The organism is Paracoccus sulfuroxidans (assembly GCF_007830335.1).
GTDB lineage: Bacteria > Pseudomonadota > Alphaproteobacteria > Rhodobacterales > Rhodobacteraceae > Paracoccus > Paracoccus sulfuroxidans.
Map to the genome: position 1 here is coordinate 110,230 of NZ_VLKU01000001.1, position 225,337 is coordinate 335,566.

General features: G+C 64.1%; 218 protein-coding genes and 2 tRNA genes (2 of these 220 running past the window's edge). 100 read left to right on the forward strand and 120 right to left on the reverse strand.

The features are described from left to right. From IQ24_RS00560 to IQ24_RS00575, 4 genes are all read left to right on the forward strand, one after another. Positions 1-435, forward strand: the 3' portion of a protein-coding gene (locus tag IQ24_RS00560; protein WP_145395765.1) for a hypothetical protein. Its footprint begins 564 nt before the window's first position; only the last 435 of its 999 coding nucleotides appear in the window; the start codon falls outside the window, past its left edge; the stop codon is at positions 433-435. A gap of 250 nt (positions 436-685) precedes the next feature. Beyond that, positions 686-1,126: a 50S ribosomal protein L21 gene (rplU, locus tag IQ24_RS00565; protein ID WP_145395766.1), complete on the forward strand. Its 441-nt coding sequence runs from the start codon at positions 686-688 to the stop codon at positions 1,124-1,126. 6 nt (positions 1,127-1,132) lie between these two features. Then, on the forward strand, positions 1,133-1,405 hold the full coding sequence (rpmA, locus tag IQ24_RS00570; RefSeq protein WP_145395767.1) for a 50S ribosomal protein L27: 273 nt from the start codon (positions 1,133-1,135) through the stop codon (positions 1,403-1,405). Positions 1,406-1,509: 104 nt separating this feature from the next. Further along, complete coding sequence (locus tag IQ24_RS00575) at positions 1,510-2,061, forward strand: GNAT family N-acetyltransferase (RefSeq protein ID WP_145395768.1); 552 nt, start codon at positions 1,510-1,512, stop codon at positions 2,059-2,061. A 42-nt stretch (positions 2,062-2,103) separates the two neighbouring features. Here IQ24_RS00575 and IQ24_RS00580 read toward each other — a convergent pair whose 3' ends face one another. Next, entirely contained in the window at positions 2,104-2,610 is a 507-nt protein-coding gene (locus IQ24_RS00580) for a hypothetical protein (protein ID WP_145395769.1), read from the reverse strand. A 131-nt stretch (positions 2,611-2,741) separates the two neighbouring features. Here IQ24_RS00580 and IQ24_RS00585 point away from each other — a divergent pair, with 131 nt between their 5' ends. Next, positions 2,742-3,149 (forward strand): SufE family protein, encoded by a 408-nt coding sequence (locus IQ24_RS00585; protein ID WP_145395770.1) that lies wholly within the window; start codon positions 2,742-2,744, stop codon positions 3,147-3,149. A gap of 6 nt (positions 3,150-3,155) precedes the next feature. On the opposite strand, the gene mnmA is transcribed toward IQ24_RS00585, so the two are convergent. Beyond that, a complete protein-coding gene (mnmA, locus tag IQ24_RS00590; protein ID WP_145395771.1) occupies positions 3,156-4,325 on the reverse strand; it encodes a tRNA 2-thiouridine(34) synthase MnmA in 1,170 nt (389 codons plus the stop codon). A 166-nt stretch (positions 4,326-4,491) separates the two neighbouring features. Between mnmA and sciP the strand changes: the two genes are divergently transcribed. The 4 genes from sciP (at position 4,492) to recG (ending at position 9,943) form a co-directional block, all read left to right on the forward strand. Further along, positions 4,492-4,773 carry a CtrA inhibitor SciP gene (gene sciP, locus IQ24_RS00595; protein WP_145396119.1) on the forward strand — a complete coding sequence of 94 codons (282 nt, stop codon included), beginning with the start codon at positions 4,492-4,494 and terminating at the stop codon, positions 4,771-4,773. Between the two features lie 84 nt (positions 4,774-4,857). Continuing rightward, complete coding sequence (gene ctrA, locus IQ24_RS00600) at positions 4,858-5,568, forward strand: response regulator transcription factor CtrA (RefSeq protein ID WP_145395772.1); 711 nt, start codon at positions 4,858-4,860, stop codon at positions 5,566-5,568. Positions 5,569-5,702: 134 nt separating this feature from the next. Further along, positions 5,703-7,853 carry an NAD-dependent DNA ligase LigA gene (gene ligA / locus IQ24_RS00605; RefSeq protein ID WP_145395773.1) on the forward strand — a complete coding sequence of 717 codons (2,151 nt, stop codon included), beginning with the start codon at positions 5,703-5,705 and terminating at the stop codon, positions 7,851-7,853. Then, entirely contained in the window at positions 7,829-9,943 is a 2,115-nt protein-coding gene (gene recG, locus IQ24_RS00610; protein WP_145395774.1) for an ATP-dependent DNA helicase RecG, read from the forward strand. The genes ligA and recG overlap by 25 nt, the downstream gene beginning before the upstream one ends. A gap of 308 nt (positions 9,944-10,251) precedes the next feature. Here the strand turns inward: recG and IQ24_RS00615 are convergent, their stop codons facing one another. Beyond that, positions 10,252-10,728, reverse strand: coding sequence for an iron-sulfur cluster assembly scaffold protein (locus IQ24_RS00615; protein WP_145395775.1), 477 nt, complete (start codon positions 10,726-10,728; stop codon positions 10,252-10,254). 59 nt (positions 10,729-10,787) lie between these two features. Between IQ24_RS00615 and hisI the strand changes: the two genes are divergently transcribed. After that, positions 10,788-11,153 (forward strand): phosphoribosyl-AMP cyclohydrolase, encoded by a 366-nt coding sequence (hisI, locus tag IQ24_RS00620; protein WP_145395776.1) that lies wholly within the window; start codon positions 10,788-10,790, stop codon positions 11,151-11,153. Here hisI and gluQRS read toward each other — a convergent pair. The 3 genes from gluQRS to IQ24_RS00635 form a co-directional block, all read right to left on the reverse strand. After that, a complete protein-coding gene (gluQRS, locus tag IQ24_RS00625) occupies positions 11,135-11,980 on the reverse strand; it encodes a tRNA glutamyl-Q(34) synthetase GluQRS (RefSeq protein WP_145395777.1) in 846 nt (281 codons plus the stop codon). The genes hisI and gluQRS overlap by 19 nt on opposite strands. Continuing rightward, on the reverse strand, positions 11,977-13,320 hold the full coding sequence (trmFO, locus tag IQ24_RS00630) for a methylenetetrahydrofolate--tRNA-(uracil(54)-C(5))-methyltransferase (FADH(2)-oxidizing) TrmFO (protein ID WP_145395778.1): 1,344 nt from the start codon (positions 13,318-13,320) through the stop codon (positions 11,977-11,979). Before trmFO ends, gluQRS begins: the two co-directional genes overlap by 4 nt. 131 nt (positions 13,321-13,451) lie before the next feature. Further along, entirely contained in the window at positions 13,452-14,081 is a 630-nt protein-coding gene (locus tag IQ24_RS00635) for a 50S ribosomal protein L25/general stress protein Ctc (RefSeq protein ID WP_145395779.1), read from the reverse strand. 177 nt (positions 14,082-14,258) lie between these two features. Here IQ24_RS00635 and IQ24_RS00640 point away from each other — a divergent pair, with 177 nt between their 5' ends. Then, positions 14,259-15,239 (forward strand): acyltransferase family protein, encoded by a 981-nt coding sequence (locus tag IQ24_RS00640; protein WP_145395780.1) that lies wholly within the window; start codon positions 14,259-14,261, stop codon positions 15,237-15,239. Positions 15,240-15,255: 16 nt separating this feature from the next. On the opposite strand, the gene IQ24_RS00645 is transcribed toward IQ24_RS00640, so the two are convergent. Together IQ24_RS00645 and IQ24_RS00650 are read right to left on the reverse strand one after the other, a co-directional pair. Beyond that, complete coding sequence (locus IQ24_RS00645; protein WP_145395781.1) at positions 15,256-16,419, reverse strand: alpha-hydroxy acid oxidase; 1,164 nt, start codon at positions 16,417-16,419, stop codon at positions 15,256-15,258. Between the two features lie 58 nt (positions 16,420-16,477). Continuing rightward, positions 16,478-16,840 carry a hypothetical protein gene (locus tag IQ24_RS00650; protein ID WP_145395782.1) on the reverse strand — a complete coding sequence of 121 codons (363 nt, stop codon included), beginning with the start codon at positions 16,838-16,840 and terminating at the stop codon, positions 16,478-16,480. A gap of 103 nt (positions 16,841-16,943) precedes the next feature. Here IQ24_RS00650 and IQ24_RS00655 point away from each other — a divergent pair, with 103 nt between their 5' ends. From IQ24_RS00655 to rpoD, 3 genes are all read left to right on the forward strand, one after another. Then, entirely contained in the window at positions 16,944-17,528 is a 585-nt protein-coding gene (locus IQ24_RS00655) for a TetR/AcrR family transcriptional regulator (RefSeq protein WP_145395783.1), read from the forward strand. Between the two features lie 42 nt (positions 17,529-17,570). Then, the gene (dnaG, locus tag IQ24_RS00660; RefSeq protein ID WP_145395784.1) at positions 17,571-19,508 is read left to right on the forward strand and encodes a DNA primase; all 1,938 of its coding nucleotides are present in this window, start codon (positions 17,571-17,573) and stop codon (positions 19,506-19,508) included. Between the two features lie 136 nt (positions 19,509-19,644). Further along, positions 19,645-21,630 carry an RNA polymerase sigma factor RpoD gene (gene rpoD, locus IQ24_RS00665; protein ID WP_145395785.1) on the forward strand — a complete coding sequence of 662 codons (1,986 nt, stop codon included), beginning with the start codon at positions 19,645-19,647 and terminating at the stop codon, positions 21,628-21,630. A gap of 57 nt (positions 21,631-21,687) precedes the next feature. Here rpoD and IQ24_RS00670 read toward each other — a convergent pair whose 3' ends face one another. Next, positions 21,688-22,236, reverse strand: coding sequence for an NADPH-dependent FMN reductase (locus tag IQ24_RS00670; protein ID WP_145395786.1), 549 nt, complete (start codon positions 22,234-22,236; stop codon positions 21,688-21,690). A 128-nt stretch (positions 22,237-22,364) separates the two neighbouring features. On the opposite strand from IQ24_RS00670, the gene IQ24_RS00675 reads away from it, so the two are divergent. From IQ24_RS00675 to IQ24_RS00700, 6 genes are all read left to right on the forward strand, one after another. Beyond that, the gene (locus tag IQ24_RS00675; protein ID WP_145395787.1) at positions 22,365-23,780 is read left to right on the forward strand and encodes a DNA recombination protein RmuC; all 1,416 of its coding nucleotides are present in this window, start codon (positions 22,365-22,367) and stop codon (positions 23,778-23,780) included. A gap of 36 nt (positions 23,781-23,816) precedes the next feature. Continuing rightward, a complete protein-coding gene (locus IQ24_RS00680; protein ID WP_145395788.1) occupies positions 23,817-24,242 on the forward strand; it encodes a secondary thiamine-phosphate synthase enzyme YjbQ in 426 nt (141 codons plus the stop codon). A 108-nt stretch (positions 24,243-24,350) separates the two neighbouring features. Further along, the gene (locus tag IQ24_RS00685; RefSeq protein WP_145395789.1) at positions 24,351-25,220 is read left to right on the forward strand and encodes an ABC transporter permease; all 870 of its coding nucleotides are present in this window, start codon (positions 24,351-24,353) and stop codon (positions 25,218-25,220) included. After that, complete coding sequence (locus IQ24_RS00690; protein ID WP_145395790.1) at positions 25,217-26,023, forward strand: ABC transporter permease; 807 nt, start codon at positions 25,217-25,219, stop codon at positions 26,021-26,023. Before IQ24_RS00685 ends, IQ24_RS00690 begins: the two co-directional genes overlap by 4 nt. Further along, complete coding sequence (locus IQ24_RS00695; RefSeq protein WP_145395791.1) at positions 26,020-27,177, forward strand: ABC transporter ATP-binding protein; 1,158 nt, start codon at positions 26,020-26,022, stop codon at positions 27,175-27,177. Before IQ24_RS00690 ends, IQ24_RS00695 begins: the two co-directional genes overlap by 4 nt. Positions 27,178-27,272: 95 nt before the next feature. Continuing rightward, a complete protein-coding gene (locus tag IQ24_RS00700; RefSeq protein ID WP_145395792.1) occupies positions 27,273-27,665 on the forward strand; it encodes a pore-forming ESAT-6 family protein in 393 nt (130 codons plus the stop codon). A gap of 64 nt (positions 27,666-27,729) precedes the next feature. On the opposite strand, the gene IQ24_RS00705 is transcribed toward IQ24_RS00700, so the two are convergent. Continuing rightward, positions 27,730-28,071 carry an MmcQ/YjbR family DNA-binding protein gene (locus IQ24_RS00705; RefSeq protein WP_145395793.1) on the reverse strand — a complete coding sequence of 114 codons (342 nt, stop codon included), beginning with the start codon at positions 28,069-28,071 and terminating at the stop codon, positions 27,730-27,732. Between the two features lie 156 nt (positions 28,072-28,227). On the opposite strand from IQ24_RS00705, the gene cysS reads away from it, so the two are divergent. The 4 genes from cysS (at position 28,228) to IQ24_RS00725 (ending at position 33,145) form a co-directional block, all read left to right on the forward strand. Continuing rightward, positions 28,228-29,625, forward strand: a complete 1,398-nt coding sequence (gene cysS, locus IQ24_RS00710) for a cysteine--tRNA ligase (protein ID WP_145395794.1) — start codon at positions 28,228-28,230, stop codon at positions 29,623-29,625. After that, the gene (cimA, locus tag IQ24_RS00715) at positions 29,622-31,241 is read left to right on the forward strand and encodes a citramalate synthase (RefSeq protein WP_145395795.1); all 1,620 of its coding nucleotides are present in this window, start codon (positions 29,622-29,624) and stop codon (positions 31,239-31,241) included. The genes cysS and cimA overlap by 4 nt, the downstream gene beginning before the upstream one ends. Further along, a complete protein-coding gene (locus IQ24_RS00720; protein ID WP_145395796.1) occupies positions 31,238-32,017 on the forward strand; it encodes a squalene/phytoene synthase family protein in 780 nt (259 codons plus the stop codon). Before cimA ends, IQ24_RS00720 begins: the two co-directional genes overlap by 4 nt. A 90-nt stretch (positions 32,018-32,107) precedes the next feature. After that, positions 32,108-33,145, forward strand: coding sequence for a protein-glutamate methylesterase/protein-glutamine glutaminase (locus IQ24_RS00725; protein ID WP_242007846.1), 1,038 nt, complete (start codon positions 32,108-32,110; stop codon positions 33,143-33,145). A gap of 58 nt (positions 33,146-33,203) precedes the next feature. Here IQ24_RS00725 and eno read toward each other — a convergent pair whose 3' ends face one another. The 3 genes from eno to IQ24_RS00740 all read right to left on the reverse strand — a co-directional run bounded on the left by eno (position 33,204) and on the right by IQ24_RS00740 (position 36,749). Continuing rightward, entirely contained in the window at positions 33,204-34,481 is a 1,278-nt protein-coding gene (gene eno, locus IQ24_RS00730) for a phosphopyruvate hydratase (RefSeq protein WP_145395797.1), read from the reverse strand. 102 nt (positions 34,482-34,583) lie between these two features. Then, on the reverse strand, positions 34,584-35,321 hold the full coding sequence (locus IQ24_RS00735; RefSeq protein ID WP_277872841.1) for an endonuclease/exonuclease/phosphatase family protein: 738 nt from the start codon (positions 35,319-35,321) through the stop codon (positions 34,584-34,586). A gap of 9 nt (positions 35,322-35,330) precedes the next feature. Beyond that, the gene (locus tag IQ24_RS00740) at positions 35,331-36,749 is read right to left on the reverse strand and encodes a protein adenylyltransferase SelO (protein WP_145395799.1); all 1,419 of its coding nucleotides are present in this window, start codon (positions 36,747-36,749) and stop codon (positions 35,331-35,333) included. A gap of 167 nt (positions 36,750-36,916) precedes the next feature. Here IQ24_RS00740 and obgE point away from each other — a divergent pair, with 167 nt between their 5' ends. Both obgE and proB read left to right on the forward strand, forming a co-directional pair. Beyond that, positions 36,917-37,951: a GTPase ObgE gene (gene obgE, locus IQ24_RS00745; protein WP_145395800.1), complete on the forward strand. Its 1,035-nt coding sequence runs from the start codon at positions 36,917-36,919 to the stop codon at positions 37,949-37,951. Next, the gene (gene proB, locus IQ24_RS00750) at positions 37,939-39,051 is read left to right on the forward strand and encodes a glutamate 5-kinase (RefSeq protein ID WP_145395801.1); all 1,113 of its coding nucleotides are present in this window, start codon (positions 37,939-37,941) and stop codon (positions 39,049-39,051) included. The genes obgE and proB overlap by 13 nt, the downstream gene beginning before the upstream one ends. Positions 39,052-39,065: 14 nt before the next feature. On the opposite strand, the gene IQ24_RS00755 is transcribed toward proB, so the two are convergent. Continuing rightward, entirely contained in the window at positions 39,066-39,956 is an 891-nt protein-coding gene (locus tag IQ24_RS00755) for a 1-acyl-sn-glycerol-3-phosphate acyltransferase (RefSeq protein WP_242007847.1), read from the reverse strand. Between the two features lie 70 nt (positions 39,957-40,026). Next, positions 40,027-42,579, reverse strand: coding sequence for an aminopeptidase N (gene pepN, locus IQ24_RS00760; protein WP_242007848.1), 2,553 nt, complete (start codon positions 42,577-42,579; stop codon positions 40,027-40,029). Between the two features lie 164 nt (positions 42,580-42,743). Between pepN and IQ24_RS00765 the strand changes: the two genes are divergently transcribed. The 5 genes from IQ24_RS00765 to IQ24_RS00785 all read left to right on the forward strand — a co-directional run bounded on the left by IQ24_RS00765 (position 42,744) and on the right by IQ24_RS00785 (position 49,831). After that, positions 42,744-43,427, forward strand: a complete 684-nt coding sequence (locus IQ24_RS00765; protein WP_145395804.1) for a hypothetical protein — start codon at positions 42,744-42,746, stop codon at positions 43,425-43,427. 188 nt (positions 43,428-43,615) lie between these two features. Continuing rightward, entirely contained in the window at positions 43,616-45,763 is a 2,148-nt protein-coding gene (locus IQ24_RS00770) for a malate synthase G (RefSeq protein ID WP_145395805.1), read from the forward strand. A gap of 205 nt (positions 45,764-45,968) precedes the next feature. Beyond that, entirely contained in the window at positions 45,969-46,649 is a 681-nt protein-coding gene (locus tag IQ24_RS00775; RefSeq protein WP_145395806.1) for a D-lyxose/D-mannose family sugar isomerase, read from the forward strand. A 95-nt stretch (positions 46,650-46,744) separates the two neighbouring features. After that, positions 46,745-48,319, forward strand: coding sequence for a Re/Si-specific NAD(P)(+) transhydrogenase subunit alpha (locus IQ24_RS00780; RefSeq protein WP_145395807.1), 1,575 nt, complete (start codon positions 46,745-46,747; stop codon positions 48,317-48,319). 12 nt (positions 48,320-48,331) lie between these two features. Continuing rightward, positions 48,332-49,831 (forward strand): NAD(P)(+) transhydrogenase (Re/Si-specific) subunit beta, encoded by a 1,500-nt coding sequence (locus tag IQ24_RS00785; RefSeq protein WP_145395808.1) that lies wholly within the window; start codon positions 48,332-48,334, stop codon positions 49,829-49,831. 72 nt (positions 49,832-49,903) lie between these two features. Here the strand turns inward: IQ24_RS00785 and IQ24_RS00790 are convergent, their stop codons facing one another. Both IQ24_RS00790 and IQ24_RS00795 read right to left on the reverse strand, forming a co-directional pair. Further along, positions 49,904-50,089 (reverse strand): hypothetical protein, encoded by a 186-nt coding sequence (locus IQ24_RS00790; protein WP_242007849.1) that lies wholly within the window; start codon positions 50,087-50,089, stop codon positions 49,904-49,906. Positions 50,090-50,309: 220 nt separating this feature from the next. Then, positions 50,310-50,825 (reverse strand): L,D-transpeptidase family protein, encoded by a 516-nt coding sequence (locus tag IQ24_RS00795; protein WP_145396121.1) that lies wholly within the window; start codon positions 50,823-50,825, stop codon positions 50,310-50,312. Between the two features lie 165 nt (positions 50,826-50,990). On the opposite strand from IQ24_RS00795, the gene IQ24_RS00800 reads away from it, so the two are divergent. Together IQ24_RS00800 and IQ24_RS00805 are read left to right on the forward strand one after the other, a co-directional pair. Further along, positions 50,991-52,298, forward strand: coding sequence for a DUF3422 family protein (locus tag IQ24_RS00800; RefSeq protein WP_145395810.1), 1,308 nt, complete (start codon positions 50,991-50,993; stop codon positions 52,296-52,298). 105 nt (positions 52,299-52,403) lie between these two features. Further along, a complete protein-coding gene (locus tag IQ24_RS00805) occupies positions 52,404-52,748 on the forward strand; it encodes an arsenate reductase family protein (protein ID WP_242007850.1) in 345 nt (114 codons plus the stop codon). Positions 52,749-52,790: 42 nt separating this feature from the next. On the opposite strand, the gene IQ24_RS00810 is transcribed toward IQ24_RS00805, so the two are convergent. The 7 genes from IQ24_RS00810 to IQ24_RS00840 form a co-directional block, all read right to left on the reverse strand. Beyond that, a complete protein-coding gene (locus IQ24_RS00810) occupies positions 52,791-53,777 on the reverse strand; it encodes an ABC transporter substrate-binding protein (protein ID WP_145395811.1) in 987 nt (328 codons plus the stop codon). 41 nt (positions 53,778-53,818) lie between these two features. Continuing rightward, the gene (locus tag IQ24_RS00815; protein WP_145395812.1) at positions 53,819-54,655 is read right to left on the reverse strand and encodes an ABC transporter permease; all 837 of its coding nucleotides are present in this window, start codon (positions 54,653-54,655) and stop codon (positions 53,819-53,821) included. Continuing rightward, complete coding sequence (locus tag IQ24_RS00820) at positions 54,652-55,515, reverse strand: ABC transporter permease (protein WP_145396123.1); 864 nt, start codon at positions 55,513-55,515, stop codon at positions 54,652-54,654. Before IQ24_RS00820 ends, IQ24_RS00815 begins: the two co-directional genes overlap by 4 nt. Positions 55,516-55,570: 55 nt before the next feature. After that, a complete protein-coding gene (locus IQ24_RS00825; RefSeq protein ID WP_145395813.1) occupies positions 55,571-56,344 on the reverse strand; it encodes an ABC transporter ATP-binding protein in 774 nt (257 codons plus the stop codon). Positions 56,345-56,377: 33 nt separating this feature from the next. Further along, complete coding sequence (gene hydA, locus IQ24_RS00830) at positions 56,378-57,829, reverse strand: dihydropyrimidinase (protein ID WP_145395814.1); 1,452 nt, start codon at positions 57,827-57,829, stop codon at positions 56,378-56,380. Positions 57,830-57,896: 67 nt separating this feature from the next. After that, a complete protein-coding gene (locus tag IQ24_RS00835) occupies positions 57,897-59,165 on the reverse strand; it encodes a Zn-dependent hydrolase (RefSeq protein WP_145395815.1) in 1,269 nt (422 codons plus the stop codon). Between the two features lie 69 nt (positions 59,166-59,234). After that, complete coding sequence (locus tag IQ24_RS00840) at positions 59,235-59,516, reverse strand: cupin domain-containing protein (protein ID WP_145395816.1); 282 nt, start codon at positions 59,514-59,516, stop codon at positions 59,235-59,237. Between the two features lie 229 nt (positions 59,517-59,745). Here IQ24_RS00840 and IQ24_RS00845 point away from each other — a divergent pair, with 229 nt between their 5' ends. Both IQ24_RS00845 and IQ24_RS00850 read left to right on the forward strand, forming a co-directional pair. Further along, a complete protein-coding gene (locus IQ24_RS00845) occupies positions 59,746-60,360 on the forward strand; it encodes a TetR family transcriptional regulator C-terminal domain-containing protein (RefSeq protein ID WP_145395817.1) in 615 nt (204 codons plus the stop codon). Between the two features lie 108 nt (positions 60,361-60,468). Next, entirely contained in the window at positions 60,469-62,430 is a 1,962-nt protein-coding gene (locus IQ24_RS00850; RefSeq protein ID WP_145395818.1) for a potassium transporter Kup, read from the forward strand. An 83-nt stretch (positions 62,431-62,513) separates the two neighbouring features. Here the strand turns inward: IQ24_RS00850 and IQ24_RS00855 are convergent, their stop codons facing one another. The 8 genes from IQ24_RS00855 to IQ24_RS00890 form a co-directional block, all read right to left on the reverse strand. Further along, positions 62,514-63,698, reverse strand: coding sequence for a multidrug effflux MFS transporter (locus tag IQ24_RS00855; RefSeq protein WP_145395819.1), 1,185 nt, complete (start codon positions 63,696-63,698; stop codon positions 62,514-62,516). Positions 63,699-63,827: 129 nt separating this feature from the next. After that, positions 63,828-65,249 carry a mannose-1-phosphate guanylyltransferase/mannose-6-phosphate isomerase gene (locus IQ24_RS00860; protein WP_145395820.1) on the reverse strand — a complete coding sequence of 474 codons (1,422 nt, stop codon included), beginning with the start codon at positions 65,247-65,249 and terminating at the stop codon, positions 63,828-63,830. 90 nt (positions 65,250-65,339) lie between these two features. Then, positions 65,340-66,260 (reverse strand): 2-hydroxyacid dehydrogenase, encoded by a 921-nt coding sequence (locus tag IQ24_RS00865; protein WP_145395821.1) that lies wholly within the window; start codon positions 66,258-66,260, stop codon positions 65,340-65,342. Position 66,261: 1 nt separating this feature from the next. Continuing rightward, positions 66,262-67,401: a rod shape-determining protein RodA gene (gene rodA, locus IQ24_RS00870; protein ID WP_145395822.1), complete on the reverse strand. Its 1,140-nt coding sequence runs from the start codon at positions 67,399-67,401 to the stop codon at positions 66,262-66,264. 4 nt (positions 67,402-67,405) lie between these two features. Continuing rightward, entirely contained in the window at positions 67,406-69,352 is a 1,947-nt protein-coding gene (mrdA, locus tag IQ24_RS00875) for a penicillin-binding protein 2 (RefSeq protein WP_145395823.1), read from the reverse strand. A gap of 12 nt (positions 69,353-69,364) precedes the next feature. Next, positions 69,365-69,889: a rod shape-determining protein MreD gene (locus tag IQ24_RS00880; protein WP_145395824.1), complete on the reverse strand. Its 525-nt coding sequence runs from the start codon at positions 69,887-69,889 to the stop codon at positions 69,365-69,367. Continuing rightward, positions 69,882-70,826, reverse strand: a complete 945-nt coding sequence (gene mreC / locus IQ24_RS00885; RefSeq protein ID WP_145395825.1) for a rod shape-determining protein MreC — start codon at positions 70,824-70,826, stop codon at positions 69,882-69,884. The genes IQ24_RS00880 and mreC overlap by 8 nt, the downstream gene beginning before the upstream one ends. A gap of 9 nt (positions 70,827-70,835) precedes the next feature. Then, entirely contained in the window at positions 70,836-71,870 is a 1,035-nt protein-coding gene (locus IQ24_RS00890; protein ID WP_145395826.1) for a rod shape-determining protein, read from the reverse strand. A gap of 293 nt (positions 71,871-72,163) precedes the next feature. Between IQ24_RS00890 and IQ24_RS00895 the strand changes: the two genes are divergently transcribed. Then, the gene (locus IQ24_RS00895) at positions 72,164-72,991 is read left to right on the forward strand and encodes a glycosyltransferase (protein ID WP_145395827.1); all 828 of its coding nucleotides are present in this window, start codon (positions 72,164-72,166) and stop codon (positions 72,989-72,991) included. A gap of 88 nt (positions 72,992-73,079) precedes the next feature. Further along, a complete protein-coding gene (locus tag IQ24_RS00900) occupies positions 73,080-73,973 on the forward strand; it encodes a glycosyltransferase (protein WP_145395828.1) in 894 nt (297 codons plus the stop codon). Positions 73,974-74,021: 48 nt separating this feature from the next. On the opposite strand, the gene IQ24_RS00905 is transcribed toward IQ24_RS00900, so the two are convergent. Both IQ24_RS00905 and purD read right to left on the reverse strand, forming a co-directional pair. Continuing rightward, positions 74,022-75,584, reverse strand: a complete 1,563-nt coding sequence (locus IQ24_RS00905) for a 2-isopropylmalate synthase (protein ID WP_145395829.1) — start codon at positions 75,582-75,584, stop codon at positions 74,022-74,024. Between the two features lie 320 nt (positions 75,585-75,904). Continuing rightward, positions 75,905-77,167, reverse strand: a complete 1,263-nt coding sequence (gene purD, locus IQ24_RS00910) for a phosphoribosylamine--glycine ligase (protein WP_145395830.1) — start codon at positions 77,165-77,167, stop codon at positions 75,905-75,907. A gap of 126 nt (positions 77,168-77,293) precedes the next feature. Between purD and xseA the strand changes: the two genes are divergently transcribed. After that, the gene (xseA, locus tag IQ24_RS00915) at positions 77,294-78,874 is read left to right on the forward strand and encodes an exodeoxyribonuclease VII large subunit (protein WP_145395831.1); all 1,581 of its coding nucleotides are present in this window, start codon (positions 77,294-77,296) and stop codon (positions 78,872-78,874) included. 60 nt (positions 78,875-78,934) lie between these two features. Here the strand turns inward: xseA and IQ24_RS00920 are convergent, their stop codons facing one another. The 5 genes from IQ24_RS00920 to putA form a co-directional block, all read right to left on the reverse strand. Then, complete coding sequence (locus tag IQ24_RS00920) at positions 78,935-80,158, reverse strand: MFS transporter (RefSeq protein ID WP_145395832.1); 1,224 nt, start codon at positions 80,156-80,158, stop codon at positions 78,935-78,937. A gap of 10 nt (positions 80,159-80,168) precedes the next feature. After that, entirely contained in the window at positions 80,169-80,813 is a 645-nt protein-coding gene (gene eda / locus IQ24_RS00925; protein ID WP_145395833.1) for a bifunctional 4-hydroxy-2-oxoglutarate aldolase/2-dehydro-3-deoxy-phosphogluconate aldolase, read from the reverse strand. Between the two features lie 60 nt (positions 80,814-80,873). Beyond that, a complete protein-coding gene (locus IQ24_RS00930; protein ID WP_199756449.1) occupies positions 80,874-81,473 on the reverse strand; it encodes a DUF1190 domain-containing protein in 600 nt (199 codons plus the stop codon). Positions 81,474-81,475: 2 nt separating this feature from the next. Next, positions 81,476-82,699 carry a glutathionylspermidine synthase family protein gene (locus IQ24_RS00935; RefSeq protein ID WP_145395834.1) on the reverse strand — a complete coding sequence of 408 codons (1,224 nt, stop codon included), beginning with the start codon at positions 82,697-82,699 and terminating at the stop codon, positions 81,476-81,478. Positions 82,700-82,764: 65 nt separating this feature from the next. Next, a complete protein-coding gene (putA, locus tag IQ24_RS00940) occupies positions 82,765-86,223 on the reverse strand; it encodes a bifunctional proline dehydrogenase/L-glutamate gamma-semialdehyde dehydrogenase PutA (RefSeq protein WP_422386241.1) in 3,459 nt (1,152 codons plus the stop codon). A gap of 72 nt (positions 86,224-86,295) precedes the next feature. Between putA and IQ24_RS00945 the strand changes: the two genes are divergently transcribed. From IQ24_RS00945 to IQ24_RS00970, 6 genes are all read left to right on the forward strand, one after another. Beyond that, positions 86,296-86,796: an Lrp/AsnC family transcriptional regulator gene (locus IQ24_RS00945; protein WP_145395836.1), complete on the forward strand. Its 501-nt coding sequence runs from the start codon at positions 86,296-86,298 to the stop codon at positions 86,794-86,796. 136 nt (positions 86,797-86,932) lie between these two features. After that, positions 86,933-88,525 carry an ABC transporter substrate-binding protein gene (locus tag IQ24_RS00950; protein WP_145395837.1) on the forward strand — a complete coding sequence of 531 codons (1,593 nt, stop codon included), beginning with the start codon at positions 86,933-86,935 and terminating at the stop codon, positions 88,523-88,525. Between the two features lie 81 nt (positions 88,526-88,606). Further along, on the forward strand, positions 88,607-89,599 hold the full coding sequence (locus IQ24_RS00955) for an ABC transporter permease (RefSeq protein ID WP_145396125.1): 993 nt from the start codon (positions 88,607-88,609) through the stop codon (positions 89,597-89,599). 9 nt (positions 89,600-89,608) lie between these two features. Then, a complete protein-coding gene (gene nikC, locus IQ24_RS00960; protein ID WP_145395838.1) occupies positions 89,609-90,514 on the forward strand; it encodes a nickel transporter permease in 906 nt (301 codons plus the stop codon). Next, entirely contained in the window at positions 90,511-91,380 is an 870-nt protein-coding gene (locus IQ24_RS00965; RefSeq protein WP_145395839.1) for an ABC transporter ATP-binding protein, read from the forward strand. Before nikC ends, IQ24_RS00965 begins: the two co-directional genes overlap by 4 nt. 50 nt (positions 91,381-91,430) lie before the next feature. After that, a complete protein-coding gene (locus tag IQ24_RS00970; RefSeq protein ID WP_145395840.1) occupies positions 91,431-92,183 on the forward strand; it encodes an ABC transporter ATP-binding protein in 753 nt (250 codons plus the stop codon). Here the strand turns inward: IQ24_RS00970 and IQ24_RS00975 are convergent. Next, entirely contained in the window at positions 92,180-92,893 is a 714-nt protein-coding gene (locus IQ24_RS00975) for a VIT1/CCC1 transporter family protein (protein ID WP_145395841.1), read from the reverse strand. The genes IQ24_RS00970 and IQ24_RS00975 overlap by 4 nt on opposite strands. 136 nt (positions 92,894-93,029) lie before the next feature. Between IQ24_RS00975 and IQ24_RS00980 the strand changes: the two genes are divergently transcribed. Both IQ24_RS00980 and IQ24_RS00985 read left to right on the forward strand, forming a co-directional pair. Continuing rightward, complete coding sequence (locus IQ24_RS00980) at positions 93,030-94,487, forward strand: aldehyde dehydrogenase family protein (protein WP_145395842.1); 1,458 nt, start codon at positions 93,030-93,032, stop codon at positions 94,485-94,487. Between the two features lie 14 nt (positions 94,488-94,501). Beyond that, a complete protein-coding gene (locus IQ24_RS00985) occupies positions 94,502-95,251 on the forward strand; it encodes an SDR family oxidoreductase (protein ID WP_145395843.1) in 750 nt (249 codons plus the stop codon). A gap of 9 nt (positions 95,252-95,260) precedes the next feature. Here IQ24_RS00985 and IQ24_RS00990 read toward each other — a convergent pair whose 3' ends face one another. From IQ24_RS00990 to IQ24_RS01005, 4 genes are read right to left on the reverse strand one after another with little or no spacing between them, the layout of a single operon-like run. Next, positions 95,261-96,088 carry a metal ABC transporter permease gene (locus IQ24_RS00990; RefSeq protein WP_145395844.1) on the reverse strand — a complete coding sequence of 276 codons (828 nt, stop codon included), beginning with the start codon at positions 96,086-96,088 and terminating at the stop codon, positions 95,261-95,263. Continuing rightward, complete coding sequence (locus tag IQ24_RS00995; protein ID WP_145395845.1) at positions 96,088-96,948, reverse strand: metal ABC transporter permease; 861 nt, start codon at positions 96,946-96,948, stop codon at positions 96,088-96,090. Before IQ24_RS00995 ends, IQ24_RS00990 begins: the two co-directional genes overlap by 1 nt. After that, entirely contained in the window at positions 96,945-97,811 is an 867-nt protein-coding gene (locus IQ24_RS01000) for a manganese/iron ABC transporter ATP-binding protein (protein WP_145395846.1), read from the reverse strand. The genes IQ24_RS00995 and IQ24_RS01000 overlap by 4 nt, the downstream gene beginning before the upstream one ends. Next, positions 97,804-98,697, reverse strand: coding sequence for a metal ABC transporter substrate-binding protein (locus tag IQ24_RS01005; protein ID WP_145395847.1), 894 nt, complete (start codon positions 98,695-98,697; stop codon positions 97,804-97,806). Before IQ24_RS01005 ends, IQ24_RS01000 begins: the two co-directional genes overlap by 8 nt. Before the next feature lie 122 nt (positions 98,698-98,819). Between IQ24_RS01005 and IQ24_RS01010 the strand changes: the two genes are divergently transcribed. Both IQ24_RS01010 and IQ24_RS01015 read left to right on the forward strand, forming a co-directional pair. Then, positions 98,820-99,242 (forward strand): Fur family transcriptional regulator, encoded by a 423-nt coding sequence (locus IQ24_RS01010; protein WP_145395848.1) that lies wholly within the window; start codon positions 98,820-98,822, stop codon positions 99,240-99,242. After that, on the forward strand, positions 99,242-99,595 hold the full coding sequence (locus IQ24_RS01015; protein WP_145395849.1) for a YigZ family protein: 354 nt from the start codon (positions 99,242-99,244) through the stop codon (positions 99,593-99,595). The genes IQ24_RS01010 and IQ24_RS01015 overlap by 1 nt, the downstream gene beginning before the upstream one ends. Here the strand turns inward: IQ24_RS01015 and IQ24_RS01020 are convergent. Genes IQ24_RS01020 through pth form a run of 4 tightly spaced genes read right to left on the reverse strand, consistent with a single transcriptional unit; the run spans position 99,592 to position 102,354 of the window. Then, positions 99,592-100,218 (reverse strand): DUF4893 domain-containing protein, encoded by a 627-nt coding sequence (locus tag IQ24_RS01020; protein ID WP_145395850.1) that lies wholly within the window; start codon positions 100,216-100,218, stop codon positions 99,592-99,594. The genes IQ24_RS01015 and IQ24_RS01020 overlap by 4 nt on opposite strands. Then, positions 100,215-100,604 (reverse strand): DUF2237 family protein, encoded by a 390-nt coding sequence (locus tag IQ24_RS01025; protein ID WP_145395851.1) that lies wholly within the window; start codon positions 100,602-100,604, stop codon positions 100,215-100,217. The genes IQ24_RS01020 and IQ24_RS01025 overlap by 4 nt, the downstream gene beginning before the upstream one ends. A 2-nt stretch (positions 100,605-100,606) precedes the next feature. Beyond that, positions 100,607-101,644, reverse strand: coding sequence for a DUF2332 domain-containing protein (locus IQ24_RS01030; protein ID WP_145395852.1), 1,038 nt, complete (start codon positions 101,642-101,644; stop codon positions 100,607-100,609). Beyond that, positions 101,641-102,354, reverse strand: a complete 714-nt coding sequence (gene pth / locus IQ24_RS01035; RefSeq protein ID WP_145395853.1) for an aminoacyl-tRNA hydrolase — start codon at positions 102,352-102,354, stop codon at positions 101,641-101,643. Before pth ends, IQ24_RS01030 begins: the two co-directional genes overlap by 4 nt. Positions 102,355-102,548: 194 nt before the next feature. Between pth and IQ24_RS01040 the strand changes: the two genes are divergently transcribed. The 5 genes from IQ24_RS01040 (at position 102,549) to IQ24_RS01060 (ending at position 106,124) form a co-directional block, all read left to right on the forward strand. Next, entirely contained in the window at positions 102,549-103,178 is a 630-nt protein-coding gene (locus IQ24_RS01040; RefSeq protein WP_145395854.1) for an ATP-dependent Clp protease proteolytic subunit, read from the forward strand. A 165-nt stretch (positions 103,179-103,343) separates the two neighbouring features. Next, the gene (gene clpX / locus IQ24_RS01045; protein ID WP_145395855.1) at positions 103,344-104,609 is read left to right on the forward strand and encodes an ATP-dependent Clp protease ATP-binding subunit ClpX; all 1,266 of its coding nucleotides are present in this window, start codon (positions 103,344-103,346) and stop codon (positions 104,607-104,609) included. 157 nt (positions 104,610-104,766) lie between these two features. Continuing rightward, positions 104,767-105,141, forward strand: a complete 375-nt coding sequence (locus tag IQ24_RS01050) for an NADH:ubiquinone oxidoreductase subunit NDUFA12 (protein ID WP_145395856.1) — start codon at positions 104,767-104,769, stop codon at positions 105,139-105,141. A 4-nt stretch (positions 105,142-105,145) separates the two neighbouring features. After that, positions 105,146-105,622 carry an outer membrane lipid asymmetry maintenance protein MlaD gene (mlaD, locus tag IQ24_RS01055; protein ID WP_145395857.1) on the forward strand — a complete coding sequence of 159 codons (477 nt, stop codon included), beginning with the start codon at positions 105,146-105,148 and terminating at the stop codon, positions 105,620-105,622. Further along, a complete protein-coding gene (locus IQ24_RS01060; protein WP_242007851.1) occupies positions 105,612-106,124 on the forward strand; it encodes a DUF2155 domain-containing protein in 513 nt (170 codons plus the stop codon). The genes mlaD and IQ24_RS01060 overlap by 11 nt, the downstream gene beginning before the upstream one ends. On the opposite strand, the gene aat is transcribed toward IQ24_RS01060, so the two are convergent. The 6 genes from aat to tkt all read right to left on the reverse strand — a co-directional run bounded on the left by aat (position 106,088) and on the right by tkt (position 112,741). Beyond that, the gene (gene aat / locus IQ24_RS01065) at positions 106,088-106,726 is read right to left on the reverse strand and encodes a leucyl/phenylalanyl-tRNA--protein transferase (protein ID WP_145395858.1); all 639 of its coding nucleotides are present in this window, start codon (positions 106,724-106,726) and stop codon (positions 106,088-106,090) included. The two genes, IQ24_RS01060 and aat, sit on opposite strands and share 37 nt — an antisense overlap. Positions 106,727-106,783: 57 nt before the next feature. Beyond that, a complete protein-coding gene (accC, locus tag IQ24_RS01070; protein ID WP_145395859.1) occupies positions 106,784-108,133 on the reverse strand; it encodes an acetyl-CoA carboxylase biotin carboxylase subunit in 1,350 nt (449 codons plus the stop codon). Between the two features lie 7 nt (positions 108,134-108,140). Then, positions 108,141-108,665, reverse strand: a complete 525-nt coding sequence (gene accB / locus IQ24_RS01075; protein WP_145395860.1) for an acetyl-CoA carboxylase biotin carboxyl carrier protein — start codon at positions 108,663-108,665, stop codon at positions 108,141-108,143. 112 nt (positions 108,666-108,777) lie between these two features. Then, on the reverse strand, positions 108,778-109,668 hold the full coding sequence (locus tag IQ24_RS01080) for a lysophospholipid acyltransferase family protein (protein WP_145395861.1): 891 nt from the start codon (positions 109,666-109,668) through the stop codon (positions 108,778-108,780). After that, a complete protein-coding gene (locus IQ24_RS01085) occupies positions 109,665-110,588 on the reverse strand; it encodes a DMT family transporter (protein WP_242007852.1) in 924 nt (307 codons plus the stop codon). The genes IQ24_RS01080 and IQ24_RS01085 overlap by 4 nt, the downstream gene beginning before the upstream one ends. A 125-nt stretch (positions 110,589-110,713) precedes the next feature. Beyond that, positions 110,714-112,741, reverse strand: coding sequence for a transketolase (gene tkt / locus IQ24_RS01090; protein WP_145395862.1), 2,028 nt, complete (start codon positions 112,739-112,741; stop codon positions 110,714-110,716). Between the two features lie 107 nt (positions 112,742-112,848). On the opposite strand from tkt, the gene IQ24_RS01095 reads away from it, so the two are divergent. Beyond that, entirely contained in the window at positions 112,849-114,867 is a 2,019-nt protein-coding gene (locus tag IQ24_RS01095; protein WP_199756451.1) for a hypothetical protein, read from the forward strand. Between the two features lie 12 nt (positions 114,868-114,879). Here IQ24_RS01095 and IQ24_RS01100 read toward each other — a convergent pair whose 3' ends face one another. The 3 genes from IQ24_RS01100 to IQ24_RS01110 are packed head-to-tail and all read right to left on the reverse strand — an operon-like array spanning position 114,880 to position 117,693. After that, positions 114,880-115,854 carry a site-specific tyrosine recombinase XerD gene (locus tag IQ24_RS01100; protein ID WP_145395863.1) on the reverse strand — a complete coding sequence of 325 codons (975 nt, stop codon included), beginning with the start codon at positions 115,852-115,854 and terminating at the stop codon, positions 114,880-114,882. Continuing rightward, the gene (locus tag IQ24_RS01105; protein WP_145395864.1) at positions 115,851-117,473 is read right to left on the reverse strand and encodes a hypothetical protein; all 1,623 of its coding nucleotides are present in this window, start codon (positions 117,471-117,473) and stop codon (positions 115,851-115,853) included. The genes IQ24_RS01100 and IQ24_RS01105 overlap by 4 nt, the downstream gene beginning before the upstream one ends. Further along, entirely contained in the window at positions 117,460-117,693 is a 234-nt protein-coding gene (locus IQ24_RS01110) for a hypothetical protein (protein ID WP_145395865.1), read from the reverse strand. The genes IQ24_RS01105 and IQ24_RS01110 overlap by 14 nt, the downstream gene beginning before the upstream one ends. 133 nt (positions 117,694-117,826) lie before the next feature. Here IQ24_RS01110 and IQ24_RS01115 point away from each other — a divergent pair, with 133 nt between their 5' ends. Further along, on the forward strand, positions 117,827-118,366 hold the full coding sequence (locus IQ24_RS01115; protein ID WP_145395866.1) for a shikimate kinase: 540 nt from the start codon (positions 117,827-117,829) through the stop codon (positions 118,364-118,366). Beyond that, positions 118,363-119,469, forward strand: a complete 1,107-nt coding sequence (gene aroB, locus IQ24_RS01120) for a 3-dehydroquinate synthase (protein ID WP_145395867.1) — start codon at positions 118,363-118,365, stop codon at positions 119,467-119,469. The genes IQ24_RS01115 and aroB overlap by 4 nt, the downstream gene beginning before the upstream one ends. Here aroB and mnhG read toward each other — a convergent pair. The 12 genes from mnhG to IQ24_RS01180 all read right to left on the reverse strand — a co-directional run bounded on the left by mnhG (position 119,408) and on the right by IQ24_RS01180 (position 131,656). Further along, on the reverse strand, positions 119,408-119,848 hold the full coding sequence (gene mnhG, locus IQ24_RS01125; RefSeq protein WP_145395868.1) for a monovalent cation/H(+) antiporter subunit G: 441 nt from the start codon (positions 119,846-119,848) through the stop codon (positions 119,408-119,410). The two genes, aroB and mnhG, sit on opposite strands and share 62 nt — an antisense overlap. Beyond that, positions 119,845-120,126, reverse strand: a complete 282-nt coding sequence (locus IQ24_RS01130; RefSeq protein ID WP_145395869.1) for a K+/H+ antiporter subunit F — start codon at positions 120,124-120,126, stop codon at positions 119,845-119,847. Before IQ24_RS01130 ends, mnhG begins: the two co-directional genes overlap by 4 nt. Continuing rightward, a complete protein-coding gene (locus IQ24_RS01135; protein WP_145395870.1) occupies positions 120,123-120,611 on the reverse strand; it encodes a Na+/H+ antiporter subunit E in 489 nt (162 codons plus the stop codon). The genes IQ24_RS01130 and IQ24_RS01135 overlap by 4 nt, the downstream gene beginning before the upstream one ends. Continuing rightward, on the reverse strand, positions 120,608-122,278 hold the full coding sequence (locus IQ24_RS01140) for a monovalent cation/H+ antiporter subunit D (RefSeq protein ID WP_145395871.1): 1,671 nt from the start codon (positions 122,276-122,278) through the stop codon (positions 120,608-120,610). Before IQ24_RS01140 ends, IQ24_RS01135 begins: the two co-directional genes overlap by 4 nt. Further along, positions 122,278-122,622: a Na+/H+ antiporter subunit C gene (locus IQ24_RS01145; protein WP_145395872.1), complete on the reverse strand. Its 345-nt coding sequence runs from the start codon at positions 122,620-122,622 to the stop codon at positions 122,278-122,280. The genes IQ24_RS01140 and IQ24_RS01145 overlap by 1 nt, the downstream gene beginning before the upstream one ends. Then, positions 122,622-125,495, reverse strand: coding sequence for a monovalent cation/H+ antiporter subunit A (locus tag IQ24_RS01150; protein WP_145395873.1), 2,874 nt, complete (start codon positions 125,493-125,495; stop codon positions 122,622-122,624). The genes IQ24_RS01145 and IQ24_RS01150 overlap by 1 nt, the downstream gene beginning before the upstream one ends. Positions 125,496-125,657: 162 nt before the next feature. After that, on the reverse strand, positions 125,658-126,905 hold the full coding sequence (locus IQ24_RS01155) for a type III PLP-dependent enzyme (protein WP_242007853.1): 1,248 nt from the start codon (positions 126,903-126,905) through the stop codon (positions 125,658-125,660). After that, the gene (locus tag IQ24_RS01160) at positions 126,898-127,134 is read right to left on the reverse strand and encodes an acyl carrier protein (protein WP_145395875.1); all 237 of its coding nucleotides are present in this window, start codon (positions 127,132-127,134) and stop codon (positions 126,898-126,900) included. Before IQ24_RS01160 ends, IQ24_RS01155 begins: the two co-directional genes overlap by 8 nt. 21 nt (positions 127,135-127,155) lie before the next feature. Beyond that, positions 127,156-128,733, reverse strand: a complete 1,578-nt coding sequence (locus IQ24_RS01165; protein ID WP_145395876.1) for an AMP-binding protein — start codon at positions 128,731-128,733, stop codon at positions 127,156-127,158. Continuing rightward, positions 128,726-129,268, reverse strand: coding sequence for a serine acetyltransferase (locus IQ24_RS01170; RefSeq protein WP_145395877.1), 543 nt, complete (start codon positions 129,266-129,268; stop codon positions 128,726-128,728). Before IQ24_RS01170 ends, IQ24_RS01165 begins: the two co-directional genes overlap by 8 nt. Positions 129,269-129,346: 78 nt before the next feature. Beyond that, positions 129,347-130,411, reverse strand: a complete 1,065-nt coding sequence (locus IQ24_RS01175) for a glycosyltransferase family 61 protein (RefSeq protein WP_145395878.1) — start codon at positions 130,409-130,411, stop codon at positions 129,347-129,349. A gap of 54 nt (positions 130,412-130,465) precedes the next feature. After that, positions 130,466-131,656: an SGNH/GDSL hydrolase family protein gene (locus tag IQ24_RS01180; protein ID WP_158637459.1), complete on the reverse strand. Its 1,191-nt coding sequence runs from the start codon at positions 131,654-131,656 to the stop codon at positions 130,466-130,468. A gap of 156 nt (positions 131,657-131,812) precedes the next feature. Between IQ24_RS01180 and IQ24_RS01185 the strand changes: the two genes are divergently transcribed. After that, positions 131,813-132,679: a universal stress protein gene (locus IQ24_RS01185; RefSeq protein WP_158637460.1), complete on the forward strand. Its 867-nt coding sequence runs from the start codon at positions 131,813-131,815 to the stop codon at positions 132,677-132,679. On the opposite strand, the gene IQ24_RS01190 is transcribed toward IQ24_RS01185, so the two are convergent. From IQ24_RS01190 to IQ24_RS01215, 6 genes are all read right to left on the reverse strand, one after another. Beyond that, on the reverse strand, positions 132,676-133,848 hold the full coding sequence (locus IQ24_RS01190) for a DegT/DnrJ/EryC1/StrS family aminotransferase (protein ID WP_145395881.1): 1,173 nt from the start codon (positions 133,846-133,848) through the stop codon (positions 132,676-132,678). The two genes, IQ24_RS01185 and IQ24_RS01190, sit on opposite strands and share 4 nt — an antisense overlap. Further along, positions 133,845-134,786: a GDP-L-fucose synthase family protein gene (locus IQ24_RS01195; RefSeq protein WP_145395882.1), complete on the reverse strand. Its 942-nt coding sequence runs from the start codon at positions 134,784-134,786 to the stop codon at positions 133,845-133,847. Before IQ24_RS01195 ends, IQ24_RS01190 begins: the two co-directional genes overlap by 4 nt. A gap of 7 nt (positions 134,787-134,793) precedes the next feature. Beyond that, positions 134,794-135,918 (reverse strand): GDP-mannose 4,6-dehydratase, encoded by a 1,125-nt coding sequence (gmd, locus tag IQ24_RS01200; protein WP_145395883.1) that lies wholly within the window; start codon positions 135,916-135,918, stop codon positions 134,794-134,796. Between the two features lie 156 nt (positions 135,919-136,074). Next, on the reverse strand, positions 136,075-137,166 hold the full coding sequence (locus IQ24_RS01205; protein WP_242007854.1) for a Hint domain-containing protein: 1,092 nt from the start codon (positions 137,164-137,166) through the stop codon (positions 136,075-136,077). A gap of 499 nt (positions 137,167-137,665) precedes the next feature. Beyond that, complete coding sequence (locus tag IQ24_RS01210; RefSeq protein ID WP_145395885.1) at positions 137,666-138,409, reverse strand: Bax inhibitor-1/YccA family protein; 744 nt, start codon at positions 138,407-138,409, stop codon at positions 137,666-137,668. A 124-nt stretch (positions 138,410-138,533) separates the two neighbouring features. Beyond that, positions 138,534-139,520, reverse strand: a complete 987-nt coding sequence (locus IQ24_RS01215) for an NADPH:quinone oxidoreductase family protein (protein ID WP_338419444.1) — start codon at positions 139,518-139,520, stop codon at positions 138,534-138,536. A gap of 150 nt (positions 139,521-139,670) precedes the next feature. Between IQ24_RS01215 and IQ24_RS01220 the strand changes: the two genes are divergently transcribed. The 5 genes from IQ24_RS01220 (at position 139,671) to IQ24_RS01240 (ending at position 146,963) form a co-directional block, all read left to right on the forward strand. After that, positions 139,671-140,030 carry a helix-turn-helix domain-containing protein gene (locus tag IQ24_RS01220; protein ID WP_145395887.1) on the forward strand — a complete coding sequence of 120 codons (360 nt, stop codon included), beginning with the start codon at positions 139,671-139,673 and terminating at the stop codon, positions 140,028-140,030. Positions 140,031-140,126: 96 nt separating this feature from the next. Then, positions 140,127-140,942: an inositol monophosphatase family protein gene (locus tag IQ24_RS01225; RefSeq protein WP_145395888.1), complete on the forward strand. Its 816-nt coding sequence runs from the start codon at positions 140,127-140,129 to the stop codon at positions 140,940-140,942. A gap of 77 nt (positions 140,943-141,019) precedes the next feature. Beyond that, positions 141,020-142,405, forward strand: a complete 1,386-nt coding sequence (gene mgtE, locus IQ24_RS01230; protein WP_145395889.1) for a magnesium transporter — start codon at positions 141,020-141,022, stop codon at positions 142,403-142,405. Continuing rightward, a complete protein-coding gene (locus IQ24_RS01235; RefSeq protein WP_145395890.1) occupies positions 142,390-142,932 on the forward strand; it encodes a 5-formyltetrahydrofolate cyclo-ligase in 543 nt (180 codons plus the stop codon). The genes mgtE and IQ24_RS01235 overlap by 16 nt, the downstream gene beginning before the upstream one ends. A 404-nt stretch (positions 142,933-143,336) precedes the next feature. Continuing rightward, positions 143,337-146,963, forward strand: coding sequence for a vitamin B12-dependent ribonucleotide reductase (locus IQ24_RS01240; RefSeq protein ID WP_145395891.1), 3,627 nt, complete (start codon positions 143,337-143,339; stop codon positions 146,961-146,963). A 172-nt stretch (positions 146,964-147,135) separates the two neighbouring features. On the opposite strand, the gene purL is transcribed toward IQ24_RS01240, so the two are convergent. After that, positions 147,136-149,307: a phosphoribosylformylglycinamidine synthase subunit PurL gene (purL, locus tag IQ24_RS01245; RefSeq protein WP_145395892.1), complete on the reverse strand. Its 2,172-nt coding sequence runs from the start codon at positions 149,305-149,307 to the stop codon at positions 147,136-147,138. A gap of 303 nt (positions 149,308-149,610) precedes the next feature. Beyond that, complete coding sequence (locus IQ24_RS01250) at positions 149,611-150,516, reverse strand: LysR family transcriptional regulator (protein WP_145395893.1); 906 nt, start codon at positions 150,514-150,516, stop codon at positions 149,611-149,613. 342 nt (positions 150,517-150,858) lie between these two features. Between IQ24_RS01250 and IQ24_RS01255 the strand changes: the two genes are divergently transcribed. From IQ24_RS01255 to IQ24_RS01285, 7 genes are all read left to right on the forward strand, one after another. Then, complete coding sequence (locus IQ24_RS01255) at positions 150,859-151,671, forward strand: glutamate racemase (RefSeq protein WP_145395894.1); 813 nt, start codon at positions 150,859-150,861, stop codon at positions 151,669-151,671. A gap of 18 nt (positions 151,672-151,689) precedes the next feature. After that, positions 151,690-152,133: a cytochrome c maturation protein CcmE gene (gene ccmE / locus IQ24_RS01260; protein ID WP_145395895.1), complete on the forward strand. Its 444-nt coding sequence runs from the start codon at positions 151,690-151,692 to the stop codon at positions 152,131-152,133. A gap of 77 nt (positions 152,134-152,210) precedes the next feature. Continuing rightward, positions 152,211-152,822 carry a holin-associated N-acetylmuramidase gene (locus IQ24_RS01265; RefSeq protein WP_145395896.1) on the forward strand — a complete coding sequence of 204 codons (612 nt, stop codon included), beginning with the start codon at positions 152,211-152,213 and terminating at the stop codon, positions 152,820-152,822. After that, positions 152,813-153,337, forward strand: a complete 525-nt coding sequence (locus tag IQ24_RS01270; RefSeq protein ID WP_242007856.1) for a holin family protein — start codon at positions 152,813-152,815, stop codon at positions 153,335-153,337. Before IQ24_RS01265 ends, IQ24_RS01270 begins: the two co-directional genes overlap by 10 nt. 102 nt (positions 153,338-153,439) lie before the next feature. Continuing rightward, positions 153,440-155,401: a heme lyase CcmF/NrfE family subunit gene (locus tag IQ24_RS01275; protein ID WP_145395897.1), complete on the forward strand. Its 1,962-nt coding sequence runs from the start codon at positions 153,440-153,442 to the stop codon at positions 155,399-155,401. Between the two features lie 2 nt (positions 155,402-155,403). Then, positions 155,404-155,856 carry a cytochrome c-type biogenesis protein gene (locus tag IQ24_RS01280; protein WP_145395898.1) on the forward strand — a complete coding sequence of 151 codons (453 nt, stop codon included), beginning with the start codon at positions 155,404-155,406 and terminating at the stop codon, positions 155,854-155,856. Positions 155,857-155,930: 74 nt separating this feature from the next. Then, positions 155,931-156,701 (forward strand): enoyl-CoA hydratase-related protein, encoded by a 771-nt coding sequence (locus IQ24_RS01285; RefSeq protein WP_145395899.1) that lies wholly within the window; start codon positions 155,931-155,933, stop codon positions 156,699-156,701. On the opposite strand, the gene IQ24_RS01290 is transcribed toward IQ24_RS01285, so the two are convergent. The 3 genes from IQ24_RS01290 to IQ24_RS01300 all read right to left on the reverse strand — a co-directional run bounded on the left by IQ24_RS01290 (position 156,702) and on the right by IQ24_RS01300 (position 159,396). Then, positions 156,702-157,433 (reverse strand): NUDIX domain-containing protein, encoded by a 732-nt coding sequence (locus IQ24_RS01290; protein WP_145395900.1) that lies wholly within the window; start codon positions 157,431-157,433, stop codon positions 156,702-156,704. After that, entirely contained in the window at positions 157,430-157,849 is a 420-nt protein-coding gene (locus IQ24_RS01295; RefSeq protein ID WP_145395901.1) for a DUF983 domain-containing protein, read from the reverse strand. Before IQ24_RS01295 ends, IQ24_RS01290 begins: the two co-directional genes overlap by 4 nt. Positions 157,850-158,013: 164 nt before the next feature. Beyond that, positions 158,014-159,396, reverse strand: coding sequence for a diguanylate cyclase (locus IQ24_RS01300; protein WP_145395902.1), 1,383 nt, complete (start codon positions 159,394-159,396; stop codon positions 158,014-158,016). Between the two features lie 116 nt (positions 159,397-159,512). Between IQ24_RS01300 and IQ24_RS01305 the strand changes: the two genes are divergently transcribed. Then, positions 159,513-159,782, forward strand: coding sequence for a DUF3572 domain-containing protein (locus tag IQ24_RS01305; protein WP_145395903.1), 270 nt, complete (start codon positions 159,513-159,515; stop codon positions 159,780-159,782). Between the two features lie 15 nt (positions 159,783-159,797). Here IQ24_RS01305 and IQ24_RS01310 read toward each other — a convergent pair whose 3' ends face one another. After that, a complete protein-coding gene (locus IQ24_RS01310; protein ID WP_145395904.1) occupies positions 159,798-161,159 on the reverse strand; it encodes an aminotransferase in 1,362 nt (453 codons plus the stop codon). Between the two features lie 82 nt (positions 161,160-161,241). On the opposite strand from IQ24_RS01310, the gene IQ24_RS01315 reads away from it, so the two are divergent. Next, positions 161,242-161,790 carry an SRPBCC family protein gene (locus IQ24_RS01315; protein WP_145395905.1) on the forward strand — a complete coding sequence of 183 codons (549 nt, stop codon included), beginning with the start codon at positions 161,242-161,244 and terminating at the stop codon, positions 161,788-161,790. 352 nt (positions 161,791-162,142) lie between these two features. On the opposite strand, the gene IQ24_RS01320 is transcribed toward IQ24_RS01315, so the two are convergent. The 7 genes from IQ24_RS01320 to IQ24_RS01350 are packed head-to-tail and all read right to left on the reverse strand — an operon-like array spanning position 162,143 to position 167,021. Beyond that, complete coding sequence (locus tag IQ24_RS01320) at positions 162,143-162,544, reverse strand: hypothetical protein (RefSeq protein WP_145395906.1); 402 nt, start codon at positions 162,542-162,544, stop codon at positions 162,143-162,145. Then, positions 162,541-162,927 (reverse strand): response regulator, encoded by a 387-nt coding sequence (locus IQ24_RS01325; protein ID WP_145395907.1) that lies wholly within the window; start codon positions 162,925-162,927, stop codon positions 162,541-162,543. Before IQ24_RS01325 ends, IQ24_RS01320 begins: the two co-directional genes overlap by 4 nt. Before the next feature lie 16 nt (positions 162,928-162,943). After that, complete coding sequence (locus IQ24_RS01330; RefSeq protein WP_145395908.1) at positions 162,944-163,774, reverse strand: CheR family methyltransferase; 831 nt, start codon at positions 163,772-163,774, stop codon at positions 162,944-162,946. Next, entirely contained in the window at positions 163,771-164,238 is a 468-nt protein-coding gene (locus IQ24_RS01335; protein ID WP_145395909.1) for a chemotaxis protein CheW, read from the reverse strand. The genes IQ24_RS01330 and IQ24_RS01335 overlap by 4 nt, the downstream gene beginning before the upstream one ends. Before the next feature lie 4 nt (positions 164,239-164,242). After that, the gene (locus IQ24_RS01340) at positions 164,243-166,354 is read right to left on the reverse strand and encodes a chemotaxis protein CheA (RefSeq protein WP_242007857.1); all 2,112 of its coding nucleotides are present in this window, start codon (positions 166,352-166,354) and stop codon (positions 164,243-164,245) included. A gap of 29 nt (positions 166,355-166,383) precedes the next feature. Beyond that, positions 166,384-166,749: a response regulator gene (locus tag IQ24_RS01345; RefSeq protein WP_145395911.1), complete on the reverse strand. Its 366-nt coding sequence runs from the start codon at positions 166,747-166,749 to the stop codon at positions 166,384-166,386. Continuing rightward, positions 166,746-167,021 (reverse strand): STAS domain-containing protein, encoded by a 276-nt coding sequence (locus tag IQ24_RS01350; RefSeq protein WP_145395912.1) that lies wholly within the window; start codon positions 167,019-167,021, stop codon positions 166,746-166,748. The genes IQ24_RS01345 and IQ24_RS01350 overlap by 4 nt, the downstream gene beginning before the upstream one ends. 350 nt (positions 167,022-167,371) lie before the next feature. Here IQ24_RS01350 and rpsB point away from each other — a divergent pair, with 350 nt between their 5' ends. Both rpsB and tsf read left to right on the forward strand, forming a co-directional pair. Continuing rightward, positions 167,372-168,160, forward strand: a complete 789-nt coding sequence (rpsB, locus tag IQ24_RS01355; RefSeq protein WP_145395913.1) for a 30S ribosomal protein S2 — start codon at positions 167,372-167,374, stop codon at positions 168,158-168,160. 85 nt (positions 168,161-168,245) lie between these two features. Beyond that, positions 168,246-169,136 carry a translation elongation factor Ts gene (gene tsf / locus IQ24_RS01360; protein ID WP_145395914.1) on the forward strand — a complete coding sequence of 297 codons (891 nt, stop codon included), beginning with the start codon at positions 168,246-168,248 and terminating at the stop codon, positions 169,134-169,136. A gap of 69 nt (positions 169,137-169,205) precedes the next feature. On the opposite strand, the gene IQ24_RS01365 is transcribed toward tsf, so the two are convergent. Beyond that, entirely contained in the window at positions 169,206-170,033 is an 828-nt protein-coding gene (locus IQ24_RS01365) for a helix-turn-helix transcriptional regulator (RefSeq protein WP_145395915.1), read from the reverse strand. 280 nt (positions 170,034-170,313) lie between these two features. Between IQ24_RS01365 and IQ24_RS01370 the strand changes: the two genes are divergently transcribed. The 9 genes from IQ24_RS01370 to IQ24_RS01410 all read left to right on the forward strand — a co-directional run bounded on the left by IQ24_RS01370 (position 170,314) and on the right by IQ24_RS01410 (position 177,527). Beyond that, a complete protein-coding gene (locus IQ24_RS01370) occupies positions 170,314-170,898 on the forward strand; it encodes a (d)CMP kinase (protein WP_145395916.1) in 585 nt (194 codons plus the stop codon). Continuing rightward, positions 170,895-171,938 (forward strand): NAD(P)H-dependent flavin oxidoreductase, encoded by a 1,044-nt coding sequence (locus IQ24_RS01375; protein WP_145395917.1) that lies wholly within the window; start codon positions 170,895-170,897, stop codon positions 171,936-171,938. Before IQ24_RS01370 ends, IQ24_RS01375 begins: the two co-directional genes overlap by 4 nt. Before the next feature lie 199 nt (positions 171,939-172,137). After that, positions 172,138-173,817 (forward strand): 30S ribosomal protein S1, encoded by a 1,680-nt coding sequence (gene rpsA / locus IQ24_RS01380; RefSeq protein ID WP_145395918.1) that lies wholly within the window; start codon positions 172,138-172,140, stop codon positions 173,815-173,817. Positions 173,818-174,008: 191 nt separating this feature from the next. Further along, entirely contained in the window at positions 174,009-174,311 is a 303-nt protein-coding gene (gene ihfB, locus IQ24_RS01385) for an integration host factor subunit beta (protein WP_277872847.1), read from the forward strand. A gap of 37 nt (positions 174,312-174,348) precedes the next feature. Then, positions 174,349-174,744 (forward strand): LapA family protein, encoded by a 396-nt coding sequence (locus IQ24_RS01390; protein WP_145395920.1) that lies wholly within the window; start codon positions 174,349-174,351, stop codon positions 174,742-174,744. Further along, positions 174,744-175,382, forward strand: a complete 639-nt coding sequence (locus IQ24_RS01395) for a phosphoribosylanthranilate isomerase (RefSeq protein ID WP_145395921.1) — start codon at positions 174,744-174,746, stop codon at positions 175,380-175,382. The genes IQ24_RS01390 and IQ24_RS01395 overlap by 1 nt, the downstream gene beginning before the upstream one ends. Beyond that, complete coding sequence (locus tag IQ24_RS01400; RefSeq protein ID WP_145395922.1) at positions 175,379-175,825, forward strand: GNAT family N-acetyltransferase; 447 nt, start codon at positions 175,379-175,381, stop codon at positions 175,823-175,825. The genes IQ24_RS01395 and IQ24_RS01400 overlap by 4 nt, the downstream gene beginning before the upstream one ends. Positions 175,826-175,878: 53 nt before the next feature. Further along, entirely contained in the window at positions 175,879-177,105 is a 1,227-nt protein-coding gene (trpB, locus tag IQ24_RS01405) for a tryptophan synthase subunit beta (RefSeq protein ID WP_145395923.1), read from the forward strand. Positions 177,106-177,191: 86 nt separating this feature from the next. Then, positions 177,192-177,527: a hypothetical protein gene (locus IQ24_RS01410; protein ID WP_145395924.1), complete on the forward strand. Its 336-nt coding sequence runs from the start codon at positions 177,192-177,194 to the stop codon at positions 177,525-177,527. Between the two features lie 83 nt (positions 177,528-177,610). Here IQ24_RS01410 and IQ24_RS01415 read toward each other — a convergent pair whose 3' ends face one another. The 3 genes from IQ24_RS01415 to puuE form a co-directional block, all read right to left on the reverse strand. Next, positions 177,611-178,240 (reverse strand): DsbA family protein, encoded by a 630-nt coding sequence (locus IQ24_RS01415; RefSeq protein WP_145395925.1) that lies wholly within the window; start codon positions 178,238-178,240, stop codon positions 177,611-177,613. Between the two features lie 99 nt (positions 178,241-178,339). Then, positions 178,340-179,167, reverse strand: coding sequence for a bifunctional allantoicase/(S)-ureidoglycine aminohydrolase (locus tag IQ24_RS01420; RefSeq protein ID WP_145395926.1), 828 nt, complete (start codon positions 179,165-179,167; stop codon positions 178,340-178,342). A 59-nt stretch (positions 179,168-179,226) separates the two neighbouring features. Further along, positions 179,227-180,639, reverse strand: coding sequence for an allantoinase PuuE (puuE, locus tag IQ24_RS01425; RefSeq protein WP_145395927.1), 1,413 nt, complete (start codon positions 180,637-180,639; stop codon positions 179,227-179,229). Between the two features lie 219 nt (positions 180,640-180,858). Here puuE and IQ24_RS01430 point away from each other — a divergent pair, with 219 nt between their 5' ends. After that, complete coding sequence (locus IQ24_RS01430) at positions 180,859-182,160, forward strand: NCS2 family permease (RefSeq protein ID WP_145395928.1); 1,302 nt, start codon at positions 180,859-180,861, stop codon at positions 182,158-182,160. A 165-nt stretch (positions 182,161-182,325) separates the two neighbouring features. On the opposite strand, the gene IQ24_RS01435 is transcribed toward IQ24_RS01430, so the two are convergent. Then, a tRNA-Gln gene (locus tag IQ24_RS01435) sits at positions 182,326-182,400 on the reverse strand. 94 nt (positions 182,401-182,494) lie between these two features. Between IQ24_RS01435 and IQ24_RS01440 the strand changes: the two genes are divergently transcribed. Further along, a complete protein-coding gene (locus tag IQ24_RS01440) occupies positions 182,495-183,688 on the forward strand; it encodes a BaiN/RdsA family NAD(P)/FAD-dependent oxidoreductase (protein ID WP_145395929.1) in 1,194 nt (397 codons plus the stop codon). Here IQ24_RS01440 and kdsA read toward each other — a convergent pair. The 3 genes from kdsA to IQ24_RS01455 are packed head-to-tail and all read right to left on the reverse strand — an operon-like array spanning position 183,685 to position 186,900. Beyond that, a complete protein-coding gene (gene kdsA, locus IQ24_RS01445; protein WP_145395930.1) occupies positions 183,685-184,518 on the reverse strand; it encodes a 3-deoxy-8-phosphooctulonate synthase in 834 nt (277 codons plus the stop codon). The genes IQ24_RS01440 and kdsA overlap by 4 nt on opposite strands. Next, on the reverse strand, positions 184,515-186,203 hold the full coding sequence (locus tag IQ24_RS01450) for a KpsE/RkpR family capsule polysaccharide export protein (protein WP_338419445.1): 1,689 nt from the start codon (positions 186,201-186,203) through the stop codon (positions 184,515-184,517). The genes kdsA and IQ24_RS01450 overlap by 4 nt, the downstream gene beginning before the upstream one ends. Positions 186,204-186,246: 43 nt before the next feature. After that, entirely contained in the window at positions 186,247-186,900 is a 654-nt protein-coding gene (locus IQ24_RS01455; protein WP_145395932.1) for an ABC transporter ATP-binding protein, read from the reverse strand. 211 nt (positions 186,901-187,111) lie between these two features. Here IQ24_RS01455 and IQ24_RS01460 point away from each other — a divergent pair, with 211 nt between their 5' ends. Further along, a complete protein-coding gene (locus IQ24_RS01460; protein ID WP_145395933.1) occupies positions 187,112-187,699 on the forward strand; it encodes a uracil-DNA glycosylase family protein in 588 nt (195 codons plus the stop codon). After that, positions 187,696-188,448 carry an SseB family protein gene (locus IQ24_RS01465; RefSeq protein WP_145395934.1) on the forward strand — a complete coding sequence of 251 codons (753 nt, stop codon included), beginning with the start codon at positions 187,696-187,698 and terminating at the stop codon, positions 188,446-188,448. Before IQ24_RS01460 ends, IQ24_RS01465 begins: the two co-directional genes overlap by 4 nt. Before the next feature lie 70 nt (positions 188,449-188,518). On the opposite strand, the gene mepK is transcribed toward IQ24_RS01465, so the two are convergent. Beyond that, entirely contained in the window at positions 188,519-189,079 is a 561-nt protein-coding gene (mepK, locus tag IQ24_RS01470) for a peptidoglycan L,D-endopeptidase MepK (protein WP_145395935.1), read from the reverse strand. A gap of 437 nt (positions 189,080-189,516) precedes the next feature. On the opposite strand from mepK, the gene IQ24_RS01475 reads away from it, so the two are divergent. The 6 genes from IQ24_RS01475 (at position 189,517) to IQ24_RS01500 (ending at position 195,050) form a co-directional block, all read left to right on the forward strand. Continuing rightward, positions 189,517-191,010, forward strand: a complete 1,494-nt coding sequence (locus IQ24_RS01475; RefSeq protein ID WP_242007858.1) for a L,D-transpeptidase family protein — start codon at positions 189,517-189,519, stop codon at positions 191,008-191,010. A gap of 28 nt (positions 191,011-191,038) precedes the next feature. Beyond that, on the forward strand, positions 191,039-192,139 hold the full coding sequence (gene lpxD, locus IQ24_RS01480; RefSeq protein ID WP_145395936.1) for a UDP-3-O-(3-hydroxymyristoyl)glucosamine N-acyltransferase: 1,101 nt from the start codon (positions 191,039-191,041) through the stop codon (positions 192,137-192,139). A gap of 12 nt (positions 192,140-192,151) precedes the next feature. Then, positions 192,152-192,415 carry an acyl carrier protein gene (locus IQ24_RS01485; RefSeq protein ID WP_145395937.1) on the forward strand — a complete coding sequence of 88 codons (264 nt, stop codon included), beginning with the start codon at positions 192,152-192,154 and terminating at the stop codon, positions 192,413-192,415. 116 nt (positions 192,416-192,531) lie between these two features. Further along, positions 192,532-193,740, forward strand: coding sequence for a beta-ketoacyl-[acyl-carrier-protein] synthase family protein (locus IQ24_RS01490; protein WP_145396130.1), 1,209 nt, complete (start codon positions 192,532-192,534; stop codon positions 193,738-193,740). 48 nt (positions 193,741-193,788) lie between these two features. Continuing rightward, positions 193,789-194,658, forward strand: a complete 870-nt coding sequence (locus IQ24_RS01495) for a DMT family transporter (RefSeq protein WP_145395938.1) — start codon at positions 193,789-193,791, stop codon at positions 194,656-194,658. Between the two features lie 68 nt (positions 194,659-194,726). Then, the gene (locus IQ24_RS01500; RefSeq protein ID WP_145395939.1) at positions 194,727-195,050 is read left to right on the forward strand and encodes a 2Fe-2S iron-sulfur cluster-binding protein; all 324 of its coding nucleotides are present in this window, start codon (positions 194,727-194,729) and stop codon (positions 195,048-195,050) included. 39 nt (positions 195,051-195,089) lie between these two features. On the opposite strand, the gene IQ24_RS01505 is transcribed toward IQ24_RS01500, so the two are convergent. From IQ24_RS01505 to IQ24_RS01530, 6 genes are all read right to left on the reverse strand, one after another. After that, a complete protein-coding gene (locus tag IQ24_RS01505; protein WP_145395940.1) occupies positions 195,090-195,716 on the reverse strand; it encodes a TetR/AcrR family transcriptional regulator in 627 nt (208 codons plus the stop codon). Between the two features lie 75 nt (positions 195,717-195,791). Further along, positions 195,792-197,612: a translational GTPase TypA gene (typA, locus tag IQ24_RS01510; protein ID WP_145395941.1), complete on the reverse strand. Its 1,821-nt coding sequence runs from the start codon at positions 197,610-197,612 to the stop codon at positions 195,792-195,794. A 232-nt stretch (positions 197,613-197,844) separates the two neighbouring features. Then, the gene (locus IQ24_RS01515) at positions 197,845-199,659 is read right to left on the reverse strand and encodes a SulP family inorganic anion transporter (RefSeq protein WP_145395942.1); all 1,815 of its coding nucleotides are present in this window, start codon (positions 199,657-199,659) and stop codon (positions 197,845-197,847) included. Between the two features lie 6 nt (positions 199,660-199,665). Continuing rightward, a complete protein-coding gene (locus tag IQ24_RS01520; RefSeq protein WP_145395943.1) occupies positions 199,666-200,085 on the reverse strand; it encodes a protein tyrosine phosphatase family protein in 420 nt (139 codons plus the stop codon). 77 nt (positions 200,086-200,162) lie between these two features. Next, on the reverse strand, positions 200,163-200,843 hold the full coding sequence (gene gph, locus IQ24_RS01525; protein WP_145395944.1) for a phosphoglycolate phosphatase: 681 nt from the start codon (positions 200,841-200,843) through the stop codon (positions 200,163-200,165). A 213-nt stretch (positions 200,844-201,056) separates the two neighbouring features. Next, positions 201,057-202,466 carry an ammonium transporter family protein gene (locus tag IQ24_RS01530; protein ID WP_145395945.1) on the reverse strand — a complete coding sequence of 470 codons (1,410 nt, stop codon included), beginning with the start codon at positions 202,464-202,466 and terminating at the stop codon, positions 201,057-201,059. A gap of 785 nt (positions 202,467-203,251) precedes the next feature. Here IQ24_RS01530 and IQ24_RS01535 point away from each other — a divergent pair. After that, positions 203,252-203,494 (forward strand): BolA/IbaG family iron-sulfur metabolism protein, encoded by a 243-nt coding sequence (locus IQ24_RS01535; protein ID WP_145395946.1) that lies wholly within the window; start codon positions 203,252-203,254, stop codon positions 203,492-203,494. A 23-nt stretch (positions 203,495-203,517) separates the two neighbouring features. Further along, positions 203,518-203,880, forward strand: a complete 363-nt coding sequence (gene grxD / locus IQ24_RS01540; protein ID WP_145395947.1) for a Grx4 family monothiol glutaredoxin — start codon at positions 203,518-203,520, stop codon at positions 203,878-203,880. A 63-nt stretch (positions 203,881-203,943) separates the two neighbouring features. Here grxD and IQ24_RS01545 read toward each other — a convergent pair whose 3' ends face one another. The 3 genes from IQ24_RS01545 to IQ24_RS01555 form a co-directional block, all read right to left on the reverse strand. After that, entirely contained in the window at positions 203,944-204,765 is an 822-nt protein-coding gene (locus IQ24_RS01545; protein WP_242007859.1) for a phage holin family protein, read from the reverse strand. Between the two features lie 7 nt (positions 204,766-204,772). Then, positions 204,773-205,216, reverse strand: a complete 444-nt coding sequence (locus IQ24_RS01550; RefSeq protein ID WP_145395948.1) for an ElaB/YgaM/YqjD family protein — start codon at positions 205,214-205,216, stop codon at positions 204,773-204,775. Positions 205,217-205,597: 381 nt separating this feature from the next. Beyond that, a tRNA-His gene (locus tag IQ24_RS01555) sits at positions 205,598-205,674 on the reverse strand. Between the two features lie 99 nt (positions 205,675-205,773). Between IQ24_RS01555 and IQ24_RS01560 the strand changes: the two genes are divergently transcribed. Continuing rightward, positions 205,774-205,995, forward strand: a complete 222-nt coding sequence (locus IQ24_RS01560) for a DUF6324 family protein (RefSeq protein ID WP_145395949.1) — start codon at positions 205,774-205,776, stop codon at positions 205,993-205,995. Here IQ24_RS01560 and IQ24_RS01565 read toward each other — a convergent pair. The 7 genes from IQ24_RS01565 to IQ24_RS01595 all read right to left on the reverse strand — a co-directional run bounded on the left by IQ24_RS01565 (position 205,976) and on the right by IQ24_RS01595 (position 211,530). Beyond that, positions 205,976-206,431, reverse strand: coding sequence for an MmcB family DNA repair protein (locus IQ24_RS01565; RefSeq protein WP_145395950.1), 456 nt, complete (start codon positions 206,429-206,431; stop codon positions 205,976-205,978). The two genes, IQ24_RS01560 and IQ24_RS01565, sit on opposite strands and share 20 nt — an antisense overlap. A 332-nt stretch (positions 206,432-206,763) precedes the next feature. Continuing rightward, positions 206,764-207,696 (reverse strand): DUF481 domain-containing protein, encoded by a 933-nt coding sequence (locus tag IQ24_RS01570; RefSeq protein WP_145395951.1) that lies wholly within the window; start codon positions 207,694-207,696, stop codon positions 206,764-206,766. A 501-nt stretch (positions 207,697-208,197) separates the two neighbouring features. Beyond that, complete coding sequence (gene nusB, locus IQ24_RS01575) at positions 208,198-208,707, reverse strand: transcription antitermination factor NusB (protein ID WP_145395952.1); 510 nt, start codon at positions 208,705-208,707, stop codon at positions 208,198-208,200. Next, positions 208,704-209,252 carry a 6,7-dimethyl-8-ribityllumazine synthase gene (locus tag IQ24_RS01580; RefSeq protein ID WP_145395953.1) on the reverse strand — a complete coding sequence of 183 codons (549 nt, stop codon included), beginning with the start codon at positions 209,250-209,252 and terminating at the stop codon, positions 208,704-208,706. The genes nusB and IQ24_RS01580 overlap by 4 nt, the downstream gene beginning before the upstream one ends. Positions 209,253-209,255: 3 nt before the next feature. Continuing rightward, a complete protein-coding gene (gene ribB / locus IQ24_RS01585) occupies positions 209,256-210,374 on the reverse strand; it encodes a 3,4-dihydroxy-2-butanone-4-phosphate synthase (RefSeq protein ID WP_145395954.1) in 1,119 nt (372 codons plus the stop codon). Further along, on the reverse strand, positions 210,364-210,933 hold the full coding sequence (locus IQ24_RS01590) for a hypothetical protein (RefSeq protein WP_145395955.1): 570 nt from the start codon (positions 210,931-210,933) through the stop codon (positions 210,364-210,366). Before IQ24_RS01590 ends, ribB begins: the two co-directional genes overlap by 11 nt. Before the next feature lie 3 nt (positions 210,934-210,936). Then, the gene (locus IQ24_RS01595) at positions 210,937-211,530 is read right to left on the reverse strand and encodes a riboflavin synthase (RefSeq protein WP_145395956.1); all 594 of its coding nucleotides are present in this window, start codon (positions 211,528-211,530) and stop codon (positions 210,937-210,939) included. Positions 211,531-211,717: 187 nt separating this feature from the next. On the opposite strand from IQ24_RS01595, the gene IQ24_RS01600 reads away from it, so the two are divergent. The 3 genes from IQ24_RS01600 (at position 211,718) to IQ24_RS01610 (ending at position 216,365) form a co-directional block, all read left to right on the forward strand. Next, positions 211,718-213,085 (forward strand): capsule biosynthesis protein, encoded by a 1,368-nt coding sequence (locus tag IQ24_RS01600; protein ID WP_242007860.1) that lies wholly within the window; start codon positions 211,718-211,720, stop codon positions 213,083-213,085. Between the two features lie 160 nt (positions 213,086-213,245). After that, positions 213,246-214,364 (forward strand): polysaccharide biosynthesis/export family protein, encoded by a 1,119-nt coding sequence (locus IQ24_RS01605; RefSeq protein ID WP_145395957.1) that lies wholly within the window; start codon positions 213,246-213,248, stop codon positions 214,362-214,364. A gap of 3 nt (positions 214,365-214,367) precedes the next feature. Then, the gene (locus tag IQ24_RS01610) at positions 214,368-216,365 is read left to right on the forward strand and encodes a capsular polysaccharide biosynthesis protein (protein WP_145395958.1); all 1,998 of its coding nucleotides are present in this window, start codon (positions 214,368-214,370) and stop codon (positions 216,363-216,365) included. Here the strand turns inward: IQ24_RS01610 and ribD are convergent. Next, entirely contained in the window at positions 216,362-217,345 is a 984-nt protein-coding gene (gene ribD, locus IQ24_RS01615) for a bifunctional diaminohydroxyphosphoribosylaminopyrimidine deaminase/5-amino-6-(5-phosphoribosylamino)uracil reductase RibD (RefSeq protein WP_145396133.1), read from the reverse strand. The two genes, IQ24_RS01610 and ribD, sit on opposite strands and share 4 nt — an antisense overlap. 26 nt (positions 217,346-217,371) lie before the next feature. Continuing rightward, positions 217,372-217,836, reverse strand: coding sequence for a transcriptional regulator NrdR (gene nrdR / locus IQ24_RS01620; RefSeq protein WP_145395959.1), 465 nt, complete (start codon positions 217,834-217,836; stop codon positions 217,372-217,374). Between the two features lie 260 nt (positions 217,837-218,096). Here nrdR and IQ24_RS01625 point away from each other — a divergent pair, with 260 nt between their 5' ends. Next, entirely contained in the window at positions 218,097-219,218 is a 1,122-nt protein-coding gene (locus IQ24_RS01625; RefSeq protein WP_145395960.1) for a TRAP transporter substrate-binding protein, read from the forward strand. A 57-nt stretch (positions 219,219-219,275) separates the two neighbouring features. Here the strand turns inward: IQ24_RS01625 and IQ24_RS01630 are convergent, their stop codons facing one another. The 5 genes from IQ24_RS01630 to cobU all read right to left on the reverse strand — a co-directional run bounded on the left by IQ24_RS01630 (position 219,276) and on the right by cobU (position 224,300). Then, a complete protein-coding gene (locus IQ24_RS01630; RefSeq protein WP_145395961.1) occupies positions 219,276-221,276 on the reverse strand; it encodes a TRAP transporter large permease in 2,001 nt (666 codons plus the stop codon). After that, entirely contained in the window at positions 221,273-221,902 is a 630-nt protein-coding gene (locus IQ24_RS01635) for a TRAP transporter small permease subunit (protein WP_145395962.1), read from the reverse strand. Before IQ24_RS01635 ends, IQ24_RS01630 begins: the two co-directional genes overlap by 4 nt. A gap of 136 nt (positions 221,903-222,038) precedes the next feature. Continuing rightward, positions 222,039-222,824: an adenosylcobinamide-GDP ribazoletransferase gene (gene cobS, locus IQ24_RS01640; protein WP_145395963.1), complete on the reverse strand. Its 786-nt coding sequence runs from the start codon at positions 222,822-222,824 to the stop codon at positions 222,039-222,041. After that, complete coding sequence (cobT, locus tag IQ24_RS01645) at positions 222,811-223,815, reverse strand: nicotinate-nucleotide--dimethylbenzimidazole phosphoribosyltransferase (protein WP_145395964.1); 1,005 nt, start codon at positions 223,813-223,815, stop codon at positions 222,811-222,813. Before cobT ends, cobS begins: the two co-directional genes overlap by 14 nt. Beyond that, positions 223,770-224,300, reverse strand: coding sequence for a bifunctional adenosylcobinamide kinase/adenosylcobinamide-phosphate guanylyltransferase (gene cobU, locus IQ24_RS01650; RefSeq protein ID WP_145395965.1), 531 nt, complete (start codon positions 224,298-224,300; stop codon positions 223,770-223,772). Before cobU ends, cobT begins: the two co-directional genes overlap by 46 nt. A 120-nt stretch (positions 224,301-224,420) precedes the next feature. Here cobU and IQ24_RS01655 point away from each other — a divergent pair, with 120 nt between their 5' ends. Further along, positions 224,421-225,337, forward strand: partial view of a peptide ABC transporter substrate-binding protein gene (locus IQ24_RS01655; RefSeq protein WP_145395966.1) — the 5' portion only. Its footprint extends 688 nt past the window's final position; 917 of the gene's 1,605 nt are visible here — the first part of the coding sequence; it begins with the start codon at positions 224,421-224,423; the stop codon falls past the right edge of the window.

Here is a 225,337-nt window from a genome sequence, read left to right on the forward strand (position 1 = left end):
CCCGAGTACTTGGGTAAGTCCTTGCGGCTTTGTACGCCCTCGGGTCCGGCTTCTGAGGTTTTCGAGAACAGTTTGTTTTCGGCGGATGTGCATCATCTGGCTGACCCCCTGCATGTCGAGGGGAAAGGGCATCTTTTGGCATCCTACGTCATTGCGGCCAACGACGCCGGGGCCTTGACGGTCAGTATCGGGCACAGCCTCTTTGAAGTGTATTCCTTGCAAGGCGCTCCCGGTTATCGCGATCCGGGAAGGTTACTCAAACATGTCGTTCATTGGCAAACGACTGACGACATCGGGTTTGTAGCCGACAATATGGTGCTCTCTGGTGACGATCCCGAAGGGAAGCCGAAGGTCCAGAACATGTTTTCATGGCGCGGGCCATTGAAGGATAAGATGCGGCAGGATGGCTATATCTGCAGCCTGCTGGAGGTATAGGACTGCCTGCGGCGCGGCTGGCCTGCCGAGATCCCTACCGCGATAGCTTACGGTTCAGGCGCGCAATCCGGTTGACTTTAACCCACGAATCCCGGATATACGCGCGACCGGCCGGGCTTCGCTCGATGCCGGTAAGCTATTTTTCAATCATCACCCATACAAAGGGTGCGCTGTTCGACGGCGGGGCTTGGCCCCCTGAACGCCTGCATCGCAGGGGCCACAGAGCGCGGTAGAAGCAAGGAAAGACGGAATGTTCGCAGTTCTCAAGACGGGCGGCAAGCAGTACCGGGTTCAGGCCGGTGACGTGCTGCGCGTCGAAAAACTGGCAGCTGAAGCCGGCGAAAAGATCCAGTTCAATGACGTTCTGGTGATCGGTTCGACCATCGGCGCGCCGCTGGTGGCTGGTGCCGCCGTGCAGGCCGAAGTGATCGACACGATCAAAGCTGACAAGGTCATCACCTATGTCAAGCGTCGCCGCAAGCACAGCTCGCAGCGGACCCGTGGCCACCGTCAGCAACTGACCCTGGTCCGGATCACCGACCTGCTGGAAAAAGGCGCCGAGAAGTCCGACGTCAAAGCCGCCGTTGGCGTGCGCAGCGCCGTCGCGACCCAGGCTCCTGCCAAGGCTGAAAAAGCCGCCGCGAAACCCGCAAAGGCTGCAAAGCCGGCGAAAGAAGCCAAGAAGGACTGATAAACCATGGCACATAAAAAAGCAGGCGGTTCGTCCCGCAACGGTCGCGACTCGGCTGGTCGCCGTCTTGGCGTCAAGCTGTATGGTGGTCAGGAAGCCATCGCAGGCAACATCATCGTGCGTCAGCGCGGCACCACCTGGTGGCCGGGCCAGAACGTCGGCATGGGCCGCGATCACACGCTGTTCGCACTGACCGACGGTCAGGTAACCTTCCGCAAGGGCCTCAAGGGCCGCACGTACATTTCTGTGCAGCCGGCAAACCTCGAGGCTGCTGAGTAAGCCGATCTTAATACCCGAATGCTAGAGGGGATCGGCGAAAGCCGGTCCCCTTCGCTTTTGGGGATCGGTGACTATATCGGTACTGAGGGAATGGGGAGAGAGGGATGAACCAACTGGCCACTGCAGAGGGCTTGAGGTCGCAAGACGAATACGAGACCGAGCGTTTCCTGCTGCGCGCTTTGCGCCGCTCGGACGCGGGACTGATCGCACACTACACCGCAGATCGCCGCGTGGCCGAGGGCACGCGCTCGATCCCCCATCCTTTGCCGCCGGGCGCGTCCGACGCCTATGTCCAGCGGGTCATGGCCCGCGAAAAGGGCGAAGACGTCTGGGCCATCGACGGATCGGCGAACAATCTGGCAGAGCTTCTGGGCGTCGTCTCGCTGACCCAGCTTGAGGACAAGCAGTCCGAGCTGCGTTTCTGGATCGGTGCGGGCTTTTGGAACACCGGCTTTGCGACCGAAGCCGTGGCCGCTCTGGTTGCCGCGAACCCGCACAAGGACCGGACGCTATTCGCCGAGGTGTTTCAGGACAATCCCGGCTCGGCCCGTGTGCTGACGAATTGCGGCTTCGACTATCTGGGCGATGCCGAAAGCTGGTCGGTGGCGCGCAATGCGCGTGTCGCGACCTGGACCTATCTGCGCAAGATGGGCTGAGACACAGCACGGGGGCGAAATTCGCCCCCGAATGCTTTGCGCTTAGCGGCGCAGGGTGACGCTGTTTGCGCCGCCCGAAATGACCACCTCGCGCAGATTGGCCAGCGCGCTATGCGACAGGGTCATGCTGACGGTGATCGTATCGGTCGCGGGCGAGGCGGGAACGGCGGCCTCGAACGTGTTCTGGGGCGGCGGGTTGCCGACCAGACGCAGGCGCAGGACGCCATTCTGATCCGGACGGATGCGACCACTCGGCATCGGCACTTCGGTGATCAGCGCAACATCCCACCAGCCTTTGGTGGCCGCGACGCCGGTCACGACCAGCATGCCGCCTTCGTAAAGCGGCTCCCACCGCGCGGCGGTGACATTCGCGATCGGTTGCCGGCCATCCTGGTTCTGCGTCGGATAGCCGCCTTCAGGGTCCAGCGTGGTCGGCTGATTCGAGCCGCCAAACCAGCGCATGGGGTTCATCCCGCTGTCGCCCATCCGTCCGCAGCCTGCCACGGCCAGGGCCACGCAGGCCAGAAGCCCCAAAGTTCCGGTTTTCATCGCCACAGGTCCCGCCCAGTCGTCGTTTATTGCTGCCAGTGATATGCCAAGACAGCCGGTGGCGAAAGCCTCTTTGACCTTTGCGCTGTCCGGCGCTATGCCAGAGCGCTTTCAGCTGAAAGGATCGCGCCATGGCCACCCCCGCTTTCGAGGAAATCGCCGAGACCTTCGAATTCCTGGACGATTGGGAGGACCGCTATCGCCATGTGATCGAGCTGGGGAAGGCGATGCCCGCGATGGACCCCGCGCTGCATGTCCCCGCGACCAAGGTCGAGGGCTGCGCAAGCCAGGTCTGGATCATGCCGCAGATCGAAAACGGCGTGTTCGACTTTCAGGGCGACAGCGATGCGCTGATCGTGCGGGGGCTGATCGCGATTCTTCACGCGCTTTATTCGGGCGTGCCGGTGGCGCAGATCGCGCCCATTGACGCGCAGGCGGAACTGGCGCGGCTGGGCCTGCATGAGCATCTTTCGGCGCAACGCTCGAACGGGCTGCGTGCCATGGTCGAACGGGTCCGCCTGCTGGCCGAGGCCGCCTGAGCCGCGTCACGCGCCGCGGCGGTGGGTGATCCAGCCGCCGCCCAGAACCCGCGAGCTGTCAGGGCCATAGAACACGCAGGCCTGTCCGGGGCTCACGCCTTCCTCGGGGTCCAGAAGCTCGATCTCGGCCCGGTTCTTGCCCGTCGCCCGCAGGATTGCCGGACGCGGCGGCCGCGTTGAGCGGATGCGCGCCGCGATCTGGAACTCACCTTCGAAATCACTCTCGCCCAGCCAGTTCACGTCGGTGACCGGCACGATCCGCGTCGAGAGGGCCGATTTCGGCCCGACGATGACATGGCGCTTCTCGGGGTCCAGCTTGACGACATAAAGCGGGTCACCCAGACCGCCGATGCCGAGGCCCCGCCTTTGGCCGATGGTGTAATGGATCACGCCCTTATGCGTGCCCAGCACATGGCCATCCATATCGACGATATCGCCGGGATCAGCGGCGCCCGGCCGCAATTTCTCGATAACGCTGGCGTAATTGCCATTCGGCACGAAGCAGATGTCCTGACTGTCCGGCTTGTCCGCAATCGCCAGGCCGTATTTGGCCGCCAGCACGCGCGTTTCAGCCTTGCTGGCAAGGCCGCCCAGCGGAAAGCGCAAGAATTCCAACTGCTCCGGCGTGGTCGAGAACAGGAAGTAGCTTTGGTCGCGGGCGGCATCGACCGCCATATGCAGTTCCGCCCCCGAGGGCCCGTCCATCCTGCGGATATAATGGCCCGTCGCCATGCAATCGGCATCCAGATCGCGAGCGGTCTCCAGCAGGTCGCGGAATTTCACCCGCTCATTGCAGCGGATGCAGGGAACCGGGGTCGCGCCCGCCAGATAGGCGTCGGCGAATTCCTCAATCACCGATTCGCGAAATTTGTTTTCGTAGTCAAGGACATAGTGCGGGAAGCCGATCCGCTCAGCCACGCGGCGGGCGTCGTGAATATCTTGCCCGGCGCAGCACGCGCCCTTCTTGGCCAGGGCCGCGCCATGGTCGTAAAGCTGCAGGGTGACGCCGATCACATCATAGCCCTCATCGGCCAGCATAGCCGCCACGACCGAGCTGTCGACGCCGCCCGACATCGCGACAACCACCCGGGTCTGGGCCGGGGGCTTCGCAAAACCAAGCGAGTTCAATGGGATGTCTTGCGCGTGTTCGCGCAGTTCGGTGGCCGGTGCTGACATGGATCGTCCTTTCGCGGCAAATTTGGGTTCAAATACCGCGGTTACAAGGCGAGTTATATAAAAATACGCCGAATTCTCAAGGTGCGAATCCTTGCCGGGGATGTTCTGCTTTACGTCTCATTAGGGGGGCTGGCCTAAGGTAGCGGAACTAGGACGGGAATTTATGATGTTTCTGAAACGAACCCATGGCCCCAGAACGGTCAGCCTGCCGGATGGCAGCATCCTGAGCCTTGCCGACCTGCCGGGGCGGCAGACGCGGTGGGTGGCCAGCCGCAAGGCAGTGGTGGTCCATGCGGTCGAGCATGGGCTGTTGACGCGTGAGGATGCGCTGCGGCGCTACGACCTCACGGATGAGGAATTTGACGCCTGGTCAAAAGCGGTTCACCAATTCGGCAAGAATGCTTTGAAGGTCACCAAATTGCAGGAATTCAGACAACCTGAAGTTTAGTAAAGGGAATTGATTTCAGCGGTAACGTGATATTAACCTTTTCGTGAACAGTATCGGATCGAATGGCTATCTGGGGGCAACGATATGCGAATTCTTTTGGTCGAGGACGATCCGACAACGGCGCGAAGCATCGAATTGATGCTGACGAATGCCAGCTATAACGTCTATCGCACCGATATGGGGGAGGAGGGGATCGACCTCGCCAAGCTCTATGACTACGATCTGATCCTGCTGGATCTGGACCTTCCCGACATGAACGGGATGGAGGTTCTGCGCCAGATCCGCATGTCGCGTGTTGACACGCCTATTCTGATCCTGACCGGCTCGGATGATACAGAGAACAAGCTGCGCGGCTTCGGCTTCGGCGCGGATGATTATATGACGAAGCCCTTCAACCGCGATGAACTGGTGGCCCGCATTCAGGCCATCATCCGGCGTTCGAAAGGCCATAGCCAGTCGGTCATCCGCACCGGCAATCTGACCGTGAACCTCGATGCCCGCTCGGCCGAGGTCTCGGGGCGTCCGGTCAATTTGACGGGAAAGGAATATCAGATCCTCGAATTGCTTAGCTTGCGTAAGGGGACCACGCTGACGAAGGAAATGTTCCTCAATCACCTTTACGGCGGCATGGATGAGCCCGAGCTGAAAATCATCGACGTCTTCGTCTGCAAGCTGCGCAAGAAGCTCTCCGCCGCGATGGATGGGGAAAGCCATATCGAGACCGTCTGGGGGCGCGGCTATGTGCTGCGCGATCCGGTGGCAATTGCCGATCAACGGGTTCCGATGCGGGCCTGACGCGGCAGGTTCATCCCCGCAAGGCACGGGACGGAAGGAACAGGGTCTGCGGCGCTGGACAAGATTGGCGCCGCCCCGCTATCACCTTGCTCTGGGTCCTATCAACGGCTCCGGGTAAGTCGAGCGGGGATGACATGACCAGAAACGGCAATGAGCAAACAGATCAGTCCAAGCCCGATGTGCCAAGCGAAGAGCTGCCGGTCGACGCGCTGAGCAAGACGACAGCGGTGCAAGAGGTGGCGCGGCTGTCCGCAATCCTTGAGCAATCGAACCAAGCGTATCACGGTGACGATGCACCATTCATCAGCGATGCGGAATACGACCATCTGAAACGTCGGCTGACCGAGATCGAGGCGCGCTTCCCTGAACTCGAGGCCGAGGACAGTGTGACCGGCCAGGTCGGCGCGACCCCGGACGGTCGATTTGCCAAGGTGCGCCACAGCCAGCGGATGCTCTCGCTTGAAAACGCCTTCACTCGCGAAGAGGTCGAGGCGTTCATCCTGCGCATCAGGTCGTTCCTGAGCCTGCCCCCGACCACCGAGATCGCCTTCACCGCTGAACCCAAGATCGACGGACTGTCGCTGTCGCTGCGATACGAGAGCGGGAAGCTGGTCCAAGCTTCGACCCGCGGCGATGGCGCGGTTGGTGAGAACGTCACCGCGAACGCGCGCACGATCTCCGACATCCCGCAGGTGCTAAGCGGCATGGATATCCCCGAAATCCTCGAGATTCGGGGTGAGATCTACATGTCGCATGACGATTTTCGCGTCCTCAACGCGACCGGTGATGGCCGGGTCTTCGCAAATCCGCGCAACGCGGCGGCGGGATCGCTGCGCCAGCTTGATCCGGCAGTGACCGCCTCGCGACCGCTCCGCTTCTTTGCCTATGCCTGGGGTGAGATCAGCCAGCCGCTTGCGCCCACGCAGATGCAGGCGGTCGAGCGTATGAATGAGCTGGGGTTTCCGGTCAATCCGCTGACCCGGATCTGCCGGAACGCGGATGAGATGATCGCCGCCTGGACCCAGATCGAACAGCAGCGCGCGACCTTGGGCTATGACATCGACGGCGTTGTCTACAAGGTGAACGACCTCGCGCTTCAGGCCCGTCTTGGCCTTCGCTCAACCACGCCTCGCTGGGCGCTGGCGCATAAGTTTCCTGCCGAACAAGCCTGGACGCGGTTGGAAAAGATCGAAATTCAGGTCGGCCGTACCGGAGCTTTGTCACCCGTCGCGCGCCTGACGCCCGTGACCGTGGGGGGCGTCGTTGTCTCGAACGCGACGCTGCACAATGAGGACTACATCGCAGGCAGGGATTCGGCGGGTCGACCCATTCGCGAAGGCCGCGACATTCGCGAAGGCGATTGGGTCCGGATCTATCGCGCGGGCGACGTCATTCCGAAGATTGCCGACGTCGATCTGGCGCAGCGGCTGTCCGACACCCCTTACATCTTTCCCCAACATTGCCCCGAATGCCATTCCGACGCAGTTCGCGAGGATGGCGACGCCGTCCGTCGCTGTACGGGCGGATTGGCCTGTCCCGCGCAGGGGATCGAGAAGCTGAGGCATTTCGTCTCGCGCCCTGCGTTCGATATCGATGGCCTGGGCGAAAAGCAGATCGAGGCATTCTGGCAGGCTGGCTGGATCCGCGAGCCCGCCGACATCTTCACCCTTGAAGCGCGCCACGGCGACGATCTTCGCAAGACCGAAGGCTGGGGCGAGAAATCGGCGACCAAGCTCTTTCATGGCATCGAGACGCGACGGACCATCCCCCTGCCAAAGCTGATCAACGCGCTTGGCATCCGGCACATTGGTGAGCAAAGCGCCCGGCTTTTGTCGCGCCATTACGGCACCTGGCAGGCCTTCGAGACGGCAATGACCACCGCGCAGATCGGCGAGGGACAGGCTTGGGAGGAGCTGAACTCCATCGACGGAATCGGCGCGATTCTGGCGGGCTCGGTCGTGACGGCCTTTCACCAACCGGCCGAGCGTGAGGTCATCGACCGGCTGGTCCGTCAACTGACGATCGAGCCGGATCTTGCGCCGGTCGCGACGGACAGTCCGATTGCGGGCAAGACCGTCGTTTTTACCGGCACGCTGGAACATATGGCGCGCGCCGAGGCGAAGGCGCGGGCCGAGGCCATGGGGGCCAAGGTCGCGGGCTCGGTTTCGGCCAAGACCGATCTGGTCGTCGCGGGGCCGGGTGCGGGCTCGAAGGCGGCGAAGGCCGCCGAACTTGGGATCAAGGTCATTGATGAAGACGAATGGCTGAAGATCGCCCGGATGTGACGCCCGGGCGCCCGCCCGCGCTATTTCCGCTGTTCGCGGATGTCGAGACGCTGCCCGGCGTCGGACCGCGCGCGGCTGAAGCCTTTGCGCAGATGGACGTCACCCGCCCGCGCGATCTGGTGCTGACCCTTCCGCATTCGGGGATCCGGCGCAGGCCGATTGCCCGGCTGTCGGACGCGCAGCCGCCGGAAATCGTGACCATGGCGCTGACGGTCCTGCGCCATGTCGAGCCGAAGGCGCGCAACCGTCCATGGCGCGTCTATTGCTCGGATGGCGCGACCGAGGTGCAGCTCGTGTTCTTTCATCCGCGCAAGCAATGGATCGAGACGCAGCTTCCGATTGGCGTGCGGCGCATGATCTCGGGCAAGATCGAGCAGTTCGACGGTGCCCTGCAGTTGGTCCACCCCGACCATATCGGTGCCGAGGATGCCCCGCTGCCGCCCGAGTTTGAGCCGGTCTATCCGCTTTCCGGAAAGCTGACGCAGGGTGTGGTTCAGAAGGCAGTGCGCGCCGCGATGTCGCGCGTACCCGAAGCGACCGAATGGATCGACCCGGCACTGCTTGCGCGTGAGGGTTGGCCCGATTGGGGTGAGGCGCTGACCCTGGCACATCAACCGCAGGGACCTCAGGACCTGTCGATGACCGCCCCCGCGCGTCTGCGGCTGGCCTATGATGAGCTGCTGGCGCATCAGCTAACTCTTGCGCTGGTGCGGCGCGAGCGTCGTCGGGGGGCCGGGCTTCAGACCTCGGGCGACGGGCAGCTGCGCGACAAGGTATTGGCGGGGCTGCCCTGGCCTCCGACCGGTGCGCAGACCCGCGCCGTGGCTGAGATTGCGGCGGACATGGCCGCGCCGCAGCGGATGAACCGCCTGTTGCAGGGCGATGTCGGCGCGGGCAAGACGCTGGTCGCTTTCCTGTCGCTGCTGGTCGCGGTCGAGGCGGGCGGGCAGGGCGTGATGATGGCCCCGACCGAGATCCTGGCCCGGCAGCATTTCCGCGCACTGGAGCCTCTGGCGACGCTCGCGGGCATCCGGCTGGAGGTGCTGACCGGGCGCGACAAGGGCAATGCGCGCGCCAATATCCTGACGGATCTGGCCGAGGGGCGGATCGACATTCTGGTCGGAACGCATGCGGTGATCCAGAAAACCGTTGAATTTCATGATCTTCGCCTGGCTATCATCGACGAACAGCACCGCTTCGGCGTGACGCAGCGGATGGAGTTGGGAACCAAGGGCGGGCATCTGCCGCCCGACATGCTGGTGATGACGGCGACGCCGATCCCGCGCTCGCTGGCGCTGTCGCAATATGGCGACATGGATCTGTCGGTGCTGGATGAAAAGCCCGCAGGGCGGCAGCCCATCCGGACCACGGTGATCTCGGACCGGCGGCTGGAGGATGTGCTGACCCATCTGGCGCAGGCGCTGCAATCGGGCGCGCGCGCCTATTGGGTCTGTCCGCTGGTCGAGGAAAGCGAGGTCATCGACCTGACGGCGGCCGAGGCCCGCTTTCAGGCGTTGCGGGCGCGCTTCGGGGATGAGGTGCGGCTGATCCATGGCCAGATGCCGCCTGAACAGCGCGACCTGGCTATGGCGGATTTCGCCTCGGGGCGCGCGCGCATTCTGGTGGCGACGACGGTGATCGAGGTGGGCGTCGACGTGCCCGAGGCCACGATCATGGTGATCGAGCGCGCCGAAAGCTTCGGGCTGGCGCAGCTTCACCAGTTGCGTGGCCGGGTCGGGCGCGGGCAGGGCGCATCAAGCTGCCTGCTGATGTATCACGAGCCGCTCAGCGAAACCGGGCGGCGGCGGCTGCAGATTCTGCGAGAGACCGAGGACGGCTTCCGCATCGCCGAAGAGGATCTGCTGATGCGGGGCGCGGGCGATGTGATCGGTACGGCGCAATCGGGGCTGCCGCGTTTCCGGATCGCCGATCTGGAACATCAGGCCGGACTGATGGCCATGGCGCGCAAGGATGCGCAGGCTTTTCTGGAACGCGACCCCGCGATGACCAGCCCGCGCGGCCTCGCTGTCAGGTTTTTGCTGTGGCTGATGGAGCAGGACAAGGCGATCCGGTTGATCTCTGTCGGTTAGTTTTCATTAAATGTTCCTAAAAAGTTCTTTACACGCGCATCTCGATATGAGAACAAATTGGAAACACAGCATGGAGAGCCAGAGATGTCCCTCGAGAAACTGTCTGATCTGATTGGTGTCGTCGCGATTTCCGTCATGGGCATCGTCATCTTTTCACTGCCCGGCTTGATGGCCGCCTGACGCCACATTACCCCCGAATTTCTCTGCCCCGCGCTTGATCCTTGCGATGCCATCGCCTGTGCATCGCAGCCGTTATCCCCCGGTCGTTTGACATGCGCGCAACTGCCGGCCCTGCGGGGCCGGCTTTTTCATGCGCCCTTTTCGCTGAGCGTCTCGGACGACTGAGCGGCGCTTTCGGCGGCCTCGATGGCGGCCAGCGTCGCGTCCCATGCCAGCAGGATCGAGGCGTGGCGGTTCGCGAATTCACGCGCAGGCAGCAGCGTTTCCAGCGCGTCGAAGGGGGCGGTCGGCAGCGGGCCATCCTCTTTCAGCATCGCGACGAGCTGCTGGCGCGAAGCGGCAATCTCGGCCCCGGTACGGCCCAGAACCGCCCCGCCAAGAATGGCGGCCGAGGCCTGCCCAAGCGCGCAGGCCCGGACCTCTTGCGCGAAATCACTGATCCGCCCGTCGGTCAGGCGCAGGTCCACGGTCACCGATGAGCCGCATTGGGGCGAGCGTTTATACGCGCTGCCATCGGGTGCGGGCAGGCGTCCCAAATGCGGAATCTCCGACGCCAAAGCCAGAATACGGCGCGAGTAAAGCTGCATCAGATCGCTGTCGGCCATGGCTTTCCCCTTGCGGCTGCCCGGATTAGATAGGTGCGGCAACGCCGAAAGGAAAGCCGATGTTCGACCCTGCCAGCCTGAAATACGATGCCAATGGCCTGATTCCCGCCATCGCGCAGGATCATCTCAGCGGTGAGGTGCTGATGATGGCCTGGATGAATGCCGAGTCGGTGGCCCGCACTCTGGCGGACGGGCGGGTGACCTATTGGTCGCGCTCGCGTCAGGCGTTCTGGGCGAAGGGAGACACCTCGGGCCATGTTCAGAGGCTGATCGAGATGCGCATCGATTGCGACCGCGACTGCCTGCTGCTTCTGGTCGACCAGATTGGCCCGGCCTGCCACACGAACCGGCGCAGCTGTTTTTACACAGCGCTGCGGGACGGGCAGGAGGTCATTCTGACCGAGCCTCAGAACCCCAGCGAGTGACGCAGCGCCTCGGCGCTCATGCCATCGGCGCGATAGAGGCTTAGCGCGCGCGCGTCGTCGCGCTTGGCCAACCGCTTGCCGCTGTCGTCGCGGATCAGGCGGTGATGGTGATAGCGCGGGGTTTCGAGTTGAAGTAGTTTCTGAACAATGACGTGGATATATGTGGAATCCAATAAATCTTTTCCACGTGTCACCAGCGTGATCTTCTGGGCGGCATCGTCCACGACGACCGAAAGGTGATAGGAGGTTCCCATCCCGCGCCGCGACAGGACTACATCGCCAACCCCGGTGATGAAGTCCTGCGGCGACAGGCTGTGGGGCACATCCGGAGCAATGTTTTCGTCGAGGAATGTGATCTCGGTCAGGCCCAGATAGTCCAGCGCCCGGGCCGAGTTCAGGCGCAGGGCGTCACCCGGTGCGGCATCGCGCATCTGCAGATGGCGGCAGGTGCCGGGATAGACGGGGCCGTCGGGGCCGATCTGCGGCTCTGCGCCCTCTTGCGGGGCTGAAAGGGCCGCGCGGATATCGGCGCGACGGCATTTGCAGGGATAGATCAGGTCCAGCGCGGCCAGATGGTCCAGTGCTGCCTGATAGGCCTCCCGACGCTCGGACTGGCGCATGACGGGCGTGAGCCAGTCGAGGCCCAACCAGTGTAGATCCTCGGCAATCAGCGTCTCATATTCGGGGCGGCAGCGGCTTTGGTCGATGTCCTCGATCCGCAGCAGGAACTGGCCCGGATCGGCCAGCCGGGCGGCGGTGAGGGCCGCGAAGGCGTGCCCCAGATGCAGCGGGCCAGTTGGCGAAGGGGCGAACCGCGTGCGGTTCAATTCTGCCCCGCAAGCCATTGGTTGAAGTCGGATTTTGCGCGGTCGGTATAGGCCGGATAGCGGTCCTTGCGGCCTTTGCGACCGCCCCGCATCTCATCCAGCGGAGGGTAGAGGCCGAAATTCACGTTCATCGGCTGGAAGGTCTTGGCCTCAGCCCCGCCGGTGATGTGATTGACCAGCGCGCCCATCGAGGTGGTCGGGGCCGGAGGCGGCAGGTCGCGCCCAAGCGCCTCGGCGGCCGCCATCCGGCCCGCCAGCAGGCCCATGGCCGCGCTTTCGACATAGCCTTCGACCCCGGTGACCTGACCTGCGAAGCGCAGGTTCGGGCGCAGCCGCAGCCGCAGACGGTCGTCGATCAGCGTCGGAGAGTTCAGGAAGCTGTTGCGATGGATGCCGCCCAGACGCGCGAAACTGGCGTTCTGCAAGCCGGGGATCAGTTTAAAAACATCGGTTTGTGCGCCATATTTCATCTTGGTCTGGAAGCCCACGATATTGTAGAGCGTGCCAAGCGCGTTGTCGCGGCGCAGCTGGACAACCGCATAGGCCTTCTCGGTCGGGTTATGTGTATTGGTCAGGCCGACGGGCTTCATGGGGCCGTGGCGCAGCGTCTCGCGCCCGCGCTCGGCCATGACCTCAATGGGCAGGCAGCCGTCGAAGTAGCCAGCGGTTTCGCCCTCGCGGAACTCGGTCTTGTCGGCGGCCAGAAGCGCGTCGATGAAGCGTTCATAATCGTCGCGGGTCATCGGGCAGTTGATATAGGCGGTCCGCTCTTCCTCGGTCTCGCCCTTGTCATAACGGCTCTGGCGCCAGCAGATCGACATGTCGATGCTGTCGGCGTGAACAATCGGCGCGATGGCGTCGAAGAACGCGAGCGATTCCGTGCCGGTCAGCCCGCGGATCGAGCCCGCCAGCGCATCCGAGGTCAGCGGCCCGGTGGCGACGATCCAGCGGCCCTCGGAGGGCAATTCGCGGATCTCGCCCGGCTGGAACGAGATCAGCGGGTGATCCTTCAGCGCCTGGGTGACCGCGCCCGAAAACGCGTCGCGATCGACGGCCAGCGCGCCGCCCGCAGGCAGGCGGTGACGGTCGGCCATCTGCATGATCAGCCCGCCCGCCGCACGCATTTCCCAATGCAGCTGTCCCACAGCGTTCATCGCATCATCATCCGAGCGGAAGCTGTTCGAGCAGACCATCTCGGCGCAATCGCCGGTGCGATGGGCGAATGTCGCGACGTTGGGGCGCATCTCGTGCAGGACCACGGGGACGCCAGCCTGCGCGATCTGCCAGGCGGCTTCCGAGCCCGCAAGGCCCGCGCCAATGATATGCACCGTCTCTGTCATCGCGTCATTCCCACTCATCGTCTTGCGCTGATCTAGGTAGCAACCGGCCCGCAGCGCAGCAAGGATGGCCGGAACGGAAAAAGGCGGCACCATCCGGGGCCGCCTTTCCTGTCTTGCAAGCCTGCCCGGCCTTAGGCTTCGGCGGCTTCTTCGCTGGCCTCACCTGCGTCTTCGTTATCCGACGAACGCAGACCCGAGGGTGCTGCGATGTTGGCGATGACGAAGTTGCGGTCGATGGTCGGCTTCACGCCTTTCGGCAGCTTGATGTCTTCGATGTGGATCGAATCGCCGATCTGCTTGCCTGTCAGGTCGACCGTGATGTGATCGGGGATATCCGAGGCGGTCACGACCAGCTCGACTTCCGGGCGAACGACAACCAGCGTACCGCCGCGCTTCAGGCCCGGCGACTCTTCGTGGTTTTCGAATTCCACGTGGATGAACAGGTTCACACGGGTGTTGCGGTGCAGGCGCATGAAGTCGATATGCGTCGGCAGGTCCTTCACCACGTCGCGCTGAACGCTGCGGCAGATGACGCGAACGTCGTCCTGACCGTCCACTTTCAGGTTCCACAGCGTGGACAGGAAGCGGCCGGCGCGCAGGCGGGTCAGCAGATAGTTGAATTCAAGGGCGATCGGCTGCGGATCTTTTCCGTCGCCGTAAACGATACCGGGCACCTTGCCTTCGCGGCGAGCTTGGCGGGCGGCCCCCTTGCCTGTCCCCGCGCGTGCCTCGGCCACCAGATCAGGGATCTCTTTGGCCATAGTCATATTCCTTTATGTTCGAAGTGACGGCCATCCTCCAAGGGTGCATGGCCGAAGCTGGCCCTATAGCCGCTTGGCGGCCAAATGTGAAGGGAATTTTTCGCGCGCGCGTCAGATGATTATCTTGCGGGATGGCACGAAAAGACGCAATCAGACTCTCGTATATGGGGTATTCTGGTGGCGCATCGTATCCATTCGCTCGACTATATGAAACTGCTTCTGGCGCTTGGTGTGGCCTTCGGACACGCCATCCTGATGCAGAACCAGCTCAAGCCCTGGAGCTATCTGATCGGCATGGGGCTTTTGCGCGGCTTGGTGCCGACATTCTCGGCGATCTCGGGCTACAGCATCTATGTCACGCAGAAGCGCGGCAAGCTGGATGCCTGGCTGAAGGGGCTGATCGCCGTCTATCTGTTCTGGATGGCCTTCTATCTGCCGGTCTGGTTTCGCGACATGTCGGGGTTCGAGCAGGTCGTGCAGACGCTGGTCTTCGGTACCATGCACCTGTGGTATATCGCGGGGCTGGTGCTGGCGCTGCCCCTGATGCTGGCGACGCTGTGGCTGGGCCGGAAGACCGGGACCGGGATTTGGCCGATGCTGGGCGCGGCGCTGATCCTTGCGCTGACAGGAAGCGGGCTGGCCTATTGGTCCTACCTCGTCTCACCCTTGCCGCTGGATTTGCACCGCAACGGGATTACGGTGATCTTTCCCTTTGCGGCGGCGGGCTATGCGGTGGCGATGCTGGTTGACCAGCGTGGACGCGAGGCGCTGCCCTCGGCCCGCGCGCTTTGGTTGGCGATGATCCTGCTGGGCGTGCTCAAGCTTGGGGAATCGGCCATCGTGATGCAGGTCTATGGCGTCTCGATCCGCACGCTGCCGGATCTGCCGATCCTGGCCATTCCCTTCGCGCTTTTGATGTTTCTGGCCTTTCTGCGGCTGGATCTGCCGCGCGCTCCGGTTAATCTGGGCCTGTGGTCGGCCAGCATCTATTTCCTGCATATCCTGATGATCCTTATCGCGCGCCACTTCGGGATCATGAGCATCTGGGCGACGACCCTGCTGGGGATCATCATGCCGATTCTGCTGGCCATCGCCTTCGAGAAGGTCATGGCGATGCGCCGTCGGCCTCAGGCGGAGAGGGGCGTCGTCCGCCCCTGATCCGCCCGAGACAGCCTCAGGCGAAGGGCTTCAGGAAGTCCTGCGCGATCAGCAGGTTGTGGCGGCCAAGGTTGTGCACGTCACGTTCGCCGCACAGCGCCATGGTCACGTCCAGTTCCTTGTGGATGATCTCCAGTGCCTTGGTCACGCCCTCTTCGCCCATGGCACCAAGGCCATAGATGAAGGCGCGCCCGATGAAGGTGCCGCGCGCGCCAAGCGCCAGCGCCTTCAGCACGTCCTGACCCGAGCGGATGCCGCTGTCCATATGCACCTCGACCTGATTGCCGACAGCGCGGATGATGTCGGGCAGCATGCGGATGGCGCTGGCGGTGCCGTCCAGCTGGCGGCCACCGTGGTTGCTGACGATGATCGCATCGGCCCCGAAATCGGCGGCCAGACGCGCGTCATCGGGATCGTTGATGCCCTTCAGGATCAGCTTTCCGCCCCATTGGTCGCGAATGCGGGCGATCTTGCCCCAGTCCAGCTTCTCGTCGAACTGCTCGGCGGTCCAGCTGCTGAGCGATGAGACATCGCCCACATTCTTCGCGTGGCCGACGATATTGCCGAAGCTGCGCCGCTTGGTCTTCAGCATCTCGAGGCCCCAGCCCCATTTGGTCGCCAGATTGATGATCGTGGGCAGAGTCATCTTGGGCGGCGCGGAAAGCCCGTTCTTCAGGTCCTTGTGGCGCTGGCCCAGGATCTGCAGGTCCAGCGTCAGCACCAGCGCCGAGCAATTGGCCTTGCGCGCCCGCTCGATGATCGCGTCGACGAAATCCTCGTCCTTCATCACGTAAAGCTGGAACCAGAACGGGTGCTGCGTCGCCTCGGCCACATCCTCGATCGAGCAGATGGACATGGTCGAAAGCGTGAAGGGCACGCCGAATCTCTTTGCCGCCAGCGCCGCCTTGATCTCGCCATCGGCGCATTGCATCCCGGTCATGCCGACCGGGGCCAGCGCCACGGGCATCGCCACTTTCTCGCCGATCATGGAGCTTTGGGTCGAGCGGTTTGACATGTCGACCGCCACCTTCTGGCGCAGCCGGATCTGCGAAAAGTCCGAGCAATTCTCGCGGAATGTCTGTTCGGTATAGCTGCCGCTTTCGGCATAGTCGTAGAACATCTTCGGGACGCGGCGGCGATAGATGCGCTTGAGATCCTCGATGTTCGTGATCGTTGCCATTGTCTGTCTGTCCTTTGCTGGCAGCTAAGTAAGGCGCAGCATGCGCCAAATTCCGGGGTCAGTTGGCCGGGGTCTCCGGGCAATCGGGCGAGCCTGCCGTGCAGGTCGCCGCGCCGTCATCAACTGATTGGGTCGAGAGCGCGCGGGCCCGTTCACGCAAGGCGCGCGCGCGGGCCTGAAGTTCGGCATCGGTCGCGCCTGCGGGCCGGGCAGGGCCATGGTGAAGACCCGCCGCGCGCCCTTCCAGATTGGCGGTCACCGCGTCGGGGCTGTCGATGGCATCCGCGGCATGGCCCGGGATGGCGGGCGGGCGCATCAGCTGGTCCATGGGCAGAAGCTTGGGATAGTCGGCGTCGTTGCCGCCGCACGCGGCCGCGCCCGCAACCAAAGCCGTCACGATTAGCCACCGGCGCATCTTCATCATCATGTCCTGCCTAAAGATCCGTCGCAGGATAGGCTCAGGCGCGGGGCAGGGACAAGATGCGCTCTTTCCCGTTCGGGGATCAATGCCTAGAAGGGCGGTCATGGCACGTACGCATGGCTCGAAGGCCGAAACCACCCGCCCCCTGATCCGCGAGGCTGCGCGCAGCCTGTTCGCGCGCTATGGCTATGCGGCGGTCTCGATGCGCCAGATCGCGGCCGAGGTCGGCGTCAGGGTCGGTACGATCTATGGCTATACCGACGACAAGCAGGCGCTGCTGGCCGATCTTCTGCGCACCCATATGGAGGAGCTGCTGGCCGACTGGCAGGACGCGCCCGCGCTGCCCGCACTTCAGCGGCTGGAACGCTTCGTGCGCTTCCACATCGATTGCAGCCTCGACCGAACCGAGTCGGTGTTTCTGGCCTATATGGAGTTGCGCAACCTCACGCCCGAAAACCGGCGCGAGATCGCGACGCTTCGCCGTCAGTATGAGGACGCGCTGGAGGCGATCCTGAAGGATGGCGTGGCGCAGGGCGTGATGCAAATGGCCGACACCCGGCTGGCGACAATGGCGCTGATTGCCATGCTGACCGGGGTCACGAACTGGTATCGGCCCGGCGGACGTCTTGACCGCGATCACGTGACGCGCATCTACTGGGATCTGGCGCGTGGCGCGGTCGGCGCGTGACGCCCCTTTTCAAATGCCCCGACCGGACCGATATAGGCTGACATGAGCTTGCCCCCGTCATTCCTGGACGAAATCCGCGCCCGTGTGCCCCTGTCGCGGGTGATCGGGCGCAAGGTCGTGTGGGATCTTCGCCGCTCGAATCAGGCGAAGGGTGACTGGTGGGCGCCTTGCCCCTTCCATGGCGAAAAAACCGCGTCTTTTCATGTCGATGACCAGAAGGGCTTCTATTACTGCTTCGGCTGCCACGCCAAGGGCGACGCCCTGACCTTCCTGCGCGAGGCCGAGGGCATGGCCTTCATGGAAGCGGTCGAGATGCTGGCCAGCGAAGCCGGTATGGTCATGCCCGAGCGCGACCCGCGCGAGGCGCAGCGCACCGACCGCCGCACCCAGCTGGTCGAGGTGATGGAGCAGGCCGTGCGCTGGTTCCGCCTGCAGATGCAATCTGGCGCGGCCTCGGAAGCGCGGGCCTATCTGGCACGGCGCGGCCTTGATGATGCGGCCTGCGAATCGCTGGGGCTGGGATATGCGCCCGATCAGCGGCAGGGGCTGTTCAATGCGCTGCGCTCGAAGAACATCCCCGACGCGCTGATCGTCGAGGCCGGGCTTGCCGCCAAACCCGACGATGGCGGCGCGCCTTTTGACCGGTTCAGGGGCCGGATCATCTTTCCCATTCGCGACGCGCGCGGGCGCTGCATCGCCTTCGGAGGCCGCTCGCTCGACCCGAATGCGCGGGCGAAATACCTGAACTCTCCCGAGACGCCGCTCTTCGACAAAGGGCGCAACCTTTACAATATTGCGCCCGCGCGGGCGGCTGTGGCCAAGGGCCAGCCGCTGGTCGTCTCGGAAGGCTATATGGATGTGATCGCGCTGTCGCGGGCCGGGTTTCAGGGCGCTGTCGCGCCTTTGGGCACGGCGATCACCGAGGATCAGCTGCGCCTGATGTGGCGCATCTCGCCCGAGCCGGTGATTGCGCTCGATGGCGATACGGCTGGCCTGCGCGCGGCGCTGCGGCTGATCGATCTGGCGCTACCGATGACCGGGCCGGGGCAGGCGCTGCGTTTTGCCTTCCTGCCCGAGGGACAGGACCCGGACGATCTGATCCGCGCGCGGGGGGCGGCCGCCATGCAGGCCGTGCTGGATGAGGCGCGGCCGCTGGTCGATCTGCTCTGGCGGCGCGAGACCGAGGGCAAGGTTTTCGACAGCCCCGAACGCAAGGCCGCGCTGGATAAATCGCTGGGCGAGGCGGTCGCGAAGATCCCCGACAAGGACACGCGCGACCATTACCTCAGCACGCTCAAGCAGATGAAATGGGATCTGTTCGGCGGTGGCGCGCGCCGCCGCGAGCGGCCCGCTGATGGTGGCGGGCGCTCGGCCCCCTATCCGGGGCGGCGCGACAAGGGCACGCGCGAATATGTGCCGATTGCCCCTGCCGAGCCCACGCGGAATTCGCGCCTGACCGCCTCGGATGCGGGCGACATGGCCGATCTGATCGAGGCGATGGTGCTGGCGATCTGTGCCACGCATCCGGACCTGATCGCGCCCGTCGAATGGCGGCTCGAGCGGCTGGACCCGCTGGATGCGGGTCGGCAGGCGCTGGTCCATGATCTTCTGTCCGGCACACGCTCGGCCGCGGGCGCCATCGCCCTTGAAAGCATCATGGCCGAGGCCCATGTCAGGGCGGCCTCGGTGGTCATGCGCCCGCAAGAGGGTGATGCCGCAGCCGAAATTCTGGCCAATGCGCTGGACAAGATCGACGCCCGCCGCGCTGCGCGCGAGGAAATCGCCCGCGCCGAGGCCGAGATCGAAGGGCTGGTCGATGAGGGCCTGACCTGGCGCGTGGCCCAATCGGCGAAAGCCCGGCAGATGGCCGACCACCCGACGCTCAGCGATCTGAGCGATCTGGGCGAAAACAGTGATGCACAGCGCGCGCTTCTGCGCGCCGCGATCGAGAATGAAATCTGGCGCAAGCCGCGCCGCTGACAGCCCTCGCGAATCACTTCGCGAATCACCAGATACCGATTCGGGTGCGGGTCTTTGAATCCGCCCACGCATTGGGTAAAACCAGACAGCCGACCCGATTCGCCGCTTCGCGAATCACCGCCTGCAAGGAGCCCGCATGGCAGCCAAGGACGACGACGACCAAAAGCCCGAAACCAAGGACGACGACCATTCGCTGGACATGAGCCAGGCGGCGGTCAAGAAAATGATCGCCGAAGGGCGCGAACGTGGTTTCATCACCTACGACCAGTTGAACTCGGTTCTTCCGCCCGATCAGGTCAGCTCCGACCAGATCGAGGACGTTATGTCGATGCTGTCCGAAATGGACATCCGCGTCGTCGAGAATGACGAGGATGCCGACGAACAGGAAACGGGCGGAGAGCTGGCGACGACCGGCTCGGGCTCGCGTGAGGTGGCGCTGGCCACCACCGAGACCGAAAAGCTGGACCGCACCGACGACCCCGTGCGGATGTACCTGCGCGAGATGGGCTCGGTCGAACTGCTGTCGCGCGAGGGCGAGATCGCCATCGCCAAGCGGATCGAGGCGGGGCGCAACACCATGATCGCGGGCCTGTGCGAAAGCCCGCTGACCTTCAAGGCCATCACCATGTGGCGCGAGGAACTTCTGGAAGAAGACATCCTGCTGCGCGACGTGATCGACCTTGAGACGACCTTCGGCCGTGCGATGGACGAAGAGGGCGATGACGTGCTGCTGGAAGAGCGGCCCGCCAATTCGACTTCGGCCCCCACCTCGGGCGCGAAGGAAGAGGAACTGGACGCCGACGGCAACGTCATCCGCAACGATGATGATGACGACGAGGAGGACGGCCAGAACCTGTCGCTGGCCGCGATGGAAGCCAGTCTCAAGCCCAAGGTTCTTGAGACGCTGGAGTTCATCGCCAATGGTTATGAAGATCTGGCGCATATGCAGGACAGCCGCATGTCGGCGACGCTGAACGAGGACGGCAGTTTCTCGGTCGCGGATGAGGCGGCCTATCAGAAGCTGCGCTCGACCATCGTCGGGCTGGTGAATGAGCTGCACCTGCACAACAATCGCATTGAGGCGCTGGTCGACCAGATCTATGGCATCAACCGCCGGATCGTGACCATCGACTCGGGCATGGTGAAGCTGGCCGATGCCGCGCGCATCAACCGGCGCGAATTCATCGACGCCTATCGCGGCAGCGAGCTGGATCCGACCTGGATCGACCGCATGTCGGAAAACAAGGGTCGCGGCTGGCAGGCGCTCTTCGACAAATCGCAGGCTCAGGTCGAAAACCTGCGCAGCGAGATTGCCCTTGTCGGCCAGCACGTCGGCGTGGACATCGAAGAATTCCGCCGCATCGTGAACCAGGTCCAGCGCGGCGAGAAAGAGGCGCGTCAGGCCAAGAAGGAAATGGTCGAGGCGAACCTGCGTCTGGTGATCTCGATTGCCAAGAAATACACGAACCGTGGTCTGCAATTCCTTGATCTTATTCAGGAAGGCAACATCGGCCTGATGAAGGCCGTGGACAAGTTCGAGTATCGTCGCGGCTACAAGTTCTCGACCTATGCGACCTGGTGGATCCGCCAGGCGATCACGCGCTCGATTGCCGACCAGGCCCGCACGATCCGTATTCCGGTCCATATGATCGAGACGATCAACAAGCTGGTCCGCACCGGTCGCCAGATGCTGCACGAGATCGGCCGCGAGCCGACCCCGGAAGAATTGGCCGAAAAGCTGCAGATGCCGCTCGAAAAGGTTCGCAAGGTGATGAAGATCGCCAAGGAACCGATTTCGCTCGAAACCCCGATCGGGGACGAGGAAGACAGCCAGCTTGGCGATTTCATCGAGGACAAGAACGCCGTCTTGCCGCTGGATTCTGCCATTCAGGAAAACCTGAAGGAAACCACGACCCGCGTTCTGGCCAGCCTCACGCCGCGTGAGGAACGGGTTCTGCGGATGCGTTTCGGCATCGGGATGAACACCGACCACACGCTCGAAGAAGTCGGCCAGCAGTTCTCGGTCACCCGCGAACGCATCCGTCAGATCGAGGCGAAGGCGCTGCGCAAGCTGAAGCACCCCAGCCGGTCGCGCAAGCTGCGGTCCTTCCTGGATCAGTAAAATGCGAAACAAAAAATGCCGGGCCAATCGCCCGGCATTTTTTATTGTCTAGTGATCTCAGCTGACCTTGGTGATGAAGCTGTTGAAGGACTTCAGGAATTTCTGCAGGAATTCCTTGGTGCTTTCGTTCGTCACCTCGCCATCGGCGGCAAAAACCTCATCGCTCCAGGTCAGATAGACCTCGGGCTGGTGCATGACGATCATGTTGCAGTTCATCGCGGCCAGCCGCAGATGGGCCTGACCGACGGCGGTCCCGATGGCACCGCCAGCGGTCCCGGTCACGGCGCAGGGCTTTTCGGACCAGACGTTCTTGCCATAGGGGCGGGTGCCCCAGTCGAGCGCGTTCTTGATGAGGCCGGGGAAGCTGCGGTTGTACTCGGGCGTGACGATCAGCACGGCATCGGCGGCTGCGACCTGCTCTTTCATCTCGGTGACGGATTTGGGCGGGTTCGCCCACAAATCGTCATTGTAATGCGGCAGATCGCTGATGTTCAGCTCGACGAATTTGAACTGATCGGCCCCCAGCTTTTCCAGCACCTTGGCGAATTTGCGGTTGATCGAATCCTTGCGCAGCGACCCGATCAGCACGGCAATGGTCTTGGTCATGCAGTAAACTCCGTTTGCGGTCTGGGCCGAAAGCTAGTGTCTTGTGGCCTTCAAGAAAAGGGTCGCACCTTGCAATGATTGGGCAAAAAAGTGAACATCCGGCCCGAGTCGCGCAGGAACAGGAACCGATGCTGAATACACGACTGGCCACGCTTTGGGCCGATGTCTCTGCGTTGCAGATCGCCTTGGTGGGGGCGCTGGTCCTGCTGGCGATCCTGCTTTTGATGCTGTGGCGCGAAGGGCGGCGACGCCGGGCTCAGGCCGATCTGCTGGCGGAGCGCGCCGAGGCGATGCGCCGGACCGAGGCGCAGGTGCTGCGGCTGGAGGTGCAGGCCGAGGAGACCACCCGCCGCCTTCAGTCCCTGAGCGACGAGCGGGACGGGCTGACCGATGCGCTGCATCGCGAACGGCAGGCGCTGTCGCGGCTTGACCGGGATCTGGCCGAGACGCGGCTGGCTGCCAGCAAGGACCGTGAGGCGGCCGAACGCGACATCGCCACCCTGCGCGAATTGCGCGAAGAGATGACCGGCCAGTTCCGCCTGATGGCCAATGAAACCCTGCGCCTGCAGGGGCAGGACATGCAGAAATCGCATGGCGAGCAGTTGAACGCGCTGCTCAATCCCTTCCGCGATCAGGTGCACCGCTTCCAGACCGAATTGCAGGCCCGCAACAAGGCCACCGATGAGGAACGCGCGCGGCTGAAGGAACAGATCGAATATCTGCACCGCCGCTCGGAGCAGATCTCGCAAGAGGCGGTGCAGCTGACCCGCGCGCTGAAGGGCGACCGGCAGAAGCAGGGCGCCTGGGGCGAGATGATCCTGGAACGCATCCTTGAGGACTCCGGGCTGGAGCGCGGGCTGCACTATGAGACGCAGACCAGCCATCGCGACAGTGACGGCAAGCTCTGGCGGCCCGATGTCATCGTGAAAATGCCGCAGAAGAAGGTGCTGGTCATCGACAGCAAGGTCTCGCTTCTTGCCTATGAAGAGGCGGTGAATGCCGATGATCCGGCGGTGCGGGACGCCGCGCTGAAGCGCCATGTTGCGGCGATGCGGGCACATGTGACCGGGCTTGCGGGCAAGGCCTATCAGCAGATCGACGATACGGCGGTCGATTACGTGCTGATGTTCATTCCCATTGAGGGCGCGTTTTCCGAGGCGCTGCGGGTCGATCCGGACCTCGCGCGTTTCGCAATGGAAAGCCGCGTCGGGCTGTCGACGCCCACGACACTGATGCTGACCCTGCGCACGGTCGATCACATCTGGACCGTCGAGCGGCGCGAGACGAATGCCATGCAGATCGCCGCGCGCGCGGGCCAGCTTTACGACAAGCTGCATGGTTTCGTGCAATCTGTCGAAGAGGTCGGCGTGGCGCTGGACCGGGCGCAGCGCAGCCATGCGACCGCCATGGACCGGCTGACGCGCGGCTCGGGCAACGTGATCCGTCAGGCCGAGATGCTGCGTGAACTGGGCGCGCGCACCCAGAAGCGGCTGGAGCTTGACCATGATGGCGAGGTCACCCGTCTGCCCGAAGCCGGTGAGTGATCGCAGGGTGCGGAACCCTCGGACCCGCTGCCCCGGATGAGCGCGATCATCCTCAAGATCCCGACGCGCGGCCCGGCCTGCCACGATTTCACCCATGAGGTGCAGGGCTGGCTTCATCAGATCGGCGCGCGCGAGGGCGTGGTGACGCTGATGGTGCGCCACACCTCCTGCTCGCTGCTGATCCAGGAAAATGCCGATCCGGCGGTTCAGCGCGACTTGCTGGAATGGCTGGACCGGATCGCGCCCCCGGCGGATCATCCTTCGATGGGCTACCTGACCCATCTGGCCGAAGGCCCCGACGACATGCCCGCGCATCAGAAGGCGGCGATCCTGCCCGTCAGCCTGCAGATCCCGGTTCTGCAGGGTCGGATGGCGCTTGGGACATGGCAGGGGATCTATCTGGTCGAGCATCGCCGCGCGCCGCACGCGCGCCAGATCGTGGCCAGCTTTCAGCCGAATTGAGGGCGGAAGTCTCTGGAATCACTTCCCCTGACGGGTGGGATGTGAAAACTTGGGCGCTAAAGACGGCCGGGCAGCATATCGCGCGGTCGGCAGGAATGAGGGGACAGGATGGCGGCAGGAAATCGATCCGAGGCAGCACAGGGGCTGACCCTTGTCGCGCCGCCCTTTGCCTATGCCCTGCTGGTCCTTGGCGCGCCGCTTTTGACGCTGCTGGCCTATTCCTTCTTCAAAGACGGCTATCTGACCATCATCTATGAGTTCACGCTGGAGAATTATCTGGCGGTCTGGTCCGATCCGATCTTTCATAAGATCATGCTGCGATCCCTGGGCGTGGCCGCGCTGGTGACGGTGGTGACTGTGGCGCTGGCCTTTCCGGTCGCCTATTTCCTGTCCTTCGTCGTCTCAAGCGAGCGCAAGCCGCTGTGGCTCTTCCTGATCACCATTCCGTTCTGGACCAGCTATCTGATCCGTGTGTTCCTGTGGAAGGTGATCCTGGGCTATAACGGCGTCGTCAACTCGGGCCTGAAATCGCTGGGCATCATCGAGCAGCCGCTGACCTTCATCCTTTACAACGTCAATTCGATGGTGATGACGCTGGCCCATGCCTATGCGCCTTTCGCGATCCTGCCGATCTTCATCGCGCTGGAAAAGATCGACCGCTCGCTGCTGGAGGCGGGGCGCGATCTGGGAGAGAACCGCATGATGACCTTCTGGCGCGTGACGCTGCCGCTGGCCATGCCCGGCGTGATCGCGGCCTCGCTGATCGTCTTCATCCCGACCATCGGCGATTACGTCACCCCGGCGCTGATCGGCGGCGGCAAGATCCCGATGATTGCCAATATGATTCAGGCGCAGATGCTGGATATCGACAACCGCCCGCTGGGCTCGGCCATTGCGGTGACCGCGATGATCATCGTGGCGGCGCTGAGCCTGCTGTTTCTGTTCGTGAACCGGCGCTTCCTGAAGGTGCGGCAATGAAGGGCGGGGGCCTGCGCGCCTATGCGCTGATCTATCTGCTGTTTCTTTATGCGCCGATCCTGCTACTGCCGATCTTTGCCTTCAACAGCGGCACGGTCATCGCCTTCCCGCTGAAGGGCTTCACCACCGACTGGTTCGTGCAAATGGCGGGCAACGCCGCCATGCGCCGCGCGCTGACGAATTCGCTGATCATCGCGACCAGCTCGGCCATTCTGGCGACCTGCCTTGGCATCTTCGCCGCGCGGGCGACGACGCGCTTCAGCTTCCCCGGCAAGGGACCGATCACCGGCCTGATCATGCTGCCGCTGGTCATGCCCGAGATCATCATCTCGATGTCGCTGCTGGTCGTGCTGCTGGGCCTTGGCGTCAAGCTGAACCTGCTGACCGTTATCATGGGGCACACGCTGCTTTGCATGCCCTATGCGGTGGTGATCCTGACGACGGCGTTCAACTCGCTCGACCGCTCTCTGGAAGAGGCGGCCTATGATCTGGGCGAAAGCAAGTGGAACGCCTTCCGGCTGGTGATCCTGCCGCTGGTCATGCCCGGCATCATCTCATCCCTGCTGATGAGCTTCACGATCAGCCTTGATGAATTCATCATCGCCTTCTTCCTGGCCGGCAATGAGCCCACCTTGCCGACCTTCATCTACAGCCAGCTGCGCTTCCCGAAGCAGATCCCGCCGATCATGGCGCTTGGTACGGTCCTTGTGCTGATGTCCGTCCTGCTTCTGACCGTAGCCGAATATTTCCGCCGTCGCGGCGTCGCGAAGACGGGCGGAACCGATAGCGGAGGTTTCCTGTGACCAGTCCCACCAGCTCAGCGTCTGCCCGGCGCCCTGACCGTTCGGCCGCGCGCGCACTGATCGAATGTCGGGACGTGCAGAAATACTATGCCGATTACCACGCCCTGCGCGGGATCGACCTGACCATCCGCGAAGGCGAGTTCTTCTCGCTGCTCGGCCCCTCGGGCTGCGGCAAGACCACTCTTCTGCGCACGATCGCGGGGTTTGAGGATATTTCCTCGGGCGTGGTGCTGATCGACGGGCAGGACATGGCGGGCGTTCCGGCGAACAGACGGCCCACCAATATGGTGTTCCAGTCCTATGCGATCTTCCCGCATCTGACCGTGGCCGAGAATGTGGGCTTCGGCCTGCGCCGCGATCCGCGCCCGGCGGCCGAGAAGGCCGCAGCGGTGGAAGAGGCGCTTGGGATGGTCGGCCTCAAGGGATATGGCAACCGCGCCTCGCACGCGCTCTCGGGCGGCCAGCGTCAGCGGGTGGCCTTGGCGCGGGCGCTGATCCTGAAACCCAAGGTGCTTTTGCTGGATGAGCCGATGTCGGCGCTGGACCGCAAGATGCGCGAGCAGATGCAGGTCGAGCTGATCAAGCTGCAGCGGCAGGTCGGCATCACCTTCGTTCTGGTCACCCATGATCAGGAAGAGGCGCTGGTCATGTCCGACCGCATCGCCGTCATGTTCGAGGGCCAGATCGCCCAGCTGGACGGCCCCGAGGCGCTTTATGCGCGCCCGGCCAGCCGCCGCGTGGCGAATTTCATCGGCGTGATGAACTTCCTTCCTGCCCGCATCCTGGATGAAACCGAAAATGGCGTCATGGTCGATGCCCCCGGTCTGGGCGTGGTCGAGATCCCCAGCCGCAACATCAGCAGCGCCGATCCCGGCGATGAGGGACCCTCGATCGGGTTCCGGCCCGAGGCGGTCTCACTGCTGGGGCCGAATGTGGCGGCGCAGAACCGGGTGACAGGCGGCGTGATCGACGAGGTCGTCTATTATGGCGACATGACCTATTACGATGTGCGTCTGGATGGCTCGGCCAGTTTCGACGGCAAATCGCGCCCGGTGCGCATCGCCATGCGCAATGTTTTCGGCCGTGAAGTGCAGGATGTCGGCACCCGCACACGTGTCAGTTGGTCGCCGGGCAGTCTGATCCTGTTTCGCTAAAGCCTTAGGTTGCAAGGCGGATTTCCGCCACCCGCATTTGCGGTCTCGATAAAGGCGTGCAAACCTGCCGGCACCCAAACCTACGGAGATCTAGAATGATCGCTCGCTTTACCTTTGTAACCGCCTTCGCACTCAGCGCAGGCGTCGCCATGGCTCAGGAAGCTGCAACGCCCCCGGCCATGCCTGACATGGGTGCTGCCTATGAAAGCGCACGCAACCAGCTGGGCGTGCTGACCTATTGCCAGGAGCAGGGTCACATCGATGGCAAGGCCGTCGAAACCCAGACCAAGCTGCTGACCATGATTCCCGCCGGTGACACCGCCAAAGGTGACGCGGCCGAGGAGCTTGGCAAGAAAGGCACCGTTTCGGCGATGGGCGTCGAGCGTTCGCTGGACGACGCGGCAAAAGAACAAAACACCGATGTTGCGGCGCTCTGCAAGCAGATGGACGCACTTCTGGCCCAGATGGCCGCACAGCTTCCGGGCTGATCGGGCCTTCGGCCACATGAATGCAAAGCCGGTCCTTCGGGACCGGCTTTTTTCGTATTAAGGGTCAGATCGGGGGCAGATGGGCCCGCATGCCGTCGGGCAGCTCGGCCCGGACCGTGCGATAGGATCGCCGCAGCCGGAAGGCCAGCTCATCAGGGGCCGCATCCAGCGGCAGCGCGATCCAGCCCGGATGCAGTTCACGATTTCGCAACGCGACGCCGGTCTCGAACAGCAGTTCAGCCGTTTCGGATGAGTCGGTCTTCACCGAAACATAACCTTCCGCATTGCTGGTGACCGCGAAGGTCCGGTCGCCGACTTTCCAGCAATCATAGCCCGGACCCCAGGGCTCGGACCACTGGGCCCCCGGTTGTGCGGCGCAGATTTCGTTCACCAATTCACGGCTCATGCGCGCATTTTTGCAGTCTCCCTTGGCAGACGCAAGGTGATGCGTTAAGGCGTTTTCATGATGGTCAAGACCGCAAGCATCCGCTGCATCATTACCGGCTGAAATTTCAGGCGGGCGGATCTTTGTGACCAGATGACGCCCGCCCAGGGGGAAGTCATGGTCGATATCAGGCTGACGAATACGAAGACCCGGACCAAGCATTCGCTGGTGCCGATCGACCCGCAGAACGTGCGGCTGTATCTGTGCGGCCCGACCGTCTATGACCGGGCGCATCTGGGCAATGCCCGTCCCGTCGTGGTGATCGACGTGCTGGTGCAGCTTCTGCGCCACGTCTATGGCGCGGATCACGTGACCTATGTGCGCAACTTCACCGACGTTGACGACAAGATCAACGCTCGGGCCGCCGAGACGGGCCGCCCGATCCGCGACATCACCGATGAGACGATCGGCTGGTATCACGCCGATATGGACGCGCTTGGCGCGGCCCGCCCTGATCATGAGCCGCGGGCGACCGACTATATTCCCCAGATGATCACCATGATCGAAAACCTGATCGACAGCGGCCATGCCTATGCCGTCGAGGGCCATGTGCTGTTCGAGGTCCGCTCTTTCGCGGATTACGGCAAGCTATCGGGACGCTCGGTCGATGACATGATCGCGGGGGCGCGGGTCGAGGTGGCGCCGTTCAAGCGCGATCCGATGGATTTCGTGCTGTGGAAGCCCTCCAGCGGCGACCAGCCCGGCTGGGACAGCCCATGGGGCTATGGCCGTCCGGGCTGGCACATCGAATGCTCGGCCATGTCCGAGGAGCTCTTGGGCACGAGCTTTGACATCCATGCTGGCGGCATCGACCTGCAATTCCCCCATCATGAGAATGAGATCGCGCAAAGTTGCTGCGCCCATCCTCAGGGCGAGTTTGCGCGCGTCTGGCTGCACAATGAGATGCTGCAGGTCGAGGGCAAGAAGATGTCCAAATCCTTGGGCAATTTCTTCACCGTCCGCGACCTGCTGGACAAACGCGTCCCGGGCGAGGTGATCCGCTTCGTCCTTCTGTCGACGCATTACCGCAAGCCGATGGACTGGACGGCAGAGAAGGCCCAGACGGCCGAGGATACGCTGTGGGAATGGCGCGTCCTGACCAAGGATGTCGAGCCCGCCGCCGAGCCTGATCCGCGCGTGATCGAGGCCTTGGCGGACGATCTGAATACGGCGGGCGCGATCTCGGTGCTTTATACGCTGAAGGACGATCCGGCGAAGCTTCTGGCTTCGGCCCGCTTCCTTGGGCTGCTGCGCCCCGAACTGGGCGATTGGGTGGCCCGCGATCTGGCAGTGATCGACAGCATGGCCATTTCGGTCAAGGACGGCATCGCCACGCTGACACAGAAGATGACAGATCTGCGCGAGAAGGCCATGGAAAGCAAGGATTTCTCGACCGTCGACAGCCTCAAGGCCGCGCTGACCGAGGCGGGCGTCGAGGTGCGCATGTCCAAAACCGGGGTCGAGTTGATCGCCGGGCCGCGCCTTGATGCCGCCAAGCTGGGGGCGCTTTTGTGACTGACCGCCTGTACCTCTACGACACCACCCTGCGCGACGGGCAGCAGACGCAGGGCGTGCAGTTCTCGGCCTCAGAAAAGGTCGAGATCGCCCGCATGCTGGACGATCTGGGCGTCGATTACATCGAGGGCGGCTGGCCGGGCGCGAACCCGACCGACAGCGAGTTCTTCAACGACGCCCCCGCCAGCCGCGCCACCATCTCGGCCTTCGGGATGACCAAGCGCGCCGGTCGCTCGGCCGAGAATGACGATGTGCTGGCCGCCGTCCTGAACGCCAATACCCGCGCCGTTTGTCTGGTCGGCAAGACCCATCCCTTCCACGTCCGCGAGGCGCTTGGCATCACGCTGGAGGAGAACCTCGAAAACATCCGCGCCTCGGTGGCCCATGTCACCCGGCAGGGCCGTGAGGCGCTGTTCGACGCCGAGCATTTCTTCGACGGCTATGCCGACGATCCCGATTATGCCGTGGGCTGCCTGAAGGCCGCGCTGAAGGCGGGCGCGCGATGGGTGGTGCTTTGTGACACGAACGGCGGCACCTTGCCACATCAGGTGGGCGAGGTGACCCGCGCGGTCATCGCCGCCGGCGTGCCAGGCGATCGTCTGGGCATCCATTGCCATGACGACACCGGCAATGCGGTGGCCTGTACGCTGGCCGCCGTCGATGCCGGGGTGCGTCAGATCCAGGGCACGCTGAACGGGCTGGGAGAGCGCTGCGGCAACGCGAGCCTCACCAGCCTCATCCCGACGCTGCTGCTGAAGGCGCCCTATGCCGGGCAGCTTCAGACACAGGTGACGCCGGAAGGGCTGACCGGCCTGACGCAGATCTCGCGGCGGCTTGAGGACATCCTGAACCGTGCGCCCCTGCGCGAGGCGCCCTATGTCGGCACCTCGGCCTTCGCGCATAAGGCCGGGCTTCATGCCAGCGCCATCATCAAGAACCCGGCGACCTATGAGCATGTCGACCCGTCCTTCGTCGGGAATGAGCGTGTTATTCCCATGTCCAATCAGGCCGGGCAGTCGAACCTGCGCACGCGCCTTGCCGATGCCGGGATCACGGTCGAACGCGACGATCCGGCGCTTGCGCGCATTCTGGATCTGGTCAAGCAGCGCGAGGATCAGGGCTATGCCTATGACAGCGCGCAGGCCAGTTTCGAGCTGCTGGCCCGCAGCCAGCTGGGCCTGATGATCCCCTTCTTCGAGGTCGAACGCTACCGCGTCACGGTCGAGCGTCGCCGCAACGCGCTTGGCCAGCGGATCTCGGTTTCCGAGGCGGTGGTGGTCGTCGGCATCGGGTCCGAGCGGATGCTGTCGGTCAGCGAAAGCATGGACGACGAAGGCCATGACCGCGGGCCGGTCAACGCGCTCTGGCGGGCGCTGGCGAAGGATCTGGGCCCCTATCAGGCGGCGATTGACGACATGTGGCTGTCGGATTTCCGGGTGCGGATCACCGGCGGCGGGGTCGACGCCTCGACCCGCGTCATCATCGACAGCGCGGACGGGCAGGGGCGGCGCTGGTCGACGGTGGGGGTCTCGCCCAATATCGTCGACGCCAGTTTCGAGGCGCTGGTCGAGGCGGTGCGCTGGAAGCTTCTGCGTGACGGTGTGGCCTCGGCATGACGCTTGAACATTGCGCCGAGGCGCTGCGCGATCACGACCCTGACCGTTTCGGGATCTGCCTGCTGGCTGCCCCCGAGGCGCGCGCGAAGCTGCTGACGCTTTACGCGCTGAACCTGGAACTCGCCCGCGCGCCACTGGCCGCGAATGAGCCGATGCTGGCGGAAATGCGGCTGCAATGGTGGATTGATGAGCTGCGGGCGCTTGGGACCGGGCGGGCGACGACGCATGAACTGCTGGCGCCGCTGGCCGAGGCGTGGGGGGAACGCGCCCCCGCTCTTGCCGCTGTGGCCGAGGGGCGTCGTCGCGACGCCGATCACGAGCCCCATGCCGATGCGGATGCGGTCATCGCCTATGTCGGCGCGACCGCCGTGCCGCTGACTTTGTTTGCGGCCGAGGCTCTGGACATGCCCTTCGACGCGGCGGGGCCGGTATCGGCACAGGCCGAAGGGGTGGGGCTGGCGAATTGGCTGGCCGCGCTTCCGGCGCTGCAATCGGTCGGGCTGGGGCTCGCCTTGCCCGATCCTGCGGTGCTGGCGACCATCGCCAAGGCAGCGCAGGATGCTCTGGCCAGCGCAGCCGCCCGTCGCCATAGCGTTCCGCGCCGAATCGCCCCGGTGCTGAAGCCCCGGACCGGGATCGTGGATTTTCTGTCGCGCGTCGCAAAAGGTGGCGGGATCGACGCGATAAATACCTCAAATTATTCCGAATTCCGCAGAAGGCTGGGCTTTGGCCTCTTTGCGCTCAATGGACGCTGGTGGGTGAAGCCCCGCCGTTAAGGCAATGTTCATGCCTTCGCCTCATGTTGTGCTGGGTTGCAGCAGGGATGGCGCGGTGAGATCGGGAATTCAAACGGAATGGGGACCGGCATGATGCGGGCGGTCCGGGTCTTGATTGTCGACGACTCGCTGACGATGCGGCGGTTGATCCGGCTTGCGCTCTCCGCCGATCCCCGCATCGAGGTGGTGGGCGAGGCGCGTGATGCCGTTCAGGCGCGACGGCAACTGGATGAGTTGCGCCCCGATGTGATGACGCTGGACGTCGAAATGCCCGGCAAATCCGGGCTGGATTTCCTTGAAGAGGTCATGGCGACGACGCCGCTGCCGGTTATCATGGTCTCGACCGAGACCCAGAAGGGCAGTATTTCGGCCGTCGAAGCCCTGTCGCTGGGCGCCGTCGATTGCGTCGGAAAACCGCAGGGTGCCAGCCGCCCGCAGGCCTTCGCGATGCTAAACGACATGGTCATCATCGCCTCGCAGGCGAAGGTGCAGGTGCGCCGTAATCTGCCGCTGGCGCGCCCGGTGGCCCGTCCGCGCAATTTTCAATGGAACGGCCGGTTCGTGGTGATCGGATCTTCGACCGGCGGCGTCGACGCGCTGGAGCGCATTCTGGCCGAGTTTCCCGCGAACTGCCCGCCGACTGTCATCACCCAGCATATGCCGCAGGGGTTCCTGGCCAGTTTCGCCCATCGTCTGGACACGCGCATTCTGCCGACGGTCACGCTGGCCACCACCGGCGCGCCCTTGCTGCCGGGCGTGGTCTATCTTGCGCCAGGCGGGGCTGAGCATCTGACGCTGACCGGCGCCGCCAGCCCCGTCTGCCAGTTGGTCGAGGGAGAGAAACGCAGCGGGCATCGTCCCTCGGTCGATATGCTGTTCGATTCCGCGGTGATGCTGGGGGTGCGTGGCGTCTCGGTTCTGCTGACCGGTATGGGGCGCGACGGGGCCGAGGGGATGCTGCGGATGCGCCAGGCTGGCGCGACCTGCCTTGCACAGGACAAGGACAGCTCGGTTGTCTGGGGCATGCCGCGCGTCGCCCATGAGATCGGTGCGGCCGAGCGGCTGGTTCCTCTGTCCCAGATGTGCGAGGCGATCCTGACCTCGACCGGGCGTGGGTATGGCCGGTGAGCCGCAAATGAAAAAGAGCGGCGATGCCGCTCTTTCACCAAGGTCAGGGCGTCAGCGATCAGCCGCGCAGGATCGAACGACCCGCGTAAGCGGCGGTTGCGCCCAGCATTTCCTCGATACGGATCAGCTGGTTATATTTCGCCAGCCGGTCCGAGCGCGAAAGCGAGCCGGTCTTGATCTGACCGCAGTTCGTCGCCACGGCCAGATCGGCGATGGTGGCGTCCTCGGTCTCGCCCGAACGGTGGGACATGACGCTGGTGAAGCCCGCGCGATCAGCCATGCGCACGGCGTCCAGCGTTTCCGACAGCGTGCCGATCTGGTTCACCTTCACCAGAAGCGAGTTGCCGCAACCCTGGGCGATGCCCTCGGCCAGACGGGCGGGGTTGGTGACGAACAGGTCGTCGCCGACCAGTTGCACGCGGTCGCCCAGGCGGTCGGTCAGCAGCTTCCAGCCTTCCCAATCGTCTTCGGCGCAACCATCCTCGATCGAGAGGATCGGGTAGTCGTTGCAGAGCGCCTCAAGGTAGGCCACGTTTTCCGCTGCCGAAAGCGATTTGCCTTCGCCCGCAAACTCGTATTTGCCGTTCTTGAAATACTCGGTCGAGGCGCAGTCCAGCGCCAGCATGATGTCGTCGCCGGGCGCGTAGCCCGCCTTCTCGATGGCCTTCAGGACGAAATCCAGCGCTTCGCGGGTGCTGTTGATGTTCGGTGCAAAGCCGCCCTCATCGCCGATACCGGTCGAGAAACCGGCTGCCGAAAGCTCTTTCTTCAGCGTGTGGAAGACTTCCGAGCCCATGCGCACGGCCTCGCGGATGTTCTCCGCGCTGACCGGCATGATCATGAATTCCTGGATGTCGATGGGGTTGTCGGCATGCTCGCCGCCGTTGATGATGTTCATCATCGGAACGGGCAGGACATGCGCACCGGTGCCGCCGACATAGCGGTAAAGCGGCTGCGCGCAGGCTTCCGCGGCGGCCTTGGCGACGGCCAGCGACACGCCCAGAATGGCGTTCGCACCCAGACGGCCCTTGTTGGGCGTACCGTCCAGTTCGATCATCAGCTGGTCGATGGCCAGTTGTTCGGTCGCGTCTTCGCCGATCAGGTTCTCGGCGATCTCGCCATTGACCGAGGCGACCGCCTCCAGAACGCCCTTGCCCAGATAGCGCGTCTTGTCGCCATCGCGCTTTTCGACCGCCTCATGCGCCCCGGTCGACGCCCCCGACGGGACCGCCGCGCGACCCATGGTGCCGTCTTCCAGCGTGACATCGACCTCGACGGTCGGGTTGCCGCGGCTGTCCAGGATCTCACGTGCGAAGATGTCGATGATTGCGGTCATTTCTGCGTCCCTTTTGCTTGCAAGGCTTGCCGAATGTGTAGCGGGCTTCGCAAGTGCAGAAAAGCTTTATTCCGAGACGCCGGGGAAGCTGCGCGGTTCGGATTAGACCTTAAGGTGGGGATGCAGATGGGCCTCGGGCGTGATCGCCAGATCGGCCCAGATCGGCAGGTGATCCGAGGCGAGCCGTGCAATGCGGCTGTCATGCACGCCCGAGCCGATGATCTGAAAACTGGGCGAGACCGCGATTCGGTCGTAGCGCAGGCGCGGGAACGGCGCGGGCCAGCTGGGGCCCGGCGCGATGATGTTCATTGGCGCCAGCGCCTCAAGCCCGCGACTGTCGTGCCATTCGTTGAAATCGCCGGTCAGAACCAACGGCGCGCTGCCCATGCGCCCCGCCTGCGCGATGATTCGCGCAAGCTGCGCCCGGCGCGAGGAGCGCAGCAGACCCAGATGCATGGCGACGAAGGTGAAGCCCGGCAGGCGCAGCGCGATGGCGCCGCGTGGCTCAATCCCCGGCAGGGGCAGGCGGCGGATTTGCGCGTTTTGCGCGATCTCGGGGCGCATGAGGATGGTCTGGCCGTGCCAGCCCAGCGAGTTTTCCCCGGTGCCCAGAAAGGGGGCCGGGACCATGCCGGTCGCCTCTTCGATCAGCGCGCGGGGCAGGGCTTCGGGGCGATTGCCCAGTCGGAAATCCACCTCTTGCAGGGCCACAACATCGGCATCGAGATCCGCGATGACCTGCAAGTTGCGCTCGGGCGCGTGGGGGCCGGTCATGCCCCGGCATTTATGCAGGTTGTAGGTCGCGAACCTGAATTTGGGCGGTTGGATCAGCAGCGACACGGCGAGTTCTCAGGTCCCGCAGAAGGTGCGCTGGACGATCTCGTCGCGGGCGGGGGGCTGGGCCAGATCGTCCCATTCCGGGCGCTCGGTAAACGGCGCGTGCAGCGCGTCATCGAGCCGGTGGAACAGGCTGAAATCGCCCTCATCGCGTGCCGCGGCAATCGCCTGCTCGATCCGGTGGTTTCGGGGAATGCGGACGGGGTTCGCGCGGGCCATGACCTCATCGGCGTCGCCCAGCCCGGCGATCCGCTGGCGCCAATCGGCATGCCAGAGATCGAATTCCGAGGGGTCGGTGAATTCCTCGCGTGCGCGGCCATTCGCAAGGCCCGCGAAGGTCCGGGTGAAATCGGCGCCCGATTTGGCCATGATCGTCAGCAGCCGGTCGCTGAGGGCCTGATCGCCCGCCTCGGGCTGCGAGATGCCGATTTTCGCGGCGAAACGCGCCAGCGCCTCGCGCCGGTAGATGACCGGAAACTCATGGACGATCCGCGTGGCCGTGGCGACCGCCGCATCGTCATTGCCCATCAGCGGCACAAGGCAGCTCGCAAGCTGCGCAAGGTTCCAGACAGCGATGTTGGGCTGCTCGTTCCAGGCATAGCGGCCATTGGCGTCGATCGAGGAGAAGACCTTGTCCGGACGGTAGGCATCCATGAACGCGCAGGGGCCATAGTCGATCGTCTCGCCCGAGACCGACATATTGTCGGTGTTCATCACCCCGTGGATGAAGCCAAGCGCCATCCAGCTGGCAATGGTGCTGGCCTGCGCCTCGACCACCTTCTCCAGCAGTTCGGCCGGGGATTTGGCGTCCGGATAGTGGCGCGCGATCACATGCTCGGCCAGCAGCTTGAGACGGGTGATGTCGCCGCGAGCGGCGAAGAATTCGAAGGTGCCCACGCGGATATGGCTGGCGGCCACGCGGGTCAGGACGGCACCCGGCAGCATGGTTTCGCGGATCACCTGCTCTCCGGTCGTGACGGCCGCGAGGGCACGCGTCGTGGGGATGCCGAAGGCGGCCATGAACTCGCTGACCAGATATTCGCGCAGCACCGGCCCAAGCCAGGCGCGACCGTCCCCGCGACGCGAGAAGGGCGTCAGCCCCGCGCCTTTCAACTGGATGTCGAAGCGCTGGCCGTCGGGTGCCACGATCTCTCCCAGCAGCAGCGCGCGCCCGTCGCCCAGCTGCGGGACGAAGCCGCCGAACTGATGGCCGGCATAGGCCTGGGCAATCGGCTCGGCGCCCTCGGGCATGCGGTTGCCCGACAGCATGGCCAGCCCGTCGGGACTTGCCAGCCAATCGGCATCCAGCCCCAGCCGCTGGGCCAGCGGGCGGTTCAGCGCGACAAGTGCGGGTTCGCGCACCGGGGTCGGGTTCGTGCGGGTGAAAAAGCCCGCAGGCAGACGTGCATAGCTGTTGTCGAAGGTGATCATTTGAACTCCTTTCAACAATATCTAACGGCGAAGAAGGAAATGTTAAGGGCCTTGCGCATGCACAATGTCCTGAACCCCGTGGCGCAAGGTCGGATGACCTTCCCCTTGAACGCTGGAGGCCAAGGGCGTATCCCACGGGATAACCCCGGTTTTTCGCAGGACATTCGATGAAGTTTCTTGATCTCGCCAAGGTCTATGTCCGCTCGGGCGGCGGAGGCGCGGGTTGCGTGTCGTTCCGGCGCGAAAAATTCATTGAATATGGTGGCCCTGACGGTGGTGACGGCGGTCGGGGTGGCGATGTCTGGGCCGAGGCGGTCGACGGGCTGAACACGCTGATCGATTTCCGTTATCAGCAGCATTTCTTCGCCAAATCCGGCCAGCATGGCATGGGCGCGCAGCGCACCGGCGCAAGCGGCGACGACATCGTGCTGAAGGTGCCCGTCGGGACCGAGATCCTGGATGAGGATCAGGAAACCGTGATTGCCGACCTGACCCAGCCCGGCCAGCGTGTCCAGCTGGCGCGCGGCGGCAATGGCGGCTTCGGCAACCTGCATTTCAAAAGCTCGACCAACCGCGCGCCGCGCCACGCAAATCCGGGCCAGCCGGGGGTTGAACGGACGCTGTGGCTGCGTCTCAAGCTGATCGCCGATGCCGGGCTGGTGGGGCTGCCGAATGCGGGCAAGTCGACCTTCCTGGCGGCGGTCTCGAACGCGCGGCCGAAGATCGCGGATTATCCCTTCACCACGCTGCACCCGAACCTTGGGGTCGTGGGGATCGACGGGCATGAATTCGTCATGGCCGATATCCCGGGCCTTATCGAAGGTGCCAGCGAGGGCAGGGGGCTGGGCGACCAGTTTCTGGGCCATGTCGAGCGCAGCAACGTGCTGCTGCATCTGGTCGACGGCACCTCCGAGGATGTGGCGGGCGACGCGCGCACCATCCTGACCGAGCTGGAGGCCTATTCGCCGCTTCTGTCGCAAAAGCCGCGCATCACCGTTCTGAACAAGATCGACGCCTTGGACGAAGAGGAGCTGGCCGAGGCCAAGGCCGCCCTTGAGGCCGAGATCGGCGGCCCGGTCCTTGCCATGTCCGGTGTCGCCGGAACCGGCGTGACCGAGGTGCTGCGCGCGCTTTGGAAGCACATCGTCCCCACCCGTCGCAAGGTCGATATCGAGCAGGAAACGAAACCTTGGCAACCGTGACACCGGCGCTTGAAAATGCGCGCCGGCTGGTCGTCAAGATCGGCTCGGCGCTGCTTGTGGGCCCGGATGGGCTGAACGTCACCTGGCTGAATGCGCTTTGCGATGATGTCGCCGATGCGCGCAGGCGCGGGACGGATGTGGTGCTGGTCTCCTCGGGCGCGATTGCGCTTGGGCGTCAGGTGCTGCAGCTTCCTGCGGGCCCTCTGCGGGTCGAGCAGTCGCAGGCCGCCGCCGCTGTTGGCCAGATCCGCCTTGCCCGCGCCTATGAGCAGGCGCTGGCCCCGCATGGGGTCAAGACCGCGCAGCTTCTGGTGACGCTGGATGATACGACGGATCGCCGCCGTTACCTCAACAGCCGCGCCACGATGCAGACGCTGCTGGGGCTGGGCGTCGTGCCCATCGTCAATGAAAACGACACCGTTGCGACCGATGAAATCCGGTTTGGCGACAATGACCGGCTGGCTGCCCAGATCGCGGTGACCTGCGGGGCGGATCAGCTTTTGCTGCTGTCGGACGTCGACGGGCTTTACACCGCAAACCCCAAGACCGACCCTTCGGCGGTGCATCTGCCGGTGGTCGAGCAACTGACGCCCGAGATCGAGGCGATGGGCGGCGATCCCGTCTCTGGCCTGTCGAAAGGCGGGATGAAGACCAAGCTGATGGCGGCCCGGACTGCTGTCGCGGGCGGCTGCGCCATGGTGATCGCGGAAGGCTCGGTGATGAACCCGCTGTCTGCCGTCGCCGGGGGCGAGCGCGTGACCTGGTTCCTGCCCGACACCGACCCGCAGGCGGCGCGCAAGCGCTGGATCGCGGCGATGAAGCCCAAGGGCGAGATTGTGGTCGATGCGGGTGCGGCCACCGCGCTCAATCAGGGAAAATCGCTGCTGCCTGCCGGGGTGACGGGGGTTACGGGCCGGTTCGGGCGTGGCGATCCGGTGCTGGTCATGGACCGCAACGGGGCAAGGCTGGCCGTGGGGCTGGTGCGCTATTCCGCGAGCGAGGCGCGCTCGATTGCCGGGCATCGCTCGGATGCCATCGAAGAAATTCTGGGCTATCCGGGCCGCGCGGCACTGATCCACCGCGACGATATGGTGGTCTGAAACGGCCCGCCCGCCTAGGGCTTGCCCTTCGCCGGGGCACGCCGCAGGGCCGGTCGCGTCGCCATGTTGCGCAGCTTGTCGAAGCGCAGCGCGTCATTGCCGGGCGGCGGCAGCGACAGCGTGGCCTCGCGCAGGATCGCAATGCCCTCTTCGCTGTTCTTCGGCAGGGACGAGGGCTGGATCGCCTGACCAATCGTGATCCGATAGGGCTGGCTGGCCTTGTTCAGCACCTCGTTAAACAGCGTCACGTCACGCACCGTCGGGTGGATCGCGTCCAGCAGATAGAAAAGCGCCGAGTTCCGCGCGCGGATATTCAGCGGGATCACCGGCACGTCGAATTTGCGCGCGATCATCACGGCACTGGCCATCCAGGGACGCTCGTGCAGCGTCAGCCCGTGGCGTTTCGCCAGACGACCCGAGGGGAAGATCAGCCCGATGCGCCCGCGCCCAAGGGCGTTGCGGGTATAGTCCATCGTCAGCCGGGTCTTGGCATGGCTGCGCTTTTCGATGCGCCATTCGACCGGCGCGATCAGATCCTCGAACTGCGGCAGGACGCGCATGATGTCATGGTTGGCATAGATGAACAGATCGTTGCGCACCGCCGAGATCAGCGCGTTCAGCACCACGCCATCGGCAATGCCGGTCGGGTGGTTCGCCACGATCAGGGCGGGGCCTGTCGCGGGAATGTGCTCGAACCCTTCGATCCAGACGTCGCGGACGATCAGATTGGCGAGACGGCGCATGATCTCATCGACGGGCAGGTCGCGGTATTCGGCGGCAAGCTCGACCGTCGGGCCATAGCGCAGCAGCCACATCAGCGATGAGCGGGCAAGCTCGTGATGCCATTTGCCCGAAAAAAGCCAGGGCGCCCGCTCATGGATCAGCGGATCAAGTCTACGTTGCATTTCTTCGCGGGCGTTCATGTCAGCAGTAATGCCGCGCGCGGATGGCCTTCGCAAGGTCATCCGTCGCGCGCTACGCCTTGCCGCCCAGGATCCGCGAGACCATTTCCGAAGTGTTGCGCGACAGCCCCGGAACCGAGGCGATCCGTTCCAGCGCGGCCCGCGCATGGGCCTGCCGGTCGGCATCATACTGCCGCCAGGTCTCGAAGGCCGAGCACATGCGCGCCGTCGTCTGCGGGTTGACCGGATCCAGCCGGATCAGCCATTTCGCCAGGAAATCATAGCCAGAACCGTCTTTTCCGTGGAAGGCGGCGTGGTTCGCGCCAAGCCCCGCGATCAGCGCGCGGAAGCGGTTCGGGTTCTTCCAGTCAAAGTCCGACCGCTGCGCCAGCGCATTGGCCCGCTGCACCGCGCCGGTCGGTGCGGTGCGCATCGGCTGCACCATGAACCACTTGTCCATGACCAGCCGATTCTTGCCGAACTCATCCGCGAATTCGCGCAGCGCCCGTTCATCCTTGCCCAGAGCGACCAGTTGCTCCAGCGCGCCAAGGCGTTCGGTCATGTTGCTGGCGCTGTCGGAGAGGGCCTGCGCACGCGCGCCATCATCGAGGCGCGACAGATAGGAGAGCGCCGCCAGACGCAGGCTGCGCGACGCCGCACCCGCCGCGTCGGGCCGGTAGGGGCCATCGGTCTGCATGCTGTCGAACAGCTCGGCAAGGCGCGTCTCATGCGTGGTCGCAAGATCGCGGATCAACTGCCCGCGCGCGGCATGGATGGCATCCGGGTCGGGCACGCCACCGCGTGCGGCGATGGTGCCCGCGATCTCTTCTTCACCCGGCAGCGCGAGGCAAAGCGAGGCGAAAGCGGGGTCACGCTCGGCATCCTCCAGCAAGCCGCCCAGGGCCTGCGACAGATGCGGCCCGGCGTCGCGCCCTTCGGTCAGCGCGACCAGCGCGTCCAGTGCCAGATCGTGCCCCGCCTGCCAGCGTGCGTAAGCGTCGGTGTCATGGGCCAGCAGCAAGGCCTGTTCGCGGGCCGAGATCTCACGCTCGACCGTCACCGGCGCGGAGAAGCCCCGCAGCAGCGAGACGACTGGACGCGCGCCGAGGCCGTCGAAGGTGAATTCCTGCGCAGGCTCGGTCATCTCCAGCACGGTGGTGGCCTGCACCTCATCGCCGTTCGGACCGATCAGGCCGACCGCGATGGGAATGACGCGGGCGGGCTTTTCGGACTGGCCGGGCGTCGGCTGGGTGCTTTGTGTGAAGCCCAGCGTCAGGCGACCGTCCTGCCAGGCCTCGGTCATCGTGAGGCGCGGCGTGCCCGCATCGGTGTACCAGCGCGAGAATTGCGTGAGGTCCCGCCCGGTCGCATCCTCGAACACCTGCAGCCAATCCTCGATGGTGCAGGCCTGCCCGTCATGGCGGTCGAAATACAAATCCAGCGCCTTGCGATAGCCGTCCTCGCCCACAAGGCGCTTGAGCATGCCGATGACCTCGGCACCCTTTTCATAAACGGTCGCGGTGTAGAAATTGTTGATTTCCTGATAGTGATCGGGGCGCGGCGGATGCGCCAGCGGTCCCTGATCCTCACGGAACTGACGCGCGCGCAGGGTCTGGACGTCGCTGATGCGCTTGACCGCAGCCGAGCGCATGTCGCTGGTGAACTGCTGGTCGCGGAAGACCGTCAGCCCCTCTTTCAGGCAAAGCTGGAACCAGTCGCGGCAGGTGATGCGGTTGCCGGTCCAGTTGTGGAAATACTCATGCCCGATGACGCCCTCGATCCGCTCGTAATCGCCATCGGTCGCGGTCTCGGCGCTGGCCAGAACCAGCTTCGAGTTGAAGATGTTCAGCCCCTTGTTCTCCATCGCGCCCATGTTGAAATCATCGACGGCGACAAGGTTGAAGACGTCGAGGTCATATTCGCGACCATAGACTTCCTCGTCCCATTTCATCGAATTCTTCAGCGATTCCATGGCAAAGCCTGCGCGGTCCTGATCGCCGGGGCGGACCCAGACGTTCAGCTCGACCCCGCGACCCGAGCGGGTGGTGAAATGATCGGTGATCGCCACCAGATCGCCCGCCACCAGCGCGAACAGATAGCTGGGCTTGGGCCAGGGGTCATGCCATTCGGCAAAACCCTGCTGGCGGGTAACCGGATTGCCGTTCGACAGGATGACCGGCTTCTCCGAACGGATGCGGACATGGAAAGGGGCCATCACATCGGGGCGGTCGGGATACCAGGTGATGTGGCGGAAACCCTCGGCCTCGCATTGGGTGCAGAAGATGCCGCCTGACAGATAGAGGCCCTCCAGCGCGGTATTCTCTTCGGGAGAGATCTCGACCTCGGCGAAGAAGGTGAACTCACCCTCGGGGATCAGCGCCTCGGGGATCGAAAGCGTCTCATCCGCGTGGGAAATCAGGCTGCGGTCCAGATCATTCCCGTCAATCCGGATAGACAGCGTGCGCAGCCCCGCGCCATCCAGAATCAGCGGCCCCGGCGCGCGGCGGCGAAACCGCAGGGCCGAGCGGACGCGCGTCGCAGTCGCGCTCAGGTCGAATTCCAATCTGGTTTCAAGCAACTCGAACGGGTAGGGCTGCCAGTCTTTCAGGTATTGGGTAGTCGCCACGGCGGGACCTCGAACTGGAAAAATTGTTGCGCGCATTGGAACTTGTGCGACACACATGTGTTAGACCCTGTGCAGCCGGGTCGCAAGTCAGCGGGGTGCATGCGCCTAGGCGCGAGCCTTGCAGCAAATGGCTTAGGCGAAACGTTACGTTAGGAGAATAGTACATGACGCAGAACCCCAACGACCCCCAGCGGAAAGACACCTATGTCGAGCCGGTTGAGCGCCGCGGTTCACCGCTGCCGCTGATCATCGGCATCCTGCTTGCGCTGGCTGTCGCATATTTCGTTGCGCAATATTTCATGAAGGGCGACGCGCCCGTCACCGATGGCGACGCAGCCGTGACCACCACCACGCCGCCCGCCACCGACGCTCCGGCCGCGACTGCGGCTGAGAACGCCGAAAACGCCGCCGATGCTGCGGGCGCTGCCGCCAATGACGCAGCCGAAGCCGCTTCGGATGCGGGCGCTGCTGCCGGTGCCGCCGCTGAAAACGCCGCCGATGATGCAGCCGCTGCTGCGGGCAACGCGGTCGATGCTGCCGAAACCGCAGCCGACAATGCCGCTGACGCCGCCGCCACCGCTGCCGACAACGCGGCAACCGCCGTCGAGAACGCAGGCCAAGCTGCTGGCACCGCCGTTGAAAACGCGGCTGACAGCGCCGCGACCGCTGCTGAAAACGCAGCCGACGCTGCGGGCCAGGCTGCCGATCAGGCTGCGGACGCTGCGGCTCAGGCCGCTGACAACGCTGCCACCGCAGTCGACGATGCGATCTCGGTCGAAGAGCCCACCACGCCTCCGGCAAGCGGCACCACCACGACTCCTCCGGCGACCGGTTCGACCACGAACTGAGCTGGCTGAGATCACTGAAGCCGCCGCCGGGGTTGCCCCGTGCGGCGGTTTTTTCGTTTTCCGGGTCGTTGGAACTGGTGAAAACCCCAGCAAATGCGGGTCTGCGGCTGCGACAATGTGGGGCGATTGCCTTACGGCGCACCATGGTATACCACCGGCCCCGAATTCAAGACAGAGGAACGGCTGACATGGGTCGTCTAGAGTATGCGGGCCTGCGGGTAGAGCGGGCCCTTGCCGATTTCATCAACGAGCGTGCGCTGCCCGGAAGCGGGATTGCGCCTGAGCGTTTCTGGGATGGCCTCTCAAGGCTGGTGCATGAGTTTGGCCCGCGCAACCGGGCGCTGCTGGACAAGCGCGACGATCTGCAGACGGCGATTGACGCCTGGCATATCGAGCGTCGCGGCCAGCGTTTCAACGCAACTGATTATCAGGAATTCCTGCGCGAGATCGGCTATCTGGTGCCCGAAGGCGCGCCCTTCAGCATCGACACCGCCAATACCGACCCCGAGTTTGCCAGCATCGCAGGTCCGCAGCTGGTCGTGCCGATCACCAATGCCCGCTATGCGCTGAACGCAGCGAACGCCCGCTGGGGCAGCCTTTACGATGCGCTTTACGGCACCGATGCCATGGGCGATCTGCCGAAAGGCAAGGGTTATGACGCCGAGCGCGGCGCACGCGTAATCGCCTGGGGTCGCAATTTCCTGGATACGGCGGCACCGCTGGCCAAGGGCTCCTGGGCGGATGCCGGGGCGCTTTCGGTCAAGGATGGGGCGCTGGTTCCGGCGCTGAAGGATGCGTCGAAATTCGCGGGCCATGACGGCGCGGCCGATACGCCGAGCGACATCTTCCTGCGCAACAACAACCTGATGATCCGCATCGTGCTGAACGCCTCGACCCCGGTTGGCGGGCAGGACAAGATCAGGATCTCGGACATCGTGATCGAATCCGCCGTCTCGGCCATCATGGATTGCGAGGATTCCGTCGCCTGCGTCGATGGCGAGGACAAGGCGCTGGCCTATTCGAACTGGCTGGGCCTGATGGATGGCACGCTGTCGGAAGAGGTCAGCAAGGGCGGCAAGACCTTCACCCGCAAGCTGGCCGATGACGTCGAATTCACCGCGCCGGACGGCAGCCGCACCTCGGTCAAGGGCCGCGCGCTGATGCTGGTGCGCAACGTGGGCCATCTGATGACCACGCCCGCCGTGCTGGATCGCGACGGCAATCAGGCCTATGAGGGGCTGATCGACGCCATGGTCACCATGCTTTGCGCCAAGCGCGATCTGGACCGCAGCAGCGGCCCGCGCAACTCGGTCAAGGGCTCGATCTATGTGGTGAAGCCCAAGATGCACGGCCCGGAAGAGGTCGCCTTCGCCAGCCAGATCTTCGATTTCGTCGAGGATGTGCTGGGCCTGCCGCGCCACACCGTCAAGCTGGGCATCATGGACGAAGAGCGCCGCACCAGCGCCAACCTCAAGGAATGCATCCGCGCCGCACGCGACCGGGTGGCCTTCATCAACACGGGCTTCCTCGACCGCACCGGCGACGAGATGCACACCTCGATGGAGGCGGGCGCAATCCTGGCCAAGGACGAGATGCGCGGCCAGCCCTGGATCAGCGCTTACGAGGATCGCAACGTCGACATCGGTCTGGCCTGTGGCCTCTCGGGCAAGGCTCAGATCGGCAAGGGCATGTGGGCGATCCCCGACCGGATGCAGGCCATGCTGGCGCAGAAGATCGACCACCCGCAGGCAGGCGCGAACACGGCTTGGGTGCCCAGCCCCACCGCCGCGACGCTGCATGCCACGCATTACCACAAGGTCGACGTCTTTGCGCGTCAGGCCCAGATCGCGGCCGAGAATCGTCCGAACCGCCTGAACGATCTGCTGACGATCCCGCTGGCAGGCGGGCGGAACTACAACGACTCCGAAGTCATGCATGACGTGCAGAACAACTGTCAGGGCATTCTTGGCTATGTGGTGCGCTGGATCGATCAGGGGATCGGCTGCTCGAAGGTGCCGAATATCGAGGATGTCGGCCTGATGGAGGACCGCGCGACGCTGCGGATCTCGGCCCAGTCGCTGGCCAACTGGCTGCACCACAGCATCGTCAGCGAACAGCAGGTGATGGACACGATGCGGCAGATGGCGCAGGTCGTCGACCGCCAGAACGCCGACGATCCGCTGTATCAGCCGATGGCGCCGGGCTTTGATGGCGTGGCGTTCCAGGCCGCCTGCGATCTGGTGTTCCAGGGCCGCCAGCAGCCCTCAGGCTATACCGAGCCGGTGCTGCACGCCCGCCGCCTGCAGAAAAAGGCCGAGATGGCGCAATCCGCCTGATCGGCTTTTCCTGACCCAAACTTCGATGCGGCCTGGTCCCTTTGGTGGGATTCGGGCCGCACCCGTTTTTGCGCGGCAAAATTCTTCGGTTGCCAGTCTTCGGGATTCTGTTGCAGCGTCGCTTCATCATAAGGGCGGAGCGGGCGCGCGCGCGCGATTTTTCGCCTAAATTCCGCAAGGGTCTGGAATTGAAGGGAAATGTCAGATGAAGCGCTCTCGCATCAATCACATCATGCAGGACGCGGCCGAGATGATCGACCGGGCCGGTTTCCGGCTTCCGCCCTTCGCCTCATGGTCGCCGGATGAGTTCCGCGCCAAGGCCACGCCCGCCATCATCGACGCCCGGTTGGGCTGGGATATCACCGATTATGGGCAGGGCGACTTCACCCATCTGGGTTTGTTTCTGTTTACTCTCAGGAATGGACGGCTGGCCGATCTGCAGGCGGGCAGGGGTATGGTTTATGCCGAGAAGCTTCTGATTTCGCAAGAAAATCAGATCAGCCCCATGCATACGCATGTGGTCAAGACCGAAGACATCATCAATCGCTGGGGGGCGACGCTGGCCATCCGGCTTTGCGGCTCGGATTCCGAGGGTCGGATGGACCGGAATGCCCCCGTCCGGGTCGATTGCGATGGTGTGTCGCGAGAGATTTCGGCGGGGGGCATCTTGCGTCTGGAACCCGGGGAATCCGTCACCCTCAGACCCGGTGACTGGCATGAATTCTGGGCCGAGGGTGGGCCGGTTCTGATAGGTGAGGTATCGACCGTAAACGATGATCTTACCGACAATATTTTCGCCGCGCCCATCGGTCGCTTCGCCACCGTCGAAGAGGATGAGGCACCGACCCACCTGCTGGTAAGCGATTATAAATCTGACGCCGCGTAATCTAGTGCTAAAGAACGTATCGTCGCGCACTTGTGAAAGATTGTTGCGCGATGCTATGGAGACCTTGAAATACGCTAACAGCGGAGGAGGGCCTCGTGAAAATCGGCGCTTTGAAGGAGACTTTCGATGGTGAGGCTCGGGTTGCGATAACCCCGTCGTCTGCCGCGCATCTCAAGAAGCTTGGCTATGACCCCTATGTGGAAAGCGGCGCGGGTGCTCGTGCGGGTTTCTCGGATGCGGCCTACCAGGCTGCGGGCGTAACGGTTGTTCCGGGCGCTGCGGATCTGATCCGCGACACCGATATCGTGGTCAAGGTGCGGCCCCCCAGCGAGGCCGAGATCGCGCAGATGCGTCGCGGTCAGACGGTGATCTCGTATTTTTATCCGTCGCAGAACAGCGAGTTGCTGGAAGCGGCGCGTGAGCAGGGCGTCACCGCCATCGCCATGGACATGGTGCCGCGCATCAGCCGTGCGCAAAAGATGGACGCGCTGTCGTCGATGGCCAACATCGCGGGTTACCGCGCGGTCATCGAGGCGGCGAACAACTTCGGTCGCTTCTTCACCGGTCAGGTGACGGCGGCGGGCAAGGTGCCCCCGGCGAAGGTGCTGATCGTCGGCGCAGGCGTCGCGGGCCTGGCGGCCATCGGGGCTGCGACCTCGCTGGGCGCGCAGGTCTATGCCTTTGACGTGCGGCCGGAAGTGGCTGAACAGATTGAGTCCATGGGCGCTGAGTTCGTCTATCTGGACTTTGCCGAAGCGCAGACCGACGGCGCGACGACGGGCGGCTATGCCGCGCCTTCGAGCCCCGAGTTCCGCGAAGCGCAGCTGAAGAAGTTCCGCGAACTCGCGCCGGAAATGGACATCGTCATCACCACGGCGCTGATCCCGGGCCGCGATGCGCCGATCCTGTGGACCGCCGATATGGTCGAGTCCATGAAGACCGGCAGCGTCATCGTCGACCTTGCGGCCGAGCGTGGCGGCAATTGCGAACTGACCGTCCCGGATGAGCGTTTTGTCACCGACAATGGCGTCGTCATCATCGGCTACACCGACTTCCCGTCGCGGATGGGCGCGCAGGCCTCCGAGCTTTACGGCAACAACATCCGCCACATGATGACCGACCTCACGCCCGGCAAGGACGGGCAGGTCGTTCAGAACATGGAAGATGACGTCATTCGTGGCTCGACCGTTACCTTTGACGGCGATGTGACCTGGCCGCCGCCGCCGCCGAAAGTGGCTGCGATCGCCGCGCAGAAGCCGAAGGAGAAGGCCAAGGAGCTGACCCCGGAAGAGCGTCGCGCCAAGGAAGTGGCCGAGTTCAAGGCCCAGACCCGCTCGCAGGTCACCCTGCTGGCCGTGGGCGCGATCCTGATGCTGCTGGTCGGCATCTATGCTCCGGCCTCGTTCCTGTCGCATTTCATCGTCTTCGTGCTGTCGTGCTTCATCGGCTTCCAGGTCATCTGGAACGTCAGCCACTCGCTGCACACGCCGCTGATGGCGATCACCAACGCGATCTCGTCGATCATCATCGTCGGCGCACTTCTGCAGATCGGCTCGGGTTCGTGGCTGATCGTCGTGCTGGCCGCAGCTTCGGTGCTGATGGCCGGGGTCAACATCTTTGGCGGCTTCCTGGTCACGCGCCGGATGCTTGCCATGTTCCAAAAGTCGTAAGGAGGCGGTCAGATGGAATTCGGATTCTCCACGGCCGCCTATGTGGTGGCAGCCGTTCTGTTCATCCTGTCGCTGGGCGGTCTGTCGGGTCAGGAAAGCGCCAAGCGCGCGGTCTGGTACGGCATCGCGGCGATGGCGCTGGCGATCTTCGCCACGCTGATCGGCCCCGGTTCGGGCAACTGGCTACTGGCGCTGGTGATGCTGCTGGTCGGCGGTGGCGCCGGTTGGGTCGTCGCTCAGCGCGTCCAGATGACCGAGATGCCGCAGCTTGTCGCGGCCATGCACAGCCTCGTCGGCCTTGCTGCCGTGCTGATCGGCTTCAACGCCCAGTTCGAACTGAACGGCCTGCGCGAGATCATGGCGCTGTCCCATGATCCGACGGGTGCCGCGATGATGGACCCGGCGCGGCTGATCGAACTGGCCGAGCGCGCGCAGAAGCTGACCGGTTTCGCCGCCGTGCTGGCGCATAAGACCGCCGCGGAAGTGGCCATGCTGAAAGTCGAGGTCTTCCTTGGCATCTTCATCGGTGCGGTGACCTTCACCGGCTCGATCATCGCCTTCGGCAAACTGGCGGGCAAGATCGACGGCAAGCCGCGCAAGCTGCCGGGCGGCCATGCGCTGAATGCCGGTGCGGCGCTTCTGTCGGTGCTCTTCGGTGTGCTTTACTGCGCCGACATCGGCTCGCCCGTGCTGTGGCTGGTGCTTGTCACGCTGATGGCCTTCTTCATCGGCTATCACCTGATCATGGGCATCGGTGGCGCGGACATGCCGGTTGTCGTCTCGATGCTGAACAGCTATTCGGGCTGGGCGGCTGCGGCCATCGGCTTCACGCTGGGCAACGATCTGCTGATCGTGGTCGGCGCGCTGGTTGGCTCCTCGGGTGCGATCCTCAGCTACATCATGTGCAAGGCCATGAACCGCAACTTCGTCAGCGTGATCCTGGGCGGCTTCGGCGGCGAGGCAGGTCCCGCGATGGAAATCGAGGGTGAGCAGATCGCCATCGACGCCGAGAACGTGGCCGCTGCGCTGAACGATGCGGACGAAATCATCATCGTGCCGGGCTATGGCATGGCGGTGGCGCAGGCCCAGCAGTCGGTCAGCGAGCTGACCCGCAAGCTGCGTGCGCGTGGCAAGAAGGTCCGCTTCGCGATCCACCCGGTTGCCGGTCGTCTGCCGGGCCACATGAACGTGCTGCTGGCCGAGGCGAAGGTTCCCTATGATATCGTTCTGGAAATGGACGAGATCAACGAGGACTTCCCGAACACCGACGTGGTCATCGTCATCGGCTCGAACGACATCGTGAACCCTGCGGCGCAGGAAGACCCGAACAGCCCCATCGCCGGCATGCCGGTGCTGGAAGTCTGGAAAGCCAAGCAGGTGTTCGTGTCGAAGCGTGGTCAGGGCACCGGTTACTCGGGCATCGAGAACCCGCTGTTCTACAAGGAAAACACCCGCATGTTCTATGGCGACGCGAAGAAATCCATCGACGCGCTGCTGCCGATGATCGACTGATCCGGACAGGCATGGTGAAACGAAAAGGGCGGTCCGCAAGGGCCGCCCTTCTTCCATCAGGGGCTTCGGTTTTCAGCGGGCGTTCAGCATGGCCTTGATCACGTCGCTCGGCAGCGCCGGATGCAGCGCCAGCAGGCGCGATTGCGCACCCTCGCGCGGGATCAGCACTGCACAGCGCGTCGCCGTCGATTGCGACTGCGTGGCCGAGCAATTGGTAATCACCCCCGCGCTCCAGGAGGAGCCGGGGTCGAATTGCATCACAGTCTCGATGAGCCCGGGAACATAGCCCAGGGTTTCAGCGGAATCGATATGCTCATCTAGGTTGTGAATGGGAAGGCACATGTCGTCATTCGTCAGGGTTAAGGCCCTTTCGAATTAGCCAACAGGTTAACGCATGTACATTTGACCTTTAGAACAGGTCGAACTTTCACTGTAGCGGCAGGGGCAGCACCCCTGCCAGCCAATCTTGCGTAAGATTTTACGGAGTGATCAGGATCGGAGTGCCGTCCTGCACCATCGCATAGATATCCTCGACCTCGGTGTCGCTGACCGCGATGCAGCCTGCGGTCCAGTCGCCGCGCATCTTCGACAGCACGCGACCCTCGGGACCCTGACCGTGGATGAAGATATCGCTGCCCGCGCTGCGGCCCAGAGACATGGCTTTTGCCGAGTCCTGCGGGTTCGGATACGAGACGCCAATCGACAGGTGATAGCGGCTGTCGGGGTTGCGGCGGTCGATATAGTAAAGCCCCTCGGGCGTCTTGCCGTCGCCCTCGAATTCCTTATGGCCAATCGGCTCATTGCCGAGGCCAATGCGATAGGCCTTCAGCACCGTGTTGCCGCTCATCAGAAGCATCTGCCGTGCGCCCTTGTTGACGACGACTTGCGTCACCGGCGGTCCGCTATAGGACTTGAACTTGCTGGGTTCCTGCGAACAGGCTGCAAGCCCGATCAACAGCACGACCGCAAGAAGCCGCGAGAGCCATGCAGGCATCTTCATTCCCTCGTTATCCGTGTTTGATCCAATTTGCCTTTTCGTCTGCACGGCGGCAATCCGTAGGCCTTCACGAATTCCGGAGCGGACGGGCATTTCCGCATCAGTTGCAGGGCCTGCTGGCTTTCCTGTTGCAGATGCAAGGCCGGTGGATAATCTGGCGCCATGACCGCAGATGACGAACACCCGCTTCGATATTCCCTTGCCAATGAACTGCATGCGCGCCCCTCTCCGCGGCTGGAGGCGCCATGCACGGCAGTGTTCATGGCCTTCAAAGAGCCGCGCGACGCGGCCAACCGCGACCGCAGCAAGGACGTCGTGCATCTGGCCGAGCTTTGCGCCCGTCACGGCGCGCCCTGGCCTGACCCGAACTCGGCCCATTATTCGGCGCATCTGGGGCGGCATCTGCTGAACTGGGAAAGCCACACGGAATTCGTGACCTATGCGGCCTTCGTTCCCGGGCTGCCGCATCAGCCCTTTGATCCTTCGACAGGCGATATTTTCCCGAAGCACTGGCAGCATCAGGCGCCCGGAAAACGCATCGCGGCGGTGATGATTCAGGTCGACATCCTGCCCGAAAACCCGGCCGAGATCCTGCCGCGCCTGTCGCAATGGTTCGCCAAGGAAAGCATCGCGACCGTCTGGGTGCTGGAGGAAGCCGCCGTCGTCGCCGGTGATTTTCGCATCGATCCGTCGGGCTGGATGCGCTTTGCGGTCTTCGTCAAGCCCGGCACCGGCTCGGGGCGCATCGGCCGCATCGTCCAGCGTCTGGTCGAGCTTGAGACCTACCGCGCCATGTCCATGCTGGGCCTTGGCCGGGCGCGCGATCTGAACCGCCTGCTCAATCAACTTGACCCGGAACTCAACGACATCGTGCAGGGCATGAGCGATGACAGCCGCCCGCCCGAAACCGTGCTGCAAGAGCTGCTGTCGGTCTCGGCCCGGCTGGAAAGTGCGGCCATGCAGCATTCCTTCCGATTTGGCGCAACGGCGGCCTATCAGGCCATCGTCAATGACCGGGTGGCGGCCCTGCGCGAGACGCGCTTCATGGGCGGGCAGATGCTGACCGAGTTCATGACCCGGCGCTATCATCCGGCGATGCGGACGGCGAAATCGGCCGAGCAGCGCCTGAACGCCATGCTGAACCGCAGCGAGCGCGCGGCGGAACTGCTGCGCACCCGCGTCGATGTCTGGCGGGGCGCGCAGAACCAGGACCTGCTGGAGCGCGCGGATCGCCGCGCCGATCTGCAGCTGCGCCTGCAGCACACGGTCGAGGGGCTTTCGGTCGTCGCCATCAGCTATTATGCGGTGGGGTTGCTGGGCTATGCGCTTGACCCGATCGCCAAGCATTTCGGGGTCGAGAAGGCGCTTCTGGTCGCCGCCCTGACGCCGCTGGTCATCCTGTGCGTCTGGCTGGCGATGCGACGCATCCATGCGCGGCTGCACAGCGCCGAGGGCGACAGCCCGCACTGACATTTCTGGCTCAAATGAGGATCACATGAGAGTTGCACTTTCCCTTCTGGCCATCCTGGCCCTGACCGCCTGCACCAATGGCATCCCCTTCGTTCCGGTGATCTGATGGCGGGCAATCTGAAGATGTACGGGCTGGCCCATTGCTCGACCTGCCAGAAGGCGCAGGCCGAGCTTGAGGCGGCAGGCTGGACGATCGAGTTTCGCGACGTGAAGACCGCCCCGCTGTCGGCGGCCGAGTGGGCGACGCTCTCGGATGAATTCGGCGAAAAGCTGGTCAATCGCGCCAGCCTGACCTGGCGCGGCATGTCCGAGGATGAGCGCGCCCAGACCCCCGTCCAGATGCTGGAGGCCAAGCCCTCGCTCATCAAACGCCCGGCGATTGCGGCGGGTGATCAGCGGCTTCTGGGCTGGACCGCGAACGTCAAACGCGCGCTAGGCGTCGCTGCCTGACCGGTTCGGGATGCGGCGGTCCGGCCGCCGCATCCCCATGCCTTATTGCAGCGCCTTGTCCGAGATCTGATGCGTCCAGGCCCCCTCGGGCTCTTTGGCGATCACCGGGTCCGAGCCACCGGCCAGCAGGGTCTCGACCGTGCGCTTGTAATCGGCTTCCTCCAGCGCACCGTTCGAGCCCGCCGTCAGCTTGGCGATTTCCTGCGCCATGCGGGTCTGGTGTTCGATGGTCTGGGCGCCGGTTTCGTCATTTTCCATGACAATCTCGGCGGCTTCCTCGGGGTGCTCCTCGGCGTATTTCCAGCCCTTCATGCTGGCGCGGACAAAGCGGACCAGCTTGTCCTCCATCGCCGGATCGCCCAGCTTCTCCTCCAAAACGTAAAGCCCGTCTTCCAGCGTGGCGACGCCCTGATCCTCATATTTGAAGGTCACCAGATCCTCGGGCTTGATGCCCGCGTCCAGCACTTGCCCATATTCATTATAGGTCATGGTGCTGATGCAGGCGGCCTGTTTCTGCAGCAAAGGATCGACGTTGAAGCCCTGTTTCAGCACGGTCACGCCATCCGGGCCGCCTTCGGTCGGAAGGCCCAGATGCGCCATCCAGCTGAGGAAGGGGAACTCATTGCCCGAGAACCAGACGCCCAGCGTCTTGCCCTTGAAATCGGTCTTGGGGTCGGTGATGCCGCTTTCCTTCAGGCAGGTCAGCATCATACCCGAGGATTTGAACGGCTGGGCAATATTGACGATGGGCAGCCCTTTTTCGCGGGCGGCCAGGGCTGCGGGCATCCATTCCACGGTGACATCGGCACCACCACCGGCCAGCACCTGAACGGGCGCGATATCCGGGCCGCCGGGCAGGATGGTGACGTCCAGCCCTTCTTCCTTGTAGAAGCCCTTGTCCTTGGCGACGTAATAGCCGCCGAACTGGGCCTGCGTCACCCATTTCAGCTGCAGCGTCAGCGCATCATCCGCCTGCGCCATTCCCGCGAACAGACCAAGCGCGCCGACAGTCATCATCAGTCTTTTCATTGCTCTCTCCACCGTTGGTTGAGGCGTTTTGCGCGCCCCGCTTATTGACGCTGCGAGGGGTGCCAGAAGGTCACCCTTCGTTCGATCAGCGCGACAATTCCGTAAAACAGCGTACCCGCCAGTGCGGCGACGGCGATCTCGGCCCAGACCAGCGGCAGGTTCAGTTGCCCGACCGCCGTCGAGATCCGAAAGCCCATGCCCCGCGTCGGGCTGCCGAAGAACTCGGCCACGATGGCCCCGATCAGCGCCAGCGTCGTGGTGATCTTCAGCCCGTTGAAGATGAAGGGCATTGCCGCAGGCAGGCGCATCTTAAGAAGCGAGGGCCAGTAGCCCGCGCTCCAGGTGGCCATCAGGTCGCGTTGCAGGCTGTCCGTGGCCTTCAGCCCCGCGACCGTGTTCACGAGGATCGGGAAGAAGACCATGATGACCACGACCGCGGCCTTGGAGTGCCAGTCAAACCCGAACCACATCACCATGATCGGCGCGATCCCCACGATGGGCAGGGCCGCCACGAAATTCCCGATGGGCAGCAGCCCGCGTTGCAGGAAGGGTGAGCGGTCGATGGCAATGGCCGTCAGGATCGCCGCCAGCGCCCCGATGACCCAGCCGACCACCGCGCCCTTCAGGATCGTCTGCACGAAATCCCCCCAAAGCAGCGGCAGGTTCGCGGCGAGGCTTTTGCCAATCGCACTGGGCGCGGGCAGGATCACGGGTGCGACGTGGTAAAGGCGGACGACCATTTCCCACAGGACCAGCAGGGTGATGCCGAAGATCGCGGCGACGATGATCGCGTAAAGCGGCCCCTCATTGCGGGCGATGCGGCGGTTCAGCCCCATCGCGCCCAGCCAGACCGCAAGGATCGACAGCGCCGCCGTCATCGTGCCAGTCCCATGCGACGCAGGGTGATCCGCTCGATCACGCCGATCAGCAGCACCAGCCCGGCGGCCAGCGTCGCGGCCATGAAGAGCGCCGACCAGATCTGGATCGTCTGCCCGTAATAGCTGCCCGACAAGAGCCGCGCGCCCAGACCTGCCGAGGCTCCGCCCGGTAGCTCGCCCACGATGGTGCCCACCAGCGCGGCCGCAACCGCGACCTTCAGGCTCGCGAACAGGTAAGGCATGGCCGAGGGCAGCCGCAGCCGCCAGAACACCTGCGCCTCGCCCGCGTTCCAGCTGTGCATCAGGTCCAGCTGCATCCGGTCAGGCGCGCGCAGCCCCTTCACCATGCCGACCAGCACCGGAAAAAACGACAGCCAAGCCGAGATCAGCGCCTTCGGGATCAGCCCGGTGATCCCCATGCTGCTGAGAACCACGATGACCATGGGCGCGAGCGCGACAATCGGCACGGTCTGGCTGGCGATGGCCCAGGGCATGACCGACATGTCCATGACGCGGCTGTGGACGATTCCAACCGCCAGCAGGATGCCTGCAAGGCTGCCGATGGCAAAGCCCAGAAGCGTGGGCGCCAGCGTGATCCAGCCATGCCAGACCAGACTGCGCTTCGAGGTGATCTTCTGCCCGAAAATCCCGTCCCAAAGCCCCGCCGCCACCTGATGTGGCGCGGGCAGGACGGGCCGGTCCTGCGTCATGGTCGCACTTACGAGGTCCATGAAGCCCAACGGCTGGCCAGCGCGCGCGGCCTGATCCTGCGCCCAGGTCGAATTCAGGAAGAAAGCCCCCAGGTACCAGACCCCGATGATCGCCATCAGCACGACAAGGACCGGAAACAGCCCCTGCATCAGCCCCGTATAAAGCGCGGGCCGCCTTCGCATGCGCAGGGCAGGAGCCGGGATTTCAGTCATAGGAATGCCCCTCTCGCAGCCCTTCACGCACCTGCTGGGCAATCTCGATGAACTCGGGCGTGTCGCGGATCTCCAGCGGGCGCTGACGCGGCAGGGGGCTTTCGATGACGCGGGTGATCCGGCCCGGACGCGGGGACATGACGACGATCTTGGTCGACAGATAGACCGCCTCGGGGATCGAGTGGGTGACGAAGCCGATGGTCTTTCCGGTGCGGTCCCACAGCTCCAGCAGGGCCGCGTTCAGCCGGTCGCGCACGATCTCATCCAGCGCGCCGAAGGGCTCATCCATCAGCAGGATATCGGCGTCAAAGGACAGCGCCCGCGCGATTGAGGCGCGCTGCTGCATCCCGCCCGACAGTTGCCATGGAAACTTGCCGCCAAAGCCCGAAAGCTCGACCATCTCCAGAACACGCGCCACCCGTTCGGCGCGGTCAGATCTGGAAAACCCCATGATCTCAAGCGGAAGCGAGATGTTCCCCGAAATGGTGCGCCACGGATAAAGCCCCGGAGCCTGAAAGACATAGCCATAGGCGCGCGCCTTTCGCGCCTCATCAGGGGGCATGCCGTTCACGCTCAGCGTGCCGCCGGTCGGGGTTTCCAGCGCGGCGATGGTGCGCAGAAACGTGGTCTTGCCGCAGCCCGAGGGGCCGATGAAGCTGACGAAATCGCCTTTCTCGATGGTCAGGTCGACGTCCTTCAGCGCATGCACCGGCCCGTCATTGGTCGGAAAGGTCAGGCTGACGTTCTGCGCGGTGATGATGCTCATCGATGGCCCCCGAATGCGACGCGGCGCTGCATTTCAGACCCCACTGACCGGAATGCCAGAGCGCTCGACCGGGCGTGGCGCGGTCAGCTCTTTCCAGGCCGAGAGCGCGCGGTTGACGGCAGGCCGGGGCTCGCGCGCGACGAATTCGCCTTGCCCCTCACGGCTTTCGATCGTGCCGTCATTCCAGGACAGCACGCCGCGCGACAGCGTAAAGCGCGGCAGGCCCTTCACCTTCTGCCCTTCGAAGACGTTGTAATCGATGGCACTTTGCTGCCCCTTGGCGCTGATGACCTTTTCGGCCTCCGGGTCCCAGACGACCAGATCGGCATCGGCCCCCACCAGAACCGCGCCCTTCTTCGGATACATGTTCAGGATCTTCGCGATATTGGTCGAGGTGACGGCCACGAACTCATTCGGCGTCAGGCGGCCGGTGTTGACGCCATGCGTCCACAGCATCGGCATCCGGTCCTCCAGCCCGCCAGTGCCATTCGGGATCTTGGTGAAATCGCCGAGCCCAGTGCGCTTCTGATCGGTGGTGAAGGCGCAATGATCGGTGGCGACGCAGGACAGGCTGCCCGATTGCAGTCCAGCCCAGAGGCTGTCCTGATGCAGCTTGTTGCGGAACGGCGGCGACATGACGCGCCGCGCGGCATGGTCCCAGTCGGCGTTGAAATACTCGCTTTCATCCAGCGTCAGGTGCTGGATCAGAGGCTCGCCCCAGACCCGCTTGCCTTGCTGCCGCGCGCGCCGGATCGCCTCATGGCTGTCCTCGCAGGAGGTATGGACGACATAAAGCGGCACGCCCGCCATATCGGCAATCATGATCGCGCGATTGGTGGCCTCGCCCTCGACCTGCGGCGGGCGGGAATAGGCATGCCCCTCGGGCCCGGTGTTGCCCTCGGCCAGCAGCCGGGCCGAAAGCTCGGCCACGACATCGCCATTCTCGGCATGGACCAGCGCGATGCCGCCCAGATCCCCGACGCGCCGGAAGCTCGAGAACAGCTCGTCATCATTCACCATCAGCGCGCCTTTATAGGCCATGAAATGCTTGAAGCTGGTGATGCCGCGCCTGACGATCTGTTCCATCTCGTCGAAGACCTGCTCGCCCCACCAGGTGACGGCCATGTGATAGCTGAAATCGCAATGCGCACGGGCGACCTTGTTGTCCCACATCTTCAGCGCATCCAGCAGCCCCTGACCGGGCGAGGGCAGGGCGAAGTCGACCACCATCGTCGTCCCGCCCGCCAGCGCAGCGCGAGTACCGCTTTCGAAATCATCGGCCGAATAGGTGCCCATGAAGGGCATCTCCAGATGGGTATGCGGATCGATCCCGCCCGGCATGATGAAACACCCCACCGCATCCAGAACTGTATCGCCAGACAGATCCGGCCCGATCGCGGCAATCCGCCCGCCCTCGATCAGCACATCCGCCGCATAGCTCAGATCCGCCGTGACAACCGTTCCGCCTTTGATGACCGTGCTCATCGCTCAAGCCCTTCTTTCATGTCCAAATATCCTGGGGGTCCGGGGGCAAAGCCCCCGGTCCGGCGCGTCACGTCACGATTTCGGCCGTCTCCAGCACCGCATGCAGCAGCACATCCGCCCCGGCCGAGGCCCATTCGGGGCTGATCTCTTCGGCCTCGTTATGCGACAGCCCGTCGACGCAGGGGCACATGATCATCACCGTGGGTGCGACCTTGTTGATCCAGCAGGCGTCATGCCCCGCACCCGAGACGACATCCATGCGGCTGTACCCCAGCCTGTCCGAGGCCTCGCGGATCCGGTTCAGCAGCGTCTCATCAAAGGCCGGAGGGTCGAACTGCCCGACGATCTGCGCCTCGAAACTGCAGCCAAGCGCCTCGCAGATCGCCGGGGCCTTCGAGAGGAACTCTTCCGTCATCGACAGCAGCACCGGCAGCAGATGGCTGCGCAGATCGACGGTGAAAACGACCTTCTCGGGGATGATGTTGCGGCTGTTGGGATAGACGTCGATATGGCCGATGGCACCGACCGCATTGGGCTGATGCTTCATGGCGATCTCATGGGCCAGCTCGGTCAGTTGCGCCAGACCGCGCCCGGCATTGCGCCGCATCCGCATGGGGGTCGAGCCGGTGTGCTGCCCCTTGCCCGTCACTGTGCATTCGATCCAGCGCAGCCCCTGGCCATGGGTGACGATGCCGATGTCCTTGCCCTCGGCCTCAAGGATCGGGCCCTGCTCGATGTGATATTCGAACATGGCGTGGATCTTGCGGTCGCCGGGCACCTCCTCGCCCTTCCAGCCGATCCGCTCCAGCTCGTCGCCGAAGCGCAGCCCATGGGCATCGGTGCGGGCATAGGCGTGGTCGCGCTCGATGACGCCAGCGAAAACCCCCGAGGCCATCATCGCAGGCGCGAAACGCGAGCCTTCCTCATTCGTCCAGTTGGTGACGACGATCGGCCGCCGCGTCCGCACCCCCAGATCGTGGATCGAGCGGATGACCTCCAGCCCCGCCAGCACCCCCAACACGCCGTCATATTTCCCGCCCGTCGGCTGGGTGTCCAGATGGCTACCGATATAGACGGGGTCCAGATCCGGCTCTTCGCCCTCATGGCGCATGAACATATTGCCCATCTGGTCGACGGTCATCACCATGCCCGCATCCTCGCACCAGCGCTGGAACAGGTGACGCGCCTCGCCGTCCTCATCGGTCAGGGTCTGGCGATTGTTGCCGCCTGCGATGCCGGGGCCGATCTTGGCCATCTCCATCAGGCTGTCCCAAAGACGCGCCTGATCAACCTTCATATTCGCAGCAGGAGCAGTCCCGCTGGCGGGATTGGTCATGTGGTCTTCCTTCCTGTCGGGCCCGCCGGTCTTGCTGCCGGGTCGGGCGAAATGGGTGGGAGAGGCGGGTTACTTCAACTCGACCTCAATGAATGACATCGGGGCGCTGCCCCCGTTGATGACGTTATGCTCGGTCCCCTCGGGCCGGGTATAGGCCGAGCCCGCGGCGACAATGCTGTCGCGCGTCTCGCCGCCCGGCAGTTCCAGCCGCAGGTGGCATTCGGTCAGGGTGGTGATGACATATTCATGCGGGTGGATGTGCCAGCCGGTCTGGGCGCCCGGAGCGAAATCGAAGCGCGTGACGCGCACCCGTTCATTCTCCATCAGCAAAGTCCCAACCGCATCTGCCATGCCCCAACCTCCGGTCTGGCGCTCACGCGTCCCTCAAGAGGGGCCGGGGGCAGGCTCTGATCCGGCTTTCGCCGGTGTCGCATCGCCCCGAAATCCTCTGCGCGCGTGCCGTTCGAATTCATGTCCCGAATATTGACCATCTGGTCAGGATCAGGCTAGCACGGGTGAGAAGCCAGTCAAGCTTTCCAGTGCAGTGCTGGTAACGATTTCCCGATGGGCATGATTTTGCATGAAGATTCAGCAGCCACGCCGCAGCCGCATCCAGAACAAGAATCGCAACGTCATTCTGGACGCGGCCCTGCAGGAGTTCTCGGCGCGCGGGTTTTCGGGCACGACCATCGACCAGATCGCGGATGCGGCGGGCCTGTCTAAGCCCAATGTGCTGTATTACTTCCCCTCGAAAGAGGCGATCTATCGCGGGCTATTGGTCGGACTGCTGGACCTGTGGCTGGCGCCCCTGCGCGAGCTTGACGCCGAAGGCGACCCGGTCGAGCAGATTCTGGGCTATGTTCGGCGCAAGCTGCTGCTGTCGCGGGATTATCCGAACGAAAGCCGCCTCTTTGCCAGCGAAGTGCTGCATGGCGCGCCGCATATGACCGAGGTTCTGAGCGAAGATCTGCACGATCTGGTGGCCGAGAAGGTCTCCATCATCGCGGGCTGGACGGCCTCGGGGCGGATTGCCGAGGTCGATCCCCATCACCTGATCTTCTCGATCTGGGCGCTGACCCAGCACTACGCCGATTTCGACGTGCAGGTGCGGGCGGTGATGGGCGAGGGACCGGACCCCTATGCGGGCGCGATGATCTTTCTGGAACATCTGTTCCGCCGCATGCTGGCCCCCTGAGCGATTGGCCGGACGACCGGCAACGGTCAGCCATTCCCGCATCCGCTCTCTTGCCAAGTGCGGATAAAGGGCGCAGCAAGGCGTTCGGAAGTCACCCATGGTGTCCTGATGAGCAATGCTGATGCCGCTGACGGCAATTCCCCCGCACCGCTGCAGCCGATTCCCCCGGGCGATGCGCCCTCGGGCGAGGGCCTGCCGCCCGAGCATTCGGCCGAGCAGAAGCTGACAGCCGGTCTGGTTCTGGCCAGTCTGGGGGTGGTTTACGGCGATATCGGCACCTCGCCGCTGTATGCGCTGCGGGAATCACTGGTCCACGCTCATGCCGAGGGGCTGCCGGAAACGGCGGTGATCGGCATCGTCTCGCTGCTGCTATGGACGATCATGCTGATCGTGACGCTGAAATATGTCGTGCTGATTCTGCGCGCCGACAACAATGGCGAAGGCGGCACGCTGTCGCTGGTGGCCAAGGCGCAAGGGGCCATCGGCGGGCGGCGGTCCTGGTGGATCTATCTTCTGGGCATCGTCGGCGTGTCGCTGTTTTTCGGCGATACGATGATCACGCCCGCCATCTCGGTCCTGTCGGCGGTCGAGGGGCTGGACCTGATCCTGCCCAATTTCTCAAGCTGGGTGGTGCCGGTGACGGTGGGCATCGTGCTGGCGCTGTTCTGGGTGCAGCGCACCGGGACGGGCGTGGTTGCGCGCTATTTCGGGCCGATCATGCTGATCTGGTTCGTGACCATGGGGGTCATGGGGGCGTCGCATCTGCTGGATGATGCCCGCATCCTCAGGGCGCTGAACCCGCTCAGGGCGTTGGATTTCCTCTATCACAACGGCATGGCCTCGCTGCCGGTTCTGGGCTCGGTCTTTCTGGCGGTGACCGGGGCCGAGGCGCTTTATGCCGATATGGGCCATTTTGGCCGCCGCCCGATTCGCGTGGCCTGGAGCGTGGTCGTGCTGCCCGCCCTGGCGCTGGCCTATATGGGCATGGGGGCGATGGTACTGTCCGATCCCTCGAAGATCGTGAACCCGTTCTTCATGATGGCGCCCGACTGGTTCCGCCTGCCGCTGGTGCTTTTGGCGACCATGGCGACGGTCATCGCCAGTCAGGCGGTGATCTCGGGCGCATTCTCGGTCGCGCAGCAGGCGGTGCAGCTGGGGCTGATCCCGCGGCTGGAGATCCTGCACACCTCGGACACCCAGAAGGGGCAGGTCTATCTGCCTAAGGTGAATTTCATCCAGATGACCGGCGTCTGTGCGCTGGTGCTGAGCTTCGGATCCTCGGCCAATCTGGCCAGCGCCTACGGGATTGCGGTGACGGGCGACATGGTCATCACCTCGGCCCTGGCGATCATCGTGTTCCGCTGGGCCTGGGGCTGGAGCTGGTGGCTGGTGCTGGGGCTGATGCTGCCGGTGATCGCGATCGAGCTGATCTTCTTCACCGCGAACCTCATCAAGGTGGTGGACGGGGGCTATATCCCGCTGATGTTCTCGGCCGTGGTGATCACCATGATGGTGACCTGGGTGCGGGGCACGAACATCCTGCAGCGCAAGGTGACCTCGGAGAGCATTTCGCTGAAGATGCTGGTCGAGAAGATGGAGAAATCACCGCCCTTCATCGTGCCCGGCACGGCGGTGTTCCTGACGGCCGATCCCGATGTCGCGCCGGCGGCCTTGATGCACAACCTCAAGCACAACCGCGTGCTGCATGAGCGGAATTTCATCGTGAAGGTCGCAGTTTCTACGACCCCGCGCGTCTCGCGCAGCCAGCGGCTGCAGATCGAGCAGATCAGCCCACGTTTCTGGCGCGCGATCTGTCACTTCGGCTATATGGAGCAGCCGAATGTGCCGATGGCCTTGGCCGGGGCCAGCAAGGTCGGGCAGAAGTTCGACATCATGAACACCAGCTATTTCCTGAACCGGCGCGCCCTGCGTCTGGGCAAGGCAACCGCGATGCATCGCTGGTTGTCGCGGCTTTATGTCGGGCTGTATCGGACGGCGTCGGAGCCTACGAACTTTTACCGTCTGCCCTCGAACCGGGTGGTGGAACTGGGGCAGCAGATCAACTTCTGAGGCCCGCGTTGGTGGGGCCGGGTGTGGGGGCGCTGCCCCCGCGCCTGCGGCGCTCCCCCGGGATATTTGGACATGAAAGAAGCCTAGAAGCGCAGGCGCGGCAATGACAGGAAGGCCGAGAGCCAGGCCAGTGCTGCGCAGCAGGCGATGGCCGCGACCATCGGCAGGGCCGTGTTGTCGAGGAAGGCCCCCGCCGCCACGATCATCGCGCCGCCCGTCAGCATCTGGATCGTACCGCCGAGCGAGGAGGCGAGGCCCGCGATATCGGGATGGGGGTCGAGCGCCATGACCATCGAGGTCGGCATGACCAGCCCGAGGAAGGCATTGCCGATGAAGAGCCCGGCGATCACCACCCAGAGCTGGTCGAGGCCCAGCCAGACGACCAGCGTCAGCGTGGCGGTGGCGGCGACGAAGCCGGTGATGGCGATGGCGATCAGCCGCTCCATTCCCAATCTTTGACCGAGTTTGGCCGCGAATTGCGAGGCGCTGAAAAAGCCGATCGCGTTGAAGGCGAAGGCCAGCGAGAAGCCGGTCGGGCTGAGGCCGAACTGCCGCGTATAGACGAAGCTGGCGCTGGCCAGGAACACGAAGAAGCTGGCCATGCCGAAGCCGCCGATGAAGGTCAGCCCCATGAAGCGGCGGCTGGTCAGGAGGCGCGTGATCCCCGACAGCATGGGCGGGATGCTGACCGGGTTCCGGGCCTCGGGGCGCAGGGTCTCGGGCAGCGCAAAGACCGTCAGCGCCAGAGAGATGAGCGAGGCGATGGCCAGCGCCGCGAAGATCTCGCGCCAGTTGCCGAAGAGCATGATGCCCGAGCCCGCCAGAGGCGCCAGCATGGGCGAGACTGAGATCACGATCATGATCGCGGCCATCATCCGGGCTGCGTCGGGGCCGCTGGACAGGTCGCGGATGACTGCGCGCGGGACCACCATCAGCGTGGCCGCGCCGAAGGCCTGCAGCGCGCGGGCGGCGACCAGCCAGTCCAGCGTCGGCGCGAAGGTGGCGGCGATGCTGGCCAGCAGGAAGATGCTGACGCCGATCAGGATGGGGGGCTTGCGGCCGACCGCATCCGACATCGGGCCCCAGATCATCTGGGCGATGCCGAAGGTGATGAAATAGGCCGTCAGCGTCAGCGTGGCCTGCTGTTCGGTCACCTGAAGGTCTTCCGCAACCTGAGGCAGGGCGGGCAGATACATGTCGATCGCAAAGGGACCGACGGCGGAGAGAAGGCCCAGAATCAGGGCCATGCGGAGCTGTTGATCGCGCATCGTCTTTGCCTGTGATCGTCAAGGAGCGGTCACGCAGGCGGGCGGATGCCCCAAGCCTGTGGACCAAAGGTCGGCCTGTTAACGCAATCATCCCGTGATGGCAAGCGCGAATTCTGCGCGCAGCGCCCATCAGGTGCGGGAATAGACATCCTCGTAGCGGATGATGTCGTCCTCGCCCAGATAGGCGCCGGTCTGCACCTCGATCAGGACCATGGGGACCTTGCCGGGGTTCTCCATCCGGTGGACGGCGCCCAGCGGCACATAGATCGACTGGTTTTCGGTCACCAGCGTCACCGTGTCATCGACCGTCACCCGTGCCGTGCCGCTGACCACGATCCAGTGCTCCGAGCGGTGGAAATGCGATTGCAGCGAGAGCGCGGCGCCGGGGTTGACGACGATGCGCTTGACCTGGAAACGGTCGGCCAGCGCCAGCGTCTCGAACCAGCCCCAGGGGCGGTGATCGCGCAGGAAGCTTTCGGCCTGGCGCGCGCCTTTCGCCTTCAGCGCGCTGACGGCCTTGCGGACCTCTTGCGCGCGGTTCATGTCGGCGACCAGCACCGCATCATTCGTGGCGACGACCATGATGTCCTGAAGACCGATGCCGACGACCTCCATGCCCTCATCCTGCGTGCGCAGCAGCACATTGTCGCAATCAATGGCGGTCGAGCGGGCGTCGGTCACCGCGCCGCGTTCGGCGGGCGCGCCGTCCTGCGCCTCGCGCCAGACGGCATCCCAGCCACCCAGATCGGACCAATGCCCGGCAAAGCGCACGACCGAGAGGTTCGCGGCTTTCTCCAGCACCGCATAGTCGATCGAGAGGTCGGGCAGGCGATCCCAGGGCTCGGGCGCAAGACGCAGGAAGCCCAGATCGCTGCGGGCCTCAGCCAGCGCGGCCTGCACGGGGGCCAGAAATTCGGGCGCATGGGCCTTGAAGGCGGCGATCATGGTTTCGGCGGAAAAGAGGAAGATCCCCGCGTTCCAGAGGTAATTGCCGTCCGCGATCATGCGGGCGGCGGTCTGGGCATCGGGCTTTTCGACGAAGCGCCTCAGCGTGACGGGGCCGTCGCCGCCTGCCTCGGCCTCCATATAGCCATAGCCGGTTTCGGGCCGGGTGGGTTCGATCCCGAAGGTCACGATGCGGCCCTGACGCGCGGCAACCGCACCCTTGCGCACGGCGTTCGAGAAGGCCGCGACATCAGGGACGACATGGTCCGAGGGCGCGACCAGCAGAAGTTGCGCGGGGTCGGTTTCGGCAACCTTCAGCGCTGCTGCAAGAATGGCGGGGGCAGTGTTGCGCCCCGAAGGCTCGATCATGATGGCAGCGGCTTCGATGCCCGCCTGCTCCAGCTGTTCGGCCACGATGAAGCGGAAATCGGCGTTGGTCATCACCAGAGGCGCGGCATAATCCTCGCCCGAGAGGCGGCGGGCCGAGGCCTGAAACAGCGTCTCATCCCCGACAAGCGCCGCGAACTGCTTCGGGAAGCTTTTGCGCGACACCGGCCAAAGACGCGTGCCCGAGCCACCTGCAAGCAATACCGGGGTAATGGTCATCTGTCTCTCCTGCGGGTGGCGCTGCAAACCCGTGCTGTCAAATCATTGCCGTATCAAAGCGGCATGTTCAAATCTTCCGTGGGGCCGAGGTTAATAGCCCCGGCTGCGGTCGACCAGATAAAGAAGCGGCTCGCCCGCCATGGCGCGGCGCAGGTTCGCTGCTGCCACGGGGGCGGCGGTCACGGTGCGGGTGTCGGCGGCGACATGCGAGGTCACGGTGATCTTCGGATGCGACCAGAAGGGATGCGTGGGCGGCAGGGGCTCGGTGCGGAAGACATCCAGCACCGCATGGCCCAGATGGCCCGCGTCCAGCGCCGCGATCAGATCGGCCTCGACCAGAACCGTGCCACGGCCTGCATTGATCAGGGTCGCGCCTTCGGGCAGTTGCATCAGCCGCTGATGGTTCAGAAGGTCACGCGTCCGGGCCGTGTCGGGCAGAAGCGAGATCAGGATCTGCGCACGCGCCAGCGCCTGATCCAGCGACGCGCCACCCAGCATGGCGATGCCCTCGACCGGGCGACCCGATTGCGACCAGCCGGTGACCGCAAAACCGATGCCCGAGAGCATGGTGGCAACAGAGCGCCCCATCTCTCCCATGCCAAGGACGACGACCTGCCGCTCGGTCGTCAGCGGCGGAACCAGCGCATTGCGCCAGGTGCCGTCCTGCGCGAAGGCGTCCATGCCCAAATGCGCACGCAGGGCCCAGCCTGTGCAATATTCGGCCATGCCCTGCGCCAGTCCCGGATCGACCATGCGGCAGAGGGGCTGGGTCAGCGTGGGGTTGGTCACGATCCGCTCGACCCCCGCCCAGAGGCTTTGCACGACGCGCGCGCGGGTGAAGCGCGAGAAGTCCAGCGTGCTGCCATCCTCGGGGTAGCCCGGCGCATAGATCAGCGCGTCGAAACTGGCGGGATCGCCGTCACGCAGAAGCTCCATCTCGGGGCAGGCGGCTTGCAGGGCGGGGGCCCATTCATCCCAGCCCGCAGCGGGCGCGGCATAAAGAACCCGCATCCTAGCGCGGCCTGTGGACATGGGCCGATTGCACGATCCCGAATGAAATCAGCAGGATCATCAGCGCGGTCCCTCCATAGCTGACCAGTGGCAAAGGCGAGCCCTTGGCGGGCAGCATGCCCATCACCATGCCCATGTTGATGGCAAGGTAAAGGAAGAACGTGCCCGCGATGCCAATGGTCATCAGGCTGGCGAAGCGGTCGCGGTTGGTCAGCGCCGAATGCAGGCAGAAACCCAGGATCAGCGCGTAAAGCGCCAGCAACGAAAAGGCACCGACAAAGCCGAACTCTTCGGCCAGCGAGGTGAAGATGAAGTCGGTGTGTTTCTCGGGCAGGAAGTTCAGCCGCGACTGCGTGCCCTGCATGAAGCCGCGCCCCGACCAGCCGCCCGAGCCAAGCGCGATCTGCGCCTGCATGATGTTATAGCCCGCGCCCAGAGGGTCCGAGCCGGGGTCGAGGAAGGTGTCGATGCGGCGGAACTGATACTCATGCAGCAGCTGCCAGTCGGTGCCGCGGCTTTTCATCACCGCCGTCACCAGCCCGACGACCGCCGCGATCACCGCGCCGAAATACCACAGGCTGACCCCGGCTGCGAACATCACGATGCCGCCCCCCGCGATCAGCATGATCGAGGTGCCAAGGTCGGGCTGCATCAGCACGAGCCCGGTGGGCAGCATGATCAGCAAGACCGGGATCAGCACCCAAAGCGGGCGCGAGACCTTCTCGACCGGCAGCCAGTCGTAATAGACGGCCAGCGTCATCACGAAGGCCACCTTGGTCAGCTCGGACGGTTGCAGCCGGATCGGCCCGATGTCCAGCCAGCGCTGCGCGCCCATGCCGATGGTGCCCATCGTATCGACAAGGATCAGCAGCAGTACGCAGATCACATAGGCCGCGACCGAAATCGAGCGCCAGAACCAGATCGGCACGAAGGCAAGGCCGAACATCAGGACCATGCCCACGGCGAAACGCTGCATCTGTGGGCCCGCCCAGCGGTCGATATCGCCGCCCGAGACCGAATAGAGCATCAGAAAGCCGATGCAGCTGACGGCGGTCACTAGAAAGACAAGCGGCCAGTTCAGATAAAGGATCTTGCGCCAGCCTTGCGGGGTCTGCGCGACCTGATAGTCAAGATAGCTCATCTTTTCAGGCCCTGGCCCGCGTCGTGCTGTTGCCGGGTTCGGCGATGTGAAGGTTCATCTTGCTGCGCATTTCCTCGATGCCGCCGCGCTGGCTGGCGGGGTAGGCGTCAAGCGGCGGCAGGCCCCCGGCCAGCGCGAACAGCAGGATGTCGCGCGCAATCGGGGCGGCAGCGGTCGAGCCGCCCATGCCGTGCTCGACCACGACCGAAACGGCATAGCGCGGGCTTTCATAGGGGGCGTAGCAGACAAACAGCGCATGGTCGCGCCGGTTCCAGGGCAGTTGTTCGTTGCGCACGACGCCGCGCGCGCGCTCGGCTGCGGTGATGTTGCGCACCTGCGAGGTGCCCGATTTCCCGGCCATGCGCCATTCTGGTTTCATGATCTTCGACTTCGCGCCGGTCCCGTGCGAGCCGTTGACCACGTCATCCATGCCGCGCTGCGCAATGGCGAGGTTCGCGGGCGAGATGCCGAGGCTTTCGAACTCGGGCACCGGCACCGGCTGGCCGTCGATGGCGCGCACCAGACGCGGAATGACCGCCTTGCCGGTCGCCACGCGGGCCGTCATCACCGCCAGCTGAATGGGCGAGGCCAGCACATAGCCCTGACCGATGCTGGCGTTGATCGTGTCGCCGATCTGCCATTCCTGCTTGTGGCGGGCCCGCTTCCAGGCGCGGTCGGGCGCAATGCCTTCGGCTACCGCCGAAAGCGGCAGGTCGTGGCGTTCGCCCAGCCCCAGACGGCGGGCCATGGCCGACATCCGCTCGATCCCCAGCTTCTGGGCCAGCTCGTAATAGAAGACGTCGCAGGACCGCTCGAGGCTTTGTGTGGGCGAGACCGAGCCGTGACCGCCCCGGCTCCAGCAGTGGAAGCGGCGGCCCGCGACCTGCAGATAGCCCGGGCAGTAGAAATGCGAGCCGCCATTGATCACGCCCGCCTCAAGCCCCGCCAGCAGCGAGACCATCTTGTAGGTCGAGCCCGGCGGATAGAGCCCCTGCACGGTCTTGTCAGCCAAGGGCCGGTGGTCGTGCTTCATCAGCGCCTGATAATCGGCCGAGGAAATGCCGCGCACGAACATGTTCGGGTCGAACACCGGCGAGGAGGCGATGGCGACGATATCGCCATTCGTCACGTCGATCACCACGGCGGCGGCACTTTCCTCGCCCAGTCGCTGGGTCGCGAAATTCTGCAGCGCCGCGTCCAGCGTGGTCTGAACGGTCGCGCCCTGCTGGCCTTCCTGACGGCTGAGTTCGCGCATCTCGCGCCCGGCACTGTTGACCTCGACCCGGCGGTTCCCGGCCTTGCCGCGCAGGGCCTCTTCCATCTTGGCCTCAAGCCCGACCTTGCCCAGCTGGAACTCGGGCAGGCGCAGGACGGGGTCGGGGTTCTCGATCTTCGAGAGGTCATAGTCCGAGACCGGCCCGACATAGCCCAGCACATGCGAGAAATCGCCCGCCCGGGGATAGTTGCGCGACAGGCCCGATTCGGGCGTGACACCGGGCAGGGCGGGCGCATTGACCGCAATCGAGGAGAACTCGGCCCAGTCCAGACGGTCCGCGACCAGCACCGGCGTGACCGCGCTGCGCTTGGCGATGTCCTCCAGAAGCTGGGCGACCTGCATATCGCTCATCGGGATGATGCGGCGCAGCCCGGCGATGACGCGGCTGACGTCGCCCGCTTCCTCGCGCGTCAGGGTCACGCGGTAATTCTGTTCGTTCCCGGCGATGATGACGCCCGTTCGGTCAAGGATCAGCCCGCGCGCGGGCGGCAGCAGCCGGATCTTGATCGAGTTGCCATCGGCCAGAAGACGATACTCGTCCTCATGCTCCAGCTGCATGCTGCGCAGCTTGAGCCCCAGCACCCCCAGCACCGAGGCCTGAATGACGCCCAGCATCAGCCCCCGGCGGGAAATGCCGCGCGCGCTTTCAAGGATTTCCTTCTGAGACCTGCGCATCTTCCCGCAATCCTATCTATCGCCATCGACCGGCAGGGCACGTTTCACCCCCAGCGGCCAACGGGCCAGCGCCACCACGATCGGATAGGCCGCTGCCGTGGCCAGAAACTGCAGGATCATCTGTCCCAGCGGGGGGGCGGGAAGCACGAAGACGATCAGAAGAATCCGGTTTGCCAGCATCAGCATCGCGATCAACAGCGCCACACGTAACCATTCAATCACGAACGACAACTCTCGCCAACGGGGCTCACGCACCCGTGCGGCCTCGGTGGCCATGACGACCAGCGCGGTGAAAAGGCCAAGGGGGCGCAGCAGGACGATGTCCTCGATGAAAAACAGCGCCGCGATGATCAGCACCGGCACATCATCGGGGCGGCGCAGGACCCAGGCGAAGGTCAGGCACAGCGCCAGATCGGGGCCGGGCCAGATGATCTGGCCGGGCGACAGCGGAAGAAGCCGCCAGAACAGGAAGATCATCATCAGCACGATATAGATCAGCTGGCCGCGCAGGCGACGGCCCCGGACCGCCTCAATCATCGCTGGGCCTGTTGGCGGCTGCGGCCTCTTCGCGGGCGCGGTTCAGCTCTTGCAGATCGGGCAGCGGCGGGCCGATGAACTCGGCGGGCGGAGGCGGGATCAGCAGGCTCGTGTCGCTCAGTTGTTCAGCCGGGTGGCTGCGCAGGACGCGCAGGAACTCCAGCCGCCCGTAATCCGCCGCCAGCCGCACGCGCAGACGCCCGTCGCTGGCCTGCGCGACCTGACCGACCAGCAGGCCCGGCGGGAAGACGCCGCCATCGCCCGAGCTGATGACGCGGTCGCCGGGGCGCACATTTTCGGGGCTTTCGATGAATTCCAGAACGGGCAGGGCGGTGTTGTCGCCGCCCAGAAGCGCCCGCTGACCCGAGGGCTGAATGGTCACCGGAATGCGGCTGGAAGGGTCAGTCAACAGCATCACCCGGCTGGTCTGATCGCCCACGCCCGAGATGCGACCCACAAGCCCCAGACCGTCCATCGCCGCCCAGCCGTCCAGCACACCATCGCGTCCGCCGACGTTCAGCAGCACCGATTGCCGGAAGGCCGTGCCGCTGTCGGTCATCACCACGCCGGAAATGAAGGTCAGGGCCGGGTCGATACGAACATTGTTCTGCGCCAGAAGCTTGGCGTTTTCCTGTTCAAGCTGAACCGCGGCCTCTTTCCAGCCGGACATCTTCTGCAGCTCGCGCCGCAGCTCCTGGTTTTGCTCATAAAGGCGGGAATAGGACTGGAAGCCCGCGACCATGCGCGACAGCTTGGTTACCGGCGTCATCACCCATTCGAAGCTGGGAACAAAACGGTCGATGAACACCGCCCGCATCCGTTCGGCGCGCGGGCTGTCGATCTTCCAGAACAGAAAGACCGCCAGCAGCACAAGCACCAGCAACGCGACGAGGATACGGCGAACCGGCGCCGCGAAATCTGGACCCTTGCGCGCCACGGATGGCTCTTAGCTGTCGTAGTCGATGACGTGGCGCAGCTGCTTTTCGAACTCGAGCGCCTTGCCGGTGCCCAGTGCGACGCAGCTCATCGGCTGGTCGGCCAGGCTGATCATCAGGCCGGTCTGCTCGCGCAGCGCCAGATCCAGCTCACCCAGCATCGCGCCGCCGCCGGTTAGCATCACGCCGCGGTCGACGATATCGGCGGCCAGATCGGGCGGGGTGGCTTCCAGCGCCACCATCACCGCTTCGCAGATCTGCTGGACCGGCTCGGACAGCGCCTCGGCGACCATGGCCTGGGTGATTTCCATTTCCTTCGGAATGCCGTTCAGCAGGTCGCGGCCGCGCACCATGATGGTCGCGCCACGGCCATCGTCGGGCATGCGGGCGGTGCCGATCTGGGTCTTCACCCGCTCGGCGGTCGAATCGCCGATCAGCAGGTTGTGGTTGCGGCGCAGGTAATTGATCAGCGCGTCGTCCATGCGGTCGCCGCCGATGCGGACCGAGCGCGCATAGACCACATCGCCCAGCGACAGAACTGCGACCTCGGTGGTGCCGCCGCCGATGTCGACGACCATGCTGCCGGTGGGTTCCGTAATGGGCATGCCCGCGCCGATGGCGGCTGCGATCGGCTCGGCGATCAGGCCGGCCTTGCGCGCGCCGGCGGAGAGGACCGACTGGCGGATCGCGCGCTTTTCAACCGGGGTCGCGCCATGGGGCACGCAGACGATGACCTTGGGCTTCGAGAAGCTGTTGCGCTTGAACACCTTCTTGATGAAATGCTTGATCATTTCTTCGGCGCTGTCAAAATCGGCGATGACGCCTTCGCGCATGGGGCGGATGGCCTCGATGCTGCCGGGCGTGCGGCCCAGCATCAGCTTCGCGTCCTCGCCCACGGCCAGCACCTGCTTCTTGCCGTCCTTGACGTGATAGGCCACGACCGAGGGTTCATTCAGGATGACGCCCTTGCCCTTGACATAGATCAGCGTGTTGGCGGTCCCAAGATCGATTGCGATATCCGTCGAAAACAGCCCGCCGAATGCCATAGCCTATCCCTTTCGTGCCGGATTTTCCCGGCTTGCCTGTGCCTGCTCACTTCAATGCCCGAGTCACGCGACCGAAGCGCTGCCTCGTATATGCGCAGTCTGTCGTTGTTGAAACCCCTGTTTGCGCGGGCGTCGCATCTTGTGCCGCAGCGATTCGGACCTTGGTGGCAGCCGACCGGGCATCCGGGGCACAGCTTCGCGCCTATGCGCCCCGACCGAGTTGACGGGGCCGCGCGCGATGCGCATTGATCGGCCCAAGCGAGCCGATATCGGCCGGGTCATGTGAGGGACGCATGGATCGCATCATCGGCATCTGCCGTTTTTCCTATGTCGGCCGCAGCGATTGGAAGGCCTTTGCGGGCACCAAAGGTCAGGATGAGGCGCTGCTGGCGCGTGTCGCGGCCGGGCTTTTCCAGCCCGACCGGATGGAGAAGCGCTTCCGCAGCTTTCGCGATGTGACGCTGGCCTCGGTCGCGGCGCAGACCGATCCCGATTTCACCTTTCTGGTGATCAGTTCGAACCGCATGCCTCAGCCGATGCAGCAGCGCCTGCTGGATCTCTGCGCCGGGGTTGCGCAGGTGAAGGTCGTCTTCGCGGCTGAACCCACGCTCGGCGAAGTCCTCGCCCCGATTCTTGAGGAGATAGCGCAGCAGGACGGGCGGCCCCCCATCCAGTTCCGGCTGGATGATGACGACGGCATTCCGGCCCGTTTCATCCAGCGCCTGCGCGCCCATGCCACGCGGCTTTCGGATCTCGAGCAGTTCGGCATCTGCTTCAATCGCGGCATGATGATCAAGCTGGAGCCCGGGCGCAAACCCGTGCCGCTCAGCTTCCAGATGCCGTTTCTGGGCGCGGGCTGCGCCGTGCGTCTGGCCAATCCGCGCCTCAGCATCTTCGCCATCGGGCATTACCAGATCCCGCGCCGGATGACGGTCATTCAGGACAATGACCAGACCGGCGCGCTGGTGCTGCGGTGGGTCGATTCCGACTCGGTTGAGCTGGATCTGCAGAACCTGCCCAAGGGCGTCGAGATCCTGCCGGACGCCAAGGCGGGAAAGATGTTCAGCGCGGAATACCCCTGGCTGCATCCCGTCGCCATCGAGGCGCTGCTGAACGGGTGATCGTTCGGAATTGAATTAACCCTGCGGTTGACCCTTCTGCGTACGCGGAAATAATACCCGCACGGACATCACGCTTTCAGGGGTAATCATGGCGCGCGAGAAAATCGTGGGATTGTGCAGGTTCTCGTTCCTGGGCCGATGCGACTGGGCGTCCACGCGCGGGCAGGCCGGGAAGGACCCGGAACTCCTGCAGAAACGGGCCGAGATTCTGTTCGATCCGCGCCGCCTTGCCCGCCGCATGCAGGCGTTCGAGACGCTGTGCCTGCCCTCGATGGCTGCGCAGACGGATCAGGACTTCAGCTTCCTGATCCTCGTCTCGCCCGAGTTGCCGCTGGAATGGTATCGCCGCCTGCAAGAGGCCTGCAAACCGGTGCCGCAGGCGCGCATCGTGATGTCGAGCGAGCGCACGCCCTGCGACGCGCTGCGCCCGCATCTGCGCAGCTTCGCGCAAGAGGCCGGGCGCTCGGTCCTGCAGTTCCGCGTCGATGACGACGATGCGCTCAGCATCCATCATGTCGCCCGGCTGCGCGCCCATGCCCGCCGCTTCGCCGATCTGGAAAGCGTCGCGATCAGCTTTCCGCTGGGCGTCAGCTTCGGCAGCTACGAGGGCGATCCGGTGACCTTCTGGCGCAGTCAGCAGCCCTTCGTGGGCGCGGGGGCGGCGGTCCGCATGCGCGCGCCGGGCCGGTCGATCTTTGCCATCGACCATTTCCAGCTGCCCCGGCATTTCGTCAGCGTGACCGACCAGTCGGTATTCGGGCATATGATTCTCAGATGGGACGAGGGCAAATCGATTGCCACCATCCGCGCGAAATTCCCGCCCTGGTTCAAGGCGATGAAACCGGCCGCGCTGGAGAAGATCCTCGCCGATGATTTCCCCTTCCTGATCGGCCGCGACCTTGGCTTCGTGCGCCGCGCGGATGCGCCGAAGCTGGACCTCAGCGGACGCATGCCGCAGCGCGATGAGGATGCGCTGAACTGAAAAGGGCCGCCCCAAAGGGACGGCCCGCTTAGCTCACTTCTGCAAGGCTCAGTGCGAATACATGCTGACCTGCTTGGCATCGGCATCGGGGCCGACCATCTCGCGCCGCAGCTTCAGCCGGTTCAGCGCGCCGACATAGGCCTTGACGCTCGCCAGAATCGTATCCGTATCGGCGGCCTGACCGGTCGCGATGCGCCCTTCCTCGGCCATGCGGACGCTGACGGTGGCCTGCGCATCCGTGCCCTCGGTCACCGCATGCACCTGATAGAGCTGCAGTTCCGCATTATGCGGCCAGATCTTCTGTACGGCCTTGAAACAGGCATCGACCGGCCCGTCGCCTTCGGAATGCACCGATTTCTCCTCGCCGCCGACGATCATCGTCAGATCGGCGGACTGGCCGTCGCTGCCGCAGACGACGCGCAGATGCTTGACCTGCAGGAAGTCATCCTCGGTATTGGCGGCGCTGTCCTGCATCAGGGCAACCAGATCGTCGTCATAGACCTCTTTCTTGCGGTCGGCCAAAGCCTTGAACCGCACGAAGACATCCTTCAGCTGGTTGTCACCGACCTCATAGCCCAGCTCGCTCAGCTTGGCACGCAGCGCGGCCCGGCCCGAGTGCTTACCCATCGAGATATTGGCCTCATTCAGCCCGATATCGGCGGGGCGCATGATCTCGAAGGTCTCGATGTTCTTCAGCACGCCGTCCTGATGGATGCCGGATTCATGCAGGAAGGCGTTCTTGCCGACGATGGCCTTGTTGAACTGCACCGGAAAGCCCGAGACCTGCGCCACGCGCCGCGACAGCCCCATGATCTTGGTGGTGTCGATGCCGGTGTCGAAAGGCATGATGTCGTGACGCACCTTCAGCGCCATGACCACCTCTTCCAATGCGGTATTGCCCGCGCGCTCGCCCAGACCGTTGATCGTGCATTCGATCTGGCGCGCGCCCGCCTCGACCGCCGCCAGAGAGTTCGCCGTCGCCATCCCCAGATCGTTGTGGCAATGCGTGGCGAAGATGACATTGTCAGCACCCGGCACGCGCTCCAGCAGCATGCGGATCAGCTCGGCACTCTCGCGCGGCGCGGTATAGCCCACGGTATCGGGAATGTTGATCGTGGTGGCCCCGGATTTGATCGCAATCTCGACCACGCGGCACAGATAGTCATGCTCGGTCCGGGTGGCGTCCATGGGCGACCATTGCACATTGTCGCACAGGTTGCGGGCATGGGTCACAGTCTGCTCGATCCGCTCGGCCATCTGGTCCATGTCCAGATTGGGAATGGCGCGGTGCAGGGGCGAAGTGCCGATGAAGGTGTGAATGCGCGGCTGCCGGGCGTGCTTCACCGCCTCCCAGCAGCGGTCGATATCGGCAAACTGGGCGCGCGCCAGACCGCAGATGACCGAGTTCTTCGCATTCTTCGCAATCTCGCTCACGGCCGCGAAATCGCCCTCCGAGGCGATGGGAAACCCGGCCTCGATGATATCCACGCCCATTTCGTCCAGCATCTGGGCGATCTCGATCTTTTCGGCATGGGTCATGGTTGCGCCGGGCGACTGCTCGCCATCACGCAGGGTCGTATCAAAAATCAGGACACGGTTCTTGTCGGACATCATTTGTTCTTTCTTACGCAGAGTGTCAGAATTTGGGGGTCCGGGCGCGTGACCTGACTGAGCGGCAGCCCGGAGACCCGCTCAGCGCAGCGTAAGAAGAAGCAGACCGCGGAGGCTCACGGCAAAGCGCGCGCCGAATTGCGCGTTTGGGGCCGTGGCGATGTGTCGCGTCCGAGTCATGGCCCGGACTATAGGACCGCCGCCCGCAAATTGAAAAGCCCCGAATTCACCCCCGGCAAATTCTTTTGCCCAACGCCCGCCTTCTTCGTTGCCCAAATACCCAAAAAATCATCGCCACCAGCAGGGCGCGACAGCCTCGCTCACAAGGCCCGCCACCCGATATCGCGACGGCAGAACCCACCCGGCCAGTCGATCCCCTCGACCAGCGCATAGGCCCGCGCATGTGCCTCAGTCAGGCTCGCCCCGCGCCCGGTCGCCGCCAGCACACGCCCGCCGGTGGCGACCAACTGACCCTCCCGTCGCGCCGTGCCTGCGTGAAAGACCATATGCGCGCTGTCCTCGGGCAGGGCGTCCAGCCTGGCAATCACGCTGCCTTTCTCGTAATCCCCCGGATAGCCCTTCGCGGCCAGCACGACGGTCAGCGCATGGTCATCGGACCAGTTGACATCCACCTCGGCCAGCCGCCCCTCGGCACAGGCCAGAATCAGGTCCAGGATCTGCGCGCCAAGCCGCATCATCAGCACCTGACATTCCGGATCGCCGAAACGGACGTTATATTCGACCAGCCGCGCCTCGCCGTCCTTGATCATCAGACCGGCATAGAGGACACCCTGAAACGGCGTCCCGCGCCGCGCCATCTCGGCAATGGTCGGGCGCACGATGCGCGCCATGACCTGATCCTGAATCTCCTGCGTCAGGACGGGCGCGGGCGAATAGGCCCCCATGCCGCCGGTGTTCGGCCCGGTGTCGCCTTCGCCCACGCGCTTGTGGTCCTGCGCCGTGCCGATGGGCAGGCAGTCGGTCCCGTCACAGAGGATGAAGAAACTCGCCTCTTCACCCTCCATGAATTCTTCAATGACCACTTCCGCACCCGCGTCACCGAACTCGCCGCCAAAGATGCGGTCGATGGCGTCAATGGCCTCGGCCTCGGTCATGGCAACCGTCACGCCCTTGCCAGCCGCCAGCCCGTCCGCCTTCACGACAATCGGGGCACCCTGCGCGCGAATATAGTCCCGCGCAGGCCCGGCTTCAGCAAAGCGCGCCCATGCAGCGGTGGGCGCATCGCAGGCGTCGCAGACCTCCTTGGTGAAGGATTTCGAGGCTTCCAGCGCCGCCGCCGCCGCAGATGGCCCAAAGACCAGAATACCCGCACCCCGCAGCGCGTCCGCGACGCCCGCCGCCAGCGGCGCCTCCGGCCCCACGACCACCAGATCGATGGCATTCTCCTCGCAGAACCCGATCACAGCCGAGCGTGACAGAATATCCAGAGCCGCACAGCGCGCGACATTCTCGATCCCCGCATTGCCGGGGGCCACGAACAGCCGGTCGCATTTCGGGTTCTGCCGGATCGCCCAGGCCAGCGCATGTTCACGCCCGCCGCTGCCAAGGATCAGGATGTTCATCTGCCGCCCCTTATGTCTCTGTCGACGGCCTTCTAGGAACTGCGCCCTGACGGATCAATCGCAAATCGGCCCGGCCTTCGGGCATCGACCCTTGATCCCGCGCCCGGCACAGGCCAGAACCATGGCATGGAACTCTTCGAAGACGGCGCGCCCGGCAGCAATGCCCATGAATTCACGGTCTCGGAAATCTCGGGCGCGGTCAAACGCGTGCTCGAGGGCGAATTCGGCCGCGTCCGCGTACGCGGAGAGATCGGCCGCGTCTCGCGCCCGTCATCAGGGCATCTCTACTTCGACCTCAAGGATGACCGCGCCATCATCGCGGCGGTGACCTGGAAGGGGCAGGCCGCCAAGCTCTCGACCCGCCCCGAAGAGGGCATCGAGGTCATCGCCACCGGTCGCCTCACCACCTTTCCCGGCCAGTCCAAATACCAGCTGATCGTCGATGAGATCGAGCCCGCAGGTGCGGGCGCGCTGATGATGATGCTGGAAAAACGCCGCAAGGCGCTAGCCGCCGAAGGGCTTTTCGATGAGGCGCGCAAACGCCCGCTTCCAGCTCTCCCCCGCGTCATCGGCGTCGTGACCTCGCCTTCGGGCGCGGTCATCCGCGACATCCTTCACCGTCTGCGCGACCGCTTCCCGACCCGTGTGCTGATCTGGCCGGTCGCTGTCCAGGGTGAGGCCTGCGCCCCGCAGGTCTCGGCCGCCATCCGTGGCTTCAACGCACTGACCTCCGACGGCCCGATCCCGCGTCCCGACCTCATCATCGTCGCGCGAGGGGGCGGCAGCCTCGAGGATCTCTGGGGCTTCAACGAAGAAGAGGTCGTGCGCGCCGCCGCCGACAGCCAGATCCCGCTGATCTCGGCCGTGGGCCATGAAACCGACACGACGCTGATCGACTTCGCCTCGGACCGCCGTGCGCCCACACCGACAGCCGCCGCCGAGATGGCGGTGCCGGTCCGCGCCGATCTGGCCGCCCGGCTCAGCGAATCGCGCGCGCGGATGATCCGCAGCCAGCAGACCCGCCTTCAACGGCACCGCCAACGCCTCGCCGATCTCGGCCGCGCGCTTGGCAGGCCGCAGGCTTTGACCGATCCGGCCCGGCAACGCTTCGATCTGACGGCCAGCCGGCTCGAGACCGCACTCTCGGGCTTCGTCCGCTCGCGGCGCGAACGCTTGAACGCCCTGCCGCTCTCGCTCTCCGCGCTGCGGCAGGGCCTGCGCGACAAGCGCCTGCGCTTCCAGGATCAGGCCACCCGGTTGATGCTCGCCCTCCCGCGCCAGCACCTGCGCCGGGCCGAGCGCCTCGCTGACATCGCCGCTCGCCTTCAGCGCGCGCAAACCCGCACCCTTGCCGACAACCAGCGCCAGATCCGTCGCGACCGCCAGCATCTCGCCGACATGACGACCCGCCTCATGGCCACCGCCCCGCGCATTCTCAACCCACGGAAAGAACGCCTCGACCGCCTCGACCGGCTGCGCCAGACGCTGGGCTATCGCGAAACGCTTCGACGCGGCTTCACCGTGGTCCACGGCCCGCAAGGCCTCGTCACCACCGCCGAAGCCGCCAGCAAACTCGCCTCTTTCCAGATCGAGTTCCACGACGGCCGCCTCACCGCACGCCCCGAAGATGCCCCGGAAAAGCCCGTCGCCGCCAAACCCACGCGCAAACCACCAACCGACCCCGAAGGCCAGCAATCCCTCTTCTGACCGCGCGGATTTCTTCGTTGTAAAATACCCCGGGGGCCTGGGGGCAGCGCCCCCAGCCTCTCACCCTTCCGAGGTTTTCGGCTTCAGCATCAACCAGATAAGCGAACAACCAGCCAACAGCAGGAAGGGCAGCATCGCGACGTTCACCGCGTTCCAGCCGGTCTGGGTCGAGCTGCTCAGGCAGTTCATCAGCCCGCCCGAGGACAGCGAGGCCACGAAGACGCCGCCAAAGACGATGGCATCATTCAGCCCCTGCACCCGCTCGCGCTCTTCTGGCCGATAGGCGCGGGTCAGCATGCTGGTCGCGCCGATGAAACCGAAGTTCCAGCCGAGCCCCAGCAGGACCAGCGCGACATAGAAATGCCCAAGCTCAACCCCCGACAGCGCCACCGCGCCTGCACCCGCCAGGATCACCAGCCCCAGCATGACGATCCGCTGCGCGCCGAAGCGGGCGATCAGATGCCCGGTGAAGAACGACGGCGCGAACATCGCCAGCACGTGGAACGAGACGATATTGGCCGCATCCGCCGTATGAAACCCGCAGCCGACGACCGCCAGCGGGGTCGAGGTCATCACAAGGTTCATCAGCGCATAAGAGACCATGCCGCAGATCATCGCGACGGCAATCTGCGGCACGCGGATCAATTCGGCAAGGCTGCGGCCACGCGCCGCCTCATGCGAGGTCGCGGCAGGCTTCGGGATGTCCAGGAAAGCGAACAGCACCGGGCCCAGCAGGTTCAAGACGATGATCGCGGCATAGGTGGCAAGGAAGGGAATGGCCGTCGCCTCGGCGGTCGCGCGCACCAGAAACGGGCCGGTGAAGGCCGCAGCCAGGCCGCCCGCCAGCACCCATGAGATGGCCTTGGCTTGAAACTCGGGCGGCGCGCAATCGGTCGCGGCGAAGCGATAGAAGCCCTGCGCCGCCTGATAGATGCCGGTGAAGAGCCCGCCCAGCATGAACAGCCAGAAATTCCCGACATAGATGCCGATGGCCGCGAGACCCGCTCCGATCGCACCCGCGCCACAGGCCAGAAAGAAGCCCGTCTTGCGCCCGTGCTGGCGCATGAAACTGGCAAGCGGACGCGCGGATAGCGCCGTGCCCAGCACCACCATCGACAGGGGCAGGGTCGCGATGCAGGGGTTCGGGCTGAGCATCTGGCCCGCCAGCCCGCCGACGATGAAGATCATCGACATCTGCGCGCCCAGAAGCGCTTGCGCCAGCAGCAGCACGATGACGTTGCGCCGCGCGCGCGGCATGTTCTCGATGGGAAGTGCTTCGGTCATGGCGCCCCGCTCATTTCACACGCAAGGCTTGCGCGGCCTTGGCCCGCTCGGTGATCGTGGCCCAGTGTCCGGCTGTGACATCGGCATCGGGCGCGATCCAGCTGCCACCCACGCAGATGACATTCGGCGCGCTCAGATAGTCGGGCGCGCTTTGCGGCGTCACGCCGCCGGTCGGGCAAAAGCTGATATGGGGCAGGGGACCTGCCAAAGATTTCAGCGCCTTGACCCCGCCTGCCGCCTCGGCCGGGAAGAATTTCAGCATGTCATAGCCAATTTCGGCCAGCCGCATCGCCTCGCTGGCGGTCGCGGCCCCGGGCAGCAGCGCGAGCCCTTCGTCCTCGCAGGCGCGGATCAGCGTCTCGGTCGCGCCGGGCGAGACGGCGAAGCTGGCCCCGGCCTCGCGGGCGCGTTTGACGTCATCGGGGGTCAGCACCGTGCCTGCGCCGACATGGCCGCCGGGCACTTGCGCCATGGCTCGGATCACATCCAGCGCGGCAGGCGTGCGCAGCGTCACTTCCAGCACCGGCAGGCCGCCTTCGACCAGCGCGGCGGCCAGATCGGCGGCGCGCGCGGCATCGGCCACGACAAGGACCGGAATGACCGGCGCAAGCTGACACAGGCGGCGGGTCTGGGCGGATTGGATCTTGGGGGTCATGGCGGCACCTTTGGGCTTCAGCCCGTGACCCTGTACCTTTCCGCGCGGGCGCGCAAGCCGTCAGCCGCCGAACCCGCGCGACGAGGAGCGCGCCGTCGAGCTTTGTCCGAAGCCGCCCCGCTGCGCGACCGCTGCTGACGAAAGCGGCGGCTTGCCCAGGGTCGAGGGTGCGCGGGTGAAGGTCTGCGTCGGCACCTTGCCCGCGCCACGGTTGCTGGCAAAGCTCTGATCGCCCTTGGGCGTGGCAAAGCGGCCGTCCGCCGTGCGCACCATCGGCTGCGAGAAGACCCCGCCGCCGCGCGACATCATCGAGCCCAGCATATAGCCCATGAGCAGCGGCATGAACGAGAAGCCACCGCCGCCCGAGTTCTGCGCGACCGGATCGTCGCCGCAATTCCCGGCACCGTGCTGCTGCTCGCAGAGTTCTTTCGACTCATAGCGCGGCGCGGTCTCAAGATATTCCTCCTGGGCTGCGGCAAAATTCGTGCGGCAGTCCTCGGCGGTGAAGAACAGGCTGTTTTCCTCGGCCGCCGCGATGCAGCTTTGCAGGTCGGGGAAGGATTGGGCGTCGACGCGGTCATCCTCGCAGGCGGCAAGGGCCAGCGTGGCGGTTCCGGCCAGAACCAGCGCGACATGACGGGAGCGTTTGCGTTTCAACATGGTCAGCCCTCGATAAAATGCGGCTTGAACCGCGACAGGTTGTGGGTGATGCGGGCGCGATCCTCGCGGATGCCAAGCCCGACGCAAGCCTCGCCCACGATCCACGCACCCAGCACCGGATGGAAGCCCGAATATTCGGGCAGCGGTGCCAGCGCCTGCAGGATCATCGGATGATGCGAATAGCTGTCGTCCTGCGTCCGCTCGGTCTCATGCCCGCGCTCGAAGATCGAGACACCGGCCCCCTCGCGTGAGAAGATGGGCTTGGTCACATAGCCGGCGCGCAACTGCTCTTCGGCGGCGGCGAAAGCATCGGCGACCGAGGGGGCGGGCGCGCCGCCTTTCAGCGCCTCGGCGACATCGGCTTCGAAGAAGGCGGGCAGCAGGTTCGGGTGGCCGGGGAACATCTCCCACAGCAGCGGCAGAAGCCCCTTGTTCGACAGGATCGCCTTCCACGCAGGCTCGATGCAGCGCAGGCCCGAGCCCTGAAGATAGGCCGCGAAATCATCGCGCAGCATGTCTTCCCAGGGGTAAAGCTTGAAGAGCGTGCCGATCACCCGGTCCTTGTCATCGGCGAACTGTCCCTCCTCGGTCACGCCGATCCCGGCAAGATCGGTGAAATGCGCGCCCATCCCGGCCTCGCGCGCAGCCCAGGCCAAAGCCTCGACGGTGGCGTAATCCTCGGGGTTCGATTTGTCGGCAGCGAAATGGATCTCGGTCGCCGGTTCACAGATCTCGGCCCAGCGTTCGACCAGCGCCTCATGCAGAGCGTTGAACTGGTCGGTGTCGGGCGAAAGCACGCCGCGCTTTTGCTGCTCTTCCAGCCAGAGCCACTGGAACGAGGCGGATTCGTAAAGCGAAGTCGGCGTGTCGGCGTTATATTCCAGCAGCTTCGCCGGACCCTTGCCGTCATAGGCCAGATCCATGCGGCCATAAAGCTCGGGCTCGCCATTCGACCATGACTGTTCGACCAGATCCCAATAGGGGCGCGGGATGTCCAGACGGGTCAGCCATTCCTCACTGAGAACGGCCTTCGCGACCGCCTCGCGGCAGAGCGCATGCAGCTCGGTCGAGGGGGCTTCAATGTCCTCCTCGATCTGCTGCAGGGTCAGACGATAGGCGCTGGTTTCGTCCCAATAGGGCTCTCCACCCATATCGGCGAAGGTGAAACCCAATGCCTCGGCCTCGATGCGCCAGTCCGGCCGTTCGGGTAGGGTGATCTTTTCCATCAAGCCTCCATGCCTCGCCCCCCGGAATGGCCGGGAAGCGGGCCGGATGCAAGGTCAGAGGCGCATTATCGCCGTGCCTTGCCGAGGGATTCGCCCGCCAGCAGCGCCGCGTTGCCACCCGAGGCGGTCGTGTCGATGCAAAGGTGACGCTCGATCAGCACATACCCCGCGTCGAGCGCGCCGATCAGCGGCAGGATCGGACCCGTGCGGGCGGCGAGTGCGCGTGCATAGGCACGGCCGGTGTCCTCATCCCCCCACCAGACGGCCCCCGAGAAGCCTTGCAGGCTGGTCAGAAGCTCGGGCGACAGCGGGCGGTCCAGCGCCACGCCGCGCCCGCCCAGACGGCGCACCTGCGCCAGCTGGTCCTTGGCGGTTTCAAGGCCGGGGCCAAGGCACAGCACCGGGTCACGCGACAGCAGCCGCAGCCGGTTCGCCTCGCCCGTGGGGCCGGGCAGGTCGATCTCGCGCTCGCTGTCATGGGCGGGCGCGGCAGAGGCCAGCTTCTGCGCAACCGAGGCCGCATCCTGCGAAAAGGCGGCGTCCCAGATGCTGAGCGGCACGGCGCGCGCGGTGAAGCGCTGCAGATATTCCGGCCCGCCCGCTTTGGGGCCGGTGCCCGACAGCCCCTCGCCGCCGAAAGGCTGGCTGCCGACGACCGCGCCGATCTGGTTGCGGTTCACATAGGCGTTGCCCGCATGCACGCGCCCGGCGACGGTATCCGTTCGCGACTCGATGCGGCTGTGCAGGCCGAAGGTCAGGCCATAGCCGGTGGCGTTCACCTGTGCCACGACGCGGTCCAGCCCGTCAGCGGGGAAGGTCGCGACATGCAGGACCGGGCCGAAGATCTCGCGCTTCATGTCGGCGATGGACGTGATGCGGATGATCGCGGGGCCGATGAAATGCCCCTGGGGCGGCACGGGAAGCTGCTTCAGAAGCCGCCCCTCGGCCTTCGCGCGCGAGATGTGGTCGTCGATCCCGGCATGCGCCTCGGCGTCGATGACGGGGCCGACGTCGGTGGTGATCTGGGCCGGATCGCCAAGGCGCAGCTCCTCCATCGCGCCTTCCAGCATCTCCAGCACGGGCTTGGCGATGTCTTCCTGCAGATAGAGGCAACGCAGGGCCGAGCAGCGCTGCCCCGCCGATTGGAAGGCGCTGGCCACGATGTCGCGCACCGCCTGTTCGGGCAGCGCGGTGCTGTCGACGACCATGGCATTCAGCCCGCCGGTTTCCGCGATCAGTGGCGCGGTCGGGGCCAGATGTTCGGCCATTGCGGCGCGGATTTTCAGCGCGGTCTCGGTCGAGCCGGTGAAGACCACACCGTCGACGCGCGGATCGCGGGTCAGGGCCGCGCCCACGCGCCCGTCGCCCGGCAGAAGCTGCAAGGCGCTGGCGGGCACGCCCGCGCGCAGCATCAGCCCGACCGCCAGATGCGCGATCAGCGGCGTCTGCTCGGCGGGCTTGGCCAGCACGCCATTCCCCGCCGCAAGCGCTGCGGCGATCTGGCCGGTAAAGATCGCCAGCGGGAAGTTCCACGGGCTGATAGCGGTGAAGATGCCGCGTGCCGGATCGCGCAGGCTTTCGCTTTGTGCGGCGTAGTAGCGCAGGAAATCGACGGCCTCACGCAGTTCGGCCACGGCGTCGGCCATGGTCTTCCCGGCCTCTTTCGCCAGCAGTCCCAGAATCAGCGGCGCGTTCGATTCGTAAAGATCGGCGGCGCGGCGCAGGGTCTCGGCGCGTGCCGAGACGGGCAGGGTCCAGGGCTGCGCGCTTGCCAGCGCGGCCTCGATCTGCGCGGGCGTGGCGGCATGGACCTGACCGACCGTCTCGCCGGTGGCGGGGTTTGCCACATCCTCGGCGGGGCCGTTCTGAAGGCTTGCCGCGATCAGGGGGACGGCGACCGGCGCAAGGTCCTGCAACTCGCTGTCACGCGATTGCAGTAGGGCGTCGCGCACCGGGCGGTCGGTGATGTCGAAGCCGCGCGAGTTTTCACGCGAGGGCGCGAACAGCGCGGGGCCGCGCGCAATCGAGAGGTTCTCGGGATGGGCCAGCCCCTCCAGCGCGGTCAGCGGGCAGGCGGCAACGATGCTGGGCGGGATCGCCTCATCGACGATCTGGTTCACGAAGCTGGAGTTCGCGCCGTTTTCCAGCAGGCGGCGGACCAGATAGGCCAGCAATTCGCGATGCGCGCCGACGGGCGCATAGATGCGCAGGCGTGTGCCGTGATCCTTCTGCACGATGTCATGCAGCCGCTCGCCCATGCCATGCAGGCGCTGGAATTCGAACGCGCGCCGGTCCTGCGCCATATGCAGGATGGCGGCGACAGTATGGGCGTTATGGGTGGCGAATTGCGGATAGATGCGATCGGTCATGCCCAGCAGCCGCCGCGCCAGCCCGATATAGCTGACATCGGTCGAGACCTTGCGCGTCCAGACCGGGAAATCGGCCAGACCCATGACCTGCGCGCGCTTGATCTCGGCGTCCCAATAGGCGCCCTTGACCAGCCGCAGCATGATCTTGCGATCCAGCCGGGTGGCCATGTCATGCAGCCAGTCGATGGTCGCGCCCGCACGGCGGCCATAGGCCTGCACAACAATGCCGAACCCGTCCCAGCCTTGCAGCGCGGGGTCCTGCAGCACGGCCTCGATCACCTGCAACGACAGCGTCAGGCGGAAGCTTTCCTCGGCGTCGATGGTCAGCGGCATGTCGGCCTTGGCCGCCATCTGCGCCAGCCGCGACAGGATCGGCACCAGTTCGGCCATGACGCGCGCCTCTTGCGCGGTCTCATAGCGGGGATGTAGTGCCGACAGCTTGACCGAGATGCCGGGGTTGTCACGCAGCTTGCCCTTGGTGCAGGCCTTGGCAATCGCCTCGATGGCGCGGGCATAGGCGGCCTCATAGCGGCGCGCGTCATCGCCCGTCATCGCAGCCTCGCCCAGCATGTCATAGCTTTGCGTCGCGGCGGGGTTTTCAGCGGCGCGCTTCATCGCCTCCTGAATGGTCTGGCCCAGCACGAACTGGCGGCCCATCTCGCGCATGGCGCGGGTGACGGCGGCGCGGATCACGGGCTGGCCCAGACGGCGCACGGCGCTGCGCACCAGCCCGGCGTTACGGCGGTCGAGCACGCCCCCGGTCAGCATCAGCCCGCGGGTCGAGAGGTTCACCACCGAAGAGGTCGAGCGGCCCTTGTGGCGCTTCCAGTCGGCGGGGGCGATCTTGTCCTCGATCAGCGCGTCCGAGGTCTCGGCATCGGGGACGCGCAACAGCGCCTCGGCCAGCGACATCAGCGCCAGCCCCTCATCGGTCGACAGCCCATATTCGGCCAGAAAGACCTCCATCAGCCCGGGGTGCAGCTCCTTGCGGATGCGGGCGACCAGATCGGCGCCTGCGTCCACGATGGACTGGCGCGCCTCGGCCGAAAGATCCGCCTCGACCAGCAGGCTGGCCAGCAGCGGGCCTTCGGGGGCAAGCGTCATCCAGTCGATGGCGGCAAGCGAGGGGGACAGCGGGGCAACATCCTTGGGCATGGGCAGGGTCCTTGACTTTTGTCTGATCATAACGGTCTGCTGAAAGTGAAATCGCCCAATGATACCTGAAACATGTCCAATCCGTCCAAAAATCCTGCCGAAAACGAACCGTTCGAACTGGACCGTATCGACCGGGCGATTCTGGCGCATCTGTCGCGCGACGGGCGGATCAGCGTGACCGAGCTTGCGGGGCTGGTCGGCCTATCGAAAACGCCGGTGCAGGCGCGGATGAAACGGCTGGAGCAGGCGGGCGTCATCGCGGGTTACCGCGCGGTGCTGTCGCCCCTGCGGATGAACCTTGCGCATGTGGCTTTCGTCGAGCTGCGCCTGACCGACACGCGCGAGGCCGCGCTGCAAGCCTTCAATCGCGCCGTCCGCGCCATCCCCGAAATCGAGGAATGCCACATGATCGCCGGGGGCTTCGACTATCTGCTGAAGGTGCGCACCACCGATATCGCCGATTACCGCCGGGTGCTGGCCGAGCGCATCTCGACCCTGCCGCATGTCTCCTCAAGCTCGACCTATGTCGCGATGGAGGCGGTCAAGGACAATGCCGCCGTCGCTTTGCCGTAAGGGAAGTTCGGCAGTTTCCGGCAGGCAAGACTTTGGTCGGAAATTTGACTTGCGAGTCAATAATCTTCGCTCCAACCTATGGCACAGCGGCACCCGTCTGAAAGGGGCCGAGCAACAGGGCAACAGGATTTCCAACATGACTCAGCGTTTCACGCTTCGCGCGATTCTTCTGGCTTCGGCGCTGGCCGTCGCGCCGGCCGCCATGGCCGAGACGCCCGCCGATGTGCTGGTGGTGGCCGCGCAGATCGACGACATCATCAGCCTTGATCCGGCGCAGGCCTTTGAGTTTTCGGGCATCGACGTCACCAACAACCTTTACGACCGGCTGGTCGATTTCGATCCGATGGATCTGAAGGCCGGGATCAAACCCAGCCTCGCCGAAAGCTGGGAGGTCAGCGAGGATGGCAAGACCATCACCCTGACCATGCGCGAGGGCGTGAAATTCCAGTCGGGCAATCCGGTCCGCGCCGAGGATGCCGCTTGGTCGCTGCAGCGCGCGGTCAAGCTGAACCTGTCGCCCGCCTTCATCCTGAACCAGTTCGGCTTCACGCCCGAGAATGTCGATCAGATGATCACCGCCGACGGCAACAAGCTGGTCCTGAAGCTGGACCAGCCCTATGCGCAATCCTTCGTGCTGAACTGTCTGGCCGCCAGCGTCGGCTCGGTGATCGACAAGGAAACCGCGATGCAGCACGCCGAGGGCGATGACTTCGGTCACGCCTGGCTCAACACCAACTCGGCCGGGTCCGGCCCCTATTCGCTGGCCGGCTGGCGCCCGAATGAGCAGGTGCAATTCGCGGTCAACGAAGGATACTGGCAGGGCGCGCCCGCGATGAAGCGCGTGATCGTGCGCCATGTGCAGGAAAGCAGCGCCCAGCGTCTGCTGCTGGAGCAGGGCGACATCGACGTGGCCCGCAACCTGTCGCCGACCGATGTCGATGGCATCTCGGGCAATGACAAGCTGGCGGTTCAGGACGAGCTACGCGGCCATATCCTTTACATGGGCCTCAGCCAGAAGGACCCGCTGCTGCAAAAGCCCGAAGTCGTCGAGGCGATGAAATATCTGGTCGACTATCAGGGCATGGAAGGCAGCTTCCTGAAAGGCCAGTGGAAGATCCACCAGAACTTCCTGCCCGAAGGCTATCTGGGCGCCTCCGAGGACAATCCCTGGACCTATGACGTCGCCAAGGCCAAGCAGATCCTGACGGATGCGGGCGTGACCTCGGGCACCGTCAAGACGATGGTCCGCGACATCCCGGAATATCTGAACGTGGCCCAGGCGCTGCAGGCCTCGATGGCCGAGGTCGGGCTGACGCTGGAGATCCAGCAGATGACCGGCGCACAGGTGCTGGACGCCTATCGCGCGCGGCAGGTGCCGATCTTCATCGGCGAATGGGGCCCGGACTATTCGGACCCGAACACCAACGCCTCGACCTTCGCGATCAACCCGAACAACGCCGATGATGCGAAGCTGTCGCAGCTTGCCTGGCGCAACTCCTGGGCGGTGCCGGAGGATATGAACAAGGCGACCATCGCCGCCACGCTTGAGGGCGACACCGACAAGCGCGTGCAGATGTATCTGGACCTGCAGCAGGAATATCGCGAGATCGCGCCGATCATCCCGCTGTTCCAGAAGGTCCAGCAGTCGGTCATGCAGAAGAACATCCAGCACTGGACGGCTGGCGGTTCGGTCAGCAACGTCTTCTACCGCCAGGTCACGAAAGGCTAAGCGGTGTCGGGCGGCAACGGCACCACGGGGACCGGAGGGCGGGCGCTTTTCGGTCCGCGCTTCGGGCGCAACCTGCGCGCCATCGGCGGTGTCCTGCTGTCGCTTGGGCTGACGCTTCTGGGCCTTTTGCTCATCACCTTCATCATCGGGCGGATCATGCCGATCGACCCGGTGCTGAAGGTGGTGGGCGACAGGGCGACCCAGGCACAATATGACGCGGCCTATCAGGCGATGGGCCTTGACCGGCCGCTGTGGGAACAGTTCCTGCGCTATATCACCGATGTGGTGCAGGGGAATTTCGGCCGCTCGATTTCGACCGGCCATCCCGTGGCCGAGGATCTGAAGCGGGTCTTCCCCGCCACGGTCGAACTTGCGACGCTGGGCACGCTGATCGGCGTGCTCGTGGGCGTGCCGCTGGGCGTGATCGCGGCGGCACGGCGCGGCGGCTGGATCGACCAGATCGCACGCGTCGTGGCGCTGGTCGGCTATTCGGTGCCGATCTTCTGGCTGGGGCTGATGGGGCTCTTGCTCTTCTACGGCATCCTCGGCTGGGTCGGTGGCCCGGGCCGCCAAGGCATCATCTATGACGGCATGGTGCCGACGGTCACCGGCATGATCCTGATCGACAGCCTGCTGGCTGGCGACTGGGGCGCCTTCCGCGACGCTTTCAGCCATATCATCCTGCCCGCCAGCCTGCTGGGCTATTTCAGCCTTGCCTATATCAGCCGCATGACCCGCAGCTTCATGCTGGAGCAGCTCTCGGCCGAATATATCATCACCGCCCGCGTCAAGGGCATGACCGAGCGGCGGGTGATCTGGCGTCACGCCTTCCGTAATATCATGGTGCCGCTGATCACGGTGATCGCGCTCAGCTTCGCCTCGCTGTTGGAAGGCTCGGTCCTGACCGAGATCGTGTTCAGCTGGCCCGGCCTTGGCCAATACATCACCAAGGCGCTGCTGGCAGGGGACATGAACGCCGTTCTGGGCGGCACCGTGGTCATCGGAACCTGCTTCATCCTGCTGAACCTCCTCAGCGACATTCTTTACCGGGTTCTCGACCCGCGGTCGGGCTGAGAGGGCGCCATGACGATCACGACACGCGAATGGCTGCTTTCGGACGCGCCGCAGACCCGGCGTCAAGCCCGGCTGGGTGCGCTTTATCAGGGCTGGCTGACGTTTCGCGCCAACAAGCTGGCGCTGGTCGGACTGGTCATTCTGATCCTGCTGGTGCTGATCGCGATCTTCGCACCCTGGATCTCGCCCAAAAGCCCGTTTGCGCAGAACCTTGGCGGGCGGCTGCAACCGCCCTCGGCCGAGCATTGGCTGGGCACCGACGCGCTTGGCCGGGACATCCTGTCGCGGCTAATCCATGGCTCGCGCATCACGCTGTTCATCGTGGGCACGGTGGCGCTGGTGGCCCCGGTCATCGGGCTTTTCATCGGCACCTTGTCGGGCTTCCTTGGCGGTTGGGTCGATCAGGTCCTGATGCGCATCACCGACATCTTCCTGGCCTTCCCGAAGCTCATTCTGGCGCTGGCCTTCGTGGCAGCCCTTGGACCCGGCATCGGCAATGCGGTGCTGGCGCTCGCGCTGACCTCATGGCCCGCCTATGCGCGTTTGGCGCGGGCCGAGACGCTGTCGATCCGCAAGGCCGATTACATCGCCGCCGCACGGCTGCAGGGGGCGGGGCCGATGCGCCTGCTGGTCGGCCATGTCTGGCCGCTCTGCGTCTCCAGCCTGATCGTGCGGGTCGCGCTCGACATGGCGGGGATCATCCTCTCGGCCGCAGGTCTGGGCTTTCTGGGCCTTGGCGCGCAGCCGCCCATGCCGGAATGGGGCGCGATGATCTCGGACGGGCGCGCCTTCATCATGGATTTCTGGTGGGTCGCCGCCATGCCCGGCCTTGCGATCTTCGTGGTCAGCCTGGCCTTCAACCTGCTGGGCGACGGGCTGCGCGACGTGCTGGACCCGAAAGGAGCCAAGGAATGACCGCCCCGCTTCTCTCCGTCCGCGATCTCCGCGTCAACTTCCCGACCCGCTCGGGCGTGTTCGAGGCGGTACGCGGCATCACCTTTGACCTTGGCCGCGAGCGGCTGGGGGTGGTGGGCGAATCCGGCTCGGGCAAAAGCATGACCGGCCGGGCAATCCTCGGCCTCGTCCGCCCGCCGGGCAAGGTCACGGCTGAACGCATCGACCTGCAGGGCCAACCCATCCTGAACCTCCCCGAAGATCAGATGCGCGCCATTCGCGGCCAACGCATCAGCATGGTCATGCAGGACCCGAAATTCAGCCTGAACCCGGTGATGACGGTCGGTGCGCAGATCATGGAGGCTTACCGCCTCCACGCCCGCGCCACCCGGGCCGAGGCGCGGCAGAAAGCGCTCGACATGCTGGCGGCGGTGCAGATCCGCGACCCGCAACGCGTCTTCGACAGCTACCCGCACGAGGTTTCAGGCGGCATGGGCCAACGCATCATGATCGCCATGATGCTGGCCCCCGACCCCGATATCCTGATCGCCGATGAACCGACCTCGGCCCTCGACGTCTCGGTCCGCACCGAGGTCCTGCGGATTATGGACCGGCTGGTTCAGGATCGCGGCATGGGCCTTATCTTCATCAGCCATGACCTCAATCTGGTCGCGCAATTCTGCGATCGTGTGCTCATCATGTATGCCGGCCGCGTGGTCGAAACGCTGGCCGCGAGCGATCTCCACAACGCCCGCCACCCCTATACGCAAGGCCTCCTCAACAGCCTCCCGCGCCTGGATACGGCGGTCGACCGCCTTCCGGTCCTCAAGCGCGAGGCCAGCTGGCGCGACGCCGAAATTCTTACCCCCCAGCCGGGAGGGCTCTGATCCATGCCATTTCTTCGTTGTCCAAATACCCAAATCCAACCGGGCCCGTCATGCTGAACGTCGACCATCTCGATGTCTGGTTCGGCAAACCGCCCGAGGTCTTTCATGCCGTCCGTGACGCCAGCTTCCACGTGGCAGAGGGCGAAAGCTTCGGGCTTGTCGGCGAAAGCGGCTCGGGCAAGTCGACGATCCTGCGCGCTATCACCGGCCTTGTCGACAGCTGGTCCGGCAAGATCGAGGTTGCGGGTGAAGCCATCCATGGCCGCCGCCGCTCTAAGGGCTTTCACCGCACCGTGCAGATGGTCTTTCAGGACCCCTATGCCAGCCTCCATCCCCGCCATTCCGTCGACCGCGTCCTGTCCGAGACGCTGAAGCTTCAGGGCATGGACGATATCGACGCGCGCATCGACCGGCTTCTGGCACAAGTGGGCCTCGGCAGCGGGTTCCGCTTCCGCTATCCGCACCAGCTCTCGGGCGGCCAGCGCCAGCGGGTCGCCATCGCCCGCGCGCTTGCGGCCGAGCCACGCCTTCTGCTCCTTGATGAGCCGACCAGCGCGCTCGACGTGAGCGTCCAGGCCGAGATCCTGAACCTTCTGGCCGATCTGCGCCGCGACCGGGGGCTGACCTATGTCATGGTCAGCCACGATCTGTCGGTCGTCGCCCATATGTGCGACCGGCTGGCGGTGATGCGGGCGGGACAGGTGGTCGAGATCATGGATGTCGCCACCCTGCGCGCCCAGGCCCCGGCGGATCAATATTCCCGTGACCTGATCGCCGCGAGCCTCGGCTACGCGCGCAGCTAGGCCGAAACGCCGAAAAGCCGCCCGACCCCTGCCGTGATGCCCAGCGCAATCGCGCCCCACAGCGTGACGCGGGTGACGCCCGGCAGGATCGGCGCGCCGCCCGCCCAGGCCCCCAGCGCGCCCAGCACGGCCAGCGCCACCAGCGTCGCGACCAGCACGAAGCCCATGACCATAGGAACCGGCGCGGCAATCGCCGCCAGCAAGGGAACCGCACCTGCCAGGCTGAAAGTCAGCGCCGAGGTCAGCGCCGCCTGCAGCGGATTGGCCGAGGTCGCATCGGTCAGCCCGATCTCATCGCGCACATGCGCGGCCAGCGCGTCATGGTCGCTGACCTCGCGCGCGGCCTGCAACGCGGTCTCGGGCGACATGCCGCGCTGCTCATAGATCTCGGCCAGTTCGCGCAACTCGCTGTGCGGAGAGTCGCGCAGCGCGATCCGCTCGCGTTCGATATCGGCACGCTCGGTGTCGGCTTGCGAGCTGACCGAGACATATTCTCCGGCGGCCATCGAGAGCGCCCCTGCCGTCAATCCGGCCACGCCCGCGATCAGGATGGCCTGAGCATCGGGGGTTGCGGCGGCGACGCCCATGATGATCGCTCCGGTCGAGACGATGCCGTCATTCGCGCCCAGAACGCCTGCGCGCAGCCAGCCCAACCGGCCGACATAATGCGGATCATCGGAATGGGCACTCGGAAGGGGATGATGGTGCATGGCTGATTCCTTGTCTTGCGGCATGACCATAGAACCGAAATCCCTCCTCTCACAGTAGGACTTGTCCTGCGGGGCAAGACGACGCAGGCTGACCCTTCAGGAACCGACCCTCAAGGAACTGAGCCCCGAGGACCGCATGACCGATCATCCCAGCCTGCGCCTTCCCCCTGCACGCAATCTGATCGGCGGCGAATGGCGCCCGGCATGTGCGGGGCGCGAGCTTGCGATGATCTCTCCCATCGATGGCGCGCCCTTCGCCGCCATCGCCGATTCCGATGCGGATGACGTGGCCGATGCCGTCGCGGCGGCCCGCAGCGCTGCCGATGGCGGCGACTGGTCGCAGCTTGCGGCGGCCGAGCGGGGGCGGCTGATGCAGCGCCTTGCCCTGCGGCTTGAGGCAGAGGCCGAGGATCTGGCCCGGCTGGAGACGCAGGATAACGGCAAGCCCATCGCCCAGTCGCGCGCCGATATGAAGGGGCTGGTGCGCTATTTCGAATATTACGGCGGTGCCGCCGACAAGGTGCATGGCGAGACCATCCCTTTCCTTGCGGGCTATGACGCCCGCACCCTGTGGGAGCCGCATGGCGTCACCGCCCATGTCGTGCCTTGGAATTATCCGGTGCAGATCTTCGGGCGCAGCGTCGGCGCGGCTCTGGCCATGGGCAATGCCACCGTGACCAAACCCGCCGAGGATGCCTGCCTGACCATCCTGCGCATCGGAGAGATCGCGACCAAAATGGGCTTTCCGCCCGGTGCCATCAACATCGTCACCGGGCGCGGTGACGTTGCGGGCAAGGCGCTGAGCGAACATCCGGGCGTCGATTTCATCTCATTCACTGGCTCGCCCGAGGTGGGCGTCATGATCCAGACGGCGGCGGCGCGCAATCACATCGGCTGCACGCTGGAACTGGGCGGCAAATCCCCGCAGATCGTCTTTAACGACGCCGATCTTGAGGCGGCGCTGCCGGTGCTGGTGAATGCCATCGTGCAGAACGGCGGGCAGACCTGCTCGGCCGGATCGCGGGTGCTGATCCAGCGCGGCATCTGGGACCGGCTGACCGGCCTGCTGGCCGAGCGGTTTCGCACGGTCACCGCCAGCGCCTCGGGCGAGGGCGCGGTTCTGGGCCCGCTGATCTCGGCCCGGCAGAAGGCGCGGGTCGAGCGCTATATCGCCGAGGCTGACGCGCCGGTCCTGTCGCAGGGCCAGATCGCCCCGGATGTGCCGCCGGGCGGTTTCTATGTCGCGCCGATCCTGTTCGGTCCGGTCGATCCGGCCTCAACCCTCGCGCAGGAAGAGGTCTTCGGCCCCGTGCTGGCCGCCATTCCCTTCGAGGATGAGGCCGAGGCCATCGCCATCGCCAATGGCACCGCCTACGGCCTTGTGGCTGGGATCTGGACCCGCGACGGCGACCGTCAAGCGCGGGTGGCGCGGGCGATGCGCTGCGGACAGGTGTTCATCAACGGCTATGGCGCGGGCGGCGGGGTCGAGCTGCCCTTCGGCGGCATCCGCAAATCCGGCCATGGCCGCGAAAAGGGCTTTGCTGCGCTTTACGAATTTGCGCGGCTCAAGACGATTGTTCATCATCACGGTTGAAAACGGAGGACAGCATGAGGCTTCAGGGAAAGACGGCCATGGTGACGGGCGCCGCGTCGGGGTTCGGCAAGGGCATCGCCCAGACCTTCGCGCGGGAAGGGGCAAGGGTCGCCGTTCTGGACCTTGACCGCGCCGGCGCCGAGGCCGTCGCGCAGGAGATCGGGGGCGGCGCCATCGCCATCGAATGCGACGTGACGCAAGGCGATCAGGTCGCGGCCGCCGTGGGCCGCACGCGCGAGGCGTTTGGCGGGCTTTCCATTGTCGTCAACAATGCGGGCTGGACCACGCCCAACGGCCCGCTGCTCGGCACGGATGAGGCCGCCTTCCGCAAGATCTATGACGTCAACGTCCTGTCGATCTTTCACATGGTCCACGCCATCGTGCCGCATTGGCGCAACGAAGATGGGGGCGTGATGCTGAATGTGGGCTCGACCGCGGGCATCCGTCCGCGCCCGGGGCTGACCTGGTACAATTCCTCGAAAGGGGCGGTGAACCTGATGACCCGCAGTCTTGCAGTCGAGCTTGCGCCCGACAACATCCGGGTGAACGGCATCGCTCCGGTCATGGGCGTGACGGGCCTGCTTGAGCAGTTCATGGGCTGCGCCGACACGCCCGAGAACCGGGCACGCTTTGTCTCGACCATTCCGCTGGGTCGCCTCTCCGAGCCGCGCGATGTCGCGAATGCGGCGCTGTATCTGGCCTCGGATGAGGCCGATTTCATCACCGGCGTCATCCTTGAGGTCGATGGCGGCCGCACGATCTAGGCGCGGCGCTCAGGCCCGGGCGGCACGGCGGCTGGCGGCGGTCCGGTACAGGAAGGCCGCGACGAAGGCTGCGGTCATCACCAGCACGATGGTCGGGGCAGGAGCTGCGTCCAGCCAGAAGCTGGCCCAGACCCCGATCAACGCGCCGAAACCCGCCACCGCGACCGAGACGGCCAGCATGGCGGCCAGCCGTCGGGTGACCAGAAATGCCACGGCTCCGGGTGCGATCAGCATGGCGACCGCAAGGATGATCCCGACGGACGACAGCATCGCCACCACCGTCATCGAGATCATCGCCAGCATCGCGTAATTCAGCACCGTCACCCGCAGACCCGACACCCGCGCCTGCACCGGGTCGAAGGCCAGCAGGGCAAAGTCGCGCCATTTCAGCACCAGCGCCCCGCCCACGACCAGCGCGATGACTAGCGCCAGACGCAGATCCTCGGGGCCGACGCCCAGCATGTTGCCAAACAGGATATGGTCCAGATGCAGGTCACTGCTGATCGAGGTGTAAAGCACCACCCCAAGCCCGAACATGCCCGACATGACCACGCCCAGCACCGTGTCCTGTTTGACCCGGCTGTTCTGCTGCAGATAGCCCGAGGCGAGCGAGCAGACCATGCCGGCGGCGAAGGCTCCGACGATCAGCGGCGCGCCCAGAACATAGGCCAGCACCACCCCCGGCAGCACGGCATGGCTGACGGCATCGCCCATCAGCGACCAGCCGCGCAGGACCAGAAAGCACGACAGAAGCCCGGCCGGAAAGGCCACGACGACGGAAATCAGCGCCGCATCGCGCATGAAGGGGAAGGACAGGGGAAGGGTCAGCCACTCCATCACGCGACCTCTTTCAGCGCCTGCGCGGCACGGCGACGCGCGGCCAGCAGGCCGTGTTTGGGCGCAAACAGGAAGGCCGTCAGGAACAGCAGGGTTTGTAGCACCACGATGATGCCTCCGGTCGCGCCGTCCAGAAAGAACGAGACATAGGCCCCGACCGCCGAGGTGATCGAGCCGATCGCGACCGACAGCAGGATCAGCCGGGGAAAGCGGTCGGTCAGCAGATAGGCAGTGGCGCCGGGGGTCACCACCAGCGCGATGACCAGAAAGGCCCCGACCGTCTGCATGGCCGCGACAGTACAGGCCGAAAGCAGCGTGAAGAACAGGACCCTCAGCCGCGTGGGGTTAAGGCCAATGGTGCGGGCATGGGTCTCATCGAAGAAGACGACCATCAGATCGCGCCATTTGGCGGTCAGGATCGCAAGCGACACCAGCCCGATGATAGCAAGTTGCAGCGTATCTTCGGGCGTGATGGCCAGAATATTGCCCATGGTGATCGTCTGGATGCTGACCGCCATCGGGTTCAGCGACACCATGAACAGGCCCAGCCCGAAGAAGCTGGTGAAGATCAGGCCGATGACCGCATCCTCTTTCAGGCCCGTGCGCTGGTTCAGAAACAGCATGGTCAGCGCCGCAAGCCCGCCCGAGAGGAAGGCGCCCAGCGCGAAGGGCAGGCCCAGCATATAGGCCCCCGCGACGCCCGGCACGATGGAATGGCTCAGCGCATCGCCGATCAGCGACCAGCCCTTCAGCATCAGATAGGCCGAGAGGAAGGCGCAGACGCCCCCCACCAGCGCCGAGACCCAGATCGCATTGCTCATATAGCTGTATTGGAAGGGGATCAGCAGCGTGTCGATCATTTGCCGCCTCCGCTTTCGTCGCGGGTCTTTTGCTGGTCGTCATAGAAGATCAGCGGCCGCTCATCATCCGAGAAGACGCTGACCGAGCGCGGGTCGTCATCATCATGCAGATGCTGGCCGCCCAGCACGAAATGCCGCAGGACGCCACCGAAGGCGAGGCGCAGGTTCTCGGGGGTAAAAGTCTCGGCCGTCGGCCCCGAGGCCAGCACCGTCCCCTTGACCAGCACCACCCGGTCGCAGAACTCCGGCACCGAGCCAAGGTCATGGGTCGAGACCAGCATCACCCGCCCCTCGGCTCGCATCTGGCCCAGCAGTTCGATGATCGCGGTCTCGGTCTTGACGTCAACACCGGTGAAGGGCTCATCAAGCAGGATCACCCGGCCACCCTGCGCCAGCGCGCGGGCCAGAAACACCCGCTTTTTCTGCCCGCCCGACAGCTCGCCAATCTGGCGCTTGCGATAGTCGGACATGCCGACGCGGGCCAGCGCCTCATCGACCGCCTGCCGGTCGGCAGCGCGCGGGCGGCGCAGGAAGCCCATATGGCCATAGCGGCCCATCATCACCACATCCTCGACCAGAACCGGAAAGGTCCAGTCGACCTCCTCGGCCTGCGGGACATAGGCGATCAGGTTCTGGCGCAATGCGTCAGGGACGGGCATGCCCATCACCTCGACATGGCCCTTGGCCGAGGGAACAAAGCCCATCAGCGCCTTGAAAAGCGTAGATTTTCCTGCACCGTTCACGCCGACCAATGCGGTGGTCGAGCCTTGCGGTACGGTGAAGCTCGCGTCGCGCAGGGCCGTGTGGCCATTGCGATAGGTGACGGTCAGCCCCTCGACCTTGATGCCCGGAAGTTCAGTCATTGGAGAGCCCCTCAAGAATGGTTTCCGAGGTCACGCGCAGCAGGTCCAGATAGGTCGGTACCGGGCCATCCGCCTCGGACAGGCTGTCGACGTAAAGCACGCCGCCATAGGCCGCGCCGGTCTCGGCGGCGATCTGTCGGGCCGGACGGTCCGATACGGTGCTTTCCGAAAAGACGACCGGAATGTGATGGGCGCGAATGGCGTCGACCACGCGGCGGACCTGCTGGGGCGTCCCCTGCGCATCGGCGTTGATCGGCCAGAGATACATCTCATTAAGGCCGAAATCCCGCGCGAGGTACGAAAACGCCCCTTCCGAGGTCACCAGCCAGCGCCGATCCTCGGGCAGGGCCAGCGCCTTCTCGCGCAGCGGGCTGATCGCGTCCGAAAGCTGCTGCTTATAGGCTTCGGCATTGGCCTGATAGGTCGCGGCGTTTTCGGGGTCATGCTCGGAAAGCGCGCGGGCGATGTTGTCGACATAGATCCCCGCCGATTGCAGCGACATCCAGGCATGGGGGTTGGGCTTGCCCTCATAGCTGCCGCCAGAGATCGACATCGGCTCGACCCCTTCGCTGACGGTGACCGAGGGGATGTCGCCCAGATTGCGCAGGAATTGTTCGAACCACAGTTCCAAGTTCAACCCGTTGCGCAGGATCAGATCGGCGTCCCGCGCGCCGATCAGGTCGCTGGGCGTCGGCTCGTAATTGTGGATCTCGGCCCCGGGCTTGGTGATCGACACGACCTCGGCCTTGTCGCCTGCGACGTTGCGGGCCATGTCGGCGATGATGGTGAAGGTCGTGGCCACCTTGAATTCATCGGCCAATGCAGGGGCGGAAATCGAGGCGAAAAGCAGGGCAAATACAGCGGGCCGGGTAAGGCTGGGGGGCATGTTTTTCGTTGTTCCAATGCGCGTCTTAGATGCGACGAGTTCTCATCTAAGGAAGTTATCTGCGAACCATTCGCAACTGTCAAGAAGTTTGCAATCATCCCCGGACTGAGGGAAAAGAGCGGATGGAAAACGAACAGCGCGCCCGATCTTTTGAAGCCGCCCTGCGCCGGGCAGGGGTCAGGATTACCCGCCAGCGGGCGGCGCTTCTGCGGATTCTGGCGGCGGCGGACGACCACCCGGATGCGACGCAGCTGCATCAGCGCGCCATGGCAGCGGGGGCGGGGGTGTCTCTGGCGACGGTCTATCGCACGCTCTCGGCGCTTGAGGCGCAGGGCGTCATCATGAAGCTGGAATTTGAAGGCGCGGCGGCAAGGTTCGAGCCTGCCGATCAGCAGCACCATGACCATATGATCGACGTCGAGACCGGCGAGGTCATGGAGTTCGTCAACGACCGCATCGAACGCCTGCAGGCCGAGATTGCCCGCGAAATGGGCTATGACATCGTGCGCCACCGGCTGGAGCTTTACGTCCGGAAACGCCGCTGATGGCGTTGACCGTCCATGACAAGATCATCTCGGACCGGGGGTCGCGCTATGCGGTCTCGGGCGGTCCGGCCAGCACCCCGGATGAGGTGCGCGCCCTGCTGACCGAATTGCGCCGCAACAAGCGCTTCGCCAAGGCCACGCATAACACTTGGGCGGCGGTTCTGGGCGGCGAGGGCTACAAGGATGACGACGGCGAAAGCGGCGCGAGCCAGATCATCCTGCAGATGATCGAGCGGGCAGGGCTGCAGGATCACATCATCATCGTGACCCGCTGGTATGGCGGCAAGCATCTGGGCGGCGACCGTTTCCGCCATGTCGTCGATGCCGTCCGCCACTATCTGGCGGCGCTTTAGCGGGTCAGCAGCAGCACATCCATCGTCGATTCCAGATGCGGATAGGGGAACAGGATGCGCGCGCGATCCGGCCCCAGAAGTTCCAGCACGCCGACCTCGGGCACCTGTTGGGGCGAGGCGGTGACATCGAACTCAGGCGGCAGGCTGGCATATTCGGGTGGCGGGTCGCCGTTGATATAGCCCGCGCCCAGATAGACGATGCGGTCTCCGTCCAGATGCAGCGTGCCCCGCGTCAGCTGCGAGCCGCTGATCTTTTCCAGCGCCGCCTTGCCATCGGCCCCGACCGAGATCCGGCATTTGAACGGCTGATAGGTGACCGCCGGGACGGTCTTACCGATCTTGGTGGTCCGGCAGCGCCACTCACCCGCCATGGCCTTCGGATCGAACCCTTCGACCGTCAGCACCTCGCCCGAAAGGGTCGCCAGCACCTGATCCAGCTCAGCCGGGTCGGCATCGTCAAAGGCCTCGCGCAGCGCCGCGCCATAGGCCCGGTCCAGATCGTTCAACCGGTTCCAGTCGGTCGAGGTGATCTGCGCCCCATCGGCCAGTTCCTCGGCCATGGCCGGGCTGGCCGCAAAGGCGGAGGTGGCAAGCGACAGCGACAGGATCAGGGAACGCATCATTTGCGGGCACTCGGGTCGCCCGCAGCGACGGAATGGGCTTGCAGCAGTTCCAGCGGCACGACGTCCAGCGCGCGCTGATGCGTGGCCTCCAACACGACGCCGGGAGCGGCAAATTCTTGCGCGGCCTGCAGGAAGCGCGCGGCACAAAGGCACCAGCGATCGCCGGGATTGAGGCCGGGGAAGCGCAGCTCGGGCCGGGGCGTGCTCAGATCGTTGCCGAGATATTTCGACAGCGCCAGAAACTCGGCATTGACCACCACGCAGACGGTGTGGCTGCCACGGTCCTCGGGGCCGGTGTTGCAGCAGCCGTCGCGGTAAAATCCGGTCATCGGGGTGGTCGAGCAAGGCTGCAATTCCTGGCCCAGAACGTTCAGGGACGGTTCCAAGATCAGATCTCCTCCGGCTGCCAGTCGATCCAGCGGGCATGGGCATCGGCCTGACCCAGGTGCCATTCCCGCAAGCGACCCTTACTCCAGACCCTCAATAGCAGATCAGCGCCCGTGGTCGGAGATGATTCCATTGAAAAATGCGCGAGCGGGGCGTGATCGCTGGCCGTTTCGCCCGCGCGTTGCAGGGCGGCCTCGATCCGCTCGCGCGTACGGGGCGGGAAATACTGGGCGGCGATGGTATGATAGACGAGGCGCCCGGTCTGGGAGGGCTGATCAAGCTGCGCCTCCAGCCACTCCGCCGCATCGGCCTTGTCGACTTTAGGCGGATGCGCCCGCGCGATCGAGAGCGCCGCGTCCATGCGCGCCAGCCGCTGCGGCTGATCGGGCCAGATATAGGCCTTCATCCGCAGCGCGTCACGCAGGGGATCAAGCGGGTTGATGTCGACGCCCGCGGCCTCATCGATCCGCAAGGAGTGTCGGGCCGGGACCGCGCCTCGCCAGTCCGGCGTCAGGAGAACGGTATCGGGTGCGGTCTCATTGTTATTATTAGCTACAAGGTGATAGCGGTAAAAATTAAGGTTGAGTCCAGCACTCGCGCCCAGCTCAAGAGCCTTGAAGCTGGCTGCGGGGAACAGCGCCGTCAGGTGCCATGCTGCTGCGATGATCGCACCCGAGCGGCCGACTTCATTGGTTTGGGGCGGAAGGTCGATAAAATCTAGAATATAGTCAGTATGATATTGTAGTGTATTATTAATCACTTCCTGAAGGTCGCCTGTCGGAGGCCCTGCATAGGCCTGCGCCAAGGCCGGATCCTTACCCTCAAGCACCAGCGCATGCAGCGCGCCGCAAAGCCGCAGCGGAACGGAATCGCCGCGATAGCTGAGGTCGCCCGGCCAGTCCCGCACGCGCCGGGACACCGAATCCTCGCCGACAGAGATATGGGCCAGCAGCGCCTCGCAGATTTCCGCCGTCAGCGCTGAGTCAAGCGCGCGGCAGGCCTCGGCTTGCGTGGTGAAGGCCAGGGCCCAGCTGCTCATCTGAACCGCTCCCCCAATGCCTTCAGCCGATCTGCAAGGCTCAACGGCGCGTCCGGCTGTGGCTCGGCAGGCCTGGGCGTGGCTTTGACCGGGCGCGCAGGCGCGGCCTCGGCGGCAGGCGGGCGGCTGCCGCTGTTGCGCGCAGGGGCGACGCGGCTGGCGACGGCGTTCGAAAACCGCGCATCGTCGCCTGAGGCCAGCGCAGGGCCGCCATCCGAGATTCCACGCAAGATATTATCCAGAACCTCTTCTTCTGATTTAGGAAAATCGGAGAGAACATAGCCTGCCACGCGATCCTTGTGCCCCGGATGCCCGATCCCGATGCGCACGCGCCGATAGGCCTCGCCAATGTGCTGGTGGATCGAGCGCAACCCGTTGTGCCCCGCGTGCCCGCCCCCCAGCTTGAGCCGCAGCTTGCCGGGCGGCAGGTCCAGCTCGTCATGCAGGACGATGACCTCATCGGGGGTGAGCTTCAGATAGCGCATCGCTTCGCCGACGGCCTGCCCAGAAAGGTTCATGAAGGTCCCGGGCTTGAGCAGCGTCACCCGCTCATCCCCCAGTCGCCCCTCGGCGGTCTCGCCCTGAAACCGCGTCCGCCAAGGCGAAAACCCGTGGTCCGAGGCGATGCGGTCCAGCGCCATGAAGCCCACATTGTGGCGATTTCCTTGGTATTTCGTGCCGGGATTGCCCAGCCCCACGATCAATTTCATCAGGGTCTCCGTCGTTCGGAAGCAACTTATCCCTCATGCAGGAGTGGGGCAATTTTTATCAGTCTCTTGTTCTTGGCGGGCGGCGTTACTAAGACTCTGTCAATCATTCGCGGATATCCGGCAGTTTGCGGCAGACCCATCTGGGCGAATCGCGCGGATGGACGACGAGGCAGGGACCAGAAGCAAGGACAGACATGCACGATCCGGCAGAATTCTACATGAACACGCTCGTCCCCATGGTCGTCGAACAGACCAGCCGCGGCGAGCGCGCCTATGATATTTTCTCGCGCTTGCTGAAAGAGCGCATCATTTTCCTGTCGGGCCCGGTCCATGACGGCATGGCGACGCTGATCTCGGCGCAGCTGCTGTTCCTTGAGGCCGAGAACCCGACCAAAGACATCAGCATGTACATCAACAGCCCCGGCGGCGTGGTGACGGCTGGCCTGTCGATCTATGACACGATGCAATACATCCGCCCGCGCGTCTCGACGCTGGTGGTCGGGCAGGCGGCCTCGATGGGCTCGCTTCTGCTGGCCGCTGGTCAGCCGGGCATGCGCTATTCGCTGCCGAATTCGCGCGTGATGGTGCACCAGCCCTCGGGCGGCTATCAGGGCCAGGCGACGGACATCCTGATCCATGCGCGCGAAACCGAAAAGCTGAAGCGCCGCCTGAACGAGATCTATGTCCAGCACACCGGCCGCACGCTGGCCGAGGTCGAGGAAGCGCTGGAGCGGGACCGCTTCATGTCGCCCGAAGAGGCGCGCGAATGGGGTCTTATCGATGAGATCGTGATGCCGCGCGGCAAGGCCGAAGCCGAGAAGTGACGGCCGCGCCCGGACGCCGGGTGTCGGGGTGAATTAGGGATTGTGACGGGCGATTGCCCACCCTAACATTGAGCAAACCGGGCCGGGAACCAGATTTTCGGCCCAGAGCACAGCGGATGTCCGGTCTCTCACCGGGCGTTCGGGGCAACGTAAAGGATCTGAATGATGGCAAATCCGTCAGGCGGCGACAGCAAAAATACGCTTTACTGCAGCTTCTGCGGCAAGAGCCAGCACGAGGTTCGCAAGCTGATCGCGGGCCCGACCGTATTCATCTGCGATGAATGCGTCGAACTGTGCATGGATATCATTCGCGAAGAGACCAAGTCCTCGGCGCTGAAATCGGGCGAAGGCGTGCCCTCGCCGCGTGAAATCTGCGCGGTGCTGGATGATTACGTCATCGGTCAGGAACATGCCAAGCGCGTGCTCTCGGTCGCGGTGCACAACCACTACAAGCGGCTCAACCACAGCTCGAAATCCGATATCGAACTGGCGAAGTCGAACATCCTGCTGATCGGCCCGACCGGTTGCGGCAAGACGCTGCTGGCGCAGACGCTGGCCCGCATTCTGGATGTGCCCTTCACCATGGCCGATGCGACGACGCTGACCGAAGCCGGTTACGTCGGCGAGGATGTGGAAAACATTATCCTGAAGTTGCTTCAGGCCAGCGAGTACAACGTCGAGCGGGCGCAGCGCGGCATCGTCTATATCGATGAGGTCGACAAGATCACCCGCAAGTCCGACAACCCTTCGATCACGCGCGACGTCTCGGGCGAGGGTGTGCAGCAGGCTCTGCTGAAGATCATGGAAGGCACGGTCGCCAGCGTGCCGCCACAGGGCGGGCGCAAGCATCCGCAGCAGGAATTCCTGCAGGTCGACACGACCAACATCCTTTTCATCTGTGGCGGTGCCTTTGCGGGCCTTGAGCGGATCATTGCGCAGCGCAACAAGGGTACGGCGATGGGCTTCGGTGCCACCGTCAAGGAAAAGGATGATCGCGGCGTGGGCGAGCTCTTCAAAGAGCTTGAGCCCGAAGACCTGCTGAAGTTTGGCCTGATCCCGGAATTCGTCGGGCGTCTGCCGGTCATCGCGACGCTGACCGATCTGGATGAAGATGCGCTGATCATCATTCTGACGCAGCCCAAGAACGCGCTGGTGAAGCAGTACCAGCGGCTCTTCGACCTCGAGAATGTGAAGTTGACCTTCACCGAGGATGCGCTGACCGCGATCGCCCGCCGCGCCATCAAGCGCAAGACCGGGGCCCGGGGCCTGCGCTCGATCATGGAGGACATCCTTCTGGACACCATGTTCGATCTGCCCGGCATGGACAGCGTCGAAGAGGTCGTGGTGAACGAGGAATCCGTCGAAAACTCGAGCGCGAAGCCGCTGATCATTCACGCCGACGCCAAGAAGGAACCGGCTGCGGCAAGCTGATTGCCCGTCGATCCAAAGAACCGGGGCCATGGCCATGCCGTGGCCCTTTTTCGTTGCGATCCGGGGCCGTATCCGGGCCGGGAACAGCGCGCAGGCTCTGGACCAAAGGCGGCAGATTTGCGATACCGCTTGCAAGCAGTTGTGAAAGGCTCGAGCCATGTCCCTTATTTCCCGGATCCTGACCTGGTGGAACGGCCAGACCCTGAACACGCAGGTCTGGACCGCGCTTTATGGCGAAAAGGTCGGGCAGGATGAGCAGGGCAACACCTATTTCCAGTCCGGTGGCGGCAAGCGTCGCTGGGTGATTTACAATGGCGAGGCCGAGGCCAGTCGCGTGCCGCCGGAATGGCACGGGTGGCTGCACCACACCTACAAGCTGCCGCCGACGCAGGACCCGCTGGCCCGCAAGGCGTGGGAGCGTCCGCATCACGAGAACCTGACCGGCACGCCGGGGGCCTATCGGCCTGCAGGCTCGCTTTACAACGCCGAACCCGCCCCGCGTCGCGATTATGACGCCTGGCAGCCCGAGTAACCGCGTGAGCACATCTGCCGAACGGACCGAGCTTTGGGTCGGGGCGGTCGTGCTTGCGGTCGCTTTGGGGTTTCTGGTCTGGTCGACCTCGGGTGGGTCCGGGCTGACGCAGGGGCTGGGCAAGACCTATGAGCTGCGCGCCGCCTTTCCGAATGTCGACGGCATCGAAAGCGGCACGGATGTGCGCGTCGCGGGCGTGAAGGTCGGGCGGGTGTCCTCGGTGCGCCTCGACCCCGAGACTTATCTGGCCGAGGCCCATTTGCGCATTCCTGAAAGTATCGTTTTGCCGACGGACAGCGCCGCGCTGATCCAGTCGAACGGCCTGCTGGGCGGTGCCTATATCGAGTTGCAACCCGGTGGCGCGCCTGAAAACCTTGCGCCGGGGGATGAGATCGAGGATGTGCAGGGCGCTGTCAGCCTGATCTCGCTGATGATGAAATTCGTCGATTCGCAAGCGTCGGACAAAAAGAATGACCCGTAATCTTGTCTCTGCCATGGCTCTGGCCGCGCTTCTGCTGCCGCCTTTCGCGGCATTCGCGCAGGAGGATCCCGCGCCCGAGGAGGAAGAAAGCGTCGATCACCTGATGGTCGACCCGGCCTTCAGCGACGACCCGAGCGCGGTCGTCCCGGCCGAGCCTTCTGCCGCCGAGCGTCAGGCCGAGATTGCGGCGGATCGCGGCCCCGCCACGGCGCGGGCGCAGGGCGCGATGCTGCGTGGCCTCGACAAGGTCACGGGGCAAAGCAAGGACCTGCCGATGGAGGTTGGTCAGACGGTCAGCTTCGGCAGGCTCGAGGTGCTTCTGTCGGAATGCCGTTACCCTGCCGCCAACCCTGCGGCAGATGCCTTCGCCGAGCTGAAGATCACCGACACGCGGGCGAAACATGTCGTCTTTTCGGGCTGGATGATCGCGTCTTCTCCGGCGCTGTCGGCGCTGGACGATTCGCGTTACGACGTCTGGGTCGTGACCTGCAACAGCGCCTGAGCGTCTGGCAGCGGCCCTTGCAGAAAGCGCGTCTTGACCGTCAGCGCATGGTCCAGACGGGCCAGATAGTCCTGCCGGTCAATCGTCAGCCCGCCCATCGTTGCCAGATGCGGGTTCGGATATTGTGTGTCCCATAGGGTGAAGCCGCTGCGGCGCAGATGATCCGAAAGCCAGATCAGTGCCGCCTTTGAACCGTTCGGTTGGCGCGAGAACATGCTTTCGGCAAAGAAGGCCCCGCCCAGCGACAGGCCGAAGACCCCGCCGACCAGATCGTCGCCCTGCCAGACCTCCAGCGAATGGGCGTGGCCCAGGCGGTGCAGGGTCCGGTAAAGGTCGCGGAGTTCGGTATTGATCCAGGTCTCATCCCGGTTGGCACAGGCCAGAACGACGCGCTCGAACGCCTGATCGACCGTCGCGTGCCAGTCGCTGCCCCTCAGAAAGCGCCGCATCGAGCGTGAGACATGCACGCCGCCCACCGGCAGGATGCCGCGTTCATCCGGGTCGAACCAGTAAAGCTGGCGGTCGGAGGCACTTTCCGCCATCGGGAAAATGCCGCGCGAATAGGCGGTCAGCATCCGCTCGGCGGTCAGCCAACTGGTCATGCCGCAACCCTTGGAAGGCTGCGGCATGCGCGTGTCAGAGAGAGGCGGCTTGCGTCCTCAGTTGTTTCCCAGTTCGGCAAGCCAGCGCTCCAGCCAGTGGATCGAATAGTCACCCCGCTGGATGTCGGGGTTTTCGACCAGCGCACGGAACAGCGGCAGCGTGGTATCGACGCCGTCCACGATCAGCTCATCCAAAGCGCGCGACAGACGGGCCAGCGCCTCTTGCCGGTTCGAGCCACGCACGATCAGCTTGCCGATCAGGCTGTCGTAGTAAGGCGGGATCCGGTAGCCGTCGTAGATCGCCGAATCCATCCGCACGCCCAACCCACCCGGCGCGTGATACTGGCTGATCGTGCCCGGAGAGGGCGTGAAGTTCGGCAGTTTCTCGGCGTTGATGCGCACTTCGATGGCATGGCCGCGGATCTTGAGGTCTTCCTGACGGAATTCCATCTCCTGACCGGCGGCCACCAGAATTTGCTGGCGCACCAGATCGACGTCGAAAATGGCCTCGGTCACCGGGTGTTCCACCTGCAGGCGGGTGTTCATTTCGATGAAATAGAACTCGCCATCCTCAAAGAGGAATTCGATGGTGCCCGCACCGCGATAGCCCAGATCGGCCATCGCCTTGGCGCAGATATTGCCGATATGGGCGCGCTGCTCGGGCGTGATGACCGGGCCGGGCGCTTCCTCGAGTACCTTCTGGTGGCGGCGCTGCAGCGAGCAGTCACGCTCACCCAGATGGACTGCGCGGCCCCTGCCGTCACCGAAGACCTGGATCTCGATGTGGCGCGGGCGCTGAAGGTATTTCTCGATATAGACTTCGTCATTGCCGAAGGCGGCTTTCGACTCTGCGCGCGCGGTGCGGAACGCAGTCTCGATTGAGGCATCATCCAGCGCCACTTTCATGCCGCGACCGCCGCCGCCGGCCGTGGCTTTGATGATGACCGGATAGCCGATGGCGGCGGCGACGCGGCGCGCCTCCTCGACGTCATGGACACCGCCGTCCGAGCCCGGAACCACCGGAATGCCCAGCGATTTCGCGGTTTCCTTGGCGGTGATCTTGTCGCCCATGATCCGGATATGCTCGGCCGAGGGGCCGATGAAGGCGATGCCGTGATCCTCGACCATCTGCACGAAACCGGCGTTCTCGGACAGGAAACCGTAACCCGGGTGGATGGCTTGCGCGCCGGTGATCTCGCAGGCCGAGATGATGGCGGGCATCGACAGATAGCTGTCGGTCGACGAGGGCGGACCGATGCAGACCGATTCGTCGGCCATGCGCACATGCATGGCGTCGGCGTCTGCCGTCGAATGGACCGCGACGGATGCGATGCCCATCTCGCGGCAGGCGCGGACCACCCGAAGGGCGATCTCGCCGCGATTGGCGATCAGGATTTTATCGAACATCCGCGCCTCACTCGACGACGATCAGGGGGGTGCCGAATTCGACCGGGCTGCCGTCATCGACGATGATGCGCTTGACGGTCCCCGCACGCGGCGAGGGGATGTGGTTCATGGTCTTCATCGCCTCGACGATCAGCAGCGTGTCGCCTTCCTTGACCTGCTGGCCAACGGTGACGAAGGCATTCGCGCCGGGTTCGGGCGCAAGGTAGACTGTGCCGACCATGGGCGAGTTCACCACGCCGGGCAGGCTGGCCGGATCCTCAACGGCGGGGGCTGCCGAGGCGGCTGCGGGCGCTGCGGCAACGGCTGCCGGTGCGGGCAGCGCCATGGCGGGCGCGGCGACGGTCTGAATGGCGACCTGCTTGCCCTGTTTGGACAGGCTGACGGTCAGGCGATCATTCTCGTCATATTCGCGTTTGACCGACAGTTCGGCCAGATCATTGTTGATCAGCAGCTGGGCAAGGGCCTGGATGAAGGCCACGTCGCCTTCGTGGCGGCGTTGGTCCTGATCTTTGTGCTTGGAATCTTCGCTCATGCCATCCTCTGGTTTTTCGGGGCGTCGCGTTCTGGTGCGCGACAGGTTTGCCGCGCTTATAGACCGGCGAAACAGGCAAGGGAAAGGGAATTGCCGTCAAATCGGCGTGGAATCATCGTTGTTTCCACCGCCGATGGACCCAGAACCACTGGTCCATGTGTTGGCGGATCTGCTGTTCCAGCCGGTCGTTCAGCGCCTGCATCATCGCCTCGGGGGTGGAATGGGCCAAAGGCTCGCCCACCTCGACGCGAAAGCTCAGCCCGTCGGGCTGGCGGATACCCGCAATCGGCAGGATCAGCGCGTCATAGCGGATCGCGAGTTCCGCAGGCGTCAGCACGGTCTTGCAGGGCAGGCCGAAGAAGCGCAGCTCGGCCCCGTGGTCGTCGAACTGGTCAAAGCCCAAGGACAGCCACCCGCCGCCCTTCAGAAAGCGCAGCATCGCCGCCAGACCCGAGCGCCCGCGCGGAAACATCGGCTCGGCAATGGCGCGCATGGCGGGGATATAGTGGCGGTTGAAGGCCTGATTGTTCATCGGGCGATAGAGCGCGCCCACCGGCCAGCCGCGCAGGGTCAGCGCCGCGCGCATGGCGTCGTAATTGCCGAAATGCGCAACCGCGAGGATGACGGGCCGCCCGGCCTGCGCCGCCTGTTCCAGCGCCGGAACGCCGGGGCCGGTCAGCGGATCGGCCTCATGGATGCGGCCGACGAATTCCTGTCCCGAATAGATCTCGGCCAGCGAACGCCCGGCATTGTCGGGCACGGCGCGGGTCAGGTGGCGCACCTCGGCGGGGGTAAGGTCAGGGCGGGCCTTGGCCAGATTGTCGCGGATGCGCTTGCGCCAGCCTGCCAGCGGGCCGATCACATGGGCAAACAGCCAGCCCATCAGCGGCACCCGGCGTTCATAGGGCAGCAGCCCCACGGCCCCCATGACGATCAGGAAGGCCCCGTTGGCAATCCTGTCGCGCAGGGCCACCGGTTCAGAATTGTCGTCGTCCTTGCTCATTCCGCCTGTTTCATTGCGCGCGCCTCTCGGGCCCAGACATATATCCCGGCACCCACGATGATGACAGCGCCGATCACGGTCCATTTGTCAGGCAGGTTGCCCCAGAACAGCCAGCCCCACAATCCTGCCCAGATCAAGCCCGTGTAACCGAAGGGGGCGACCGCACCCGCCTCGGCCAGCGAGAACGCCCGGATCAGCAGCGCCTGCGACACCGCGCCAAGGCACCCCAGCAGCAGGAAGGCCCAGATGTGCTGGGGCGCGATGGGTTGCCAGAAGAACGGCACCGCCAGAGAGGTGATGATCGTGCCGACCATGGCCGACCACAGGACCGAGGTGGCGGTCGAATCCTGCCGCGCGACCCGCGTCAGCAGCGCGCCCGCCGCATAGGTGAAGGCCCCGATCAGCGGCAGCACCGCCGCCGGGTGAAAGACACCCGCGCCGGGGCGGATGACGATCATCGCGCCGATCAGCGCGACCACGATGCCGATGATCCGGCGGATGCCGATGGATTCGCCCAGAAAGATCGCCGCGCCAAGCGTGATCAGCACCGGGTTGATGTCCATGATTGCGGTGGCCTCGGCCAGGCCGATATAGGCCAGCGAGGAAAAGAACAGCGCGCTGGAGGCCAGCTGCGTCAGCGCGCGGCCGAACTGGACACTGGGCTGGCGGCTTTTCAGGACCGAGGTGAAACGCGGGGCAAACAGCACCCCCACGATCAGCATATTGCCCGCAAAGCGCGCCCAGACGATCTGCACCGGCTCATAATGCTGGGCCAGATATTTGGCCGTCGCATCCATCAGCGTGAACAGAAAGATCGCCAGCAGCAGCAGCATGATGCCCAGCGTCTGGGTCGAGCGGCCAGAACCCGGCTGCCCAGACGCGCCCAGATGCGCGATGGCGCGGTTCACGCGATGCATCATTCTTCGGGCCACTTTCCTGTGAGGGGTTGCCGGTTCGCCACGCGAGGCGGCAAGCTTGGTCTGACACGGCAGAACGGCCGCAACAAGGCGGCCGTTCGAAAGATTTTCAATGTGATCCTCCGGGCTTATCCCAGAAGCTTGCGCGCCTTCTCGACGACATTCTCGGCGGTGATCCCGAATTCCTTGTAGAGGGTCGGGGCAGGGGCCGAGGCACCGAAGCCGGTCATGCCGACAAAGTCCGAGGTCTCTTCGCGGCCCCGCTCGCCCAGCAGCAGCCAATCCCAAGGCTGGCGCACGGCAGCCTCGATGGCGATGCGGACGGTGTTGGCGGGCAGCACTTCGGCGCGGTAGGCCGCGTCCTGATCGCGGAAGAGCTCCATCGAGGGGACCGAGACGACACGCGTCGGCACGCCCTGCGCTTCCAGCTTGTCGCGCGCGGCCACGGCGATCTCCACCTCCGAGCCGGTGGCCATCAGCACGACGCGCGGCGTCTCGCTGGCGTCGCGCAGCACGTAGGCGCCGCGTGCAGACAGGTTCTCGCCAGAGTGATCAAGCCGCAGCGTCGGCAGGTTCTGACGCGACAGGGCCAGCACCGAGGGCGTGGTTTCCGAGCTGAGCGCCAGCTCCCAGACCTCGGCCGTCTCGACGATGTCGCAGGGGCGGAAGGTCCAGGTGTTGGGCGTCGCGCGCAGCATCGACAGATGCTCGACCGGCTGGTGGGTCGGGCCGTCTTCGCCAAGGCCGATCGAATCATGCGTCATCACATAGACGACCGGCAGACCCATCAGCGCCGACAGGCGCATCGCGCCGCGGGCGTAATCGGTGAAGGTCATGAAGGTGCCGCCATAGGGGCGGAAGCCGCCATGCAGCCAGATGCCGTTCATCGCTGCCGCCATGCCATGCTCGCGGATGCCGTAATGGATATAGCGGCCCTTGCGGTTGGTGGCGGTGAAGAAGCCCAGATCCTTGGTCAGCGTGTTGTTCGAACCGGTGAGGTCGGCCGATCCGCCGATGGTCTCGGGCAGTTCGGCGTTGACCACTTCCAGCACCATCTCGCTGGCCTTGCGGGTCGCGACATTGGGCCGGGTCTCGGCAACCTGTTCCTTCAGCGCGGCGATGGTCGGGGCCAGCTTCTCGCTGACCGCGCCCGAAACGCGGCGGGCGAATTCGTCGCGCGTATCGGCGGGCAGGGCGTCGACGCGCGCGGCCCATGCCTCACGCTCGGCCTGATGGCGGGCACCGATGGCGCGCCATTCCGTCAGGATCTCGGCCGGGATCTCGAAGGCCGCGCCCGTCCAGCCATAGGCGGCGCGGGCAGCCGCGATTTCCTCGGCCCCCAGAGGCGAGCCATGCGCGCCCGAGGTGTCCTGCTTTTTCGGCGCGCCGAAGCCGATGATGGTCTTGCACGAGACCAGCACCGGACGGTCGTCCTTGCCCGAGGCGGCGTCGGTCAGCGCGCGGTCGATGTCGGCGGCATCATGGCCGTCGCAATGCAGCACGCGCCAGCCCGAGGCCTCGAAGCGCTTCGCCTGATTGGTCGAATCCGACAGCGAGACGCGGCCGTCGATGGTGATGTCATTGTTGTCCCACAGGACGATCAGGTTCTTCAGCTTCAGGTGACCGGCCATGCCGATGGCTTCCTGGCTGATGCCCTCCATCAGGCAGCCGTCACCGGCAATGACCCAGGTCTTGTGGCTGCACAGATCCGCACCGTATTGGGCGCGCATCGCCTCTTCGGCGATGGCCATGCCGACCGAGGTGGCAATGCCCTGACCCAGCGGGCCGGTGGTCGTCTCGACCCCTTCGGCGTGGCCGTATTCGGGATGGCCTGCGGTGATCGAACCCCACTGACGGAAGTTGCGGATCTGGTCGAGGCTCATCTGCTCATACCCGGTCAGGTACAGCAGGCTGTAGATCAGCATCGAGCCGTGGCCCGCTGACAGCACGAAGCGGTCGCGGTCGAACCAGTTCGGGGCCGAGGCGTCGAACTTCAGGTGGTTGCGGAACAGGACGGTGGCCACATCCGCCATCCCCATGGGCATGCCCGGATGGCCGGATTTTGCAGCCTCGACTGCGTCCATTGAAAGCACGCGAATGGCGCTGGCAAGGCGCCAATGCTGGGGATCAGCTTTGCGGCGGGCATCGATGTCCATGGCAGGTTCCGTAAAAGTTGAGAATTTGACCCCTGATATGCAGGCACGGGCACCGTTGCAAGCCGACAAGCATTCTGCGCATGCTCTTGCTGAACGAGTGACCGGTTATGACCAGCAAGATACCCATTCTTGGATTTCGTCAGGATCGCATCGGAGCACGGCTGATCTGCCTGTTGAATACGATGCGCCTTGCCCGTGTGGCGGCAGCGCCAGCGCGTTTCCTGTGGTTGTCGCAGCCCGACGGCCCCTATCCCGAACTTGTGGACCCGAACGATTTCCTCAAGGCTGGTTTCGTGCGCGAATGGATCGACATCGTCGATGCCATCCCCGAGCTGGAGCCGCGCCGGAATGTGGAAATGCAGGCCGCCAGCACCAGCACCCGGCATTTCGCCGATGCGATTGCGGCGGGCCAGCAATATCAATGCGTTGCCATGTCGGATCTCGTGCGGTTCATGAATGAATCTCCCGGCGATGTCGCTGCCGAGGTGCAAGAGATTGCCGCCGGTCTGATGCTTAAACCCCGGCTGGCGCGGATGCTGGTCAAGGCCCGAGAGATCGTCGCTCGCGCAGGGGAAGGCGCGCCCGTCGCCATCCATGTGCGGCGCGGCGACATTCTGGACGGCGACCCCTGGTCCTATTCCTCCTGGAGTTCGAAATACGTCCCGGACGAGTTCTTTCAGGCCTTCATCGAGCTGAACCCCGGCCCGGTCATCGCATTCTCGGACACACCCGCCGCGATCGATCATCTGCGGCAGGGCAATCCAAGGGTGATTCCCGTCACGACGCTGTTTGACAGCTCGAAGCTGACGCCGGCGGAACGGGACCTGCTGGAACTGCTGCTGATGGCGGGCTGCGAACAGGTGGGCGCGCCCAGTCAGAGCGCCTATTCCCGCGCCGCTGCCGTCATCGGGAATTGCCGCATCACGCCCTTGCCCGCTGCCCTGCCCATGGGCGCCAAGCAGAAGGCCTATGACGATCTGCTGGACCGCGTCATCGCCCGTCCCGACAGCTTCTTCGCGCCCGGTGATCAGGCGCAAAGCGGATCATACGCGGCGGCGCATGCGATCAACACCGAACGCGGGGCCGAGATTGTCGAGGCAATGGCGGGGCGCACGGAACTGCTGAAGCGTTTCCCCTTCCTTTACCGCGATCTGTCGGGGGCGGCGCTTTCGGCCGGGAAGAAAGAACAGGCGCGGCGGCTGGCGCGGGCAGGGCTGGCCAATCCGATGATGCGCAACCGCGACCGACCGCATTGCAAACAGGTGCTGCTGGTGCTCGACAACCTGCGGCCCAATGCCAAATCCTCGGACACCGATATCGATGCAGAGTTCCTCAGCATGATCTTCACCGGCCGCGCGGGTGAGGGGCCGATCATCCCTGGCCTCGCGCGGCATCTTTTGCTGCGCGGCGGCACGGCGGGCGGCGCGCTGATGTTCGATCCGCGACTGGTGGCGCTCTGTTCGGAAACCATGGCACCCGCGCAGCGCATGGGCGCGGTCGATGGTCCGGATTGCGAGGAGGTGCTGCCGCTTTGGGCCGTCCGCTGCGACTGGGAAGAGTTGCTGAATGACGCGAGCGTCCGCCGCGACATGCGCCTGATGCCCGCGATCCAGCGGAAATTGCATGTGGGCGGACCGACATTGCATGAGTTCGAGGCGGCACTTGCCCAGAAGGTGCCCACCCCCGATCTGGACGATCTGACCGCGCTGCGCCTTGGGCTCGCGGCCTCGTTCCTGCGGCTGCACGGGCGGATGCACCGGGCGTTTACCTTGCTGGAATGGTTGAACCGGACGCGCCCGAATGATCCGCTGACCCTGAAGCGGCTGGCCGATTGCTGCTTTGCCAATGGCAATCGCAAGGGCGGCTGGCGCTGGTTCCAGCTGGCCATGCAGCAGGCGCCCAAGAACCCGCTGCTGCAACTCAGCTGCGCGCTGCATCAGGCCGAGGATGGCGATGAAAACGCCGCCGCCTATCATCTGGAAGAGGCGCGAAGGCTGTGGCCGGGTCTGGATCTGATCGGGATCGTGCAGGGCAGCATCCGCAAGCGCGGGCTGAAACTGGACCGCCAGCGGCATCGTGCGCAAGAGCATGTCCAGAACAACGATCCCCAGCCCGAACCGGGCTAACCGCCGCGAGGGTCAGGAACTGCGCCGCCCCGGCACCTTGCCCGTGGCCAGCGGGTGATGGTTCAGCACCAGATCGCGCATCCGCGCGTCCAGCACATGGGTATAGATCTCGGTCGTGCCCAGATCGGCATGGCCCAGCAGCGTCTGGATGGCGCGCAGATCGGCCCCGCCTTCCAGCAGATGCGTGGCAAAGGCATGGCGCAGCACATGCGGCGACACACGTCCGGGGTCGATGCCCGCCGCAATTGCGACCTGCGAGATCAGGTTGTTGAAAGCCTGCCGGGGCATATGACCCTCGGCACTGGCTGCCGGAAACAGCCAGCGCGCGCCCTTGCCGTTGACGAGGCGACCGAGGGCCGAGGTGGCCTCGGCCCGGTCGCGGTGGTTCAGCCAGGCCGACAGCGCCCGCCGTGCCGGATTGCTGAGCGGCACCATGCGTTCCTTGCCGCCCTTGCCCCGGATCAGCAGCAGCGCCGGATCGCCCCGGCAGGCGCTGATCGGCAAAGACACAAGCTCGCTCACGCGCATGCCGGTGGCATAGATCAGCTCGACCAGCGCAAGATTGCGCAGACGCTCGGTCTCGGTCCGGCCAATCTTCGGGGTGGCCTCCAGCATCGCCGAGACCTCATCGCGCGACAGCACCTTCGGCAGGCGCTTCGCCCGACCGGGACCGGCAATGCGGCCTGCCGGGTCGTCCTCGCGCCAGCCTTCATCCAGCGAAAATCGGGTGAATTGCCGGATCGCGGACAGCCTGCGCGCCCGCGTCGCGCGCGACAGGCCCTGATCGTCGCAATGGGTCAGGTAATCCTCGATCCCGTCGCGGCTGACGCTCAGCAGGCCTTCGCCCCGGTCGGTCAGCCAGTCCATGAAATCGCTCAGATCGCGGCCATAGGCCAGCAGAGTGTTGCGCGCGGACCCGGCCTCGGCCGCCTGAGCGTCCAGAAAAGCCGAGACGCGGCGCGCGTCGCCCCGGCCTGCCTCGGTCATGGCTGCGGCCCGGTCATCATCGGGCCAAGGATCAGCTCGACCGCCGCCTGCCGGGCAATCTCCTGCTGTTGCAGCGCATCAAGCACGGTCAGCCCCTGCGCGGCCCGGGCCGTGTCACCCGAACTGCCCGCGTCGACATTGGCGATGGCGCCCAGCAGCGCCTCGCCCCGACGGTTGTCGGCGATCAGCTGGGCGGGACCGCTGGCCAGACCCTGACCGGCGGGGATCGCCAGTGCGGCAGCGAATTGCGCGGCACGCTCGGCCTCGGCGCTGTCCGAGGGCGGGGCGGAATTGTCGCCGCCCGCGAATTTCAGCAGCCAGGCGTCGAAGGGGGTGATGTCGGAGGCAGGCGTCTCGACCACCTGCGACTGCCCGGCCTGCAGCGCCAGCCACAGCGCGATCTGACCAGGCCTGCCGGTCAGGTCCAGCTTGCCGACCTCGGCCCCGACCATATCGGCGAGGGCCGGACCCAGACCAGCCTCGGTCATGCGGTCAAAGGCCGGGGGCAGCGCCTTGGCGACGGCGGCAAGATCCTGCAGTGCCAGCGCATCGGCCAGCGCCTGAATGGCCGCCGCGCGGTCCCAGACACCGCCCGAGGCCGCCGGGCTTTGCTGCACATAGATTGCGCGCAGTTGCGAGGCCGGGATGGCGCCCGAACGCGCCAGCCGCTCGGCTGCGTCAAGCTGGGCCTTCCAGCCGCCATTGCCGTCCAGATCGCTGAGCGCGAAGGCCAGCGGCAGCGAGGAGGACGAGATCGGCTGGCCGATCGCCTCATGCAGGCGCAGGGCCAGCGGCGTCACCACGGCGGGTGGCGTCAGGTTTTCCGAGCCGTCGACGTAACTGTCGTCCAGATAATGCGACAGCAGGCGCGCCATATCGGGGTCGATCTGACCCATCGCCTCGGCCCCGTGAAAGACCAGTGCAGCCGCCGCCCAGTCGCCGCCATGGGCGAGGCAATAGACACGGGCCGCGAAACTGGGCGCGATGCCGGGGGTGCGGTCCATCGTCTCGCAGGCCTTGGCCTCTTCCCCGGACAGCAGCGAGATGTCGAAGAGCCTGCGGAAGCGCGCGGGCGACCCCGGCCCCGAGGTCTTGAGAAGCTCCTTTGCCGCGCCCGTCGCGCCCATGTCCAAGAGCTTGTCGACCCGCGCCAAAAACAGCTGCCCCGCCTGACCATCGGCGGTCACCGGAGGCTCAAGCTGCGCCGCCAGCACCCGGCGCATCAGCCGACGCAGGGCGGGCAGTTGCGGATTGCTGCGGGTGATCATCTGCGACAGCGTCGCCGCGTCGCTCGTGCCCCAAAGATCGGCGGGCAGTCCCGCCACGCGGGGAGAGACCGTGCCCAGACGGTCGGGATTGCCCTCGCCCAGACGGGTGACGCCCACAGGCTCGACCGCGCCGGTGGGCGCAATCTCGCGCCGCGTGTCGTTGCGCATCGCATCGCGGGGGCGGGCGTCGCCGGGACGCCAGGCCGAGATGGTGTCGGGTTGCTTCAGGCTGCCCGACAGCCAGTCGCTGGCCGACAGCGGCTTTTCCGCCAGGGCGGGGACCGCACCCAGCATCAGCCCTGTCAGCAGGACCGAAACACCGCAGGCGAGCTTGGGCTTAGTCCAGGTCATCGGGTCCGGGTGCCGGTGCATCATTGGCGGCAGGCTCGGCCTCCGCCGGGGCCGTTTCGGTGGCCGCAGGTGCCGGTTGCGGCACGGCATTGCCCAGATCCAGTTCGACAGGCACACGCATTTCCTGTGGATCGGCCTTCATATCGCCGAAATAGGCGTATCCGGCCAATCCTGCGATCACCAGGATGCCCAGAACCACCACCACCTTCAGAAGCCGCATTTCCTGTCCTTTCTGCCTCGGTTCCATGCTTGTCCGGCCGGTCTTTCGCCAGCCTGCGCCGAATATATATGGCATTTCTCGAAAGATCACGCCATTCAGTCACCTCGGTGAAAGTTTGATCGGGAATGCGTGAATGCGGCGGAACATCGTGCTGATCGGAATGATGGGGGCGGGAAAGACGGCCATCGGGACCGAGCTTGCGCGCCGCCTGTCGGCCCCGTTCATCGACATCGACGCCGAGATCGAGCGTGCGGCGGCCATGACGATTCCCGAAATCTTTGCCCGCGACGGCGAGCCCTTCTTCCGCGCCCGCGAATCAGAGGTGCTGGCACGCGTGCTGGCGGGCCAGCCCGCCATCGTCTCGACCGGGGGCGGGGCCTGGATGCGGCAGGAAAACCGTGAGCGCATCAGCGCGCAGGGGGTTTCGGTCTGGCTCGACTGCGATCTTGAGACGCTGTGGCACCGGGTGAAGCTGCGCCCGACCCGACCGCTGTTGCAGACCGCCGATCCGCGCGGCACGCTGGAGCGGTTGTTGAATGAGCGCAACCCGGTCTATGCGCTGGCCGACATTCGCGTGCCCGCGACGCGCGGCTGCAGCATCGACGCCACCACGACCCGCGTGCAAGAGGCCATCAAGGCCTACGACCCTGAAATTCTGGAGAAATTGTCATGACCGAGACCGTTCGGGTCGATCTGGGTGAGCGTTCCTATGATGTCCGCATCGGGCAGGGGCTGCTGGCGCGCGCGGGCGAAGAGGTGCTGGCGCTGGCCGGGCAACGCCGCATCGCGATCCTGACGGATGAGCGGGTGGCCGCGTTGCATCTTGAGCCGCTTCTGGCCTCGCTGCAGGCCGAGGGGCTGAAGGCCGAGGCGCTGGCGCTGCCCGCCGGAGAGGCCACGAAATCCTGGGACCAGCTTGGTACCGCCGTCGAATGGCTGCTGGCGCAGAAGGTCGAGCGCAAGGATCTGGTCATCGCCCTTGGAGGCGGCGTGATCGGTGACCTCGCAGGCTTTGCGGCGGCGATCCTGCGACGCGGCGTGCGCTTCGTGCAGATCCCGACGACGCTGCTGGCGCAGGTCGACAGCTCGGTCGGGGGCAAGACCGGCATCAACAGCCCGCATGGCAAGAACCTGATCGGCGCCTTTCACCAGCCCTCGCTGGTGCTGGCCGATATCGACGTGCTGGCCACGCTGCCTGAACGCGACTTCCGCGCAGGTTATGGCGAGGTGGTGAAATACGGCCTTTTGGGCGACGCGGCCTTCTTTGACTGGCTGGAGCAGAACGCGCCCGCGCTGGCGCGCGACGCGGCATTGCGGCAGCAGGCGGTCCGGCATTCGGTCGCGATGAAGGCCGGGATCGTCCAGCGGGACGAGACCGAACAGGGAGAGCGGGCGCTTCTGAACCTTGGCCATACCTTCGGCCATGCACTGGAATCGGCGACAGGTTACTCCGACCGGCTGCTGCATGGCGAGGGCGTGGCGATCGGCTGCGCGCTGGCCTTCGAGCTGTCGGCCCGGCTTGGTCTTTGCAGTCAGGAAGACCCTTCGCGCGTGGCCGCGCATCTGCAGCAGATGGGCCTGCCGTCGCGGATCTCTCAGATCCCGGGCGATCTGCCCGACAATGACGCGCTGATGGCGCTGATGGCGCAGGACAAGAAAGTTCAGGACGGACGCCTGCGCTTCATCCTCGCGCGCGGCATCGGCGACGCCTTCGTCACGGACCAGGTTGATCTGGCGATGGTTCGGGATGTCCTGAGCGCTTCACGTCGCGGATAAGTTTCCCGGCCGGAGAGGCGCGCAGCGTCTCGCGGGCAGGCACCGCCTCTTCATGCGCCAGCTTTGCGTCCTGATCGCGGCGCAGGGCGGCGCGGCCCAGCATCAGCAGCGTGATCGGCGCGGTGATCATCACGAAGACGCCGATCACCAGCTCGTGCACGACGGGTCGGGTCTCCAGATAGCTGAACATCAGGATCGACGACAGGATCGTCATCAGCGTGCCGTAGCTATAGCTGAGCGTCGGGGCGTGCAGGCGCTGATAATAGCTGCGCAGCCGCACAAGACCCACGCTGCCCAGCAGCGCCAGTGTCGAGCCGATGATCAGGAAGGTCGCGATCAAAATGGCCATCCAGGGCGGCAGATCGTTCAGATGGTTCATTCGATCACCTCGCCGCGCATCAGGAATTTGGCCGCACAGGCCGTTGTCACGAAGCCCAGAATGGCGATCACCATCGAAGCCTCGAAGAAGAAGATATTGCCGTTGACCATGCCGACGGTCAGAAACAGCAGCATCGCGTTCACATACATCGCATCCACGCCCAGCACGCGGTCCTGCGCGCGCGGGCCCTTCAGCACGCGCCAGCAGGCCAGACACAGCGCCAGAATGACGGCGATCTGCGCATAGCCCAGAGCAAATTGAAGAATGACGGCACTCATTCGAAAATCTCCATCAACAGGGCTTCATAGCGGTCGTGGATCAGGGCCTGCCAGTCATCCTCGCTGAAGACGTCAAGGACGTGCAGCAGCAGCCAGTCTTCCTCGCGGTTGTATTCGATCCAGGCGGTCCCGGGCGTCGAGGTGACGATGATCGCCAGCACCGCCAGCGCATTCGGATCGCGCAGCTTCAGATCCAGCCGGATGAAGCCCGAGTGGTAGCGCGGATTGTCCGGCCCCAGCAGCACAACCTTCGCCACCGCGATGTTCGAGCGCAGGATGTCATAGGCCACGATGAAGAACAGTCGCGGGATCAGGTGCCAGCGGCGCAGACGGGGTTTCGGCGGCTGGACACGCTCGACGACCCAGCCCGCGCCGATGGCGATGACGCTGCCCAGCAGCAGATGCCCCAGCGAAAACCGGGTCAGAAGCAGCCACATCACCACCAGCGACAGCGACAGAAGCGGGTGCGGAAGATAGCGGCTCATCTTGCGACCTCGGTTTCAAGGGCGTCCGCGCTGTTGACCGGGGCCAGCACCGCATTGCGATAGATCGAGGGCGACAGAAGTGCTGTCGCCGTGTCGCGCGTATAGGACATCACCGATTCCGACCGCACCGTCTGCAGGCCGATCATCGCCAGCAGGATGACGACCGGCACGACTTCCAGCGCGAGGATGCGGGGGGTGCGGCCATCCTCGGCCCAGAAACGGCGGATCCCGAAGCGCATCAGCGCGATCAGCGCGCCCAGACCCGAGAGGATCAGCAGCGCCACATAGATCCACAGGATCATGGGCAGACGCCCCGACGCCGGGATGTTGTCTCCGACCGCACCGGCCAGCATGGCGACTTTGCCGATGAAGCCCGGCAGCGGCGGCAGGCCCGCCAGCATCGCCGCGATCAGCGCGAAACAGATGCCCATGGCCAGCCATGACACCGTCCGCTCGCTATAGGGGTCGGTCGTGTCCTCGACCGCGCCCAGGCTGGTCATTGCGGTCCAGCGCTCGGCCACCGCATCGCTGCCTTCGGGCAGGTCCTCTTCTGGCGGCTCATCGCCCCGGCTGACCGGCTCGGCCAGCAGGAAGAAGGCCGAGATCGCGGCGGTCGAGCCGATCAGATAGTAAAGCGCGCCGCCCAGCATCTGCGCACCGCCCCCCGCCTGGGCAAAGCCCACGGCGGCGAGCACCGTCCCCGAAGAGATGATCGACAGATAGCCGCCCTTCCGGCCGAGATCGGGCGTGCCCAGAATGCCGAAGGTGCCGAAGGTCATGGTGGCCAGGCCAAGGATGATCAGCACCGGCGCGCCGAACCCGGCCGAGGCCCCGGCCTCTGGACCCAAGACCAGCAGCGACAGTCGCAGGATCACATAGATCCCGACCTTGGTCATGATCGCAAAGATCGCCGCAGCCGGGGGCGAGGCCGCGCCATAGGTCGGCGGCAGCCAGAAGCACAAGGGCCATGCGGCGGCCTTCGCCAGATAAGCCACGCCCAGAACGGCGGCAGCGGCATGGAACAGCATCCGCTGCGCCTCGGGCAGTTCGGGGACGGCGCGGGCAATATCGGCCATGTTGAGCGTGCCGGTGGTGCCATAGACCAGCGCCGCGCCGATCAGGAACAAGAGCGACGCGGCCAGGTTGATCGCGATGTAATGCAGGCCCGCGCGGATCCGCTCGGGTCCCGAGCCGTGCAGCATGAGGCCGTAAGAGGCCGCCAGCATCACCTCGAAGAACACGAAAAGGTTGAAGAGGTCGCCGGTCAGGAAGGCGCCGTTCACCCCCGCCAGCAGGAACTGGAACATGCTGTGGTAGTGCTGACCCTTCCCGTGCCAGCCCGCCGCCGCATAGATCAGCGAGGGCAGGGCCAGAAGCGAGGTCAGCATGACCATCATCGCCGACAGCCGGTCCAGTACCAGCACGATGCCGAAGGGCATGGGCCAGTTGCCCAAGGGGTAAAGCCCGACGACCGTGCTGCCGGGCCCTGACGAGCCCTTGACGCCCGACAGAAGCTCCATCGAGATCAGGATCAGCATGAAGATGGCGACCAGACCGATGCCCAGCTTGGTCAGGCGGCGGCGATCATCATAGAACAGCATCAAGGCGCCCGCGAGAATCGGGATCACGATGGGCAGGATCATCAGGTGGCTGGTGAAATCGGACATCAGGAGAGGCGCTCCTTCCCGTCGACGTGATCGGTGCCGGTCATCCCGCGCGACACGATCATCACCACCAGAAACAGCGCCGTGGTCGCAAAGCTGATGACGATGGCCGTCAGCACCAGCGCCTGCGGCAGCGGATCGGCATAGGCCGTCGGATCAACAAAGCCGCCCTTCGGCATGATCGGGGCCGCGCCCACGTAAAGCCGCCCCATGGCGAAGATGAACAGGTTCACCCCATAGGCCAGCAGACACAGCCCGACGATCACCTGATAGGACCGGGGGCGCAGCATCAGCCAGACGCCGGACCCCACGAGGACACCGATGGCAAGTGCAAGAATAAGCTCCATCAGGTGGCCTCCCCTTCGGATTTGCGCTGCTTGGGCGCGACGCGCAGGCTTTGGTGCGCGATGGCGATCAACATCAGGACGATGGCCCCCATGACCAGCGCGAAGATGCCAAGATCGAACAGCATCGCGGTGGCAAGCGGCGTTTTCCCGACCAGCGGCAGGTCGACATATTGCGCATGCGCGGTCAGGAACGGATAGCCGAAGATCCAGGCCCCCGCGCCAACCGCCGTCGAGAGCGTCAGGCCGAAGGCCATCCAGCGGATCGGGAGGACCGTTAGCCGTGCCTCGATCCAACGCACGTTGGAGGCGACATATTGCAGCAACAGCGCAATCGCCAGAGTCACGCCCGCCGCGAAACCGCCGCCCGGCAGGTCATGCCCGCGGAAGAACAGATAGGCGGCCAGCGTAATGATCGGCGCGAACATCCACTGCATCAGAAGGCCCGGGATATAGAGGTAATCCTGCAACTCCTGCTCATCGGCTTCGCGCTGCGGGCGCGGACGCTCGACGCTTTCGGGGGCGGGACGGAAACGACGCAGCAGGGCGTAGACGGTCAGCGCCACGACGGCCAGAACGGTGATCTCGCCGAAAGTGTCGAAGGCGCGGAAGTCGACCAGAATGACGTTCACCACGTTGGTGCCGCCGCCCTCGACATAAGAGTTGCGCAGGAACCAGTCCCCGACCGAGACGCCGGGCGTGGTCAGCAGCACCGCCGCCGCAATCGCCGCCATGCCGCCGCCGCAGGCGACCGCGATCAGCAGGTCACGGCCGCGACGGATGCGGGCGGGCAGGGCGTCATCGCCGGGGATCTCTTCGTTGCGCTTGGGCAGCCAGCGCAGGCCCAGAAGCAGAAGCACGGTGGTCACGATCTCGACCAGCAGTTGCGTCACGGCCAGATCGGGGGCCGAGAGCCAGACGAAGGTCGCGCAGGTGACAAGCCCCGCGCCGCCCATCAGGATCAGCGCGGCGAAGCGGTGATATTTCGCCTGCCACGCGGCCCCGATGGCGCAAGCGCCGCCGACCAGCCACAGCAGGGCAAAGACCACCTCGCTTTGGCCGATGGTCGGGCGCGGGATGTGCCATTCCAGATTGATGACCGCATACCAGGCCCCGGCCAGCGCCAACAGCACCAGCGCGCGAAGCTGCGCCTGCAGCCCATGGGCCGAGGTCAGCCGCAGCGCCTGACGCGGCAGCTTGGTGCTGAGCAGGTTCATCAGCTCGTCAAAACCGCGCGCGAAGCTGAAGCGGCGGGTGAGGGCGGGGCCTTCCTCGCCGGTGTCGATATAGGTGCGGCGGGACAGATAGATCAGCGTGCCCAGCGTCATGGCGATGATGCTCATGATCAGCGCGGGGTTCACCCCATGCCAGATCTTGATGCTGATCTCGGGCGTCTTGCTGCCCAGGATCGACTCGGAGGCGGTTTGCAGGACCACGCCCAGCGTCTCTTGCGGGAAGACGCCCACCGCGATGCAGGCAATGACCAGCAGCGCGACCGGCAGGCGCATCAGCACCGGCGGCTCATGCGGGGTGCGGGGCAGATCGCGCGACGGCGGGCCGAAGAAGACCGCAAGGATGAAGCGCAGCGAATAGGCGGCGCTGAAGGCGCTGGCCGCCACCGCGATATAGGGCGCCGCATTGTCAAGGAAGGTGCCGTTGTTCCAGACATAAGTCGCCTCGAAGAACATCTCTTTCGAGAGGAACCCGTTCAGCAGCGGTACCCCCGCCATCGCGGCCGAGGCGATGATCGCCAGCGTCGCGGTGATCGGCATGAATTTCGCCAGCCCCGACAGGCGGCGCATGTCGCGGGTCCCGGTCTCATGATCGATGATCCCGGCGGCCATGAACAGCGAGGCCTTGAAGACCGCGTGGTTCACGATGTGGAAGATCGCCGCGACCATGGCGGCCGGGCTGCCAATGCCGATCAGCGCGGTGATCAGGCCCAGATGGCTGATCGTCGAATAGGCCAGCAGCCCCTTCAGATCGTGGCGGAACAGCGCGATGAACGCGCCCAGAAACAGCGTCAAGAGGCCGGTTCCGGCGACGATCTGGAACCACTCATTGGTGCCGCCCAGCACCGGCTGGAAGCGGATCAGGATGAAGACGCCCGCCTTCACCATGGTCGCCGAATGCAGATAGGCCGAGACCGGCGTCGGCGCGGCCATGGCGTTGGGTAGCCAGAAATGGAACGGGAATTGCGCCGATTTGGTGAAAGCCCCGATCAGGAACAGAAGCAGGATCGGCACGTAAAGCGGATGGGTGACGATGCGGGGCGCGGCGGCGATAATGGCGTCAAGCTCATAGCTGCCGGCGATCTGGCCCATCAGGATCACCGCCACCATCAGGCAGAGCCCGCCCGATGCGGTGATGATCAGCGCCATCCGCGCGCCGTCGCGCGCCAGTTGCTGGCGGTACCAATAGCCGATCAGCAGGAAGGAAATGAGGCTCGTCAGCTCCCAGAAGACCACCATCTGGATGACGTTGCCAGAGAGGACAAGGCCCGCCATCGCACCCGCAAAGGCCAAAAGGCAGGCATAGAACCGCGGCACCGGATCGTCGGGCGACATGTAGTAGCGCGCATAGATCACCACCAGCAAACCGATGCCCATGACCAGCGTCATCATCAGCCAGGCAAAACCATCGATGCGGAAGTTGAGGTCAAGCCCGATCGAACTGACCCAATGGACCGGACGCGTGACGATGCCGTCATCCTGAATCGAGGGGTAGAGGATCACCAACAAGAAGACGCCGCCCAGCATCGTCAGGCCCGCAAGCCATGCTTCGGCATTTCTGGCGTCTTCGGGCAGCGTTGCCGCAATGGCAGCAGACACGAAGGGCATCAGAACAAGCAACAACAATAGGTTCTGTTCGACCATCGTAATCCTTCACCATTCGGGGGTTGAAGGGATAATAGCGGGCGCGGGCCGGGAAATACAATCGCCCGAGTCAGGAAAAACCGACTCGGGCGATCACGGAACTGTAAGAAAATGACGCAAGCGCCGCATCACGGGAAATGCGGCGCCCGAGGGCAGCCCGGATCAGGCGTTTTCACCCCGGATGCGGGTCACGTCGATCAGTTGTCCGCCCAGCGACAGGACCTCGCGCGGCAGGGGGTGGCTGATGAAATAGACCGGGCTGGCGCTTGGGCCGTAAGCCCCGCAGGAATGGATGGCGATGAGGTCGCCTTCCTCGACGCGCGGCAGCAGGACCGCACCGCCCAGCTTGTCGATCGAGGTGCAGAGGGGGCCGGAGATATCCAGCTTCTCCTCGGGCCGCGCGCCGCCGTCATCGCCGCCGACGCGGTGCATGACGTAGTTGCGCCGCAGCACCATGCCGAAGTTGCCCGAGGCCGCGAGGTTCGCATTCAGGCCGCCGTCGCAGATGGCGATGCGGCTGCCGCGCGATTCCTTGACCGAGATGACGCGGGTCACGAAAAAACCGGCCTCGCCCACCAGATGCCGTCCCAGTTCAAGCACCAAGCGGGTGTCCGCAAAGCGCGGCTCGGCGCGGAAGGCGTCGAGTTCCGGGCCGATCTCGGCCGCGATCTCCGAGAGGTTCAGCGCCTGATCGCCGGGGTGATAGGGGATGCCAAGGCCCGAGCCGAAGATCAGCTTTTCCGGGCGCAGATCCAGCGCGGCGCAGGTGTCGCGGAAGATCTGCATGAAGATGCGCCAGTTTTCGCAAATCGCCGCAGGTTTGAGGCTTTGCGTCCCCGAATAGATGTGCAGCCCCGCCAGCCGCAGATGGGGCATGGCGGCAATCTCTGCCAGCGCGTCGGGGGCCTCTTCGATGTCGATGCCGAAAGGGCTGGGGCGACCGGCCATGTGATCACCGAAACCCTTGGGCACGCGGTCGGGCGACAGACGCACGACGACAATCTGACGACGACCCGATGCGGCGGCGATTTCATTCGCGAGCCGCGCCTCGCGCAGGCTTTCGATGACCAGTTCACCCAGATCGGCGGCAATCACGGCCTGAAGCTCGTCACGCCGCTTGGCGGGGCCGGTGAAGCTGATCCTCTCGGCCTGCCAACCGGCCCGGGCGGCCAGCGTGAACTCACCCCCAGATGAAATATCCAGATAGTCGATGCGTTCGCGCAGCCAGTCCAGCAATCCCGGGTTCGGGTTGCTTTTGACCGCATAGCTGAGGGCAAACCAGCGCCCGAAGGCCTGCTGCAGATCGGCCAGCCGATCCTCGATCAGGTCGGTCAGATAGACATAGGAGGGCGTGTCGAACCGTTCGGCCGCCGCCCCAAGAACCGCATCGATCCGCGCAAGATCAGTCAAGGCTGCGGACATAGGCTTCGATGCTGGCGATCGTGTCGAAATTCTCCAGCGTCACGTCCGAGGGCTGGACGGTCACGCCCGCCTTTTCCTCGATGAAGGTGATCAGGCTGACCATCGACACGGAATCAAGCAGGCCGCCCGAAAACAGCTCGGTCTCGGCGTCGATCGGGTCTTCGATGCCCAGATCGGTGCGGATGAAATTGGCAAGATCGTCTTGGCTGATGCTCATGAGGACGCGGTCTCCGGGGTCTCAGACGGTTTCGGGAGTGGCGGCCTTGGCCGCCTTGATGATCTGTGGCCGGTCCAGCTTGCCGCTGGCGGTGCGGGGCATGGTTCCCTGCCACAGGTGAACATGTCGCGGACGCATGTAATGCGCCATGCTGCGGGTGCAATAGGCTGAAAGCGCATCAATATCCGCCTCTGGCAGCAATGTCACAGCGACATGCACCGCCTCGCCCAGTTCGGCATTCTCGACCCCGTAGGCGACGACATCGGTGACCATGCCGCTTTGCGACAGAAGGTCTTCGACCTCGGTGGGCGACAGGCGGAAGCCCAGCGTCTTGATCATCTCATCCATGCGGCTGACGAACCACATGTCGCCGTCTTCATCGACGCGGACAAGATCGCCCGACCAGACCACGGGGGCATCGCCGATCAGATGCGCAAGCTCGGCGCAGGGGCGGATCTTGGCGGCCGTCACCTCGGGCTTTTCCCAATAGCCCATGCTGACCAGCGGGCCTGCATGGACCAGCTCTCCCTGCTCGCCGGGGCCGGCGATGCCGATGCCGTGCTTGATTGCGAAGACCTGTGCATTCGGGATCTGCTGGCCGATCGAGCCCATCTTGGCGGCAAAACGCGCGGGCGGCAGGTAGGTCGAGCGGAAGGCCTCGGTCAGGCCGTACATCAGATAGATGTCGACGCCCGGAAAGACGCCCGGCATCGCCTCAAGGATGTTCGGGGGGATCTTGCCGCCGGTGTTGGTCACCCGGCGCAGCGCGGGCAGTTCAACCGGACTTTCGATCAGCAGCCGCACGATCTGGTTCCAAAGCGGCGGAACTCCCGCGATGCCGGTGACGCCCTCGGCCTTGGCCATGCGCAGGATCTCGGCGGGCATGGCGACGGGCTGGTGAACGGTGGTGCCGCCCTTCAGCAGCATCGTCGTCAACTGGTTCAGCCCCGCGTCAAAGCTGTAGGGCAGGACCGAGAGCAGCCGGTCATCCTCGGTCAGATGCAGGTATTCCGCGACCGAGATCGCGCCGACGCGGATGTTGCGATGGCTCAGCATCACGCCCTTGGGCTGACCGGTCGAGCCCGAGGTGTAGATGATCATTGCAAGCTCTGCCGGGTTCGGCGACGCGGGGGCCGCTCCGCTGTCGGCGGGCAGCGCGTCCCAGGCGTCGACGCCTTCGGGCAGACCCTCGGCCTTGCCCTGCGCCAGGATCTGCGTCCCGGCGGGCAGGGCGTCATCGCCCAAGAGGTTGCGCAGCACGCCGCGCGCGAGGATCGCGGCGCGGGTGCGGCTGTCACGCGCCACATACCCCAGCTGCGCCGCCGTCCAATGCGAGTTCACGTTGATCGCGACGGCGCCGATCTTCCAGGCGCCGAACATGGCGGCGACCTCATCAATGCCTTTGCGCAGATGGATGATGACGCGGTCACCCGGCCTCACGCCGCGCAGCGTCAGCCAGTCGGCGATGCGCCCGGCCTCGGCCGCAAGGGCCCCGTAGGTTACGCTGCGTTTCGGATCGACCAGCGCCACCTTGTCGGCCCGTGCGGGCAGGTTGTCGGTCAGAAGCTGCCACATGCAGCGGTCGAAATCGTCACTCATTGCCCGGAGCTTTCTTCTTCGCCGCAAAAATCGGCAGGCTGGGATAGATTTTCGCGGGCGAGCCCACGACCACAGAATCCGAGGGCACATTGGTCGAGACCGCCGTATTCGCCCCGATCCGGACCCGGTCGCCGATGCGGATCTTGCCGAGCACCGTCGAGTTCACGCCGATGAACACATCATCCCCGATCACCGGCGCGCCGCCGCGCATATTGGTGCCGATGGTGACATTGTGCATGACGCCGCAGCGGTCGCCGATCACCACATCGGGGTGAATCGACAGCGATCCCTCGGCATGGATGATGTGGAAATCCTCGCCCAGCTGCACCTGCGGCGGGATCCAGACCTTGGTCACGTTCAGGATGAAGAATTTCAGCACCGCATAGAACTTGTTCGCCACCGCGCGCGCGACCCGGTTCTTGCGCTGGATCGCCCAGCGGCCATAGCGATAGACCGCCAGAGACACGAAGGCAGGCTCGGTCAGCGATCTGCCGTGGCGGTTATAGTCATCGCGCAGGGTTTGAAAAAAGGACATCAGCAATGGCTTTCGCAGAAACGTATTTTCCCCGGAAACAGGGTATCGCCAGATGCGGGCGGCTTGGCAACCTGCCGATTAGGACGGATCGCGGCCCTGTTCTTGCAGGATAAGGTTCATGATCTCGGCCACATCCGCCGGATCGACCTGAAACGAGGTCGCAACGCCCACGCCCACGACCACCGCGAGCCGCTGCAGCCAGCGGTCGGTCATCAGCTTCAGCACCGTGGTCACCCGGTCCGGGGGTTGCAGCGTCAGCACCGTCGCACCCGGAGGCATCGCGCCGATGGCATGGCAGAGCTGACTGCCTTCTACCCCCGCGACGACCTTCGCGCCCGCACAGGCGGCGACCAGTTCGCGCGCTGTGTGTGTCTCGGGCCAATAGACCTTGAAGCCGTGATGTTCGGCGAGATAAGCGGCGATCTGTTCCTCATTCGCGAGGTTGCGCAGATCGCCCGAGCGGCCGCGCATCAGGAAGACCCCCGGCACGGGGTCCTCGCTGGCACCTTGCGTCAGCTGCCTGCGGAAGCGCGCGGCGCGGCCGATGCGGTTGCTGTTGTTGGCGTGATCGTCAAAGACGATCAGCTCATCGAAATGGGCGTCGCAGATGCGGCGGGGCTGCATCTTCAGCAGTTCCTCGTATTCGGTGACATGGCCCGGCGTCTTGGGCCTTGTGGTGACCGGCCCGCCCGCCTCTTCGGCCAGCGAATAGCTGAGGCAATCGTCCAGCAGCCAGTTCCCGAACCAGCGGTTCCCGACCCAGCTTTCGTAGAGCGCGCCCTTGCCTTCATCGGTCATGTGCTGCGGAAAGGGGCTGCGGCGGTGGTGGCGATGCAGATGCAGGCGGATGCCACGCGAATAGGCGACGCCGTCGATGATATCGACGTCGCGCAGCAGATAGCCCATCGTCGGCCCGATCTGTTCGGCCGGATCACCCGCCAGCGAGGCCAGCACCAGATCGGTCGGGGCGAATTCGGTCTGCACGATGCGTTCAGCATGGCCATCGGGGATCAGGACCGGGGGGACCGCGCGCACCTCGGGCGGGGCCACCTGCCATTGCTCATCTGCGGCATTGCGCAATTCTTCGGACCGCAGCCCGATGAGGCCGCGCAGCCGTTCGGTGATGGGACGCAGGATGCGCATGATTCTCCGTGTTTCGCTGGCTTCATGATGCGCCGCGGCATGTGGGGCGGCAAGCTAGCGCGTCCAGCCCGGCAACAGCTCTGCGACCGCGTCCATAAGGCGGGTTTCGATCATCTGGTGGTCGTCAGGCGAAGGGTGCCAGTCGCAGCCCTTACGGTCGAGTTGGGGCAGGATGACCAAGGCCACCTGCCGCCCGTCGTCCCGCAGCGCAGCCTCGGCCGCGCGGTAGGCCGCGACGATTTCATCACCATATTCGCCGAAAGCCAGCAAAATGAAAGCGGCATCGGGGGCCTTGTCGGCAAGATCGCGCGCCAACTGGATCAGGGCGGGCTGAAAATCGGTCAGCAGGGCGGGTTTGCTGTCCCATGGCTCGCCGCTTTGAAAGTCCGAGCCGAAATCGTTCGAACCGATGGCCAGCACGATCAGCTCGGGCGCTGGTTCGGGCGCGGCAGGCGGGGCGTCCAGCGCCGGAAGCGCCAGATCGACCAGTTTCGGCAGCGTCCGGTCGGGCAGGGCGCCGCCATAGTTCCGCTCAAGCCCGATGCCCGACAGCGCGATCATCCGGTAGCTGGCATCCAGCCGCTCGGCCAGACGCGGGCCGAAACTTTGCGAGACATCTGTCGCCGCGAACTGCTGGTTCGGCGTGCAGCGACGTCCGAAGCTGAGGTTGCCATAGCCGACCGTATCGGAATCGCCCACGAATTCGATCAGCTTCGGCGCATCCTGAGGTGCGGCCAGCACGTTCAGCGCGGCCTCGACATAGAAGCCCAGGAAGCGCGCCGGTTCCGATGATTCGCTGATTTTCTCCAGCCTTATGCGGTGCTCGCCGTCCTTCAGGCCCGAGATGCGCAGCTGCTTGCGGCCCGGTCGCGCCAGCTCGAAGGTTGCGGTGTCGCCATCGTCGATGGTGATGCGCAGCCGGTTCTGGCTGTCGTCGACCCGCACCGCGACATCGGTGCCGCGAAAGCGGGCCTCGGCCTGAAACCCCGGCCATTGATGGATCATGCTGCCGCGGTCACGCACCGCCCGGCCGATGACATGGACGGGCAGGGCGACCTCATCGCTGAGGCGCGGGATATCGGTCAGCTCTGCCGTGACGCCGTGGTCTTCCTGCGTGACCTGCAAGACGGGCAAGGGCGCATCCGGAAAGGCCGAGGCCCCCTGGCTCCAGCGCAGATAGCCTGCGACCGCCGCAAGGATCAGGACGGCGGCAAGAAGGACGCGGAACCGGTTTTTCCTAGACATAAAAGGCACACCTTCGCGCGGGGCTGCGCGCGTCCCGAATTTAGTCGCGGGACGCCGCCTGTCCAGCGTGAAAGCGGATCAAATCGGCGCGGCTTTCGGTCTGCGATGCGATGGTCTAGCTTGCGGTTGCAGATTTGGATCGGGCGGAGGGTCGGGTTGACGAATTATCTGGTAGCGACCGACCTGTCGCCACGCTCAGATGCGGCGCTAAAGCGGGCACTGGCGATCTTGCGCAGCACGCCCGACGCCCGGCTGACGGTGCTGCATGTCCATTCCGATGACCTGCCCTTCGATCTGGCGGCCGAGGAGGGGCGTTTCACCCTGCGCGCGCTGCAGGCCGGGCTCGATGCCGCAGGTGCCACGGATGCCGACCAGATCAGCGCCCGCTCGGTCGGGGGGGATGCGCATGTGGCGATCCATGAAGCCGCCGAGGAACTGGACGCGGCGCTGATCCTTGTGGGCATCCCGCGCGCCCGCCGCTTTCCCGCCAGCCTCAGCGGCACAACCGCCGAGCGGCTTCTTGGCCTCAGCGACCGCCCGGTCGCGGTCGTGCGCCATGCCGGGCGCGACTGGCGGCGGGTTCTTTTCGCGCTGGATGAGGATGCCGAAAGTCTGGCGGCTTTTGATCGCGTGAAGGCGATGGGGCTTCTGGATCAGGCCGAGGTGACGGTGCTGCATGCGACGAACCTGCCCGCCCCGGCCATGATCCGCGGCGGGCTGACCAATCTCGTGGACCTGCAGCGGCTGGACATGCTGGCGCTGTCAGAGATCGAGCAGAACCTGCGCACCCGCCTGACGACACGCCTTGCCGGGCCGAAGTCGCTGCGCTTCGTCGTGCGGCACGGCGCGCCCTCCACCGCGATCCGCGAACAGATGCTGGACGATGATTACGACCTGCTGCTTCTGGGCTCGCACGGGCGGGGGCCGTTGATCGCCAGCCTTCTGGGCAGCACCAGCGCCGAGATGATCCGCGACGCGGGCACCGATCTGATCTGCGTGCCGCTGGGTGAGGCGAAGGCCTAGCCCCGGAAGGCGGCGATGGTCTCGATCGCCTCGCTGATGTCGTAATGGTGATTGCCGATGAAAAAGCCGTTGCGGTCGATCTCTTCGGCATGGGTCATCGGGCCGTGCAGGCTGTGGTCCATATAGGACAGCACCGGGTTCTTGGTGAAATTGCCGCTGACGATGGGGCGGGTTTCGAACCCCAGCTGGTCGAGCTGACCCAGCACCGCCTTGCGCGTGGTACCGCTGTCCGGGCGCAGGACCAGCGAGAAGCCGAACCAGCTGCTGTCCCCGATCTCATGCTGGATGCGGAACAGCGGGTGATTGGCCATCGCCTGCTGGAACATCTGCCCGTTCCGACGCCGACCCGCAACAAGATCCGGCAGCTTGCCGAGCTGCGCGAGGCCCAGAGCGCCCGACATTTCCAGCGGGCGCAGGTTGTAGCCGGGCAGCACGAAGCGGAAGCTTTCCTCGAAAGGATCGTCGCTTTTCTCGCCCGTCAGTGTGTTGAACCGGGGCAGGTTCCGCGTCCAGCCATGCGCGCGCAGCGCCAGCAGGATGTGATAAAGCTCCTCATCATCCGTCACGACGACCCCGCCCTCCATCGTCGAGATGTGGTGCGAGAAGAAGGTCGAATAGGTGCCCATCACCCCGAAAGTGCCGGTCTGACGCCCAAGGAAAGTGGCCCCCATGGATTCGCAATTGTCCTCGATCAGGAACAGCCCGTGTCGCGTGGCGATCTGTTCGAGACGGTGGAAATCATTCGGGTTGCCCAGCAGGTTCACCACCATGATGGCGCGGGTGCGGGCGCTGACGGCATCCTCCAGCGCGTCGAGGTCATAGTTCAGCGTCTGTGCATCGATATCGACGAATTTCAGATGCAGCCCATATTGATAGAGCGGGAAATAGGTCGTGCTCCAGGACACAGGGGGCACGATGACCTCATCCCCGGGCTGCAGGTTCAGCGCCGGGTTCTTGGTGTAGCGCAGCGCCGCCACCATCGCCAGATTGGCGGAAGAGCCCGAGTTCACCATCACCGCGAAACGGCTGCCGGTATAGGCTGCGAAGGCGCGCTCGAATGCGGCGACCTCGGGACCCATCGAATAACGGTCCGAGGCGATGACCCGCTGCAGCGCGCCCATCTCCTGATCGTCCCAGCTTGAGGTCGCCAGCGGAAAGCGGTGGGTCATCGGGCGACCTCCTGCAGGTAGTGCTCATAGGTCAGGCGCAGCCCTTCGGTCAGGGCGGTGCCGGGCTGCCAGCCCCAGTCGGTCTGGCGGGTCACATCCAGCAGCTTGCGCTTCATGCCGACAGGGCGGTCAAGGTCATGGGTGAAACGACCCTGCCAGCCGATGACCTCGGCTACCTGATGATAATAATCATTGATGGAATGGTCATGGCCGGGACCGACGTTCATGATGGGCGGCAGCCGCGCGGGATCTTCCAGCGCGCGGGTGATCGCATCGGCCAGATCGCCCGCATACATGAACTCGCGCCGCGCGGTCCCATCGCCCCAGATCTCGACCTGCGCCGCGCCCGAGACCTTGGCGCGATGCACCTTGTCGATGATCGCCGGAACCAAATGCGAGGTCCGGGGATCGAACTTGTCATAGGGCCCGTAGAGATTGCAGGGGATCAGTGTGCGGTAGTTCAGCGACGCATCTTCGCGCATCGCATATTCGCACAGTCGCATCGTCATGATCTTGGCCAGCGCATAGCCTTCGTTCGTCGGCTCAAGCTGGCTGGTCAGGATCGTCTCTTCGGCCAGCCCTTCACCCAGATCGCGCGGGTACATGCAGCTGGAGCCCAGATTGATCAGGTCGCGCACCCCCGCCGCGCGGCAGGCGGAGACGATATTGACGCCCATCTGCGCATTTGCGGCCAGAAAGCGGAAGGGTTCGGCCATATTGGCATGGATGCCGCCGACGACCCCTGCCGCATGAACCACCGCATCAGGGCGGTGTCGGGCAAGCCACGCATGGGTCAGAGCCGCATCGGTCAGGTCCAACTCCCGGCTGGAGGGCGTCAGCACCTGCCAACGGTCCAGGCGCGGGTGGGCTGTCAGATTGCGGCCCACGAGGCCCGAGGCGCCGGTGATCAGTAGGGTCGGGCGGTCGTGAGCTGTCATGTCAGGTTCAGCCATCTTCCAGTACCACGGGCAGTTCCAGTCCATGGGTTTTCAGTAGCGCATGGCGGCGCGCGATCTGAAGATCGGCCTCGACCATTTCCGCGCACATCTGCCGGGCGGTGGTTTCGGGCTGCCAGCCCAGCTTCTCGCGCGCCTTGCGGGCGTCGCCCAGAAGGGTCTGCACCTCGGCCGGGCGCAGGTATTTCGGGTCAATCCGCATGATGACATCGCCGGGCTTGAGCGCCGGGGCCATGTCACCCTCGATGGCCGCGACCACGGCGACCTCATCGACGCCCGTGCCGCGAAACTCCAGCGAGATGCCCAGCTCGGCGGCGGTCCAGACCAGAAAGTCGCGCACCGAATGCTGCTGACCGGTGGCGATGACGAAATCCTCGGGTTCATCGACCTGCAGCATCAGCCATTGCATGCGGACATAGTCGCGCGCATGGCCCCAGTCGCGCAGCGCATCGAGATTGCCCATATAGACGCATTTCTCCAGCCCCTGCGCGATATTGGCCATGGCGCGGGTGATCTTGCGGGTCACGAAGGTCTCGCCCCGCCGGGGGCTTTCGTGATTGAAGAGGATGCCGTTGCAGGCAAAGATCCCATAGGCCTCGCGGTAATTCACGGTGATCCAATAGGCGTAGAGCTTGGCGACCGCATAGGGGCTGCGGGGGTAAAAGGGCGTGGCCTCGGTCTGCGGCGTCTCTCGCACCAGCCCGTAAAGCTCGGAGGTTGAGGCCTGATAATAGCGGGTCTTGCGCTCCAGCCCCAGAAAGCGGATCGCCTCCAGCAGGCGCAGCGCGCCGATCGCATCGACATCGGCGGTGTATTCGGGGGCCTCGAAGCTGACCGCGACATGGGACTGCGCGCCCAGATTATAGATCTCGTCGGGCTGAACCTCGGCGATGATGCGCGTCAGGTTCGAGCTGTCGGTGAGATCGCCGTAATGCAGATGGAAGCTGGGCTTTTCCTCATGCGGGTCCTGAAAGATATGGTCCACGCGCTGGGTGTTGAAGGATGAGGCACGGCGCTTGATGCCATGCACCTCATAGCCTTTCTGCAGAAGAAATTCGGCCAGATACGAGCCATCCTGCCCGGTCACGCCGGTGATGAGGGCCTTTTTCGTCATGGGAGACACATCTTTCGGTTTCGCAATCTGTCAGGCGGCGCGGTCAGGGAACATATGATCCGGCGGCGCGCGCATGGGCAAGATGCAGAATGACGTCAGCTATCGGCATGAAAAAGGGGCGGCGAACCGCCCCTTTTCCGAAGCCGGGCTGGTCGCTTACTGGACCAGTTGCTTGCGGTTCTGGATGTGACGAACCGCCAGCTTGCGGCCCATCCGACCCGAGACCAGGAAGCGCGCGCCATCGGGCTTGTTCGCCGGGTCCGCGTCACGCAGTTCCGGGAACAGCGTGAAGATCTCGGTCCGGGCAGCGTAGCCCACCGTCTTCAGCGCTTCCGGGCCGGTGTAGAGCGACTCGGTCTCTGCGCCTTCCGACAGCACGATCTCATGCTGATCGAAGAGGAAGTGGAAGTATTCGACCGTCTCCAGATCGCGGGCGATGTCGATACCTTCGATCTGCAGAAGCTGCTTGGCGGCGACCAGCACCTCATTCGTGCCGAACATCTTCTGCGCGATGTTCGAACGGATCAGGATGCGGTGCTGCGGCGACACGATCAGATCGCGGCGCGGCAGACCCTTGCCGAGAGCACCGGCGCGAACGCGGATCGGATGCATTTCAGGCATGGTCGCCAAATTGGCGCTGCTGAGCTGGCGCGAGCCGGTCCAGCGCAGCGTCTGCAGGCCACGGTCGCGCGTCATCACCTTCATGCCGGCTGCCAGTTCCTCGACCGGGACAAGACCCTGCTCGGTCTCGATCAGGGTGCCACGGGCAAAACAAGGGAAGCAGGTGCGGTCGGTGAAGACCCGATCCGTGCACAGGTTGTAGCAATCCTTGCTGGTCGGGAAGTTGACCGAGACGATGGGCTTCGAGGTCATCGCGTCAATCTCGGCCTGCGAGGCGCTTTGCGGGGGCGGCATCAGGAAGGTGTTCCCGGCCGTGTCCTGCATGATGCGAACCGTCAGGTTCATCGTCGAGGTGGTGCCGTCCTCATTGAGGAAGGTGACCGTCGTGTTCTTGACCTGGAAGGTCGAGTCGATCTGATAATTCTGATCGGAACCCGACGCGTCATGGGTGATCGTTTCGGCATTGGGATTGCCGTTGTTCACCTTTACCACACCGTCGCCATTGGTGTCGTTCAGATGGACCTCGGTCAGCTGGGAATACAGCGGATTGCCTTGTTCTCCGTAACCCTTGCCGCCCAAAATTTGCGGCGCGAGTTCGGCAATCAGACTACTTTCATTTGAATCCATATCCGGCATATTGCCGAGAAAGATCATTTTTTCGCAGCCGGGTTCGGAAGGACCACAAGTGCAGCCATGTCCACCGCCGCCGGTCGTGCCAGTACCATTCGTCATTGTTACAACTCACTCTCAGATACGCCGCCTTGGGGCGGACGTTGTCGGACCAATCGCTTCCCGATCCGGCCGGAGGATCATGTAACAGTCAGCCGGCGTAGGTGGTCAGGACGGCGATACCGGGGCGACATGACCCGGCAGACCGACCTTTTGACGCTGGGTCACAATCCTGCAAGGCGGCAGAATTTTCATGCGCGTGAGGACGCATGCCACCCCTCAACTATATGGGGAACGACTTTTAACTATATGAATTTATTTGAAATAAAATGCGCGGATTTACGCCGTACATAACAGACGAATTGGCGTGCTATCGCGCATAGTCCAACCGACCGGGTTGCATAAGAAAAGGCCGGGGAAAACCCCGGCCTTCGCATTCGTGGAAAAACCTTCCGGTTCAGTCGCGGTTGCCCATGAATTGCAGCAGGAACATGAACAGGTTAAGGAAATCCAGGTACAATTGCAGTGCACCCATGATCGCCGACTTGCCGATGAAGTCGCTGTCCGAGTTCGCCATCTGCAGATAGGTGTTCTTGATGTTCTGCGTGTCGAAGGCGGTCAGACCGGCGAAGATCAGCACCCCGATCGCCGAGATCGCGAACTGCATGGCGGTGGACTTCAGGAAGATGTTGACGATCGAGGCGATGATCAGGCCGATCAGGCCCATCATCAGGAACGTCCCCATGCCCGACAGGTCACGCTTGGTCGTGTAGCCGTAAAGCGACAGGCCCGCGAAGGCGATTGCGGTGATCAGGAAGGTCTGGATGATCGAATAGTCGGTGTAGACCATGAAGATCCAGCTGATCGACAGGCCCATCAGCGCGGCAAAACCATAGAAGACGGTCGTCGCGGCGGACACCGACAGCCGGTTCAGCATGGCGCCGAAGGCAAAGACCACGATCAGCGGGGCGAACATGATCACCCAGCGCAGCGGCGACGTGTAGATGGCCGCGCCAAGCGAGGTCAGCGTGCCATCGGGGTTCAGGGCCAGGCCCGAAATGGCCCATGCCGCACCTGCAGTCACGACCATGGCCACAGCCATCAGGCTGTAGACCTTGTTCATGTAGGCGCGAAGGCCTTCGTCCACAGCGGCCGAGCGCGTCGCGGCCCCGGCCGTGCGGATGTGGTTGTAATCTGCCATCTAAAGCTCCCGGTCAGAAGTCGCGGTGTGACCTTGAGTTGGCCCACCATCCCCACAAATATCGTCAACGGAGGTCGTTTTTTCAATAATAATAGGTCGGGAAACGAACATCCTGACAGAAAATTCAGATGGTGATCACGACTTTGCCGATGGATCGACGATTTTCCAGCAAATCATAGCCCTCCGACAGCCGCTCAAGCGGCAGTACCGCCCCCAGATGAGGCTTCAATGCGCCGGTCTGATGCATCTCGAAGAGCTGCGACAGACTGTCGCGCATCAGCGCCGGATCCAGTTTGGCATAGGCGCCCCAATAGAATCCGTGAATCTCGATATTCTTGACCAGTGCGTGGTTCAGCGGCAGGGCCGGGGGCTTTCCACCCGCAAAGCCGATCACCAGGAAGCGTCCCTGCTGGCGCAGTGCCCCGAAGGCCGCAAGCCCGGGCGCGTCGCCCACCGGATCATAGACGACATCGACGCCGCCCAGCTCGCGCAGCGCGGCCTTGAGGTCGGGGCAGCTGTCGCTGTCGATGGCGATTTCTGCCCCCGCATTCCGCACCGCGGCAAGCCGCTCTTCCCCCCGCGCGACGGCGATCACGCGGGCACCCAGCGCCGCCCCGATCTCGACCGCAGTCAGGCCGACGCCACCGGCCGCGCCAAGGACCACCAGCGTCTCGCCGCGCTTGAGCTTGCCGCGTGCCGTCAGCGCCAGATGACTGGTGCCATAGGCGATCTGGAAGGCGGCGGCATCGGCATAGCTCATGCCATCGGGGATCTTCGTGCAGCGCGCCGCTTCGAAGTTCCCGGCCTCAGCCAGGGTGCCTTGCGCAAAGACCGCGACCCGGTCACCGGGTTTCAGATGCGTGACGCCCGCGCCGACGGCCCGGACCTCGCCCGCGCCCTCGATTCCCGGCACGAAGGGCAGGGGCGGGGTCTCTTGATATGTGCCCTTGATCATCAACAGATCGGCGAAATTCAGCGCAGCCGCATGCATGACAAGCTGGATTTCGCCTGCCTGAGGGTCCGGAATTCCAGACCTTGTGGGCAGGGGCCGAGGGGCATTTTCAACCACCTGCATAATTTTCCATTGTTCACACATGAATCTTCCTGTCATAGTTGTCTTGGCGCGACGATAGCCGTGTTTGGAGAATGATTGCTCTCACGTACCGCATTTTGGCTGTACTTTTCGACAAGTGGGCAATGAATAGCTCGAAAATTGCGTCAGATTGTAGTAGCGCCCGTTTAGATTGAGTGAGGTGTTACCATGAAACATAGTGTTGACGTGCATGTCGGGAAACGCATTCGCCACCGTAGGTGGATGATTGGCATGACACAGCAACAATTGGCAGAGAAAGTTGGGATCAAGTTCCAGCAGATCCAGAAGTATGAAACCGGAATGAACCGGGTTTCGGCTTCGCGTCTGTGGGACATTGCCCGCGCTGTCGATGTACCCGTCAGCTTCTTCTTCGATGGTCTGACCGACAGTCAGGTCCAGGATGAGGTCGAGGGCGATATCCTTGCCGATAAAGAGGCACTGCAGCTGGTCCGGGCCTATTATGCCATGCCCGAGGCTCAGCGCCGCCAGATCTTTGAACTGGCGCGGGTCCTTTCGGACGCGGCCTGACCGCACGGTCATATGTCACTTCCTGCTGCACGGACTTTCCAGTTCGTGCAGTCGGGGCTAGACCTTGCCCGAACCAACAAAAGGCGGGCAAGCATCATGACTCAAACGACCGCACCGACGCTCGACCGGGCCGAGATCGACAGCATCACGCGCACCGCGCATCTGCTGGCCGATGCCGCGAGGGTGGAAACACTGCGCCTGTTTCGCAGCCCTGACCTGCGTCCGGACAACAAGCTTTCCGATGGCTTCGATCCCGTGACCGAGGCCGATCGCGCCAGCGAACGCGCGATGCGTGCGATTTTGGCACGCGAACGCCCGCAGGATGCCATTCTGGGCGAGGAATATGGTTCGCAGGCAGGCAGCTCTGGCCTGACCTGGGTGCTGGACCCCATCGACGGCACCCGCGCTTTCATGTCGGGTGCGCCCAGCTGGGGCGTGCTGATCGGCGTGAACGATGCCTCCGGTCCGATCTATGGCATCATCGACCAGCCCTATCTGGATGAACGCTTCGAGGGCGGCTTCGGCCTTGCTCGCGTGCTGGGCCGTGGCCGGGACCTGCCGCTGGCCGTGCGTCGCGATGTGCCTCTGGCGCAGGCGACCCTGATGAGCACCTATCCCGAAGTCGGCAGCCCCGAGGAATCTCGCGCCTTCGGAAAGGTGGCAGCGCAGGCGCGGCTGACGCGCTATGGGCTCGACTGCTACGCCTATGCCCTGCTGGCGGCGGGCCAGATCGATCTGGTGATCGAGGCCGGGCTGCAATCCTATGACGTGGCGGGCCCCATTGCGGTCGTGCGCGCGGCCGGTGGCGTCGTTACCGACTGGACCGGCGGCCCCGCGCATGAGGGCGGGCGCATCATCGCCGCCGCCTCGCCCGAGCTTCATGCCGAGGCGCTTCGCCTGCTAGGCAGTTGACCTGCAATCGGCGCTCCTGCATGGAGCGCATATAGAATTGCCGCCCGCCTACTGCCTCGACCGACAGGAGCCCGCCGATGACCGATCTGCGTGAACCCGAACACGACATCCGTGACGACGATGAAGGTCTGAGCAAGGAAACATTTGAGAATGTGACGAAGGCCATCGACGCGGATGACGGCCAGCGGCTGGATACGCTGCTGGAGCCGATGCACGCTGCCGACGTCGCCGACTTGATCGAGCAGCTGACCCCGGTCCGCCGCCGTGCCTTCCTTGACCTTTATTCCGGCGAGATCGACGGCGACATTCTGTCGGAGATCGACGAATCCATCCGCGATGAGGTCGTCGAGCAGCTGCCCCATGACGTGCTGGCCGACGCCGTGCGCGAGATGGACACCGACGACGTCGTCGACCTAATCGAGGATCTGGAAGAGCCCGAGCAGCAGGTGGTTCTGGCCGCGCTGGACGATTCGGACCGGGCGGCGGTCGAACAGTCGCTGACCTATCCCGAATACTCGGCCGGACGTCTGATGCAGTCCGAGACGGTGACGGCCCCCGAGCATTGGACCGTCGGCGAAACCATCGACTTCCTGCGGCAAGAGGACTGGCTTCCCGATCAGTTCTATCATGTGATTCTGGTCGATCCGCGCCGCCATCCGACAGGCTATGTCACGCTGGGCAAGCTTCTGTCTTCGCGCCGGAACGTGCCATTGCGCGACATCTGCGAAGACAGCTTCCGCACCATCCCCGCACGCGAGGATGAGGGCGAGGTCGCCTATGTGTTCAACAAATACCACCTGATCTCGGCGCCGGTGGTCGATGACGATGACCGACTGGTCGGCGTCATCACCATCGATGACGCCATGTCGGTGCTGGACGAAGAGCACGAGGAAGACTTCCTGCGAATGGCACGCGTCTCGGATGAAAGCCACGTCTCGGACGGGCCATTCCAGACGGCGCGCCAGCGTTTGCCCTGGCTGGTCATCAACCTGTTCACCGCCTCTCTCTCGGCGCTGGTCATCTCGCTGTTCGAAGGCACGGTCGAACGGCTGGTGATCCTTGCCGCGCTGATGCCGATTGTCGCCTCGACCGGCGGGATCGCGGGCACGCAATCGCTGGCCGTTGCGGTACGGGCCTTGGCCACGCGCGAGCTGACCAGCGCCAATGCCCGCCGGGTGATCGTGCGCGAACTTTTCGCGGGCATGCTGAACGGTCTAGGGCTGGCGGTGCTTCTGGGGCTTGCGGGCACTTTCATTCTGGGCAGCCCCGGCATCGGTCTGGTGCTGGGCATGGCGATGATCGCGAACCAGATCGTGGCCGCCATGGGTGGGGTGCTGGTGCCCCTGACCCTCAGCCGTCTGGGGCTTGACCCGGCGCTGGCGTCGGGCACATTCGTGACCACCATGACCGATGTCATGGGGTTCTTTGCATTTCTGGGGTTGGCGTCATGGATCCTGCTTTGAAAGCCGAGTTGCGCCGTCAGGCGCTGGCGGCGCGTGGCGCGGGCGGTGATCAGGCCCGGCTGACGCAACTTCTGACCGAAGCGCTGGCACCGCATGCGGGCAGGGTGCTGGCAGGTTACTGGCCGATGCGCGACGAGGCCGATCCGCGCCCCGCCATGGAGGCCCAAGGGGGCGAGCAATGCCTGCCGGTTGTTCCGGGGCGCGACGTGCCGCTGGTCTTTCGGCGATATGATGGCCGTCTGGAATCCGGCAGCTTCGGTACCAGCCATCCGCCGCCCGAATGTCCGGAGATGACGCCTGAAGTGCTGATCGTGCCGCTGGCGGGCTTCGACCGCGCCGGCAACCGGATCGGTTATGGCGGCGGCTTCTATGACCGCACGCTGGAGAAGCTGCGCGCGCGCGGGCCCGTCGTTGCGATCGGCCTGGCCTTCGCGGTGCAGGAGCTCGAGGCGATCCCGGCGGAACCCACCGATCAACCGCTCGACATGATCATCACTGACCGCGAAGTGATTCTTCCATCAGCGTGAACAGGACGGGTACGCGGCGGTTAATCCTTTATCTGGCGGGTCGGAGCGCACGCAACACAACCTATAGTTGATGACTTATCCACAAGAATTTTGGTTAAGGCACTGCAACCTATGCTGCGCGTAACATGGCCCGGTCACAGGTGAAAAACCCGTCTATCTAAAGGTTTGTCGAGATTTCGGAGGCCCTGCCTCCTGTGCCCGGGTCTTTTCAAGTTGCTTGCCAGACGCTCACGAATGCGGCACTTTGTATCCCGTTGACGGTGACCTACCAGATGTAGTGATCGTCTGATGTGCTGCCATTCCCGAAGGACCCCTGGTCCCCGACGCCCCCAATTGGGGCGCATGGATGGCGCATGGCCATGGTTAGCCAGCGCAGACTGGCATACGGAACGAGGGATGGAACGATGCGGATCGAGCGCCGATTTACCAGTGAAAGCGCGGGTGCCTATGGCGAGATGGCGTTTACCACGACCACCAGCGAGATCCGCAACCCCGACGGAACCGTGGTCTTTCGCAACGAGGCCGTCGAGATCCCCGAAGGCTGGAGCCAGGTCGCTTCGGATGTGATCGCGCAGAAGTACTTCCGCAAGGCAGGCGTGCCCGCACGGCTGCGCCGGGTGCGCGAAAAGGGCGTGCCGGAGTTCCTGTGGCGCTCGGTCGCCGATGAGGAGGCGCTGGCGGCGCTGCCTGAGGGGGAGCGCTATCTGGGCGAGGTTTCGGCCCGGCAGGTGTTCGACCGATTGGCGGGCGCCTGGGCCTATTGGGGCTGGAAGGGTGGGTATTTTTCCAACGAAGAAGACGCCCGCGCCTATCATGATGAGATGCGTTTCATGCTGGCCCGGCAGATGGCCGCGCCGAATTCGCCGCAATGGTTCAATACCGGACTGCATTGGGCCTATGGCATCGACGGGCCCTCGCAGGGGCATTTTTATGTCGATTACCGGACCGGGAAGCTGGTGAAATCGGAAAGCGCTTATGAGCATCCGCAGCCCCATGCCTGTTTCATCCAGTCGGTCAGTGACGATCTGGTGAATGAGGGTGGCATCATGGACCTGTGGGTCCGTGAGGCGCGGCTGTTCAAATATGGCTCGGGCACGGGGACGAATTTTTCCAGCCTTCGCGGCGAGGGAGAACGGCTGTCGGGTGGCGGCAAATCCTCGGGGTTGATGGGGTTCCTGAAGATTGGTGACCGGGCTGCCGGGGCGATCAAGTCGGGCGGGACCACGCGGCGGGCCGCAAAGATGGTGATCTGCGATATGGATCACCCCGATATCGAGGCCTTCATCAACTGGAAGGTCATTGAGGAGCAGAAGGTCGCCTCGCTGGTTGCGGGCTCGAAAATACATGAGCAGAAGCTCAATGAGATTTTTGCCGCGATCCGGGGCTGGGACGGGACGGTTGTGGATGCGACCGATCCTGTGAAAAACGAGGCGCTGAAGGGCGCGATCCGGACCGCGAAACGCGCCATGATCCCCGAGACCTATGTCAACCGGGTTCTGCAATATGCACGTCAGGGATTTGATTCGATTGAGTTTCCGACCTACGATACGGATTGGGACTCGGAGGCTTATGTCTCGGTTTCGGGGCAGAACTCGAACAACTCGGTGCGGGTGACAGATGCCTTCCTGCGGGCGGTGCGTGAGGATGCCGATTGGGCCTTGCTGCGGCGCACGGATGGGAAGGTCGCGAAATCGCTGAAGGCGCGCGAGCTGTGGGATCAGGTGGGTCATGCCGCCTGGGCCTGTGCCGATCCGGGGATCCAGTTTCACGACACGGTCAATGCCTGGCACACCTGCCCGGCAGATGGCGCGATCCGGGGCTCGAACCCCTGTTCGGAATACATGTTCCTTGACGATACGGCCTGCAACCTCGCGTCGATGAACCTTCTTTCCTTCTGGAGCGATGCTGGGTTCGATGCCGAAGGTTACGTCCATGCGACGCGGCTTTGGACGGTGACGCTGGAGATCTCGGTCCTGATGGCGCAGTTCCCGTCGCGGGAAATCGCGCAGCGGAGCTATGACTACCGCACCCTGGGGCTGGGCTATGCCAATATCGGCGGCCTGCTGATGACCATGGGTCTTGGCTATGACTCGGATGAGGGTCGGGCTCTGTGCGGTGCGCTGACGGCGGTGATGACGGGCGTGTCCTATGCGACCTCGGCCGAGATGGCGGGCGAGTTGGGGGCGTTTCCGGGATATGCGCGCAATGCCGGGCATATGCTGCGCGTCATTCGCAACCATCGCGCGGCGGCGCATGGCAGCGCGGGCTATGAGGCGGTGAACGTCGCGCCAGTCGCGCTGGATGCGGCGAATTGCCCGGACGCCCGGCTGGTTGCCATGGCACGCGAGGCCTGGGACCGCGCGCTGGAGCTGGGGCAACAGAACGGCTATCGCAATGCGCAGGCGACCGTTATCGCGCCGACCGGGACCATCGGTCTGGTGATGGATTGCGACACCACCGGGATCGAGCCCGATTTCGCACTGGTGAAGTTCAAGAAGCTGGCAGGCGGCGGCTATTTCAAGATCATCAACCGCTCGGTTCCGGCAGCACTTGAGGCGCTTGGCTATGGATCGGCGCAGATCGAAGAGATCATCGCCTATGCCGTGGGCCATGCGAGCCTTGGCAACTGCCCGGGCATCAACCACGCCAGCCTGACCGGGCACGGCTTTGGCCCGCGAGAGCTGGAGAAGGTGGATGCGGCGCTGGCCTCGGCCTTCGATATCCGCTTTGTCTTCAACCAGTGGACGCTGGGCGAAGAGTTCTGCCGCCAGACGCTGGGCATCCCGGCCGAGAAGCTGAACGATCCGGGCTTCGACCTGCTGCGGCATCTGGGCTTCACGAAGGCGCAGATCGATGCGGCAAATGACCATGTCTGCGGCACGATGACGCTGGAAGGCGCGCCTTTCCTCAGCCCCGCGCATTATCCGGTCTTTGACTGCGCCAATGCCTGCGGCAAGCGCGGCACCCGCTATCTGTCGGTCGACAGCCATATCCGCATGATGGCCGCGGCGCAGAGCTTCATTTCGGGCGCGATCTCGAAGACGATCAACATGCCGAACTCGGCCAGCATCGCCGATGCGCTGGCCGCCTATGAACTCAGCTGGTCGCTGGGGATCAAGGCGAATGCGCTGTACCGCGATGGCTCGAAACTGTCGCAGCCCTTGGCCTCGGCACTGGTCGAGGATGATGAGGAGGCCGAAGAGGTGCTGGCCAGTGGCAGCCCGCAGGAAAAGGCCGCCATCATCGCCGAGAAGGTGGTCGAACGCATCATCGTCAAGGAAATGGTGCGCAACCACCGCGAAAAGCTGCCGCAGCGACGCAAGGGCTATACGCAGAAGGCGCTGATCGGCGGGCACAAGGTCTATCTGCGCACGGGCGAGTATAACGACGGCTCGCTGGGTGAGATCTTCATCGACATGCACAAGGAAGGCGCGGGCTTCCGGGCGATGATGAACAATTTCGCCATCGCGGTGTCGGTCGGGCTGCAATATGGCGTGCCGCTGGAGGAGTTCGTCGATGCCTTCACCTTCACCCGGTTTGAGCCGGCGGGGATGGTGCAGGGGAATGACTCGATCAAGAATGCGACCTCGATCCTTGATTATGTTTTCCGCGAACTGGCCGTCAGCTATCTGGACCGCACGGATCTGGCGCATGTACAGCCGCAGGGCGCGCGCTTCGACGATCTGGGCGAGGGTGTGACCTCCAATGAGCCCAATGTCGCGCCGGTCAGCGAGGGGGCTTCGCGCTCGCTTGAGATGCTGAAGCAGATCAGCTCGACCGGCTATCTGCGCAAGCGCCTGCCGCAGGATCTGATGGCGGGGGTCGCGGCCTCGGCGATCCGGACCACCGGCGATGGCAACGTTGTGACCAGCACGGCGAGCCTGTCGACTGTGGCGGTCGATCTGCGCGCAAAGGCCCGGATGCAGGGCTATGAGGGCGATCCCTGCGGCGAATGCGGCAATTACACGCTGGTTCGCAACGGCACCTGCATGAAATGCAACACCTGCGGCGGAACCAGCGGCTGCAGCTGATCCAAGATTGGGGCAGGCGCTGCGCCTGTCCCTCACCCGTCCATCGTTCGGACCCGACGTCCGGCGGCGGAGGCCTGTTGAAGCAGTAGCGCGCGCAGAACGCGGACAGTGAGAATGCGAAAAGCCCGCCATCTTTTCAGATGGCGGGCTGTTTCGTCACATCCGGCAGGGATCAGTCGGCCAGAAGGCCGATTTTTTCCGCAAAGCTGCTGCGATAAAGCGCAGAGAGGTCCGCAAGCGAAGCCGCGTCACTGCCGCAAGCGACCTTGTCGCCGCCGAACTGACCGACCGTGGCGGCAGGGACGCCCGCAGCCTTGGCGGCGGCCAGCAGCTTCGGCGCATTTTCGGCCGTGCAGGCGACCAGATAGCGGGCCTGATCTTCGCCGAAAAGCTGGGCAATGTCGCTGCTTTCCAGCGTGACGCCCAGACCCGCGGCCTCGGCCATCTCGAAAGCTGCCAGAGCCAGCCCGCCATCCGACAGATCGGACACGGAGGCGAAGAGCGCGCGCTGAGCCAGAATGAATTCGCCATGCTTGCGCTCAGCCACCAGATCAACGTGCGGCGCGTCACCGGCCTCGATCCCGAAGGCCTCGGCGGCCAGTGCCGACTGGCCAAGGTGACCCTCGGTCTGGCCGATGACGATGGCGCTGCAACCTTCGACCGGCAGGCCCGCGATCATCTGATCCAGCGCGGCGATCAGGCCGACGCCGCCGATGGTGGGCGTGGGCATGATACCCTTGCCGTCGGTTTCGTTGTAAAGCGAGACGTTGCCCGAGACGATCGGAAAGTCGAGCGCGCGGCAGGCCTCGCCGATGCCTTTGATCGCGCCGACCAGCTGGCCCATGATCTCGGGCTTTTCGGGGTTGCCGAAGTTCAGGTTGTCGGTCGCGGCCAGTGGCGTTGCGCCGGCGGCGACAAGGTTGCGCCATGCCTCGGCCACGGCCTGCTTGCCACCCTCGAACGGGTTCGCTTTGACGTAGCGGGGCGTCACGTCGCTGGTGAAGGCCAGCGCCTTGCCGGTCCCGTGGACGCGCACGACGCCCGCGCCGATGCCGGGGCGACGGATCGTGTCGGCACCGACCTGCGTGTCATACTGCTCCCAGACCCAGGATTTATGGGCGTAGGAGGGCGTGCCGATCAGCGCTTTTAGCGCCGCGATGGGGGTGATCGCGGGCAGGGCGGGGGCAGCCGCCGCCGCCGGGGTCTCGACCCAGGGGCGGTCGTATTCGGGCGCGCTGGAGGACAGTTTCGACAGCGGCAGATCCGCCTTCACGTCATTGCCGTGAAGGATCAGGAAGCGGTCCTCGGCAATCGTCTCGCCGACGATGGCGAAATCGAGGTCCCATTTTTCAAAGATCGCGCGGGCTTCGGCCTCTTTTTCAGGCTTCAGCACCATGAGCATGCGTTCCTGAGACTCCGACAGCATCATCTCATAGGCGGTCATATTGGTTTCGCGCTGCGGCACGTTGTCGAGGATCAGCTTGATCCCCAGACCACCCTTGTCGCCCATTTCCACGGCCGAGCAGGTCAGACCCGCCGCGCCCATGTCCTGAATGGAAATGACGCTGTCGGTCTGCATCAGCTCAAGGCAGGCTTCCAGCAGGCATTTCTCGGTGAAGGGGTCGCCGACCTGAACGGTGGGGCGCTTTTCCTCGATCGTGTCGTCGAATTCTGCCGAAGCCATGGTCGCACCGCCGACACCGTCGCGGCCGGTTTTTGCACCGAGGTAAACCACCGGCATGCCGATGCCCGAGGCGGCGGAATAGAAGATCTTGTCGGCATCAGCGAGGCCCGCCGCGAAGGCGTTGACCAGACAGTTGCCGTCATAAGAGGCGTGGAACCGCACCTCTCCGCCGACGTTCGGCACGCCGAATGCGTTGCCGTAAGCGCCGATGCCCTCGACGACGCCCTTAACCAGATGGGCGGTCTTGGGGTGCTCGGGACGGCCAAAGCTCAGCGCATCCATCGCGGCAATCGGACGCGCGCCCATGGTGAAGACGTCGCGCAGGATGCCGCCGACGCCGGTCGCGGCGCCCTGATGCGGCTCGATGTAAGAGGGGTGGTTGTGGCTTTCCATCTTGAAGACCACGGCCTGACCATCGCCGATATCGACGACGCCCGCGTTCTCGCCCGGGCCGCAGATCACTTGCGGGCCGGTGGTGGGCAGGGTGCGCAGCCATTTCTTCGAGGATTTATAGGAGCAATGCTCGTTCCACATGGCCGAGAAGATGCCAAGCTCGGTGAAGCTGGGCTCGCGGCCGATGATTTCCAGAATGCGTTGGTATTCGTCCGGCTTCAGGCCATGCGCCGCAATCAGTTCGTCGTTGATCTTGGGTTCGTCCATGATGCGCCCTTTCCCCGGAAATTACGGCCTTTTAAGCGGAGCGTGCAGATTAGGAAAGAGGCAGTCTGACGCGCGCGTGACAATCGCGCGAAGCGGGATTTGCGGCCACCTGCGAAGCGCCGTTCGTGAGGGCAAAAAAAAGCCGGGCATTACGCCCGGCCCAAGTCCAACAGGGAGGTGAAGTTGATGAGAGTTTCCTCATATCATCCCCTTCGCTGCCTCAGATATGAGCAGCACAGGAACGGTTCAAGACACAAAGCCGATTTGTCGGACATGGCGGCTATGCGTTTTCGGAATGGCCTGTCAGACCAGTTCGCTTTCCTGCTGCTGCTTGCGGGTCGCGTTGATTTCCTCGACGACGAAATCGCGGAAGGCGGTAACGCGGCGCGAGGTCCGCAGCTCTTCGGGGAAGGCCAGGAACACTGGCACCTCGGTCGACTCGATATCGGGCAGCACGCGGACCAGATCAGGGAAGTCGGCGGTGACGTAATCGGGCAGGATGCCGATGCCCACATGGCTGAGCACACCCTGCAGGACGCCGAAGTAATTGTTCACCATCAGGGTCGAGTTGAGGCTTTGCGCCAGAAGCATCTTCGCCAGCAGCGCGCCCGAGCTGACCTGCGGGGTCTGCGGGTTCTGGCAGATCAGCCGATGGGCGGTCAGATCCTCGATCCGCCGGGGCGGGGTGGTCTGCTGTAGATATTCGGGCGTGGCATAAAGCCGCATGCGGATATTGAGCAGCCTGCGCCGGATCAAATCCTGCTGGTTCGGCTCTTTCATGCGGATGGCGACATCGGCCTCGCGCATGGGCAGGTCCAGTACCCGCTCTTCCAGCATCAGATCGACCTTGAGATCGGGGTATTGCGCATAAAGCTTGGCCAGACGCGGGACCAGCCACAGCGTGCCAAAGCCGGTGGTCGTGGTCACCTTCAGCTCGCCGAAGACATGTTCCTCGCTGTCGCGGATGCGGGCGGCGGTGGTGTCCAGCTTGCGGACCATGGCGGCGGTCGCCTCGAACAGCAGCTCTCCCTGTTCGGTCAGGATCAGCCCGCGCGCATGGCGGTGGAACAGGGTCGTGCCCAGCGAATCCTCAAGCGCGCGGATCTGCCGGCTGACGGCAGATTGCGACAGGTGCAGCACATCACCCGCATGGGTCAGGCTGCCCGCGTCGGCAACGGCGTGAAAAATCCTGAGCTTATCCCAATCCATTATCTTTGCTTTCTCGGGGCATCTGCCATGCATTTATTGCAACGCTTACGACATAGCGGTTTTCGCTCAACATAGGAACTCCAAATGAAAAAACCGCATCGGTCGGGTGATTTTGTCGCGCTGTGTGTTGCGGTGCGGCGGAACCCGGCAAATCCCTTTGCGGATGGGAGAAATGACTGCCGAGGATTTCGCTGCCGCAGCATCTGTCACGGCCATTTGATCGACCCGCGTGGCGGGTCCCGGTTCGGCGATCACCGCTTCGTCAGGCACTACAACCACTAATGGATAGATTTTCAGCCGACCGCCGCCTAAAACAGGCCCCGTAGAATAGGGGAGAGCAGCATGGCGATTGGCGTTTTCGACTCGGGACTGGGCGGGCTGACGGTCAATTCCGGGATCGCCGCGCGCATGCCCGACCTGCCGCTGGTCTATCTGGGCGACAATGCCCATACGCCTTACGGCGTTCGCGATGCCGATGACATTTTCAACCTGACCTGCGCCGGGGTCGAGCGTCTGTGGCAGGAGGGCTGCGATCTGGTGATCCTCGCCTGCAACACCGCCTCGGCCGCCGCCCTGAAACGCATGCAGGAAACCTGGCTGCCTTCCGACAAGCGCGTGCTGGGCGTCTTCGTTCCGATGATCGAGGCGCTGACCGAGCGTCGCTGGGGTGACAATACGCCGCCGCGCGAGGTCGCGATCAAGCATGTGGCGCTGTTTGCCACGCCCGCGACCGTCGCAAGCCGGGCCTTCCAGCGCGAGCTGGCCTTCCGCGCCATCGGCGTCGATGTCGAGGCGCAGCCCTGCGCCGGTGTCGTCGACGCGATTGAGCAGGGCGATGAGCTTCTGGCCGAGGCGCTGGTCACCAGCCATGTCGAGGCGCTCAAGCGCCGCATGCCGCATCCGCAGGCGGCCATTCTGGGCTGCACGCATTACCCGCTGATGCAGGCGGCGTTCCAGAAGGCGCTTGGCCCCGATGTCGCCGTCTATTCGCAGGCCGATCTTGTGGCCGAAAGCCTTGAGGATTACCTGAACCGCAGGCCGGAGTTCATGGGCGAGGGCACGGTGTCGCGCTTTCTGACCACCGGCGATCCCGAACGCGTTTCGGGCAAGGCCACGCAGTTCCTGCGTCAGCCGATCAAGTTCGAAGCTGCATAAAGAATTAGAAATTACGACATGAAATCGCTTAAGAAAAAACGCAGAATTCAGATCATCGTCGCGGCGGTCGTGGCGCTGGTGATTGCCGCCGGGCTGATCGGCTATGGCTTCCGCGACGGGATCAACCTCTATCGCTCGCCCAGCCAGCTTGCGACCGAGCCTCCGGCGACGGGCGAGGTCTTCCGTCTGGGTGGCCTCGTGGCCGAAGGCACGCTGGTGCGCGGCTCGGGTGAGACGGTCAGTTTCAGCGTGACCGATGGCGGCGCGACGGTGCCCGTGCGCTTCACCGGCGTGCTGCCCGATCTGTTCGCTGAAGGTCAGGGCATGATCGGCACTGGCAGCATGCAGGGCGAGACCTTCGTCGCCTCGGAAATCCTCGCCAAGCATGATGAGAATTACATGCCGCGCGAGGTGATCAACTCGCTGAAAGAGCAGGGCGTCTATGAGGACCCGAACGGCTGATCCGCAACGCGCGCAAGGTTAACAGAAGGTTAACCTGATTTCTTCAGCTTCCTTCTCATTGTCAGAGGGGGCTTAAGATGAAATCAGTCGAAATGATCGCGGCCGAGATCGTCGCGCGTGAAGGGGGCTACGTCAACGACCCCGACGATCCGGGTGGCGCCACGAAATATGGCGTGACGCTGGCGACGCTGCGGCGGCTGGGGATCGACAAGACCAAGGACGGGCGGGTCGATGCCCGCGACGTTCAGGCGCTGACCCGTGCCGATGCGGCGGCGATCTTTCTGGAACATTACTTCCGCCGCCCGAAACTGGGCGAATTGCCGGTGGCCGTTCAGGCCTCGGTCTTTGACATGTATGTCAACGCCGGGACGAATGCGGTCAAGATCCTGCAGCGGCTGATCTCTCGCATGGGGTTTCCGGCGCAGGATGACGGCGTGATCGGGCCGCAGACCATTCTGGCCGCCAATCAGGCTGCAGCGGCGGCGCCCCGGCATCTGGCCGATGCCTATGGGATCGCGCGGCGCAACTATTACTACGCGCTGGCCGATGCGCGCCCCGCCAGCCGGAAATACGCGCGCAGCAAATCCGGCGGCAAAGGCGGCTGGATCACCCGTGCGGAGGAATTCATCTCATCGCCCTACCACCTCACGGCGGTCGAGCATCGGCAAAGGGTGGCAAAATGGGCGTGATGGATCGTTTTCTGGGCGCGGGGGCGGCGGTCACGGCTGTCACCAACGCCGCCAGCGGCATGGCTGAGGTTTTCACCCAGAACGCCACCCGCCGAATGGAGCTGGACGAGGAAGCCTATGCCCGCGCCATCGCGCAGCACGGGGCCGAGTTCGCCGCGCAGAAATGCGGCTGGTTCGACGGGCTGATGAACGGCCTCAACCGCCTGCCGCGCCCGATGCTGACCATCGGGACGGTCGGGCTTTTCGTCTATGCGATGGTGGAACCCATCGGTTTCGGGGTGAGAATGGAAAACCTGAACCTGGTGCCCGAGCCCTTGTGGTGGCTTCTGGGCGCAATCATCAGCTTCTATTTCGGCGCGCGCGAGGCGCATTATTTCCGCGGGCGGCCGACATTCCGCAAAGCCTCGGGCACGGATGAGGCCGAAGAACCTCAGCAAATCGCCCCTGATCCCGGTGCAAATGACGGCTATGCCGACAATGCCGCGCTGCGGGACTGGCGGGCGCAGTCGCGCTGAGGTTTCTCTGCTGTCGGGCATGTGACACTATGGTCCGCATGGAGGGCTGGCATGCCTGCCATGCGGTCGCTATTCTGGCGGCCTTAACCCAGCGGAGGTTCCATGATCGCGGAAATCGGCCATTTCGCCCTGATACTTGCCTTCGCGGTGGCGGTATTCCAGATGATCGTGCCGCTGTTCGGTGCCTCGAAGGGCTGGTCCAGTTGGATGGAGGCCGGACGCCCGGCGGCGCTGGCGCAGTTCGGGCTGGTTGGCATCTCATTTGCCTGTCTGACCGTGGCCTTCGTGACCTCGGATTTCTCGGTCAAGCTGGTCTATGACAACTCGCACACGTTGAAACCGCTGCTTTACAAGATCTCGGGCGTCTGGGGGAACCATGAAGGCTCGATGCTGCTGTGGGTGATGATCCTCGCGCTGTTCGGCGCGGCCGCAGCCTCATTCGACGCGAACCTGCCGCCACGGCTGCGGGCGCGGGTTCTGGCGGTGCAGGCCTCGATCGGCGTGGCCTTCTATGCCTTCATCATCTTCACCTCCAACCCCTTCACCCGCATCGACAATCCGGCATTCAACGGCCGCGACCTGAACCCGTTGCTGCAGGATCCCGGCTTGGCGTTCCACCCGCCGTTCCTCTACCTCGGCTACGTCGGGCTCAGCATGGCGTTCAGCTTTGCCGTTGCCGCGCTGATCGAGGGCCGGGTCGACGCCGCCTGGGCCCGCTGGGTGCGCCCCTGGACGCTGGCCGCTTGGATGTTCCTGACCATCGGCATCGCGCTTGGTTCCTGGTGGGCTTACTACGAACTCGGCTGGGGTGGATTCTGGTTCTGGGACCCGGTCGAGAACGCCAGCTTCATGCCCTGGCTGATCGCCGCCGCCCTGTTGCATTCCGCCATCGTCGTCGAGAAGCGCGAGGCGCTGAAAAGCTGGACGATCCTTCTGGCGATCATGGCCTTCGGCTTCTCGCTGATCGGGACCTTCATCGTGCGTTCGGGCCTTCTCACCTCGGTCCACAGCTTCGCCAACGACCCCGAGCGGGGGCAGTTCATTCTGGGCATCCTCGCCTTCTTCGTCGGCGGCTCGCTGATCCTATATTCGTTCCGCGCCACCGCGATGCAGGCGAAGGGCGCGTTCGCCCCGGTCTCGCGCGAAGGGGCGCTGGTGCTGAACAACATCCTGCTGGCGGTATCCTGCTTCGTGGTCTTCATCGGGACGGTCTGGCCACTCGCGGCCGAGATGTTCTGGGACCGCCGGTTGGCCGTCGGCCCGCCCTTCTTCAACAAGGCCTTCACGCCCTTCATGATCGTCCTGGCCATCGTGCTGCCCTTCGGCTCGATCATGCCGTGGAAGCGCGCGCAGATCGGTCGCACCCTGCGTCCCCTGCGCAATGCCCTGCTGTTCGCGGCGGCGGTCATGTTGCTGGTCTTTGCCGTCTCGACCGGCCATTCCTCGATGGCGGTCATCGGCGCGGGGCTTGGCTCCTGGCTGATCGCGGGCTCGGCGGTGGATCTGTGGCAGCGGACCGGAAACTCGGGGCTTTCACGTCTGGCGCGTCTGCCGCGCGCCGATTGGGGCAAGGCCATCGCGCATGCGGGCCTGGGCGTCACCTTCATCGGCGTCAGCCTGCTGACCGCCTGGCAGGTCGAGGATATCCGCGTCGCCCGTGAAGGCGAGACCTTCCAGGTCGCGGACTATGACATCACGCTGGTCGATGTCGAGGAAGTGCCCGGCCCCAACTACACCTCGACCTTCGCCACCATGCGGGTGGAACGGGACGGCAAGCTGATCGCGACGATGACGCCCGAGAAGCGCTTCTACCCGGTGCAGGCGATGCCCACGACCGAGGCTGCCATCCGCTCCTCGGCCTTCAAGGACATCTATCTGGTGATCGGCGATGCCCAGCAGGGCGGCGGCTGGGCCGTGCGCAGCTATATCAAGCCCTTCGCCCTCTGGATCTGGCTCGGCTCGGGTCTGATGGCATTGGGCGGCGTCATCAGCCTGACCGACCGGCGCTACCGCGTCGCGGCGGGGGCCGCGCGCAAATCGCGCCTCGCACATCCGGCGGAATGACGATGCGGGTCCTGATCCTCTGTCTGGCGCTGGCCGCCGCATCACCCGCTTTCGCTGTCCAGCCCGATGAGATGCTCTCTGACCCCGCGCTTGAGGCGCGGGCGCGCGAGATCTCGAAGGCGCTGCGTTGCCCGGTCTGTCAGGGCGAAACCATCGACGAATCAAACGCCCCGATCAGCCGCGATCTGCGGCTTTACCTGCGCGAACGTCTGGTCGCTGGCGACAGCGATCAAGTCGCGATGGAGGCCATCACCGACCGTTTCGGCGAGGAGGTGCTGTTCGATCCGCCCGCCAAGGGCATCAACTGGGTGCTGTGGTTGTCGGGTCCGATCATGGCTCTGCTGGGTATTCTGATCGGCTGGCAATTCCTGCGGGTCCGCAGCCGCAGCGATGAGCCACAGGACCGTCTGAGCGAGGAAGAGCGTGCCCGGCTGGACCGGATCATGCGCGATTGACGCGAGGTCGGGCTTTTCCCGACCGTCAGGCTTCGGCAGGATCGGGCGGAATTTGAACAGATGAGGTCAGCAGCGTGAGCTTTCAGGCAATCGAATTTACCGAAGTTGATGGCATTGGCCGGCTGGCGCTGAACCGTCCGGACGTGATGAACGCTCTGAATTCGGTCATGCGGCGGGAGATTGTCAAGGCGATGACCAATCTTTCGCCGACGACGCGCTGTGTGGTGCTGACCGGGATCGGGCGGGCCTTCTGCTCGGGGCAGGACCTGACGGATGCGCGCGAGGGGATCGATCTGGAAAAGACCCTGCGCGACGAATACGAGCCGATGCTGGCGGCGATCTCAGATGCGCCGGTGCCGGTGATCTCGGCGGTGAACGGGGTTGCCGCAGGGGCCGGGGCCAATCTGGCGCTGGCCGCTGATGTGGTGATCGCGACCGAAAGCGCGAGCTTCATTCAGGCCTTCACCCGCATCGGCCTGATGCCGGATGCGGGCGGTACGCATATTGTCCCGCGCTCGGTCGGATCGGCGCGCGCCATGGGGATGATGCTTTTCGCGGACAAGATCCCGGCCTCGAAAGCGGCGGATTGGGGGATGATTTGGGAAGCGGTACCCGACGCGGAATACGAAGGCGTGGTCCGCGCCCGTGCGGCGGCGCTGGCAAACGGCCCGACGCGCGCCTTTCTGGCGATCCGCGAGGCCGTGCGGCTGTCGGGATCGAACAACCTTGCCCAACAGTTGCAGCTTGAGGCGCGCCTGCAGGGTGAACTGGGCCAGACGCGTGATTTCCACGAAGGCGTGCGCGCATTTCTGGAAAAACGCGCGCCCGATTTCACCGGCGAATGATCAGTCGATCCGCATGAACCGAGGCTGATTGCTGCGGTTGTCAAAGAAGGGGACCGAGGGCGGCACCGCCAGCGGTCCTTCGCCCGACAGCCGGACCAGCGCGGAAAGCTCGGCCAGTGCGACCTCGGTGATGAAGGGCAGATCCAGCGCGCGCGCCTCGGCAATCGGCACCCAATGCAGATGCGACAGCTCATCGCAGGCGCCGCTGAAATCGTGGATATCACCGTTGATGCAGCCCGCGTCCAGAACCAGAAAGCGGGCATCGAAGCGGCGCGGACGACCCGGCGGCGTGATCGCGCGGAACATATAGGTCAGGCCGGACGGGTCGGGCGCAAGCCCCGCACGTTCGTACATTTCCCAGCCTGCAGGCGCAGGTCCGGTTGATCCGGTCGTGAGGCCGGTTTCCTCAGCCAGCTCGCGCAAGGCGGCGGCGGCAATCTTCTCCGGCGCAGTCGAGACATTCTCGCGCGGCTCGGCGGCAAGGCGGCGGGCCGTTTCCCCCGCCAGAGGGCGGGCGAGTTCGGCGTCGCCATCCTCGGCATCGACCGCACCGCCCGGAAAGACGAATTTCGACGGCATGAAGACAGCCCCCGCGCCCCGTTGCCCCATCAACACCGACGGGCCCGCCGAAGCCGTTCGATCAAGGACGATCACAGTCGCCGCATCGCGGATCGGCACGGTGGTCGCGGTCGGGGTGTCATCGCCATTGGGGCTGGGGGCTGATTTGTTCACGAAGGCTGTGCCTCGGGCTGCGGTTCGGCCCGACCGAAGCCGTGCATCCGCCGGGCCCATTGCAGACCGATCAGCGCGCCCTTGATCGGGCGCAGCAGCGCCAGCGACAGGACAATGGCACCAATCGAGAACCAGATGAACATGGTCATGGGCGAGGGGCGGTACATCATATAGATCGCCATCAACAGCGGTGCACCCAGATGCGACACGATCAGCACTGTCAGATAGGCGGGGCCGTCATCGGCGCGCTGATGGTGCAGCTCTTCGCCGCAATGCTCGCAGGTGGGGTTGATGGCAAGATAGCCACGGAACAGATGGCCTTCGCCGCAGGACGGGCAACGGCCAACCGCGCCACGAAGCATGGCGGGTTTCATTGGGCGCTTGTTGGCTTCCGCATCGTCATCAACATAGGACATGTGCGCTTCCCTTTTTTGATCCCGTAGATTTAGGCGAATTCGGGTTCAAAGAAAAGCGCCGCGAAAGTCGTGCAAGGGTGGTGGTCAGGCGGAATTCGGGACGCGCGCAGCCGTAGGTCGGCCAGCTGGCGCGCGATGATCGGCCAAATGGGTCACGAATGTTGTCAATATGCGTCAATGGCTTGCCGTGCGAGGCAGACCTGATTTCGACCCTGACTTTTGGCCTGCAGCAAGGCCTTGTCGGCACAGTCCAGCAGGCGGTGATGCTGTGGTTGATGCGTCAATTTGTCCGAAGCGGCGACTGCCACGCCAATCGAGATGGTGACCAGAAGCTCGCTCTCTCGGGCGCTGTCGGGCAGCGCCACCGGGCGGGATGACATCGCCCCACGCATCTGATCGGCGATGCGCAGCGCCTCGTCCTCATTGCAGTTCGGCAGCGCCATGAGAAACTCCTCGCCGCCGAAACGCGACAGAAGCGCGTCGGGCGGCAGCATCCGGTCAAGACGCAGCGCGATCTCGGCCAGGACCGCATCGCCCGCGCCATGTCCATGAATGTCATTCACCCGCTTGAAATGGTCCACATCCATCAGCAGCACGGCAAAGCTCGCACGATTGCGCAGAGCCTGGACGGCAATTTCCTCAAGCCGAGGTTCGGCGTAGCGGCGGTTGAAGAGATTGGTCAGCGGATCGCGAATCGCGCAAAACCGATCCCATTGCTTTTCAAGGCGCATCCGGTCCGCCTCTTGCTTGCGCGCCAGCTGGGTTTCCAGACGCACCGCCGCTTCGGCAATCGCCTCAGACGACAGGAAGTTCGCGGGCAGCACGTCACCCGCGCCCAAGTCCAGTGCGATCGCCGTTTTTTCCTGCTGGCCGGGGGGCAGGACCATCACGAAGGCCGCGTCGCGCGACGCGGGGCGGGCCCGCAATTCCGCCATCAGGCGCATCCCGCCTTCGGGTTCGCGCAGATCCACCGCGATCAGATAAAGATCGGGCGGCTGTTCGGCCGCCGTCGTCGCCAGCGCCTTTTCGGGATCGGCAATCGCGATGGAGAAATCGACCCTGCCGTGCAGCGCCTGACGCCAGGCAAAGGCCGAGGACGGCGGGTCCGAGACGAAGACGGCTTTCGGGCGCACGGGATGATCGAAACCAGCCGCAGGCTCGGCCAGCCCGGTCACCTCTGCCGCCTCCTTGTTGCGGATGAGGCCACGGATCTGCGCCATCAGCGTGATTTCATCCTCATGCCGGTCGATCAGCGCGGACGCGCCGGCCTGCAGTGCCGCCACCCGCTCACTGCTGCGGGCCGACATCAGGATGGCCGTCTTCGCGCCCTCCCAGCTGTTGCGCAGCATCCGGCACAGCGCCGTCGGCAGCATGTCGGGCAGATCCGCCCCGATCAGCACCACATCTGGGCGCTCCATGGTGACGCAACGCAGCGCCTCTTGCCCGGTCGAGGCGGTCGAAACCTGATAGCAGGCCGAGACCAGCCGCGACTTCATCGCAAGCCGATTGGCGGGCAGGCCATCTGCGACTAGTATCCGCGTCGTCATGCGTCTATGTCCCGCGCTGTTGCTTTCAGTGTCTGGACGTTCGCATAAGAAAGTTAACGAACCGTTTCCGACAGACCCGTTTCAACGCCCGACCTGGCCTTACTCCAGAGGTTCCGATGACCAAGAATGAAGCGCGCGACATCGCGCTGGCTGGTTTCAACCATATTGCCGGGGACACCGAGCTGATTTCGGCGCTGCTTTATCAGGCAGGGGCCGATGCGGCCGCCTTGCGCGAAATGGCCGCACGCCCCGAGTTTCTGGTCTTCGTTCTGGATTTCCTGATGGAAAGCGATGAGCGCCTGCTGGGCTTCACCGCAGCCGAGGGGCTTGCGCCGCAGCGTGTCCAGATGGCGCGGGGCGTGCTGGGCGGGTTCGACAGCTTCTGACCCGCCCAACTTCTGTCAGGCAACCTCGGCAAAGACCTTTTTCAGGGCCGAATTCAGCTTGTCAAACATCTCATCCATCTGCGCTTCCGTCATGATGAAGGGCGGGCAAAGCACGATGGATTGCCCCAGCGGACGGCAGATCAGGCCCGCATCGGTGCTGGCATTGGCGATCCGCTCACTGACGGAAAGGCTGGCGTCGAAGGGGGTTTTGGTCGGTTTGTCGCGGACCGCCTCAAGCGCCCACATGAAGCCGACACCGCGATATTCGCCGATGTTCGGGTTCTCGGCCAGTTCCTTCATACCCGCCTCGAACCGGGGGGCGAGGCGTTTCACATTTTCGGCCAGCCCCTCGTTCATGACGACGTCGATGGCCTTGAGCGCCAGCGCGCAGCCGACCGGATGGCCCGAGGCGGTAAAGCCATGCGGGAATTCCTCGATCCGTTCGATGGCATCCTGCACCCGCTGGGCAAGCGGCCCCGACAGGATGACTGCACCCATCGGGAAATAACCAGCCGTCAGGTTCTTCGATGAGATGATGGCGTCCGGCGTGAAGCCGTAGGTCTGGGCCCCCCAGGTGTTGCCGGTGCGCCCGAAGCCGCAGATCACCTCATCCGAGACCAGAGGGATGTCATATTTGCGCAGGATCGGCTCAATCGCCTGGAAATAGCCCTTGGCTGGCGGGATCACACCGCCCGCGCCCATCACCGGCTCGGCAAAGAAGCCCGCGATGGTGTCAGCGCCTTCCTTCTGGATCGTCTCTTCCAGCTCTTTCGCGAGTCGCTGGACGAATTGCTCCTCGGTCTCGCCCTCCTCGCCGAAGCGCCAGTAATGCGGGCAGGTCAGGTGGATGAAGCCAGGCAGAGGCAGGCCGAAAACCTCATTATAGGGTTTGCCAGTCATCGAGGCCGAGACCGCCGTCACCCCGTGATAGGCGTTCCAACGGGTCAGGATCTTGCGGCGCTGCGGCCTGCCTTCAGAGGCGTGCAGGAACCACAGGATCTTAACCATGGTGTCATTCGCCTCGGATCCCGAGTTGGTGTAAAAGACCCGCCCGCTGTCGAAGGGCGAAACCTCGATCAGCTTTTCCGACAGCATGACGGTCTGGTCGGACATGCGACCGAAGAAGGAATGATAGCCGGGGAAACGCTCATATTGCGCCTTCACCGCGTCGATCAGCCCCTTGTGATCGAAACCCGCCACCATGTTCCAAAGGCCCGAGTTCGCGTCCAAATAGCGGCGCCCGTGCACGTCGACAATATAGGGCCCTTCGCCATGCGTCAGGACGACCGTGCCGCGTTCATGCACCGAGGGCATGTCGGTGAACCCGTAAAGCGAGTATTCCTCAGCGCGGGCTTCCCAACTTTGAGCTGCGGTCATCTGTGCCTCCATCGAACAAGTTTGAGCTCAGGCTATCGTCGGTGTCAGTCGCGTTCAATGGCGCTGCAGCGATGCCACCGTTGTGATTGATCCCTTCGTCGAATTGTCGCGTGATCGGCGCTATGATTGGCGAACTGATGGCAAGGGCCGACTGGCACCGGCTGGCTGCACAACGCAACTCGGGGAGGGGATTCCCATGGACGAGCGAATCGAGATCAGCATCGAAATCTCTGCCCCGATCGACCGCGTCTGGCGCGCGCTTACGGATTTCCGCGAGTTCGGCCAATGGTTTCGGGTCGAACTTGAGGGGCCGTTCGTGCCCGGCCAGCCCTTGTCGGGGATCATGGTTTATCCCGGGCAGGAAGGCGTTCGATGGCATGCGGTGATCAAGCGGATCAAGCCCTATCAGTTCATTTTTTGCTGGCCTCATGGGGATGGCACGAGCGAAGCGGACGACGTGATGACCCATGTCGAGTTCAGCCTGCAATCGCAGAACGGGGGGACGCGGGCGACGGTCGTGGAAACAGGTTTCGAGGATCTGCCGGACGCATTGCGGCACAAGGCGTTTGAGCAGAACTTCGAGGGGTGGACCGTTCAGATTCAGAACCTCAAGGATTATGCGGAGGGGTGATGTGCGTCGGGTTTCGCAAGGCAGGTGATGCGGGTCTTTGGATCGCAAGCCGCCTCGTAACTTGCGGCACATGATTGTTCACGCAGGTTCTGACGTCGTTGATCTGATTGCGTCTGATCTGAATTCCGAATGCTTTTCTGCAAGCTCATTTTCTTGGCTAGGCGGCATTTGATGCGGAGACCAACGGCGGTATCAACCAACTGTCTCGTCCGTGACAGCCTAGCCAAACTCTGGTCTGTGACGCTTCTATGTGTTGGAAGCGCGTTGGTTGCTATCATCCGAAACTGCCTCCTCCCTCGGCGGAAGCCTGAACGGATCTGCCCTACGCAAACATTTGCGTCTTGGCTCCAATTCACCATGTCCCGCGATGCTCAAAGAAGATGTCATCCTCGTCATCGGCGGCAGCGTCGTCTCCCTTAAGCAATCGCTGACGTAGTGAGTGAAGTTCGATGCCGTTCACAATTGCCACCTGCAGCATATGGCCTGTGCTGGGTCCGGCCGTCATGGACATGTGTTGAAAGAGCTTTTCGAACTCTGCAATCACCTGGGTCATTTCATCCAGCGACTGTATGGCCATCACCTCGTTTAGGCCGAACAAGTCGTCCGGGTGGCTGGCCAGCAGAAACTGCGATCTTTGCTGCATCATCTGCCCCACGATAAGTTGAAGGCTCAGGCAGGTCTGGTGAAGTCGGGTGAATTCTGCAGCAAGCAGCGCAGGATGATTGATTTTTGATGCGTTATTGCCTTCGCTCACAATCGGCCCACGACAGCTTCCAGGCAGGCTTTCAGTTCGATCGCAGTAAAAGGTTTCTTGATGAAGTTGTTCATGCCAAGGGATTTGCCCTGATCGATGATCTGTTTGTCGGCTCGACCGGTGATCAGAATGAAGCCCGTGCCCCGGGTCTTCGGCGTGGATCGGAGCGAGCGGAGAAGCTGCAACCCGTCCATTCCCGGCATGTTGAAATCCGACAGCACCAGATGAACCGGCCGCCGCGCCAGCTCGGCCATCGCAGCGGTCCCGTCAGACGCCTGATAGATATTGCGAATTCCAATTGCCTCCAGCGCCTGGGCGATCAGACCTCTGCTGGTCGACATGTCGTCCACGATCATGATGTGAAGTTGCTCTTTAAGACTCATGTGGGAATGCTTCCAGTCAGCCGTGAATTTTGCGGTAGGTCGTGTTTCCAACCGATTCCAGCCCCAGTTTTGCGGGGTCAGGAATGCGTTCAGAGTGGCCGATGAACAGCCAACCACCCTCCATCAGGCGCTGCGAAAAGCGCTGCCAGAGTGCGAGTTGTGCCTGCAGGTCAAAATAAATCACAACGTTCCTGCAGAAGATGACATCGAGTTTTTCGCGGATGTTCCAATGGCCGAGCAGGTTCATGGTAGTGAACTGAACTTGCCGCTGCAGGTTTTCCATGACCTTGAAGCCGTCGGGAGTGCGATGAAAGTATTTTTCGCGCTGAATAGCCGACAGACTTGAGGTTTCCTCAGGTGAATAGAGGCCCGCCCGTGCGCGTGAAATAATCTTGGTGTCGATATCGGTGGCGACAATAGTCGGGCGCGGACCCATATTGCCGCTGGCCTCATGAATTGCCATGGCGATCGAGAGGGGCTCCTGCCCGCTGGAGCAACCCGCCGACCAGGCATGGATTTCGCTTCGGTCGGCATCGCGCAAGGCTGGAACGACTTCGGTCGCCAATGTCTGAAAGTGACGTCTTTCGCGAAAGAAATGCGTTACATTGGTGGTGATGGCCGAGATCAACTCGGGCAGTTCCGGCTGCCCGGCGGGAGTGGCCAGAAGACCTGCATAGGATGCGATATCACGACAGCCGGTGGTAGAGATCCGCTTTCTCAGCCTTGCGCGAATCAATGCAAATTTTTCGGGTCCAAGGACGATCCCTGCCTCTGCATAGACCAGCGCGGCAATGTTCCGATAATGGATGTCGTCGGGATCAGCAGCTCTGATCACAGGCTTGTTCATGCGACTTCTGCCATATTGCCCGGCAGAACCTGCGAGAGGTCAAGCACGCGGATCAGGCGGTTCTCGAACAGGGTGAGCGCCTTGATACAGGAGGTGATACGGTCCTGGCCGATGCCGGGAGGGGTCTGCAGATCCTTTGCCGATAGGGTCAAAATGTCCGATACGGCATCGACCAGCAGGCCCGAAGTCTGGTTGTTGACACTGACGACGATGATGACGTTCAGTTCGTTTCGCTCTGCAGGCTCCATGCCCAGCCGGACCGAAAGATCCAGAACAGGCAGCACCGTGCCACGCAAATTGATGACACCTTTTACATAGTCTGGCGTGAAGGGCAGGGGAGTCGCCTTGGTCCAGCCACGAATCTCGCGTACGGACATGATGTCCAGGCAGAACTCCTGGTCGCCCAGTCGAAAGGCCAGAAGCTCAGCCTCGTCGGAATTGCGCTGGCGGGTATCGTCGTTCATGGGCTTATCCTGCAAGTGAGAGGTCGGAAACCTGGCTTCGATCTGTCTGGCGATCTGTCAGCCCGGCCGGATCGAGGATCAGAGCTATCTGCCCGTCGCCAAGGATCGTGGCGGCCGCGACGCCAGTGATTGGACCGTAGTTCTGATCCAGGCCTTTGATGACGACCTGCCGCTGTTCCATGATCGCATCGACGATCAATGCGCTACGCACGCCATCCTCTTTTTGCACGAGGATCACGATTGCTCCGGTCGGGCGCTGAGATGCGGGACGAAAGCCGAGGCGGGGCCCCAGATCGATCAGCGGCACCAGATCGCCGCGTATCAAGAGCAACTGACTATGGGCACCCACCTGCTTGATGGCGGCAGGGGTGAGCGTCGCTGTTTCGATAATGGCCGAGAGGGGAATGACCAGCGTCTGGTCGGCGACGCGGACGACCATTCCGTCCAGCACGGCCAGCGTCAACGGCAGCGAAATGCTGAACTGACTTCCCTGACCCGGATTGCTGGAGATCTTGATGCGGCCCCCCAGTGCGGTAATTGCACTTTGGACAACATCCATGCCAACCCCACGGCCGGAGAGAGCCGAAACCTGCTTTGCGGTCGAAAATCCGGGCAGGAAGATCAGATTGTCGATCTCGTTGTCAGAGAGAACGCTGTCAGCAGCAATCAATTTGCGCTCAATCGCGGTTGCGCGCACGCGGTCGCGATTGATGCCCGCGCCATCGTCAGAAATTTCGATCAGGACTCGTCCGGAGCTGTGGCGCGCCGAGAGAACCACGGTGCCCTCGGGCGATTTTCCGGCGGCGAGGCGCTGTTCAGCCGTCTCCAAACCATGATCGATCGCGTTGCGGATCATATGGGTCAGAGGGTCGGCGAGGCGTTCGATCACCGTCTTGTCGACCTCGGTCGTTTCGCCTTCGGTCCGCAGCTTGACCTGTTTGCCGACCGCCCCCGAGGCCTCGCGGACGATCCGGGCCATGCGCTGAAACAGCGGTTTGACGGGTTGGGCACGGATCATCATGACACTGTCCTGAATGTCGCGGGTCAGGATCATAAATTCTTCAAGGCCATTCTGTACGGCCGTGTCTTCGGCCACACCGGCCAGCGCCACGCTTTGCGCCAGCATCGCCTGATTGATCACCAGCTCTCCGACGAGATTGACCAGCCGATCAATCCGTTCAAGATCCACGCGAACCGTTGGATTGGTCTTCTCGGCCGCCTTGTCGCTTGTCTTATCGACATTCTGTGCGCTCGCCTGGGGCGGCGCGATGTCGACAATGGTCGGTGGTACATCTTCAGAAATCTGGATTGCCGGAGGAGCATGTTCGAGGGGCGGCTCGTCCGGGATCGGATCTTCCGCAAAAAAATTGTCCACAATGGCGTCCGCCGACCTGATCTCGAGCGCGCAGAGGTCCGAGACGAATTCGAAGATTTCTTCGATCTCGGCCCGCTCCGCCGAGGTGGTCAGGTCGATCTGCCAGCTGAGCCGGGAGTCCTCTGCATGATCGATCGAGAGCGCCAGATCATCAGGGATAAGGCAGCGGACATCGATATCGCCAAGCGTCGCGAGGCTGCGAAGCAGCAGCAGCGGGTCGTTGCCGCTGGCGTAGAACGTGGGGTGAGGCGTGAATTCCATCTGCCAGGTTCCGGCGACAGCCTCTTCGGGCGCCAGCCCCTCGTCGCTGCCGAAGTCGAAGCTGAGCATGGCGGGCGCGAAGTCGACCTCCTCCTCGGATGCGGGCATGTCGCCGGTCAGCGCGGCCAGGGCACTGAGAACCTCGTCCGAGCCATCAGGCGGGGGCTCATCGGCCTGCGCGGCGCGGACATGGTCCTGCAACATATCAGCACCTTGGAAGAAGAGGCGCGTGACATTCGGCGCAACCTGCAACCTTCCGCCACGCAATTCATCCAGCACGGTTTCGAACTGATGGGCGAAGGCCACGAGATCATCTAGACCGAAGGCTCCGGCCCCGCCCTTGATGGAATGCACGGCACGGAAGATGATATTGATGGTTTCGTCGTCATGCGTGCCCTCATCCAGAACGGCGAGGGCATCATGCAGGGTTTCCAGCAACTCCTCGCATTCGACAAAGAAGGAGGCGCGGATCTCGGCCATTGGATCATGTGACATCGGCGGACGGCCCCCTAACCCGTGACCATCTGGACGGTCTTGACCAGCTTTTGCGGATCGAACGGCTTGACGATCCAGCCGGTCGCCCCGGCGTTGCGGGCGCGCATCTTCAGCTCGGGTGCGCTTTCTGTGGTCAGGACCAGAATGGGAATGGCGCGCAGATGCTCTTTCTGGCGCACGGCCTCGATAAAGCCGAAGCCATCGAGGCGCGGCATGTTGATGTCCGAGATGATGATGTCGGGCGTGCTGGCGTCCAGCGTCTCAAGCCCGTGGACGCCATCTTCGGCGACAACCACCGACATGCCAACCGCAGAAAGGGTCAGGCGGATCATGTCGCGCATCGTTCGGCTGTCGTCGACAGCCAGCACAGTCAAGGTCATTCGGACCCTCCGTTCATCAATGCATCGGGGGAGAGGCCAAAGAGCGCCAGCGCCCCGTCGAATTCCCCGGATCGTGGCAAAACCGCGAAATCCTGACCGTCCTGTCGCCACTGTCTTGCGGCGGCAAGCAGCAGTTGCAGCCCAAGGCCGCCCAGATAGGTGACCCCGGACGCGTCCAGCGTCACCGGGCCGCCGCGCATCGAGAGGATGTCCCGCGTCAGCGATTGCGCCACGCTGAGATCAAGCCGCGAGGGCAGGGGAAGCACGCTCATGTCGTCATCCATCGGGGCGCTAGCAGGGATTGCCGCATCTGACGGGCCTTTCCAGTTTCGGTTGATCCGCTTATGGCAGGACAAGGGTTAAGGTTCGGTTGATCCGCCCGCACAGAATGCCACGCAGACCCGCGTTTTGTGCCGAACGGCTAAAATGCCGGGGATTTTCCTCGGTCATGGCACGCGGATGGTGCGGGCCGGACGATATGGGGTTGCAATCGGGGCGGAATGCGCCTATCTCGCGCGGACTTCACAGGCGGGGTCGGGCCCCGGCGGGAGACATCCGCCGCAAGGTCCACCGGTTGGGGCAATGCCCTGAAAGCCCCGCCAAGGCGCAAACCGGAAAGGAAATGGACATGGCGCTTCCTGATTTCTCGATGCGTCAGCTTTTGGAAGCTGGCGTTCACTACGGCCACCAGACCCAGCGTTGGAATCCGCGCATGGCTCCGTTCATCTATGGCGAACGGAATGGCATCCACATTTTCGACCTGACGCAGACCGTCCCGATGCTGGACCAGGCGCTGCAGGTCATCCGCGACACCGTCGCCAAAGGCGGTCGCGTTCTCTTCGTCGGCACCAAGCGTCAGGCTCAGAAAGCCGTCGCTGAAGCCGCCGAAAAATCGGCGCAGTACTACATGAACCACCGCTGGCTGGGTGGCACGCTGACCAACTGGAAAACCGTTTCCCAGTCGATCCAGCGCCTGAAAGCCATCGATGAGACGATGTCGGGCGGCGCCGAAGGCCTCACCAAGAAAGAGCGCCTGGGCATGGAACGCGAGCAGGCCAAACTGCAGGCCTCGCTGGGCGGGATCCGCGAAATGGGCGGTCTGCCGGACCTGCTGTTCGTGATCGACGTCAACAAGGAAGACCTGGCGATCGCCGAAGCGAAAAAACTGGGCATCCCGGTTGTCGCCATCGTCGACACCAACTGCTCGCCCAAGGGCGTGGACTACATCATCCCGGGCAACGATGACGCGGCACGCGCCATCGCGCTTTACTGTGACCTGGCCAGCCGCGCGGCTCTGGACGGCATGACCGCCCAGATGGGCGCAGCCGGTGTCGACCTTGGTGCGCTGGAAGTGAGCGTCGAGGAAGATCTGGCCGGTGACGCGGCTGCGGAAGAGCAAGCCGACGCCTGATCGATCCGGCTCCCGGATCTTTCACGCAACATTCATCAGGCGGGGATAAGCCCCGCCTGACGCATTGAAATCAAGGAGACATCGGATGACTATCACCGCTGCAATGGTGAAGGAACTGCGCGAAAGCACCGGCGCAGGCATGATGGACGCCAAGAAGGCGCTGACCGAAACCAATGGCGACATGGAAGCCGCCGTTGACTGGCTGCGCACCAAGGGCCTGGCGAAAGCCGCCAAGAAATCGGGCCGCGTTGCTGCCGAAGGTCTGGTGGGCGTGTCCGTCACCGACGGTCGTGGCGTCGCCATCGAGCTGAACTCGGAAACCGATTTCGTTGCGAAAAACGCCGATTTCCAGAAACTCGTCCGCGAGATCACCGATCTGGCGCTGAGCACTGGCGAAGACCTCGAGGTCCTGCGTCAGACCCAGCTGAACGGCAAGACCGTTGACGAAGTCCTGACCGAAGCCATCGCCCGCATCGGCGAGAACATGACGCTGCGCCGGATGCATGTCCTGAACGGCAGCACCATCGTGTCCTATGTGCACAATGCGGCCGCAGACGGCATGGGCAAGATCGGCGTTCTGGTCGCGCTGAACGGCGACGCGCAGAAGGCGCAAGAAGTCGGCAAGCAGATCGCGATGCACATCGCCGCGACCAACCCGGCCTCGCTGTCGGAAGCCGATCTGGACCCGGCGCTGGTCGAGCGTGAGAAGAACGTTCTGACCGAGCAGGCTCGTGAATCGGGCAAGCCGGAAGCCGTGATCGCGAAGATGATCGAAGGCCGCATGGCGAAATTCCTGGAAGAAGTCACGCTTCTTGGCCAGAAATTCGTCATCAACCCCGACATTACCGTGGCTCAGGCCGCGAAGGATGCGGGCGTTGAAGTGACCGGCTATGCCCGCGTCGAAGTCGGCGAAGGCATCGAGAAGAAGGAAGAGGATTTCGCAGCCGAGGTCGCCAAGACCATGGCCGGAGCCTGATCCTTTCCGCGCTTCGAAACAGTGAAACGCCGGCCAGATTGGTCGGCGTTTTTCGTTCTGGCTGCCTCTTTAGGCAGTAAAGCGAAGCTTGCCCAGATCGCGCTGATAACGCTGCGGCGAGGGCGTGCTGTCGGGCCGCGTCTCGGGGAAGCCGCTGTCCGAGAAGATATGGCGGCGAATCGAGGCCAGAATGATCGCCTGCGCCGTCGTGCGCGCGCCAAGAGCGCGGCGTGCCAGCCGCAGGTGCTTTTCGATGGTCGCGGGGGTGACCTCCAGACGCTCTGCAATCTCGGCCATCGTCTGGCCAACCGAAATCGCCTCAAGCACCTCGCGCTGGCGCGCGGTCAGCACATCATCAGGTTGGGCATAGGGCAGGCTGGAGATGCGCAGATGCGCGAGCCCCGTCAGCGCGATGATTTCGCGCGCGTTCTTCTGCCACAGCTCGTCGATCTTGTCCTGCCGCCGCCCGGTGTCCGACAAGAAGACGATGCCCGCACGAACGCGCGGCACCGACTCGAGCATGCTCATGCCGTAGCCGCCGACATGGCCGAAGCGGCCAAAGAGGTCCATCACCTCATTTTCGTCCACGGTGGTGCGGCCCTGGCTGCGCTCGGTCCGCATCCAGTCCCACGAAAGCCAACCTTGTTCGCAGCTCAGCTTGCGGTAAAGCGGCAGGCTTTCCAGCTGGCCATTGCACAGGATGTCGTTGCGCAACCTTTCGGGGAAGGTCGACAGCAGGATGCGGTCATTGACCAGTTGATCGCTTGGCGTTTCCAGAAAACGCATGGCGAAATACATGACCGAAGGAAAACCCAGCGTGGCGAGACGCGACACGAAAGGCGTCCAAACTTCAGCGGCGGTGCGGGCACCTAGAAACTCTTCGATCGTTTCGATCATTTGTGCAATCTTTGACTGGGTTAACCAAAAGGCAGGGCCTCGATTCCATGTTCGATCAAGGCGCGCAAATGTTCAATGGTGCAAGACGTCTAAGCCATCCAGATGACTTCCGGGCCACACCCCGGCACTGCGCGAAGCGTTGAAACCCGCCTTCCGATCGGCGTAATCTTGCAGGGCGTCCCGTGCGGCGCATCGCGGCCTGACGATCTGCCGGGTTGGGCTGGACCCGCTTCCGGTTGCATGGCAAGTGCAGCCGTTCACACCAAGACCCGAGGTGCCCATGCCCTTTACCATCGCCATCGACGGCCCTGCAGCCTCTGGAAAGGGCACGCTTGCGCGAGCTCTGGCGACGCATTTCGGCTTTGCGCATCTTGACACCGGGCTGCTTTACCGGGCCGTGGGCGCGATGGGCGGGGACCCCATCGATGCCGCGCAAAGGCTTCAGCCTTCGGACCTTCAGCGCTCGGACCTGCGCAGCGCCGAGGCCGGGCAGGCCGCAAGCCGCGTCGCCGCCATTCCCGAAGTGCGCGCGGCTTTGCTGGAGTTTCAGCGCCGCTTCGCCGCGACCGAACCCGGCGCCGTGCTGGACGGACGCGACATCGGCACGGTCATCTGCCCGGATGCTGAGGTGAAGCTTTACGTCACCGCCAGCGATACCATCCGTGCCCGCCGCCGTGCGCTGGAGCTTGGCGCCGATGAGGCGCAGATGCTGCGCGAATTGCGCGAACGCGATGCCCGGGACGCGGTGAGGGATGTCGCCCCGATGAAACCCGCGGCGGATGCCGTGACGCTCGACACCAGCGACATGAGCATCGATGATGCCATCGCGAAAGCGGTCGAGATTGTCGAAAGGGTGCGGGCATGAACCAGCGGGCGTTCGATCTTGCGGAATTGGCTGTTCCGGTCATTCAGGCCCCGATGGCAGGGATCGCGACGCCACGGCTTGCCGCCGAGGTCAGCCGGGCAGGGGGCCTGGGCTCGCTGGGTCTGGGCGCGTCGACGGCGGCTCAGGCCGCGCAGATGATGACCGAGACCGAGGCGCTGCTGGGCTCGCGCCGCTATGGCGTCAATTTCTTCTGTCACCAGCCCGCGCGCCGGGATGCAGGCGTCGAACGCGGCTGGATCGACTATCTGGCCTCGGGCTTTGCTGCCCAAGGCGCAGCGGCACCGACCGGTCTGACCGAGATTTACCAAAGCTTTCTGACAGATGACGCCATGCTGGCGGCGGTTCTTGCCGCGCGCCCCGCGGTGATCAGCTTCCATTTCGGCCTGCCCGATGCCACACGGATCGCCGCGCTGCGCGAGACCGGGGCGCTGCTTCTGGCCTCTGCGACCAGCCGCGCCGAGGCTGCCGCGATCGCCCGCGCAGGTCTTGACGGCATCATCGCGCAAGGCTGGCAGGCCGGGGGGCATCGGGGCCTCTTCGACCCTGAGGGCGCTGATGACAGGCTGACGACGGCGGATCTCTTCGCCGCACTCTTGGAGCAGCCGCTTCCGGTCATTCCGGCCGGGGCGATCATGGACGGGGCCGAGGCCGCCGTTTTCCTCAAGGCCGGAGCGCCTGCCGTCCAGATGGGCACGGCCTTCCTCGCCTGCCCGGAATCGCAGGCGAGCACTCTGCATCGCGAGGGGCTGTCCTCGCGGGAAAGCGTGATGACGCGGGCGATCTCGGGCCGCCCGGCGCGCGCGCTGCGCAATCACCTCAGCGATCTGGGGCAGGCGGCGGGTGCCGCGCAGGTTCCCGACTATCCGTTGCCCTATGATCTGTCGAAACAGCTGAACGCGCTGGCGGGCGGCACGGATTACGCCGCGCATTGGGCGGGGGCGGGTGCTGCCAGAGCGCGCGCCATGCCTGCGGCCGAGCTGGTCGCCACGCTTGCGCAAGAGATCGCGGCCCATCGCTGAAAAACCGCCGCAAAGCTTGCTTTTGCCCGGTGAACTCGGTATATGGCGCCTGTCAGATGGGCGATGGGGTCAGAACAGACCGCTTCACACAAGGGTCGGGCGTAAGCTTCGACCCTTTGCGCTTATCGCGACAGGCAACGAACAGACCGGCGGAGCCAACCGCATGGCCAGAAAACCGTATAAAGGAAACTAGACACGCATGTCCGCTAAAGCGACCATGGAGGAATTCGAGGCCCTCCTTAATGAAAGCCTCGCAATCGACACCCCGGACGAAGGTTCGGTCGTCAAAGGCAAGGTCATCGCCATCGAGGCGGGCCAGGCCATCATCGACGTCGGCTACAAGATGGAAGGCCGCGTTGATCTGAAAGAATTCGCAAATCCCGGCGAAGACGCCAATATCGCCGTTGGCGACGAAGTCGAGGTTTATCTCGACCGGGTCGAGAACGCCCGTGGCGAAGCGTCGATCTCGCGCGAGAAAGCTCGCCGCGAAGAAGCCTGGGATCGCCTTGAAAAGGCATATGCAGCGGAAGAGCGCGTCGATGGCGCCATCTTCGGTCGCGTCAAGGGTGGCTTCACCGTGGATCTGGGCGGCGCTGTTGCGTTCCTGCCGGGCTCGCAGGTTGACGTCCGTCCGGTGCGTGATGCCGGCCCGCTGATGGGTCTGAAGCAGCCGTTCCAGATCCTGAAAATGGACCGTCGCCGTGGCAACATCGTTGTCTCGCGCCGCGCGATCCTGGAAGAAAGCCGCGCCGAACAGCGCGCCGAAGTCATCGCCAACCTGACCGAAGGTCAGACGGTCGACGGCGTGGTCAAGAACATCACCGAATACGGTGCCTTCGTTGACCTGGGCGGCGTTGACGGTCTGCTGCACGTCACCGACATGGCCTGGCGCCGCGTCAACCACCCGTCCGAGATCCTGTCGATCGGCGAAACCGTCAAGGTTCAGGTCGTCAAGATCAACAAGGACACCCACCGCATCAGCCTGGGCATGAAACAGCTGCAGGCCGATCCGTGGGATACGGTTGCCGCGAAATTCCCGATCGGCTCGGTCCATTCGGGCCGCGTGACCAACATCACCGATTACGGCGCGTTCGTCGAACTGGAAGCCGGTGTCGAGGGTCTGGTCCACGTTTCGGAAATGTCCTGGACCAAGAAGAACGTCCACCCCGGCAAGATCGTCTCGACCTCGCAGGAAGTCGACGTCATGGTGCTGGAAATCGACGAAGCCAAGCGCCGCGTGTCGCTGGGTCTCAAGCAGACCATGCGCAACCCGTGGGAAGTCTTTGCCGAAACCCACCCCGAGGGCACCCTCATCGAGGGCGAAGTCAAGAACATCACCGAATTCGGTCTGTTCATCGGCCTCGAGGGCGACATCGACGGCATGGTTCACCTGTCGGACATCTCGTGGGATGCCCGTGGCGAAGACGCCATCCAGGACTTCCGCAAGGGCGACATGGTGAAAGCCGTTGTCCAGGAAGTCGACGTCGAGAAAGAGCGTATCTCGCTCTCGATCAAGGCGCTGGAAAAAGACACCATGTCGGAAGCCGTTGAAGGCGTGAAGCGTGGTTCGGTCATCACCGTCACGGTCACCGCGATCGAAGACGGCGGCATCGAGGTCGAGTACAACGGCATGAAATCCTTCATCCGTCGTTCGGACCTGGCCCGCGACCGTCAGGACCAGCGCCCCGAGCGCTTCCAGGTCGGTGACCACGTCGACGTCCGCGTCACCAACATCGACACCAAGACCCGTCGTCTGGGCCTGTCGATCAAAGCACGCGAAATCGCCGAAGAAAAAGAAGCCGTCGAACAGTATGGCAGCTCGGATTCCGGCGCTTCGCTGGGCGACATCCTTGGCGCCGCGCTGAAGAGCAAGAACTGATTTCTTCCGAAATCGACATCGCCGCCTCCGGATCCTGCCGGGGGCGGCTTTTTCTATGCCAAATTCCGCCGATCAAGCGCCCTTGGTGAGAAAATTCGGCAACTGAAGCTTGGGGTTGCGCGTTCTTTGTTTGATTGCGTCGGCGGCTGATCTACAATGATAATTCAGCAGTGCACGACCGGGCACGAAAAATATCAGGACGAAAAATGATCCGCTCCGAGCTCATTCAAAAGATTTCCGAAGAGAATCCGCACCTGTTTCAGCGCGATGTAGAGCGGATTGTGAACACCATCTTCGAAGAGGTCATCAACGCCATGGCGCGGGGCGACCGGGTCGAGTTGCGCGGCTTCGGCGCCTTCTCGGTCAAGAAGCGCGACTCGCGTCAGGGGCGAAACCCCCGCACCGGCGAGTCCGTCAGCGTCGACGAAAAGCATGTGCCCTTCTTCAAGACCGGAAAACTGCTGCGCGAGCGGTTGAACGGAGAGGCCGAATAGGCCAAATTGGCGCCGGATTTAGGCTCCGGGGGGTAACATGCGCGCGATCCGTCTTTTCTTCATGGTCGCCTTGGCGGTGTTCCTGATCATTGTGGCTCTGGCCAATCGCCAGATGGTCACGGTCAGCCTGCTGCCTTCGAATTTTGAGCCTCTGGTCGGCGGGCAATGGGCGCTCTCCATGCCGGTTTTCCTGGCGCTCTTCCTCGCAATGGTCTTCGGCCTTCTGGTCGGCGTCGTCTGGGAATGGCTGCGCGAGTCGCATCTGCGCGCCGAATCGAGCCGCCGCGCCCAAGACCTCGCCCGGCTCGAGCGTGAGATGGGCGCGCTGCGTCGCGACCATGGCCGCCCGAAGGATGAGGTCGTGGCCATTCTGGACGCCAACCTCACGCCCGCGCCGCGTCCGCAGACGGACAGCCTGCCTGCGGTTCGCTGATGCCGACCGCCGTCAAGATCTGTGGCCTGACCGAGCCTCAGGGGCTGGACACCGCCATTCAGGCGGGCGCACGCTACACGGGCTTCGTCTTCTTCCCGAAATCGCCGCGCAACATCGCCCCCGCCGATGCCGCCACGCTGGCGACACTCGTGCCGCCCGGCGTTGCGCGAACCGGGCTTTTCGTGAACCCCGATGACGCGCTTCTGCAATCGGTACTGGCACAGGTGCCCCTCGACATCATCCAGCTTCACGGCAGCGAAATCCCGGCGCGCGTGGCCGAGGTGAAGGCGCTGACCGGCCTGCCGGTGATGAAAGCCGTCGGTGTCGCCGAGGCCGCCGATCTCGATCAGCTCTGGGACTACGGCCTTGTCGCCGACATGCTGCTGGTCGACGCAAAGCCCCCGAAGGATGCCGTCCTGCCCGGCGGCAACGGGCTTGCCTTCGACTGGCGGCTGCTGGCCGGGCGCAAGCTCCTGAAGCCCTGGCTGCTTGCGGGCGGCCTCACCCCCGAGAACGTGGCCGAGGCGATCCGCCTGACCCGCCCCGGCGGCGTCGACGTCTCCTCCGGCGTCGAAAGCGCGCCGGGCGTCAAGGATCCGCAGCGCATCCGCGACTTCATCGCCGCCGCCTCCGAATGAGCGTGACCTTCCGCCCGGCGCAACGCGGTGACGTCGCCGATGTGGTCGCGCTGCTCGGCGATGACATGTTGGGGCAGGGCCGCGAACACGCCGCGCTCGACCGCTACCTCGCCGCCTTCGACACGATGCAGGCGGAAGGCGCCAATCACCTGATCGTCGGCACCGACCAAGGCAAGATCACCGCCTGCTATCAGATCACCTTCATCTCGGGCCTGTCGCTCTCGGCCACCCGCCGCGCCCAGATCGAAGGCGTCCGCGTCGCCAGCGACGCGCGCGGGCAGGGGATCGGCGCGCTCCTCATTGAGGACGCCGAGGCCCGCGCCCGCGCCGCCGGATGCACGCTCCTGCAATTCACCACCAATCGCGCCCGCGATGACGCACATCGCTTCTACGAGAGGCTTGGCTTTACCCCCTCGCATATCGGCTATAAGAAATCTCTTTGACGGGCTTCTTCGTTGCCCAAATACCCAAAACGCGACCTTGCCCGGAGAACATCATGGCCGACGACCTCATCAACAGCTTCATGAACGGCCCCGATGAGCATGGCCGCTTCGGCGAATTCGGCGGCCGCTTCGTAAGCGAGACACTGATGCCGCTGATCCTCGATCTCGAGCGGGAATATGAAACCGCCAAGACCGACCCCGCCTTCGCGGACGAGATGGAGGAACTCTGGACCCATTACGTCGGCCGTCCCTCGCCCCTCTACTACGCCCCCCGCCTGACCGAGCATCTGGGCGGCGCGAAGATCCTGTTGAAGCGCGAAGAACTCAACCACACCGGCAGCCACAAGATCAACAACGTGCTGGGCCAGATCCTGCTGGCGCGCCGCATGGGCAAGACCCGCATCATCGCCGAGACCGGGGCCGGGCAGCACGGCGTCGCCACGGCCACCGTCTGCGCCCGCTTCGGCCTGAAATGCGTGGTCTATATGGGCGCGCATGACGTGCAGCGTCAGGCCCCCAACGTCTTCCGCATGCGCCTTCTGGGGGCCGAGGTCGTCGCCGTCACCTCCGGTCGCGGCACGCTCAAGGATGCGATGAACGACGCGCTGCGCGACTGGGTGACCAATGTCCGCGACACCTTCTATTGCATCGGCACGGTCGCGGGCCCGCATCCCTATCCGGCGATGGTGCGTGACTTTCAGGCCATCATCGGCCGCGAGACCCGCGACCAGATTCTGGCGCAGGAAGGCCGCCTTCCCGACAGCGTCATCGCGGCCATCGGCGGCGGCTCGAACGCCATGGGCCTGTTCCATCCCTTCCTTGATGAGCCGGGCGTGCGCATCATCGGCGTCGAGGCGGGCGGCAAGGGCGTCGACGACCGGATGGAGCATTGCGCCAGCCTGACGGGCGGCCGTCCGGGCGTGCTGCATGGCAACCGCACCTATCTGCTGCAGGATGCCGAGGGCCAGATCCTTGAGGGCTATTCGATCTCGGCCGGGCTCGACTATCCGGGCATCGGTCCCGAACATTCCTGGCTGAAAGAGCAGGGGCGCGCCGAATATGTCTCGGCCACCGATGACGAGGCGCTCGGCGCCTTCCAGCTTCTGTGCCAGACCGAAGGCATCATCCCGGCGCTCGAACCCTGCCATGCCCTTGGCTATGTCACGAAACTTGCGCCGACGCTGCCCAAGGATCACCTGATGGTGGTCAACCTCTCGGGCCGGGGCGACAAGGACATCTTCACTGTCGCCAAGCACATGGGCGTCGAAATTCAGGCCTGATCCGGCCCGCCACACGTTTGCGAGAGCATGGGACCTTCACCAGCGGGACGCGCGTTAAACCTGCGTTCTGGCAAATGGAGGTTACCATGCGCAGCAACGTCTTCAAAACAGTCCTGACCGCCACCAAGGCCGGTATGATCGGCGCCTTCCTGCTTGGCGCGGGTGCGGCTTTCGCAGCCGCTCCGATGGCAGATGAAGCCATTACCGAGCAGCTGACAGCCGCCGGGATGACGGATGTTACCGTCAATCACGCGGATGGCAAGATCAACGTCTCGGGTACATACGAGGGCAAGGGCGTGGTCCTTGTCTATAACGAAGAAACCGGCGCTTTGGAAAGCTTTGACGGCGGCACGCCCGAAGCGGGCGCGCATGCCGCATTCATGACATTGGGCGAGGCTCCGGCTGACGCGCCGGCCAACTGACAGCGGAATATCCTCCCATTCCGCGTCGGGTGACGGCCATCGGGGCTGGGTCGGGGTGCAAATCCCGACCCTGTCTTTTGTCTTCACTCGGTGGCAGAGGCCCGGGCTTCCGCGATCACCTCGGAGAGTTCGCTGGCGGGAAGAAAGCCGAAGATCACCCGCTCACCAATGACCCAGGTCGGCGTTCCCATGATCTCCAGCCCGTCGGCCAGGATCAGCGATTCCGCGATATGGTCAGCGACGGCGGGGCCGGACATATCCTGCTGCAACCGAGGCACGTCCAACCCCAGACGGCGCGCCTCGCGCAGGACCGAGGCCTGGTCGGCCCGCCCTTTCATGGACATGAGACCCGCGTGCAGCTCGGCATATTTGCCCTGCATGCCTGCCGCCAGCGCCGCCTCGGCAGCAAAGCGTGAGCCTTCGCCGAAAACCGGCAGTTCACGGATGACCAAACGCAGGTTCGGGTCCGCTTTCAGCAGCTTTTCGATCTCGGGCTGGCTGCGGCGGCAGAAGCCGCAGTTGTAATCGGTGAACTCGACCAGAGTGACGTCGCCGTCAGGGTTGCCCAGCACCGGCGCGCCGGGGTCTTCGAACAGCGAAGCGCGCATCTCGGCGGTGATCTCGCGCGCGAAGGGATCGTCGATCGCCTTCAGCGCCGGGACGATAGCGAGGACGGCCAGGGTGGCAATCGCCAGAAACAGGGTGCGACGCATGGTGACCTCCTGCGAGATGCGCCCCGTCATCGCAGCCGTGCCGCGCAGGGTCAAGCGCGGCAGGAATGGGAAAGGGCCGCCCGAGGCGGCCCTTCGGGATCATTTCCAGATCGGCGCGTGACGGTTCACGTCCTTGTAAAGCAGATAGCGGAAGTTCGACGGCCCGCCCGCATAGCAGCACTGCGGGCAGAAGGCGCGCAGCCACATGAAGTCGCCGGGGCCGACCTCGACCCAGTCCTGGTTCAGGCGATAGACGGCCTTGCCCTCGATCACGAACAGGCCGTGCTCCATCACATGCGTCTCGGCGAAGGGGATCGAGCCGCCGGGGGTCAGCGTCACGATGGTGATGTGCATGTCATGGCGAATGTCGTTCGGGTCCATGAAGCGGGTGGTCGCCCAGCTGCCATTGGTGTCGGGCATGGCATTGGGTTTGATGTCATTTTCATTGGTGATGATGACATCGGGCTTTTCCAGTCCCTCGACCGCCTGCCAGCGCTTGCGCCACCAATGGAAGCGCGAGAGCGGCGCGGCGTTCTTGACCTTCCAGCCCATGCCCGCCGGGATATAGGCAAAGCCGCCTTCGGTCAGGTGATGGGTCTTGCCGTCGATTTCGACGTCAATCGCGCCATCGGTGACGAACAGCGCCGCCTGGACGCCCGCGTCATCCTCGGGCTTGTCCGAGCCGCCTTCGCCCTTCAGCTCGACGATGTACTGGCTGAAGGTCTCGGCAAAGCCCGAGAGCGGGCGCGCAATGATCCACATGCGCATATTGGTCCAGCCGGGCAGAAGGCTGGTCACGATGTCGCGCATGGTCGCCGCCGGAATGACGGCATAGGCGTCGGTGAAGACGGCGGTGTCGACGGACAGATCGCTTTGCGGCGGCAGACCGGCGAGGGGACCGGCGTAGGTGTTCTTCTTGGTGCTCATGTTCACTCCTGAAGAGCGGGCGCGGCGAGGGCCGCGGCCCGATCCGTGAAAGGAAAGGATCAGTTGCCGCCCAGCATCTGCTGCAGGCGAAGCTCTCCGATGCGGCTGACCTGACGCTCGGCCTCGGCCCGCTCGGTCGCGGTGTCGTTGTCGATGCGGCGCTGCATGGCCTCCATGATGCCCGCCTTGTCATAATCGCGCACGGCGATGATGAAGGGGAAGCCATGGCGGGCCACGTAATCGGTGTTGAGCCGGTTGAAGGTCGCGCGCTCCTCATCGGTCAGCGCGTCCAGCCCGGCGCTGGATTGCTCGGCCGTGCTTTCGGCGGTCAGCTGCTTGGCGGCGGCCAGCTTGCCGGCCAGATCGGGGTGCGCGTTCAGAACGCCCAGACGCTCTTCATCCGAGGCGGCGCGGAAGATCTGCGCCATACGCCGGGCCAGACCGGCAGCGGTGTCGTGAATCGCGCCCATTTCGGCGTCCCAGACGCGCTCGGCGATGAAGGGCGAATGCTCGTAGATGCTGCCGAATTTCTGGACGAAATCCTCGCGCGGCATTTCCGAGGGCAGCTCTTTCGCCTGGAAGGGATGCACCTTCGCCCAATGGCGGGCAATGTCCAGACGCGTGGCGAACCAGACGCCTTCATGGCTGCGAGCATGTTCCAGGAACTTCTGCAGCGCGATGGCGCGGCCCGGACGGCCCATCAGGCGGCAGTGCAGGCCAATCGACATCATCTTCGGCGCGCCTTCCTGACCTTCGGCGTAAAGCACGTCGAAGCTGTCGCGCAGATAGTCGAAGAACTCGACCCCGGTGCCGAAACCCTGACCCGAGGAGAAGCGCATGTCATTGGCGTCCATCGTATAGGGTACCATCAACTGCGGCTTGCCGTTGTGGACATGCCAATAGGGCAGGTCGTCGGCAATCGTGTCGGCCAGGTATTCGAAGCCACCTTCTTCGCAGCCAAGGGCCACCGTGTTCATCGAGGTGCGGCCCTGATAGAAGCCGCGCGGACGCTCGCCAGTGATCTGGGTGTGCAGCTCGATGGCGCGGCGAATGTGATCTTCCTCGACCTCGCGCGGAATGTCGCGGTAGTCGATCCATTTCAGGCCATGGGTCGCAATCTCCCAACCGGCCTTCTGCATGGCGGCCACCTGCTCGGGGCCACGCTCCAGCGCGGTCGCGACGCCGTAGACGGTGATCGGGACATCCTTGAGCATGCGGTAGAGGCGCCAAAACCCGGCACGCGCGCCGTAGTCATAGATGGATTCCATGTTCCAGTGCCGCTTGCCCGGCCAGGGCTGGCAGCCGATGATCTCGGACAGGAAGGCCTCAGAGGCCGCGTCACCATGCTCGATGCTGTTCTCGCCGCCCTCTTCGTAATTCATGACGATCTGGACAGCGATCTTAGCGTTTCCCGGCCATTTGGGGTCCGGAGTATGTTCGCCGTAGCCCGCCATGTTGCGGCTGTAACGCATGAAATGCCTCATCGATCTGAAATTTTCTAGCTGGCCAAAGCATCACCTTACCGGGCGCGCGGGCAAGTCTTGAATTTTATATACTGTCTAAAGAATGTGTTGATAAAGGTACAACTTCGCACAACGCATTGAAACTCTTTTCAGAGAGCTTGGATGGTTGCGCCTTTAGTACGAGAATAATGTGACCGGAATGACGGATGACCGTCAGAGGGAGGTTACATGCTTGAACAACAATTCGGCCTGAAGGCCAAGGGGACAGATGTCAGGACCGAGGTGATTGCAGGGATCACCACTTTCCTGACGATGGCCTATATCATCTTCGTCAACCCGCAGATCCTGTCAACGACCGGGATGGACGCCAGCGCGGTCTTCGTCGCCACCTGTCTGGCGGCGGCGCTTGGCTCGGCCATCATGGCGCTTTGGGCAAACTGGCCCATCGGCATGGCGCCCGGCATGGGGCTGAACGCTTTCTTTGCCTTTACCGTCGTCGGCACGCTGGGCTTTACCTGGCAGCAGGCGCTTGGTGCCGTCTTCATCTCGGGCATCATCTTCCTGATCCTGTCGGCCACGGGCATCCGTAGCTGGCTGATCTCGGGGATTCCCACCTCGATGCGCAGCGCCATTGCTGCGGGCATCGGGATGTTCCTGGGCCTGATCGCCCTGAAAGAGGCGCATGTCGTCGTGCCCTTCGAGGCGACACTGGTGACGCTGGGCGATCTGACCCAGACCGGCACGCTGCTGGCCATCCTTGGGTTCTTCATCATCGCGGCGCTGGATGCGCTGAAGGTGACGGGGGCGATCCTGATCGGGATTCTGGTGGTGACGGCGCTGGCGATCATCCTGGGCGTCAGCTCCTTCGGCGGCATCATGGCGACCCCGCCCTCGATCGCGCCGACCTTCCTGCAGCTTGACATCATGGGCGCGCTGACCGTCGGCATCTTCCACGTCATTCTGGTCATGGTGCTGGTCGAGGTCTTTGACGCCACCGGCACGCTGATCGGCGTGGCGAAGCGCGCAGGCCTGCTGAAAGACGGCCCGGCCCATCAGGACAAGAACCTTGGTCGCGCGCTGATGGCCGATTCGACGGCGATTCTGGCGGGCTCGGTTCTGGGCACCAGCTCGACCACGGCCTATGTCGAAAGCGCCTCGGGCGTGCAGGCAGGCGGACGTACCGGCCTCACCGCGCTGGTTGTCGCGGTGCTGTTCCTGGCGGCGACCTTCTTTGCGCCGCTGGCAGGCTCGGTCCCCGCCATCGCGACGGCTCCTGCGCTGCTCTATGTCGCCTGTCTGATGGTGCGCGAGTTCGAAGAGATCAACTGGAAGGACGTCACCGAATCCGCGCCAGCCGTGCTGACCGCGATCATGATGCCCTTCACCTATTCGATCGCGAACGGTCTGGCCTTCGGCTTCATCAGCTATGCAGCGATCAAGCTGTTCACCGGTCGCGCGCGTGAGGTGCATCTGGCCACCTGGGTCATCGCGGGCCTCTTCGTGATCCGCTTTGCCTTCTTCGCCCACTGAGGGGCGAGGCAGGCTGACAAGGCAAGGCCCGGTCGAAAGACCGGGCCTTTTGCTTTTCTGTCATAATCAGGCGACGTATCGCAGGTCGGGGAAGATGAACCCCCGCGCCATGGCAAAGGTTTGCGAACCAATGCCAATCGTCCGAAATCTAACGATAAAAGATTTTGGCTGGGGCGGTAGGATTCGAACCTACGGTACACGGTACCAAAAACCGACGCCTTACCACTTGGCCACGCCCCAACTGTGAGAGGGTGTTTAGCCAAGCCTGTCGGGGTCTGCAAGCGCGTTTCGGAAAAAACTTGTGGGTAATTTCCGGGCTGGGTATTGGGCGGCCATGGAACATGCAGACATCGTCATTCTGGGGGCCGGAGCGGCCGGTCTTTTCTGTGCAGGCTCGGCCTTGGGGCAGGGTAAAAGCATCATCGTGATCGATCACGCCAAGGCCCCGGGCGAGAAGATTCGCATCTCGGGTGGCGGGCGCTGCAACTTCACAAATATGGCAACCGCTTACGACCGTTTCCTGTCAGAGAACCCGCGCTTCTGCGCCTCGGCGCTGGCGCGATTCTCTCCGGGTGATTTTGTGACGCTGATCGACCGGGCGGGCATCGCCTGGCATGAGAAGACGCTTGGGCAACTGTTCTGTGACGACAGCGCGCGGCAGGTCGTGGACATGCTGCTGACGCGCATGCGCGGGGCCGAGCTGTGGCTGCAGACCACCGTCGATGAGGTCTGCCCGGACCCCGACGGCTTCCGCATCACCACCTCGCGCGGCATCCTGCTGGCGCGGCGCGTGGTGGTGGCCACGGGCGGGCGCTCGATCCCGAAGATGGGGGCCACGGGGCTGGGCTATGACATTGCCCGCCAGTTCGGCCTGTCGCTGATCGAGCAGCGGGCGGGGCTTGTGCCCCTGACCTTCGCCGAGCAGGAGTTGCAGCTTTGTCGTCCCCTTGCGGGCCTCTCGGTCGAGGCCGAGGTCAGCACCGGCAGCGGCAAGAACCGCCGCAGCTTCTCGGATGGGTTTCTGTTCACCCATCGGGGCCTCTCGGGTCCGGCGATTCTGCAGATTTCAAGCTATTGGAAGCCGGGTGAGCAGATTACCGTGGACCTCGCCCCCGGCATCGACGCGGGCGCGCGTTTGCGGGCCGCACGGGGTGAGCATGGGCGTCAGACGGTCGCCCGGGCGATCTCGGCATGGCTGCCGTCGCGGCTGGCCGATTCCATCATCGCCGATTGCGGCCTTACCGAGGCGCGGCTGGCCGATCAGAACAATGCGGTGCTGGACCGGGTGGCGGCGCGGATCAACAGCTGGACGGTGCGCCCGGTCGGATCAGAGGGCTGGCGCACGGCCGAGGTCACGCTGGGTGGCGTCGACACGCGCGAGCTTGACGCCCGCGCCATGCAGGCGCGCAAGGTGCCCGGCCTCTATTTCATCGGCGAGGTGGTCGATGTGACCGGCTGGCTGGGGGGCTATAATTTCCAATGGGCATGGGCCTCGGCCCATGCCGCAGGGCTCGCGCTGCAGGCCTAGCCCATCACCGGATCGGATTTCGCCAGCTGGTCAAAGCGCATCAGCGAGGCGACCAGCGCGGGCATCCGGTCCAGATGGATCATGTTCGGCCCGTCCGAAGGCGCGTTGTCGGGGTCCTGATGCGTCTCGATGAAGACACCCGCCACGCCAAGGGCGACGGCCGCACGGGCCATCACCGGCGCGAATTCGCGCTGACCGCCGGACGAGCCGCCCTGTCCGCCCGGCTGCTGCACGGAGTGGGTCGCATCCATGATGATCGGATAGCCGGTGCGCGCCATGATCGGCAGGCTGCGCATATCGGCAACCAGCGTGTTATAGCCGAAGCTTGCGCCGCGCTCGGTCAGCATGATCCGCTCATTCCCGGTCGAGGCGACCTTCTGGGCCACATTGGGCATATCCCAGGGGGCCAGAAACTGGCCCTTCTTGATGTTCACCACCGCGCCGGTTTCACCCGCCGCCAGCAGCAGGTCGGTCTGGCGGCTAAGGAAAGCCGGGATCTGCAGGATATCGACCACAGCCCCTGCCGCGCGGGTCTGGGGGATGTCGTGGACATCGGTCAGGACCGGGCAGCCGATGCGATTGCGCACCTCTTCCAGCATGCGCAGCCCTTCGTCGATGCCGATGCCGCGACGGCCCGAAAGCGAGGTGCGGTTCGCCTTGTCATAGCTGGCCTTGAAGACATAGCCCGCGCCCACCTCGGAACAGGCCTTCGCCATGGTCTCGGCGATCATCAGGGCATGGTCCAGCGTCTCCAGCTGGCAAGGCCCGGCGATGATGCCAAGGGGAAGATCATTGCCGAAAACGACATCGCGGATCTGGACATGTTTCACGAAGACACCTGCTCGCGGAGGATCGACGCCGTCAGTGAAAGCATCAGATAGATGCCCGAGAACAACAGCAAGGCGACGATCGTGTTCTGGAAAGCCTTGGGATAGGTCGCCTCATCCGGCGGAACCGGCGAGATCGACAAGGACAGATAGCGGACCTGCTTGTTGGCCTCGATCCGCGCGCTTTCCATCTGCGCGGCCGATGCGGCCAGAAGCTCTTGCCGGGTCAGAAGGTCGGATTCGGCGATACGGATCTCGCCCGCAATGGCCGCCAGAGAGCCGCGGCTATTGTTGCCCTCGGTCAGCTGGGCGCGGGTGTCGGCCAGCATCTCCTCGATGCGGCTGATGTCGCCACGGGTGCCCGCCACACGGCTTTGGTTGGGGTTTGAGTTCGCCAGCAACTGGCCCAATTCAAGCCGCTTTTCCGAGAGCTGCGTCTCCAGCGCGGCGATATGGCCCATCACGACCGAGCTTTCGGCCACGGGGTCCAGAACGCCCAGCTTTTGCTGCAGGTCCTGCACGCGGCGCTGCGCATCCAGCACCTTCTTCTCGGCATCCTCATAGGTCTTGACCGCGCCCTCCATCTGGTCGGCGCGCAGCCGAGCCGTCATCTGGTCGACCTGACCTTCGGCATATTTGATCAGCGCGAGCGAAAACTCCTGACTGAGTTTCGGGTCGGGCGCGATCACCTCCATGTTGATGACGCCTTCGGTCGGGTCATAGCCGATCTTCACCGAATTGCGGTAAACCTTATAGGTCTGCTCATTGGACGCATCAGGGGCAAGGCGCAGGATCGGATCGACCGCAGGATCCTGGAAGGCCTGCTTGAAGCCCAGATCCGCGTCCAGCCGCAGCATCGCGTCGCGTGAGGACAGGTAGCTTTGGACCGAGACCGAATCCGGGTTCGTCGCCAGCTGCGTACCGCTGAAAAGCCCGCCCAGACCGCCCGAGCTGGCCTTCTCGGCCTGCTGGATCTGGAACTGCGAAATGGTCGAATAAAGCGGCGTCGCGACGCGGAAATAATACCAGCCCGCGATGATGGTCGGCAGCGCCACAAACATCGCCAGACGCACGCACATCATGAACAGGCGGCGGCGGCGACGCCTCGCGATGTCCTTCTGGATGCGGATGATCTCGGCCGCGCGGCGATCCTCCGAGAAGGCGTCGCGCTGCGGCAGCGAGCCGGGGGCGATGGGCGCAATCTCGGTGCCCTTGCCGCGACGGTTGCGGGGCAGGGCAACGGGTGCGTTCGGGGCAGGGGTGGCCTGCGCGCGGCTGCCTTCCTCGGACAGGATCTTGCCGACGGCGGCGCGGTGGAACGGATCGATGCCCCGGTCGCGCAGGGCGACGACGGCCTCGAAATCGGTCTCGACCTCAAGCTGGTGCATGTTGGCGATCCGGCGCGCCATGCGCAGCTGACGCTCGGTCAGGTTCTCGGCCCGCACGGCGGCGATGCGCTGCTGCATGTCCGCGCCATCGGCCGGGACAGGGGTGCCCCGCTGGGGCGCGGCAGGATTGGCCGCCTGCGGCGCCGCACCCGGGAAACGCATATTGCCGAAGCCGTCATCATCGGCGCCGGGGGAAAACAGGTTCGCGTGATCCTCGGCCGGTTGCGCGGCCGCGTTGCGCTTGATGACCTGGACCTTCACATTGGGCGCGGCGGGCGCGCTTTCGGTCTTGCGGGTCATCGCAAGCACCGACTCTTCGCGGCTGATCCTATAGGCCCGCGCCTTAGGCGGTGTAGTCATAATATTGCTTCGCCTCTTCAAGAGTGTCGAACTGGTACAGCTTTCCGTCGCGCAGGATGGCGGCGGAGTTGCAGAATTTTTCGATGGTCGAGGGTTGGTGCGACACCACCACCACGGTCGAGTTCTTCAGGCGCTCGAACAGCACCGTCCCGGCCTTGCGGTTGAAGTTGATGTCGGTGGTCTGGGGCATGCCCTCGTCAATCAGGTAGATGTCGAATTCCAGCGACAGCAGCAGCGAAAAGGTGAAACGCGCGCGCATACCCGAACTGTAGGTGCCGACCGGCATGTCGAAATATTCGCCGATATCGGTCAGCCAGCGGCAGAAAGCCTCGACGTAATCGGGGTCGAGACCATAGATTCGCGCGATGAAGCGCGCATTTTCATTGGCCGACAGCCGCGAGGTGATGCCGCCCATGAAACCTAAGGGAAAAGAGACGCGGCTTTCGCGCCGGATCACGCCCTCATCAGGCTTTTCCAGCCCGCACATCATGTTGATGATGGTGGTCTTGCCAGCGCCGTTCGGCGCCAGAATGCCCATCGAACGTCCGGGCTCGATCCGGAACGAGGCCCGGTCAAGGATCACTTTGCGCTGAGTTCCCGTCCAGAAGGACTTGGAAACATTGTCGAACTCCAGCATTGGACGCGCTTTCCGCCTTTGACCCGCCGTGCAGATAGCTGCAAGTACAGGACCCATCGTTGACCTTGGACCCAGAACGGCCGCAAGCGGCTTTTCCCTGTTGGGCAACATTATTCGCGACGGCGGACACTGTCCACCATACCGCAAAATTGCCATATGTTTTGTGATCGCGGGTCTTTCGCGGCGGCGGGCGCGCGCCTAGGTCTGAAAGATGACCCTTGCAGACCAGATTTCGGCCTGTCGGCTGTGTGCCGATCGCTTTGCCGCAACGGCGACACGGCACGCGCCGCGCCCCGTGCCGTGGTTCAGCCCTCAGGCCCGCATCCTGATTGTCGGACAAGCGCCGGGAATGCGCGTGCATGAGCTGGGCCTGCCCTTCGCCGACCGCTCGGGCGAGCGGCTGCGCGACTGGATGGGGGTCGACCGCGACATCTTCTATGACCGCAACCGCATCGCGATAGTGCCGATGGCCTTCTGTTTTCCGGGCTATGACGCCAAAGGCGCGGATCTGCCGCCACCACCGCTTTGCGCGGCGACCTGGCGGCGCAAGGTGCTGGCCGAGCTTTCGCCCCGGCTGACGCTGCTGGTGGGCGGCCATGCGCAGCGCTGGCATCTGGGCGTGAAGACCGGCGTCTCGGCGGTGGTGGCCGATTGGCGCGCCCATGCACCCGACTGCTTCCCCTTGCCACATCCGTCCTGGCGCAATACCGGCTGGTTGAAACGCAATCCCTGGTTCGAGGCCGAGCTTCTGCCCGAACTGCGGGCCCGCATCAAAGATGAGATCAAGGAGACCGCATGACCGCGCTGGATGAGCTTGCCACCACTCCCTTCCACGAAGCGGATGACGCCGTGCGGTCCCGTATCCTGTCGCGTCTGGCGAATACCGAACTGTTCGCGGCGCTGATCCGGGAACCGGACGGCGATCTGGCGGAACTCAGGATCTTCGATCTTCCCGATTTCCCCGCCGCCCTTGCCTGCGACACCGAGGATCGGCTGGCGGCTTTCTTTGAGGGTCCCGTCGTGCATCTGGGTGCGCCGGGCCGGGTTCTGGCCGCCCGGCTGGCCGAACAGGGGCGGGGGCTTCTGGTCAATCCCGGCCTGCCCTCGGAAATGCTGCTGGATCCGGTGACGCTGTCCTGGCTGGGACAGGCGCTGACCGAAACGCCCCCTGAAACCGACGCCACGCAGCCCCTGCGCCTGTTTGCGCCCGAGGCGGCGGCGGTCAATATCCTCGCCGGCGCTCTGGCCGAGCGGCTTCAGGATATGGCTGGCCTGGTGGGTGAGAGTGCGATTCTGGGGGCCGAATGGCCCGAACGTCGGCGCGGGCATCTGATTCTTGTGCGCGGTGTCGCGGCCGAACATCAGCCGCCCGTCGCCAAGGCACTGGCGGAACTGCTGACCTTCCTGCCGCAGATCGAAGGGGGCGTGGATGTCGCCTTCTCGGATCGCGCGGCTCCATCCGATGCGCTGGTGATCGAGGCCCCGAAGCGGCCCGAACCTGTCGCCCCGCCGAAACGCGATCCCTCGGCCCCGCCCCGGCTCCGCTAGGCCCGGAAAAACGAAAACCCGCCCAGAGGGCGGGTCTTTGCGTAGTCGCGTAAACTTGAAGGCCTGCGATTCACGCGCCCCAGTGGCGCACCGGACCGCAATCCATGTGAACGAAATTCGAACGCGAGTACTTGCCCACGCCACCTGCATTGCAGGCCGCTGCGGCGCTGTACATCTGCCCGACCGAGCGCGACTTCAGGCGCAGGTCGGCAGCTTTGCCGGTCATGTGCAACGAGTTGCGCGCGACGCCCGACGAGCGCGAGCGAAGCATCGCGTTGGTCTGGGGAGAGCGATAGCCCGACAGCATCATATAGGGTTCGTTGGTTTGCAGCAGACGGTGAGAGGCCGCTGCAATGTCGACGGTGCGCGGATCGATACCGATGGCTTGTCCGGTCCGCCAGTCCCGCATGAACACATTGATTTCATTAAGGGCATCACGGATGTACTTGCCTTCGACCCAATAGACGGTGTCGATGCTTTCGCCCGTGCGGCCAGAGTACATGCGGATACGACGAATATCGCCTGCGCCGCGCAGAATGCCAAAGGCATTGGCCATTACTGGCGCAGCCACCACTGCCGTCGCCGCAAACACACCAAGTATGCCGCGGCGCGAGATAGTTTCAAACGTCATGTCAGATCGCCTGTCCTGCTTCGTTTGCTGTGCCGCCTGTTAGCGGCTGGTCGGGGTTTTTACTCCGGAACCGGTTACTAATATGTCACCAGCACGTGAGTACAGGAACCGTTTCCTGACGGTAAGGGCGATTTTCTGCTAGAGTAGGCGAAACTTCGCCGAACGGAATGCCGTCGCGTTCACCACATGGAACCCGTGTGATTTCTGCACCACGGGGATGGCATAAATACACCAACCAACTGGACTGTCATCGTGAACCCTGCCAAAAATGCAAAAAAGATAAAATGGTGGCCAGAATGAAGGTCTCGGGCGGACTTCTTCGGGTAGTGGCGTGTGTAGCAGCTTTTGCTCTGCCTCAAGGCGCGTCGGCGCAGGGGCTCGAGATGGCACCTGTTGCAACATTGCCATCCCCGCGACTTGTTTTCTCACATCAAGAGATGCGTTTGGCCGATGCCGTCGCGCAATCTCCGGGTCTGGCGGATTTTTACGGCTCGAACGGGCTGAAGCCGATTTTCATGGGCGAAGCGGGGGCGGCGCGCCGCGCTGCGGTCATCAACGCCGTCGCTCAGGCCGAATCGCACGGGCTTCCGGCACAGCGCTATCATATGGCACGGCTGATGGTGCTGGACGCCGAGGGCGGCACCAGCGTCGACGCGGAACTTGCCTTCGCCAAGGCCCTGGCCGACTGGAGCCATGATCTGGGTGGCGGCGTCCTGAACCCGCAGCGGATCGATTCGACCTTCAAGCGTGAGGTGCTGCGCCGCAAGACGGGCGACGTGATGCGCGAATTCGGCGCCTCTGCGACCCCGGCGGCGGTGTTGGAAGGGCTCGCGCCTAAAGATCCGCGCTATCAGATCCTGCGCAATGCGCTTGCCCCGGCGAATCGTCTGGTGGCACCTGCCGGAACCCCGATGGTGCCCGAGGTGCTGCTGCGTGAAGGCGCGCAGGGCGATGCCGTTCTGGCGCTGCGTACAAGGCTGGCGGCTGTCGGCTTCGACGCAGGCGGCGCGGCCCAGCCCGATGTCTTCGACATGCCTCTGACGCTGGCCGTGCGCTCATTCCAGGACGCGACGGGCTTGCCCGCCGATGGCGTCGCGGGGCCACGCACCATCCGCATGCTGAACCACGGCCGGGGCGAGGCGAACCCCGCGATCCTTGTCGCGCTGGAGCGGATGCGCTGGATGACCGGCCATGACCTCAACGCCCGCCATGTCTGGGTGAACCTGCCCGAATACAACGCCCGCATCATGGAGGGCGGTCACGAGGTCTTCGTGACGCGCGTCGTGATCGGCAAGGCCAAGGTCGATTTCGAGACGCCCGAATTCTCGGATGAGATGGAGCATCTGGTCGTCAACCCGCGCTGGAACGTCCCGCGCTCGATCACCGTGCGGGAATACCTGCCGCGCCTGCAGGCGAACCGGCATGCGGTCTCGCATCTGGATGTGGTCGACGGGTCCGGCAATGTGATCTCGCGCGACCGGATCAATTTCGGCCAGTATACGGCGGCGAACTTTCCCTATCGCATGCGGCAGAAGCCCAGCGATGACAATGCCTTGGGCGTCGTCAAGTTCATGTTCCCGAACCCCTGGAACATCTATCTGCACGACACGCCGACCAAGCATCTGTTCGACCAGTCGCAGCGCGCCTATTCGCATGGCTGCATCCGCATTGGACGCCCGCGCGATCTGGCCTTTGAACTGATGAAGGGCAGCTATGATGACCCGCAGGCGACCTTCAACCGGGCACTGGAATCGGGGCGGGAGACCTATCTCAACCTGCGGCCCACGATCCCCGTGCATCTGGTCTATTTCACCGCCTTCCCGGATGAGAGCGGCCAGATCCGCTATTATTCCGACATTTACGACCGCGATGCCAAGGTATACGCCGCTTTGGCCAAGCTCGGGGTAGCATCTGCCGCCACGGATGAATAAATGGGTTCCGACTGAAAAGGGGAACCCGATGACCTTAACCATGGCCGAGCTTGCAAAGGCGCTGAACGGGCATCTTTGGGGGAATGGCGCGCTTGAGATCAGCGGCGCGGCTGAAGCGGGGCAGGCCCAGCCGGGCCAGATCGCGCTGGCCACCTCCGCCGCTTATCTGCAGAAACTGCCGCGCGGCGGCATGGCCCTGCTGGCCGAAGGCATGGAGCCCGAGGCTCTGGGCCTTGAGGCTGCGGTTCTGGTGGGGCGTCCGCGCCTTGCCATGGCGGGGCTGACGCGCGCGATGGACCGGGGGCCGGATTTTGCACCGGGCGTGCATCCGACTGCGGTGATCGACCCCTCTGCCGAGATCCCGGATGATGCCGCCATCGGCCCCTATGTGGTGATTGGCGCGAATGTCCGGCTGGGGCAGGGCGCGCGCATTGCCCCCCATGTCAGCATCGGCCGCGACACCGTGATCGGGCGCGACGCCACCATCCATGCGGGTGTGCGCATCGCGCATGAGGTGGTGATCGGCGACCGCGTGGTGCTGAACCTTGGCGCATCGGTGGGCGGCGACGGGTTTTCCTTCGTCACGCCCGAGAAATCCGGCGTCGAGCAGATCCGCGACACTTTGGGCGAACGCGCGGACCTGCGCGAGCAGCACTGGACGCGCATCCATTCCCTCGGCGGCGTGGTTCTGGGCGATGATGTCGAGATGGGCGCGAATTCGACCATCGATCGCGGCACGATCCGCGCGACGACCGTCGGCAATGGCACCAAGATCGATAACCTTGTCCAGATCGGCCATAATGTGGTCGTCGGTGACGACTGCCTGCTCTGCGGGCTGGTGGGCATCGCAGGCTCGGCCCGGATCGGCAATCGCGTCGTGCTGGGCGGGCAGGTCGGCGTCTCGGACAATATCTTCGTCGGCGACGATGTGATTGCGGGTGGTGCCACCAAGATCTTCACCAATGCGCCCGCAGGCCGCGTGCTTCTGGGCAGCCCCGCCGTCAAGATGGAGACGCAGATCGAGGCCAACAAGAACATCCGCCGTCTGCCGCGACTTTATGCGCAGGTGGCAGAGCTTCGCGAAAGCGTCATGAAACTGATTGAAAACACCGCCCGAGACAAAAGCTGAATGGAGGCCCGGATGTCCACAGACCTTCGCACGCGGATCCTTGAAATCATTGCCGAACAGGCCATGCTCGACCCCGCTGAACTGAAACTCGAGGCCTCGCCGCAGGATCTGGGCATCGACAGCCTGGGTCTGGTTGAGTCGATCTTTGCCATCGAAGAGGCCTTCGACATCACCATCCCCTTCAACGCGAATGAGCCCGAGAATTCGGATTTCGACATTTCGACGCTGGGCTCGATCGTCACGGCGGTCGAAAAGCTGGTCGCGGCCAAGGGATGAACGCCAAGCGCCGCAAGCCCGCGAACCCGGCCAAGAAGCCCGGCAAGGTCAAGAAGGCCACGACGCTGGCCCGCGCCATGATCGGGCGGGTCATCATGGGGCGGAACGCCGGCGGCCTGCGCCGCGTCGCGATCACCGGCATGGGCACGGTCAATGCGCTTGGCCGCGACGTGCCCTCGACCTTCGAGGCGATGCGCGAAGGCCGCTGCGGCATCGGCCCGCTGGAGTTTCGCGATGTCGACCGGCTGGCGATCCATATCGGCGGGCAGGTCAAGGGCTGGAACCCCGAGGAATATTTCAACCGCCAGCAGATCGTCCTTTATGACAAATTCACCCAGTTCACGCTTCTGGCTGCGCGTCAGGCGGTCGAGCAGGCGGGCCTGATCTTCGAGGGAGAGCTGGGCCTGCGCGCGGGTGTCATTCTGGGCACGGCTGCGGGCGGCGTGAACACCTGGGACGAGAACTACCGCACCGTCTATGAAGAGGGGAAGAACCGCGTCCATCCCTTCGTCGTGCCGAAGCTGATGAACAACGCGGCGGCGTCTCATGTCAGCATGGAATACGGGCTGCTGGGTCCCAGTTTCACCGTGGCCACGGCCTGCGCCAGTTCGAACCATGCGATGGGGCTAGCGTTCAACATGGTGCGCTCGGGCGCGGCGGTGGTGATGCTGACCGGCGGCTCGGAATCGATGCTGTGCTTTGGCGGCGTGAAGGCCTGGGAAGGGCTGCGGGTGATGTCGAAGGACGCCTGCCGCCCCTTCTCGGCCACCCGCAACGGCATGGTGCAGGGCGAGGGCGCGGGCGTCTTCGTCTTCGAGGATTGGGAGCATGCGGTCGCGCGCGGTGCCGATATACTGGCCGAGGTTGTGGGGTTCTCCATGTCCTCGGACGCGCAGGACATCGTCATGCCCTCGGCCATCGGGGCGGAACGGGCGATCACCGGTGCGATGCTGGACGCGCATATGAACCCCGAGGAGGTGGGCTATATCAACGCCCATGGCACCGGGACGGCGGCGAATGACAAGACCGAATGCTCGGCCGTCGCGCATGCCTTTGGCCCTCATGCCGACCGGCTGATGATTTCCTCGACCAAATCCATGCACGGCCATCTGATCGGCGGCACCGGCGCGGTCGAGATGCTGGCCTGCATCATGGCGCTGCGGGATGGCATCATCGCACCCACCATCGGCTATGAAGAGCCGGACCCCGAATGCGCGCTGGACATCGTCCCGAACGAGGCGCGTGAGGCGCAAGTCTCGGCGGTACTGTCGAACGCCTTCGCCTTTGGCGGGCTGAACGCGGTCATCGCCTTGCGCAAGGTCTGAAGCGGGCAGGGCCGTTCGGCGGCCCCGCCCTCTGACCGGGGGACAACCATGACCAGATCGCCGCGCGCCTCCGTCAACGGAATCATCTGGATGGCCGGGGCCATTGCCTCGTTCATCGGCATGACCGTTGCCTCGCGCGAGATGGCGCAGGGCATGTCGATCCGGCAGGTCCTGTTCTTCCGCGCGCTGGTGGGGCTGGCCATCGTGGCAGTCTTTGCCCATCGCGTCTGGCCCGAGATCCGGCAGATGCGCCAGTTCCGTGGCCATCTGCTGCGCAATATCGTGCATTTCATCGCGCAGTATTTCTGGACCATCGGCGTGGTGATGCTGCCGCTGGCTTCGGTCTTTGCGCTGGAATTCACCATGCCGATCTGGGTCGCGGTCTTTGCCTGGGCGCTGCTGGGCGAGAATATCTCGACTGCGCGCCTCCTTGCGACGCTGGGCGGATTTCTGGGCGTCGTGCTGATCGTGCGTCCGGGGATGGGCACGGTCGATCCGGCGGCAGGCTTGGTGCTGCTGGCGGCGGTTGGATATGGGCTATCGATCGTGCTGGTGAAGCGTCTGTCGCGGCAAAGCTCGGCCGGGGCGATCGTCGTCTGGATGATGCTGATCCAGACCCCGCTGGGGCTGCTGTCGGCGCTGACCGACTGGCAGCCCATCGACTGGAGCACCTGGCCCTGGATCCTGCTGGCCGGCGCGGGCGCGCTTTCGGCGCATTTCTGTCTGGCACAGGCGCTGCGGCGGCTGGATGCGACGATCATCATGCCGGTCGACTTCCTGCGCGTGCCCTTGATCGCGGCGGTGGGCTATCTGCTTTACGACGAAGGCATCGATCTGTGGGTCGTCATCGGGGCAGGGGTCATCCTGCTTTCGAACCTTTACGCATTGCGGGCCGAGACGCGCGCCTCGCTTGCATGAAGGCTGCAGGGGGCTTTCCTTGCCCGTCGCAATGACCTATCTGCGTCTGGCGGAAAAGGAAGGCACCCATGGCCAAGATCACATATATCGAGCACAACGGCACCGTCCACGAAATCGACGTGAAACCCGGTATGACCGTGATGGAGGGCGCACGCGACAATGGCGTGCCCGGCATTGACGCCGATTGCGGCGGCGCCTGCGCCTGTTCGACCTGCCACGTCTATGTCGCGCCCGAATGGGTCGACAAGCTGCCCGCCAAGGACCCGATGGAAGAGGATATGCTGGATTTCGCCTGGCAGCCCGACCCCGAGCGTTCGCGCCTGACCTGCCAGCTGACCGTCACCGAAGAGCTTGACGGGCTGGTCGTCAACCTGCCGGAAAAACAGATCTGAAGATCTCGGCCCGCGCCCGCGACGGGGTGCCGGGCCGGTTCACTCGGCGTTGCCCGGGTTGGCCAGAACCATCCATTGCAGGAATTGTGCGAACATGCTGGTGACGGTGGCCCGCACATCGTGGCTGTCATCCTGAAACCAGCGATCGCCGGGCCCGACGATGAACATCGTATTCGCGCCCTTGATCATGCAATGCAGCGCGACCATCAGCACATTCAGATCGGCATCCTGAGAAAGGATCCCCAAACTTTGCATATGCTGCAATTTCCGCCGCAACAGATCACGCATCGAGATATTGAAGCGATATAGCGTGCTGTCCTCTTGCATGGGCTGTGCCATTCCATGCGTAATAAGGGTCAGCAGCGCGGTATTTTCATAAGCCCAATTTGCATAGCTTACCGCCATGGAATTCAATTGGGCGATGGGATCATTGGGATCGGATTCGACCAGACCTTCCCGCAGCCGGTCGTTCAGCATGGTGATTCCCTGATAAATCAGGCCGTCACGCAAATCCTGAACCGAGCCGAAATTGTCCTGAACGTCCTGTTCGCTCAGGCCAGCCAGATGGGAAAGTTCCTTGGCAGAACCGGGAATAACCCCGGTTTTGCCGAGTTCTTCTTGTGCGGCTGATATCAGTTTCTGGTAAACATTACCTTGAGGCGACATGGCACTAATCCTGCTGGGTCTCCAACAAGTTACCAGTTTTCTGCGAAATCAAAAGCCGGGAATAGGTCTGACCGCTTAACCCTCGCTGCGCGACTGGCGCTTGCGCTCATGCGGATCAAGATAACGCTTGCGAAGACGAATGATCTTCGGCGTGACCTCGACCAGCTCATCGTCGTTGATATAGGCGATGGCCTCTTCCAGCGACATGCGTACGGGCGGCGTCAGGCGAACTGCTTCATCCGTGCCCGAGGCGCGGACGTTGGTCAGTTTCTTGCCCTTCAGCGGGTTGACCTCAAGGTCATTGTCGCGCGAATGCTCGCCAATGATCATGCCCTCATAGATCTGTTCCTGCGCGCCGATGAACATCTTGCCGCGCTCTTCCAGGTTCCACAGCGCATAGGCGACCGAAACCCCGTTCTCCATCGAGATCAGAACGCCCTGACGGCGACCCTGAATCGAGCCCTTGTAGGGGGCCCAGCTGTGGAAGATGCGGTTCAACACGCCGTTGCCGCGCGTGTCGGTCATGAATTCGCCCTGATAGCCGATGAGGCCGCGCGAGGGGACATGGGCCACGATGCGGGTCTTGCCGTGACCGGCAGGCTTCATCTCGACCAGCTCACCCTTGCGAGCGCCGGTCAGCTTTTCGACCACAGCACCGGTATATTCGTCATCGACGTCGATGATCGCTTCCTCGATGGGCTCCAGACGCTCGCCGTTTTCTTCGCGGAAGATCACGCGGGGACGCGAGATCGACAGCTCGAACCCTTCGCGGCGCATGTTTTCGATCAGCACGCCCATCTGAAGTTCGCCACGACCCGAGACGATGAAGGCATCGCCGCCGGGCGTGTCTTCGACCTTGATCGCGACGTTGGTTTCGGCCTCTTTCATCAGACGCTCGCGGATGACGCGCGACTGCACCTTGTTGCCATCGCGGCCAGCCAGAGGGCTGTCGTTGATGCCGAAGGTGACGCTGATGGTCGGCGGGTCGATGGGCTGCGCGGGCAGGGCGGTCTCGACCTCCAGCGCGGCCAGCGTATCGGCCACGGTCGCTTTCGACATGCCTGCGATGGTGACGATGTCACCGGCAACGGCTTCGTCGATGGGCTGCTGGGTCAGGCCGCGGAAGGCCAGAACCTTGGAGACGCGGAACTGCTCGATGCGTTCGCCATCGCGCGACAGCGCCTTGATGGTGTCGCCCGCTTTCGCACGGCCGGATTCGACGCGGCCGGTCAGGATGCGCCCGATGAACGGGTCGGCGCCCAGAGTGGTCGCCAGCATCTGGAAGGGCTCGTCGATCTTGGCGGTCTGCTTCGGCGCAGGCACGTGCTTGACGATCAGTTCGAACATTGTCGACAGATCCTTGCGCGGACCGTCGAGGTCGTTATCCGCCCAGCCACCGATGCCCGAGGCATAAAGATGCGGGAAATCAAGCTGTTCGTCATTCGCGCCAAGGTTTGCGAACAGGTCGAACACCTCATCCAGCGCGCGATCAGGGTCGGCTGCGGGCTTGTCGACCTTGTTCAGCACCACGATCGGGCGCAGGCCAAGCGCCAGAGCTTTCGAGGTCACGAACTTGGTTTGCGGCATCGGGCCTTCGGCGGCATCGACCAGAAGGCAGACGCCGTCGACCATCGAGAGGATCCGCTCGACCTCGCCGCCGAAGTCGGCGTGGCCGGGCGTATCCACGATGTTGATGCGGGTGCCATTCCATTCGACACTGGTCGCTTTCGCAAGGATCGTGATCCCGCGCTCGCGCTCGATGTCGTTGCTGTCCATGACGCGTTCAGCCACGGCCTGGTTCTCGCGGAAGGAACCGGATTGCTTGAGAAGCTGGTCAACCATGGTCGTTTTGCCGTGGTCAACGTGAGCGATGATCGCGATATTGCGAATGTCCATCAGAAACTGGCCTTTTCAGAGATTGCGCCCCCGTAACGCAGAAGGGCCGAAAACGCCAGCGCCAATCGCAAGGATTGCGTTACCGCAGGCCAAGCATCCCCAGAATGAACAGAACGACGACCACAAGGCCCACGAGATAGATGATCGAATTCATGATGCAGTTTTCCTTTCCCTGACAGCCCGCAGTTTCACGGGTTGCAGGTTGGAAACTGCCGGGAATCCAGTTGGTTCCCTATCCTATGCGGCCGCGGTGATCGCGGGCGGTCTCGCATCTGGCGCGGGCGCAGGTCTGATGCGTCAGGTCCGGGGACAGCGCGCGCATGGCGTCGACCTGTGTCAGAAACACTTTTCCCGTCAAATTCTCCAACAGATGCGAACGGCGCAGGTGGTCCATCACCGGCCCCTTCACCTCCGAGAGGTGCAGCTTCACCCCGGCGTCGGAAAGCTGGCTGTTGACGGCCTCCAGCGCCTCCAGCGCGCTTGAATCGATGGCATTGACCGCGGCGCAGTTCAGGACGACGTGACGGATGCGCGGCTCGGCGGCGACGCGGTCATAGATCGTGTCCTCCAGAAAGCGGGCATTCGGGAAATAGAGGCTTTCATCGAATCGCAGTGACAGCACATCGGGCGCGGTGACGACATCATGGCGGTCGATGTTGCGGAAATGCTCGGTCCCCGGCACCTGACCCAGCACTGCAACATGCGGGCGCGAGGAGCGGTAAAGGTGCAGCGCCAGCGACAGCACGACACCGGTGATGATGCCCGTTTCCACGCCCAGCAGCAGCGTCGCAAGGATGGTGACCAGCATCGAGGCACCGTCGCCGGGCGAATAATGCCAGGTGCGGGGCAGGGCGCGCAGATCGACCAGCGAGAGGACCGCAATGATGATCGTCGCCGCCAGCGTCGCCTGCGGCAGATGATAGAGCAGCCCCGTCAGCGTCAGCGTGGCCAGCATCATGCCAAGGGCCGTGAAAGCCCCGGCTGCCGGCGTCCGCGCCCCGGCATCGAAATTGACGACCGAGCGGGCAAAGCCGCCGGTAACCGGAAATCCGCCCGCGACCGCCGCGCCGATGTTCGAGGCACCAAGCGCGATCATCTCTTGATCCGGGTCGATCCGCTCGCGACGCCGGGCGGCAAGGGTCTGGGCCACCGACACCGTCTCGACATAGCCCACGATCGACATCATCAGCGCGGGCAGCGCCAGCTGCGTCCAGACCGAGGCGTCCATCAGCGGCCAGCTAGGCGCGGGCAGCCCGGCGGGAATGGCCCCGACGACCGGCACGCCTTTCGCGCCCAGATCGAAGCCCCATGAAATCAGCGTGGTCACCGCGATGGCTACGACTGGCGAGATGCGGGTGATGATCTGCGCCAGATGGCCGCCGATCCCGCGCGCCTTCAGAAAGCCCGAAAGCCGCGTCCGGCTGAGGTACAGGTAGGCAATCGCGCCGATGCCGATGCCCGTGGTGACCGGCTGGATCGCGGGCAAGCCTTCCCAGATCGACAGGGCAATCTCGGGCAGGGTCTGGCCCTTGCCGGGAATGCCAAGGATGGTCTTGATCTGCGACCCGGCGATCAGGATACCGCTGGCGGTGATGAACCCGGCGATCACCGGATGTGATAGGAACGCGCTGAGAAAACCCAGCTTCACGCATCCCATCGCCAGCAGCATCAACCCGGACATGAAGGCCAGGATGACCGCTGCCTCGACATGCGTGGCGGCACCCGATTGCACGACCTCGCCCACGGCAGCGGCCGTCATCAGGCTGATCACCGCCACCGGACCCACCGCCAGCGTGCGCGACGTGCCCAGCACCGCATAGAGAATCAACGGCAATGTTGAAGCGTAAAGCCCTGTTTGTGCGGGCATTCCTGCCAGCAGCGCATAGGCCAGAGATTGCGGGATCAGCATGATCGTGACGATCACCGCCGCCAGCAGATCCGCGCTGAAGGTCGGCAGATCATAGCGCCGACCCCAGTCCAGAATGGGAAACAATCTCTCGGGGTGGCTGCGGAAGGCCCGCCAGCGTTGGGCCGGTCGAAGCGACATCTGCGCCTAGCGGGCCAGAGACTCGATCAGGGGGCGGATGCCAGAAATATCGTATCCGACCCGGGCTGCGGCATCGACCAGATCATCCGTCGGCTGCTGCCCGGCCTGCGTCAGCGCCCAGAGTACCGTCGAGCGGTTGCCCGAGCGGCAATAGGCGAATTTGCGGCCGTCCTGCGCCAGCGCCTCGGCCTGAAGCGCCACCATCTCGGGCGTGATCTGACCGGGGGTGAAGGGATTGAAGTAATAGCTCAGGCCCGCTGCCTCGGCCGCCGCGCGCATGGCATCGCTGTCGATGTCGGTGCCGACTTCCTCATCCGGGCGGTTGTTGATCAGGACGCGGTAGCCCTCGGCTGCCAGACCGGCCAGGTCCTCGGGCTGGATCTGCGACGAAACGGCAAGATCCGGGGTCAATTGGCGGATATCCATGGCAGTCCCTCAACATTGGTGGCGAGGTCGAAACTAGCGGCTGGTGGGCGCAAGGTCGATATCTGAAATGCGCGAGGTCAGGCCAGTTGAAGGCCTTCGACCAGCAAAGGAAGCTCATTGAAATGGCTGAATTGCGCGGCATGGGGCAGTTCGGCAAGCGGGGTTCGGCGATAGCCATGTGCATAGATCAGAAAGGGCACGGGCAGGTTTGCCGCGCAAAGGGCGTCGAATTCGCTATCGCCCACATAGATGCCCTGCGGCTGCGTCGGATCGGCCCCGAGAGCGACAAAAGCCGCCCGAAGCGGCGCAGGATCGGGCTTTTTCTGCGGCAGGCTGTCACCGCCGACAACCGTGCCGAATAGGCCCGTCAGGCCGAAATGATCAAGCACGGCGCGCGTCGGCCCCAGCGGCTTGTTGGTGCAGATGCCCAAGGGATAGCCGCGATCCGCCAACATCCCGAGCGCCTCCAGTACACCCGGATAGAGCCGCGTCAGGCCCGTCGCATCGTGATAACGCGTCATGAAGGAGGCGATCAGCGATTGCTGTCGCGAGGGCTCGATCCCGGTCGCACGAATGATCTTGTGCCACAGCATCTCAACGCCGCCACCCACGAAACTGCGCACCTGATCCAGCGTCAGCGGCGCGATCCGGTTTTCCCGCAGCACGGCGTTCACGGCGGCGTGGATATCCGGCGCGCTGTCGATCAGCGTTCCGTCAAGGTCGAACACCACAGGACGAGGAGCAAGGCAGACGTTCATTCGCTATTCCATATGATCGACGTGGACGGGGTGTTTTCAAAGCTTACCTAGTACAGACGTTGTCTTAAGGAATGGCAACCGTATCATGAATATAAATTACATAATACAGATTATCACATTTATCGATCTGACATCAAAACCCACCCTCGCAAATGGAAAATGCCTCCGCCCCGGTTCAGGACGAAGGCACCATTATTCTTGCTCAGACGATCCTTATGACGCCTTCGCCGGGAAAGCCACGCTCTCGCTGGCGACATAGACATCGGTCTGGACCTCCGGCTGCTCACCGTCATTGTCGAGGTTCCAGCGCAGCTTATCCAGACCTTCGGCCTGCTCTTCCTCGGGCACCCGCAGACCGGTCGTGGCCTTCAGGATCACCGTCAGCACAAGCCCGGTGACGATGCCGGTGCCGAGGCACAGCGCAAAGCCCACAAGCTGCATCAGCAGGCTGATCGCGCCATGCTGATAGGCATAGGGCCCCTCTTCGATGCCCCAATAGCCGCCATGCGGCGTGCCGCCCTTCAGCAGACCCACCATGACCAGCGCGTAAAGACCGGCACCGATGAACAGCGGGAACAACTTGTGCTCGTCGATCTCGCGCTTCGAGGTGAAGTCATAGACCAGCCAGGACGCGATCGGCGCGCCCAGCGACACCAGGAACATCTGCCAGGGCAGATAGACGTCAAAGCCCGGCGCACCCGAGACATAGCCCGCCAGCGGACCGAACAGCAGATAGATGTAATTCTTGGTCCGGTACGAGATTAGCGCGCCCATGATTGCGCCACCCGCCCATGACAGGGCGTAGTTGTTCAGCGCGATGCCAAGGCTCGTGTCGGCCATGGTGACCGAGATCGCATAGGCGCCGGGCGCCACGAAGAACAGGCACGACAGAATGACCATCGGCAGACCCGAGAAGATCGTGATCAGGCCGGTCGCGGCCAAGCCAATCGAGGGCGCGCGGTAGACCTGCACCTTCGGATGCGGCGCGAACATGCCCGGACGCTTGCCGAGCTGCGGCACCAGAACCAGCGCGATGCCGGTCGGGAAAATGTAGACGAAGCCGATGCCGAAGAAGTCATGGAAGCCCGCATTGGTCAGCGGCCCGACCGAGCCCCAGACGGCCCAGCTGAGCACCGAAGACACCGCCGTCGCCACCACGCAGGTGACGTAATAGGCCGAGGCCTTCATCCGCTCGGACACGGCGAAATGCAGCAGTACGTTGATGATCCCGGCGAAGGTGGCCAGGAAGAAGATGAAGATCTGGAACGTGTTCACGCCGGGGAAAATCGCCGGATCCACGTTCTGCGCATGCGAGTTCGAGAGCACGCCGAAGAACCACCAGTCCTTCAGCGAGTCCATCATCGTTCCGCCGGCCATGATGTAGTACTGGCTGGCCCAGAAACCGAAACCCAGAACGAAATACGTGGCGAAGCCAACAAAAAACCCCACCATTTTCTCAATGGTGGAGTTGTAAAGGTTGGCACTTCTTGTCGTCCCCGCATCGATCATCAAAAGACCTGCAACGACCATCAGTGCCCCTACCGTCCCAGAGGCATAGATCAGGTTTTGGACAACCTGATCCAGCGACACCTGGTCGGCAAAGAAGGCAGTGGTTCTTTCCATACGCGCGCTCCCTATGTGGTGCCGGTTTGTTCTTCGAGACCGGCTTACTCGTGGCAGCCGTTCCAACCGTTGTTGCGCGCCAGCATTGGCTCTCCCTAAGCCCGCTGACAGCAGGTCGGACCGGCATGGCAAAAAGTAATCCATCCACGCAAGAAACGGTAAGAAATTTTTTCCTCGCTGGAATATTATTTTCTCTGCAACTTTATTGCTTGCCTCGAGGGCTGTCTCTCAGGGGTTGACAGTCACGGCAAAACCGTGTTTTTATTCAGTTTATTCAAATAACTAAACTGTATATTACAGAACCTTCATCAAGCTGCCTCTCCGACCCGCCATCCGGGTCAATTTCGGGGAATGTTGCCGTGAAATCAGCCGCAAGCTGACCCGGCAGGCCGCCAGACCACCCTGCCCGCCCCGCTGATCCGGCTTCGGATCGGTGCGGAAAAGGAATCGCTCGACCCCTGAGTCGCGGGTGGTTTGGGGGCTGGCTTCAACTATCCCCGTGACCCTTTGGTCGGACAAAGCCTTCTGGCGGGCCGGCGTGGCTTGCCAAAGCGCGGCCAATGGCCGAACCTTGCCTGAACTTGCTGAAATATCCGGATCCCGAATGCCTAGCCGAAGCCTTCACAGCGTGACTGTCATCTGCCCGGACAAGGTGGCTGCATCGCCCTTTTACCCCTGCCCTTGCCCAGATGAATTGGCCGGGGCGCGGCAAAGGAGCGTGCCAAGCGATCTTGCGGCAGCATGTGCCTTCACCTACATCTGACCCACTAGCGAAAGGTAACGCCATGGCCATGGAAGCCCATGACATTGAAGCCCTGATCCGGACGACATTCCCGAACGCCAAGATCACCATCACGGACCTTGCCGGAGACGGCAATCACTACGCGGCCGAGGTGATCGACGAAAGCTTCCGGGGTCTGAACCGGGTTCAGCAGCAACGTGCGGTCTATGCCGCGCTGCAGGGCAAGATGGACGGCGCCAATGGCGAGTTGCATGCCCTCGCACTGACCACCAAGGCCCCCGAGTGAGGCCGCTTTCCGAGGAAGCCAGAATGACCGATGTTCGCCAGCAGATCCAGGACACTATCGACCACAATGACGTCGTCCTGTTCATGAAAGGCACCAAGGAAATGCCGCAATGTGGCTTCTCCAGCCGCGTTGCCGGAGTGCTGAACTATATGGGCGTCAATTTCCGCGACGTGAACGTGCTTGCCGATGACGGCGTGCGTCAGGGGATCAAGGAATTCTCGGACTGGCCGACCATCCCGCAGCTTTACGTCAAAGGCGAATTCGTCGGCGGCTGCGACATCATCACCGAGATGACCCTCTCGGGTGAGCTGGACCAGCTATTCGACAAGGTCGGCGTCGGTTATGACAAGGACGCAGCCGACAAGATCCGCGAAGCCAACGCCTGATCCGCGCCGCTTCAGACAGACAAAAGGCCCGCCGGTGAGGCGGGCCTTTTCATTTAGCGACCGTCAGACCCAATCCGGGTCGCGACGCGACCTATAGCCACGACTAGGCCGAGGCAGGTCGTCATCCTCATAGGCATAGGCGTGATCGTCAAAGTCATCGAGGGCGAAGTCTTCGTCATATTCGTCGTCGAAATCGTCCTCCTCGTCGATCAGATCATCGTCGCGGTGACGCCAGCCTTGCAGACGGGTCGCCAGCGTCATGCCCACCGCGAACGCCCCGATGACGGGGGCCACGGCGGCCAGATTGCTGGCCTTGGCCTGTTCGACCTTCTCCGAGACCTGCTCTCCCACTTTCCGGGCGTTCTCCGAGGTCAGCCCGACCTTCGCTGCCGTCTCGCCCACGCGGGCCGCAAGGTCCTGGACCTTATGCTCAGTGGTTTCGGCGAACCGGTCCGCCCGGTACGAGACGGTATCGGCAAAGGAATGCAGCCGGTTCTCGGCCTCGTTCACGAACTGGCTGGCCTTCGCCTGCGCCCGGTCGACGGTCTGCCCGACCCGGTCGCTGACCCGGCCAATGACGACATCGGTGGCGATGCCCAGCTTTTCCTCAAACTCGTTTCGCAGATCCTGCGGCGTCGGAGGGCGATGTCGCACCCTGCCCGACCCCAGCATGACACCGAGGCCCAGGATGACGAAGACCGCACCCAGCACCAGCGAGGCCACAGCCGAACCCCAGTCCAGATGATGGGCCAGCCAAGTCCACAGGGCAGCCAGCAGGAAGCCCGCTCCGATGGCGGCAACCACTCCGGCTGCCGCCTTCTGACCTATGCGCCGCGCGGTATCTTCAAGCGCAAGGCGCATCCTGCGTGCATAGTCGAACATCATCTTGCGATCAGCGGCGCGCGGCGATCAGCAGGCCGATCAGGAAGCCGACACCTGCGGCGATCCCCAAAGCCTGCGCGGGGTTGCGGCGCACGATGTCCGAAACCTCGTCATAGCGATCCTCGGCATAGGCCGCGACCTCATCGGCCTGGCGACGGCCACGACGATAGAGATGATCCGCCTCTTTTCGGGCGCGGTCGGCCATCTCGCTGCCATATTCGCGGGCGGCTTCGTAATACTCCTCGCCCTTGCGGCGGACGGCGTCCAGATGCTCACGCGCGCTGTGGCGCATGTCATCCGCCATTTCGGCACCTTTTTCCTTGGCCGACTGCACCAGGTCCTCGCCACGATCACGCGCAGTCCGCGCAGCCTGACGCGCATCATCGGCTACGTCTTTGGCCGCGTTTTTCGCGTCATTAGCCAGATCGCGTGCATCATCTTCGGCTTTGCTCATCTCGTGATCTCCTTCATGCAATTCGGGAATTCATACTTATCAAACGATCTTCGGCAGGCATTGTTCCCCGGAATTCGGAAAAACAGGTCGGGGTTTGCGGCGGCAAGCCAGACGCATCCTTCCCGAGCGACCATTGCTTTTCAATCCCATGGAGCGAAGAGTGACGGAAAATCAAACCGGTAGCAGGGTGGGTTCACAGACGCCCCGAGGGCGCGTCTGAATGCGGAGCGGTCGCGGCCTGATCATCCTCAGCGTGGTCTTGATCCTTGGTGTCGTCACCCTGCTGATGACGCTGGCCTACAGATTCTGGACGCGCAAACGGGGCTGAGACGCGGGCAAAACGGGCCCGGCGACGACCCACTGAAAACTCAAGGATGATGATGGTACCGCCTGCCCGTCTCGAACGGGCGACCTCTAGATCCACAATCTAGCGCTCTAACCAACTGAGCTAAGGCGGCACTGGCGCGGTATCTATCGCCCCCTGTCAGAGGACGCAAGGGTGTCTTGTCGTAATTCTGCAGTCAGGCTAATCAGGATGCTCAATTCTGGAGGCTTCCATGGGCATCAATAACGAAAGCGAAATCGCGGCCAATCTGCAGATCGGTCCGACCGACCGGGGGATGGTGCGCATCTATGTCGAAGGTGACGGCGTCGATCTTCCGCTGGATTTCGACCCCGATGAAGCCGCTGAGATCGCCGAAGAGCTGCTGGCGGCCGCTGAGGCCGCGCGTGCGATGGGGCAAGGCGGCGGCAAGTCGTCTAAGAAACCGAAGCGCTGATCCCCATCGGGTCAGTCAGCGCCAGCAGGCGGCCGGTCGAGACGCGTGCGATGTCGCGCAGAATGCGACTGCGCCGCGCCGCTGCCAGACGCGATTCGGGGGCCATGCGCTCGATCTCGGCCCCCCAGCTGTCGGCGCGGATCAGGCCGCTGCCCTCGGGCAGCAGGTTGGTCGGAAAATCGCAATCGACCGCCCAGAAGAAGCGGTCGCCAAATTCCAGATAGCCCTGCCATTTCCGGTCTCCGATGAAATCGGCGCGGCAGCTTTTGCACTCGACCACCCAGATCTCGCCCTTGGGCGAAACCGAGATCACGTCGATGCGCAGCCCACCACTTGGAACGAATTCAGAGAGTGGCGCATGCCCCAGCGAGGCCAGCATGCGCGAGACGCCGCGCTGAAGGCGTTGGCCGGGTTTGGCGGGCAGGTTCTCATCCATCGGACCAAGGTGAACGAAAAGGAAACATTGTTCAACCCCCTGCCCCGTGCCCGCGCACCCTTGCGGCAGACTGGCTGCGGCCCTATCTACGGTGCTGGCGGGTTTCTGCTCTTCGCGTGTGCGGCCATTTTTTCCACTGGCCTATAATTTCACCGAGGGGGCTGGCTCTGTCGGAGCCCTGGTTCCGTTATCTGGCGCCCACCTGGATATCCAGGCTTTCGGGGAAACCTGTGCTGCCACGGTTGCTGCGGTTCCCGCCACCCCTTCCCCCGGATTCTCACAAAAATGGGCGACCCGAAGGCCGCCCAGTAAAGAGAGAGAGGGAATTTCCGTTAGAAGCCGTAGACCAGCGACACACCCAGGGTGTTGTCGGTGCGGATCGCACGCTCAGACTGATATTCCGTCTTATACGAGACGCGGGTCGCGAAAGCGTCCGACATCTTGAAGTTCAGGCCCAGTTCGTTGGTCGCGACATCGCTGCTGTCCGAGGTCAGATAGTCGGTGTCGTTGGTCAGGAAGAACTGGTCGTTGAACTTGTGGTAGAAGCGCGACGACAGCAGATAGCCAGCCTCGGTGTTAGAGTCGTAGGCGATCGTGCCTTCCAGCGGTGCGGTCGGGCTTTGCGTGGCTTCAACCGCCTTGGTGTAGCGGATACCGACAGCGGCCTGAACGCGCCATGCGGTCTGGTCGTTGTTGATGATGCGGTAACCCGGACCAACACCGAAGTAGGCGTCACGCTTCAGGCGGCCATCCAGATCCGAGAAGGTCTCGTCATTGGCAAGGCTGACCGGATCATCTGCCAGCGAGTCGGTGGCCAGACGGCCAAGCGCGAAGGCATAGAAGCGGTCGTTGATGTTATACATGCCTTCGTAGATGACATAGGTCTTCTCGGTGTCTTTGTCGCCGGCGTTGTTTTCGCCGTACTCAAGCAGCAGGCCAACCGACTGCGAGAACTGGCCCTGGTTGTGCGACAGGCGGCCCGACAGGGTGAAGTCCTGGTTTTCCGAGTTGCCCGAGCGACCGATGTAGCTCAGCGCGACCGAGCCATAGAGACCCTGACGCTGCTCGGGGTTGCCGAAGCGATAGGCGTCCGAGGAGCGGTCGAAATCGTCGCGAACGGCTTCCTCGACGTCTTTCATCTGCTCGTTGACGTTGGAAATGCCCGTGGCGTTCGCTCCGGTGGCAATTTCCGACTGCGCGAAAACAGGCGAGGCAAAGGCCGCGGCAATCGCGGTGGCGCCAGCAAGGGATGCAATGATTTTCATATCTCAGTCCTCATGTTCGAACCGTAGTACCGCCCGAGCTGTCCGAGTGCTTTCGGTGCCGGGCTTGGCGATGAGGTGAACTTAGGACCCGTCCCTGGGCCTGAAAAGCGGGCCGGAAGACATGGATTTCTCGCAAAAACGTGAGGAAACTGGATATGTTTGCGCTATCGGCCAGATCATGCCGGTTCAAATTGTGATGGAACCCGGGGGTGTCAGATCGCCCTAAACGGAAGTCGGCAGGCAGGTCAGCGGCTTAATGTGGTGTTATGATACTCACTTATTGTTTCGTTCTTGTGACGTTCACATCACGGCAGCGCGATTGCGTAAATAATAGGCAATCAGAAATGGCCGTTCCCCCACATGGAGTGTTGCAGATGTCACACAGTTTTGCCGATTATCTGCGGCGCAATCGGACAGCCCGCTGCGGCCCGTGCCCTGCGCGCAATAAAAAATGCGCCGCATTGGGGCGCATTTCTGGATCTTGGGTGCTGTGGGCCTTGGTCAGAACGCTTCGGGGCGCGCCTCGCGGGCCATGTGGTCCAGAACCGCGTTGACGAATTTCGACTCGCGTCCTTCGGGAAAGAAGGCCTGTGCGATCTGGACATATTCGATGATCGCGACCTTGGGCGGCGTCCCTTTCGAGACGAGTTCAGCCCCCGCGCAGCGGAACAAGGCGCGCAGCACCGGATCGATCCGGTCGATGGGCCATTTCGCCACCAGCGCCCGATCGGTCATCTGGTCGATGCGCGACTGCCAGTTCACCGCGTCGTCGACGATGCGGGCGAACAGCGCGTCATCCGCCTCCGCCGAGACCATGTCGGCGTCCTCATCCTCGCGCCCGATGCGCCACTGCCGAAATTCGCGCATCACGCGATCGGCCGACTGGCCAGCGGCTTCCATCTGAAAGAGTGCCTGGACGGCATAGACGCGCGCGGCAGAGGAGCGCGCCTGACGCTCGCTGCGCTTGTCGCCTGCGGCGGAATTTCCCGGTTTCTGGTCCTGCCCGCTCATGCCTGCCCCGGTCCTTCGATCTTGCCCGCCAGCTTGATGATGTCGCGCTCCTTCGCGGCATCGCTGGCCGGGCGTGACTGCCAGCCACGGTCCAGCGCGATCAGGTGCAAGGCCGCCGCTGCCGCCCCGCCACCCTTGTTCTGGCCCTTTGGATCGGCGCGCACGAAGGCCTGTTCCGGGTTTTCGACGGTCAGGATGCCATTGCCGATGCAATGCCCTTCCAGACCCAGCAGCGTCAGCCCGCGCGAGCTGTCGTTGCAGACGGTCTCGTAATGCGTGGTCTCTCCACGGATGACGCAGCCAAGGGCGACGTAGCCGTCGTAAAGCCCGCGCCGCGCGGCCAGCCCGATGGCAGTCGGGATTTCCAGCGCGCCCGGAACCTCGATCAGATCGACGCTGGCGCCAGTCTCTTGGGCCACGGCGCGCGCACCTGCGATCAGGTCATCGGCGATGTTCTTGTAATAGGGCGAGACCACGATCAGCAGCCGCACCTGCCCCTCGAACCGGGGCAGTGGAAGATTGTAATGTTCGACGCTCGCAGCCATGTCTCAGCCCTTCGGGATCGGACGGGTGGAATGGATCGAAAGACCGTAGGCGTCAAGCCCGACAATCTTCAGCGGCGCAGAATTGGTCAGAAGCACCAGCTCGGACAGGCCAAGCGCCGACAGGATCTGCGCGCCAAGCCCGTATTGGCGCAGCACATGGGGCGAGACCTCGCCCTGCTCGGCCAGCCGGGGCGTCACGTCGCGGAACAGAACCACGACGCCCCTGCCCTCATCGGCGATGGCCTGCATGGCCGCGCCCAGCCCGCCTGCTTCTTCACGGCCGACGCCCAGCACGTCATGCAGCGGGTCCAGCGCATGCATCCGCACCAGCACCGGGCCTTCGGTGGTCAGATCGCCCTTGGTCAGAACGACATGCTCGGTTCCGCTGACCTCATCCGCGAAAATCCGCATCTGCCAGTCGCCACCATAGACCGAGTGCACCGCGCGCTGCGCACGTTCGCTGATGAGATTGTCATGGCGGCGGCGATAGGCGATCAGATCGCTGATCGTGCCGATCTTCAGCCCATGCGCTTGGGCAAAACCCACCAGATCCGGCAGGCGCGCCATGGTGCCGTCGGTGTTCATGATCTCGCAGATCACACCCGAGGGGTTCAGCCCGGCCAGCCGCGCCACATCGACAGCAGCTTCGGTATGGCCCGCGCGGACCAGCACGCCGCCTTCGCGGGCGCGCAGCGGGAAGACATGGCCCGGCGTCGCGATATCGGCAGCACCCTTGCTGGGGTCGATGGCCACGGCCACGGTATGCGCGCGGTCATGGGCCGAGATCCCGGTCGTGACCCCTTCGCGGGCCTCGATCGACATGGTGAAGGCGGTTTCATGGCGGCTGGAGTTCTTCGGGCTCATCAGCGGCAGGCCAAGCGCGTCGATGCGCGGGCCCGGCATCGCCAGACAGATCAGCCCGCGACCATGCGTCGCCATGAAGTTGATCGCATCGGGCGTCGCCATCTGTGCGGGGATGACCAGATCGCCCTCATTCTCGCGGTCCTCGTGATCGACAAGGATGAACATGCGGCCGTTGCGGGCCTCGTTGATGATCTCTTCGATCCCCGAGATGGCGTCCGACCATTCACTTTCGACCGGACCGGGCTTCTCATAATGCATCGGTAACTCCTGCAAAGAAGGCCTGACCGCTGACGAATCCCGCCAGGCCGCCGGCCGTCATCATTTCGCGTTCGTGGGCGGTTTCGCCAATCATCAGGACGGCGTCTCCGGGCAGGCCCTGCGCCCGCAGCCAACCCTTCATCTCGTCGCGGATCGCGGACCAGCTGGACCCGAAGGGCGCAAGCGGGCGAGCCGAGACCGCATCGATCCGGCGCGCCAGCACATCGGGTGCAATCCCGGGCGAGGTGCCCAGATGCCGGACCGCAGCACTTTCGGCCATGCGGTGCAACACCTTGGGCGTGGGGGCCTCGGTCGTCCGGAACACGCCAAGCGCGTTCGAGGAATAAAGGAAGGCCACCAGATCGCGCCCGGTGGTCGCGCGCACGCCCGCATAGGTCTTGTAGTCCAGCCCCAGCGATTTCGCGCGGCGGACCTGCAGGCGCACCACCTCGATGGGCAGGCTTGCGCCCAGAAGTTCGCGTCGGGCCTGCGTCCAGCAATGCGCGCGCCAGCCTGATCCGGCAAGCTGCGGTCCGCGATTGTGACCGATGCCCGACATGGCTCAGCCCGCCTCGGCCAGCCGCGCGACGTAACGGGCCACGGTGTCGATTTCCAGGTTGATGCTGTCGCCTACCCGGGCATCGCCCCAGGTCGTGACGGTCTGCGTATGCGGGATCAGGTTCACGCCAAAGCGCGTGCCATCGACCTCATTGACGGTCAGCGAGGTCCCGTTCAGCGCGACCGAGCCCTTCTGCGCAATGAACCGCGCCAGATCGGCGGGCGCGTTGAAGGTCACGCGGGTGCTGTCGCCCTCATCATGCATCTCTTCGATCAGTGCCACGCCATCGACATGACCCGAGACGATATGCCCGCCCAGCTCATCGCCCACACGCAGCGCGCGTTCAAGGTTCAGGCGCTTCCCGGCCTCCCAGCCATTCGCGCCGATATTGGTCTTCGACAGCGTCTCGGCCGAGATATCGACGTCGAACCAGTCCGGCCCCTTGTCGATGACCGTCAGGCACACCCCGTCGCAGGCGATCGAGGCGCCCAGATCGACGCCCGCCATGCCATAGGCGCAGGTGATGCGTGCGCGCATGTCGCCCCGCATCTCGACTGCCGCAACCTTGCCGATATCGGTGATGATCCCTGTGAACATCCTGTCCCCGCTGCAATTCTCCATGCCGAACTAAAGCCTCGCATGGCGATCTTCAAGCGAAGCTGCCACAGGCCGCCCGAAAATGGGTCAATTCGTTTCGAAATCCGTTCCTTTCATTGCAAACTGCGGCAAGATGCGATTAGCCGCAGCACATCCTCTGGTAATCAGACCTGACCAAGTGACCTTCGTGAACCCAGAAATGCCCTCGGGGGCAGACAACAGGACCAGCCCGTCGGCCGCCGAAGCGCGCGCCGCCGAGATTGCGCTGTTGCCGCCCTTCGGTCGGGTCTTCCTGTTGCTGCAAGGGCCGCACGGGCCATTCTTCAACCGCGTGGGCCAACTTCTGTCGGATGCGGGCGCGCGGGTCTGGCGAGTGGGCTTCAATGCCGGGGACGAACATTTCTGGACCGACAAGGGCAGTTTCATCGCCCATGAAGGCGGGCCCGAGGATTGGCCCGCCCATCTGGCCCGGCTGATCGAGGACAAGGGCGTCACCGATATCGTGCTTTACGGCGATGTCCGCCCGGTCCATGCCGCCGCCCGCGAAGCCGCCGCCCGGCTGGGTCTGGTCCTGCATGTGTTCGAGGAAGGCTATCTGCGCCCTTTCTGGATCACCTATGAACGCGGCGGCTCGAACGGGCATTCGCGGCTGATGGACATTCCGGTGAAAGAGATGCGCAAGGCGCTGCGCAGCCGGATCGGAGAGTTGCACCGCCCCCCGGCCCATTGGGGCGACATGCGCCAGCACAAATTCTATGGCGCGCTTTACCACTTCTTCGTTCTGGTCGCGAACCGGCGCTATCTGGGCTATCGCACGCATCGCGACATCTCGGTGCTGACGGAATTCCGGCTGCATCTGCGCCGCTTCCTGCTGTCGCCCTTCAACGCCATCATCCAGCGGCGCGAGGCTGCGGTCGTCCAGAAGGGCGGCTTTCCTTACGTTCTTGTGCTGATGCAGCTGGAGCATGACGCAAGCTTCGTCGCACATTCCCCCTATGACCGGATGGCCGATTTCACCGCCGAGGTGCTGGAGGCCTTCGCCAAAGGCTCGCCCCGCCATCACCGCATCGTCTTCAAGGCACATCCGCTGGAAGACGGGCGCGGCGACATCCGCAGCGCCATCGCGCGGCAAGCCAAGGCGCTGGGCCTCAGCGATCGCGTCCATTTCGTGCGGGGCGGCAAGCTGGCGCGGCTGCTGACGCAGGCGCATTCGGCGGTCACCGTGAACTCGACCGCCGCCCAGCAGGCGCTGTGGCGCGGGCTTCCGGTCAAGGCGATGGGGCGCACGGTCTATGACAAGCCGGGGTTGGTCTCGGACCAGCCGCTGGCCGAGTTTCTGGCCGATCCGCAGCGCCCGAATGGCGTGGCCTACCGTCGCTACCGTGATTTTCTGCTGGAAAGCAGCCAGATCCCCGGGGGCTTTTACGCCAGCCGTTCGCGCGCCCATGCCCTGCGGCTGGTCGTCGACATGATGCTGGCGTCCGAGGACCCGTATTCGGCGCTCTTTGCCGGAAAAGGCAAGCATCGGCAACAGATGGACGATGAGCGAGATTGACACTGTAATTTTATGGCATAGCCAGCTGAATTAAACTAACTTGCGGTAAAATGCGCCCTAGAACGCAAATGAGGCGCGAGAGGACAGGAGAAGACCCTTGACAGTAATCAGCAGTTCCATCCCCAGGCGCGCCGGCACGGCAACGTCCCTGACCCGTCGCATGTCGGGACTGGGAAAGCTGGCCGTGATTGGTGCCGTCGTTCTCGTTTCGGCTTGCGGCTTGCCACGGTCCGGCCCGAACAAGAAAGAGATTTATGCCGGCTCGGTCGACCGTGGCGGCAACACTCATGTCATCTACGTGAACGATCACGTGGCGCGGACGGCCAACTTCTCGCCCGCTTACGGCTTCTCGTCGGACTTCCGCAACGCCAGCACCGTTGGCGCGGATGAGATCCGGGCCGGTGACGTGCTGGGCCTTTCGATCTGGGAAAACGTCGATGACGGGCTTCTGGCCTCGATGGGGACCAGCTCGACCGCGCTGACCGAGCTTCAGGTCGACAGCCAGGGCTATATCTTCGTGCCCTATGCCGGTCGCGTCCGTGCCGCGGGCAATACGCCCGACCAGCTGCGCCAGCTGATCACCCAGCGTCTGGAAACCCAGACCCCCGACCCGCAGGTCATGGTCACCCGCATGGCGGGCGACGGCGCGACCGTCTCGGTCATGGGCAAGGTGAACGCGCAGGGCGTCTACCCCATCGAACGCCCGACCCGCACCCTTTCGGCGATGCTGTCGAAATCGGGCGGCGTTGCCATCGAGCCCGAGATTGCCGTTGTCACCGTCAAGCGTGGCAATTCCAGCGGCAAGGTCTGGCTGAAAGACCTTTACACCAACCCGCGCAACGACATTGCGCTGCGTCCGGGCGACGTCGTGCTGGTCGAAGAGGATCAGCGCAGCTTCACCGCTCTGGGTGCGCTGGGCGGCCAGACCAAGGTGCCGCTTGGCAACGAACAGATCAACGCGGTCGAGGCGCTGGCCATGGTCGGCGGCCTTTCCACCGCGCTGGCCGACCCGACTGGCGTCTTCATCCTGCGCGATGAACCGCAAGGCGTGGCCCGTGCGGTTCTGGGCTCGAACGCGATCCAGGGCACGCAGCGCATGGCTTATGTGCTGGACCTGACCAAGCCGAACGGCCTGTTCCTGGCGCGCGACTTCATGATCCGCGACGGCGACACCGTCTATGTCACCGAAGCGCCCTTCGTGCAGTGGCAGAAGACCATCGGCTCGATCACCGGCACCGCCGCTCAGGTCGGCACCATCGACTCGGCCCTCGGGGGCTAATCCATGGCCTTGGCCGGATTGGAGGCCGCCGGGGGAGATCCCCGGCGGCTTTTCGTTTTCAACGCCGGGTTTCTGCGCCAGCCCCGATTGCGCCGCATCCTGTCGCTGGCAGGCTGGCAGGTCACGCTGGGCCTGCCCCGCGCGGGCCAGCATATCGGCGTCTGGGGTGCCAGCCCCTATGCCCATCGGGGCGAGGCGATGGCCGCGCGCACGGGCGCGTCGCTGGTGCGGATCGAGGATGCGTTCCTGCGCTCGGTCCTGCCGGGCCGCGCAGGCGGGTCCTTGGGTCGGCGCGGGCCTGTCGGCTTGATCATCGATCCGGTGGGGCTGTATTTCGACGCGGACCGGCCCTCGCGGATCGAACAGCTGGTGACCTCACCCGAAGCGGTGGCACTGGCCGGTCAGGCGCAGGCGGCGATCCGGCGGCTGATCGACGCGGATCTGTCGAAATACAACGCCCACCTGCCCGTCCCCACGCCCGAGCCGGGCTATGTCATGGTCATCGACCAGACGCGCGGCGACGCCTCGCTGGCGGGCGCAGGTCGGGCCGAGTTCCTGCAGATGCTGGACGCGGCGCGGGAGGAAAACCCCGGCCTGTCCGTCCTGCTCCGCATGCATCCCGAGACCGCGCGTGGGCTGCGGCCCGGCCATTTCACCGCTGAGGACCTGCGCCCGGGCGAGATGCTGTCGGACGCGCCAATCTCGCCCTGGCGGCTTTTGGCGGGGGCGGCGCGGGTCTATGTCATGTCCTCGCAGCTGGGGTATGAGGCGATACTGGCCGGGCACCGCCCGCGCGTCTTTGGCCGTCCCTTCTATGCGGGCTGGGGGCTTTCGGATGATCAGCAGAGCCTGCCCCGTCGCGGGCCCGCCGGGATCGGCCAGTTGTTCGCCGCCAGCCATATGCTCGCGCCCGTCTGGTACGACCCCTGCCTTGACCGCCTGACCGATCTGGACGGCACCATGCGCCAGCTTGAGGCCGAGGCGCGTGCCTGGCGCGAGGATCATGCGGGCCATACCGCCTATGGCATGCGGCTGTGGAAACGCGGCTTCATCAGCCGCTTCTATGGCTCGGGCAAGGGGGTCCGCTTTACCGACACGCCCTCGCCTGCGGTGACGCTTGCCTGGGCCAACCGTGCCAGCGAGGCGCCACTTGCCGCGCAGGTCGAGGATGGGTTCATCCGCTCGCGCGGGCTGGGCGCGGCGCTGGTGCCGCCCCTGTCGCTGGTGGCCGATGACCTTGGCATCTATTACGACCCGCGCCGCGATAGCAGGCTGGAACGGCTGATCGCCCAGCCCTTGCCCGCAGGCGGGGCCGAGCGCGCGCAGGCGCTGATCGCGGCGCTGCGGGCGGCAGGCGTGACCAAATACAACCTTTCGGGCACCCTGCCCGATCTACCCAAGGGGCGGCGCATCCTTGTGCCCGGTCAGGTCGAGGATGACGCCTCGATCCGTTTCGGCGCGGGGGCCGAGCGCACGAACCTGCAGCTTCTGACCCGCGCGCGGCAGGAGAACCCGGACGCCGTCATCATCTATAAACCCCATCCCGATGTCGAAGCGGGGTTGCGCCCCGGTGCCATCCCCGAAGGTGATCTGGCCCGCCTTGCCGATGTCATCGCCCGGAATGTCGGGGCGGATGCGCTGATGGCTGTGGTGGATGAGGTCTGGACCATCACCTCGACCCTTGGGTTCGAGGCGCTGTTGCGCGGGCTGCCGGTCACCACGCTGGGCGCGCCCTTCTATGCCGGTTGGGGCCTCAGCCGCGATCTGGGCGAGGTTCCTATCCGTCGTAAGGCTCGGCCGGGGCTGGACGGACTCGCCTATGCGGCGCTGATTGCCTATCCGCGCTATTTCGATCCCGTCTCTGGTCTGCCCTGCCCGCCCGAGACTGCCGTGGCGCGACTGGCCGATCCGGTCTTTGCAGGGCAGTCCTCACCGCCGATCCGGCTGCTCGCCAAGGCGCAAGGGGCGCTTTCGGGGCATTCCTGGATCTGGCGGCGCTAGGCCCTGTCGCGCACCCAGCGGTGCATCAGATCCGGCCCGATGCGGCGCTGCTCGACCAGTCGAAAGCGGGGTGCATCTGACAGATGCGCCAGCTCCATCGCGGCAACACCGGGTCGACCGTCGCCCCCGATGACCAGCCCGGCGGTGTAGCCGATCAGCTCATCCACGCAATCGGCGCGCAGAAGGCTGGCGGCAAGAATGCCGCCGCCCTCGCACAGCACCCGCGTCAGCCCGCGCGTGCCCAGTTCGCGCATGAAATCCTGCGGCGCGCCCGAGACCTGCCACAGCGGGCCATGCGCCGCGCCCTCGGGCGGCAGGTCCGGCAGCGGGCGCGAGGACACCACCACGCGCACCGGTTGACGCTGAGCCCCCATGCCGCGCAGGTTCAGCCCCGGCAGATCGGCCCGCGCCGTGCCGCCGCCGACCATGACCGCATCATGGGTCAGCCGCAGCAGTTGTACATGCCGCCGCGCCAGTTCCGAGGTGATCCATTGGCTTTCCCCGCCTGAGGTCGCGATCCTGCCATCGAAGCTGGTCCCCAGCTTCAGCGTCAGCATCGGGCGCCCCTCGGTGATCCGGGTCAGGAAGCCGCGCTGCATGGCGCGTGCCTCGGCCTCGCAGATGTTTTCGGTCACCTTGATGCCGGCCTGACGCAGGATCTCAAGCCCGCGTCCGGCCACGCGCGGGTCCGGATCGGTCTGCGCCGCGACCACGCGGGCGACACCGGCGGTGACCAGCGCCTCTGCGCAGGGGGGGGTACGTCCGTGATGGGCGCAGGGCTCAAGCGTCACATAGGCGGTCGCGCCGCGCGCGGCCTCTCCGGCCTGGCGCAGCGCCATAACCTCCGCATGCGGGCGGCCACCGGGCTGGGTCCAGCCCCGCCCGACCACGATGCCATCGCGGATCAGCACGCAGCCCACCGCCGGATTGGGCCAGGTGTTGCCCAGACCCCGCCGCGCCAGCACAAGGGCCTGCGCCATATGGCGGCGGTCCGTGTCGGGGTTGCTCACTCTTCGACGGCGCCGGGGCGCAGTTCCGAGACGAACTTGTCGAAATCATCCGCCGCCTGGAAATTCTTGTAGACGCTGGCGAAGCGGACATAGCCCACGGTGTCGATGCGGGCGAGCGTCTCCATCACGATTTCACCGATGACCTTCGAGGAAATGTCGGTATCGCCCAGGCTTTCCAGCCGCCGCACGATGCCCGAGATCATCTGGTCGATGCGCTCCGGCTCGATCGGGCGTTTCTGCATGGCGATGCGGATCGAGCGTTCCATCTTGGCGCGGTCGAAATCCTCGCGCCGACCACTGGATTTGACCACGACCAGATCGCGCAGCTGCACGCGCTCATAGGTGGTGAAACGCCCGCCGCAGGCCGGGCAGAAGCGCCGCCTGCGAATGGCGACATTGTCTTCGGCCGGACGTGAATCCTTGACCTGGGTATCGACATTTCCACAGAACGGACAGCGCATCCTTAGTCCCCTGATAGCCCGCAACTACTTGGACTATAGGAGGTTGCGCATGACTTGGGTAGCGCAAGCTTGCACCTACCAGATGCTGACTGCACGCCTGTGGCAAGCCTGCCGCGCGACCCGGCCTGCCGGGCGCCCCGGAACACCCGTCGACACGCCACGTCCTGACGCTTTGATCTCGACAGTCAGGGCCTTGCGTTGCAACATGTCCCGCAATCAGAAGCGCCTGAAAAGGGCGCGACAATACTACCGGAGGAACAATGTCCCAGAGCAACAAATTCGACCGCCGCTCATTCCTGACCAAGGCCTCGGTCGGCGGGGCCGCTGCGGCCGCTGGCAGCGTGCTGGCCGCGCCTGCGATTGCGCAGGAAAGCCCGACCATCAACTGGCGGATGACCTCGTCCTTCCCGAAATCGACCGACACGCTCTACGGCACGGGCGAATATTTCTGCAAGCTGGTCGAGGAAGCCACTGACGGCAAGTTCAAGATCCAGTCCTTCACCGCGGGCGAGATCGTCGGCGGCCTGCAGGCAGCGGATGCGGTCATGGATGGCACGGTCGAGATGGCCCACACCGTCGGCTATTACTACTGGGGCAAGGACCCAGCCTGGGCGGTTGGGGCAGCGGTTCCGTTCTCGCTGAACTATCGCGGGATGAACGCCTGGAACTACAATGGCGGGCTTGATCTTTACAACGAATTCCTGGCCCAGCATGGTCTTTTCGCGCTGCCGGGCGGCAACACCGGCGTGCAGATGGGTGGCTGGTTCCGCAAGGAGATCAACACCGTCGAGGATCTGAAGGGCCTCAAGTTCCGCGTCGGCGGCTTTGCAGGTTACGTGCTTGAGCGCATGGGCGTCGTCCCGCAGCAGCTGGCGGGCGGCGACATCTATCCGGCGCTGGAAAAAGGCACGCTGGACGCGGTCGAGTTCACCGGCCCCTATGATGACGAAAAGCTGGGCTTCGTGAAGGTCGCGCCTTACTACTACGCGCCCGGTTTCTGGGAAGGCGGCCCGACGGTCCACTTCTTCTTCAGCAAGGACAAGCTGGAAGGCCTGCCCAAGCATTATCAGGCCGTCGTCCGTGCCGCAGCCCGTGCGGCGGACAACTACATGATCTCGTCCTATGACTGGAACAACCCCAAGGCGCTGCTGCGTCTGGTCGGCGAAGGCGCACAGATCCGCAGCTTCTCGCCCGAGATCATGTCGGCCGCTTTCGACGTCGCGAACCAAGTCTATGACGAGATGGGCGCGAAGCACGAATGGTTCAAAAAGCTTTGGGATTCGATCAAGGCCTTCCGGTCCGAGCATTACACCTACACCCAGCTCGTCGACTTCCAGTACGACTACTACATGATGCAGCTGAACGGCCAGAAACGCCTCTGATCGCGGCGATTGCGAAACGAAAGGCCCCTGCATTGCAGGGGCCTTTTGCATGTCGGGTTATTGGGTGGCGGCGGGAGGCTCCAGCCCCGGGGGCGTGCCGAGGCCCGGAAGGCCGTTCGCGCCCCCGATGGGTGCAGTTGCCGGGGCGGCAGGCGCAGGCGCTGGCGCGTCCAGACCGGGCGGTGCGCCCAGTCCCGGCAGGCTGTTGGCCCCGGCAGGTGTAGGCGTTGCCGCAGGGGCTGCGGGCGTCACCGGCGCACCGGGCTGCGTCGCAAGACCCGGCGGCGTGCCAAGGCCCGGTAGATCGCTGGCCGCGCCGGGCGTCGGCGGGGCCGAGGGCGCCATGTTAGGCAGCGGCGCCAGACCCGGCAAACCGCCGACCGAGCTGTCGGCCCCGCCCGCAGGCGCACCGGGCGCGCCCAAGGGCGGCAGGCCGCCGCCTAGGGTCGGTAGCTCGAACGTCGTCTGCGCGGCCGGGGCATTGGTCGCGGTCTTGTCACCGAACCCGGTCACGAAGCCCGGCACAAGGATCACCAGCACCGCCATGGCCAACTGGATGAACATGAACGGCAGCGCGCCCAGATAGATCTGCCCAGAGGTGACCGGCTGGATCGTCCGCCCCGTCACCGCGTCCTTGTAGGGCAGACGCGGCGCAACGGAGCGCAGGAAATGCAGTGAGAAGCCGAAGGGCGGGTGCATGAACGAGGTCTGCATGACCAGTCCCAGAATGACCCCGAACCAGGCCATGTCGATGCCGATGGCCTTGGCAGGCGCAACCAGCAGCGGAACGATGATGAAGGCCAGTTCGAAATAGTCGAGGAAGAAGGCCAGCAGGAAGACCAGCACGGCCACGAAGATCACGAAGCCCAGCTCGCCCCCGGGCAGCGAGACCAGCAGATGCTCGATCCACAGATGGCCATTGACGCCATAGAAGGTCAGCGAAAAGACCCGCGCGCCCATCATGATGAACATGACGAAGGCGGAAAGCCGGGTCGCGCTGTAGACGCCCTGCCGCAACAGATCGAAGCTGAGACGCCCTTTCAGCACCGCCAGGATCAGCGCGCCAGCCGCCCCCATGGCACCGCCTTCGGTCGGCGTAGCAAGGCCCAGGAAGATCGTGCCCAGCACCAGAAAGATCAGCGCCAGCGGCGGGATCAGGACGATGATGACCTGCTCGGCCAGACGCGACAGCACGCCCAGCTTCAGGTACCTGTTGGCCAGCGCGACGAGATAGGCAAAGCCCGCCCCCACCGCCATGGCGACGATATCGGCATCGACGCCGATCTTGGGGTGCAGCCAAGCGTAGGCGCCATAGCTGATGGCCGCCGTCAGGATCAGCATGACCAGCAGCGAGGTGATGCCATGGCCCAGCGTGCGTGCCTCGGGCGGCAGGGCCGGGACATAGTCCGGCTTCAGGATCGACAGCAGGAAGATGAAGAGGATATAGCAGCCCGTCAGGATCAGCGAGGGCACGATCGCGCCCGCATACATGTCGCCCACCCGCACCTGCAGCTGGTCAGCCAGCACGATCAGCACCAGCGACGGCGGCACGATCTGCGCCAGCGTCCCCGAGGCCGCAATCGTTCCCGCTGCAACCCTTCGGTCATAGCCATAGCGCATCATGATCGGCAGTGAGATGAGGCCCATCGCGATCACCGAGGCCGCGACGATCCCGGTTGTCGCCGCCAGCAGCGCACCGACCAGAATAACCGCATAGGCGAGGCCCCCCCGGATCGGCCCGAAAAGCTGACCGATGGTGTCCAGAAGATCCTCGGCCATCCCCGATTTCTCAAGGATGATGCCCATGAGCGTGAAGAACGGGATCGCCAGCAATGTGTCGTTCGAGAATTGCGTCCACATTCGGTTGGGCAGGCTGCCCAGCAGCGCCCAGTCAAGGTTGATCGAACCGCCCGAAAGCGGCGCAAGCTCGACCCCGATCAGGAAGAACAGAAGCCCGTTTGCGGCCAGTGAGAAGGCGACCGGATAGCCCAGTAGCAGAAAGATGATCAGCGAGGCGAACATGATGGGCGCCATGTTCTGCGCGATAAGTTCCATCATTTGCGGCTCTCCTGCGCGCTGGCGGCCTGTTCGGGCGGCAGGTTGTCGCGCATCTCGCGCGCCAGTTCCTCGGCTTCGGCCAGCGTGGCCTCATGCTGGGGGACATGTGGGTTGGGGTCCGGGATCGCGCCGGTGATGACGGCGATCTTCTTGATGATCTCGGAGATGCCTTGGATGAACAGTAGCACGAAGCCCAGAAGCAGGATCAGGCGCGCGGGCCACAGGATCAACCCGCTGGCGTTGGGAGAGGTCTCTCCGGTGCGATAGGCCGAGAGGAACCAAGGGTAGAGGTAATAGACCAGCAGCCAGGCAAAGGGGATCAGGAACAGAAGATGCCCCAGCAGATCGATCCAGTGCTGCACCCGGCGCGAGGCGCGGGTGTAAAGCAGGTCGATGCGGATATGCTCATTCAGGTTCAGCGTCCAGGCGGCCGCGCCCATATAGGCGATGCCGTAAAGATACCACTGAAGCTCAAGCCAGCCGTTCGAGGAATAGTTGAAGACCTTGCGGACAATCGCGTTGATCGCGCTGACAAGGACCGCGACAAGGATCATCCAGCTTGCGGATTTTCCGATGAATGTCGTGCACGCATCAATCGCGCGGGACAGGGCCAAAAGGCCTCGCATGGGCGCCTCCCAGGGAATGGCTTTGGGACCTAGTCTGGACCGGGACGGCCCCATACAAAAGTACCGATTGGGCGGGGTATGCAGGAGTGATGCAAAAGCGTCAAGAAAAACGCGGGCTGTGGCCGGCCTTTGCGCGTCAGAGCAGGGCGGCGAGCGCCAGAAGCCCCGCCACCTCGCCCGCCTGCTGCATCGCGCCCAGCACATCGCCCGTCTGCCCGCGCAGTTTCTTCAGCGCCAGCCGCGCAATCCAGAGCTGCGCCAGAAACAACGCCAGCACCGCCACCGGCCAGTCGAAGCGCTGCGAAGGATCATAGAACATAGCCAGAAGGATGCTGAGCCCGCCCAGCACCAGCGCCAGCGCAACGGTGCCGCCGCCGGGGCGTCCGGCGGCATGGCCCAGCCCGTCGCGGCGCGCAGGCGGCATCAGCCACAACGCCGCCGCCATCCCCGCGCGCGAGAGTGACGCCATGGCGATCAGCGCCATCGCCCCCTCGGCCCAGGGCAGCGAGGCCAGCGCACCCACACGCGCCGCCGTCACCATGCCGATGGCGATGACGCCATAGCTGCCGATGCGAGAATCGCGCATAATATCAAGGCATTGCGCGGGGTTATTGCCGCCAAGGCCATCGGCCAGATCGGCCAGACCATCCTCATGCAGCGCGCCCGTCAGCAGGATCATCGCGGCAATCGCCAGCAGCGCGGCCAGCATCGGCGTCAGCTCCAGCCAGAGCGCCAGCGACCAGACGCAGGCCGCCAAGGCCCCCACCAGCGCGCCCACCAGCGGAAAGGCCCAGACCGAGACCGACAGCGCCGGAGCCGGATCGGGCAGCACGCGCCAGACCGGCAGGCGGGTCAGCCAGACCAGCGCCAGAAGCAGCTCGCTCAGCCGCTGGGGCTGGTGCCGGGGGCTACGCCGGGCCAATTCCGGCCTCGGCGAATGTGGCCATGCCGTTGTGGCAGGCCAAAGCGGCGCGCAGGACCATCAGCGCGATGGCCGCACCCGAGCCCTCGCCCAGCCGCATGTCCAGCGCCAGCACCGGGCGCTTGCCCATGGCGGCGATCAGGCGGCGGTGGCCCGGCTCGGCGCTTTCATGGCCGATCAGGCAATGATCCAGCGCCTGCGGATCGTCGCGCAGAAGGACCGAGGCCGCCGCCGAACAGATGAACCCGTCCAGCAGGACCGGAATGCCCAGCTCTCGCGCCCGCAGAATCGCGCCACAGATGGCGGCCTGCTCGCGCCCGCCATAGGCCTGCAAAGTCTCATGCGTGGTCCGCGCACCGTTGTGGCGCGCCAGACCCGCATCGACCACCGCCACCTTGCGGGCGATGATCGCAGGGTCCGCACCGGTCCCCGGCCCGACCCAATCCTGACCCGAGCCGCCAAAGACCGCCGCCGCCTGCACCGCCGCGACAGTCGAATTGCCGATCCCCATTTCGCCAAGGACCAGCACATGCGCGGCGTCATTCATCGCTTCGGCGCCGATGCGCATGGCCTCGGTCACCTCCTCTGCGGACATGGCGGCGCTTTGGCTGAAATCGGCGGTGGGCCGGTCCAGCGCAATCTCGACCACCGACAGATCGGCATCGGCCAGCGCGCAGATCTGGTTGATCGCCGCGCCCTTGTTGCGGAAATTCTGCACCATCAGCGCGGTGACCTCGGCCGGGAACGGGTTCACGCCCTGCGCCACGATGCCGTGATTTCCTGCGAAAACAATGGCCTGCGCCCGGTCGATCACCGGGGATGCCGTCCCCTGCCAGCCGGCCATGAACTCGGCCAGCTCCTCAAGCCGCCCCAGAGAGCCCGGCGGCTTCGTCAGTTGCGCCTGACGGGCGCGGGCGGCATCTGCGGCGGATGGGTCAAAGGATGTCACGAGTCGTTCCGTTCCGGCTTCAGTCTTAGCGGCAGTCCGCATACCGCCATCCAGACCTCATCCGCAATGCCTGCGACCGCCTGGTTCATCCAGCCGTGCAGGTCGCGAAAGCGCCGGGTCGCGGCATCGGCGGGCACGATGCCCATGCCCAGCTCATTGGTCACAAGGATGACCGGATCGGCCTGCTGCGACAGCGTGGCGCAAAGATCCGCCACATCCGCATCCTCGAAAGCATTGGCCAGCCACAGCGTCAGGCAATCGACCAGCCGCACGCCCTGCCCGTCCGTGCGCCGCAGCGCACCCGCAAGGTCCTTCGCCTCTTCGACGGTCAGCCAGCCCGCGCCGCGCCGGTCCTGATGCAGGCGGATGCGGTCCTCCATTTCCCCGTCGCGGGGCTCGGCCGTGGCGATGTAGATCAGCGGCAGATCATGCAGCTTTGCCTGCGCGCGGGCCAGATTTTCGGCCTGCGCGGATTTGCCCGAACGGGCTCCCCCGGTGACAAGGGCGATGAAGTTTCGTTGCGTCATGGGGTGGTTTTTCCACATGCCGCCGCCAGAGGGAAGCGATGATCGGCCTTGTCAGAATTCATGAACGGGATTACCATTTGGTCCGAGATGTTCACCATGTGGAACAGGGAGACTCACTTCATGAAGAAACTGATCCTGACGACGGCATTGATCGGCGCGCTTGCCGCCCCCGCTTTCGCCGCCCAGCCCACCGAGGGCGAGAAGCTGGCCGAGAAGCAAGAGCTGAACTTCTGGATTCTTGATGCGCTCAAGACGCTGGACCCGGGCAAGAACACCGACCGCGAGGGCTCGGATGCGCTGCGCCAGCTGTTTGAAGGGCTGATGAATGAGGACGTGACCGGCGCCGTGGTGCCGGGCGTCGCCGAAAGTTACGAGGTCAGCGAGGATCAGAAGACCTACACTTTCAAACTGCGCGACGCCAAATGGTCGAATGGCGATCCGGTGACCGCCAATGACTTCGTCTATGCCTGGCGACGCGTGGCCGATCCGGCGACGGCCAGCGAATATGCCTGGTTCATGGAGCTGATGAACGTCGCCAATGCCACCGAAGTCACCAAGGGCGAAAAGAAGCCCGAGGAACTGGGCATCAAGGCGATTGACGACAAAACGGTCGAGGTCACGCTGATCGCGCCGACCCCCTATTTCCTGAAGACTCTGGCCCATCCCGCGACCTTCCCGGTGCCGCAGAAGGTCATCGAGGCCGAAGGCGACAACTGGACGCAGGCCGGAAAACTGGTCAGCAACGGCGCCTATAAGCTGGATCAACACGATCTGGGCGTTCAGGCCGTCATGAGCCGGAACGAGAATTACTGGGACAATGAGCACACCGTCCTGAACATGGTGCGCTTCGTCACGGTGAACGACCAGAACATCGGCCTGACCCGCTATCTGGCCGGAGAGATCGACTGGATGGACCGGACCCCCGCCGGTCAGTTCCCGCGCCTGCTGCAGGAATATCCAGATCAGGCGATCTCGGTGCCGGATGCCTGCTCCTATGCCTATCTGTTCAACATGTCCGACAAAGGCCCGGAATCGCT

Coding starts and splice junctions, on each gene's coding strand:
- IQ24_RS00930 (WP_199756449.1), bottom strand. CDS start 81,473: ATGTTGAAACGCAAACGCTCCCGTCATGTCGCGCTGGTTCTGGCCGGA.
- recG (WP_145395774.1), top strand. CDS start 7,829: ATGGCTGAAGATCGCCCGGATGTGACGCCCGGGCGCCCGCCCGCGCTA.
- ccmE (WP_145395895.1), top strand. CDS start 151,690: ATGAAATCGCTTAAGAAAAAACGCAGAATTCAGATCATCGTCGCGGCG.
- IQ24_RS01190 (WP_145395881.1), bottom strand. CDS start 133,848: ATGACCCACCGCTTTCCGCTGGCGACCTCAAGCTGGGACGATCAGGAG.
- IQ24_RS00900 (WP_145395828.1), top strand. CDS start 73,080: ATGGCGCGCGAGAAAATCGTGGGATTGTGCAGGTTCTCGTTCCTGGGC.
- IQ24_RS00675 (WP_145395787.1), top strand. CDS start 22,365: ATGCTGAATACACGACTGGCCACGCTTTGGGCCGATGTCTCTGCGTTG.
- IQ24_RS01335 (WP_145395909.1), bottom strand. CDS start 164,238: ATGAACGACGATACCCGCCAGCGCAATTCCGACGAGGCTGAGCTTCTG.
- IQ24_RS01135 (WP_145395870.1), bottom strand. CDS start 120,611: ATGAGCCGCTATCTTCCGCACCCGCTTCTGTCGCTGTCGCTGGTGGTG.
- IQ24_RS01455 (WP_145395932.1), bottom strand. CDS start 186,900: ATGCTGGAGTTCGACAATGTTTCCAAGTCCTTCTGGACGGGAACTCAG.
- IQ24_RS00580 (WP_145395769.1), bottom strand. CDS start 2,610: ATGAAAACCGGAACTTTGGGGCTTCTGGCCTGCGTGGCCCTGGCCGTG.
- IQ24_RS01450 (WP_338419445.1), bottom strand. CDS start 186,203: ATGACCCGCAAGACCGAAAGCGCGCCCGCCGCGCCCAATGTGAAGGTC.
- purL (WP_145395892.1), bottom strand. CDS start 149,307: ATGGACGAACCCAAGATCAACGACGAACTGATTGCGGCGCATGGCCTG.
- IQ24_RS01375 (WP_145395917.1), top strand. CDS start 170,895: ATGAACCAGCGGGCGTTCGATCTTGCGGAATTGGCTGTTCCGGTCATT.
- obgE (WP_145395800.1), top strand. CDS start 36,917: ATGAAGTTTCTTGATCTCGCCAAGGTCTATGTCCGCTCGGGCGGCGGA.
- IQ24_RS01165 (WP_145395876.1), bottom strand. CDS start 128,733: ATGAGTGACGATTTCGACCGCTGCATGTGGCAGCTTCTGACCGACAAC.
- IQ24_RS00995 (WP_145395845.1), bottom strand. CDS start 96,948: ATGATCGACACGCTGCTGATCCCCTTCCAATACAGCTATATGAGCAAT.
- ribD (WP_145396133.1), bottom strand. CDS start 217,345: ATGGCGCAGGCCCTTGTGCTGGCGCGGCGGGGTCTGGGCAACACCTGG.
- trpB (WP_145395923.1), top strand. CDS start 175,879: ATGGCCGACGACCTCATCAACAGCTTCATGAACGGCCCCGATGAGCAT.
- IQ24_RS00805 (WP_242007850.1), top strand. CDS start 52,404: ATGGCGGGCAATCTGAAGATGTACGGGCTGGCCCATTGCTCGACCTGC.
- cobT (WP_145395964.1), bottom strand. CDS start 223,815: ATGCGGACTGCCGCTAAGACTGAAGCCGGAACGGAACGACTCGTGACA.
- IQ24_RS01255 (WP_145395894.1), top strand. CDS start 150,859: ATGGCGATTGGCGTTTTCGACTCGGGACTGGGCGGGCTGACGGTCAAT.
- eno (WP_145395797.1), bottom strand. CDS start 34,481: ATGACCGCAATCATCGACATCTTCGCACGTGAGATCCTGGACAGCCGC.
- IQ24_RS01595 (WP_145395956.1), bottom strand. CDS start 211,530: ATGTTCACAGGGATCATCACCGATATCGGCAAGGTTGCGGCAGTCGAG.
- IQ24_RS00765 (WP_145395804.1), top strand. CDS start 42,744: ATGACGCAGAACCCCAACGACCCCCAGCGGAAAGACACCTATGTCGAG.
- hisI (WP_145395776.1), top strand. CDS start 10,788: ATGTTCGACCCTGCCAGCCTGAAATACGATGCCAATGGCCTGATTCCC.
- IQ24_RS01530 (WP_145395945.1), bottom strand. CDS start 202,466: ATGGAAAGAACCACTGCCTTCTTTGCCGACCAGGTGTCGCTGGATCAG.
- IQ24_RS00670 (WP_145395786.1), bottom strand. CDS start 22,236: ATGACCAAGACCATTGCCGTGCTGATCGGGTCGCTGCGCAAGGATTCG.
- IQ24_RS01330 (WP_145395908.1), bottom strand. CDS start 163,774: ATGAACAAGCCTGTGATCAGAGCTGCTGATCCCGACGACATCCATTAT.
- IQ24_RS00950 (WP_145395837.1), top strand. CDS start 86,933: ATGACTCAGCGTTTCACGCTTCGCGCGATTCTTCTGGCTTCGGCGCTG.
- mrdA (WP_145395823.1), bottom strand. CDS start 69,352: ATGCGCAGGTCTCAGAAGGAAATCCTTGAAAGCGCGCGCGGCATTTCC.
- nrdR (WP_145395959.1), bottom strand. CDS start 217,836: ATGCGCTGTCCGTTCTGTGGAAATGTCGATACCCAGGTCAAGGATTCA.
- IQ24_RS00775 (WP_145395806.1), top strand. CDS start 45,969: ATGAAGCGCTCTCGCATCAATCACATCATGCAGGACGCGGCCGAGATG.
- IQ24_RS01220 (WP_145395887.1), top strand. CDS start 139,671: ATGAAACATAGTGTTGACGTGCATGTCGGGAAACGCATTCGCCACCGT.
- IQ24_RS00785 (WP_145395808.1), top strand. CDS start 48,332: ATGGAATTCGGATTCTCCACGGCCGCCTATGTGGTGGCAGCCGTTCTG.
- IQ24_RS00585 (WP_145395770.1), top strand. CDS start 2,742: ATGGCCACCCCCGCTTTCGAGGAAATCGCCGAGACCTTCGAATTCCTG.
- IQ24_RS01300 (WP_145395902.1), bottom strand. CDS start 159,396: ATGACGACGCGGATACTAGTCGCAGATGGCCTGCCCGCCAATCGGCTT.
- IQ24_RS00980 (WP_145395842.1), top strand. CDS start 93,030: ATGACCGATCATCCCAGCCTGCGCCTTCCCCCTGCACGCAATCTGATC.
- IQ24_RS01015 (WP_145395849.1), top strand. CDS start 99,242: ATGGCGTTGACCGTCCATGACAAGATCATCTCGGACCGGGGGTCGCGC.
- IQ24_RS01485 (WP_145395937.1), top strand. CDS start 192,152: ATGTCCACAGACCTTCGCACGCGGATCCTTGAAATCATTGCCGAACAG.
- IQ24_RS00815 (WP_145395812.1), bottom strand. CDS start 54,655: ATGACGGCGGCGCTGTCGATCCTTGCGGTCTGGCTGGGCGCGATGGGG.
- IQ24_RS00975 (WP_145395841.1), bottom strand. CDS start 92,893: ATGCACCATCATCCCCTTCCGAGTGCCCATTCCGATGATCCGCATTAT.
- IQ24_RS01250 (WP_145395893.1), bottom strand. CDS start 150,516: ATGGATTGGGATAAGCTCAGGATTTTTCACGCCGTTGCCGACGCGGGC.
- IQ24_RS01305 (WP_145395903.1), top strand. CDS start 159,513: ATGACCAAGAATGAAGCGCGCGACATCGCGCTGGCTGGTTTCAACCAT.
- IQ24_RS01240 (WP_145395891.1), top strand. CDS start 143,337: ATGCGGATCGAGCGCCGATTTACCAGTGAAAGCGCGGGTGCCTATGGC.
- IQ24_RS01475 (WP_242007858.1), top strand. CDS start 189,517: ATGCGTTTGGCCGATGCCGTCGCGCAATCTCCGGGTCTGGCGGATTTT.
- IQ24_RS01020 (WP_145395850.1), bottom strand. CDS start 100,218: ATGATGCGTTCCCTGATCCTGTCGCTGTCGCTTGCCACCTCCGCCTTT.
- IQ24_RS00635 (WP_145395779.1), bottom strand. CDS start 14,081: ATGGCCAAAGAGATCCCTGATCTGGTGGCCGAGGCACGCGCGGGGACA.
- IQ24_RS01145 (WP_145395872.1), bottom strand. CDS start 122,622: ATGGAGCTTATTCTTGCACTTGCCATCGGTGTCCTCGTGGGGTCCGGC.
- IQ24_RS01000 (WP_145395846.1), bottom strand. CDS start 97,811: ATGACTGAACTTCCGGGCATCAAGGTCGAGGGGCTGACCGTCACCTAT.
- IQ24_RS01430 (WP_145395928.1), top strand. CDS start 180,859: ATGCTTGAACAACAATTCGGCCTGAAGGCCAAGGGGACAGATGTCAGG.
- rpoD (WP_145395785.1), top strand. CDS start 19,645: ATGGCAGCCAAGGACGACGACGACCAAAAGCCCGAAACCAAGGACGAC.
- IQ24_RS01115 (WP_145395866.1), top strand. CDS start 117,827: ATGCGGCGGAACATCGTGCTGATCGGAATGATGGGGGCGGGAAAGACG.
- IQ24_RS00880 (WP_145395824.1), bottom strand. CDS start 69,889: ATGATTGAGGCGGTCCGGGGCCGTCGCCTGCGCGGCCAGCTGATCTAT.
- IQ24_RS00685 (WP_145395789.1), top strand. CDS start 24,351: ATGGCGGCAGGAAATCGATCCGAGGCAGCACAGGGGCTGACCCTTGTC.
- IQ24_RS01605 (WP_145395957.1), top strand. CDS start 213,246: ATGTCGGGACTGGGAAAGCTGGCCGTGATTGGTGCCGTCGTTCTCGTT.
- IQ24_RS01625 (WP_145395960.1), top strand. CDS start 218,097: ATGTCCCAGAGCAACAAATTCGACCGCCGCTCATTCCTGACCAAGGCC.
- aroB (WP_145395867.1), top strand. CDS start 118,363: ATGACCGAGACCGTTCGGGTCGATCTGGGTGAGCGTTCCTATGATGTC.
- sciP (WP_145396119.1), top strand. CDS start 4,492: ATGTTTCTGAAACGAACCCATGGCCCCAGAACGGTCAGCCTGCCGGAT.
- cobU (WP_145395965.1), bottom strand. CDS start 224,300: ATGACGCAACGAAACTTCATCGCCCTTGTCACCGGGGGAGCCCGTTCG.
- IQ24_RS00860 (WP_145395820.1), bottom strand. CDS start 65,249: ATGACCATTACCCCGGTATTGCTTGCAGGTGGCTCGGGCACGCGTCTT.
- IQ24_RS00645 (WP_145395781.1), bottom strand. CDS start 16,419: ATGGCAACGATCACGAACATCGAGGATCTCAAGCGCATCTATCGCCGC.
- IQ24_RS01265 (WP_145395896.1), top strand. CDS start 152,211: ATGAAATCAGTCGAAATGATCGCGGCCGAGATCGTCGCGCGTGAAGGG.
- IQ24_RS01150 (WP_145395873.1), bottom strand. CDS start 125,495: ATGGTCGAACAGAACCTATTGTTGTTGCTTGTTCTGATGCCCTTCGTG.
- IQ24_RS01160 (WP_145395875.1), bottom strand. CDS start 127,134: ATGAGCATCAGCCAAGACGATCTTGCCAATTTCATCCGCACCGATCTG.
- IQ24_RS01515 (WP_145395942.1), bottom strand. CDS start 199,659: ATGTCGCTTCGACCGGCCCAACGCTGGCGGGCCTTCCGCAGCCACCCC.
- puuE (WP_145395927.1), bottom strand. CDS start 180,639: ATGCGTTACAGCCGCAACATGGCGGGCTACGGCGAACATACTCCGGAC.
- IQ24_RS00945 (WP_145395836.1), top strand. CDS start 86,296: ATGTCCAATCCGTCCAAAAATCCTGCCGAAAACGAACCGTTCGAACTG.
- IQ24_RS01040 (WP_145395854.1), top strand. CDS start 102,549: ATGCACGATCCGGCAGAATTCTACATGAACACGCTCGTCCCCATGGTC.
- eda (WP_145395833.1), bottom strand. CDS start 80,813: ATGACCCCCAAGATCCAATCCGCCCAGACCCGCCGCCTGTGTCAGCTT.
- IQ24_RS01630 (WP_145395961.1), bottom strand. CDS start 221,276: ATGATGGAACTTATCGCGCAGAACATGGCGCCCATCATGTTCGCCTCG.
- IQ24_RS00770 (WP_145395805.1), top strand. CDS start 43,616: ATGGGTCGTCTAGAGTATGCGGGCCTGCGGGTAGAGCGGGCCCTTGCC.
- IQ24_RS00655 (WP_145395783.1), top strand. CDS start 16,944: ATGGCACGTACGCATGGCTCGAAGGCCGAAACCACCCGCCCCCTGATC.
- hydA (WP_145395814.1), bottom strand. CDS start 57,829: ATGAGCACGGTCATCAAAGGCGGAACGGTTGTCACGGCGGATCTGAGC.
- pth (WP_145395853.1), bottom strand. CDS start 102,354: ATGAAATTGATCGTGGGGCTGGGCAATCCCGGCACGAAATACCAAGGA.
- IQ24_RS01535 (WP_145395946.1), top strand. CDS start 203,252: ATGGCCATGGAAGCCCATGACATTGAAGCCCTGATCCGGACGACATTC.
- IQ24_RS01195 (WP_145395882.1), bottom strand. CDS start 134,786: ATGACAGCTCACGACCGCCCGACCCTACTGATCACCGGCGCCTCGGGC.
- IQ24_RS01030 (WP_145395852.1), bottom strand. CDS start 101,644: ATGAGCAGCTGGGCCCTGGCCTTCACCACGCAAGCCGAGGCCTGCCGC.
- cysS (WP_145395794.1), top strand. CDS start 28,228: ATGGTCGATATCAGGCTGACGAATACGAAGACCCGGACCAAGCATTCG.
- IQ24_RS01520 (WP_145395943.1), bottom strand. CDS start 200,085: ATGGATATCCGCCAATTGACCCCGGATCTTGCCGTTTCGTCGCAGATC.
- IQ24_RS01270 (WP_242007856.1), top strand. CDS start 152,813: ATGGGCGTGATGGATCGTTTTCTGGGCGCGGGGGCGGCGGTCACGGCT.
- IQ24_RS00865 (WP_145395821.1), bottom strand. CDS start 66,260: ATGCGGGTTCTTTATGCCGCGCCCGCTGCGGGCTGGGATGAATGGGCC.
- IQ24_RS00965 (WP_145395839.1), top strand. CDS start 90,511: ATGACCGCCCCGCTTCTCTCCGTCCGCGATCTCCGCGTCAACTTCCCG.
- IQ24_RS01210 (WP_145395885.1), bottom strand. CDS start 138,409: ATGGCAGATTACAACCACATCCGCACGGCCGGGGCCGCGACGCGCTCG.
- IQ24_RS00855 (WP_145395819.1), bottom strand. CDS start 63,698: ATGCGCGATCAACAGCTCCGCATGGCCCTGATTCTGGGCCTTCTCTCC.
- IQ24_RS00690 (WP_145395790.1), top strand. CDS start 25,217: ATGAAGGGCGGGGGCCTGCGCGCCTATGCGCTGATCTATCTGCTGTTT.
- rpsB (WP_145395913.1), top strand. CDS start 167,372: ATGGACATGGCGCTTCCTGATTTCTCGATGCGTCAGCTTTTGGAAGCT.
- IQ24_RS00905 (WP_145395829.1), bottom strand. CDS start 75,584: ATGTCCGACAAGAACCGTGTCCTGATTTTTGATACGACCCTGCGTGAT.
- IQ24_RS00845 (WP_145395817.1), top strand. CDS start 59,746: ATGAAGATTCAGCAGCCACGCCGCAGCCGCATCCAGAACAAGAATCGC.
- rpmA (WP_145395767.1), top strand. CDS start 1,133: ATGGCACATAAAAAAGCAGGCGGTTCGTCCCGCAACGGTCGCGACTCG.
- IQ24_RS00895 (WP_145395827.1), top strand. CDS start 72,164: ATGGATCGCATCATCGGCATCTGCCGTTTTTCCTATGTCGGCCGCAGC.
- IQ24_RS01440 (WP_145395929.1), top strand. CDS start 182,495: ATGGAACATGCAGACATCGTCATTCTGGGGGCCGGAGCGGCCGGTCTT.
- IQ24_RS01130 (WP_145395869.1), bottom strand. CDS start 120,126: ATGAGTGCCGTCATTCTTCAATTTGCTCTGGGCTATGCGCAGATCGCC.
- IQ24_RS01275 (WP_145395897.1), top strand. CDS start 153,440: ATGATCGCGGAAATCGGCCATTTCGCCCTGATACTTGCCTTCGCGGTG.
- IQ24_RS01580 (WP_145395953.1), bottom strand. CDS start 209,252: ATGGCTGCGAGCGTCGAACATTACAATCTTCCACTGCCCCGGTTCGAG.
- IQ24_RS01635 (WP_145395962.1), bottom strand. CDS start 221,902: ATGCGAGGCCTTTTGGCCCTGTCCCGCGCGATTGATGCGTGCACGACA.
- IQ24_RS00840 (WP_145395816.1), bottom strand. CDS start 59,516: ATGGCAGATGCGGTTGGGACTTTGCTGATGGAGAATGAACGGGTGCGC.
- grxD (WP_145395947.1), top strand. CDS start 203,518: ATGACCGATGTTCGCCAGCAGATCCAGGACACTATCGACCACAATGAC.
- typA (WP_145395941.1), bottom strand. CDS start 197,612: ATGGACATTCGCAATATCGCGATCATCGCTCACGTTGACCACGGCAAA.
- IQ24_RS01500 (WP_145395939.1), top strand. CDS start 194,727: ATGGCCAAGATCACATATATCGAGCACAACGGCACCGTCCACGAAATC.
- IQ24_RS01610 (WP_145395958.1), top strand. CDS start 214,368: ATGGCCTTGGCCGGATTGGAGGCCGCCGGGGGAGATCCCCGGCGGCTT.
- IQ24_RS00795 (WP_145396121.1), bottom strand. CDS start 50,825: ATGCCTGCATGGCTCTCGCGGCTTCTTGCGGTCGTGCTGTTGATCGGG.
- IQ24_RS01400 (WP_145395922.1), top strand. CDS start 175,379: ATGAGCGTGACCTTCCGCCCGGCGCAACGCGGTGACGTCGCCGATGTG.
- IQ24_RS00725 (WP_242007846.1), top strand. CDS start 32,108: ATGATGCGGGCGGTCCGGGTCTTGATTGTCGACGACTCGCTGACGATG.
- ctrA (WP_145395772.1), top strand. CDS start 4,858: ATGCGAATTCTTTTGGTCGAGGACGATCCGACAACGGCGCGAAGCATC.
- gmd (WP_145395883.1), bottom strand. CDS start 135,918: ATGACGAAAAAGGCCCTCATCACCGGCGTGACCGGGCAGGATGGCTCG.
- IQ24_RS01110 (WP_145395865.1), bottom strand. CDS start 117,693: ATGCGGCTTCTGAAGGTGGTGGTGGTTCTGGGCATCCTGGTGATCGCA.
- IQ24_RS01010 (WP_145395848.1), top strand. CDS start 98,820: ATGGAAAACGAACAGCGCGCCCGATCTTTTGAAGCCGCCCTGCGCCGG.
- purD (WP_145395830.1), bottom strand. CDS start 77,167: ATGAACATCCTGATCCTTGGCAGCGGCGGGCGTGAACATGCGCTGGCC.
- IQ24_RS01095 (WP_199756451.1), top strand. CDS start 112,849: ATGACCAGCAAGATACCCATTCTTGGATTTCGTCAGGATCGCATCGGA.
- IQ24_RS00920 (WP_145395832.1), bottom strand. CDS start 80,158: ATGACCGAAGCACTTCCCATCGAGAACATGCCGCGCGCGCGGCGCAAC.
- aat (WP_145395858.1), bottom strand. CDS start 106,726: ATGACCAGTTGGCTGACCGCCGAGCGGATGCTGACCGCCTATTCGCGC.
- IQ24_RS00755 (WP_242007847.1), bottom strand. CDS start 39,956: ATGCAACGTAGACTTGATCCGCTGATCCATGAGCGGGCGCCCTGGCTT.
- IQ24_RS01350 (WP_145395912.1), bottom strand. CDS start 167,021: ATGAGCGTGCTTCCCCTGCCCTCGCGGCTTGATCTCAGCGTGGCGCAA.
- accB (WP_145395860.1), bottom strand. CDS start 108,665: ATGAGCGAAGATTCCAAGCACAAAGATCAGGACCAACGCCGCCACGAA.
- putA (WP_422386241.1), bottom strand. CDS start 86,223: ATGCCCAAGGATGTTGCCCCGCTGTCCCCCTCGCTTGCCGCCATCGAC.
- IQ24_RS00575 (WP_145395768.1), top strand. CDS start 1,510: ATGAACCAACTGGCCACTGCAGAGGGCTTGAGGTCGCAAGACGAATAC.
- IQ24_RS01370 (WP_145395916.1), top strand. CDS start 170,314: ATGCCCTTTACCATCGCCATCGACGGCCCTGCAGCCTCTGGAAAGGGC.
- IQ24_RS01215 (WP_338419444.1), bottom strand. CDS start 139,520: ATGACAGGAAGATTCATGTGTGAACAATGGAAAATTATGCAGGTGGTT.
- nusB (WP_145395952.1), bottom strand. CDS start 208,707: ATGAGCGGGCAGGACCAGAAACCGGGAAATTCCGCCGCAGGCGACAAG.
- IQ24_RS00935 (WP_145395834.1), bottom strand. CDS start 82,699: ATGGAAAAGATCACCCTACCCGAACGGCCGGACTGGCGCATCGAGGCC.
- IQ24_RS01295 (WP_145395901.1), bottom strand. CDS start 157,849: ATGTCCTATGTTGATGACGATGCGGAAGCCAACAAGCGCCCAATGAAA.
- IQ24_RS00790 (WP_242007849.1), bottom strand. CDS start 50,089: ATGCAATTCGACCCCGGCTCCTCCTGGAGCGCGGGGGTGATTACCAAT.
- IQ24_RS01570 (WP_145395951.1), bottom strand. CDS start 207,696: ATGAAAATCATTGCATCCCTTGCTGGCGCCACCGCGATTGCCGCGGCC.
- ribB (WP_145395954.1), bottom strand. CDS start 210,374: ATGCATTATGAGAAGCCCGGTCCGGTCGAAAGTGAATGGTCGGACGCC.
- IQ24_RS01410 (WP_145395924.1), top strand. CDS start 177,192: ATGCGCAGCAACGTCTTCAAAACAGTCCTGACCGCCACCAAGGCCGGT.
- tsf (WP_145395914.1), top strand. CDS start 168,246: ATGACTATCACCGCTGCAATGGTGAAGGAACTGCGCGAAAGCACCGGC.
- rplU (WP_145395766.1), top strand. CDS start 686: ATGTTCGCAGTTCTCAAGACGGGCGGCAAGCAGTACCGGGTTCAGGCC.
- IQ24_RS01590 (WP_145395955.1), bottom strand. CDS start 210,933: ATGTCGGGCATCGGTCACAATCGCGGACCGCAGCTTGCCGGATCAGGC.
- xseA (WP_145395831.1), top strand. CDS start 77,294: ATGGAACTCTTCGAAGACGGCGCGCCCGGCAGCAATGCCCATGAATTC.
- IQ24_RS01080 (WP_145395861.1), bottom strand. CDS start 109,668: ATGAGCAAGGACGACGACAATTCTGAACCGGTGGCCCTGCGCGACAGG.
- dnaG (WP_145395784.1), top strand. CDS start 17,571: ATGAGCTTGCCCCCGTCATTCCTGGACGAAATCCGCGCCCGTGTGCCC.
- tkt (WP_145395862.1), bottom strand. CDS start 112,741: ATGGACATCGATGCCCGCCGCAAAGCTGATCCCCAGCATTGGCGCCTT.
- IQ24_RS01495 (WP_145395938.1), top strand. CDS start 193,789: ATGACCAGATCGCCGCGCGCCTCCGTCAACGGAATCATCTGGATGGCC.
- IQ24_RS01395 (WP_145395921.1), top strand. CDS start 174,744: ATGCCGACCGCCGTCAAGATCTGTGGCCTGACCGAGCCTCAGGGGCTG.
- IQ24_RS01205 (WP_242007854.1), bottom strand. CDS start 137,166: ATGGATTCAAATGAAAGTAGTCTGATTGCCGAACTCGCGCCGCAAATT.
- ligA (WP_145395773.1), top strand. CDS start 5,703: ATGACCAGAAACGGCAATGAGCAAACAGATCAGTCCAAGCCCGATGTG.
- IQ24_RS01005 (WP_145395847.1), bottom strand. CDS start 98,697: ATGCCCCCCAGCCTTACCCGGCCCGCTGTATTTGCCCTGCTTTTCGCC.
- IQ24_RS01280 (WP_145395898.1), top strand. CDS start 155,404: ATGCGGGTCCTGATCCTCTGTCTGGCGCTGGCCGCCGCATCACCCGCT.
- accC (WP_145395859.1), bottom strand. CDS start 108,133: ATGTTCGATAAAATCCTGATCGCCAATCGCGGCGAGATCGCCCTTCGG.
- mepK (WP_145395935.1), bottom strand. CDS start 189,079: ATGACGTTTGAAACTATCTCGCGCCGCGGCATACTTGGTGTGTTTGCG.
- trmFO (WP_145395778.1), bottom strand. CDS start 13,320: ATGACAGAGACGGTGCATATCATTGGCGCGGGCCTTGCGGGCTCGGAA.
- rodA (WP_145395822.1), bottom strand. CDS start 67,401: ATGAGCTATCTTGACTATCAGGTCGCGCAGACCCCGCAAGGCTGGCGC.
- IQ24_RS00985 (WP_145395843.1), top strand. CDS start 94,502: ATGAGGCTTCAGGGAAAGACGGCCATGGTGACGGGCGCCGCGTCGGGG.
- IQ24_RS01550 (WP_145395948.1), bottom strand. CDS start 205,216: ATGAGCAAAGCCGAAGATGATGCACGCGATCTGGCTAATGACGCGAAA.
- IQ24_RS00680 (WP_145395788.1), top strand. CDS start 23,817: ATGAGCGCGATCATCCTCAAGATCCCGACGCGCGGCCCGGCCTGCCAC.
- IQ24_RS01415 (WP_145395925.1), bottom strand. CDS start 178,240: ATGCGTCGCACCCTGTTTCTGGCGATTGCCACCCTGGCCGTCCTCGCT.
- nikC (WP_145395838.1), top strand. CDS start 89,609: ATGACGATCACGACACGCGAATGGCTGCTTTCGGACGCGCCGCAGACC.
- mnhG (WP_145395868.1), bottom strand. CDS start 119,848: ATGAACCATCTGAACGATCTGCCGCCCTGGATGGCCATTTTGATCGCG.
- IQ24_RS00615 (WP_145395775.1), bottom strand. CDS start 10,728: ATGGCCGACAGCGATCTGATGCAGCTTTACTCGCGCCGTATTCTGGCT.
- IQ24_RS01325 (WP_145395907.1), bottom strand. CDS start 162,927: ATGAGTCTTAAAGAGCAACTTCACATCATGATCGTGGACGACATGTCG.
- IQ24_RS00650 (WP_145395782.1), bottom strand. CDS start 16,840: ATGAAGATGCGCCGGTGGCTAATCGTGACGGCTTTGGTTGCGGGCGCG.
- IQ24_RS01100 (WP_145395863.1), bottom strand. CDS start 115,854: ATGACCGAGGCAGGCCGGGGCGACGCGCGCCGCGTCTCGGCTTTTCTG.
- IQ24_RS01310 (WP_145395904.1), bottom strand. CDS start 161,159: ATGACCGCAGCTCAAAGTTGGGAAGCCCGCGCTGAGGAATACTCGCTT.
- IQ24_RS01175 (WP_145395878.1), bottom strand. CDS start 130,411: ATGCGCATCCTGCGTCCCATCACCGAACGGCTGCGCGGCCTCATCGGG.
- IQ24_RS01390 (WP_145395920.1), top strand. CDS start 174,349: ATGCGCGCGATCCGTCTTTTCTTCATGGTCGCCTTGGCGGTGTTCCTG.
- IQ24_RS00850 (WP_145395818.1), top strand. CDS start 60,469: ATGAGCAATGCTGATGCCGCTGACGGCAATTCCCCCGCACCGCTGCAG.
- IQ24_RS00820 (WP_145396123.1), bottom strand. CDS start 55,515: ATGCAGGGGCTGTTTCCGGTCCTTGTCGTGCTGATGGCGATCATCGGG.
- IQ24_RS01085 (WP_242007852.1), bottom strand. CDS start 110,588: ATGATGCATCGCGTGAACCGCGCCATCGCGCATCTGGGCGCGTCTGGG.
- IQ24_RS01105 (WP_145395864.1), bottom strand. CDS start 117,473: ATGACCTGGACTAAGCCCAAGCTCGCCTGCGGTGTTTCGGTCCTGCTG.
- IQ24_RS00825 (WP_145395813.1), bottom strand. CDS start 56,344: ATGAGCATCATCACCGCGCAGAACGTCAGCCTGACCTTTCCGACCAAT.
- IQ24_RS01170 (WP_145395877.1), bottom strand. CDS start 129,268: ATGTCCTTTTTTCAAACCCTGCGCGATGACTATAACCGCCACGGCAGA.
- IQ24_RS01565 (WP_145395950.1), bottom strand. CDS start 206,431: ATGGATGAGAACCTGCCCGCCAAACCCGGCCAACGCCTTCAGCGCGGC.
- mnmA (WP_145395771.1), bottom strand. CDS start 4,325: ATGTCAGCACCGGCCACCGAACTGCGCGAACACGCGCAAGACATCCCA.
- IQ24_RS01465 (WP_145395934.1), top strand. CDS start 187,696: ATGACCGCGCTGGATGAGCTTGCCACCACTCCCTTCCACGAAGCGGAT.
- IQ24_RS01505 (WP_145395940.1), bottom strand. CDS start 195,716: ATGTCGCCTCAAGGTAATGTTTACCAGAAACTGATATCAGCCGCACAA.
- IQ24_RS01460 (WP_145395933.1), top strand. CDS start 187,112: ATGACCCTTGCAGACCAGATTTCGGCCTGTCGGCTGTGTGCCGATCGC.
- IQ24_RS01345 (WP_145395911.1), bottom strand. CDS start 166,749: ATGACCTTGACTGTGCTGGCTGTCGACGACAGCCGAACGATGCGCGAC.
- IQ24_RS00705 (WP_145395793.1), bottom strand. CDS start 28,071: ATGAGCCGTGAATTGGTGAACGAAATCTGCGCCGCACAACCGGGGGCC.
- IQ24_RS01560 (WP_145395949.1), top strand. CDS start 205,774: ATGGGCATCAATAACGAAAGCGAAATCGCGGCCAATCTGCAGATCGGT.
- IQ24_RS00800 (WP_145395810.1), top strand. CDS start 50,991: ATGACCGCAGATGACGAACACCCGCTTCGATATTCCCTTGCCAATGAA.
- IQ24_RS01060 (WP_242007851.1), top strand. CDS start 105,612: ATGACCCGTAATCTTGTCTCTGCCATGGCTCTGGCCGCGCTTCTGCTG.
- IQ24_RS00990 (WP_145395844.1), bottom strand. CDS start 96,088: ATGGAGTGGCTGACCCTTCCCCTGTCCTTCCCCTTCATGCGCGATGCG.
- IQ24_RS01180 (WP_158637459.1), bottom strand. CDS start 131,656: ATGTCTAGGAAAAACCGGTTCCGCGTCCTTCTTGCCGCCGTCCTGATC.
- IQ24_RS00720 (WP_145395796.1), top strand. CDS start 31,238: ATGACGCTTGAACATTGCGCCGAGGCGCTGCGCGATCACGACCCTGAC.
- IQ24_RS00890 (WP_145395826.1), bottom strand. CDS start 71,870: ATGGCATTCGGCGGGCTGTTTTCGACGGATATCGCAATCGATCTTGGG.
- IQ24_RS01365 (WP_145395915.1), bottom strand. CDS start 170,033: ATGATCGAAACGATCGAAGAGTTTCTAGGTGCCCGCACCGCCGCTGAA.
- mgtE (WP_145395889.1), top strand. CDS start 141,020: ATGACCGATCTGCGTGAACCCGAACACGACATCCGTGACGACGATGAA.
- IQ24_RS01235 (WP_145395890.1), top strand. CDS start 142,390: ATGGATCCTGCTTTGAAAGCCGAGTTGCGCCGTCAGGCGCTGGCGGCG.
- clpX (WP_145395855.1), top strand. CDS start 103,344: ATGGCAAATCCGTCAGGCGGCGACAGCAAAAATACGCTTTACTGCAGC.
- IQ24_RS01340 (WP_242007857.1), bottom strand. CDS start 166,354: ATGGCCGAGATCCGCGCCTCCTTCTTTGTCGAATGCGAGGAGTTGCTG.
- IQ24_RS01545 (WP_242007859.1), bottom strand. CDS start 204,765: ATGATGTTCGACTATGCACGCAGGATGCGCCTTGCGCTTGAAGATACC.
- IQ24_RS01420 (WP_145395926.1), bottom strand. CDS start 179,167: ATGAGCACCAAGAAGAACACCTACGCCGGTCCCCTCGCCGGTCTGCCG.
- IQ24_RS00700 (WP_145395792.1), top strand. CDS start 27,273: ATGATCGCTCGCTTTACCTTTGTAACCGCCTTCGCACTCAGCGCAGGC.
- IQ24_RS00835 (WP_145395815.1), bottom strand. CDS start 59,165: ATGACCAATCCCGCCAGCGGGACTGCTCCTGCTGCGAATATGAAGGTT.
- IQ24_RS01225 (WP_145395888.1), top strand. CDS start 140,127: ATGACTCAAACGACCGCACCGACGCTCGACCGGGCCGAGATCGACAGC.
- IQ24_RS01140 (WP_145395871.1), bottom strand. CDS start 122,278: ATGTCCGATTTCACCAGCCACCTGATGATCCTGCCCATCGTGATCCCG.
- gph (WP_145395944.1), bottom strand. CDS start 200,843: ATGAACGTCTGCCTTGCTCCTCGTCCTGTGGTGTTCGACCTTGACGGA.
- IQ24_RS00810 (WP_145395811.1), bottom strand. CDS start 53,777: ATGAAAAGACTGATGATGACTGTCGGCGCGCTTGGTCTGTTCGCGGGA.
- rpsA (WP_145395918.1), top strand. CDS start 172,138: ATGTCCGCTAAAGCGACCATGGAGGAATTCGAGGCCCTCCTTAATGAA.
- IQ24_RS01050 (WP_145395856.1), top strand. CDS start 104,767: ATGTCCCTTATTTCCCGGATCCTGACCTGGTGGAACGGCCAGACCCTG.
- IQ24_RS00740 (WP_145395799.1), bottom strand. CDS start 36,749: ATGATCACCTTCGACAACAGCTATGCACGTCTGCCTGCGGGCTTTTTC.
- IQ24_RS00970 (WP_145395840.1), top strand. CDS start 91,431: ATGCTGAACGTCGACCATCTCGATGTCTGGTTCGGCAAACCGCCCGAG.
- lpxD (WP_145395936.1), top strand. CDS start 191,039: ATGACCTTAACCATGGCCGAGCTTGCAAAGGCGCTGAACGGGCATCTT.